Below are 230,686 nucleotides of genomic sequence, written 5' to 3'. Positions count from 1 at the left end.
GCCCGTGCGAGACGTTGTTGTAGATGCGTTGCCTCTGGACCGTCGCCCGCTCGACGTCCGTCTTCGCGCGGCGCAAGAGTTCGAGGAAGAGCGCCTCGGCCCCCGCGGCGTCGCCGCTCAGGTACGCATTCTGGCCGCCTTCGATGTAGAGCGAGAAGCAGAGGTCGTCATGCTCGTCCCAGTCGGTCACGTCGAGCAAGTCGATGCCCGCGCGCGTGTAAATGGCCCCCGCGTGATAGGCCGTCGCGGCTTTCGCCCTTTGTCCGGCGCGGAGGTTGATCTCCGCGAGGTCGAGCCGCTCGGCCCGATCGGTGATGGCCGCGGCGCCGAGGTTCAAATGGTGGACGAGGTCGAGCAGCTCGTCGTCGCGCGGCCGCTCGCCCGAGCGCTTCCGGAGCAGGCGGCCAATGGAGAGGTGGAGCTGCTTTCGTTGCTCCGGCTCGACGAGCGTGTAGGCGGCCGAGAGGACGCGGTCGTGGACGAACTGGTACCGGACGTTGAAGAGCGACGCCGCGAGCTCTCGCGCGCCGCCCCCGAGCCCGGCTTCGAGATACCTGTAATCACCGTCGAGCGACACGACGAGCCCCGCGCGGAGCGCCTCCCACAGCGCGGCGGAGACCTCGGTCGCCGGCTTTTCGGCGATCGTCGCGAGCGAGCCAAAATCGAAGGAATGGCCGATGCACGCCGCGCGCTCGAGCACGTGCTGCGTCTCCGACGAGAGGCGGCGGAGGACGCCGACCATCAGGTCGACCACGTTGTCGGTCACGTTCGCGGCGCGGATGGCCGTGTCGTCCCATTGCCACGCGCCGCCCTCCGGATCGAAGCGGAGCAGGCCCCGCTCGTACAAGGCGACCATGAACTGGTGCGCGAAGAACGGGTTGCCCTGCGTTTTCTCGTAGACGAGGTCCGCGAGCGTCTGGACCTCCTCGGGCTTGCTCGTCAGCGTGTCGGCGACGAGGCTCCCGACCATGTCGCGATCGAGGGGCGCGAGGTGGATCCTCGCCGGCGAAAATCCCGAGCTCGCGAGTTCGTCGAGCAGGGTCGAGAGCGGGTGGCCGGGAGAAACCTCGTTGTCGCGATACGCGCCGATGATGAGCAAATGACGGCTGAACGCGTCCGTGAGGAGCAGGTGCAGGAGCCGCTGCGAGGCGGGATCCATCCACTGGAGATCGTCGAGGAAGATCACGAGGGGGTGCGCCTCGCTCGCGAACACGTGCAGGAAGTTCTGGAGCGTGAGCTCGAAGCGGTTTTTCGCTTGATCGGGCGGCAGGTCGGAGACCTTGGGCTGCGGCCCGAGGACGAGCTCGAGTTCGGGGACGAGCTCGACGAGGAGCCCACCATTGCCGCCGAGGGAGGTGAGCAGGTCGTTTTTGTACGCCGCGAGCGTCTCCGGCGGCTCCGTCAGGATTTGCTGCACGAGCTCGCGGAGCGCCTGTACGACGGGCGCGAGCGGGACGTCGCGCGAGATCTGGTCGAACTTGCCGGCGGCGAAAAAGCCGCCGCCGTGCCGCGCGATGATCTTGTGGATCTCGTGGACCAGCGCCGATTTGCCGACGCCGGAGTAGCCGGCGACGAGGCAAAGCTCCGGGCCGCGCGCGCGGGCGCGGCCGAAGGCCTGGAGGAGCGCCTCGATGTCATGGTCGCGGCCGTAGAGCCGCTGCGCGCGGCGGAGCTCGGGCGCCTTGTCGTGTTGCCGGAGCGGGAAGGGCGTGATGGTGCCGGAGGCTTTCCATTGCCGCAGGCATTCGGAGAGATCTGCCCGGACCCCGGCGTCGCTCTGGTATCGCTCCTCCGGCGTCTTTGCGAGCAGCGTCATCACGAGGTCGGAGAGCGGCGGGGGCACCGCGGGGACGACCTCGTGCGGCGGCACCGGGGGGCGCGTGAGGTGGCTCTGGACGATCTCCGCGAGCTCGCGCTGCGGGAATGGCACCGAGCCCGTCAGCATCTCGTAGAGGATCACGCCGAGCGAGTAGAGGTCGGTCCTGGAATCGACGGCCCGGTTCATGCGCCCCGTCTGCTCGGGGGCCATGTAGAGCAGCGTCCCTTCGAGCGAGCGCGGCCCCGTGGGCGCGTGGAGCTCGCGGGAGATGCGCGCGGAAATGCCGAAATCGATGAGGTGCGCGGTCCAGGTCGACGCCTCGATCAGGACATTCCGTGGGGTCAAGTCCTTGTGGAGGATCCCCTTCCGGTGGACCGCGGCGAGCGCATTCGTGATCGAAAGGGCGATCGTGAGCGCGGTCTCGATATCGAGCTTGCGGCTCTCCAGGATCTCGCGCAGGGTCGGATGGCCGATGTCGGCCATGATCAGGACGACGCCGCGGCCGTGCTCTTCGAGCGCGAGCGCCTCGGGCGCGCACTCCACGCCGAGCTCGCGCAGGATCGTGAACTCGCGCCGCAGGCGGCCGACCTCTCGGACGGTGGGATATTCGTTTTTCGTCTGCTTGAGGACGACCCGGGCGCCGTCGGCGATCCTCGCTCCGCGGAACACCAGCGTCTCGGCCCCTTCGTAGATGGGGGTCAGCGCGGTGAAACCCTCGAAGGAGACCCCCTGGACGTCATCGGCTGCGCGATGGATGGGCTCGGCGGACATGACAGCTCCCTGGACATGTCCCCCCGCAAGAGCACGAAGCTATCCGGTGCCGCCGTCTGTAACAAGGCTTTGTGCTCTCGTCGTGTCGTTTTTCTGCCGCTGTGTCCTCGTCATTGGGTCGACGCTGGATCCTGGGAGGTACGCCGCGTGGTTGGCTCGGTGTAGTTTGTGCTACAACGGTCCCACGCGGCGGTGCTGCATTCACTCGTAGCCGTCGCAGATTCCGTCGTCGTCGCGATCGATGCCGATTCGTTCGCCGGAGCCAGGGGGGACGGCGGTGAAGGTGAGCTCGGTGTGGAGGAGGTTCGCGACGAGCACGAGCATGGCCCGCGAGAGCGGGCCGAACGAGGGCTGGCTCGAGACGAACTGGCTCGCGCCGACGTACAAAAAGCCGATTTCTTCGAGCCCGAATCGCATCTTCGCCACGACGTCGCACTCGCCCTCGTCCGCCCGCGCGAGGAAGAGGTCGAGGCGCCCGCTCGCCGCGGCGCCGTTGTGGCTCGTCCACGTGACCTGCTGGCCGACGATCGGCGCGAGGTTGGAATCAAACGCGAGGAGGAATTGCTCGACCTGGCGGCGCTTGATATCGCCGTCGCCGCCGGGACGATCGTCGAACCCGTTCGGGCTGAAGCCGCTCAGGAGGTCGAACCCGGGCGAGTGCATGAAGCGGAAGATCGTGTCCTCGGCGCCGTCGTTGAGGAAGCCAAACCCGCGGACCTGATCGCCCGTGAGCTCGTTGTGCCCCGGGAGAATCGACGGCACCGCGGGCATGCCGAACATCCCGACCTTTTGATAGAGGTTCCTGAGGTGCGGGACCTTCATCGGCTGCGGGACCTCGTTGAGGACGTACCGCCCGTCCGTGCCGAAGAAACCCGGGAATGGCTCGCCGAACGCGGCGTTCGCGTCGGGGGCGAGCCGGTGGCAGTCCTCGCAGGCCAGGATGGCGGCGTCGGGCGTGAAGAAATGGTCGCGTCCGGCTTGTTGATCCGGCGTGAGCGAGTTGTCGAGGTGCCGGATCGGGTTCGGCGGATACATGATCTGGAGCACGAAATCCGTGAATGCCTCCATGTCGTCGGGCGGAATGGGCTGGGTACGCCCGAGCAGGCCGACGAATCCGCCTTGGAACGTCGCGAAGGCCCCGCGCTCGTCGAAGGTGCCGTCGTTCGGCTGGGCGCTCGGCTCGGCGTTGCCCATGGTGCGGTCGCCGCGCCAGTGCATCGGGCCGTGGTTCGCCATTCCGCGCAGGCTCTGCGTGGTCATGGGGCCCTTGAGGGCGTCGAGGTTGTCGAACGTTTCGAAAAACTCCGGCAACGCGAGGGCGACCGGCCCCGGCATGGGGATCGTGGTCTCGTCCGGATTGCCGAGGTCCCAGGCGAGGCTGTCGAAGTCGCCGAAGACGTGGCAGCTCGCGCAGGACGACTCGCCGTTGCTGGAGCTGAACCGGGCGTCGTAGAGGTACGGGCGGCCTTCGGTGATGCTCGGGGGCTCGGGGTTGTACATCGGGACGCGCGCGAGCACGGCTTTCGTCGTGGGGTTCACGACCGCGATCTTGTTGTCGAAGCGCGTAAGCACATAGAGGCGATTGCGGGCCTCGTCGAGCACGAGGCCCGTGGGTCCCACGGGCTCGCCGCCGTCGTCGAGGACGATGTGGTTCGACGCGCTCGGGACGAAGGTGTCGTTTTCGAGCTGCGCCGTGTCGAAGATGCCGATCTTGCTCGATCCGAGCGCCGCGACGTAGAGCTTTTGGCCGTTTTGCGTGATGGCCATTCCGACCGGGGTCGCGAGGCTCTTCGCGTTCGTGGCGTTCGGGAGCGGCGCGACGGGGGCGTTGTAATCGATGTGCTTGTTGAGGTGCCGCGAGCTCACGGTGCCATTTTTGAGGATCGAGATCCGGGACTCGTGGAGGTGGCCGCGCACGGTCGAGCCGGCGAACGTCCCAGGGCCCTCGAACCGCTGGAGGTTGTTCGCCTCGGTATTCGTGACGTAGACCTTTCCGTTCGCCGGGTTGACGATCATGTTGAAGAGGATCGTGCCGACGCCGGAATACACGCCCGACGCGCCCGGGAGCTTTACCGGCGGGTTCGCCGCGGCGTCGATGACGAAGACATCCTTGTCGGGGAGCGTGAAGTTGACGACCCCGTCCCAGGTGTCCCCGTCGTAGTCGACCCAATGCTGTCCGTCGAATTTGACGATGAGCGCGGTGGGCGGCTGCTTCACACCGTCCGAATCGACCCTCGGCGCCGGCAGGCCGCCGAGCTGCGCCACGAGGTCCCGGTGAAGGGACGTCGTTCGATTGCCGGTATGGAATCCGGCGGCATACACGCGCGACCCGTCAGGGCTCACGGCGAGCGCGCGCGGCGTGTCCGTGAACAGCGTGAGGATGTTGAGCGGAGCGCCTCCGAGCGTGTTCGGGCCGAGGTTCGCCGCGTCGAAGACCCATACGTCGGCCCGGCCGATGCCAGGGGTCGTGAGCTGGGGGTCGAAAGGAACGTTCTGACCACGGTGGGCCGTCGTGATGAACGCGCGGTTCTTGCCGGGTCCGCCAAAGACGATGTCGCGCGGCTCGTCGCCGACGAGCAACGTACGTACGACGCGCGGCGCAAGGCCGGGCTTCACGTCGATGACGCTGATGCTATCGGAGAGGTGATTGACGACCCACACCTCGTCATTGTTCCGCGCCGCGACCGCGACGGGCTCGAGGCCCACCGTGACGGAGCCGAGATGGATGAGGCCGAGGGTCGTGACGTGAAAAATCTCCAGGCGGTTGTCGGGGGTGTTGACGGCATAGAGCCGGCTCCCATCCGGAGAAAGAGCGAGGGGTCGTACCTGACCACTCTCGAAGAGCGCAAAAGAAGAGGCCTCGGCCGCTGCCGGCGCCGCGAGCGTCGCGAGCGCGGCCGCAAAACCGAGAGCCGCTCCGACGCGGCGACGCAAAATCGGGGTGCGCGCCTCGCTCTCCTGTGAAGGGGAATGCCGTTCGCCCGGAGGGAGCTTCGTGGACATGGGGCCTCTTTCTCGATGGGGCGATCCAACCGAGATCGTCCCATCGGCACAAAAGGAGGTATCACGTTCGCCAGGTGCGATCGTGCGATCCGGGCATGAGCAAATGCCGAGCCCAAGTGTATCCTACATAAATGGGTTCGCCTTTCAAGAGCAATTTGAGTCAATTGCATGATGACGAATTTTCGACGCGCGTACGCCATCTCCGAGGCGAACCGAGAAATTCGCCTGGAGGGGGATGGGTGGATTCTGCTTCTGCTGAACTCGGGTCCGTGGGACCGCGAGGGGGCTCAGGCGATGTCGATAAGAAGGAGGGAGGGAGGGCCGTCCGGCGGCCCTGCGTCATTTGACGCAGTCGCAGCAAAGGTCGTCGGCCACGCCGGAGAGCGCTTTGTCGAGGCCCGCGGCGTCGCTCGCCTGGAGGTAGAGGACGTCCCCGTTCGGGTCCTTGGCGACGAAACCGCCCGGTCCCTCCTGGCAGCCCGTCGGGAACCCTTTGGCCGTCTGCCCCGCGCAGGCCATGTCGTTGAGGAACGCGGCGCCGACGCCGCCCGGCTGAATGGCGCCCTCCGCGGAGAAGCCGACCACGAAGGTGCGGATCCCCGAAGCCGCGAGCTGCTGTACGATGGGCAGCGGGTTCGGATCGGGGCAAGATTGGTCCCAGTCCGCGCCGTCGGTCACGAGGACGACGTATTGGTCGCGGCCAGGCGTGACGCTCTTGAGGAGGTGGTCCGTCGCCGTGAAGAGGGCCTGGCCCGTGGGCGTGCTGATGCAGAGGCGGGTGGTGGCCGGATCGAGGTATTGCTGGATGGCGGCGCCGGTGCCGAGGGCCGGGGGCACGACGATCTCGCCGTTCTCGCAGAATGGGTTCGTCGCCTGCTTGGTGTCCGTGACCCGCTCCGCGAGCGTGATACACGTGTTTCCGCCAGGGTCTCTCGGCCAGAGCTCGAGGCCGTACCGCGCGTGCGCGTCGCGGGGCGGGGCCACCATCTTCTCGATCGCGGTGACCGCCTGGTGCCACTTGCTGCTCGCGTAATCGGGCCCATCCGCGGGCGTCTCGCCGTTCGGGGTTTTGTGCATGGTGAGCGTGCGGTCGAGGGCGATGAGGATTTCGGGGGGATCACAAGTGTCGCCGCAATTGCAGCAGAGCTTGCCGCCGATCGACTTGAGCGCGAGGGCGAGTTCCGCCGCGTTGCCGGCCTTGAGGTAGAGCGGCGCGCCCGTGGGATCGGTGGACGTATAGTTGCCATTGCCGTCGTCGGTGCAGGAGGCCGGGAACCCCTTCGCGGTGCCGCCGGCGCAGGCCATGTTGTTGAGGAACTCGGCGCCGACGCCGCCGGGCTGGATGTCGCCGGTCGCGGAGAAGCCGACGATGTACGTCTTGATGCCCTTCTTCATGAGGGCCTGCGCGATGGGCAAGGGATTGGGCTCGGGGCAGGATTGGTCCCAGTCCGCGCCGTCGGTCACGAGCACGACGTATTGCTCGCGCCCGGGGACGGCGATTCCCTGGAGGTGCTGCTCGGCCGTGAGCAGGGCATTGCCGGTGGGCGTGCTCGTGCAGAGCGTGGTGGTGGCCGGATCGAGGAGGGCTTGAATGGCCGTGCCCTGATCGAGGCCCGGGGTGATCAGGACCTCGCCCTCCTGGCAGGCCGGGTTCGTCGCCTGCTTCGTATTGAGCACGCGCTCGGCGAGGGTGATGCAGGCGCCGCCGCCCGGGTCCTTGGGCCAGAGCTCGACGCCGAACCGAATGCCCTTGTCGAGGGGCGGCGCGACGAGCTGCTCGACGGCCGTGATCGCCTGGAACCATTTCGAGCTCTTGTAATCGGGCCCGTCCCCCGGGGTTCCGCCCTCCGGGGTCTTGTGCATCGTGAGGGTCCTGTCGAGGACGACGAGGACGTCGGGCGGGTCGCAGACGTCGGGCCCGCCGCCGCCGGAGCCGCCGACGGAGACGAACCCGCCGGTCCCGGGGTCGGCGCCCGTGCCGCCGGAGCCGCCCGTGCCGCCCGAGGCGGTGGCGTTCGAGGAGGCGGAGGAACTGCCGCCATTGCCGCTGCACGACGCGGCGAGGGAAACGGCGAGGAGAGGGAGCGCGAGGGAGCCAAGGAGGATGCGGGAGATCATGGCAAAGGGTACCTCGGGCCGTGGCGGCCCGACTACCCCTCCTTTTTTTCGCGGGGCCTCTTGACCCTCACGTCGCGTGAGGGCCTAGAGTCCCGTTCGTGGCTGCTGGAGAGCGCAAGGACAAGGGCGCGAAGAAGCGCGCGTGGAAGGTGGGAGAGCTGGCGAAGGCCACGGGGACGTCCATCCGGACGCTCCACTGGTACGACGAGATTGGGCTCCTCTCGCCGTCCGACCATTCACGGGCGGGGTATCGGCTGTACGGGGAGGGGGACGTGGCCCGGCTGCAGCAGATCTTATCGCTGCGGCAGCTCGGCATGTCGCTCGACGAGATCCGGGCCCTGCTCGCGCGGCCCGACGTCTCGCCGCTTTCCATCGTCCACATGCACATCACGCGTTTGCAAGAACAAATGGAGCTCACCCGGAAGCTCCTCGGCCGCCTGGAGGCGCTCGCCGCCTGGTTCGCCAAGAGCGAGCGCGTATCGGCCGACGAACTTTTGAAGACCATCGAGGTGATGAACATGATCGAGAAATACTACACGAAGGAGCAGCTCGCGGAGCTCGAGGCGCGGCGGCAGGCGTTCGGCGAGGAGGCGATGCAGGCCGTGCAGGCGGAATGGCCGGCGCTGATCGCGAAGGTCCGCGCGGAAATGGAGAAGGGCACGCCGCCGGAGGATCCGGCCGTGCAGGCGCTCGCCGGGCGCTGGATGGAGCTCGTCGAGATGTTCACCGGGGGAAACCCGGAGATTCGCCGGTCGCTCGAAACCATGTACAAGAACGAGCCCGGCCTCGCGGCGCAGCAGGGCCACGACCCGGCGCTCTACGATTACGTGCGCCGGGCGCAGGCCGCGCGAAAGAGGGGCACGAGCGCCTGATGAAAAAATAGCTTGTCCCGGCCGCACGTCCTGCCGTACCCTGGCGCCCCCTCGCGGGGCGAAGCATGGACGAGAATGGGTTTTACGAGCTCTTTCTGGGGGCCTGGCTCTTTGTCGGGCTCGTCGCGGCCGGGGCCTTCGTGGGGGATCGGCTCATCTCGTACGAGGCCGCGGCCAAGCTGAGCTCGTATGCGCGGCAGGCACGGGGCCGCGGGTGGTTCACGACGTCGAGGCTGCTCCTCGCGGCGTCGAGCGGCCGTCTGCCCGCGGCCTACGTGCAGGCTGAGATCGCGATGGCGCTCTATTACGCGGGCCGGGTGGAGGAGGCTTGCCGCGCGATCGACGACATCCCCGTATTCGAGGAGCCGAGCGGCGAGTTCGCCCTCTATGTCGTGAACCTGCTCGTCTGCGTGGATGTCGCCGCGGGGTATTACAAGCGGGCGCTTTCGCGTCGCGCGGCGTGGTCGCTCGCGCAGAACGACGCCATTTTATGCATCAACGAGGCCGAAGCGCTGGCGAACCTCGGCCGCTGGGAGGCGTCACTCGCGCATACACGGCGGGCCCTCGACACCGGCGACGCGCTCGCCCGCACGGGAGCGGCGCTGCACGGGACGTGGGTGCTCGCCTCGCAGGAGCGCGCCGAGGAGGCGCGCGCCCTGCTCGAACTCGCGTGTGAGAATGATCTCCCCGACGATTTCCGGAGCGAATACCATTTCGCCGAGGCCTTCGTGCGCCTCGCCGAGGGGGACCCTGAGGCTGCGCGGCGCGCGGTTCTCCGCGGGGATGCGGTCGCGCAGCGCGCGTCGTCGCGGCGCAATGCGCTTTTTTTGCTCGGCCGGATCGCAGCGCGCGAGGGCCGCTTCGAAGAGGCGCTCGCGCGGTTCGAGGAAGGCGCGCGGCATGTTTTCCGCGGACAGGGAGGGGATGGCCTGCTTGCGTGGGGCGATACGCTCGCGTCGCTCGGGCGGGCCGAGCGGGCGGCCGAAGTATGGCGGCTCGTGACCGAGCGGGATCCCGAGTCGTATACGGCGGCGCTCGCGCGGGAGCGCCTCGGCTAGGCTATTTCGCTTTCCAGGGACCGATCAACGGGGCTTGCCGAGGTGGAGCCCCGGCAGCCCGTCGAGGCTCGTCATGTTTTTCTTTTCCATATACTGCCGCATCCCCTCGGCCCCTTTGGTTTCTCCCCAATCCGTGAGCTGCGTACGTTCCCCGACGAACTCGTACAGGGGCACGCCATAGCCGCACGACGTCGCGATCCGCGTCGCCTCGATGCGCAGGAGTGCCCGTTCGTTCACGCGCGGCGGGCCGAAGGGCTCGCGTAGGGCGGCGAAGTGCGGGTCGTCCGGCTCGAAGGCCTCGGCGCGGCCGTGGATCCGCAAAATGCGCGGCGGGCCCTCGAAGGCGCAAAAGAGCAGCACGATACGCCCGTTCTCGCGGGCGTGGGCGATCGTCTCGACGCCGCTCCCCGCGAAATCCAGGTACCCGAGCGTGCGCGGGCCGAACACGCGCAGGGTATCGTAGCCCTTGGGCGAGAGGTTCACGTGGCCGTCGCCGGTGAGCGGCGCCGTGGCGACGAAAAAGACGTGTTGTCGCTGGATGAACTCGATGAGCTCGTCATCGAGGCTGTCATAGAGTTTTCCCACGGCCGACGAGGGTAGCAGACTCCGCGCGCTCCATGGTACGTAACGGCCATGGATCCCTCCGAAATCTGGCTTCGGCGCTGGCACGACGATCGCCCCGGGGCCACGTCGCGCGCGTTCCTCCGCGGAAAACCCTCGACCTACGAATGGCTCGCCGACCACGCGCGGCCGGGCGATCGCGTGCTCGATCTCGCGTGCGGCGACGGCGCGTTGCTCTCGCTGCTTCGATCCCACGGCATCCAGAGCGCCGTGGGGATCGATATGAGCGAAGGCGAGCTCGCGGCGGCGCGCGCGCGTCTCGGGCTGGAGGCGATTCTCGTCCAGGGGCGAGCGCAGGCACTTCCATTCGAGGACTCTTCGTTCGACCTCGTCACGTGCCACCTCGCGCTCATGTTGATGCGCCCCGTGGAGGAGGTCCTCGCCGAGGTGCGGCGCGTCTTGCGGCCCGGCGGGACCTTCGCGGCCGTGGTGGGCGGCCGCATCGCGGCGCCGAACGAGGATGCGTGGACGATGCTCGTGCGTCGCCTCCGCGAAGAGCCCTTCGAGGGGCCGTCGATCGGTGACCCTCGGACCTACAGCGAAGAGGGGCTCCGGGAGCTGCTCCAGCCTTTCGTGAACGTGCGGATCGAGCCCATCCACGTCGATCTGTCAGGCACGCCTGACGAGGTTTTCGCCCTGTTCCGGGAGACGTACGACGTCACTCGAATGGTGCCCGCCCGCGTGTCGGTCCTCGAAGAGGCCTTGCGCGCAGATTGGCAGGCCCTCCTGCGGCCGGACGGAATGCTGCCCTGCTCGATGGGGGTGCGGCGCATCACGGCCGCGACGGAGGCCTTTCGATAACGGGATCCTTGCGCCCGCGTGAATACGCGGGCAGGCTCCTGCAACGCACGGATCATCCACCTTGAGCCCCACCGCACGCAGCCGGATTCCGCTCTCGCTGCTCGCCGCGCTCGCCTTGCACGCGGCGGGGCTCCTGCTCGTGCGCGCCGTCCCGCCCCGCCCCCTCGAACTGTCGACGATCGGGCATGCCTTCGAGCGGGCCCCCGAGCTTTGGGTCGACCTCCGCCCGATCGAGCCCGCCGCGTCCTCGGAGCCCCCGCGTGGCGCCCTGGAAACGCCCCCGCCGGCTCCCGAGCCCGCGCTCCGCGTGGCGGTCCTTCCGCGTCGTACGACCTCGCAGACGTCCGCGCCGCCCGAGCCGAATTCGGGGTCTTCCCCGAGTCCTGCACCGCCCCCGGCCGGCGCTTCCGATTACGACGGCCCCCCGGACGAACCCCCGCGCGGAGGCGCCCTCCCGGCGCTCGCCGGTCCGCCGGTATGGGCGGTCCCGGGCGCCATGCCCCGCGAGGCGGCGCCGAAGCCCGCGCCCATTCGACCCACGGCGCAGGCCGTCCTCGCCGGGAGCGCCGAGCAGGCGAGATTCCCCGCGGCCGGGACGCTCGCGTCGGCCGTCACGGAGCAGGTCCGGTCTTCGAGTACGCCCCCCGAATCCGACAGCACGTTCCTCCTCACGCTCGACGCACGCGGGCAAATTGCCACCGTCGACGTCGTCGTGGCAAAGGGCGGCGATCGAAAAGAATGGGAGCGAATTGCTCGCGCCGTAAAAGATCAATTCGCGGGCCGCGTGTTCCCGATGCCGACCGCCTTCGCCGGCGGCGGGCGTGTGTTCGTCAGCGTGAAGAGCCAGCTCGTCTTGCCCGCCGGCACGAAGGACGTCGTCTCGAATCCCCGACCCACCCTGATGGGTGGCAACACGAGCATCGTCACGCTCCCCGGCGTGCGTGACGATCGGTTGTCGAGCCCCATGACGACCCACCTGCCCCCGGACGCCATCATGATTGGCTTCCAGTTCGATTTCGATGTCACCAACATCGGAGCGAGGCGGCGGCGCGTCGTGCACACGCGGGTCCACGCCGAGCCGGTCGGCGCCGCGACGCCGCCCCTCCCCGCGCCTTGAAAGGCGATGTTCAGGGGGTGGGCGTGCCGAGGTTCAAGAATGTAATGAGCTTCAGCGTGCGGCGCTTGATCTTCCAGGTGCCATTGACGCGGATGACCTCGTCCTCGTAGGTGCCGTTGGCCACGTCGATCGTGCCGTTGGGCAGGACGTGCGTCGCGTGCAGGTAGGAGGTCATCGTGGCCTCGTCCTCGTCGATCACGTTGATGTCGATGCTGCCGATGAGGTGTTGCGTCGACGTGTAACCGCTCGTGGTGAACACGCCTTCGACGAAATCGGCCCAGGCGTTCGCGCCGATCGCCGTGGAACTCGGCGGACCATTGAAGGGGGTCCCGGGGAAATAGACCGCGAGCTCCGCGTCGCTCTTGAAGCAGGGGGCGTAAATGTTCTTGCCGGCCTGCAGGTCCCCGCGCCCGATCGCGTCGGTCCCGAGCGCGTAACAAACCGGCAATTTTGCGATTTCCAGCTCGGCCGCGAGTTTCCACCCGTTCGGGGTGGGGGTAATGAATCCTGCAAACAGCGCCACGGCCGCCGCTGCCCCGGCCACCGTGAGAGCTACCTTCGCGCGCCGACCTACGGATGCAAATGAGGTCTTGGTCATATGGGCCTCCTTTAGGAACGTATGCCCCGAGTTTTCCACATAACTCCGTTTCTGTGCGCGACACAAGCGCCATTCTCTGAGAGCGCGCTTCCCGTTTTCGCGTGCGTCAAACGGCTGGCGGACTTGCGTGCGACGCGCAGCGCACATCTAGGCCGGCTTCGATACGCCTCGATTGACAAGGGTTCTCCCGTCGGCGCAATGTCCATCGACGCATGGAAACCGTCCTAGACGTACGCGCGCTCTCTTATGAGCGCTTCTTCCAGACCTCCGGCGACTTGCTCGCTGTGCTGGATCGGGGGGGACGCTTCGTGCAGGCGAACCGGGCATTCCGCGACGTGCTCGGATACGTGAAGGAGGCGCTCCTCGGGCAGTCGTTCTCGATGCTCGTGCACCCCGACGACGCAGCCGAGGTGCGTGCCTTTTTCGAGGGTGACGGGGAGGGCGACGCGACGCTCCGGATCACGAAACGGCTGCTGCATCGCGACCTCGGCGCCCGGGCGGTCACTCTTTCGCTCCGGCGCGTGACCGAGGACAAAGCAATCTACGTGATCGGGCGCGAGGTATACGCGCAGGAGAGCACGGACGCGGCCCGACGGCGCGAGGAGGTGCTTCAAAAGATGCAGGCGACGGCCCGGGTCGGCGGCTGGGAGGTCGACAACCGGACCGGAGACCTTTACTGGACCGAGGAGACGTACCGCATCCACGAGGTGCCGGCGGGGTTTCGGCCGGTCATCGAGACGGCCATCCATTTCTACACGCCCGAGGCGATCCCCGTCATTTCAGCCGCAGTCGAGGGCTGCATGCGGGGAGAGGCGTACGACCTCGAACTGCAAATCCTCACAGCCACGGGAAGACGCCTGTGGGTGCGCGCCTCGGGGCATCCGGTGTTCGAGGACGGAAAGGTGATCCGGCTGGTCGGGGCCTTCCAGGACATCGACGATTTCAAGCGGCGCGAGCTCGAGCTGCAAGAGAAGCTCGCGATCATCGAGGCGCAACGCTCGGCCATTCACGCGATGTCGGCGCCGATCATCCAGGTATGGGACGGCGTGCTCGCGCTCCCCGTCGTGGGGACGCTCGACGAGGCGCGCGCGTCCGAGATTACCGCGCGTATGCTCTCCGCCGTCGTGGCGCACGCGGCGACCTACGCGATCCTCGATCTGACCGGCGTGGAGAGCGTCGACGAGGCGACGGCCGACCACGTGGTGCGGATCATTCGCTCGATCCAGCTCCTCGGCGCGCAGAGCATCGTAACGGGCATTCGGCCGGCCGTGGCGCAGACCTTGATCTCGCTCGGCGCAGGGTTCGCCGGCGCGCGGACGGTCTCGAACCTCCGCGACGCCATCAAGATTTGCATGCGCGGAAAGTGACTCAGACCTCGGACCGCAGCATCCAGGCCTCGTAGGCGGGTACGCCGAGGCCCGCGAGCGACGGGAGGATCACCGTGTCGATTCGGTGGTGGAAAGCGTCGCTGCGGGCGCGCGCGGGCGCGAGGCCGAGGTCCCCGCGGAGAACCGCGTCCCCCGTATCCGAATCGGAGGCGCCGTGCGCGCGATCGTAGTGGGCGAACGTGTGCGCGAGGTCGGCGGCCAGCCATTCCTGCTCGTCGTCCGTGAGCCGCGGCAGCACGAGGCGCGCGAGCGCCCAGCCAAAGCGATCGTGCAGAATCTCGTCGCGGAGCAGGATCCGGAGCACCGCCTCGATGCAGGGGTTTTTCGCGTGGGCCAGGAGGACCCGCAGAATGGCGACCGAGGCCGACTCGCCGACGCAGAACATCGACGTCGTCCAGCGCGCCACGAAGAGGTGGGCGGGCAGGTCGTTGCGGTGCAAGCGGAGATCGTTGGGCTTCAAAGCAACGCCGTCGTGCCCGCCGAGCGCGTCGGCCACGCGCGCGCAGAGCTCGGTGTGCCGGGCCTCGTCGGAGAGCAGGCGCGACGCGGCGGTCGTCACTTCGAGGGGCAGGCCCACCTCCCCGAACCGCGCGATGAGCTCACCGAACACGATCATCGATCGGTACTCGGCGACCGTCCGCGCGGCCCACGCGCTCCGGGCGATTTCCACGTCCTCGGCGTCGAGATCGTCGGCCCTCAAACGATCCCAGGGCGGCACCTCGTAGCCACGATCCAGCATGCGACGGTGGAGCGTGCCGAAGAGGCGCACCGTGGTGCCGAGAGGAACCGGCGTTCGCATGGGGGCCCGGGGTTTTTGGGGTCAGCGCTGGTCGGGCGCCGTGTTGATCGTCTGGCCGGGATCCGGCGGATTGAACTTGGCGCCGCCGTCCGCGGGTTTCGGCGTGTTGACGTGATGGGGCGCGATGGGGCTCTGGCCGGGGGGCGTCGTCGCGTCGGGCTGCGGCTGCGTGGGGTCCGCCGTCGGGGCCGCGGGGGGCTCCTTCATCCGATCGTTGATCGGGTGTTGCTCCTCGCGGGGCGGCTCGTTGATCGTCTCCTCGGGCGGGCCGCTCATCCGATCGTTGATGATCGGCTTCGCGCAGCCGGCCGCCGTCGTGGTGATGGCCGCCGCGGCGACGAGACGCGCCCGGATGCGTGCGAGACGGGCCGGATCGATCGACATGATTCGAGGCTACCCCTTTTTCGAGGCCTTGATAAGACGCATCAGCCCGAGGCCCTCTTCCGCCTTGCCGACGCGTTGTTTGTACACGGTATCGGCCAGCATTTTGCGCGGGTCCTCGGCGTTCGCGATCCGCTCGAAGCGCGTGGAGACGTCCGGGCCCGCGATGGTGATCTCGAGCGTGTCGCCTTCGATCCGGACGCGCACGCCGAGCGGGCCTTGGCGGTCCCCGTCATGCTCCATCACGTCGGTGACCATCTCGATGACGGCCATGTTGGCCTTCGAGGCGATCGACCGTGCGAAAAACATCCCGAGCAACTCGAAGACGAAATTCGCGACGAGCCCCGCCACGTCGCCCGTGATGTGTTCGAGCGGATCGATGGTCAGCGAGAAGGCGATGGCCGTCTTCCTGGGGTTCTCCACGGCCATGGTGAACGTTTGCTCGTTGCCCGTCATCGCCTCACCCCCCGGCATCGTGTCCGCATCGTACCACGTCCCGACGCCTCGAAAAAAAATCGACCACGCCCTGTCACGCCTGCCGGGGGCGCGGGTTCTCTGCTCATGAAAGGACGGCGAAGAAGCTGTCCGGAATGAAACGAGAGGAGCGAGCCATGAGTGGTTTCAGCCTGGTTCAGTTCATGTGCGAGGGTGGATTCGGGATGTGGATGGTTCTCGCGGCCGGCTGTGCGGCCCTCGGCGCGGCCGTGCGATATGCGGCGGCCCCCGACCGCGGCAAACTCGCGTTCACCGCGGCCCTCTCCGCGACGACGGTGATCGCCACGATCGTCGGTGTGTGGACGAACGTCGGCGCCGTGCTGTCCTTCCTCGAAGATCCGGCGCGCGCGCCGGACGCGGACGTCACGCGCATCTTGCTCACGGGCCTGAAGGAGGCCGGGCGACCCGGGACGTTGGGCGGGCTGCTCTTGACCCTGGTCGCGTTGGTGGTGTCCGTGGGCGTGCTCCGGAGCGCGCGGATCGGCGCAGGCGCGCGGGGAGCGGAGGGCCGGGCGGCGATCGCGTGATCGTCAGGCCGCCTTCTTGCGGAGCGGGCCTTCTTGTTTCCCTTTTTCGAGGTCACGTTTCGCTTGCCGCCGCGTTCGCTCCTTGGCTTTGCCGGGGGCGGGCGGCGGCACGGCCACGCCGGCGCGGCGCGCTTTGGAGAGGGCGATCGCAATGGCCTGCCGGGGGTTTTTCACCCCGTGTTTGCCCTCCTTGACGTGCTCGATCTCCTCGCGGACAAACTCGCCGGCCTGCGTGGTGGGTGCTTTGCCCTCGCGCTGATCCCGCCGGGCTCGCTCGATGGTCTTTTTCTCGGGCATGGGAGCCTCCGCATATCGCGTGGGGCCCGGCGTCGGCGGCGGCAAGGCTCTACCCGCTCATACCGGAAACTGCGTGAAGACACGCGCCACGACCGGGTGCGCCTCGGCCCGCTCCGCCGCGGCGATGCAGCGCGGCGCGACGTCGCGGATCTTCTCGCGCCCGGGGCGCCAGCGGGAGATCATCGCCGCGTAGACGTCGAGGATCGTCATGGATTCCCCCAGCAAATAGGTTCCGGGCGAGATCCCCTGCTCCAGCGAGCGCCAGCAATCGAGCGTCCGCTGCACGGTCGCCGCCTTGAGCTCGGTTTGCGCGCCCTCGTCCTTCACCCACCGCGCGGGGAAATCGCCGACGGTGTACATCGGATAGATGCTGGACACGAAATAGACGAGCCAGCGCAAAAATGCCGGCCTTTTCGGGTCGCCGGGCGGCGGGGCGAGGGGCGTCTGCGGGTGGCGTTCGAGGAGCCAGAGGAGGATGGCCGCGCTCTCGGTGAGGACCTGGCCGTCCGGGAGCACGACCGTAGGCACCTGCGCGAGGGGGTTCAGCGCGCGCAGCGCGTCGAGCGCAGGGCCGGGTGTCCAGGGCTCGACCTCCCGGCGCTCGTAGGTTTCACCGAGGAGCTCACACGCGGCCTCGACCACCACCGAGCCGCACCCCTTGCATCCGTAAATCGTCAACATGGGCGCGTCTTCGCGCGGATCGACCGTCGATGCAAGCGCCGCGCAAAATCGCGCGCGGCGTGGAGCGGCGCGCTAGGGGCTGCACTTCCAGACCTCGTTCAGGTCCTTGGCGAGGGAGTAGAGCGCCACGTTGGCGTGCTCGTAAAACCCGTTCGCGTACGGGTTCGGGCAGCCTGCCATTCGTTTGGCTTTGCTGACCTGCTCCGGCACCTCGCTGTGCCAGAAAAAGAGGTTGTAGATCGGAATGAAGATCTTCCACGGCTTGAAGTTGTCGTCCTGCGTGTAGGCCTGCAGCTCGCTCAGCATGGCCCACGCGACGTAGACGCCGTAGAAGCAAAAGAAGCTGAACACGAGGACCATCACGGGATCCCGCGTCGTGCCCTTCGGGCCGGCCATCCCGTTGTACGCCGCGGGCACCAGGCCAAACTGCGCGGGGGCCGGGTAGTTCCCGAACCCTTGCGGAGGCGGCCCCCATCCCTGCTGCTGCGGAGGGGCGCCCCATCCTTGTTGCTGCGGGCCCGGATACCCTTGCTGCATGCCCGGATACCCTTGCGGCGCGCCCCACCCCGGGGGCGGAGCTGCTCCCTGAAGGTGATTGCCGCACTTGATGCACGTGGGCGCGCCATCGACGTTCGGCGTACCACAGGTCGGACAGAACACGCACCAACCTCCCTCGGGGGATTCGCGAAAAAGCGCGCAAGCACCGGCTTGCGTCGCCCTCCCCGCGCCATCCATGCGGCGCGGAGCGCGGAAGAGCGTACCGAGGATGCCTTGACTTCACAAGCAGGAGATGGTCCCCGCCGTCGAGGTCTGCTCCTCGGGAGCCTCGTCGCGGGCGCGGGCTGCGCGGACGAGCCACCCCCGCACGTCACGGGCGCCGATGCCCCGGGCTACGAGGTCGTGCCCGAATGATTGAAGCCGCCAGCCGGACAGACCCTCGGCGAGGCCGTCGGGGGAGGATCAGGGCAACGTGTGCGAAAGTTTGCTCCAAAATGTGAAGCCTCGATTCCTGCCGGCGCCTCTTTCCCCGCGACCCGGGGGTTGGTAGATTCACGGTTGTGCCCCTGCGCTTCCTGCTCCTGTTCTCCGCGGCTGCCCTGCAGATCGGCTGCGGTGCGGACCCTTCCCCGCCGTCCGCGCCTTCACCGTCCGCGCCTCCGCTGCCCGCGCCTCCGCCGCCCGCGCCCGAAGCGGCGTCGGAGAAGGGCCGTATGGTGTTCATTCACGGCGCCGGCAATGGCAAGGATGCCGGCGAGATCACGGCGCACGAGGCAGGCTGCCAGAAAAACGAGCTTGCGAGCTGTCATGCGCTCGGACTCGCCCTGATGACGCCGAAGGACAAGGAGGGGGACAACAACAAGCGCGCGTTCGCGGCATTCGAAAAGGGATGCCAGGGCGGATATGCGCCGAGCTGCAACGGCCTCGGGGTGATGTACATCCAGGGAATGGGCGTCCCCCGTGATGTCGGGCGCGCGATGGAGCTCTACAAAAAAGCCTGCGAGGGCGAGGTGAGCACGGCGTGCCTGCACGTGGCCATGGCCTACGAGGAAGGTCGCCATGTCACGGCGGATTGGCCGGCGGCGATTCGTTTTTACGAAAGCGCCTGCGCCCAAGGCGCGACGCAAGGCTGCAACACGGCGGCGAAGGCGTTCGCGGAGGGCGACAGGGTCGCGCGGGATCCGGAGAAGGCGCGCAAGTTGTATGACCGTGGCTGCCAGGAAGGCGACGAGGACGCGTGCAAGGAGCGTGACAAAATCAAATAAACGTGAACGATTCGAGCCTCTCCTGCGCCACGCGCTGAGGAGTCATCTTCCGTCGGGCTCCGGAGGACGTGCGCACTGGATCCGGATCGATTGCACGACGTCGCTCTGCGCCAGCCTGGACACGACGACGAACGGGTCCTTCGCGGGGGAGCTCATGTTGAATTGGCCTAGCACGTAGCTCCCGAGCATCGGCGTCGGCGGCGGGCAGGTCTCGACGAAGCGGCGCACCGCGCTGGCCGGGAGGTCCGTCGTGCCGGTGATCGAAAGCGAGCCCTCGCTGCAACGCGGGTCGTTCAGGGAAAACGCGCCCTGGATTTTCTTCCGGAATGGCTCGGGGAGCGCTTCCTTCTGCGGGTAGCCGCGATATTCATCACAACGCGTGGGCCACCCGGCGGGGTTCTTGATGCGCATCTCAACTTCCCGGGTCGCGTACGCCGTTCCATCGAAATCGACCGGATCGGCCCCGAGGGAGCGCCAGGCGTGCGTCGGGCCCGTCTTCGCCTCGATCTCGGAGGAGAGCAGGTACTCGGTCGCATGGAAATACACGTCGATGCGCGAGTGCGGGAGCGTCAGCATCGCCGGTTCGTCGTGGTGGAGCCGGCCGCTCCTGCCCACGCCGCCCACGACCGACGCACCCGCATACGTCTCGAGCACGCGGGCGACGAGCTCGCACGCCGATTCGCAATGCCGCCCGACCACCACCGCGATCGGCGGGGGCGCCGAGGCGCTCGTCGTGGAGGGTGTTCCGAGGAGCGCCTGCCATGGAGCGGGATCCCGCGATTCAGCACGATATTTCGCTCGATAGGCATCGACGTATCGTGTCAGCGCGGGTGCGCGGCGGATCTCGCGGAGAGGTGCGAGGGGCGAGCGTCCCGTGAGACCTTCGAGCCACGGGAGGAGCGGCCGAGGATCGTGGCCCCACGCCGCACGCATGTCGATCACGATGCCGCTCGCGCGCGTTCCTTGCGTGAGGTCGGTCGAGAGCCGCGCCCATGCAGGATCGTAGGCATTTGAAAGGTCGCGGATCGTGAGGGTTGCAATGCCCGACGGCGCGACGCTGACCTCGTAAGGCGCCCTCGTCGGATCGGCGGCCGGCCGCGGGGTGAAGTACGGATCGCAATGCCACATCTCGTCGGGCGGACGCGCGCAGAAGCCTACGCGCTCGCCGATCGAGAGGAGGGCGTGGTGGGTGCTGTCCACCGCATAAGGTGCGAGCTTCAGGAGCAAGCCGAAGTGGTGCTGCTCGAACGCCAGCGCTTCTTTTCGATCGGGCGTGCGCGGAATGAAAAAGAGGTCGATGGCAGTGGAGAGTGCCGCAATGTCTTCGCGCATGGCCGCGAGGTCGACGCGCCGCTCTTCATTCCGCCGCATCGCGCGTTTCCTCTCGGCCCATGGCGTCTCCGCGACCCTCGCCGTGATCGACAGCGGGCCGTACGGACGCTCGGCCTCCGGAATGGGCTTCGCCGGAGCGGGCGCTTCCGCGGAGGTCGGCGCGGCGGGAGCTTCGTTCCAGGCCGGCGTACGCGGGCCCGCCGTTGTCGGCGGCTTCCCGCACGATACGGCGGTAAGGAGCAGCGCGGACATCGTCGAGGCTCGAACCGCAGGCATCGCCACGAATTTAGTCGACCGCCCTGCGGAAGGCCATCCTTGATTCACCCGCCAGGTCTTGTCCTCCAAACCCGGCCTCCTGTAGAGTCGGAGCGCTGCGCGTGGGAGCGGGACGATTTGCATGAAAAAGACCGGAACGACAAAGACGACGGCCCAAACGACGGCGCCGAAGAAAACGACAGCGAAGGCGACCCCCGTGGGGGAAGCGCCCATCGTCGCGTTCGAGCATCCGCGCGCGTGGTCGACCTGGCTCGCCTCGAACCACGCGTCGTCGCGCGGCGTGTGGCTCAAGCTCGCGAAGAAGGCTTCCGGCGTCGCGTCGGTCACCTATCCGGAGGCGCTCGAAGTCGCGCTCGTCTGGGGCTGGATCGACGGGCAGAAGAAGAGCTTCGACGAGGGGGCGTGGCTCCAGAAGTTCACGCCGCGCGGACCCAAGAGCATCTGGTCGAAGATCAATCGCGAGAAGGCGCTGGCCCTCATCGCGTCCGGGCAGATGCAGCCGTCGGGCCTCGCGGAGGTCGCGCGCGCGAAACGAGACGGCCGCTGGGACCAGGCCTATGATTCTCCGAGCCGCGCGACCGTACCTCCCGATCTCTCGGACGCCCTGGCGAAAAACCCTCGCGCCGCCGCGTTCTTCGCAACGCTCAACGCGACGAACCGTTACGCCGTCCTGTTCCGCATCCAGACTGCGAAGAAAGCCGAGACGCGTCAGAAGCGCATCACGCAATTCGTCGAGATGCTGGCGAAGCACGAAAAGCTCCACCCCTGAGGCGCCTTCGGGCCGCGGCGGTGCGGAAGGCCCGAAAACGATGTCGATTCACCGGGACCGCTTGCGGCGCGACCGGATCGCGAGAAGTGCCGGTGCCACGAGCAGGAGCCAGGCACCTTGCGCGGCGCCATTCGTCGTCGAGAGCGAGCATCCCGAGTCGTTCACCGGATGGATGTTCACCGGATCGCCACCCGTGCCGCCATTGCTGCCGCCGTTGCCGCCGCTCCCCCCATTGCCGCCTGCACCCGTGGACGAGCCCGCGCCCGCGTCGTCGGGGACACCCGCGTCCATTTCCACCGGCGCGGGCGGCACGTACGTGCTCCCTGCGGAGACGATCGTCACGACGAACCGCACCTTCGTGGGCATGTACTGTGCGGCCGTCTCGGCACCGACGTTGTCCGCCGACGGCTTCCCGTTCTGCGTGTCCTTCAGGATGAGCGCAATTTTTCCCGACCCGAGGCTCCAGTCGACGGCGGTGCCGGGCGGCGACCAGAAATCCGAGAACTTCGTCGCCCAGTCGTAGACGCCCACGGTCGTGTAGGCGGGCGCCTGCCCGACGCATGCATACGTCGGCTGCGCCTCGAAGCAGGCCTGGAAACGCGTGGGCGTCTCCGTCGGCTTCGTGTAGACCTCGAGGTGCATGTGCGCCGTGCTCGTGGTGTAATCGATCGGGCTCTTCCAGTTCGAGGGCGATCCGGCGCGCGGCTCGACGCGGTAATGGGAGTCCGGCATGTCGGCCGTGTGCTCGTACGTCTCGTCGACCACGACGAACTGCTCGGCCGCCGCGAGCGAGCTCCAGCACGACACGAGCGCCGCGGCCGCGAGGAAAATGCCTGCACGCCGAGGCGCACGCAAAATCGAACCAACGCTTCTGTTTTGCATGATTCGAGGCTATCCGATCTCCCGGTGGGCGTCGAGCGGAGCGAGCGCGCGCGTCAAGGTGGCGGCGTCGACCTCGGCGAGGGGGCTCGTATTCTGACCGGCCCAGAGAGGCGAGAAATCTCCGCTGCCATTGCGCTCGGCCCGGGCGCGCAAGGGCGCAACGGCGGCGACTGCCCACGGAAATGGCGGCGCGTCCGGGCTCATGGGGCCGAGCTCGCGCATGAGCCGATTCACGATTCCGCGCGCGGGCCTCCCCGAAAACAGGTTCGTGAGGGCGGTGTGATGGCGCGCGGCGCTCGTCAGGGCGGCGCGATGCACGGCGCTCGTATCGGTCTCGGGGCAGAGGAGATAAGCGGTCCCGATCTGCACGCCGGCCGCGCCGAGCGCCATCGCCGCCCGGACGCCGCGGGCATCGGCGATGCCGCCGGCCGCGATCACCGGGACCTTCACTGCGTCGACGATCTGCGGCAGGAGCGCGAACGTGCCCATTTGCTCGGTGAGGTCCGATCGGAGGAAGTGGCCGCGGTGTCCGCCCGCTTCGAGGCCTTGGGCGATGATCACGTCCGCGCCGTGGGCTTCGAGCCAGCGCGCCTCTTCCACGGTCGTGGCCGACGAGAGAACCTTGGCGCCCCAACCTTTGACCCGCGCCAGCAAATCGGCCGCTGGCAATCCAAAGTGGAAACTGACCACGGGCGGCGCGAATTCGGCGACGATGTCGGCGACGTCGTGCGTGAACGGCGCGCGCCCAGCGCCCGCGGGCGCGAGGTTCGGGTCGAGGCCGAGCTCCTCGTAATACGGCGCGAGTTTTTCCCGGAAGCGGGCCTCCTCGGCGGGGCTCGGCGTGACCTGTGTGTGGCAGAAAAAGTTCACGTTGAAGGGCCGGCTCGTCCCGCTGCGGAGGGCTTCGAGCTCGCGGCGCAACGCGTCGGGGCCGAGCGTCGCGCAGGGGAGGGCGCCGAGCCCGCCCGCATTGGAGACGGCGATGGCGAGCCGGCTCCCCTGGGCGCCGGCCATGGGGGCCTGGAGAATGTCGAGCTCGATTCCCAGCAAATCGCGGATGCGCATGGTTCCCCTTCCGTGTTCCCTCAACCCTTGGGCTCGTCCGGCGAGCATACCTGGAGTGCTTCGAGTGGCTTTGGCTCGGGCTTTTTCTTGGGCACGTCCCCGCGTTCGCAATCTGGGCGTCGGGTCTGTGCTTGGAGGTCGCGGGGGCGCGGGGCGAGCGGCTCGATGGTAGGCCGACCAGCGCTCCTCGAGAAGCCTCCCGGCGCCGCGGGATCGTTCGAGGCGGTCACCCTACCTCGATCCCTCTAGGCGGCCGCGCGTCGAGCAGGTACCGTATCCTCGACCTCGACCTCCGAGGTCGCTCCCCACGCGCGATCTCGCTCCCCGACATGACCTCCAAGCAACCCCAAGGCGGCACATCGCAGGCGGACCGGGCGGCCCAGGACCGCGCACGCGGCCTGATCGATCGCGTGATCTCGGATCGGTACCGCATCCGTGAGCTCATCGCGATGGGCGGGATGGGCGCGGTCTACCGCGGCGAGCATCTGCTGCTGAAGAAGCGCATCGCGATCAAGATCCTCCACCCGGAGACGGAAAACCTCCCGGAGCTCGTCAAGCGTTTCGAGCGAGAGGCGATCGCCGGCGCGCACATCCAGCACCCGAACGTCGCGAGCGCGACCGATTTCGGCAAGCTGCCGGACGGGAGCTACTTCCTCGTCCTCGAGTACGTCAAGGGCAAGACGCTCAATCAGCTCTTGCAAGACGGCCCGCTCCCGCCGCGCCGCGCCGCGCGCCTGACGCGGCAGCTCGCCTCGGCCCTCGACGCGATCCACCGCCTCGACATCGTCCACCGCGACCTCAAGCCCCGCAACATCATGATCGTCGACGGTCCGGCTGAGACCGTGAAGATCATCGATCTCGGCCTCGCGAAGGTGAAGGTCAACGAGCTCTCCGCGGGCGACAGGGAGCGGCAAGACTCGCGCGCCTCGATCGGCGACGAAGACGAGTACGGCACCCTGACCGTGGCCGGCACGATCTTCGGTACGATCGCGTATCTCTCGCCGGAGGCCGCCGACGGCATGGACGCGGTGGACGCGCGCAGCGATCTGTATGCGCTCGGCCTGATGTTCTACGAGATGCTCTCGGGCAAACACCCGTTCACAGCGGTGAACCCCGTCGAGCTCTTCATGCAGCACCGCTTCCAGCCGCCCCCGGCGATCTCCGACCGTTGCCCGGGCGTGACGGTGCCGGCGCCCCTCGAAGCCGTTGTGCGGAAGCTGCTCGAAAAGCAGCCGGACAATCGATATCAGTCGGGGTTCGAGCTCGCGGGAGCCATCGACGAGGCATTGCGGGAGATGGGCCCTCCAGCCGAAGGCGAGGACGACGTGGCCCCGATGAGCGAAGGGTATGACGGCGAGCCGAGCATGCGCACGTCGGTCCCCTCGATGCGGCCGCCCGTGCCGTCGCAAAGGCCGCCCGCGCTGACATCGTCGCAAAAGCCGCCGGCGCCGTCGCAAAGGCCGGCCGCGCCGACGTTGCCCTCGGAAGGCACGGACGCGCCCGTGTCGAAGCCGGCGGCGTCCATGCCGAAGCCGATTCTGCCATTGGCGCAGCCGCTGCCCGACGAACCGGTAAAGGAAAGGGTGGTCGAGCCGCCGGCGACCGACGCGATCGAACTCACGGAGTCGCCGACGTCGCCCGCTCGAAAGAAGAAGTCGAAGGCGTCCACCGTGCTCACCATCGTGGTGGGCGTGGCGCTCGGTTGCGGCGCGGCGTATGCGGCCCTCGTGATGCAAAAGCAGAATGCGACGACGCCGGTCGCGCCGCAAGCGACGGTGACAGCGACGGCCGCGCCCAAGCCGACCGCGTCCGCAGCCACGCCGGCGCCGTCGGCGATCGAGGCCGCCCCCGCGGCGATGGCGTCGGCCGCGCCCGAGCCCTCGGCATCCGCGGCGGTCCCCGCGTCCACGATGTCGGCGGAGGCCATCGACGGCGCGAAGAGGAAATTCAAGGACGCATTCCGGTACCAGGACTGGAGGGGCGCGAGCCGCGTGGTGATCGATCTCGGCAAAGGCGCGCCCGAGGCGTTCAAGGATCGCGAGTTCTCGCAGCTCGTGCAGGGCCTCGCCATTCAGCTCTCGCGGGAGAACGCGGACGCGGAGCTCCTCGAGTTCTTCGCGAACGACCTCGGGAGCGACGGGCTCGACATGCTCTACGCGTTCGTCGAGGGACAAGGAAAAGCGCCGATCGCCGTGGCCTCCGGAAAACTCCTGCAGGACGAGACGCGGCTCACGAAGGCGTCGCCGGCGATGCGCATCGCGCTCGACTTGCGGACTGCCCCGTGCGTGGACAAACTCACCCTGCTCGACCGCGCGCAAAAGGACGGCGACTTCCGCGCGCGCCTCGTGCTGGAGACGCTCGGGCGCGCGTGTTTTCCTCAGAACCCGAACATCGAAAAGGTCATTTACGACCTCCGGACGCGGTTCCCGAGGCGGTGACGGTCATTTCTCGGAGGTGACCAAAAGCTCGGGGTCGATCCGGACCTCGAAGAAGTTCATGCGCCAATCGAGGTGCGCCCCGTTCGTGCGGCCGGTCATCCCCACGCGCGCGACGGTCTGACCCTGTTTCACCTCGTCCCCCACCTTGGCGGCGAAGCCGTTCAGGTGGATGAAGGTCGACGTCAAACCCTGCCCGTGGTCGATGATGAGCGTATCGCCGCTCAGCGGGAGGTTTTTCTCGGCGAACACCACCGTCCCGCAGGCCGGCGCGCGCACCGGCGTCCCGGTGGGCACGGCGATATCGACGCCCCAGTGGATCCCGCCGTCCGTGCCATTGAGCACGCGCGGCTGCCCGTACCGCGAGGTGACCTTTCCCTTCGAGGGCCAGATGAACGGCTCCTTGAAGCAGGTCTTTTTCGTGTACTTCTTGCGAACCGCGTCGAGCTTTTGCTCGGCCTGCGTGAGCTTGACCCGCGTGGGCATGTCGAGCTCGACCATGTCCTTCGGCAGGTTGTCGATCTTGTCGGTCTCGAACGTGCGTTGTTCCACGTCGAACACACGTTCGAGCACCTGACCGTCCTCGAACGTGATGGTGATCTTCTCCTGCTTCGGGGCGTTGCGCCCGAACGCGATCAAGAAGTCTCCTTCGTCGCTGACGATGGCCCGATGCCCGGGGAACGCCATTTTGCCCAATTTCCCGTCGAGCTTCGCGCGGAGGAGCCCGCCTTGCACGGCGCGCCCTTCGAGCGTGAGGCGGCTCGGATCGGCGAGCGGGGCGGCGTCCTTTGCGCCTGCGTCCGAAGGTTCGGCGCTCGCCGCGGCCGGGGCCGCAGAAGGAGCCGCGCTCGCGCTGGCCGTGGGCGCTGCGGCGGCGGGCTCGGTCGAGGCGGACGGGGGTGTCCAGACAACCGGCGCGGCCGCGCTGGGAGGCGGCGCTGCCGTCGAATCTGCGGGCGATCCCGAAGGACCACCGCGCTCGCATGCCGTGAGGGCGAGGGTGCAGGCGAGGAGAGCGGTGATTCGCATGAGGGCATCGTGCCAGAGCCCGTGGACGGGCACGAGGCGAGAGCACGACGCCTGCGCCTCCTGTCCGGGGCGTTATGGCAAAAGAAGGAAAAATATTCAATCGCGGTGAAACCGCTGCCGTGAGCGCTCCCGCGCTTTTTCGGCCTCGACCTCGCGATCGCGTGGCTCCGCCGTCGTGGAGAGGGATTGCATCAGCGCGCGCGCCGCGGCGGTGACGTCTTCCACGGCTTGTTCGAATGCCGCCTCGTTGGCCCGCGACGGCTTGTTGAAGCCGCTCAGCTTGCGGACGAACTGCAGCGACGCCGCGCGGATCTCCTCCTCGGTGGCGGGGGGCTCGAAGTTGAACAGGGTCTTGATGTTCCGGCACATGGTGATCTCCAGGGTCAATCCGTACGAACCGACGCGCCCTTGCAGGTGGCAGCGCGTTCGAGCAGGAGCGCGCGCTCGCGCGTGTTGCGCGTGAGGGACGCGGCGCGCTCGAACTCCACGCGCGCCTCGGCGTCGCGGCCGAGCTTGGCGAGCAGGTCGCCGCGGACGCTCGGCAAGAGGTGGTAGCTCGCGAGCGAGGGCTCCGAGACCAGCGCGTCCACGAGCACGAGCCCCGCGGCCGGGCCGAACGCCATGGAGAACGCGACGGCGCGGTTCAGGTCGACCACGGGCGAGTTCGTGAGATCGGCGAGCGCCGTGTACAGCGCCGCGATGCGCTTCCAGTCCGTCTCCTCCGCCGTCCGCGCGCGCGCATGGCAGGCAGCGATCGCGGCTTGCAGCGTGTACGGCCCCAGCGCGCCTCCGAGCGCCTCGGCGCGCGCGAGGGCCGTGAGACCCCGACGGATCAAGAGGTGGTCCCAGCGCGCGCGGTTCTGATCGAGCAGCAGGATCGGCTCGCCCTTCGGACCGACCCTCGCCCGCGCGCGCGAGGCCTGGATCTCCATGAGCGCGACGAGCCCGTGGACCTCCGGCTCCTTCGGCAGCAGCTCGGCCAGGATGCGGCCGAGGCGCAGCGCGTCCTCGCAGAGCGCCGGCCGCATCCAGTCGTCCCCGGCCGTCGCCGAATACCCCTCGTTGAAGACCAGGTAAATCACCTGGAGCACCGACGACAAACGGGCGCCGAGCGCCTCGCCGCGCGGGACTTCGAACGGCACCTTCGCTTCGGCGAGGGTGCGTTTGGCGCGCACGATCCGCTGCGCCACGGTCGGCTCCGGCACCAGGAACGCGCGCGCGATCTCCTCGGTCGTCAATCCGCCGAGCAAGCGGAGCGTGAGCGCGACACGCGCCTCGGTCGACAGCACCGGGTGACAGGCCGTGAACACGAGGCGCAAGAGATCGTCGCCCACGTCCTCGTCGATCGCGGCTTCGAGGTCGGGCACGGCCGCGTGTCGATCGGCCTCGATCGCGTGGCCGATCTCCTCGTGCTTGCGCTCGATCCTCTTGCTCCGCCGCACGAGATCGATCGCGCGGTGCTTCGCGGTGGCCATGAGCCAGGCGCCCGGGTTCTCCGGGATGCCCGCTTCTGGCCACCGCTCCAGCGCGGCGACGAGCGCGTCTTGTGCGAGCTCCTCGGCGAGGCCGACGTCGCGCACGATGCGCGCGAGCCCTGCGATGAGCTTGGCCGAGTCGATCCGGAAGACTGCGTCGATCGCTCGGTGCGTAGCGGAGGCCGTCACGGCCCCCGATCAGAGCATCTTCTTCCGCCCGCGCAAGGGTTTGTCCCGTTACTTCTTCCCTTCGACCTGGGCGCGCAGGCGCTCCTCCGCCGCTCGGAGCTCGCCCGTGGGATCACTCGGCGCGAAGTCCTCCGTGGCGAACACCTGCCGGATCTCGACCTCGCTCTCCTCGAGCATGGGGTTCGGCATGCGCTTGACCCACTCGATGGCCTCTTCCTTCGATCGCACCTGCCAAAGCCAGAAGCCCGCGAGCAGCTCCTTGGTCTCGGCGAAGGGCCCGTCGATCACGGTCCTGTTGTTCCCCGAGAACCGGACGCGCGCGCCCTTCGAGCTCGGGTGCAGCCCCTCGCCCGCGAGCATCACGCCGGCCTTCACGAGCTCCTCGTTGTACTTCCCCATCGCGGCGAGCATCTCCTCGCTGGGAAGAACGCCGGTCTCGCTGTCCTTGGTGGCCTTGACCAGAATCATGAACTTCATCGTCGTTTCTCCTTCTTGCCTTCAGCGATACGTCGAACGAGCGTCGTTCGGATCGACAAGCCCCTCTACTTTTTTTTCCAGAACGTCCGCAGCCACGTCGGGGCGGCCTTCTCGACGATGGCCATCATCTCCGGCGGAATGTCCTCCGCGCCCGTCATGGGCAAAATGGTGAGGATGTCGTCGTGGCCGATCCCCGTGGGGCAGCGCAGGGCCCATTCGATCGCCTCCTCGCGGCTGTTCACGTCGATCAGGTAAAACCCGCCGACGAGCTCCTTCGACTCCACGAACGGACCGTCGAGCACGACGCGTTTGCCGCCCTTGTTCGCCACGCGCGCGCCTTCCTGGGCCGGGTTCAAGCCCTCGGACGCGACGAGCACGCCGGCCTTCGTCATGTCTTCGTTGAACTTCATGTAGGCGGCGATGAGCTCGTCGCTCGGCGGGGCTCCCTCGGTCTTCGGGGCGTTCGGGTCGGGGGCGGCGCAGATCATGAATCGCATGGTTTGTCTCCTTGTTTCGTGGCTGGGTCGGACGGGGCTCCCCGACCGGGCTTCATGGTCACGACGAACCAGGGCAGGCCAGATCGACACACCTCCAACATTTTCTTTCGTCGGGTACAACACTTCAACGTTTGCCAAACTATTTCTTGACAACCCCGGTCCGAAGTCGATACTTAGGCACGTGCTTAACCAAAGCGCGTCCCTCGATCGTATGTTTCAGGCGCTCGCGGACCCGACCCGTCGGGTCATGATCGAGCGCTTGAGCCGCGGACCGGCCTCGGTGAGTGAGCTCGCCGGTCCGCTGTCCATGTCGCTTCCGGCCGTGATGCAGCACCTGCAAGTGCTGGAGACGAGCGGCCTCGTGCGCTCGGAGAAGGCCGGGCGGGTTCGCACGTGTCGGCTCGAACCCGCGGCGCTGCGGGCGGCCGAGCAATGGATCGCCGAGCGACGCGCGAGCTGGGAGCGATGCTTCGACCGCCTCGGCGATTACCTCGCCGAGCATCCTGACGAACCCGAATCGAAGGAATGAATCATGACCGAACGATCTGTCACGCATACGACGTTTGTTATCGAGCGGTTTTTCCAGGTCTCGCCGGCGCGGGTGTTCGCCGCCTGGTCGACGGCGGAACAGAAGCGCAAGTGGTTCGGCTGCCACGAGGGCGCAACCCACGAGCTGGATTTCCGCGTCGGAGGCCACGAGATGTATCGAGGCGGCCCGAAAGGCGGCCCGATCTACATGAATGAGACGCGTTTTCAGGACATCGTTCCGAACCAGCGAATCGTCTACACGTACGACATGCACCGCGACGAGACGCGGATCTCGGTGTCGCTCGTGACGATCGAGCTCAAGGCCGAGGGCAAAGGGACGCGGCTGGTTTTCACCGAGCAGGGCGCGTTCCTCGACGGACACGACGCGCCGGAGGGGCGCGAGCACGGGACGAAGGTCGTCCTCGACAAACTCGTCGAGGGGCTCGAGCGCGAGGCGCACGCCGCCGCTTGACGGGGCGCGGGCGGCGCGGTCGAGGCGCGTGGTGATCGCGATCGGTCAGGCGCGCCTGCCCTCCTGATCGCGACCACCCGGCCCAAGCGAGAACGCTCGGAAAAACAAGCGTTTTGGGGATGGCATGACCTTCGCTCCTCCGGGCCTGCGTGCGTCCTTGCCCCCGCACACCCGGTGCCATGCCTCGACCCATGCCCCCGTCCGTCAACTACCACCTGTGGAAGCCGTGCAACATGCGGTGCCGTCATTGTTTTGCGACCTTCGACGACATCGCAGCGACGGATCTGCCCCGCGGCCATTTGCCTCGCGCCGCGTCCATCCGCGTCGTGGAGCTCCTCGCAGAACGATTCCGCAAGATCACGTTTGCCGGGGGCGAGCCAACGCTTTGCCCTTGGCTCCCGGAGCTCATCGAGGTCGCGAAGGAGCGCGGGGCCGTGACCATGCTCGTCACGAACGGCACCCGCCTGAAGAACGAGGTCCTCGCGTCGCTCCAGGGGCGGCTCGATTGGCTCACGTTGAGCATCGACAGCGTGTCCGAGGAGACACACGTGGCCCTCGGGCGCGCCGTGCGGGGCAGCGCCATTCCCACCACGAGGTACATCGAGATGACCGAGCAGGCCCGCGCGCTGGGCATGCGTATCAAGGTGAACACCGTGGTCACGGCGCTTCAGGCCGACGAGGACATGTCCGATTTGATCCTCGCCCTCCGCCCGGAGCGATGGAAGGTCTTGCGCGTGCTGCCGATCGACGGCCAGAACTCTGGGCGCGTCGAGCCGCTTCTGTGCACCGCGGAGGCCTTTGGTGCGTTCGTCGCGCGGCACGAGCGCGTGCAGGCGCGCGGCGTCGCCCTCGTGCCCGAGGACCACGAGGACATCCTCGGCAGTTATGCCATGGTGGATCCCGCCGGCCGTTTCTTCGATGACATGGACAGCGTGCACCATTACGGCCGCCCGATCCTGGACGTCGGCCTGGACGCGGCCTGGGACAGCGTTCGTTTTTCGCTCGTCCGGTTCCAGGGGCGCGGGGGAGATTATGCCTTTTGAGGCGTCATCCCTCTTCGGCGATTTTGCGCAGGAGCCGCAAGAGCCTCGCCCGGTCCACCCCGAGCCTCCGCGCTGCTTCGGACTTGTTTCCTTTGCACTCGGCGAGCACACGATTGACGAGGTCGCGTGAGAGCGGTCGCGCGCCGACGTCCCCCGCCGCTACGCCCAGGAATTCGGAGACGGCGCGCAGGGTGAGCCCGCCGCTCGGCTCCATGTAGGTCACGAGGAGGTCGAGGTCGCGCACATTGGCGCGGAAGGGCGCGAGCATCAACCGCTCCAGCGCTTCCACCTCCACCCGTCGCGGGTCGAGCGTCACCCCGCGCCTTTGAAAAAGATGTTCCACAATGGCAAACAGGTCTTCAGGTCGCTCGCGGAGCGGTGGGATTTCGATGCGCGCCAGAAACCTCGCGTACAGGTCCCGCCGGAAGGTCCCGGCGTCGATCATGTCCTCGATGTCGCGGTTCGTCGCGGCGACGAGGTGGACGTCCACCTTGACTGGCCTGCTCTCGCCGACGGGCAAGACCTCCCGGTTCTCCAGGAGGCGAAGCATCTTTGGCTGCAATTCGGGCGCGAGCTCGCCGAGCTCGTCCAGAAACACCGTGCCGCGCGCGTGGGCGCGCAGGATGCCCTCGCCGCCGTCCGCGCTGCCCGAGAACGAGCCCTTTTTCCAGCCAAACAGGTGCGCCTCGAAGACCGTGGCCGGCATGGCGGCGACGTTCACGGCGGCGAAGGGTTTGCCCGCGCGGCCGAGCGCGCGCGTGACCTGCTCGGCCAGCAGCTCCTTGCCCGTCCCCGTCTCGCCCAGGATGAGCACGTTGGGCACGGGCCGATGGGTGAGCCGCGCGAGGTCTCTGCGGATGTTTTGCAATCCGAAGGGCCCGACGAGCGTCCCGAGCGGCGTCTCCGGGGCAAGCGGACCTTCGAATCGTTCCCGGAAGACGAGGATCGTGCGGCCGATCCGCACGACGGCGCCGTCCTCGAGCGGCACGGCCTCTCGTGGGCGAAGCGCGTGGCCGCCGATGAACGTCCCATTGCGGGAGCCGAGGTCCTCGACGTGAATGCGTCCTCCGGGCCGCGAGAATCGAAGGTGCTTGCTCGAGACCTCCCCGTCGATCACGCCGCGCTCGGCGAGGAAGGCGCGGCCCAAAGGTTCACTCGGGCCCGGCAGCGGAAAGGCGGCGGGCGTGGGGAACGCGGCGAGCAGGATGGGCTCACCGCTCGGACCGTCGTCCCGCGCCGGCGGTCGATGCTCTTCCGTGGTGGTCTGGCTCATGGCGATGGATCGTCGAGGTAAAACGCGACGGGGATCTGCCTGTCGCCAATCCGGAACTCCGTCCCGACACACAGCGCGGAGGTCAGGAGTCCTTTCGGGTGAAAGATGTGGTTCCCGTGGGCGACCGTCTCGCCGCGCGAATCCTTGATCGTGATCTCCAGGCCCGGCTTGTGCGAGAGCTGGCCGGCCGTCACGGAGAGACGTCGTTCCCGTGCGATCGTCCCGTTTCGCGAAGCGTCTGCGCCTTGAGCGGCGGCGATACATTGCTCTTCGCTTCGGGGATCGTCCGCGCGGCGGAAGCAGACCGAGAGGTCCGCCTGTCCGCCGTTGAGATGGGCAAGCCGCAGCAGGAACGGCCGATCGAGAGGCAACATCTCTGCGCAGCGTCCGGGGACATAGGGCCGGCCCGAGCTGCATTTGGCGCATTGCTCGGGTTTTTTCTCGCACCACGTCCCGCGCGTGTCCTGCTTCGTGGTGTTGCAAGCGAGTCCGCCGCAGCAGACGCCGGCGCGGTCTTGCTCGACGGTGTTCGGGGGCGACGACGACGGCACGAGCGCCGTCCCGCTGGGGTTCGGCGTCGGCAGCGACAGCAGCGGCACGTCGTCCGCAGCGAATTTCTCGGGCGGCTTCAGGTAAATGGCCCCCGCGAGGAGCGCGATTGCTCCTGCCAGCGCGTACATCGCGCCCCGCGCCCCGCGCCCCGAGGGTTCGTCCCGACGCACGCGGGCCGACGAATGCCGCGGCGCGGGCATCGGAGCCGTCCTCGCGGCCGGGGCCATGGGCTCCGTGCGCGGGACGAACGGTGCCGGGGCCGGCGCGTGGGGCTCGGTGCGTGAGGGAAGGGCGCCGGACGGCGCGCGCCGGCTCGGCGGAGGCGCGCCCGTCTTCAGCACCGACGCGAGCGCGGCGCCGTGCTCCGGGCGATCCTCCGGCCCGAGCGAGAGGCACGCCGCGATGGCCGTGCCCCACGGCCCGGACAAACTCGGGCTCGGCCAGGGCCTCCGCCCCGCCTCGATGTCCGCGTACCTCTGCGCCATGGCCTCGAACGAGGCCGAAGGGCCGAGGCCTGCGGGGTGCGTGCCCCAGAGCAGCTCCCACGCGATGACGCCGAACGCGAACATGTCGCGCGCGCAGCTCTCCTCGGCTGCTGCGCGTCGGCTCGGGCGCGGGCGGAACAGCTCGGGCGCGAGATACCGCACGGTCCCGATCACGCCGCCGACCGCCGTCAAGCGCTGCGGATTGCCGATCGGAACGGCGATCCCGAAATCGATGACCTTCACCGCTCCGGGCTGGTGCGGGGTCTCCCAGAACGCGTCCGTCACGAGCACGTTCGCCGGCTTCAGATCGCGGTGCGCGAGTCCGGCCGCGTGCACGTACGCGAGCACGTCGACCACCTGCACGAGCGCAGCGAACCGATGCCCTTTGGACATCCGCCGATCGTGCATCGCTGCGTCGAGCGTCGAGCCCTGAACGAGGTCGAGCACGACCCCGACGAGGCCCTTGTCGAGATCCTCGAACAACGCGTGGCACGCGCAGAGCCCCGGGTGATCGAGCGCCGCGAGGATCTTCGCCTCGCGTCGGGCGCGCGCGAACGCCGCCTGCCCCGCCTCCGAGAGGTGAACGAGCTTCAAGGCTCGCGTGGCCCCTTCGTCCAGGGGATCGACCACCTGCCACACCGCCCCCTGTCCACCTTCCCCAAGGGGCCGGATCAGCGTGTAGCGATCGACACGGTCACCCGGACGCAAATCCACGTACTGCCGGTTACACCATTCAGCCGAGGGAGGGAAGGCGGAAGGCGGGGCGAGCGCGGCGTTTGTCTGCGACGACGCCTGGGTCTGGCGGACGCGATGGGAAGATCCGTTGGGGCTCACAACATCGGCGCGCCACGAAGTGGGCTGCCTGCGGGCGTTTTCGGCGTAGAATGGAGGGGTGAGGTCCGTGCCTCCGCGCGCCCTGGGCTCCGCGATCGTGATCTTCGCTGCGGCGTCGATCGTGGTCGCCGCCGCGCAGCGCGGGGCGCCTTCGCGCGCGAACGACGGGGCGCCCGCCGCGCCGGTGACGTCCGCGCTTCGCTTGGGAGCGCTGCCGGGGGTCGCGTCTGTGCTCGCGCCTGCACCGCCGAACGACGTGCCTGCGGCGGTGGCCCCGGCGGAGGCGCCGGACGTGCCCGCGCGTTGTGCGCCGGAGCCTGCGATCGAGGTGCGCGTGTCCGAGCCGCCGCCCGCAGCGGAGCTGTTTCGCCTCGCCAAGGAGAAGCCCGAGGCGCTTGGTTCGGCGTCGCTGGGTTCGCCCACGCGGGGGTCGCTGTTCGGCGGCGTGGAGCTCAAGGACTCCGAGGGCATCCTGCGCGCGGGCGGTTATGGATGGGGCACGGAGCTCGTCATTCGCTCGATCGAGCGCGCGGTGCGGGAGGTGCGGCGGTGTTTTCCGGGCTCACCCTCGCTTTATGTCGGCGACATCGCCCGCGAGCGCGGCGGCTGGCTGAAGCCCCACCGGAGCCATCAATCCGGCCTCGACGCCGATATTGGATATTATTACAAAACGCAGGCGACCTGGTACCAGCGCGCCACGGCGCAGAACCTCGACGCGGCGCGCACGTGGGCGCTCGTGCGGTCGTTGATCGAGGGAGGCAACGTCGAGATGATCTTCATCGACGTCTCGGTGCAGCGGCTCTTGCAAGCGCACGTTGCGTCCCTGCCTGAGGGCGAGCGCCCGGCCGAGGACGTTTTTCCGAGCCCCACGAAGAGGGACACGCTGATTCGCCACGCCTGGGGGCACGCGACGCATTTTCACGTCCGGTTCCGGGATCCGGCGGCGGTGGCGCTCGGGCATCGGCTCGCGGACATCGTGCCGCGGCTCCGAGGAGCGCGCCGGGCGCCGCGCTGATCACGGCGTCACGTAGAACCAGCCGAGGCACATCTCGTCGTTTGTCCCCTCGCCCCATTGAAGGTCCTCGGGGGGCATCTTGACGCCGTTCACGAGCGGCTGGTTCGCCGCCGAGTTGTCCCAGTGGCACTCGATCCTGAGCTTGTCGCCGGGCATGATCCGGCGCGGTTCGAGCAAGGTGTACGGCGATTGCCAGTGAAAATCCCATTTCGGGATGTCGACGAGGCAAGCTTCCGTGCCCCCGGATGGAGTGTGGGACGTCGAGATGCTCTTTCCGCGCAGGTGCTGGTGCAGACCGACGGTGTGCAACGTAAAAGGCTGGTCCGCGGGCAGCGCGCCCTTCGTGAAGATCGAGACGGCCGTGGCCGCGTCCTGCTCGAACGTGTGCACGACGTCGGAATCGCCGGCTGGAATCACCATCCCGCCCGGATTGCGCCACGCGGGGTTGAGCCAGGGCATCGAGAAGGCGGGTTTTTCCACGGTATCGTCGATCCGTACGGCGACCGTGGTTCGATCCGGCTCCGGCGTGCCGTGGGCGGTGTTGTAATGGAGCTGGAGGATGATCTTGGTCCCGGGCGGGACCTCGATGCCCGTCCCCGCGGGGGCGTCCCGCCCGAAGGAGCCCGGCGCCCAACCGCCGAGGATCCCGTATCCCGAGGGCCCCTCGATGGCCTTGTCGTCCCCTTTCGGCCCGCCGAAGCAGGTATACCCGGGGCCCGGCTCCGCCGCGTCGTAGGCCTCGTACGTGGAGACCGCGTTCGGCTTCGCGTAAAACACGACCACGTGGTGGACGATGGAATCGTTGCCCGGCGTGATCCCGAGGCCCGTGACGAACTTCGTCGTGTCGTACGGCCAGTCGATCAAGAAGCAACGATAATCGTCGGGCCCCTTCGTGGGCGTGTAGGGCTCGGGCATCGGGAGGTCGAGGTCCGTGCGGGAGAGCGTGCCCGGATCCCCCGGGAGCGCGACGAAATCCGCCGGATCCCCGAGCGGCGCACCCGCGTTCGCCCAGCGCGCGAGGGTGTCGATTTGCGGCTCGGTGAGCGAGGGGTCGTGCGCAATCTCGGCGCACTCCGGCGAGGGGGGCCAGGGAGGCATGCGCCGGCTTTGCACCGCAGCCACGATCGCGTCCTTGCGCAAGACCACGTCCTCCACCGTCGTGAGGGCGAAGGGCCCGATCCCGCCTGCGGTGTGACACCCCGCGCATTTCGCGTCGAGGACGGGTTTGACGTCTCGGTAATAGGTCGGAGGAGCGCCGGGCGATGAGGAGGAGCTTTGACCATCCGCGTTCGAGCAGCCGACCGCCCCCGCGCTCATCAGGGCGAGCAGCGCCGCGCGTGTGCCGTGATATCGATCCATGCCGGCCATCGTGCCTGCGAGATGTTGACGGGTCGTGGAGGCGAGCGAGATTGTCTCCCAGGCGCGCGCGGCGGGTGATACCCCTCGGGCATGACGACGCGCGTGCTCGTGGTCGAGGATGACCCCGGCGTCGCCGCCGGGCTCGTGCGCGGGCTCGTGGCCGCGGGGTTTTGGGTGGAGCTCGCGACGAACGGTCGCGCCGGGCTCGAATCGGCGCTCCGAGGCGCTTTTGATCTCGTGGTGCTCGACCTCATGTTGCCCGAACGATCCGGCCTCGAAATCCTGGCGGATCTCGATCGAAGGCGGCGAATCCCCGTGATCGTTTTGACGGCGCGCACGGATCTGCCCGATCGGCTGCGATCGTTCGACCTCGGGGCGATCGATTACGTGCCGAAGCCGTTTTTCCTGGAGGAGCTCGTGGCGCGGATCCGCCTGCACCTCGGCTTGCGCGCGGCGGCGCCGCGACGGCGTGTACGGTTTTCCGGCGTGACGGTGGACCTCGACGCCCGTGTGGCGCGGCAAGGCGAGGCGGCGCTGCCGCTCACGCGCGCCGAGCTCGACGTGCTCGCGTACCTGGTCGAGCGTCCGGGCCGGGCCATTCCGCGCGAGCAGCTCGCCGAGGGGGCGTCGTCCTCGCTCGAACCTTGCGACGCGCGCACGATCGACTCGCACGTCGCGCGGATCCGCAAGAAGCTCGGCGAGGGCGCGGCCGCGGCGATCGTGACCGTGTGGGGGATCGGGTATCGATTCGAGCCGCCGGAGGGTGAGGGATGAAGCTTCTGCGCAATCTCTCGATGCGGATCCTGATCGTGTCGATCCTGAGCGGCGGCGTGGGCCTGATCAGCGCGGCCTTGGCGGCACGGTATGCGACGCAGCGCATGGCGGCCGACGTGATGCGCCAATGGCTCGAACGCTCCTCGGCTCGGCGCAAGGTGCGCTGCGAGGAGCGGCCGGAAGAATGGTCGGCGGGGCTGCCGGACGGACCGCGGATTTACGCCTATGATGCCCGGACGCTCACCTCGGAGAATCCCGACGCTCCGCCGCTGGATCGAGCGCTCCATGCGCGCCTCGGCCCGGTTCCCGGGACCGTCGAAGGGGAGCTCGTGGCCCCGTGGACCGGAGGCGGCGGGCTCGCGCAGTTTCGCGCGGCAAACGAGGGCCCGTGCGCGGTGCTGCAAGCCGTATGGCCCGCGCGTCCACCCGAGCCGCGCGTGCTCCTCGCCGGCATCGTCGGGGTGCTCGGCGCCACCGCGGCCGCGGCGGCGCTCGGGTTTTTCCTGGTCGTACGGCCCCTGTCGTCGCGGGTGCGTCGCCTGTATGGCGCGGCCACGCGTGTCGGGGATCCGTGCGGATACGAGCCGGCGCGGCGCGCAGGGGACGACGAGCTCGATCGCGTGGCCGCCGCGCTCGATCGAGCCCATGCGCGCATTCGTGACGACGCCGCGAGGCTCTTGCAGCGACGGCAGGACCTCGAGCGGCACCTGTCGGACGTCGCGCACGATCTGCGGACGCCGCTCGCTTCGCTCCAGCTCGCCGTCGAGCGAGCGGCCGATGAAGCGACGGAGAGCGCGCAGGGCGAGGTGTTCGCGGGGGCGCTGCGCGATTGCGTGTACCTCGCGGGGCTCGTCAGCAATCTGCGGCTCGCGGCCGAGCTCGAGCAAGGATTCGATCCCGTGGCGAGCGAGGAAGGGGTGGATCTCGTGGACGCCGTGGAGCGCGTGGTCGCCCGTCTCTCGGCGCTCGCGCGCCGGCGCGGCATTGCCCTCGGGCATGCGGTCCCGGACGAGGCCGTGCCCGTCCGATGTCACCCCGTGGCGTGCGAGCAGGCCCTCGGCAATGTGGTGGAGAATGCGGTCTCGTATGGCGAGCGCGGTGGGCACGTGGCGGTCGTGTTGCGGATCGAGGCAGACGCGCGCTTTGGCCTCACGGTCGTCGACGACGGGCCCGGGGTCCTGCCTTCGGAGATTCCGCGGCTCGGAGAGCGGACGTTTCGATCGGACGAAGCGCGCCGTCGCGACCCGCGTGGCTCAGGCCTCGGGCTCGCGATCACGAGCGAGGTTTGTCGGCGCGCGGGCTTCGAGCTTCGTTTTGAGGCGGAAGCGCCGCGCGGGCTGCGGGTGACGATCCGCGGCTTCTCACTTGCCGCGGGCGCAGGGCGGCCCGAGATCCGCGCCGGGAGGGTGAACGCGATGGCAAACCAGAATCAGGGACCGAGCAAGCCGAAGGGCGAGGAGCCCGCGGAACAGGGCGTCCGGCAGGACATCGAGACCATCGAGAGCGAGCGCCTCGCGCAGGAACACGTGCAAGAGACCGGGCGCGAGGGCGAGAGGCCGGCGACGGGCGTGGTCAGCGACCGCGGGGATACCCCGGGCGAGGCGTGGCGTCACGGCGTGCCGTTCGATCGCGCGCATCCGCGCGGCCGCGGCGGGCGGGGATGAAGGGACGCGAGGCTCAGGGAAAACCGACGCCCTTGCACGCGGCGGGGTCGAAATACCCGTCCACGACGCCGCACGTGCCGTCCGACGCCGTCCCCTTTTTGATGCAATACTTCCCCGCCGTATCGCCGAGCCCGACGTAGGGGACGAGTTCCTTGCATTCGAAGTCGTCCGGGCAGTTGCAATAGTTCCCTTCGTCGGGGGCGCCATCCGCGGGTCCGCAGCGGCAGGAACAATACACTGCTTTCTCCGGAGGGCGTGGCCTGCACTGGCCACAGACGGCTCTCGAGACCGGCGCGTCCGATCCGGGGACGCAGCAGCTCTTGCCCTCATTTTCGGCCACGCTCGCGTCTTCGCTCTGGCAGCTCCCGGGCACGTGGCAGACGTACTTCTTGCATTCCTTCGTTCCTACGTCGCACGTCGTGCCCTGGGGGCAATGGTCGTCCGCGGCGCACGCGCAGGACCTGCGCTCCGCGTTGCATGCGCCGCCGTAGTTCGCGCATTGCGAGGCGCCCCCGTCCGCCGCCTGGGGATCACAAGGGATCGGGACGACGCCCGATTCGACGCACGATTGGTCCGGGCCGCAGCTCGCGTCCAGGGGGCCCGTGCACGGGGTCGGCTCGGGTTGCCCGAGCGGGCAGCTCGTGCGGCCCTGGAAATTGTTGATCAGGCAGATCCCCGTCTCGCATTGCTGGAAATCATTCGTCACGATGCTGCGCTCCGTGACCTTCGAGCCGGCGAATCGCGCGTCGAGTTCGACGAAGGGGACACATGGATTCCCCACGTCGCTCGACGTCTGGATGGGCTCCGCGACGATCACATTGCAGCCGGGCAGGAGCCCGGACGCAGCGGAGAACAGACCCGCGAGGACCATCGAAACGACGAAAGCACCACTTCGCACACCATTTCGTAGCGACATGAGCACCTCTCCCCCGAACAGTCTCCAGAGCCCGTCGACACGGCTCACGTCGCAAATATTTTCTTTCAATTCCAGGAGAGATCGGCGCCGAGGGAGGGGGAGAAAAAGGGCAAACCCCAGGTCGCAGCCACGCGACCGACGAATTGGACGACCGGACGCTGGACCGTCACGCCGGTGAGCACGTCCGCCCGGATTCGAAGGTGCGGCGTCACCGCGTAGCCGAGCCCTGCGCGAAGGTACGGCGCGAAGGTGAAGAGCGTCTCGCTCGTCCCCGCATACGAGCGCGCGGGGCGGCCTTCGAAATGGAGAAGGACCGCCGAGAGCCCGGCGCCCACGTTCACGTTCCACGCAGCGCCGTGAGGCGCGAAGGCCCCCCGAAACCCCACGCCGAGCAGGCCGATCCGCGAGGTCGCCACGCCCTCGGGGCCGAGGAGGTTCGCCGGGACAACCGGGATCGACACGAAGGCGCTCATCCCGATCCGCTCGCTCGCCCGCAAGATGTGCAGGGACGTATGTAGGAGCCCCGAGGGGCCGATGCCGCCTGGGCTCATCAGCATGGAAGGTCCGAGCTCGAGTGTGAGGAGAGGCGGTTTGTCGGGGCGCGCGGCGGCGGGCGGCGCCTCGGCGGGGCGAGGGGCGAGGAGCTCCCGAATGACCGGCGGTGGGGCCACCTCGCCGGGCGGCGGCCGCGGCGCGTCGAGCTCCATGAGGCTCGCGCGGAGCAGCTCCATCACCCGGAGCGCAATCGTGGCGCTGCCGCCGTGGGGAGGCTCGTGCTCCGCGACGAGCTCACGGAGCACGGTCTTTCCGGTCATTCGATCGACGATCCACACCTCGACGCCGGCGCTCGACGGGACAATCCGCACGGCCGCGACCGCGTCGTTTTTGCGCGCGGCTTCCTCCAGCGGCTCGCGCGCCGGCGGCCCCGCCTCCATCTCCGCGTCGAGGACCTCGAAATGGAGCGCCTCGAGCTCGGCCCGGATGCGCACAGCGATCCCCTCGTCCTTCGCGGGTGCGACGAGGACGATCCGTGGCTCGCCGCTCGCGCGTGCCTCGGCGAGCGGGAAGGAGATCATGGCGAGGAACGCGCAGAGCGATGCCGCCCTCATTCGTCCTCCGCCGCCGCCCGAGCCACCTCGGTGTGAGGGCCGCCCGGGAAATCGCGCAGATACGCGCGCGCCGCCTCGCGGGCAAGGGGTTTGTCTCCAGAGCGCAGGCGCGCTTCGAGGAGCCGCCCCGCAGCCTCCCGGGCGAGCCTGCCGCGCGGGCGCTCGCGCAGGTAGGTCGCGAACCAGCGCGCGGCCTCTGCGTGCGCGCCCTGTTTGTCGAAGGCGATGATTCCCAGGAGGAAGGCTGCCTCGGCGGCTTGCTCGTCGGCGGGGAAGCGCCGTCGCAGCGCCGAGAACGCTTCCACGGCGCGCGCCGTATCACCGGTCAGGCGCGCGGCGTCGCCGAGGTCGCGGAGATCGGCCGCGCTCCCTGCCTCGTAAATGGCGCCGAGCCCCTCGCGGTCCGCCGCTTCGAGGGCGTCTTTGTATTTGCCCGAGGCCGCGAGATCACGCCACGAGGGGCCCGGCGGTGCGGGTGGGAGGGTTGTCTTGCGCGGCGGCGCGGCGCGCGGGACGTGGGGCGCAGGCGGCGGCGGCGCATCGGTGGTTTTTTCGGGCGGGTCCTCGGGCAGGGACGGCGGCTCTGCTGCATTCTGGGGGACGTCCGGCGCCTCGCGTGTCTCCGGGTTGTCCCGGTGAATCACGAACCGCCCCTCCTTGCGGTTCACCTCCAGCGTATCGCCGCTGCGCAGGGCGATTCCTTCGCCGAGGATGGGACCCGCGACCACGACCGAGCCCTCGACGAGGTGCAGCGTGAGCCGCTCGGCTGCGAGATCCCAGGCGACATGAAAACGCGTGCCTGTGACCAGGATCTCGAAGGGGCCGCTGTCGACGAGCCAGCGGGTGCCCTCGTGGTGCACGACGGTGGCTTCGAGCGCGCCATTCTCGAGCACGACACGCCCGCCCGCCCGATCCACGGACGCAATCCGGACGCTCGAATCCGGCTGGATGCGGAGGCGTGTTCCGTCCGAGAAGACCACCGGGACCATGCGCCCCGTCGGCGTCGCGATGAAGGCCCCGGCCCTGCCCGCGTAGGCCCCTTCGCCCGCGCCGACGTGAAACGTGAGCGGGCGTTGCGCGACGACGAAACAAAGGAGCAGGCACGCCGCGGCTGCCACACCGAGCGCTGCCCCGACAAACCGTTTCCGGGTTTGCCGGGAAGGATGGGCCCGCCGCGCGGCGTCGGCCGTGAAGAGGCGCGCGCGCGCCTCGGGATCGGGCGCCCGTCGGCGGAGGATCTCGTCCTGCTCCGCGCCGATCCTGCGGCCGAGCCGGATCAGCGCTTCTTCGGAGCTCCCCATCGTGCACTCCCTTCGAGCCAGTCCGAGAGGGCCGGGTGCTCCCGCGCCTGCTCGGTGAAATGGGCCTCGGCGCGCGAGAGCCGCCGTTTGATGGTCGCGAGCGAGACGCCACACGCCTCTGCGACCTCCGTGAGCTCCATCCCCCCGACGAATCGCAGCGCAAAGGCGATCCGCTCGTCGACGGGCAAACCATCGAGGATCGTGTACGTGGCGCGAAGAGCTTCGGTGACCTCGCTGTTCGGCAGAGGCGCCTCCACCTCGGGGACTTCGTACCACGGCAAGAGCCGGAGCCAGAATCGGCGCGAGCGGCGCAAGATGCAGGTTCGGGCGGTGAAAATGGCGATCGAGGTGAGCCAAGCGCGCAAGGCGCCCGGGTCGCGCAGCTCGTCGATCGAGCCGAGCGCGCGGACGAACACGTCGTGATGGATATCGGCGAGCTCGCGATCGGCGCCGAGCACGCGGACGAGCGTCCGCATGACGTGCGCCTCGTACCTATCGTAAAGCGCCGCGATCGCCGCGCGGTTGCCCGCACGAACGGCGGTCACCAGGACGGCGTCGTCCCCCACGAATGGGAGGGCCCGGACGACCACGCCGCCGCCGCTGCCGGCCGCAGGAGGCTCGCTCGTTCTCGTGGAAAGGTGCGACGTACCCACGCTGATGACACCACAGTATCCGCACCCCGTCCCGACGGCTCATCGGTTGGTTGTCTCACGGATTGAAGGCGTCGCCTGTGCGCGTCCTGAACGTGCGTTGCCCTTTACGCTCCCAATGAGAGCGAGGAGGGGCGAAGACTCGGGGGAGATGTCATGAAAGAGGAATACGCCATGGTCGCGATCCTGGATGTCACGGGCATCCGTATCGTCGACACGCACATCGCACAGGCGCTCGTTCATGCAGCGCAGGCCGCGGGCACGCTCCAGAGCGGGATTGCGCGGGCGATCAGGGGCCGGCGTTGAGGAGCACGAGCACGTCGCGATCCTGATGATTGGCGACGGCGATGTCGGGACGGCCATTTTTGTCGAAATCGTCGATGATCAAGCCGTTCGGGGATAGGCCGAGCGCGAGCTTTTGAAGGGGCTGGAAGGTGCCGTCGCCGTTGCCGAGGAAAAGGGACAGGTCGGAGGTCGTGAAATTCTCGACCGCCACGTCGGCGTGCCCGTCGCCGTCGAAGTCTGCGACGCCGATGGCCATCGGCGCGCCGCCGGAGGGGTGGTGCACGGCCGCCTGGAAGGTGCCGTCGCCTTTGCCGAGCAGCACGGACATGTCGTTGCTCTCCGCGTTCGCCGCAACGAGATCGATGTGCCCGTCGCCATTGAAGTCGCCCGTCGCCACGGCGCGCGCGAGCTTCCCCGCGGGATAGCCGATCGCTGCGGCGAACATGCCGTCGCCCTGACCGAGGAGGATTCTCACGTCGTCATATGCGGCAACGGCGAGGTCGAGCGATCCATTGCCGTCGAAATCGGCGGTCGCGATGCTGATGGGCGCCGTGCCGGCGGGGGAGGTGATGGCAGTCGCGAGCGTCCCGTCGGGTTTGCCGAGGAGCACGTGCACGCCGATGCCCGACTGGCCGGGGACGATCAAATCTTCGAGGCCGTCCGCATTCACGTCCCGCACGACGAGGTGCATTCCCTGGCCGAGGGCCTCGTAACTCGCGCTCATGGACTGCGGCGGGAACGTGCCGTCGCCCTGGTTCACGAGGACGGAGACCGTACCGAGGTGCGAAAGCGCGATGTCCGCTTTGCCGTCCCCCGAGAGATCGCCGATGGCAACGGAGAAGAGCAAAATCGTGTTCATGTTCATGGCCACGGGGAACGTCTCCGGCGGGCCAAAGGTGCCGTCGCCTTTGCCACGGAGGATCGTGTACGTATTGTCTTGCTGGGAGTTGGCCGTGACGATGTCCGTCGCGCCGTCTCCGTCGAGGTCACCGCCGGCGAGCCAAAGGGGCGGAGAGAGGTCCGCGCCGACGACGTACGAGGCTGGCGCCTTGAAAAGCGCGCCCGCGCCGCCAGACCCACCGGCGCCGCCCGTGCCGCCCGTGCCGCCTGACCCGCTTGTGCCGCCCGCGCCGCCCGTGCCCGAGGAGGTGCTGCTGCTCGACGAGGTGCTGTTCGCGTCGGGATCACCGCTCGAGGCACAAGCGCCGAACGCTGCCGCGCCGAGGAGGAAAAGAATGGTGGTGAAGATAGAACGAAACAAGGGCAAGCTCCTTTCTGGTTTCCGGGACTCCGTGCCGCTCTCTACTTCCAGCTCACCTCGTAACGGCAACGCGACCCGCGAAGCTTTCGACAAACCGAGGGCTCGAGGTGCGTGACGAGCGCAGAGCGTTCGAATCGTCGCGCCCAAGCCTGCATGATTCCGCGATCGAGATCGCAGTTGTAGGGGGAATCCACCTCCATGACGGCGCGGTGCCGGGAGACGGATGCGCATTTGTAATGGCCGATGCCCTCCCGCATCGTGCCCGTCTGTGGGTCGAACATGGGCACGCCGTTTTCGAGGTGATTGAGGTGGTATCCAGCGTCGAAGATCTGCATCGCCGTGGCGATGTCGGTCGCTCCGGGCGGAATGGAGGCGTGGTTGACGACTTGGCTGCCCATTTCGAAGGCTTTCTGTGGGCCGACGAGCGTGAGCAGCTCGTTCAGTGCGGCAATGAGCTTGTCGAGCGGGCTCGCCGGCAGGATCTCGATCTCGCCGCTCGGCCCCACCCGGACGAGCCCGTATTTCGCGAAGACGGCGCGCGGGGCGTCAGGCACTGCTTTGAATGCGCCGAAGTAACTTTCGATGATGGGGGCGGTGGCCGCGAATTCCGAGAGCATCCCGCAGGATAGCGGACAGGCAACGGAACACCAGGGGGGCGCGGAGGTGGGCAGGCTCCCGCCACGGGGCGAGAGCGCCTACCCGCGTCGATCATGCATTCAAGAGACGCATGCTCACCTCCGCATAACGCGCCCCGGCTGCAGCGCCGCGGGGCATGACCGCGTCGAGGCGCGCGAGATCGTCCGCCGAGAGCGCGATGGCCTCGGCCGCGATGTTCTCTTCGAGGTAGCTTCGGCGCTTCGTGCCCGGAATGGGCACGATGAAATCGCCCTGCGCGAGCACCCACGCGAGCGCGAGCTGCGACGCTTTCACGCTTTTCTCGGCGGCGATCGCCTCCACCTTGGCCACGAGGTCGAGGTTCTTTTGGAAGTTCTCCCCCTGGAAGCGCGGCGAGCTGCGGCGGAAATCGTCGGGCGCGAGGTCCTCGAAGCGCTTGATTTGCCCCGTGAGGAAGCCGCGGCCGAGGGGGCTGTAGGCGAGGAAGCCAATGCCGAGCTCGCGACAGACGGAAAGGATGTCGTCCTCCGGATCCCGCGTCCAGAGCGAGTATTCCGTCTGCACCGAGGCAAGCGGATACACCGCGTGCCCGCGCCGAAGCGTCGCCGCGCTCGCCTCCGAGAGGCCGATCGCCCGCACCTTGCCCGCCTTCACGAGGTCCGCCATCGCGCCCACGCTCTCCTCGATGGGCGTCTTCGGATCCACGCGGTGGAGCTGATACAGATCGATCACGTCGACGCCGAGGCGGCGGAGGCTCGCGTCGCATGAATTTCGGATGTACGTGGGCGTGCCATTGACGCCGCGCACGCGCGGATCGTTCGGATCCCGCACGATCCCGCACTTCGTCGCGAGGATGACCTCGCCCCTCCGGCCCGCGATGGCGCGGCCGACGAGCTCTTCATTCGTGAACGGCCCATACATGTCCGCGGTGTCGAGCAGGTTGACGCCGAGATCGAGCGCGCGGTGGATCGTGGCAATCGACTCGGCTTCGTCGCGCGGGCCGTAAAAATCGCTCATGCCCATGCAGCCGAGGCCGAGGGCAGAGACCGTGAGAGGACCGAGCTTACGCGTGTGCATGAGGACTCCTTACTTGTCGCGCCGCAGGGTAGCGCCCGCGCCGCATGCGCACCATCCCTCGGGGCCCCATGGTCGCGGCTGTTTTCTTGCTCCTCGGCTGCGCCACACAAAACCGGCCACCCGGCTTTATTTCCAGCTCACCTCGTAACGACATCGCGGGGCGCCGTTTTTTCGGCAGACCGAGGGCTCGAGGTGCGTGACGAGCGCGGTGCGCTCGAACCGCCGCGCCCAGGATTGCATGAGTCCGCGATCGAAATCGCAGGGGTAAGGCACGTCCACTTCCATGACGGCGCGGTGCCGCGAGATGGAGAGGCACCGGTAATGACCGATGCCTTCGCGCATCGTACCTGTCTCCGGATCGAACATGGGGACGCCGTTCTCCAGGTGATTGATATGGTATGCGGCGTCGAACATCTGCATCGCCGTGACGATGTCGGTCACGCCGGGCGGGCTCTCGGCGTATTTCATGCCCGCGACGCCCATCTCGAAGGCCTTCTGCGGACCGATGAGCGCACACAGCTCGTTCTCCGCCCGGACGAGCTTGTCGATAGGGCACGTCTCGTGGAACTCGAACTCTCCGTTCGGTCCCACGCGGCCGAGTCCGTACCTCGTATAGATGGTGCGCGGAGCGTCGACCGCTTTGAACGCGTCGAGATGGCCTCGCAGGGTGAGCCCCGTAATGGAGAATTTCGAGAGCATACCGGCAAGCTTAAAGGGCGGGCTCCCGGAAAACCAGAACGGCTCACAAAAGCGACGCCCGCCCTTCAGCCGAATCAGATCCGCGAGGCACGCAGGGCCGGCGGCCCCGCGTCGAGCAGCTCTTGCAGCTTGTGCACCTCGACCGGTTTGACGAGGTGCACGTCGAACCCGGCCGCCAGCGCAGAGGTGCGTTGCTCGGGCGAGCCATACCCCGTCAGCGCCACGAGCCAGAGGCCTTTTCCGCGCGGATCGGCGCGCAGCCGCCGCGCGACCTCGAACCCGTCGATGCCCGGCAGGCCAATGTCGATGAGCGTCACGTCCGGCAGGAGGTCGAGCACTTTCCCGACGCCCACGATCCCATCCGATGCGGCGTGGACCTCGTGGCCCCACATCTCGCAGAGGTCGCCGATCGCCTGCTGCGCGTCGACGTTGTCCTCCACGATGCAGACGCGCCGCCGGCGGAGCTCGGTGGTCCCTCGTTGCGACGCGCGCTCGCCCGCCTCGGCGAGCCCGAGCAACGGCAAGCGCACCTCGAACTCGGCGCCATGCCCGATGCCCTCGCTGCGCGCCTCCACCTCGCCGCTGTGCAGCTCGACGAGCGTGCGCACGAGCGTGAGGCCGATCCCGAGGCCGCCGCGCGAGCGCGCGAGCGTCACGCTGGCCTGCGCGAAGAGGCCGAAGATCATGGGGAGCGCGTCGGCCGCGATGCCGACGCCGTCGTCGCGCACCGTGATGCGTGCGAACGTGGCGCCGCCGGACGTGATCGGATCGAGGCTCACGCGGATGTGACCGCCGGCGTCGGTGTACTTGCTCGCGTTGTCGAGCAGGTTCGTGAAGATCTGTTCGAGGCGCGTGATGTCGCCGCGGATCTGCACGGGCACGTCCGGCAGCGCGAGCGTGACCGTCTGGCCACGCGCGTTCGTGCCGCGCTCGCGCGTCGTGAGCACCACGCGCGCGAGCAAGCTCTTCAGATCCACCAGCTCCAGCCGCAGCTCGATCTTGCCTTGCGTGACGCGCGAGACGTCGAGCAGATCGTCGACGAGCCGCGCGAGGTGCACGGTCTGGCGGCGCAGCACCTCACGGGCGCGACGCTCGCCCTTGTTCATGGCGTCGCGTTGTTCGAGCAGCGGCAGCGACGCGGTGATGGCCGCGAGCGGGTTGCGGAGCTCGTGCGCCAGCATGGCGAGGAACTCGTCCTTGCGTCGGTCCGCCTCGGCCAGATGATCGGCGCGCGCGCGGAGCTCACGCTCGGCCTGCGCGAGCCGCAGGAGCGAGCGCACGGTGGCCACGAGCTCGGTGGCTTCGAAGGGCTGCGTCAAATATCCGTCGGCTCCGATGTCGAGCCCCTGCACCTTCTTGTCGAGCGAGACGAACGTCGCCGACGTGTGCAGGACCTTGACGCCCGCCGTGTGTGGGTTTGCCTTGATGCGCCGGCAGACTTCGAAGCCGTCGATGTCGGGCAGCTTGACGTCGAGCACCACCACGTCGGGCGGAGCGCGGTGGACCATCTCGAGCGCGCCCATGCCGCACGACGCTTCGACGACGTCGAGGCCGGCCCTGCGGAGCATCGTCGTGCCGAGATAACGCGCGGCTTCGTTGTCGTTGTCGTTGACGTTGAGGACCTTGCCCCCATGCTCCCGCGCCTTGCCGTTGTTCCGTTGCATGCGTCCCGTCACTCCGTGCTCGATGAGGTGCCCACTCCTGCTTTCCGCAAGGCGTCGCGAATGCGGTGAATGGCGATCTCGCGCGAGAGGCTGTCCTTCGAGAGGATCGCTTCGGTCTCGGCCACGAGCCGCTCGCGTTCGGAGGGCTCGAGCACGTGAGACGTGACGATCACCACGGGGATGCCCCGCGTGCGCGGATCGGCCTTGAGGTCGTCGAGGACGTCGAACGCGGTGACGTCCTTGAGCAGGAAGTCGAGGAGGATGACCTCGGGACGGAGCTTCTGCGCGAGCTCCACGCCCTCGGGCCCGGTGCGCGCGTCGATGAGCTCGTAGGGCGTCTTTTCGAGCAGCTTGCGCATGAGGTACCGCGCCCGCTCGTCGTCGTCGATGACGAGCAGCCGCGTCGGCGTGCCGGGCCGCGCCACGCTCTTCAGCTTGCGGAGCAGGTGATCCTGATCGGCGGGCTTGAGCCAGAACTCGTCGGCGCCGAGCGCGCGCGCGCGTTGCTCTTTGTTGGTGACGCGACGAGCACGGGGATCTCGCGCGTCTCCGGGCTCTGCTTCACCTCGGCCAGGAAATCCCAGGTGGCTTCGCCTTCGAGCATGATGTCGAGCACGATCGCCGCAGGGCGGAACGTGCCGAGTTGCTTGCGCGCGTCGTCGACGGTGCGCGCAGGCACGACCTGGAAGCCCGCGAGCGAGAGGAACTTCTCGTAGATGAACATCGTCTTGCGATCGTCCTCGACGATGAGCACCGGCGAGCGGGAGGGATCGAGCGGGCGCGCGGCGAGCGTCGCGAGCTCGCGGACCTCGGGGTGCGTGGCGGGGATCGTGAGCGTGAAGGTGGAGCCCTCGCCGAGCTCGCTCTCGACCGCGAGCGTCCCGCCGAGCAGCTCGCCCAGGCGCCGCGACAGGGCGAGGCCGAGGCCCGTGCCCTTGTGCTTGCGCTGGACGGGTCCGTCGATCTGCCCGAACTCCTCGAAGATGCGATCGAAGTGCGCGGCCGCGATCCCGATGCCCGTGTCCTGCACGCGGAAGACGACCTCGTCGCCGCGACGCACGGCGCTCGCCACGACACGGCCCTGCTCGGTGAACTTGAGCGCGTTCGTGATGAGGTTGCGGAGGATCTGAGCGACCTTGCCCTGATCGGTCTCGAGCGTGATGTCGCCCTCGGGCAGCTCGAAGAGGAGATCCACGCCGGGGTGCGAGGGCAGGAGAGGCCGGAGCATGCCGCGCAGCGCGGCGAAGAAGTCGGACGCCGTGAAGAGGTCCGCGCGCAGCGTGACCTTGCCCGCTTCGGCCTTGGAGAGATCGAGGACGTCATTGACGAGCTGCGAGAGTTCCTCGGCCGAGGTGCGGATGAAGCGGAGCTGCTTCTGCTGCTCCTCGCTGAGCGGGCCGTCCGTGCCGTCGAGCAGGAGCTGGGACAGACCGAGGATCGAGTGCAGCGGTGTGCGGAACTCGTGGCTCACGTTGGCGAGGACGCGGCTGCGGACCTCGGAGGTGCGTCGGAGTGCGTCGGCCTTCTCTTCGATCTCGGCGTGAAGCGTGACGACGCCGCGGTTCGACTCGTCGAGCTCGCGGTGCGTGCGTGTGAGCTCCGTCCGTTGCCGTTCGATCTCGCGTTGTTGCCGCACGATCTCGCGGTTCAAGTTCACGATCTCGGTGAGGGCGCGGCTGAGATGTTCGATCGCGCCGCCGTAGCCCTCCGGGTACACGAAGCCGAAGAGCTCGACGCCGCCCTCGCCGTTCGGGCGCGCGCTGAACGACACGGTGGCGGGCTTTCCATGGCAGACGAGCGAGAGCTCCCAGCCGCGGATTTCGCTCACCACCGCGCGCGAGAGCAGCGCTTGCGTTTTTTCTTCGGTGCCGGGCACGGCGAGCGTGGTCAGCGCGGCGCCGGGGTGCGCGCGGAGGAGGTTTCGCGCGCGCACGTCGGCCCACTGGATGATCCCGTGCGCGTCACATGCGAGCGCGAGCTCGCGGCTTTCGGAGAGCCAACGCGCATCCGCTCGTTCGTTCATGGCGTCCCTCCGAGGGCCTGGGGCCGTACGTGGGCGACCAGCCGGCCCGCGACCTCGATGAGCTCGCGGGCGTCGCGGGCGAACGCGTCGGCGCCGAGGTCCCCCGCGGGATCGGCGAGCGTGCTGCACGCGGCGCCGCCGACGAGGATGGGAAGCGCGTCGCCGAACGCGGACCGGAGCCGCGCCACGGTCATGCGCAGCGAGCGGAGGTTGAAGCTCATGGTGACCGAGAGCGCGACGAGATCGGGGCGCTCTCTGTGGATCATGGACACGAGCGATTCGGTGGGGACGTCGGCGCCGAGGAAACGCACGTCGTAGCCCGCGAGGTCGAGGGCGTCGGCGGCGAGACGCGCGGGGAAATCGTGGTGTTCGCCCTCGACGCAGCCGAAGACGACGCGCTTGCTGATGAGCGGTGAGGCGGGCGAGAGGCGGTAGAGGTGTGTGAGGACGACCTGCGCGATCGCGGTCGCGAGGTGCTCGTCGGCCACGCTGATCCGGTTGTCCTGCCAGAGCAGCCCGATCTCGCGTTGGGCAGCCTCGAGGACCCGCAGGGACAGCTCCGCGGTCGGCGCGCCGCGCCCGACGCCTTCTTCCAGCACCAGGCGCAAAGCTTCACGCCGATCGCCTGCGAGCTGAGCCTTTACGAAACGCGCACACAGATCGTCGAGGTCCATGGGGCCTCCGAGGTGTTGCATGGAGGACGCCCGCGGCAGGGTCGAATGGAGGGCCCGTCCGTCGTTTTGCAATCCCTCGTGCTCGTGCGCTTTTCCCTCGGAAAACATGGATTCGCTTCTGCTGGAGCCTCGTCACGATCGGGAGATGGCAGCCATGTTCAGAATGGCCTCGGGGGCCGGGCGACCGCGGGTTTCGTCCGCCCTGAGATCGTCGTGACCAGGACGGGAAGGATTTCTTTGCATCCCGAGCCCGCCCGTGTGGCATTGATTTCTGCGTCGGGATGACCCGTAGGGACACGCCCGAGGATGCGCAGTTGGTTGGGCCAGCAAGCATGCAAACTGGGCAAGCCTATGCATGGCGAGCATTCGTGCTGCTGTGCACTTGCGTTGCAATGGGTGAGCCGAGGCTGAACTGGAATGGGCCGCCCAGGCGGAGCGCCATGCCGCGGCATGGCTCGGCGGCGTGCGGTTTTACCGGTAAAACCCGCGGAGGGTGATCGAAATCCGGCGCCCGCGCGCGCCCTTGGGCGCGGGGACCTCGTGGGTCCAGGCTCGATTCGTGTCCCATGGGATCACGATGACCCCCGCAGGAACGGCGGGGACGTCCACGAACCCTTTTCCTCGCCACGGCCGCATTCGAAACACCCGCTCCTCGCCGAAGGAGATCGTGACGATCGGCGAGCCCTCGATGCGGTTGATGTCGCTGTCGCGGTGTTTTCCGATGTAATGACCCTCCGCGCCGTCGTACCAGTTGAAGAGCAGGCCGTTCAGCCGCGGATCGAACGTCTCGCGCGCCCAGCCGAGCCAGACCTCCATCTCGGGCGTGAGCGGCAGCGCGCGATTCGTGTTGCCCGTGTAGCGGTAGTCCGCGCCGTACGCCTGTTGCCATCGCGGCGTGCGCACGAGGCGGCCGTGCATCTTGATCTCGTGAAACGCATCGGGGTGCAGCGCCCAGAGCGCCTCGAAGCCGGCGGCGTCCGGGACCAGGGCCTCCGGCAGGGCGCCGACCTCTACGTGGTGCGTCTCGTCGAGCGCGATCGTGCGGAGAGGGACCATGGACTGATCATACGTTCAGACAATGCGGAGCACAAGCAGGTCGTTCGCGGGTGGTTGACCTCGCCCTTTCGAGTGGTTTTACTCCGGGCCCGGCCGCGTTCGGCTGCGAAGGAGGCTCCTTTCGATGTCGCTCACGTTCTACTACGGCTCCGGATCGCCGTACGCCTGGAAGGTATGGCTCGCGCTCGAGCACAAGAAGCTCGACTACGATTGGAAGCTGCTCTCGTTCGACCGCGACGAGACAAGCACCCCCGAATATCTCGCGATCAACCCGCGCGGAAAGGTGCCCGTCCTCGTGCATGACGGCCTCGTGATCGCCGAGTCGAACGCGATCGTCGAGTACCTCGAAGAACGATTCCCCGACGCCCCGCTCTGGCCGCGCGACGTGGCCGCGCGCGCGCAGGCCCGACAGTTCGCTGCCGAGGCCGACGGCTACATCGCCCCGGTGCAGCGACGCCTGTTCCAGGAAACTTTGTACACCAAAGAAGAAGCGCGGGACGCGACCAAGATCGGCGAGGCCCAGGCGGCGATCCTCGCAGAGCTCGCGCGATGGGAGGCCCGGCTCACGGGCGATTGGCTCGTGGGTGAGCTCTCGCTCGCCGATTTCGCGGTGTACCCGCACATCCGCGCCATCCGCCGCGTCGACGACCGGCTGCCCGCGCACGGCCTCGGCGAGCGGTGGCCCGCCCGCATCGCCGCGTGGATGAAGCGCATCGAGGCATTGCCCTATTACGCGAAGACGATTCCCCCGCACTGGAAGGGCTGACCTTCCACGAACCGGCGGACGCGACGACGGCGGCGCGGGACAGGGACCCGCCACACGCGGCAGGAGGGAGCCGGCATACCACGGAGGATAGCCAGTGCCGGCTCGTCCTGCTACGGTGGGCTCGTCTGCGGAGCGTGACGAGCAGGTGCGAGAGATGTCCGAACATTTCGACGTGATCATCGTGGGCGCAGGGTTATCGGGGATCGGGGCGGCCCACCACCTCACGACCCGATGCCCCGGCAAGAGCTTCGCGATCCTCGAGGGGCGCGAGGCCATCGGCGGGACCTGGGATCTCTTTCGTTATCCGGGCATCCGATCCGATTCCGACATGTACACGCTCGGCTACTCGTTCAAGCCGTGGAAGGAGCGGAAGGCGATCGCGGATGGTCCGGCGATCCTCGCGTACATCCGCGAGACGGCCCGCGAGGACGGGATCGAATCGAAGATCCGGTTCGGCTGCCGGGTCGTGCGGGCCTCGTGGTCGAGCGAGCGCGCGGCATGGACGGTGGAGGCCGAGCGGGGCCCGTCGAAGGAGCTCGTCCGCTTCACATGCAACTTCCTGCTCATGTGCAGCGGCTACTACGATTACGACAAGGGATATACCCCCGAATTCTCGGGCACCGAGCGCTTCCAGGGGCGCGTCGTGCACCCGCAATTCTGGACGGACGACGTCGAATATCGTGGAAAACGCGTGGTCGTGATCGGCAGCGGCGCGACGGCCGTCACGCTCGTGCCGGAGCTGGCGAAGGAGGCCGCGCACGTGGTGATGCTCCAGCGCTCGCCGACGTACGTGGTGTCGCTCCCGTCCCAGGACGTGATCGCGCGCTGGCTCCAGCAGCGCGTCCCCTCGCAGGTCGCGTACGAGGTCACGCGCTGGAAAAACGTGCTCGTGGGTATGTTCTTTTATCAGCTCGCGCGGCGGAGGCCGGAGGGCGTGAAGAAGCGCCTCGTCGACCTCGTGCGAGGGCAGCTCGGGTCCGACTACGACGTCGACAAACATTTCACGCCCCGATACAATCCCTGGGATCAGCGCCTTTGTGTCGTGCCGGACGGGGATCTTTTCGAGGCGGTGAAGGCGGGCAAGGCGTCGGTCGTCACGGACCATATCGAGACGTTCACCGAGAAGGGGCTCCGGCTCGTGTCGGGAGAGGAGCTCGAAGCAGATCTCATCGTCATGGCGACGGGGCTCCGGCTCCTTTTCCTCGGCGGCATGGAGGTCGTGGTGGACGGCCGTCGCATGGAGTCGTCGAAGCTCCTCAGTTACAAGGGCGTGATGTTCAGCGACGTGCCGAACCTGGCGTGCGCATTCGGGTACACGAACGCGTCGTGGACGCTGAAGGCCGACCTCGTCTCCGAATACGTCTGTCGCCTGCTGACCCACATGGACGCGATGGGCGCGCGTCGGTGCACGCCGCGTCGCAGCGATTCTGACATGGAGGAGTTGCCCTTGCTCGACTTCTCGTCGGGGTATGTCCAGCGCGCGGTCGGCGCGTTCCCGAGGCAGGGCTCGAAGAAGCCGTGGAAGGTGAATCAGAATTACCTGCTGGACATCGCGGCCTTGCGCTTCGGGGAGGTGGACGACGGCACGATGGAGTTTGCCGGGACGACCTCCGCGGGCGCCGAGGTGCGCCCCCATGCGGGGGCAACGCCCTAGACGCTATACACTTTGCGGAGCGCTTCGAGCAGCGCGCGCCCGCGGGGGGCGCCGAGCCCGGTGCAGGCGTTCCAGCCAGCCTCGGACGAGGCGGCATATCCGCCGTTGTTGCCGGCGATGATAGGGCGGAAGACGTTCGCCCCTTCCTCCAACTGCAATCGATAGAGCAGCGGATTGAGGAACCCGAGCCGCCGCCCCACGCCTTGGCAGAGGCGGGCCACGAGGGCCGCGAGGAGCGGCGTGGACGCGCTCGTCCCGCCGCCGTACCGATAGGCGCCGTCCACGAAGATGCGGTATCCGTCGAAAAAATCCGCATGGGCTGCGACGTCGGGGCAGCCGCGGCCGGCGAACGTGCTCGCCGGCTCGGTGAAGACCCAGTCGCGGAACGTGGCGAAGGTCCGGACGGGGACGGCGGCGCGGGCCTGCCATGCGGGGCGCTCAAAATAACCGCTCACGCCGCCGCTGCTGCTACCGAGGTGGGCGATCCTGCCCGCATGGCCATAGGCGAGGAGCATGGTGTCGGCGAGGCGATTCCACACCACCTCGTCTTTCAGGGCGCCTCGCTCGTCGAGGATCAGCGTTGTGCCCCCGCAGCAGAGGACCCAGGGGCTGGAGCCCGGGAAATAGACCAGCGAGGGCGCCGAGAACATGCCCTGGGCCATGGGGAAAATGGATCCGGAGTCGCCCGAGGGAAGGCAGATGGTGATGCCCAGGATGGCGGCGATGACGAACAGCTCATTGATCCGCGTGGCCTCGGCCTGGGTCCATACGCCGGGTAGATCCTCGGGCAGCCCCGCGCTGAGCGTGAGCACGGAGGGCCGGTTCTCGGTATCGAAGAGCGCGGCGTTGAAGAGCTGAAAATAGTTGTAGGTCGTGGTGTCGGCATTCCCACGCGCGCCGGAGAAATACACCACCGGGCGCACCCCGGGCGCGCAGGAGAAGGCGATCTGCGCGTCCATGCTGACCTCGTAATTGGCCCAGGTGTCGGGTCCGGCCGCCCAGCGGTTGGGGCCCACGGTGAGGATCTCCGGCGCGCGCATGCCGAGGCCCTCGAAAAAGATCCGCATATCGTCGTGGGAAAAGCCGCCGTAGAGAGAGAGCACCCCGAGGCATACGCCTTCCCCCGTGAGTTCGGCCGGAAAATCGTAAAGCTCGGCGAAGCGGGAGGGCGGGTGAAAGCGCCATGGTTTGTCAGGGGTGGCGGCGGGCGGGCCCGGCGGGGCGTCGGTGCGTCTTCGCAGCGGCGGGCTATCGTTCGTGATGGGCGCGTTGCGGGGCAGGAAAACCCAGAGGATCACGCCGTCGAGGCTCGCGGGGACGGAGAGGGGCGTGTCGTGCGTGACGTCGATTTCTCCCCTGTAGGCATGGCGGTTCCATTTTACGCCGAGTGCCAATTCAAACGATTGCGCGGTCCCACAGAGTGTCACCGTTCGCGCAGCCCGATGGACGTCGACCACGGAAAGATCATACGCGTGGGCAAACGCCTCGATCCGCGCGACGTCCTCCGGGCTCGCTGCATAGGTGGCCGCATAACGCTCGTGCGACCAGGGTTCGCGGGTCCGGACCACGCTCCAGGCGGTCTCCACGAGCGGCGGAGAGCCCTCCGGGGTGCGCAACCAAAGCACGGCGGTCATGATCTCGTCGGGGGAGACGTCGCCCTGGAGCACGGCGCCGAACAGGGGCGGTCGGGCGCTGCCCTCGATGTCGACACGAGCGCGGCTCATTCCTCGCCTTCCTCGGGACGGCTGCCGAGCACGAATTCGCCCACGCTCGTCTCTGCGTAATACTCGGTGCCGGCGGCCTTGCAGAAGAGGTCCGAATCGCCCCGTCCTACGCCGCTGCAGGCGAGCCCCATCGTCGTCGCGACCAGGTAAAACGTCTGATAAAGCGCGCCCACGTTCTTGAGGGTGACCGAATACGAGATGCCTTCGTAACTCCAGGATACGCGCTGGAACCGGCTGGCCAGGCAAATGAGCACCTGTGGCAATTCGGCGCGGAGCGTCGCGAGCGCGGCGCCCGTGAGCAGGGCCGTGACCTCGGGCGTACGTCCCTGGATGCGCGAGAGGGCATGCGCGGCGGGATCGTAATGGTAGAGGCCCGCGTCGAGGCCACGGCAGCGATCGATCGCGAGGTAGATTTCGAGGTCGTGGCAGGCGCCGCCGGAGGGGGACGGGCGCGAGGTGACGTCGTAACCGGATGCGGGCGTCGCGGGCATCAGCGCGCGGACCCGCGCGGACCGGTACAGGAATTCGCCGAGCTGCTCGACCGAAAGGGGATCACGCCCCTGGGCGCGCACGGTGCGCCTGCCCTCCAGCACGGCGGTGAAGGGGCGATCGGCTTTGCGGAGCGCGTCGAGGTCCGGGCGAGGGAGGGGAAGGGGAGGTGGGGCCGAGGTGCGTGGCGGCCGGAGGGCGGGCGGCGGCGGTACGCGGTCGCGGAAGGGGTAGGTTTTGCCGCAAGGCCAGGAATGGCGGCCGGGGCGGCTGCGGGCGTGGAAAAGCAGGTCGTGGAAGGACCAGCTTGCGAGCTGGAATGCTTGTTCTTCCTCGGTACGCCCCGAATCCTCGGCCGGGATCACGAAACCAGCCGCGACGAGCAAGCTGACGAAGGTTGCCATTGCGTCGGGGCTGGCCCCGGAGACGGCGAGCGTCGCGGGCGTGGTCGGGCGGGCGAGCGTGAAGCAGAGGGCCGCGGCATGCGCGTCCTCGATGCGCAGGAGCGCGTGGCAGCGGGGCGATTCCAGCACGAGGCCCTCGCCGTCGCGGCGCTGATACGCGAAGCGGGAGAGCACGTAACGACGCGCGGGGTCGATGTCTCCGCTGCCCAGGGAAAACCAGGGCGAAATGGGGTGCAGCGCCGATAGCGTGGTCTCGCCGTCGCGCACGACATACGCGAGCAGCGCGAGCTGTTCCAGACGACGGAGGTGGTGGAGCAACGTAGCTACGGCGAGAGGCCCGTCCTGCACGTCGAGGCCTTCGGTCAGCGTTTCGAGCGTGGGGCCCTCGGCGTCGAGGCGCTCGAATGCGGCGAGCAAAGCCTGCGGCAATGCCCCGAGCGAGATCGGGGAGAACGAGGGCGAGGTCAACTGGGCGGCGCCGCCTGCGTCCCGGCTCCATGTGACCCCTTCGCGGAAGCGCAGGCCGAGCCGTCTTCGCCAGGTTTCCATCATGGCAACGTCTCCTCCGCCGCGCGCGGCTAGACGAACATCGGGTGGGGATTCATGGATTCCTCCGCGAGAGGCGATTCGAGCCAACCCATGGCGACGGGCACGTCGTAAAGCCGGCCGGGGCCGAGGCGCGCCCAAAAATGGCGGAGCCCCGGCACGATTACCTTGACCACCACGAGGCTCGTATCGGGCCGGGTTTGATCGAGCACCAACGTTTCGAGTCCGCGGTCGCGGGCGCGTTCGATGCAAAACGCGACCGCCTCCCGGAGGTCCTCGCCGACGGGCGGCGCGAAATTACGGGACGCGTAGAGCGGAGCGTCGCTCGGCCGCAAATGGGGCTCCGACTCCAGCGTCGCCTGCCGTAACCAATCAACGATCAGCCCGCCCGGCGAGGGTTTGCCCGCGTCGCCCGTGAACGCGAACGGCATGAGCTGGTTGTGCTCGGTGACTGCGCGGAGCAAGGCCAGGCGAGCGTCGAGGTGCGCGCCGAAGCCAAACAGGATCGCTGGAAAGGGGCCCTCGATCTGCCGGGAGATCGCGGCGAACGTGGGAATGCCGAGATCACTCGTCAGGTCGAGGGCCCATAGCTCGCGCCCTCGGGCGCGCCAGTGCGCGACGGTGGCGAGGAGATAAGGCTCCTCGAAGCTCCCGAGGTCCACCCCCGGCATGCGCAGGCGGTTGTACCACCAGAGCGCGACCGCGTCGCGCTCCACGAGCTCCAGAAATCCCTGAAGCACGGCCTCGGCGCGTGTATTGCCCGCCGCGCAGCCATTCGAGTCTGCTCGGGTGAACACGGGGCCCTCGCGAAACGGATAGCCATAATAACAGAACCCGGTGGGCACATAGCGGCGCCGCTGCTCGGTCAAGGACCAGACCGGGCTCCATTCGATGGATTGCGCAGGAACGAAGGGCTCGGGCACCCAAGTGCTCATCTCGCCGTGTCGATTCCACCACGCGCGCTCGTCGTATTGACGCGCGCTGTACCCCATCAAGGCGACCGGGTCGATCGCCGCCTCGCCGAGCTCCGCCTGGACCGCGCGGACGCGCGCCTCGTCACCCTGGAAGACGCCCGCATATCGCTCGATCGACTCGCACATCGCGCCGGTCTTCGCCTGGATGTCCGTTCGGCCTTTGCCGCCGGAATGGCTGCGCAGGCTGCTGCGGAGCGACGAGAGGTCGTGCGCCATCTGCGCAAAATTGTGGTCGGTCGAATACGAGAAGACGAGCCGAGGGTCGTCCTCGGGGCGTATGTTGCGGTGCAGGCGGCTCACGATGCCCGTGACGGGGCTCAAATGATGGGCGAGCCGCTCGTACGTTTCCTCGGGCGTCGCCTGCCGGAAACCGCCGTCCGCCGAGAACGTGCGCGGCGTGGGTTCGAGAAGGACGGGGGATTCTTGTCCCCGCGCGATCCTTTCATGATTCCCGCACGCCGGGCATTGCGGGCGCCGCACGAGGAGATGCGTGCGGCTCTCAAATGAGGTCGTGTCCATCGTGACGACCCGTCCTTCGAGGGCCGGAATCTCGTCCAACACGGCCCAGCGCGCAACGGCCGTGGCAATCGTGGCGGCGAGGGCACGGCGCGTGGAGGGGAGCGCGGCGAGGGCGGGCGGATGGACGGGTTTGCCCGTGCGGCGCTCCAGATAACGCTCGACCCGGCGATGCCCCTCCAGGCGATGCGCGAGGCAACGCCAGCAGCCAGTTTTGCCGGGAAAGAATAGCGGCCCGAGCCAGCCATCGCTGCCGGCCGGTCGAACGAGGAGCCACGGCGTTCCTTTTTCGAGCTGGGCCCGGTTCCAGGCTTCGAGATCGGGGTGCAGGTAATCGTCCACGACGACGAGGGGCAGCTCCCCTTCAGCGGCCGTTTCGATCGAGAGCTCGGCGAGGGCCTCGGCAATCGCGCGCGTGTCCACGTCGCCCATGGCGACGAGGGCGACGCGCGCTCTAAGCAGGCGCTCGCGGGCCTGCGCAGGCGCGGCGCCGAGCGCGTCCCAAAAGGCGGCCTCCGCGCGAGGCATATCGGCTTCGTCGTTCGTGACGAATCCGCCCTTGCGCAGCATGGTGATGGCGTAAAAAACCTCGGCGGGCGAAACGTGCGCCTCCAGGCGCTGGCAGATCTCCTGTTCGGTCAGCGCCCCGGTCAGGAGAGGTACCAGCGCCTGATAGGTTCGGCCGTGGAGGACGTGGCTACCACCCTCCCAAAGAAGGTAGACGCCCTCGCCCTCGATGGGCTCGACGCGATAGGAATGCTTGAAACGTGGGCGGGCGAGCATGAGCGGTCGGGCGATGCCGTCTTCGGTCAGTTTCTCACGGCGCCCGAATGAACCTCACCCGCTGTGCCGCAGCCGCACGCCGTCGCGGGGGCCGGACCGAGCCCCATCCCCAGCGTGAGCGCTTCGACCGCGAGATCGGCCGGCGGCAACGGCAAGTCGAGCGGGAGCGCGACGTCGTGGTCGATTTCGAGCCCGAATTGTTGTTTTGCGAAGTTTCTGATGGCGCTCGAAGGATCCTGTTCGAGCTGCTGGCGGAACGAGGTCTCCGCCCAGGCATGTGCCACGAGAAACCCCCACTGCACCCTGGTGAGCGTATGCTGCTTCTTCATGATTCCCCCTCGAAACCCCATACATCAGCACAGTTTTACATCGTTCGCCAGCGTGATCGTGGGAGGATTTCGCTGATCCCGGGGTGCGTCCCAGCTTTCGAGAAAGAGCTGTTCTTTTATCCAGTGCGGGCGCGACGCATCGCATGGGCGATACCCGTTTGCAGGGTGCTGTGCGTGCCGATTCCAGAGAGGTCGATCCCCATCGAGACGAGCGTCTGCGCCACCTCGGGGCGGATGCCCGTCAGCATCGGCTCGGCCCCGAGGAGCGTGACCGAACGCGCGGCGCGCACGAGCGCGTCGGCGACCTCGGCGTCGACCTGCGGGACGCCGGTGATATCGAGGATCGCCACGCGCGCTCCGCTTCTCGCCATGCCCTCCAGCAGGACGGTAATCGCCCGCTCCGCGCGCGCCGGGTCGATGTCGCCGACGAGCGGCATGACCATCACCGCGTCGCTCACGGGGATGAGCGGCGTGGAGAGCTCGAGGAGCGTCGCCTCTTTCGCGCGGAGCGCTTCCTGTTGAAGGAGGGCATCGGCGCGGTCCTGATCCGCGCGGACGGCGGTGGTCACGTCCATGATGATCCCCCGCAGCCCTACGGTGCGTCCGTCCGGTTCGCGTACGCATACGGTCTGGGCTTCGATCCAGAGGAGCCTGCCGTCCCGGCGGATCCAGCGGAATCGCAGGACCGTACGGCCGTCTCGTTCGAGATGCTGGTTCGAGACGAGCACTTTCCCTTTGTCCTCCGGGTGCGCCAGATCCGACCAGAGGCTCGGCATCGCGAGCCACTCGTCCGGCGTGTAGCCGGTCATGTCCAGGATTTGTCCGCTCACATAACCGACACGACCGCGGCTCGGATCCTCGACGAACCAGCTTTCCCACACGGCGCCGGGCACGCAGTCGATGAGATCCCGGAGCGTGCTGCTGCGCATCTCGGCTTCCTGCAGGCGCCTCCGTAGGTCCGCCACCTCGGAACGAAGCGCCTCGACGCCCAATGCTTGCTCTTTCATCGTAATTTTCTCCCTCGACATGCGCACCCCGGAAGTGGCGCTGCCTTCGCGCGCACACTTCCCCCAAGGATGATGATAGCGCTTACTCGGGTTCGGGTTCAATCCTTCCCCATGAGGTCACGGTGCGACACTTTGTGTGGCACGGAGGCGCGGGTACCATCGGGTCATGCGCGCGCTTCTCCTCGCCATCGCCGTGGTTTGCGCCTGCAAACCGCGGCCCGATCCGACGCGCGCCTGCATCGCCGGCGACACGGAGGCATGCGAGCGCGCGTGCGCCGAGGGGATCGCGGGCGAGGGCGGGTGTCACACGCTGGGCCAGCGGAAACGAGAACCGGCGGCGGTCGGCGGGGGAAACGGTGCGCTCGGGGCTTTCCGCAAGGGTTGCCTCGGCGGTCATCTCGCCGCGTGCACGGAGGCGATCGATGGAATCCGCGTGAAGGCGACCCAGGTGCGCTACGCCCAGAAACACGAAGGCGCGCCGTCGGACCCCTTCGTGGAAGAGGCCGAGCGGGGCCTCGTGGATCTGATCGATCGGGCCTGCTCCCTCGGGGCCGCGTCGCGTTGCGAGGAGCTGTCGCGCCTGATGCTCGGGCGAGACGCCACGCGCGCGGCCTCCGCTTCCGAGCGGTATTGCGCGCTGCCGGAGGGCGGAGGCAAGGACGGGAGCTGCCTCGGGACACGCAAGCGCTGGATCGCCGCGGTCGAGGCGGATCGTCCGGGATGCGAGGCGGGGCAGGTCGAGGCATGCAACAAGCTCGCTGAGCACCTCATCACGGCCCACAGCGACGATAACGCCGTCGAGGCGTTCGCCCGTGCCTGCGACCTCCGAGGATTCGACGTCGAGGCATTGTTCCCGGACGTACCGCTGACCGATTGCAACGACATTCCGTATGAAGGTCGTCGCGACCATGCAGGCGCGCGGGGCCGGTGCGGGATGAGGCTCGCCCTCGCCGCGGCGGAGCGACGAAGCGCGCGCGAGCATGGCGCCGCGGTCGACGCCGCGGAGGCAGGAACCGAGATCAAGCCGGGTCCAGGGCCGCGCGCCAAGGTGACCCTCGGCGCGTGGAAGACATTCGGAGGGGGTTATCCTGCCGTCGCCCTCGCGGAGCACATCGAGCGCCTCTCCCCGCGCCTCCGCCCATGCAACGACGCAGGACCCGGGCCCGAGGGAGACGGGGTCACCACGTTCGAGATCGGATTCATGATCGATCGGTTTGGCGCAACAGACTTTTTCTCCGTCCACCACGTGTCCGGGAACCATCACGCCTGGAAGCCCGTGAAGAGCTGCGTTTTGCGGGTCCTCCGGAGCAGCACGTATCCTCCGCCGCCGTCCGGCAAAGGCGTGGCCTTGGTCGTGCCGATCTCGATCGAAACGGGGAGCTGACGCCGGCCTCGATCACCGCGCGACGCGGCATTGTCTCATCACGCTCGCGCGCATTCGATCCGTCGCCTCCTTGTACGAAAGGAGCCCCTGCACCTCCCGGCTCCCGGGATGGGCGAGCATATACCCCTCGACCTCTTCGTAAGCGAGCAGCTCCCGCGCCACGCTTGCAGCCGTGACGACCGCGCCCTCGTAGGAATCCTGCTCCTCTCGATACGCTTCGTCCTCGTCGTACTGGCGCGAGTGCCACAGGTTCGCCGTGAGCTGCGCGGCGAGGATCACCCGCAGCCCGACATCGGTCGCGGCGACGGCGCGGGCGACGTCGTCCACGCGGCTCTTCCACGGATGCGCAGCGAGCGCGTCCAGCGCGCTCTGGAGCGCGCCGTCGAGGGCTTGGAGTCGATCGTCCGGGGCTTTCATGGCTCTCGACCGCCATTGTGTCCGGTACGTCCGGGCTCGACAAGCGAAGCGGGAGGCCGGCCCCGAAGCGGGATGCGAAGCGCACCGTTTGCGCAGCGGCGCATGTTTGGCGCCTGCGCGACCACGAGCCGCCGTGAGGCGCCGCGCGAGCGCGTCTGGTCACGGTTTTGCTATGCTTCTCCGCAGAGGACCCCATGAACACGAAGAACCCCGCCGTCTCGGACTACATGGCCCGGAGCCCTCACTCGATCGGCTTCGATCAGACGCTCGTGCAGGCGCACAAACTCATGCGTGAGCACGACATCCGGCACCTGCCCGTCCTTCGGGGCGGCAAGCTGATCGGAATCCTCTCCGAGCGGGATCTCGCGTTCGTCGAGGCGCTCCGCGACGTGGATCCCGCCAAGCTCCGCGTCGAGGAGGCGATGACCCCGCTGCCGTTCACGGCCGCGCCGAGCACCCCGCTCGCGGGCGTGGCGCGCGAGATGGCGGAGCATCGGTACGGCGCGGCCGTCGTGATGCATGACGGGCACGTCGTTGGCGTTTTCACGACGACCGACGCGCTCCGCGCCCTGGCCGACGCGCTCGACGACAACGGATGACGGCGCGCGCCGTTCGTCCGAACCCTTTCGGAGGTGACGTGATGACGAGAGCCAAGCCGCCCGAGATCGAGGACGAGGTGAGCGAGCTCGTCGCCGGCGTCATGCCGGGCGCGGCCGTGCTGCGGGTCTCGCGGCTCGGCCCCGACGAGGACGACGACGGCGGGGCGACGGGCAAGGCCATTGGATATGGCGTGCCCTTGCGAATCCGGGTGCGCAGGCCGGACGGCGCGGAGAGCGACCTCTGCCTGCACACGGCCAAACCCGACGAATTCGGGCACGACCGGCGCGCGGACCGGGCCGCGAACCTGCTCCTCGCGTTCGACAGCTTCGCGCGCATCCCGCGGCACGTACGCGCGCTCGACGTGGGCGCGGTCCTCGACGACGGCCGCCTCGCGTCGTTGCGACGGAGCGGCGAGTTTTACCTCGTCACCGAATACGTCGAGGGGCACGTCTACGCCGACGATCTCCGGCGGATCGCCCGCGAGCGCGCCCTCACGGACCGGGACGTCGCTCGCTGCGAGGCGCTCGCGCGGCTCTGCGCGGAGGTCCACGCGGTTCGTCAGGACGGACCCGCGACCTACCGGCGCGCGATCCGGGACCTCCTCGGCCACGGCGAGGGCATTTTCGGGCTCGTCGACGGGTATCCGGTGGGCGTGGAGATGGCGTCGCCCGAGCGGCTCTTCCGCATCGAGCAGCGGTGCCTCGCGTGGCGGTGGAAGCTCAAGGGCCGCGGCGAGCGCCTCCGCCGCACGCACGGCGATTTCCACCCGTTCAACGTGGTCTTCGATCGCGCGGGTGAACCTCGGCTCCTCGACACGAGCCGCGGCTCGGCCGGCGAACCCGCGGACGACGTCACGTGTTTGTCGATCAATTATCTGTTCTTCGCGCTCGAAGCCCCCGGCTCGTGGAACGGCGCGTTCCGGACCCTCTGGCGGACGTTTTTCCAGACGTACCTCGACGTGACGGGGGATCGGGAGCTCTTCTCCGTGGCCGCGCCCTTCTTCGCATGGCGGGCGCTCGTGCTCTGCAATCCGCGCTGGTACCCGTCGATTCACGCGAGCACGCGGGACGCGCTCCTCGGGTTCGTCGAGCGTGTCCTCGACGCGCCGAGCTTCGATCCGGACGAGGCGGAAGGGCTCTTCTCGTGAACGGCGCGGTCGTGTGGATCACGGGGCTCCCGTCGGCGGGGAAATCGACGCTGGCCGATCGGGCGTTTCGGAAGTTTGTCGAGGCACACAGACCGAGCATTCTGCTCGACGGGGACGTGGTGCGCGCGGCGATGCGGCCGCCGCCGGGGTATGGCGAGGAGGCGCGGGCCCATTTCTACGAAACGCTGGGGAACCTGGCGGCGATGCTGGCGCGGCAAGGGCACGTAGTGCTCGTGCCGGCGACGGCGCACCTGCGTGTCTTTCGGGAAAAGGCGCGCGCCGTCGCGCCCCGCTTCTTCGAGGTGTACGTCCGCGCCTCACCCGAGCGCTGCGCGGAGCGCGACGCGAAAGGACTTTATGCCGCGGCGCGCGAGGGCAAGGTCTCGGGGCTGCCCGGCTTCGACCTGCCGTACGAGCCGCCCGAGGCGCCCGACGTGATCGCGCTCGGGGGGCACGACGAGGAAGCGGTGCAGAAAATCGTCCGCCTGGCCGCCTGAACGGGGTCGTCGGCTTTAGAAGGCCGATGATGCCCCTCGTGCAGGAAGTCCCCGCGCAGGTTCGCTCGCTCGAACGCTTCGTGCCCCTGCTGGGGCAAACCGCGGTCGACGAGGCGCGTGCCCTCGCGCAGGGGCTCCACGAGCGGCTGGCCGGCGGCGTCATCTGGAACGTCAACTCGACGGCCGTGGGCGGCGGCGTGGCGGAAATGCTGCATTCGCTCCTCGGGTACGCGCGCGGCGCGGGCCTCGACGTGCGCTGGTTGACCATCGGCGGCGCGCCCGAATTCTTTCGCATCACGAAGCGCCTGCACCATGCCCTTCACGGCGAGCATGGCGATGGCTCTGCGCTCGACGAGGCCGCGCATCACGTATACGCGAAGACCCTCTCCCGCAATGCGGTCGAGCTGCGCGAACTCGTCCGCCCCGGCGACGTGGTGTTGCTGCACGACCCACAACCCGCGGGACTTGCGCCGATGCTGCTCGCCGCGGGCGCGCGGGTCCTCTGGCGGTGCCACATCGGCGCGGACGAGACGAATGAAGAGGTCGAGCTCGGCTGGCGGTTCCTCGCCCGTTACCTCGACGGCGTCGGGTGCATGATTTTTTCCCGGCAGAGGTACGTCCCAGCGCGGTATCGCGACGGGCGGGCGTCGATCGTCCAGCCCAGCATCGACGCGTTCTCCGCGAAGAACATCGAGCTCGACGAGCACACCGTCCGCTCGATTCTGGTCCACGTGGGCATCCTCGAAGGGCCTCCGCCACCATCGCCTCGTTATGCGTTCGTGCGCAGCGACGGCACGCCCGGGCGCGTGGAGCGATCGGCCGACATCCTTCGGCTCGGGCGCGCGTCCGCCTGGGAGACGCCGCTCGTCGTGCAGGTGTCCCGCTGGGACCCGCTGAAGGACATGCTCGGCGTGTTGCGCGGTTTTTCGATCCTGGTCCAGAACCACGCCGCCCCCACGGTCGACCTCGTGCTCGCGGGCCCGAACGTGCGCGCGGTGGCCGACGATCCGGAGGGCCCCGCCGTCTTCGAGGCCGTCTACCGTGCCTTTCTCGAACAACCGCCGGCCATCCGCACGCACGTCCACCTCGCGATGCTGCCGACCGCGGACGTCGAGGAGAATGCGGTGATCGTCAATGCGCTGCAGCGCCACGCGACGATCGTCGCGCAAAAGAGCCTGCACGAGGGGTTTGGCCTCACGGTGACGGAGGCCATGTGGAAGGCGCGGCCCGTGATCGCCAGCGCCGTCGGCGGGATCCAGGATCAGATCGAAGACGGGGTGAGCGGGGTCCTTTTGCGAGATCCGACCGATCTGGATACGTTCGCGGGCGAGCTGCACCGGGTCCTCGCGGACCGGGCTTTGGCGGAGCGCCTCGGGGCCGCGGCGCGCGCGCGTGTGCGGGAACGATTTCTCGGGATTCGGCACCTCGTCCAGTATGGCGCGATCATCGAGCGTCTCCTCGTGGCATGAGAGGGTGAAAGGGCTTCCCTCACCGCCATTCGTTCGATAGTCTCGTCCGTGCCATGCCCTTCGCGTCACGAACCATGCGCTCGCGTCTTTTTCTGCTGGCGATGCTCCCCCTCGCGTGCTCCTCGCCGGGCGCGTCGTCGTCCTCGGGCAGCGGAGGGGAAGGGGGCAGCAGCAGCACGACCGGGCCCGGCACGGGCGGCGCGGGAATGGGAGGCGGCGGTGGGATGGGCGGAATGACGTCCTCGACGGGCGTGGGGCCCGGCTCGGGGAGCGGCGGGAGCTTGCCGATGCTGCCGTGCGACGCGGGATTCGCATTCGACAGCAATCCCATCACCTCGCCGATCCTCACGGTCTCGTACACGAACCAGACGCCCTATGCCTACGTCAACATGAAGGTGACCGGGCCGGGGGCGCCCGCCTCGCAATGGGGCGGCGTGGGGGGATCCGGGCCGTATACGTGGACGTACACCGTGTATGGCTACGATCCCGGCGTCCTGACGTTCACGTTCGTCGAGGGGGAGAACGGGGGCAACCCGGGCAACCCCGTGGCGCAATGTCAGATCGAGGCGCTCGTCGAGGGAAGTACGAACCCGGGGTCGAGCGGCAGCGGCGGCGGGGGGCAAGCGAGCTGCGCGGATTTGGCCCAGGCCAATGGCTGGCCCGGGGGCACCTTTACCTGCGACGACGGCACCCACAACTGGTGCGCGGGGACGGGCACGCCGACGAGTGATTGCGTGCGCTGCTGCAGCCCCTCGTGCGGCGTGCTCGCGCAGCTCTACAATTCGAGCGCGAGCTGCGACGATGGGAACAACGGCGCTTGCAAGGGCTCGGGCGTCCTCACGTGGGATTGCAAGGCGGGGTGTTGTGGCCCCGGGATCCCGAATTCACAGCCGCCGACCGGCGGAGCCTTCGGATACCCCGTGGGCGACAAGAGCACGAGCCCGGCGGGCGGAGCCGGCTGGCAGGTCTGGCAGGTGCTCGGGCATTATTGGGACGTGTATGGCGGGGCGCACCTCGCCGAGGACATCGGCAAGGCCGGCGCGGCGAACGCGGCCGTCTCATCGGTGGCGGACGGGGTCGTGCTTGTCTCCGCGCCGAACGGAAGTTCTTACGTCAACGTGATCCTCATCCAGCACCCGATGCCGAACGGGACAAGCGTGTGCTCATTTTATGGCCACCTGGCCACGCGCACGGTCTCCCCGGGACAAACCGTCAAGCGCGGAGATCAAATCGGCACGGTCCTCGACCAGGGCTCGAACTCCCACCTGCATTATTTCATCGCGCCGAAGAGCCTCTGCGACAAGATCGCGGGCCTGAACGGCGGAGGCGCCTGCGGATACGACGGATCCGGCGGCGTCCCGGGGCTCGGGCATGCCGACCTCGCGAACGCGCCGGAATCGTACACGGCCTCGGGGACGAACAACGGGTGCAGCCTGAACGGCTACCAGATCCTGGCCCCGCACGATTTCATCGACGCACACCACTTCTGAGCCCTTCTCGGGCTCAGCCCTCGCCGCCGTCGCCCTCGTCCCCGCTGCGAATGTCGTATTTTCGGATCAACGTCCGCAAATGGCTCCGGTCCATGCGCGCGAGCCGCGACGCCTCGGACACGTTGCCCTTGGCGCGCGAAACCAGTTCGCGCACGTAGCGCTCCTCCCAGCGGTCCGCGGCCCTCTGTTTCGCCATGCGGTAGGGCACGCGCAGATCGAATTCGCCTTCCGCGGCAGGGCCCGCGCCGCCCTCGGAAGGTCCGCTCCCGAGCGCCAGGAGGGCCGGATCGTCGAGCAGGACCGCGCGCTCGACGGCGGCCCGCAGCTCGCGCACGTTGCCCGGCCACGCCTGCCGGCAGAAGGATTCGAGCAGATCGGCCGGCATGGTCCGATGCGGCGCGAGCTCGGCATAAAAATGGCGCGCGAGCCGCTCGACGTCGCCGGTGCGCTCGCGCAGCGGCGGGATGTGAATGCGCACGACGTTGAGGCGGTAATACAGATCCGCGCGAAATGTGCCGCGGTTGACCTCGGTGCGGAGGTCACGGTTCGTCGCGGCGATGACGCGCGCGTCGAGCCGGATGCGCTGGTTGCCGCCGACGCGCTTGACGGTCTTCTCCTCGAGGGCGCGCAGGAGCTTCGGCTGCATGTCGAGGGGCAGCTCGCCGATCTCGTCGATGAAAATGGTTCCGCCGGCGGCCTGCTCGAAGGCGCCGGGGCGATCGGCGCTCGCGCCGGTAAAGGAGCCTTTCACGTGGCCGAAGAGCTCGCTCTCGATGAGCGTGGGCGCGATGGCCGTGCAGTCGAGCACCACGAACGGGGAGCGGGCGCGCGCGCTCGCCTCGTGGATCGCCGCGGCGAGGACACCTTTCCCGGTGCCGGTCTCGCCTTCGAGCAGCACGGTGGTCTCGGACGGGGCGATGCGGGGCAGGGCGGCGAAGATGCGGCGCATGGCGTCGCTCGCGCCGAGGACGGAGCCGAATCGATCCTCGGGGCTCAAGGCCTCGCAGATGTCCTCGTCGACGAGGTCGACGCGCAGCGTGGTGCGCCCGACCCGGACGCGCGCGCCGTCGTCGATGTATCCCGTGAGGATTCGGGTGCTGCCGATCCAGGTGCCGTTCGAGGAATCGAAATCCCGCAGGAAAAAGCCGTCGGGCGTGGCGGTGATGCTGATATGGTGGCGGGAGACCGTCGGGTCGGAGAGCACGAGGTCGTTGCCCTGCGCGGTGCCCACGGAGACCTCGCTCTTCGGAGCGCGCAGCGAGGCCCCCGTGTCCGGGCCCTCGATCACGGTGAGCGAAAAACCTTCGAGCCGCAGCTCTTTCGCGCTGGGGCGGAGGAGCAGGGTGCCATCCGTCGACATGGCCGCACGTTACCACGCGGCGCTCGCGGCGGGGTGGCGGGTCGAGGCGGCCGCCCTGGAGGGACGCGCCTCCAGGGGATGGAGGGTCGGGCCTCCAGGCATGGAGGCTGGGGCCTCCAGGGGATGGAGGTTCGTTCCTCCAAGCCTGGAGGCCAGGCCCTCCACGCAACGCGGAGCGTGCGGGGAATCGTTGCGTGAGCGGCCTTTTTCGCGGCGCTTCGAGCGCTGGCACAGAACGTGGAGAGTCCAGATGCCAAGAACTTCGAGGAGGACGATCATCATGACGACGCAGCTCACGCATCTGGTTTCGCGGTTCGGGTTCGCAGGCGCGCTCCTCGTGTCGGCTGCGGCGCTTCCGGCCTGCGGAGGTGAGCCCGTCGACATCGAGGATTTCGAGGGGGAAGTGGACGAGGCTGTGCAGGCGACCGGCCCGACGGGCGGTAACAACCTCCCGCCCTTTGCCGTCGACAGCGATCCCCTCAAGCGCAGCGTGACGAACAGCTTTGGCATTACGTCGTCCACGAACCCGGATCCGCTCCCGCTTTGCAAGAATGGCACGGTGACCGCGACGGGTTGCACGCTGAAACCTGAATGGGAGTCGTGGATGTCCGCCGACGGGACGAACCGCGCCCCAATGATGAAGGGAATCGCGAAGTGTTCGGTGGCGCCGAGCTTCACGATTTCGACGAACGACGGCACGCAGACGTTCCCGGGGCAATGGGAGCTCTACCCGGGCTGGAAGTCCAATCGGCTCACGGGCGAGGACAAACGCGAGCGCATGAGCTCGTGCCTGCTCTCGCTGCTCAATGGGAACAACCAGGAGCTCGCGCTTTGCATCGTCGGTCCGGGGGGAACGCCTTTTAGTGATGCCTGCACCGATCCCAACCTCACCATCCGGGAGGGCGGCTTCTTCGGGAACTTGTTCGCCACGAATCCCACCGCGTACGTCGCGGGTCCGGACACTGCGGACCCGGTGGACAGCGGTCGGGCGTGCTTCGCGACGCAAGGCAATTACTGCTGCGCCGAGGGCGACGCGAACTGCACGCACCGCATCGTGCTGGCGGGCGCGATCCTGGGGTCGCCCAACCAGAACTTCGCGAACAAGCGCTGCAATGCACCGCTGGTCGACGCTGGAAGCGGAATCTGGTATTGCCCCTCGTTCTTCTCGACCCGCGAGCCCAATCGCAGCTACACGAACGTGTTCACGACCTTCGTCCCGCCGGCTCTGTGAATCGTTTCGCGCCTCCTCGCCCCTTCCTCCCCCCGTTCTTGCTTCATTGCCGCCCGCCTCATCACGGCCCCTTGGCCAGCCGTTCGGCCTCGGAAGCTGTCGGCCCGTAGCGGTGTTCGAGCAGCGGGTTTCCCTTGAACGCCTGTGACAGGTCCGTTCGAGCGCGCTCCAGCGCCATTTTCTTCTGTGTCGGATCGACCTGAAGCTGCGCTTTGCGCAGGTACAACGCGCCGCGGATGGCCAGCGCGCGCGGGAAACCCGGCGCACGTATGAGCGCCTCTTCGATTCCGTGGAGCCCCTCTTCGACGATCGGCTCCTGCGGCGCCTTCGGCTCCCTCGTGAGCAGGGCTTCGACCCGTTCGAGCGAGACTTGCCCCAGCAAGAGCCAGAGATCTCCCCGCTCGGGGACTTTTTGGGTCGCCGCGCGCGCAAGGCCCTGGGCCTGCTCGAGCGACGAAAACGAAGCCGGATCCTCCCGCCGCGCCCACGCCCCCCGCGCCGCCCGTAGCAAGGCTTCCACGGCCTTGCAGTCGGGGTTTTCAGGCTCGATACGATAACAAGGCGCGAGCGCGAGCAGTCCCGCGTCGAGGCTCGGCTGGGGGTCCTGGCCGAGGGCCCGCTCGTGGCCGCCCAGCAAGTGATACGCGCGGGCCAGCTCGTGCTGGACGTACACGAAATTGGGGTCGATCGCGAGGGCAGCCTTGAAGCGATCGATGGCCTCCCGGCCAAGCTCCCGCCCGTCTTTTCCCGCGTCCAGTCGGTAGGATGCGAGGAGCGTGCTGGCCAGGCCGGCGTTCACGTACGCCAGGGGATTCCGCTGGTTGATTTGAATGGCCCGTTCTGCCGTCTGCACCGCTTCGAGCACGGACGTCTCCGGATTCTGGCCATGGTCGGATTGCCATTGGGCCAGGTCCGTCAGCCAGACGGCCGTATTGTTGTGGCCGATGACGTACCCTTCATCGAGCTGGGTCGCTTTCCGGGTCGACGCGATGGCCCTCTCGAGCAACGACTGACAATCTTCGTTGCGTCGCTTTTTGCTCGCGGCCGAGTAGCCGAGCGCGAGTCCGTAGTCATTGTAGGCCCACGGGAACTTGGGGTTCAGGCGGATCGCGCCCTCGAGATACGCATGCGCCTTGTCGAGCAAGGGCTGCACGGGTTGTCCCCGGTCGAGCAGGGATTCGGCCAGCTTCGTGTACGCGAGGCCGATGATCTCGTGCGCGTACGCGTCTCCCGGGCGCAGAGCGATCGCCTGTTCTCCCGCGGTGATCTGCGCTCGGCGCAGTCGCTCGACGTCCTCGCGGGGCGCGCCATGACCTTCGCCGTATTGCGCCTGGAAATTGTACGCGAATGCCTTTTTCGTGTGCCCGTTCGACTCCGCGGGGGCCGCGACGAGCGCCTTGTCCGCGACGGCGAGGGCCTTGTCGAGCTTCGGCTTGGGATCACGGCCGCTGTAGAGGTCCATCTCCTCCTGCCGGATCCACGCCTCCGCGAGCGCCTCGTAGATCTGGTGATCACTCCGCCCGATGTCCGCGGCCTGCTCGTAATGCGCCACCGCCTGCGCGAAATCCCGCTCGGCCTCGTCGTTGTCCCCGCGATCCTTCGCGCCCTGGGCGCGGGCCATGTACACGTCGCCTTCGAGCTTCTCGGCCTCGTAGAGCCACGACAGGCCGACGCGAGCGCTCCGCGCGCTCGCGAGGGCTTCGTCGTAGCGCCGGTTGTAGAAGTGGATCAGGCCTTCGAGGTAGCTGGCCGGCACCGTCGGCAAACCCCGGCAGCGCGTGAGGTGGGCGAGCGCCGGTTCGAGGTACTCCTTGTCGAGCTCCTGCTTGCGTTTCTCGAAGTAACTCTTGTCGCCGCTCTTGCGCGCGTCCTCGATCGATCGGCTGTAGAGCTCGCCGAGCACACGCCCGAGCGCATAATCGAGCTCGGGCTCGCGCACGCCGAGCGTCGCGGCCTGCGCGAGCTCCGCGTGCGCCTGGTCCCACTCCTTCAGTGCGAGGTAGCCGCGGCCGAGGGCATAATGATCGAGCCCCGCCGCGAGGTCGCCGAAGCTCTGCATCTCGGCCTCGATCTCGGCCATGCGTGCGCGAACGACCGCCTTCTCGGGGCCCGTGTCGTGCAGCGGCACGAGGTACGCGCTGCGCACCAGCCATTCGAGGTCCTTCACCGCCTGGCCGAGCTTTTGCCCGAGCTCGGCGCGCTTCTGCGCGATCGCCTCGTTCCGGGCATTGACGATCACCGTGCGGACGCCGTAGCCGGCGAACGCCACGAGGCTCGATACCAGCGCGATCACCGCGAAGGCCATCGGCTTGTTTCGCTTGGCCCGCCAGTACAGGCGCGTCGGCAGCCCGAGGCGGCGCGCGAGCACGCGCTCGCGGTTGAGGAAACGATCGAGGTCGTCGGCGAGCTCGGCCGCGGTCGTATATCGCTGGTGGGGCTCCTTGTTCAGGCACTTGCCGACGATGATGTCGAGGGCGAGCGGGATCGACGGATCCTTCTCCCGTAGCGGCACCGGGTCCTGAATGAGCACCTTCAGCAGGACGTTGACGGCGCTCTCGTCCACGAACGGCGGCGCGCCCGCGAGGATGTCGTAGAGCGTCGCGCCGAGGCTGTAGACGTCGCTGCGCGGATCGATGCTGCGGACGCTGCCGCGCGCCTGTTCGGGCGGCATGTACCCCGGCGTCCCCATGACCGTGCCCGATTCGGTCAGGCCCTTCGTCTCGCTGGCCTCGCGCGCGAGGCCGAAGTCCATGAGCACGGGTCGATACGAGGGAGGTGCGTCCGCGCCCGCGCTCTTCTCCACCATGATGTTCGCGGGCTTGATGTCGCGGTGAATGATGCCGATGCGGTGCGCGGCGTGGACGGCCTCGGTGACCGTCTTCATCACGCGGACCTTGTCGTCGATCGACATCGACTGCGCCGCGTCGTTCAGCGAGAGGCCCTGGACGAGCTGCATGGCGATGTACGCCTTGTCCTCGACCTCGCCCACCTCCAGCACCTTGCAGACGTTCGGATGATCGATGCGCGCCTGCGCCCGCGCCTCCTGGAGGAAGCGCTTCGTCGTGATGGGATCGGCCCCGTGGATGAACTTGATTGCCACGTGACGGGCGAGCCGCCGATCGCGGGCCTCGTAGACGGAGCCCATGCCGCCCCGGCCGAGGAATCGTACGATCTCGTAACGATCCCAGCGCTTGGGATCCACGAGGGGCGAGCGCTCGGAGACGGCAGGCAGATCGGCGGGAATTTCGGCGGGAATTTCGGCGGAGATCTCGGGGGGCGGCTCGGTGGTCGCCTCCGCGGGGGATGCGCTCGCCGTCGGCGGTGCTTCGTCTGCGCGGTTCGCGCCGCGTCGTCGGCGCCTTTCGCGCGCCAGCTTGACCGTGACCGGGGCCGCTTTCTCCGGGGGAGACGGGGCGACCGTATCGGCGATCGCGAGCGCCTCCGGACCCGAGAGGGTCTCTGGCTTCTGGCCGTTTTTGGGTGGCTGGCCCATCACGTTACCTTGGTCCCGGGAGGCCGTCGCTCGTCAAGCGCTACATGCGCAAGGCGGCGCCGGTCGCGTGACGAACTCCCTTGCAACCGGGAGACCAAGGAACACGCGGAGCGGAGGATGCGGGCGGGAAGCTCTCTGTCCGGACGAACCCGGCGAAGGCGGGCTTACTTGCAGGTCGGCGCGACCTGACCGTCCGAGCCGGTCGAAACATAAGCGTCCGACACGTAGCCGTTCCCAATGAAGTCCCAGAGGGTCGACGTGCCATAGGTGCCCGTCACCGAGGTCCCTTTCTTCTGGCAGGTGATGGTGACCTTGGCGCCGTCCGCGACCGAGCCCACCGCGGCGCTGCTCGTGCTCGCGTCCGCGCGCACCGTGAGAGCGGCGCCATTCGTGTTCACGGTGCCGGTGACGGACGTCCCGCCGGATCCGCCGTCGCTGCCGCCGCAGCTATTCTTGCTCGTGTAGTTCTTGGTGCCGTAGAAGAACGCCGTGGAGCCATTGAAGACGGGCCTGATGGCGATGCCGTTGCGGCGCACTTCGTAATGGAGGTGCGCGCCGGTCGAGCCGCCGGTGTTGCCCACGGTGCCGATCTTCTGGCCCTTGCTCACGCTCTGCCCGACCGAGACGAGCTGCGAGTTCAAGTGCGCATACCGGCTGCGGTACCCATTGCCGTGGTCGATCTCGATCCAGCGGCCGTAGCTCGTGTTGCCCTCGTTCGCGACGCGCGTGATCTTTCCGGCGGCCGAGGCCACGACCGCGTCGCCGATGTCGTCGTTGCGGTTGAAATCGACCGAGTTCTGAGGGCTATGGTTCGTCCTGGTTTGTCCCGCCCAGACCTGCCCGCAAGGGAACGGGAGCTGGAAGGCGGGCATGTCGCTCACGCCCTCGCTCGTGCTGCCGACCTCCTCGTCCACGGCTTCCTCTCCCGGCGGAGGGCCGTCGTCCAGCCACTCGTCGCCGCCGAGCGCCGAGGCCGGATCGAGCTCGTCCGGCGGCTCGCCGCCGCAGCCGCTCAGCGCGAGGCCACAGGCAAGGACGAGCACGTTGGAGACAAGGGCCCACTTCGACGTCGTTCGCATGGCCGACCGATTCAGCAATGCGCGTACCGACCCATCGTCCTGGAGGGTGGATCACGAAATTGGGCCGTCGCTCCACATCCGCAGAACTTTTGCGGAAAACGGCGGCGTTCCGCATTACGAAACCGAGCCCCGGGGTGGGGCAGCCGTTCCCCACCCCTTGGGGCAGCCGTTCCCCACCCTGGGCCGTTCATTCATCGCAGACGGCTTCGAGCTCGATCGGCACGGTGATTCCGTTGTCGTCGTTCACGACTTCTCCGATCGGGAGCTTCGACTTGTTCACGGAGATGGTGGCGCTGGGGTCGATGACCACGCGGCGCATGGTCCCTTCCAGCTTCACCTCGATCTTGCCCTGGGCGGGGATGGGCACCGGCTCCGCGTCGGCAGGCGCGTCCATCCGCTCCGTCACCGCGGTCATCGGGTCGATGCCGTACGAGCGAATCTGTTTGCCTGGGGTCATGGCGCAAGGCGACCACATCATCTCGCCGTGCACGAAGACGAACCCGTCGGCCAGCAAGACCTTGTCCGGTACGAACGTGATCCCGCCTTCCCATACGCAAACCTCATCGCTCCCGTTGTCCGCCGGGCACGCCCCATACCCGTCGCTCCCGCTGCACCCCATCGCCAAGACCACCACGCCGAGCGTCGCCACGATGCCACACATCCACTTCGTCGCCCTGCCTTGCATGTCATACCTCGCGATCTCGAACCTGGGTTTCGGGCCCATTTCGGGGTCGTAAGAGCAACACGCGTGCCCAGGCAGCGCTCGGCGAGGGGGGGATTCGAGGGGAGGGGGTTACTTGGTCGGCAGGCCGAGCTGCTTGCCGAGGAACGTGAATGCGAGCGCGTCCATGTAGGCGCGTTGTTCGTTGTTCGCGGCGCCGCCGTGGCCGCCCTCGGTGTTCTCGTAATAGAGCAAATCCTGCCCAAGCTCGAGGAGCCGCGCGACCATCTTGCGCGCGTGGCCCGGATGCACCCGATCATCCCGCGTCGACGTGGTGAAGAGCGTACGCGGGTACCGCGTGCCGCTCTTTAGGTTCTGGTAAGGCGAGAACTTGGCGAGCGCCGCGCGCTCCTCGGGGTTGTCGGGGTCGCCGTACTCCTCCATCCACGATGCGCCCGCGAGGAGCTTGTGGTAGCGCATCATGTCGAGCAGGGGGACGCGGCACACGATGGCGCCGAAGAGATCCGGCCGCTGGGTCATCATGACCCCCATGAGCAGGCCGCCATTGGAGCCGCCCATGATGCCGAGCTTCGACGTCGTGGTGACCTTGCGCGCGACGAGGTCCTCGGCGATCGCGATGAAATCATCATACGCTCGCTGCCGGTTCTCCTTGAGGGCGGCCTTGTGCCAGGCCGGGCCATATTCACCGCCGCCGCGGATGTTGGCCACGACGTAGACCCCGCCGCGTTCGAGCCACCCGGCGCCGGTCGCCGCGTGGTACGACGGGGTCATGGATGCCTCGAACCCGCCATACCCTTCGAGGAGCGTGGGCGCGCTGCCGTCGAGCGGGAGGTTTTTCCTGGCGATCTGGAAATAGGGCACCTTCGTCCCGTCCTTCGACGTCGCGAACCGCTGGACGACGTCGAGCCCGGCCGCCTCGAAGAAAGCCGGATTCTTCTTCACGGCTTCGGCGCGCGTTTTTTTCGTCGCGCTCCCGAGGGCCAGGGTCTCCGGCGCCGTGAAATTGCTCTCCATGAGCCAGTAGTCGTCCGACGTGTGCTCGTCATACGCCCAGGCCCAGACCGAGCTCATGGGCGACGTGTCGATCTTCGTCCGGACGAACCCGTTTTTCGTACGCGTGTGAACGAACACCGAGCTCTTCACGTCTTCGAGCTCGACCGTCATGAACGCCGTCTTCAGGCCCATGTAGCTCTCGAGCGACGTGTTCGGCTTCGGCTCGAAGAGCATGGTCATTTCACGTTTTCCGGCGCGGTAGTCCGCGAGCGGCGCGCTGAGCAGGGCGCCCGCCGGCCACGTCTTGCCCGCGAGGGTCCACGCGCTGCGCAGCCGCAGGAGGAGCTGGCCATCCCAGACGCTCGCCTCCGCGTCCTCGGGCTTGTCGATCTTCTCGTATTTGTCCCCGTTGCGAAGGAGGAGCTCCTCCGTGAAGAACGACGGCTTGCGGTAGATCCAGTCGAACTCCTTGCCGTGGTCGAACTGGCGCTCGCCGCCCACGACCATGTCGGTCGTTTGCCCCTCGAACAACGTCTTCGCGCTTTCGAGCTTCGTGCCGCGTTTCCACTCCTTCACGATCCGCGGATATCCTGAATCCGTGAGCGAACCGGGGCCGAAGTCGGTCCCGACGTACACCGTGTCGATGTCCTTCCAGTGGACCGAGCTTTTCGCCTCCGGCAGCGTGAATCCGCCCTCGACCATCTGCTTCTTGACGGTGTCGAACTCGCGGAGGACGGACGCGTCCGCTCCGCCGCGCGAGAGGTGCAGCAGGCAACGCTCGTACTTCGGGTACAGGCACTCCGCGCCGTGCCAGACCCAGTTCTCTTTTTCGGCCTTGGCGAGGGCATCGAGGTCGAGGACAACCTCCCATTTCGGGGCCGGCTTCTTGTACTCGGCGAGCGTGGCGCGCCGGTAGAGGCCGCGAGGATTCGTGTCGTCGCGCCAGAAGTTGTAGACGTACTTGCCGCGCACCTGAGGCGTGGGAATTTTTTCCTTGGAATCGTAGATGCGGCGCAGCCGATCGCGCAGCGCGCCGAACCCGGGCGCGGCTTCGAGCTCTGCCTTCGACGTGGCGTTTCGCTCGGCCACCCACACGAGCGGCTTGTCCCCGAGGACCTCTTCGAGCCAGAGGTAGGGATCCTCGACCTTGGGCTCGGGCTTGCTCATCGGCGGGGCCTCCGTCGTGGCCGTCGTGGCGGTCGCGACCGTCGCGGCGGGCGGCGGCGTGGGGGGTGGCGTCGGCGGCGCGCCACATGCGGCGAGCAGGATCGCGCCGAGGAGGGGAGCCAGGGTTCGCATGGGCGGCAGTAAAGCGTATTTCCGGGCGCAGAGGAAGGCCACTTCAAGCCTCGCCGTCGTGGACCTTGCGAAGAGCAAGAGCGTCGCCTGGAAAGGCTGCCCTCAAGGTTCGGGAGAAGGCTTTGCAGGCTCGTCGTTCATGGCCATCGCGCTTCGTCGTTTTCGTTCCGCGACGATGTCGCGGATGCGCTCGACCGTGCCCTGGCATGCGTCGATGACGGTGAGGAGCGAGGCCAACGTGGCGACCCACGGCGCCGGGTAGAAGCGACCGCTCGACGGAGCGATGCCGCCCGCGAAGATGGCGTTCACGAAGCAAAACATCGTCCCGAGCGAGGCAAACAGCATCGAGGCGAACTCCGTGAGCAGGCCCGCGATGGCATTGCGGATGCGAGGCTGTAGCAAGCCGAGCACGACCGGCGTCAGGACGAGGACGGCGATGCTGATGCCGTTTTCCGGACGCTCGGTGAGGATCTCGATCCCGGTGAACGTCCTCGGGCCTCCCTGGCACGAAGAGCGCTCTCCCCAATCGAAGGGGAGCGTGAGCGCGAAGATCGCGAGCAGGACGAGGCGCCGAAACGGACTGCGGCGTGGCTTCGTCGGTGGCGTTTCGGGGAGTTCGTCCTGCATCGAGGGCGAGGGTATCGCAAACGTCGGCCGTCGGGATCACCAAACGGCGCAGGCGAGGTCCTCGCGGTCACGCACGGCACGCCGCTCTCGCGGAGCCAGGCCGATCGATGGTAGAAGGGGGCATGGAATTCGATGCAGCCTCCGCCCGCGCCTTCCTCCAGCTTCCGGAGGGCTACGCGCTCCCGGACGTCGACGACTTGATGCACGACGCGCGAGCGATCCTGCTCCACACGGTGAATCTTCGGACCGAAACGCGCGCGCCCGGGATCCAGATCTCTCCCGTATGGGAAAACCGCGACGGGCAGGCCGCGCTCCGCGCCACCGTCGTGCCGGTCGAGATCGAGGCGCGACACTTCGAAGGCAAAGGGATGATGGCGCTCCGCGATCCGAACGCGCTCACGATGATCGCCGACGCCGTCGAGATCCTCGCGGACGAGCCGGTCGTCGCCGCGCAGGCGCTCGTGGTGACCGCGTCGGTCTGGATCAGCGAAGAGGCGCCGGTGCGGCCGCTCGGCCTGCCCTACAAGGGCCACTTCAAGCTCTTGACGCTCGTGATTGCAGATTTTTTGCGCAAGGTCGGCGCCGGCTTCGACGAGCTCGAATGGCTCACCTCGATCGGGCTCTTGGGCGCCTACCACAATCCGGACGAAGACCCCCCGGCCGAGCAAGTGCGCGCCGCCGCGCGGGAGAAGTCGTTGCGGTTGGCCGCGGAAGAAGAGGCGTGGATGGCGGCGCTCCTTCGCAATGCGGAGGGATGACGCGATCCGGGTTCAGGAGGGCGGGACGAACTCGAGGGCGAGCTGGAAGTCACCCGCGTCATTGAAGGGGTTGAACGTCGCCGGGTTCGAGCAGATCCAGCCGCAGAAGCCGCCGCCGCTCAGATTCACGACGCGGTTGTCGACGCTGTAGACCGCCGAGCCCGAGGAGCCTGCGCCGCCGACCTGGAACGCATCCTCCGCCACCGCGAACGGCGTGCCGGTGAGGTCGATGTTGCCAACACCCGAGGGCGACGCGTCGCACGACATGCCCACACCGAACGGCATCGAGGTGACGGGCCCGCCGCCGTGCGTGAGCTGGCCGCTCGACGAGGAGAACGTCTGGTCCCCGATATCGACGAGCAGCGAATCCGGGTCGATGCGGATCTTCGTGTAGCTCGTCCGCACGTTCGACCCCGAGACCGCGCCGCCCACGGTGTATTGCGAGAAATTCGCCGACGCGCTGGTGTTGGGCAACGTGAGGTACTCGGCCGGCGAGGAAGCCATGTTGTGGCAGTACGCCGTCCAGCCCTTGGCCACGTCGTGGTCGATGTGCAGGAGGTAAGCACCGTCGCCGGCATTGGGGTTCCGGTTCCGGATCTCCTGGCACGTCGCCGGGGGCGGCGGGGGCGGCGGAGGCGGCGGCTGCGGGCCGAGGGCCTGCTCGGTCTCGGCGACCGAATCCTCGGAGAGGTCCGCGGCGTCGAGATCGCTGCTATCGGCAATGCAGCCCGTCATGAACGGGGCGAGGAGGGCAAACGAGAGGGCGAAGCGCGAGAGATTGTGCGCGAGGTTCATGGTCAGCTCCGAGAGGGCTCGAGTGTTTTTCTTTGGGGGCTTCGTCCCCCGTCGTTCGTGACCATGGCAATTGCACCGGTCGTGCCAAAGGGACCAGGCCGCGTGGTTTCCGCGATTCACGCGCGAATCATCGATGTACATGGCGAGCGCCTCCGGGGCGCACGTCGCTCATGGCGGCGCCGTTGAGGGGGACAACCGCCAAGCATGGAGGCTGGCACCTCCAGATCGGGCTCGTGGATGTCCGCTCCACCCCGGCCTCGCGGAGCTGCGCCGCGCGTCGCGCGTCCGTCAGGAGCATCCACCCGAGCAGACCAGCGACCTCATCCATCGGGACCAAAAACCCCCGGGCGATTTCGGTCGTCGTCCGCGGGTGCTACCGTCCTCGACGATGGAAGCTGCGCGCGCCGCGTGTCGTGTGGGTCTGCTCGTCGCGTTTGTCGTGTCGGGTTGCCAGCGGGGAGGTGGAGAGGCGGAGGCGTCGCGCGCTTCGGCCTCTTCGGCGGCGCCGAGCGCTTCGGTCGCGCCCGTGGCCCCGCTGCCGCCGCCTCCGGGGTGCTCCTGCATGGCCCGCGCGGCGCGGGGCTCGCGCTCTACCGCTTTGGGGCCTCGGCGCCGTATGTCGGCGGCCTCGGGGGCAACAGCTATAGCAACGATTTCGTGGTCAGCTCGAAGAGTTTGCCCACGGAGTTCGAACGGCACCAGAAGCTCCCTGCCTGGGTGGTGCCGCATCTGAACGGAAAATCGCTGAACGTTTTCATGGTGCCGCCGGCGCGCAAAGCGTCGCTCCGGCAGCAGTTCGACGCGGCCTATTCGAAGCGATGACGGGGCGCTTCCCCTGTGCGCGTCCTTCGTGCATGCTCGTGCGCATGAAGGACAAGATCATCGTCATCACGGGGGCGAGCGCGGGGATCGGCGCTGCGATCGCGCGCAAGGCGGCGGCCGAGGGCGCGCGCGTCGTGCTCGCTGCGCGCAGGCAGAAGGAGCTCTCCGAGGTCGCCGCTGCGTGCGGGCCCGACGCGCTCGCGGTGATCACGGACGTGACCGTGCGTTCCGACGTTGAATCTCTCGCGCGGCAGGCCGTCGATCGGTTCCGCCGGGTCGACGTGTGGATCAACAACGCCGGCCGCGGCATTACCCGCGCCCCCTCCGAAATCACGGACGACGATCTCGACATGATGATGCGCGACAACGTGAAAAGCGCGCTCTACGGCATGCAGGCGATCCTGCCGCATTTCAAGGAGCGCAACGCGGGGCAGATCCTCAACGTCTCCTCGATGCTCGGCCGTATCCCCTTTTTCGCCCTCCGGGCCGCGTACTCAGCCTCCAAGCACGCGCTGAACGCCCTCACCGCCGGCCTGCGCGCCGAGCTCAGGCACACGTTCCCGGGGGTCGTCGTCACCACCGTCTCGCCGGGGATCGTCGCGACGGAGTTCGGCCTCAATGCCCTGCACGGCGGGCTCGATTCGCGATCCATGCCGGGCGCGCAGAGCGTCGACGAGGTCGCCGACGTGGTGATCGACGCGATCCGCAATCCACAGATCGATGTGTACACGCGCCCCGTGTACGCCGACAATGTCCGCCGTTATTACGACGACATGGACGCCTTCGAGCGTGCCTCGTTCGTCGGGCCGAAATGATGGGGAACTTGCAATGAATCGAGCCTCGATCGCAGTCTGCCTGATGGTCCTGTCGTGCAAGCCGACGGGCACTGAGCCTCCGCAGGATGCCCCGGCGCCGCGTCCGCTCGGCGAGCTCCTCCAGCAGCAGGATCTGACGTATGCCGACCTCGGTAAAGAGTTTCGCTGGACGCGCGGGCAGGCGTTCTCCAAGACCGGCACGCGGGACGCCGCCGGGTGGCCCCCGTCCGATTCGACGAAGATCACCGTTCGGTACACGAATCCCGACGGCTGGGGCTCGGATCCCAGCGCCCGCACGGGCAAGGGGCTGCGCGATTGCCTCGTCGGCATTTGCCCGACCACGAAAGAGATCGTCGAGTCGGATCTCGAAGTGAATGGCACCCACGCGATCCTGGAGCTCCCTGCGGCGGATTGCCAGATCCGCCTGACGACCCGGGACTTTCACGGCTACCCCGCGGCGCACCTCCATCGCGAGCCGGGCCTCCCCGGCGGCCAAGGCTACGACGCGCCGAAGCTCCCCGCGGGCACTTCGGCGGGCGCCGTGGTCGATATGGGAGAAGTGACCCCGCGGAGGGAATGACCGCGGGTCGCCGGCCACAAATTCCCGACCTCGGACTCTTGCGGTGCCATCTCGTCGATACGCTATCGGGGGCACGCCTCCGACGGCGGCGGAGGTTGAAATTCCGCGGTGATGAGGGCTAGGATGCCGCCGTGCCTAGCGAACGAGATGCTTCCTTCACCTTGACGAGCCTCGACGAGGGACGATCCCTGCGGCTGCCGAACCTTCGGGCCACCGTCACGCTCCCCGATCGGCAAACCTTCACGGCGCCCCTCGGGCTCGCGCCCCTCGTGCTCGGCAAGAGCCCCGAATGTGATCTCGTGGTCACGGATCCCAAGGTGTCCCGGGTGCATTGCGAGATCCGCCTCACCGAGCAGGGCGTCCTGTTAAAGGACATCCAGAGCCGGAATGGTACTTTCATTCGTGACGTGCGTATCGTCGAGGCCCTCCTCCCGCCGGGCGTGCCCGCCACCGTGGGGGATTCGATGCTCGTCGTGCAGCCGTCCGGCGGGGCCGCCGTCCTTCCCCTCTCCACGCGCGGATCGTTCGGCGACGCGGTCGGCGAAGGCCTCGCGATGCGGGCGCTCTTCGCGCGGCTGGAGCGCGTGGCGAAATCCGAAGAGACCATTCTCTTGCTCGGGGAATCCGGCACGGGCAAGGAGGTGCTCGCCCGCTCCCTTCACCAAGAGAGCCGGCGCGCCCATGGCCCGTACGTGATCGTCGATTGTGGGGCCATCCCGTCCTCCACCATCGAGGCCGAGCTCTTCGGGACCGTCGCGGGCGCGGCCACAGGCGCGGTGAACCGGGCGGGCTTCTTCGAGGCCGCGCATCAGGGGACGATCTTCATCGACGAGATCGGCGAAGTTCCGCTCGAAGCTCAGCAGAAATTGCTCCGCGTGCTCGAGGCGCGGACCGTGCGGAGGCTAGGCTCGACCCAGGAGCGGGCCATCGACGTGCGCATCGTCGCGGCCACGCATCGGAACCTCAAGGCCATGGTGGCGGCGGGCAAGTTCCGGCAGGATCTGTATTTCCGCCTCTCGGTGCTCGAACTCCAGGTGCCGCCTCTGCGCGAGCGGCGAGAGGACATTCCGCTGCTCGTCGAGCGTTTCCTTTCGAGCCGCAATCCACCGCTGAGAGCCTCGGACTTGCCGCCCGAGACGCTTCCGATGTTGATGGGATACGAATGGCCTGGCAACGTGCGCGAGCTCCGGAACGTGATCGCGCGGCTCGTGCTGTTCCCCGAGCTCTTGCACGAGATCCTGGGCCCGGCGGAGGGCTACGCGTCCGAGCCCACCGCCGCGCCGCTTCGCGCCGACGAGGCGGCGAAGGTGGATCCGGAGGATTTGAAGCTCGGCAAATTGCTCGAACTTTCCCTGCCCGAGGCGCGTGAGGCCGTGCTGGCAGAGCTCGAACGCAAGTACGCGACGGCAAAGCTTCGCAAGTACGACGGCAACATCTCGCGCGCGGCCGAGGCCATGGGTGTCTCGCGGCAGCTCCTTCACCGGTTGCTCGACCGGCACGGGATACGCGCGAAGGACGGCATCTCCGAGAGCACGGCGGCGCGGCGGACCTGATCGACGCGATGAAATACGGACGGCTGCGACGGGACGAGCCCGGACAAACGCAGGACGTGACGGTCGAGCAGGCCGAGCCGCCTCGCGCGCCGCCCGTCGTGGAGCACGCATCTCCGAGCGCGGCGTCCGACGTCACGCATACGCTGGACGCGCCTGCGCAGATCGTGCGCGCGGAGCATGCGCCGCCGGACGCGTGCGCCGACACGCCGGAGATCCCGCCGGCGCTGTATGCGCGTTTCGAGGCGTTCGAATTCCTCGGGCGTGGTGGAATGGGCGCCGTGTACAAGGCGCGGGATTTTCGTCTCGGCCGCGAGGTCGCCATCAAGCTCCTCTTCGGCGCCGATTTCGAGCTCGGCGGCAGCCTGCTCCGCGAGGCCCGCTCGCAAGCGCGCATCGACCACGAAAACGTGTGTGAGGTGTACGAGGCCGGGACGGCCGATCATGTCCGGTTCATCGTCATGCAGCTCCTGCATGGCGAGCCGCTCGACAAGGCGAGGTCGGCGATGACGCTCGAAGAGAAGGTGCGCGTCGTCCGACAGGTCGCATCGGCTTTGCACGAGGCGCATCGGCTCGGGCTCGTGCATCGCGACGTCAAACCCGCGAACATTCTGGTGGAGCACGGCGAGGACGGGGCGTGGAAGCCCTACATCATGGATTTTGGCCTCGCGCGGGAAATGGGCGATACCGGGGCGACGGTGACGGGCGCGCTCATGGGAACGCCGTCGTTCATGGCGCCCGAGCAGGCGGCGGGGAAGGTGCGCTCCCTCGATCGTCGCACGGACGTGTATGGCCTCGGCGCGACGCTCTACGACGTCCTCGCAGGCCGGCCGCCGATCGTCGCTGACAGCCTCACGTCGTTGCTCCAGGGGATCGTGCACGACGAGCCCGCGCCGGTCCGTAAGGTCTTTCGCGACGTGCCCCGGGACCTCGAGGCGATCGTAATGAAATGCCTCGAAAAGGAGCCTTCGGCGCGATACGAATCGGCGAAGGCGCTGGGCGACGATCTGCAGCGGTTCCTCGATGGGGATCCGGTGGAGGCGCGGCGGCAATCGGTCGGATACGTCCTGTGGAAACGCGCGCGGCGGCACAAAGGCAGGGTGGCGCTCGCGAGCGTCGCGCTGGTCGTCGCGGCGGTCCTCATCGGGGCCTGGATACGCGAGCGACAGCAGGCTTCCATGCAGATGACGCTCTCGCGCGAACTCGGCGAGAGCGTGAAGGAGATGGAGTTTTTCCTCCGAAACGCCTACGGCATGCCGCTTCATGACATGGATCGCGAGCGGAGGATCGTGCGCGAGCGGCTGAAGGAGATCGCGTCTTCGATGGACGCCCTGGGGAAGATCGGCGTGGGGCCGGGGCATTACGCGCTCGGGTGTGGGTACCTCGCGCTGCAGGAATACGCGGAGGCGCTCGCGCACCTGACGCGCGCGGAGGCCGCGGGCTTTCGGTCGGTGGGGCTCGATTCTTCGATGGGGATGGCGCTCAGCGAGATCTACACGAAAGAGCTCGCGGACACGAAGCGGATGGAGGGGGAGCGGAAGAGACAACGTATCGCGGTGATCGAGGCCGAATACAAGGAGCCGGCGCTCGTGCACCTCAGAGCTGCGCTCGGGGAGGCGATCGAGGCGCCTGCGTACGTGGAGGGGCTGATCGCGTTTCACGAGGGGCGGCACGAGGAGGCGCTCGTGAAGGCGCGGGAGGCGTTCGAGAAGGCGCCTTGGCTGTACGAGGCGCGGAAGCTCGAAGGGGACGTGCTCTTCGCGATGGGGAGGAAGTACGGCCACGACGCGGCGTTCGATCACGAAAAGATGTCGCATTGGTTCGGCCAGGCGGGGGAGGCGTATCGCGCGGCCGCCGACATCGGGAGCAGCGATCCGGCGGTGCACGTCGCGATGTGCGAGCTCTTCACGCAGGAGATGAACGGCGCGCGCGCTGCGCAGAAGGCCCTCCGGCCGAGCTTCGAGGCGGCGAAGGAGGCGTGTGGGAGAGCGATCGTCGCGAGCCCCGCGATCGCGCTCGGGCACCTGCGATTGGCGCAACTGCATTCGCATTTCGCGTGGCACGTCGCCGTCGGGGACGCGCCCGACGAGCAGCCGGAGGTCGCGATCGCGAAGGCCCTCGAGCACGCGGAGAAGGCGGCGCAGAGGGGCGCCGAGGAGCCGATGGCGTGGTACGTCGTGGCCGCGGTTTGGCGGACGCGGGTCCTTCACGCGAGCGAGCGCGGCCTCGATGTGGTGCCCGCCGTCGACCACGCCATTGCGGCGTACGACGAGGCGCTTTTGCGGGACCCCGTCTTCGTGTGGGCGCTGAACGAAAGCTGCTCCGCGTATTATTCCCGTGCCCAGCACGAATGCATGCATGGCATCGACGCGCGCCGCTCCATCGAGGAGGGACTTCGGCGTTGCAACAAGGCCCTCGAGATCGACCCGAGTTTTTCCTATGCGAAGCTCACGGCGATCGACCATCGATTGCTGCTGGCGGAGCAGACGGTCGCGATGGGGCAATCTCCGCGCGACGTCGTGAACGAAGCGGAGGCGCTGATCCAGGCGTTTCAGCAGCAATCACCGCGCTCGCCCGTGCCGCACCGTTTTCGCGCAATGTTGGCGCTGATGGAAGCGACGTACCTGCTCGATTCCGGCGGCGACCCGACGCCTGCGCTTCTCCGTGCCGACGCAGGCACGGCGGAGCACGCGCGCCTCGCGCCGACGTCGAACCTGACGCACAAGCTCCGCGGGAGAGCGGCCACGATTCGCGCACGGCTTCATATCGAGCGCGGGGAGGACCCGTCGCCCTGCATCCTCGAAGCGAGGGATGCCTTCGAAAAAGCCATGAAGGCGAAGCCGAATGATCTCAAGTATCGGGTGTGGAGCGCCACGGTGGAGACGATCGCCCTACGCTGGGCGATGCAACGAGACAAAACTACCGAGGCTTCCTTCGACGCGGCGCTCGCCTCGGTTTTGCCGATCCTCGACGTGAGGCGCGCCGATCCTTGGCTTTACGTCGCGCTTGGCGAGATCCACGAGCTCAGAGGCCAGTTCCGGAGCGGGCGAGGCGGAGGCGCGGAGTCCGAGATCACACAAGGGCTCGGGTTCATCGCGCAGGCGTTGTCCATTCATCCCCGCATGCCAGGCGCCCTCGCGTGCAAGGGCAGGCTCTTGCTCCTGCGGGCATCGATGGCCAAGGGGGAGAGCGACGCGCGGGAGGCCGCGAAGATGTCTCTGGAGGCATTCTCGGCGGCCATCCGGGAGAATTCGCTCGTCGAGAGGATGGACCGGCAGGCCATCGAGGCCGCGCGGCGCCTTGCGCGGGAGGCACCGGCGCGCGGCCCCTGAGATTGCTTCATCAAGGAACGTTGCAGTCTTTGGGGCCCGCGGCGATGACTTTGAGCGTGCTGAGCCAGGTCTTGATGGCCGGACGGCCGAGGCAGCTCCAGTTTTTCGTGACGGGGTTCTGCGTGCAATCCGTATCCGGGGTCGATCGCATTTCCACATTGCAGCCGGGGATCGCGTCGCCCGGGTTGTCCCCCGATGTGCACGTTCGCGTCAGCAGCGACATGTACGTGTTCGGGCATGGCAGGACGATCTCGTCCAAGGGCCAGACGATGTACTCGCGTTCTCCCGTGTCCGACAGGCGAGCCACCCAAAGGGCCTCTTCGATGTTGAAGTTAATGGAATTAAAGTACGACATGCCGTTGGAGGTGATGGAATCCCCCGTGAGCCGAATCTCCACCGGCGTCTCCTTGGGGTTGATGTTCACGATCATGCACGTGAAGAGGTCCAGCTTTTCGGAGAGGGTGAGGCCGCGCGTCGCCCACGACGCCGTGGTCTTCAGGTGGCCCCATCCGGCGTGACCGCCGGGCCCCTTGGTTCCCTGCGGCAATGCGCAGCGGATTGCATACGCGAGCGTGCGGCTACCCGTGTCGGCCAGCAGCGCGGCCACGGCCGTATTCTCCGGCGCGTTGATGCTGAGGTCCGCCGCTTCCCATAGCATATCCGCGTGCTCGTGGAAGTCGTCGGTGCCGAGGCTGTTGGTTCCGTGATCGCCGAGCTCGAGCGATTCGAGCCCGACGTCGTCGATGGGACGGACCCCATCCTCGGTCCCTGCGAGACACCCCGCCGTGAGGAGACCGGAACCGATGACAGCGGCAAGGAGGAACGAGCGGTGGGGCGTCATGGCAGTCAAGTCCTTGAGTTGAAGTTCAGGCGACGTCTTCATCCGTCGCGTGGATACGACCCATCATAACAAGACCCATGCCAGGCCGAAAGGCGATTGGGCGCATGCTCCATCGCATGGAACATGCGCCGCAGCCCCGCCCCGCGAGACACGGCGCCGCGACACTGTCACGCCGCCGTGACACCCAGTGTTTCGCCTTCGTGACAGCGCTTCTGCGCGCCGGACATCGGGGGCTCGTAGACCGGAATGACAAGTGCCCATCGCCGCCCGTTGTCCTCGCCTGGCACGTCCTGTGCGAGACGGGGCCGTGCATTGAAAACTCCCACACGCAGAACGCCCCTGAAGAAGCTAGGCGCGCTCGGACTCTTCGTCCTTCTCGCGGCGAGCACTGCCCTCGCCCGGGTGACGAGTTCGCGTTCGGATCGTCTCGCTGCCGTGGGACGTCATTATGGCGATGCAGCGGGTTACATCCGCATCGCAACGACCAGCGACGGCATCAAGTACGTCGCCACCGCCGACGGACCGAAACCGTTCGTCGCGTACAAACTGGGCGACAAGATCACAGACGACGCGACGCTGGCGGCTTGCGGCATCCACGCGGCCGGGGGGCTCGTCGGTTGCGATCCTGCGTATGGCGCGAGCATGCTTTACGCGCTGGAGGACCTGCAGAGCTCCGCGCCCGGCCCGAGCGAGATGTCGATCCAGTGCCACGTACCCTTCGGGACCACGGGCTACTGCAAGGTCACTTGGCTCGACGGGGGCGCGAGGTGTTATGTGTGCAGCGATCGCGCCTGCGCCAAGACCCATTGCTAGATAGGTCCAGCATTCAGCTCGGCCTGCGGTCGGCATTCGACGGAGTCCACGAACTCAAACGGCTCGTCTACGCGTCACAGAGCCGTGGGTTCGGCAGGCAGATCGTAATCGAACGTGTATCGGTGTTCGCCGCCCACAATGTCGATTTGCATTCGGCCGCGCAGCCCCGTGAGGGCGCCCGTGGCGGTATCGGGCACCACGGTCACCGAAAGCGAGGCGGCCCCGCGGTCCATCGTGCCGCTGTGTTGCAGCACGAAGCTCCCAGCGCGCCCTTCGAGGGCGCCTTCCACGCGCTCGATCGCCACGTATCCGGCCGAGCCCTTCACGCCAGACACCGCGCTGATCATCTCCACGATGCTCGTGGCCACGAGCCCGCCCTCGAATCGTTTCTCAAAGCGGCTGCGCCCGAGCGTGGCACCTTCGCGGGTATCGTAGGGCGGTTCGGCGGTGCGGGCGATATCGAAGCGTCCTTGGGCCTTGTGGTTCATGGCAGCGAACGGTACCGGGACAGACCCCGGCGCGCAACCCCGTCGGCGGCGTTTTCCTGCGGTACGGGCGCGGGGCCGTTGAGACTGCTAGGATCTCGGATGCAGAAGCGCCTGACGCGACGAGACCTTCTGCGCGTCGCGGGTTGTTGTGCGGTCGGGATCGCCGCGCTCGATGCCCTCGTGATCGAGCCTGCCTGGGTGGAGATCGTCGAGCACGACATCCCCGTCCCAGGCCTCCCGCGGGGCCTCGAGGGCTTCCGCATCGCCCACCTCTCAGATTTGCATCTGCGTTCGCTCGGACATGTGCACGACGCCGTTTTGGCGGCGATGAAGTCGTTCCAGCCAAACCTCGTCGTCTTGACCGGCGACTCGGTCGAGGATCCGAATGCGCTCGCCGTGCTCTCGGAGTTCTGCCGCGCGCTCGCCGCGACGGGACGCGAGGTGGTCGCGACGGTCGGGAACTGGGAGCACTGGGGCGAGGTCCCGATGGACGACCTTCGTCGGGCATTCGTGCGTGTCGGCGCGAGGCTCCTCGGAAACGAATCCACGCGGCTCACGAGCGGCATTGCCGTCGTGGCCACGGACGATTTTTGCAGCGGGCACGACGATCTCTCCGCCGCGTTGCGCGCCCCGCCCCCCGGACCCGCGCGGCTGTTTCTCACGCACGCGCCTGGCATTTTCGATGAGCTGCCCAGCGACGCGCCGCGCTTCGACCTCGGCCTCTCGGGACACACGCATGGCGGACAGGTGCGGGCCTTCGGCGCGCCGCTATGGCTCCCGCCCGGATCGGGGCGCTTTCGATCGGGGATGTATACGACGGCCAAGGGGCCCATTTACGTGAGCCGCGGCATCGGCACGAGTGTTCTGCCCGTGCGGTTCACCTGCAGGCCGGAGTTGCCTCTCTTGCGGCTCGTGGCTGGATGAGCGGGAACTCGCTGGATCTCGTCGCGCCCGAGGCTGAAACCGAGTAGACTCCGATGCTCCGCGTGGGAGGCGTCGATGCGCTTCATTCTCAGCAACTACGGGCACCGCTACCTCGTGCACCTCGCGCGCTCGGGCGCGCTCGACCAGGCCCTCGAAGCGGACGACGTGGGGCGGCTCGGTCGGATCTTCTCTCGCGGCGTCCTCGACGAGGACGAAAGCCCCGAACTCTCGGCGCTCGTCGCGCGCGGGATGATCGAGCCGGCCCCCGAGGGCATGGATCGTGACGCCGCCCGCCTGCGTTACGATCGCAACCCGCTGGAGCACCTCCGGCGCGTGGTCTTCGAGTACACGACGGTCTGCAACCTCGATTGCAATCATTGCCGCAATTGGAACCTGGAAGCGCACGCCGAGGCCGATCCGACGCGGCTCCGGCGGGTCGTCGACGCCGTCGTGCCGCTCGGCCTGGGCCGCTTCGATTTCATCGGCGGCGAGGTCACGCTGTACGGTAAGGGATGGCTGGATCTCGTCGCGTACATCCGTGCGCAGGGTGGCACGCACGCGTCCGTCATCACGAGCGGGTGGTTCTTCGGCGAAACGAACTTTCGCGCGGCGGGAAAACGTTATGCCGACGATCGCGAATATCTGGGTGATCTCCGGGCGCGCGGCCTCACCCACGTCATTGTCAGCCTCGACGGCCCTGCCGCGGTGCACGACGCTTGCCGCGGGGTGCCGGGCCTCTACGATCGCGTGATCGAAGGGCTCGACAAGGTGCGCGACGCCGGCCTCGAACCACGCGTGTCTCTCGTGGTCGGCATGGGCTCCTCCCGCGCGGAGACGCGACCGTGGATGGCCGGCCTCTCGCGGCGCATCTATGGTCCCGAGCCGGACGATCTCACGGCTGCGCAGCGGCTCGTGCTGGACGACTCCAATTACGTGAGCAATTTCATCGACGTTGGCGGGGGCGTGAAGCTCCGGCGCTCACGCGGCGATCTCGCGGCGTTCACCAATGATGAACTCCGCTGCAAGAACTTTTTCCGCCCCGCCCCCACGTTGCGTATCAAGGCGACGGGCGAGATCGCGCTCTGCCCTCTGATCGAGGGCGGCGACGGGTACGGCAACGTGCATGAGCGGGACATCGTCGAGCTGCTCAATCACATGCAGGACGCGTTCGTTTACAAGCTGCACGCCGAGCGGCGTGTTGGCGCGCACCTTCGTTTCATGAAGCCCGAGGTCTTTGGCGGGAGCATCGGGCACGCCTGCAGCGTGCGCGTGGCGATCAACATGATCGCCCGGACCATGCACGAGCGTGGCGTGGCCGCGGACGATCAGGCGGCGATTCACGCCATCAACGTGGAAGTCGCCGAGAAAATGGGCGTACTGCCACGGACCGGCATCCACCGCGCCAATGGTCACGTCCGCGCACGGTGATCGGTCGGACCTTGGCCGTGGGGTACCCGGCGCGGGGCATCACGATTCGGACAACATCGACGAGATCATAGCCAAAGCCATGGCGTGGCTCCTCGAGCGCTGACGTCGCTCGGCTTCCCGCGAAACGAACGGGCTGCACGGCTCGACCGGCGAAATTCTTCCCACACCACCACGAACGGCAGAGGCAACTCCAGGCGCTGCGCATTACGAAGCGGTGGGGTAGGCGCATGGGAAAAAGCGGTAAGGCGGACTGGTCCCGCACCCTTGGTTCTGCCGCCGCGTTGTTCACGAGTTACTTCCTCCTCGCGGACTGGGGGCTGCGGTGGGCGACGGTTCGCGGCGCGGGCTCGCCGGTGTTCCCCGCTGCGGGGGTCGCCCTCGCCGGCCTTTTGCTCGGCGGTCGGCGCTTATGGCCGGCCGTGTTCGCCGGCAGGCTGGTGGAATTTCTCGTGGACGGGCGTGCCCTTCCGTTCTGGGCCCAGGCCACCATTGCGATGGGAAACGCGCTCGCTGCCGTGGTCGGAGCCTGGATCCTGGAGCGCGTTCGTATCCGGCTCGCGCTGACGCGCCTGCGCGACGTGCTGGCCTTGATCGGCGCCGGCCTCGTCAGCTCGGCCGTCGGCGCCACCATCGGGAGTGTCGCGCTCGCCAGCGTGGTTGCGCATGCATTCGCGTGGGCTCCCGTGTTGTGGCTCAACTGGTGGGCGGGCAATGTGGCGGGCGTACTGGTCGTCGCGCCCCTCGTGTTGAGCTGGACGCGCAGCGAGCCGATTGGCCGGAGCCTTCGGTGGTGGCTACAACTCTTGTTGAGCACAGTGACGGCCGGGAGCGTCGCATGGTTGATCTTCGGGCCTCACGTGCCCCGCCTCCCCCTCGCATGGGCGATTTTCCCGGCGCTCATGTGGGGGGCGTTGGCGGGGGGCGTGCGGGGCGCGACGACGGCCATGCTCCCGGTGGCCGCAGCCGCCGTCTGGGGCACGACGGCAGGGTATGGGGCATTTGCCACCCTCGCAGATCATTTCCAGCTCGTGCTTCTCCAGCAATTCGTCGCCGTGGCCGCAATGACCACGCTCGTCCTGGCCGTCGTCGTGGACGAATGGCGAAGGGGCGAGGTGCTCCGCGAGAACGAGGAACGGCTGCGCCTCGCCAGCCGAGCGGGGCGGACCGGCGTCTGGACGTGGAACCTCACGACGGGGAGGACCTTTTGGACCACGGAGGCCTGCGAGCTTTATGGCCATCGAGGGGGCTGCATGGTCGATTACGAGCGGTGGATCGAGAGCGTCCATCCAGACGACCGCGAGCTGGCCCGAAAGACGGTCAACGAGGCCATCGAGCAGGCTCGGTCCGGAGGGAGTGGTCCCCATTCCTACAAGGATGAATATCGCGTCATCCACGCCGACGGTACCGTCGTGTGGCTGGAATCGAGCGGGGCCATCGAATACAAGGGGGACGAGCTCGTGATGCTCGGGGTCGTCCGGGACATCACGGAGCGGAAGCTCGCCGAGGCGGCTTTGCACGAGAGCGAAGCGCACGTCCGCCGTGTCCTCGATAACCTGTTCGCATTCGTGGGCGTAATGGCCCTCGACGGAACGCTTCTCCAGTGCAATCGCGCGCCGCTCGAAGCGGCGAACATCTCTGCCGCCGATGTCCTCGGAAAGAGATTTTGGGATTGTTATTGGTGGAGCGGTTTGCCCGAAGCGCAGGCGCGGCTCCACGACGCCATGGCCCGCGCCAGGCGCGGCGAGGTCGTTCGGTTCGACGTGACGGCGCGTATGGCGGGTGATTCACTCATCTGCGTCGACTTTCAGCTCGCGCCGCTGCGCGACGATGAGGGGCACGTCACCCATCTGATCCCTTCCGGAATGGATATCACGGCACGCAAGCGAGCCGAGAACGAGCGCGAGCGATTGCTGAAGAGCGAGCGGGCCGCCCGCGCGGACGCCGAGCGCGCGAGCCGCCTCAAAGATGAATTCCTTTCGACGGTGAGCCACGAACTCCGCACCCCGCTCACTGCCATTCTCGGTTGGTCGCAGGTGTTACGCCGCTGGGCAAACGGCAAGGACCAGGACCTCCACAGGGGGTTCATGGCCATCGATCGCAATGCCCGCGCCCTGACACAGCTCATCGAGGACCTGCTCGACATGGGCCGGATCAACTCCGGGAAGGCGCACCTGGACATGCGAGCGGTGGACCTGCACGATGTGGTCGCGCTCGTCCTCTCGTCTGTCGCTCCTTCGGCTGCGGCAAAGCAGATCCAGCTCGAATCCCAGTCGAGACCTTTTTCGGGGAGGGTGCGGGGGGATCCGAACCGGCTGCAACAGGTCGTCTCGAACCTCGTGACCAATGCCGTCAAATTCACCCCGAGCGGCGGGAAGGTGCAGGTCACGCTCGACCGCGTGGATGGTGATGCCGAGATCACCGTCACCGATACGGGGCAAGGCATCAAACCCGAGTTCATGCCGTACGTCTTCGAGCGGTTTCGCCAGGCCGACAGCTCGACGACGCGCGAGCACGGCGGCCTCGGCCTCGGCCTTGCCATCGTGAAGAACCTGGTCGAGCTCCATGGCGGCACCGTGGGCGTGACGAGCGCCGGTGAAGGAATGGGCGCGACGTTCGCCGTCCGGCTCCCCATTTCCGACGCTCGGACGTCCGGGGCCGAGGAGGTATGCGACGTGCAGGATCTAGGTGGGATTGCGGTATGCCCCGTGGATGATTCGAGGCGACGGACGGGCTAGAGCGTTTTCCAGGTGAAATCGCCGTTGCGGAGGAACACGCGTACGGCGCGCCCGCGGATCGCGTCGCGCGCGACGAAGCCGAAGAGCCGGCCGTCGTGGCTGTTTCCGCGATTGTCGCCCATAACGAGGTAATGGCCGTCGGGGACGCGCACGGGGCCGAAATCCGGACCGCCGAGGCGCAGGGGGTGGCGCGTCTCGCCGAGCGCCTCCCAGGCGCCGCCGCGCTCGTGCGTGACGGGTGCTTTCAGCCCATTGAGCGTGACGCGGCCGCCCTTCACGGCGATCATGTCTCCAGGCCCCGCAACGACCCGCTTCAATAACGTGCTGTCGTTTTCGGGCGACGCCAGGACGACCACGTCCCCTGGCTTCGGCTCAGCGAGCGGCAGGATATACGTGTCGATCACGGGCAAACGAATTCCGAACGCGCGTTTGTCGACGAGGATACGGTCGCCGACCTGGACCGTCGGCTCCATCGAGCCGCTCGGCACGACGTAATGGTCGGCGAGCGAGGTCCGCGCCATGAGCATGACGGCAGCGGCGACGCCCATCGGCAGAAACTCTTTGAGGACGTGACGGCGGCGACGCGGGCGCGACAGTGGCGACGGCGAGGACGAAGGCGCAGGGGGAGGGGTGGAAGGGTGAGCAGAAAGAGGTTCGGCCATCACGCCAGAATCCGGCCGCGCCTGCGTCTATTCCCGCGAAGTTGCCCCACGACGTCGCGGGCGCCTCGGACGCGTGCCGGCCGGGCGTCCACGGCATCCTTGACAGTACGACCGATCGGTCATATGACTGATCGGTCGCATGCCGAAGAGCACATTTTTCCGGCTCCCCGAGGAGAGGCGCGCGCGTCTCGTGCACGAGGCCATCGCCGAGTTCGCCGATCGGACGTACGCCGAGGCATCGCTGTCGCAGATCGCGCGCCGCGCGAACATCCCCAAAGGCAGCGTCTATCAATACTTCGAAGACAAGCTTGACCTTTACCGATGGCTCCTCACCGAGGAGGCGCCGCGCCTAAAGCGCGCGTTCGTCGGAATGCCGAGCCCGGAAGGCGATTTCTGGACGCGTTTCGATGACTTCGTCGAGCGTGGCATGGCGTTCCTCGTCGAGCACCCGCGCCTCGCCCGGCTCTCTGCGGCTGCGGCCGATCCGACGGCGAATCCGGAGGTCCGCGGCCTGCACAAGGCCATCTGCGAAGCAGGCCTTCAGGAGCTCCGGGCCGTGCTCGAAGTCGGCGCCGAGCGCGGCGCGCTCCATGCGCCCGATTTGGATGTGGCGACGCGCCTCGTAGCCACGATCATCGGCCCTGGATTGACCGACGTGGTGCTCCAGGAGCTCGGGGCCGAGCTCCACGAAGTGCTGGCATCGGATTCCCTCCGCAAGCGGCTCGGGCCCAAGCGCCGTCGAGCGCTGGCCCATCAGGCCGTCGACTTTATTCGAAAAGGCTTGGGCTCGGGGAAGCCCGAGCGCCGAAAGGAAACGTGAATGATCCGATTCGATTTCTCGGGGCGCGTCGCGCTCGTCATCGGCGGCAGCTCGGGCATCGGGCTCGCTTCGGCGCGCGGATTCACGCGGGCGGGCGCGTGTGTCGCCATCGCCGCCCGCGGGGAAAACGCGGGACGTGAGGCCTGCACGGCGCTGCGAGCCGAGGGCGGGCGCGCTCTTTTCGTCCCGACCGACGTGCGGGACGAGGCCGCGGTGTCGCGTGCCGTGGAAGAGACCGTGAAGCATTTGGGCCGGCTCGATTTTGCGGTGAACTGCGCCGGCGGCGGGGACATGGCTCCGCTCGACGCCACCGATCAGGGCGTGTGGGACGACGTCATGGCCGTCAATGCCCGGGGGGTATGGCTCGCCATGCGCCATGAGATCCCGGCGATGATTGCGTCGGGAGGAGGTTCCATCGTCAACATCAGCTCGATTTTCGGGATGGCCGGGAGGCCTGCGCAGCACGCGTACGTCGCCTCCAAGCACGCGGTCATCGGAATGACGCGGTCGGTGGCGCTGGAGTATGCGACCCGGGGAATCCGCGTCAATGCGATTTGTGCGGGCGTCACCGCGACGCCCAGCATGCGCCAGTTCGAGACGTTTGCCCCCGAGATCGTCCAAAACCTCGTCGCGCAGCATCCGATGTCGCGGATGGCCACCGCGGAGGAGATTGCAGGCGCCGTGCTCTGGTTGTGCTCCGACAGCGCGGGGTACGTGACCGGCGCGCCTCTGCCGGTCGACGGCGGCTTTCTCGCCGCGTGATGAAGAGCGGAGGTTCTCCGATGGTCGACACGGGACGAATGAAAGTTCTTCGACGAACAGCGGTGGCGCTTGCCACGATGACCTGGCTCCTCGCGGCGCCTGCACGCGCGCAGCAAAGCGCGCTCCCGGCCGACCTCGTCGCGCTCGACACGCGCGAGGGCGAGGCGCTCCTCGTCGAATCGGCCGCGCGCGCCGATTACTTTCACATTGCCGGACACCACACGACGCAGGAGACACCTGCTGCGTGTGGCATTGCGAGCGCCGTCACGATTCTCAACGCCCTTCAGGTGCCCGCGCCGCTGGACGACAAACTGGGCATCCAGACCTTCACGCACGGCGATTTCTTCAACTCGTGCACGCGCGCCGTCTACACGCCCGAGTCCGTCGCGCGAGGCGGGAACACGCTGGCGCAGCTCGCGGATCTGCTCCGCTGCCATCCTGTACGCGTCGACGTCGTTCACGGCGAGGACACGACGCTGGAGGATTTTCGCAAGCGCCTCGCCGAGAACCTCGCCGATCCGACGAACTTCATCGTCGTGAATTATCTACGGTCGGAGGTCGGTCAGGAGTACACGGGCCACCATTCTCCGCTCGGCGCCTACAACGCCGCGAAGGACCGTGTGCTCGTGATGGACGTCGCGCGATACAAGTATCCGCCCACCTGGGTGCCGACCGAGTCGCTTTACAAGGCGATTCGTACGACGGACCTCGTGTCGGGCCGTTCTCGCGGATACCTGGTCGTGGCCGCCGCGGAAAAGCCACCGGGGCCGTCGGGCGAGCGCTCTGCGCGCAGCCCGCTTCGTATCCTCGGCGGCATCGCAGCGGTCGTGTTCGTCGCGGGCTTCGGGCTGGGTGTCATCGTGGGAGCATGGCGCACGCGGCGCAAGCTCGCGAGGAAGGCATAGGCGCGTGATGGCAAGCCGCTGGAGGGGTTCGTCCGCAGTGCCGTTTTCCTTGGCCCGATCAGTAGTTGTGCACCAAGACGCCGCCGGCGAAGTAATTGTGGAGGCCATCGACGGAGAGGTCGTACACCGTCGTGCGATGGTCGAAATCGGTACGCGCGTCGAGCGTCACCGGCGCGCTATCCACACCGAGCAAAACATCGCCGATTTCGAGGGCCCGCGCACGAACGTATCCGCGACCCACCACGAAGATGGGATGCTCGGCCGTCACGCGTAACTCCTCCCCATTCGAGAGCCGGAACGTCGCCACCGGCCGTTCCTCGCGCTCGGCGAGGCGGCGGACCTGCAAAACGCGGCGTGCGGAGCTTTCGACATCATAACCGATCACGGCGTCGCCGGGCCGCAGGCGCTCGATGGGCACCTCGCCCCGCGGCGTCGTGACGGGCGTGCCCGCGGCGAAGCAGGACGCGCCGGCGATCCCGTGCACGGCATGGGTCGACGGACGCATCGTGCCCTTGGCATCACGCAAGCAGGGCATGAGCAGATACCCGCCATCACAATCGATGGGAACCCCGGAGAGCTGCACATCGAGCTCCGCGCCGTCCGCCGTTCGGAGCGCGCGCTCGCCGAGGAGCGCGTCGAGCAGCCGCCGATCGAGCGTACGAACCACGGTGCCCGCGTCGCAGGCGAGCGCGGTGCGCGCGCCCGGCGCTTTTTCCTGCGGGGCGGCCACGATGGCGACGGCGCGGGCCTCCGGTGGGAGCTCGCGGACGCGGAGCGTCACATCGAGGCTGCAATCGTAGCTGGAGGGCGCCGGCACAAGCTCGATGGGGCCAGCCGGCGGAGGGGAGAGTTTGTCGGGTTCACCGGGGCGCGCTTGGCTCGGCCGTTCGTCGCGGACGAGGAGATCGTCGATGAAACAATCGTCCGGCGCGCCCACATCGAGCCACGCCGCATGAAACCGTTCAGCGTCGCTGGGGGCGGCGGCGAGGCGAGGGCGGGCCCCGGACGAGGTGAGGAGCACGTCACCCTTTTGCAACTTCGACGCGGCTCGGAACGTCCCGGCGTCTGGCAAGAAAAAACCGCGCGCCTGAGGGACCTGGATACGCCGTCCGTCGTCGAGGCGCAACCACACCGAAGGGAACGACTTCTCACGTACGGCGCGTACGCGTGTCGTGACCTGTTTCTTCTTGGCGACGTCATACGCAAGCACGTGATGCCCCACGACGAGCCGATCGGCCTGAACGCCGCCGGACGGCGTCGCCACGATATTGCGCTCCTCGGAGCCGTCGAGGAGCGAGACGGACGAGCCCCAGGCGTCGTCCACGGCGTGCAGGCGTCCTTCACGGTCGCGCACGCAGCCGAGCACCGCATAACGCCGGTCACGGCGGATTTCCGGCAGAGCAAGCCGGATGGGGAGGGTCAAATCGTCGCCGCCCGCGGCTGCAAATACGGCGCGTCCGGCTTCGCGCACGACCCGTCCGTCGCGGCAATTCATGCGCACGAGTCCGCCGAGCGGCTCTCCTTTTTCGGCGAGCACGAGCGCAAACGAGACGGCGTCGTCGTCGAGCGGCGTGACCCGCACGCCGACCTCGATGGCCCCTGGTAAGGCGTGCGCAGAGAGCCAAGGCACGTGGCGCTCACCGGCGAGCGTGCTGGTCGCGACCAAGCGTTCTTTCCGATAAGCACAAACGCGGTACGAATCGCCGTCCGACAGCGGTTTTTTCGCGGTCGTGGGCAGCGTGAGGCGGGTGCCGCGGAGCTTCGCCTGCGGGAACGTGGCAAAGAGTTCGCCCGCGTCACATGAGCTCGGAACGATGGGGCCGCGGCTCCTGCGCACCGTGAGACGATCAAACGGCGCCGAGGGCTTGAGCAGGCGGAAGCGCAGCGCCGGCAAACCACGGTCGTCGTTGAATTCGGTGATCGACGCGACGGCCTGCGCTTCGGGGAGCTTCGGCGCCGCGTCGGCTACGCCGAGGCCCGTGTCCGCGGCGCCGCAGCTTGCGCGCAGGCCCGCGCCGAGGACGAGGAGCGTGCGCCAGGCGCGTCGGCGTTGTGGATGGAGCGTGGCCATGGGGTCGTCGCGACCCGAGCACGGTTCTCCCTCGATGGGCAAGTATTCCGCCACGCATCAGGATGCTAGGATTGCGCGTGGCGCAAGCGTTCCCCTCGATCCTCGCTGTCCTCGCGACGTGCACGGCGCTGCTCGGGTGCTGCCGTCCGCCTCCTTGCCTCTCGGGCGCCTGTCCCCAGGTCGGTTTCGCCACGCCCGACGAGATGTTCCGCCTCGTGCGCCGGGAGCTCGAACGATCCGAGGCCGCGACGCCGCTCGTCGGCGCGCACATCCTCGAAAAACTCCCCTGGCTGTTTCCCGACGTCAGCAACCTGCACGACGAACCTCGATGCCGCTTGGATCTCGTCGACGCGGCTTCCGCGGCGACGTTCGACGAGACGCCGGTCGTGTTTTCGCGTTGGCTCATAGGGTGCATCCGCGCCGTGGGGGACCTGCAGAGCACGCGGGACGTGATGGACGCAAAAACCGTCTATCTGCGAAGGCTCGCCGAGCTCGACGAGGCGCGCCTGTCCGCGTACCAGTTTTCCCCCGGCGAGTCCGGCCCATCGCCGCCGAAATCGTATGTGCGATATGCGGCGCTCTCGATGCTCGTGAGCGACGGCATTCCCCTGCACGAAGCGGAAGCGCTTTTCCGGCGGCTTCAGACGTCCGCGGACGATCGCACGGCGTGGATCCTGCACGACAAGGTGATGAGCTATCTCGGCACGGCCATCTACCGGACCCCGTGGCACGCCATCGACGACCAGGCCAAGGGCCTGTTTCGCTCATGGCTTCCCGATATGCAGCGGCGGCTCCAGGGCCCGCCCGACCCCCTCTCGCTCGAAATCGTGCTCCAGCGCATGTTGCCGCTGGGAGTCTTCAGCACCAAGCTCGGCCTGACCGACGAGGCGCGCAAGCTCCTCGAAGGCGTCATCGCGGCGCGGGGAGAATTTCCGCTCACGCGGGGCATTCCCGGTGCTGCGCGTGATCTGGCGGTCACCGCGCGGCTCGCGCTTTTCGACCTCGAGACACCGCACACCAGCACCAGCGTAAGGACGCTGCTGCCTTCGCCCGCGCGCAAGGTCTTCCGACCAGACGAGGAATGGCTCCGAGATCCTGCGCCGGCGCGTCCCCCCGCCTCTGCCGTTGCCGCGCGGATGCGCGACCTCGACGGGGAGCTTCTGGAGCTGAAATTCTCGTATGGTCGTTGCCACGTGCTGCGGGAGCAGGCGATATGGGTGCTCCCCGGCGACGCGGACCGCCTCTTCGACAGGATGGTCGCGCCGCTTTCGCAAGGCAGCAAGGTAGCGTTCAGCTCCGAAGCATTCTGTCGCATGCGCGCCGCGACCGGGATTCGCGCCGCGCCGGAGAGCAAGCGCGTGGGCCTCGTGCTTCGGTGGTTGCGCGCGAGGCCGGCCGACATCGCCGAATGGGATCCGACCGGCGACAACACGCACAGCATGATCGGGCCCGACACCGACAAGAGGCAGGTCCAGACGCGCGCCGCGTCGGTGATGTCCGAAAACATCGAATGGGTCGAACATCACGCCGAGCTGCGTGCGTGGCTCTCGGAGCAAGCGCAGAGGCGGAACCCTTCCACGGGGCACGCGGAGCACGGCTACGTGTGGGAAGAGCTCCAGCCGGCCTACGAGAGGCTGCTCGCGTTTCATGCATCGGGGCACCCCGGTGCGAGCGTCGAGGTTGGTCGAGCCATTGTGCGCACGTGGATCGAGAGCGCGCGGGCCAGGCTCGCGACCGAGAGCGACGCCGCCTCCTACAGTTCTGCGCTTGCCTTGAGGCTCTTTGCCCTGGGCGATTTCGCCGTACGCTTCGGCTTGCGTGACGAAGCACAGGCGCTCTTCGACGACATGGCGAAACGTGTCGTTCCACCCCCGGCGGAGGACAGCCTGGGGCTCCATTTGTCCCTTGCGCACGACGCGACGGTCGCATCGCTGCTGATGTCGTTCACCCTTTCCCAATAGTGAATCGTCCCGACCGTCGTCATCGCGGGATCATGCATCAAAAGGCCCCGCCCACCACCGCGCCGCCCCCCGCGAGCGGCGCGACGTACCACGAAAAACTCGGCGCAGGCCGCCGCGCGCGTCCGACACGCTCGCCGCCTTCCTTGCTGTATTCGTTCCAATCGTCAATCGCCGTGGTCGGCATCGTGAAGATCTGCGCCTCGCTGAGTGCGATACCGATCGTCGCGCTCAACGCGCCCGTCACCGGTCGGCCATACCCCAGCGCCAGCACCAGGCCGACGCTCGTCGATACCGTGCCGCAGAGCACGTGATTGAACCATTTGCGGCGGAGCACCTCTGACGCGGCGCTTTCCCGGAGCAGCCGCTCGCCGCGCGCGAGTTTGAGCTTTCGTTCCTCCGGCGTAGACCCCGGCATCGCTCGTAGATCCGCAGCGGCATGACGCGCGGGAAACGGAGCGAGCCCGAGAGGAATCAGGCCGAGGGACGAACCGACCGCGCCCACGGCGGCGTCGGCGCGGAGGCCGGGATCGGTGACGGCGAGGGCAAGGACGCCCTGTCCGACGGTCAGCGCGCTCCACCCCGTGTACCAGCCATACCACCATCGATTCGCCGCGGCGGTGCCAGAGTCGAGGCGCGCCTGGAGGAAGGCGATGCGCCGCGTGACCTCTGCGTCCGAGGGAGACGCGGCGCCCAGCGGGGCCTCGGCCCGCGTGGAGGATGCGGCGAGCGTAATGGCAGAGGCGACGAGGAGCGCGAGGTGGGGCCGGACGAAGTTTGTCATCATGATGCGTTCCGCTCCTTGGGATTCCCTGTTTTACCATGACCGCGCCCGCGGGGCGTCGATTCTCGCACGATCGCGATGAACGCGCGCAGCGCCGCGCGGACGAGCCGGTGGCTCGGGTGAAACAAGCGAAGGCCGGGGAACGGCGGCGTCCAGTCGGCGAGTACGCGAACGAGGCGTCCCGCTGCGACGTCAGCGGCGGCCGCGCGATCACTCACGAACGCGAGGCCCGCGCCTTCGAGGGCCGCTTGCAGAATGAGGTCGTCGTTGTCGAGCGTCAGCGCGCCGTGGATGTCGACGGTCACTTCGCGACCGCGTTTTTCGAGCTCCCAGCGGTAGACCTGGCCGCTCGCCATGCGGCGGCGGATGCACTCGTGGCCGAGAAGGTCCTTGGGCCTCGTTGGTTTCGGGCGGGCCGCGAAATACGACGGCGCGCCGACCACGGCCATGCTCAGGTCCGCGCCGCAGGGGATCGCGACCATGTCCTGCGGCACGGCCTCGGCGAGCCGCACGCCTGCATCGAAGCCCTCGGCGACGATGTCGACGAGGCGGTCTTCCGTGACGAGCTCGACGCGGACGTCGGGATGGCGGCGTCGCATTTCGAGGATCATGGGAAGCACCTCGATCTGCGCGGCGCCTTTCGAGGTGTTGATGCGCAGCGTGCCGCTCGGCGTGTCACGCAGCTCGTGCACCTCGTCGAGCGTGGACGAGACCTCCCGGAGCGCCGGCTGCAGGCGCCTGACGAAATGCTCGCCGGCCGCCGAGAGCGACACGCTCCGCGTCGTGCGATGGAACAGCCGGACGCCGAGCCTCTGTTCGAGCGCGGAGATCGCATGGCTCAACGCGGAAGGCGACATTTCGAGTTGCCTGGCCGCGGCGCGGAAGCTCTTCTGGCTCGCGATGGCGACCACGGCTTCGAGCTCGATCAAGCTGGCGCGGATCATTGTTCCAAAATTTGCATCAGACCATGCCGGATTGCACGGATTGTTTCATCGGTCGGTGCGCTTTAGATCGAGGGCATGAGCAAGACGGTTCTCGTGACGGGTTGTTCGTCGGGGTTTGGTCGTGACATCGCGAAGGTGTTCGCTGCGGAGGGCTGGAACGTCGCGGCGACGATGCGCACGCCGGAGCAGGAGACGGAGCTTCATGCGTCGGATCGAATGAGCGTGACGCGGCTCGACGTGCAGGATCGCGTGAGCATCGATGCCGCCGTGGCCTCGACGCTCGCCCGGTTTGGCTCGATCGATGTCCTCGTCAACAACGCGGGTTTTGGTCTCTTCGGGGTGTTCGAGGAGACGACACGCGAAAAGATCCACGAGCAGTTCGAGGTGAACGTGTTCGGGATGATGGATGTGACGCGGGCCGTCCTTCCGGCCCTGCGAAAGCAGCGATCCGGCGTCGTGCTGAACGTGAGCTCGGGCGCAGGGGTGTTCACGCTCCCGATGCTGTCCGCGTATTGCGCGAGCAAGTTCGCGCTGGAAGGGTTCTCGGAGGCGCTCTCGTACGAGCTTTTGCCGCTCGGAATCCGGGTGAAGATCGTGGAGCCGGGCGGCGTGACGAGCACGCGCTTCGGCGAGCGCAGCGGCAAGGAGGCGAGCCACAGGGAGCCAATCGCCGATTACGCGCCGTTCGTCGAGGGCGCGGCCCAGGTATTCGCGGACCTTCGAGCGGCACGCGGCCTCGCCACGTCGGAAGAAGTCGCGCGTGTCGTGTTCGAAGCCGCGACCGACGGCACCGACCGGCTGCGGTATCTCGCCACGAAGGACATTGCGCCGCTCGTCGAGGCGCGGCGACAAACCTCGGAGGAGGCTTACATCGAGATGATGCGGTCGCGGTTCTCGCCCAAGATGTGAAGCGATCGTCCTGCGCGAGCTTTACTCCGTCACGGCGCGCCGCACCGCGACCGCCAAGCTGCACGCTTCGAGCTCTTCGCGGTGGGTCGCTCCCAGCGAAGTCAAAGTGAGCTCCTCGTGTCGCCGGAGCACCCGCAGGAGCGGCTTTTTCGCGGCCAGATCAAAAAGTGTCACGCGTGCCCCGGCCGGGGTGTCCGCGACGACCAGCATCAGCTCCGCGGCGGCTGCCTTCTTGGCGAGATCCACCGGAGCTTTCTGAAGGTCTTTCCGCATCCTCTTCAGCACGTTGCGATCCTGCGCGGTCCGCACCGAGCTCTCGAATGCCGGCGCGAGCACCGCGAGGCCCACGCGCAGCTCCGCGAGCCGCCGCACGTTCGCCGTCTCGTTGTCGACCTTCGCCCCGGCGAAGTACACGCCCCGCACCTTCGCGAGCAGATCACGCTCCGATGTCGCTGTGGGCGGGAACATCAGGCAAACGAGGAATGCGTCTTTGTCCGAGCCGCGCGCCGCATCGTCGATGCCGCGCACCTCGCGGAGTTCGGCTGCCGGCGCGCGCACATAAAGCGCAGGCCGGCGCAAGGTCGCGTCGAGCGCGCCCGCTGCGCGCAGCGCTGGATCGATGATCTCCGGCGGTTCCCCGTCCGCCGCAGCCTCCACGAGGAGACGCTCCGTGTCCGCGACGAGCACCTCGTGCCCCGGCGGCAGACCCGGCCGAAGCCCGTCAATTTCGCCGAGGAGCGCGGCTCGATCCGCTTCCAGCTCCCGCCGCTCGTGGATCGTCATGGCCGCAAAAAGCCCTCCGATGAGCACGATCGCGAGCAGCGGCAGGAGTTTGGCTGGCCGGAACCCCTCGCGGCTCGCGAAGGGCGAGGCCATGCTGAGGCCCGCCGCGTGATGGCGCGCCCTTGCTTTGGGGCTGACGGCCCGCTCCACGCGCGCGCGGAGCGCCGGATTCATGCGTGGCGTCACTAGAAACGTCGCCACGTCAGCTCTCCCGCGCCCGCGCGGCCGGTGCGCGCATGTTGCGATCGATGAGCCCTTCCAGCTCGTCGCGGCTCACGCCGAGCCGCGCCGCCGCATGCGATGCGAGCGACGTCGTGGCCACACCAGCGACGAACTGATATGTCGGCCGGTGCGCCGCGTCGAGCCCCACCTGGATGAATCGGAGGCCCGCGATCGCATTTTCCCGTGCGAGCCGCGCAGCAAACGTCAAGAAATGGGTGGTGATGAACGCCTGCGGCCGCAGCTTTGTGAGCAGCGTGATCACCAGCTCGAAAATCTCCTCGCCCTCGGAGGGGTTCGTCCCGGAACACAACTCGTCGAGCATGACCATCGCGCCGGGGCCGAGCATTTCGAAGAGGGCCCGGATGCGCACGAGTTCCATTCCGAGCCGACCCTCGCTCTGATCCACCCGCGTCTCCTGGATCAGCGATACGACGAGCCCGGGGACCCGCACGAGGCTCGCCTCGCGCGCGGGCACGAACATCCCTCCTTGCGCGAGGAGTTGTGCCAGCGCGACTGATTGCAAGAGTCGTGTTTTGCCGCCGGAGTTCGGCCCGGTGATGAGCACGGTCGCGCTCGTCCGATCCGTCACGAGATCACACGGCACGGCGCGGACGCCACTCGCGACGAGGAGCGGATTGAAGAGCCCGATCAGCTTGCGCGGCTGTTCCTCCGTGCCCTCCACGGCCGGGCGAATCTCGGGCAGGCAAACCTCGAGGCCCGCGGCCTCCGCGAGCTCCCGAAAGCCGAGCGCACCGAGGTACACTTCCATCTCGCCGAGGAGCGGAATGAACCGGAGGACGTGCGCCTCGATGCCCTCGAAGACCGCGTCGAGCAGCCGCGCCATGACCTCGCCGTCGCTGAAGCGATAACCGCGGAAGAACATCTCGATCTTGGCGAGCCACCTTCGTGCCGGCGACAGGACGAAGGGGTTGTCCTGACGCTCGCGGAGGTTTCGGACCTCGAACCCGCGCACGCGCCCGTCGGCGCCGACGCGGATGGTGACGCCGAGCGTGGCGAGGTGCTCGTCGTAGTCGAGCAGATCGACCATCGATCGATAGCCCTCGGTCTCGCGGACCGACGCGCCGAATTCGCGGAGGCCCGAGAGGCCGGATTTCGCGCCGTCGAAGGATTCGCTCATCCGATCGAACGCCTCCTTGACGAGCACGAGCACGTCGAGCTGCCGTCGCGTCGTGTCGAACTTCTTTCCCGCCGTCGCGCCTTCGAGCGCCGCGCGCAGCCGGCAAGCGAGCACGTAAAGCTCCTCGAACTGGCGGCGAAAGACGGTCGAGCTGGAGAGCTCGCGCAAAATTTCGCGCCGGAAATCCGCCACGCGGGGATCGGTCGGCGGATGCGCGAGGACGCGGAGGATGAATGCCCGGTTCACGACCGTGTCGCGCTCGCCGCCCGCGCGCACGCGGAATCCGCGGGCGACGAACTCCTCCAGGAACAGGTCCTGTGCAAAGCTCTTCGGATCCCATGTGGACGGCGCGAGCGGCGCCCGATCGAGCGCCTGGCTGAAGAGCCCGCCGGAGACGCCGCTCGCGAATGCGAACGAGAGGGCCTGGCGCATCTCTTCGAGATCGGGCCGCGCGATCGGATCGGGGTGGAGCAGGCTCAGAATCTCGTGAGCCGGCGCGGAGTTGGGGGCAGGTGGAGAGGGCTTCATGGGCGCGTGGGGACGAGGTCGTTCCGCGAGAGAGACCGCATGGTCGCCGAAAGTTCCCGCGGCGACAAGCCCGCCGAGCGCACCTCGAACGTATCAGGGGGCGTCGCGCGGGGTGACTTCCTCGTACTCCACCTCGGCGATCCAGTTCCGTTTGCGACGCGCGAGCCGGGCTTCTTCGTTTTCCTGGTCCAACTTCGCAGCGCCGCGCCGGAGGAGCGTCGGGTCGACGTCTTCGAACGTGTTGACATTGACGACGGCGTAGAGGCGACCGTCGATGCGGCAGGTGACCACCGGCGTGATGCCGCACTTCGCGCAGACGTGGAAATCGGCGGTTTTCGTGCCAAATGCATACTTCGACACGTGGGAGGGCTCGTTCACGCGCACGCGGAGCGATCCGGTCGGGCAGGAGGTCCACACGCCGCCATGCTTGGTGCAGAACGAGCACGTGCAGGCGCGCGCGGGAATCTCGGAGGGCTCCGGCGTCCAGTCGAGTGTGAACGAGATGTTCGCACAGTGGCATTGGCCGTGGATCTGCATCGAGGTCCTGAGCTCGTAGCAACGTTCGGCGGCGAAGTCGAGGCGCTCGTCGCGACGCGTGCCGGTTGACGTATCTCGCCGCCCGAGGGACACTCCTCCGCGGAGAAGGCAATGCGCGTTCGTGACGGCTACCTCGTGATCGGCCACTTCCGGCGGGCACCGATTCGCATCCACTGGAGCATGCCGCTCGGCGCGTTCGTACTCTGTGGGTTCAGCTTTGCGCCGGGTGCATGGCTCGGGTTTTTGATCCTCGTCCTCGTGCACGAGCTCGGTCACGCGTTGCTCGCCGGTGCGGTCGGGGGCCACGTCTTCTCGATCGACGTTCACGCGGCCGGCGGGTCTTGCGATTGGACCGGCGACGTCACCATGAAGCAGCGCGCGATCGTCGCGTGGGGCGGCGTCCTCGCGCAGCTCGCGGTGCTGCTCACGGCGCCTCTCTGGTCGAGCCTCCTGCCCTCGGGGGGCTTCGGCGGGGATCTCGCGTCGACGCTCACGAGGACGAACCTTGCGTTGATCGCCCTGAACCTGATTCCCACCCCGCCGTTCGACGGAGCCGAGGCTTGGCGGCTGTTTCGGCGATAGGTTACCCCGGATGAAGCTGACCATCTTTTGCGACACGACCTTTCCGGAAGAGGCGCTCAGCGCGTTCTCGGAGGGGGCGGCCGGTCATTCTCTCGTGTTCGGCGCCGCGAGGACGTCCTCCAATCTGGCGAGCGGAGCGCCCGATCCCGCGCTGCTCACGGCCGACGTCGCGTTCGGTCAGCCGGCCGTGGACGGGCTCCTCGGTTCGTCGCGCCTTCGCTGGGCGCACCTGACGAGCGCGGGGTATACCCGTTACGACGTCGACGCGATTCGTGCGGCGCTCACCTCCAAAGGCGTCGCGCTCACGACGAGCTCGACGGTATATGCCGATCCGTGCGCCGAGCACGTACTGGCCATGATGTTGTCCATGGCGCGGCGGCTGCCCGAGTCGCTCGACGCGCAACGAACGACGCGCGCCTGGGAGAGCGTGTTGCGGCGCGAGCGGTCGATTCTGCTGCGTGGACAAACCGTGCTGCTCCTCGGATATGGTGCCATTGGACGACGGCTCGCGGAGTTGCTCGCGCCGTTCGAAGTGCGGCTCCTGGCGGTTCGTCGACGCGCAGAGGGAGACCCCCACGTGACGGTGGTGCACGAAGGGGACATCGAGCGTGCGCTGGGCGAGGCGGATCACGTGGTGAACGTGTTGCCGGAGAACATGGGGACGCGCGGCTTTCTCGATCGTGCGCGGCTCGCGCGGATGCGTGAGGGGGCATTCGTGTACAACGTGGGGCGAGGCACGACGGTGGATCAGAGCGCATTGCTGGAGGCATTGCAGAGCGGGCGGCTCGGTGGCGCCTACCTCGACGTGACCGAGGTCGAGCCGTTGTCGGCGGATCATCCCCTGTGGTCGGCGCCGAATTGCTTCATCACACCACACGCGGCTGGCGGGCGGCGCGGGGAGCACCTCGCGCTCGTGCGGCATTTCCTGGACAACCTGCGGCGGTTCGAGCGGGGAGAGGCGCTCCTCGATCGCGTGTTGTGAGTCGGAGCCACCCCGGGTCGTCCTTCAAAACCGTTGCGCTTCGCCAGGGGGCCGAGGTTCTGCTAGACCTGGCCGAACCATGTCCGCCCTCAAGCTGCCGAAGGATGTCGTCGTCGATCCACGCCACGATGCGCTCGTGCGCCTCCTCTCCGCGCACGCGGGTTTGCTTTGGGAGCGCGGTCGGAGTCAGGTCGCGACGCTCCCGATGACCGACGCGCTTGCCGCAGAGCTTCGAGGCGCGCTCGCCGCCGGGCACGCCTGCCAGGGCCTCGAGCTGATCAGCGAGAAGCTGGCCAGTGAACAGAAGGGCCTCGACGCGCTGAACCAGAAAACCCCTGACAGCCCTCAGAACGCCCGTGTGTCGCGGATCCTCTTCCTCGCGAACGACGGCAGCGAGCGATTTTATCGAGACTGCGACGCCCTTCTTTCCCGCTACCCGCAGCGCCTCCTCGTGTGCAGGCTCGAAATTTCAGGCGAAGCGCTGGGGACGGCGCTGTTCGGGAGCGCAAAAATGGTTCGGAGCGTGCTGGTCGTCGACAAGAAGGTCGGCGCGCGAGCGCTGCTCGCATTGCTCCCGCCCGTCTGATCCACGAGGCCTGCGCGTCGTCGTCGGCGTTTTTCGCGCGACGTCGCGGGCCTCACGAAATTTCTTGCAAATTCCGGCTGCGTCGTGTTTGGTGAATCATGAACGGTCATTGCCGTTCGATCCGCTGGACGCTCGATTGGCGTAGCCACGAGACTGCGGCTGCGCTGCACGAAAGGAGAACGCTTATGCGTTTCTTGAAGCACGTGTTCGCGGCCCAGGGTGACAAGGCGCGCGTGAGCCGTCGTGATTTCCTCGGCGGCGCGGCGGGCGCGGCGGGCGCCTCCGTCCTCGCGCAGATGATTCCGGGGCGCGCCCTCGCGAGCCCGCCTTGCCCCGCGCCCCCGCACGCCGCCGGGCCCTTCACCGACGACCCTGTCACCCTCGATTGGATCTTCTCGCGCTGGGATGATCTCGACGTGTGGGGTGACACCGTCGGCACGCTGGTCGAGATCAACGAGGCGAAGCGCAAGGACGCGCTGAAGCTCGGGGCGCGCGGTGACGCGAAGGTATATTCGCTTGGCGAACCCATGCGCGCGGGAACCCCGGCCTTCCCGCACGATCCGCCGCGCCGCGCCGATTACTGGATCGCCGCGTACGGGCCGGTCGGGGAGAACGAGTTCTTCTACCAGGACGAGCGGTTCGAGGCCTTCACGTTCCAGCAGGCGACCCAGGTCGACGATTTCGGTCATCCGAGCTTCGGCGGCTGGTTCTACGGCGGCCACCGCTTCGAGCAGATCACGCCGCGCCCCGAGATCCTCGACCCGCTCGATCGGCAGGCCCTCGCCCGCGCTGATTCCGAGGCCGCGAACTACGGGCCGGGCAGCATCCTCGGGGGCACGAAATCGCTCGGGATCCAGAACATCGGGCCGATCGTCACGCGGGGCCTGCTCCTCGACGTGCTCGGCTACAAGCGCGCGGTCGGGCATATGAGCGCGATCGCGCCAAACGGAAAATCCCTCGCGCCCGGATATCGCATCACCATCGCCGATCTCCAGGCGACGATGGATTGGGAGGACCTCGATTGCATCGAGCCAGGCGACGTGGTCGTCATCCGCACGGGCTGGAGCCATTACTGGGCGAACGAGGCGCTCTGGCCGACGTATCTCGGCGCCGCGCCTGGCCCGTGGATCGCCGAATGCCATTGGCTCGCGCAATTCCGTCCGGCCATCGTCGCCTCGGATACCTACGCCATGGAGGTGTTCCCCGGCCCGCGGGCCACCGCCCTCGCCGAGGGGCACCAGGTGCTCATGGTGGCGAACGGCATTCGCATCGGCGAGGGCTTCAATTCCGCGGCGCTCGCCGCCGACAAGGTCTACGAGTTCATGTTCTTCGACACGCCGTACAACCTCGCCGGCGCGACCTGCGCCGGAAATGCCCCGGCCGCGATCGGCGGGCGCAAAAAGAAGAAGTAATCGTTAAGAGCGGCGCGCAAACGCCCAGGCGATTCCGCCTTGCAGCGTGCTGCGCGTCACCAGCCCCGAGAGGTCCACGCCGAGCTCCACGAGTGTTTGCGCCACGCTCCCGCGGATGCCCGTCAGCACCACCTGCGCGCCCAGGAGACGCGCCGCCTGCGCAGCGCGGACCAGCGTGGTCGCCACGTGCGAATCGACCACGCTCACGCCCGTGATGTCCAGGATCGCCACGCGCGCGCCCCGCTGCGCGATACCCGTGAGCAGCGTGTCGAGCACCAGATCGGCGCGCCGCGCGTCCACGGTGCCGATGAGCGGCATCGTCACGATATCGTCGCGGATGGGCACGAGCGGCGTCGACATTTCTTCGAGCATATGGGCCTGCGAACGCACCAGATCCTCGGCTTCCTTGCGCGCCGTGATATCCGTGAAAGTCGCGATGGCGCCCGTCACCACGCCATGCTCGTCGAACTGCGGCGCCGCGCTCACCAGGAGCCACACGCGATCGCCCAGCGCAGGACGGTCGACTCCATGCACGAAATTGCGCACGGGTTTGCCCGTCCGCAGCGCGACGGAGATCGGATGCACCTCGCCCGGGCACGGCGAGCCATCTTCGTACACCGCGCCCCAGCGAGGGTCGAACGAGGTCCGGCCGAGGAGTTGATCCTCGGTTACCCCCAGCAACGTGAGGGCATGCGGGTTGAAGAGGACGTTTTTCCCGCTCGGCTCCTGCATGACCACGCCCACGTGCAGGCCCGCGAGCAGCGCGCGGAACCGCTCCTCACTCGCGCGGAGCCGGTCCTCCATGCGCTTGCGCTCGGTCACCTCGCGCGCGGTCACCACGAACTCGAGGGGCTCGCCGTGCGGGCCCCGGATGAGCACGGGGCGGCACTCCATCCATACGTACACGCCGTCCTTGCGCCGGAGTCGCAGCTCGATCCGGGATGGCGGGCCGCCCGCGAGCAAGATCTGTTGCTCCTTCTTCGTGGGTTCGACGTCGTCCGGGTGGAGGAACTCGAACGAAGCCTTTCCGATCATCTCGTCGGGCTCGTAGCCGAGGACGGCGCGGCAGGCGGCGGAGATGTAGAGGAAGTTGCCGGCGAGATCGAAGCGTTGCAAGAAATCGCACGAGCCGTCGAAGATTCGCTGCGCCTCCTGGGCGGTTCGTCGCAGCGCCACATTTTCGCGCTCCAGCAGGTCGATGCGGGCAAGAAGCGTCTCCCGGTCCTGGTCCCGGTGCGTCTCCGTAGGATGCTCGTTCAAGTCCAACCCTCGCTCGTTGGCGTGTGTGGCAGGTGGCCGCTGTTACGAATGTACTGCCTGCGCAGGCCATACATCAAGAGTTTTCGCATGGCGGCTCACGTTGGTTCGTCGTTGTGCGTCATGGGGTTGACGCGTCGGGCAATCGCCTCGAGTCCAGGGCGATTTGGCGCGCATAGTCCGCGATCACACGCAGGGTCGAATGGTCTGTATCGTAAATACCGTACCAACCTTGCGCTTCGTGTGGCGGATCGCCGATGAACGGGTCGTTCCTTTGCCAAAGGCCGCCGGCCCTGCGCGGGCGGCCTTCTCCGGCCCAGGCCCAAACATTGACCCCGCCCACGGGCGCGCCCGCGCGTACGGCGTCGAGCACCACGTCGAAGACGGCACGATAATATCGATCGCGCGCCGTCGTGGTCGCGCCGGGATCGTGGCTGCCGGCGTCGCGCGGGAACCCGAATTCCTCGACCACGAGGGGTTTTCCCAGGATACGCGCCTTTTCGATATGCCGCTGGAGATAGGATCGCATTTCACGTACGGCGACCTCGTAGGTCTCTCGGGGCCTCGCCGGATCGTACCAGCCCCAGTTTTGCGGCCAAACGTGCGCCGTGACGTAATCGATCGAGGAGAACCGGTGGTTCGTGACGACGTCGAGGCCACTCGCGTGAGGCCAAGGCGTCTCGCCCTCGGAGCCGGTGGTCACGAGGTGCTGGGCATCGAGCGATTTCATGAGGCCGGACGTGCGCTCGATCCATCGGTGGAACGCTTCGACGTTCGTCCCGCCCCGAGGCTCGTTCGCGAGCTCCCAGGCCATGATCGTCGGGTCGTCCGCGTATCGCACGCCGGTATATCGGTTCGTCCGGCTCAGCAGCATCCGCACGAGATCGTGAGATGCCTCGACGGCGGCCGGGTTCGAATAAAACGCCTCGGTATAGGCCTGATAGGCGCCCCAGCTCCCTCCGGGCTCGGGCGGGGGATAAGGAATCGGCCCCGCGCCGCTCCAGCGGAGGTATTGCGCCATGCCGCCGGACCAGGGCCAGAAATTGTTCAGGCAAACCATGGCGACCATGCCGCGCGTTTTCATCTCTTTCAGCAGAAAATCCAGGCCGAGGAGGAGCTCTTCGCGGTATTCACGCGGGGAGGGCTGGAGCACGGGGAGGATCCGCCAGGGCGCGGACTCCGGGCCTTCGGTGGCCGCGAGGATACGCAGGTTCGTCATCCCGAGGGCCGCGAGGCGATCGAGCTCCCGCGAGAGCCTTTCCCGATTTCCCGAAGGTCCCTCGGCGCCGAGGTTCATGCCATACCAGAAATTCGCTCCGAGAAAGGTGTAGGGCTTCCCATCGCGCTGAAAGCGGCCTCCGGCCGCGCGCACGAAGCCCGAGGCCGACGTGGTCTCCGCGTGCAGCGTGATGGCGCAGGCGAGCATCGGCCAAACGTACCTCATGACTCCGCTCCCCGTTCAAGATGATACGGAAGCGGTCGTCGTCGAGGCGTGCTCAGCAACGACGGGTCGAAGCTCTCAATCGCTTCTCTTGCAGGAACATCTGACGGGCACATCACGGAAGCCGGGTACCACGCGCGTCGCGCATCGCGGATCCCGTGAACATTTTTCTTGCTTGACTCTCCAGCAGGTGGAGACCTCAGAGTGGCCGCCATGCCGAAGAGGGAGGCGCTCACCATCGGGGAGCTGGCGCGGCGGACGGGGATCCCCGTCAAGACGCTCCGATTCTACTCGGACGAGGGGCTCTTGCCGCCGGTACGGCGATCTCGCGCCAATTATCGGCTTTACGACGAGGAGCAGGTGGTTCGTGTCGAGCTCGTGCGGACGCTCCGCGAAGCGGGGGTCGACCTCGCGACGATCCGCAAGGTGCTCGCCAGGAATCTATCGCTCGAGGACGCGCTCCGCTTGCGCCTCACGGCGGTCGAAGCCCACGTGGCCTCGCTCTCGCGTATCGCCGCCGCGCTGCGCGCCGCGCTTCGGGGAGAGCCCAGCGAAAACGATTTGAGGAGGTTGTGGACCGTGACTCGACTTTCCAATGAAGAACGCAAAACAGTCATTTCCCGCTTTTACGACCAGGTCGCCGACGGCGTGCCCATGGACGGCGAGTGGATGCGAGGAATGATCGAGGCGAGCGCCCCGAAGCTGCCGGACGATCCCACGCCCGCGCAGCTCGAAGCGTGGATCGAGCTCGCGGAGATTCTCGCCGATCCGACGTTCATCGCGAACATGCGCGTGATGGCGGCCGTCACGTGGAGCAAAGAGGTCGACCAAGCGGCGCTGCTCCGCGCGCAGAGCGAGGGCATCGCCGCCGCGCGCGAGGCGCGGGCACGGGGCGTGGCGCCCGATTCCGCCGAGGCCCGCGTGATCGCGGAGCGGTTCGTCCGCGGGGCCGCGAAGGCGAGCGGCAAGGACCTCGACGACGCATTCGAGGAGCAGATGAGAAGGACGCAGGATCCACGCGCGCTGCGCTATTGGGAGCTCGTCTCCGTGATGACCGGCGAGCCCCTCTCGCCCGCCTACGAGGACGGACGCTGGCTCGGCTCCGCGATCGCGAGGTTCCTCGAACGTTGAAGGTAGGAGCGGGCATGCCACGTCGTCTGCCCGCCATCCATTACGAGGTTCACGGCCAGGGAATCACGCTACTCCTGGGCTTTCCGATCATCACGTCCGCCTGGCAAGAGGAAGCGAGTCTGCTCCGACTCGCTCGCGGTCGCGGGTGCGGCTGGATTCGATCGGGTGCGGCGGATCGGCGCGGGCCTATGCACATATAGGCCCGCGGTGCAAGAGATTTCGACAATCCCAGGATCGGTGGAAACGAGACGCTTGGTCCCATGGATGCCCACATGGGACCGTGAACCTGTCCGACCCAATATCGTGAGGTCACGTAAAGAGACACTCCGAACGCACTCCCCCGATTCGTGAAACTGTCAGGGCGGTGAGATGCTTCGCTCTTTCCCCCGCGCCTCCTGCGCGACCGCGGGCGGGTGAGCTTTCGTTCTAGCAGCAGATCATGAAGTGTGGTGGGATGTGGTCGTCAGGCTTTCTCGGTGAAGCATGCAGACCATCGACGACGCGGAACGATTGCAAGAGTTCTTCCGTGAGCATCCCGACGCGCTGATCGTCGCCAGCCGCGAAGGGCATTGTCTTCACGTCAACGAGGCGGCCGCAAACGCGCTCGGAGGCGACGTCAGGCCGGAGACTTTGCTCTACGAGCGGGTACATCCAGGGGATTTCGGTCACTTCCTCTCGGAGTGGGCAGCGATCGTCGCGAGCAGCGAGCCGTCCGTGTTCACCGTGCTCCTCGGCGGCAAGGGCGCGAAGGCCCGGGCCTTCGTCCTCCACGCGCGCCGCGCGTCCTCCGGCGACCGCGTCCACGTGTCGCTGCGGCCCAAGGAGGGGGAGGTCGACGTGGAGCAGTCGTCCGTGCGCCGCCGCGAGCAGGTGCTGCGCGTCGTTCTCGACAATCTCCCCATCCTGGTATGGGCCACCGATAAGGAAGGCGTGTGCACCTATGCCGACGGCAAAGGCCTGGAGCTCTCCAGCATCAAGCCCGAGTACCTCATCGGAAAGAACGCCCTCGCGCTTTACCCGCCGGACAACACCACGGGATTGAAGAAGGCCCTCGAAGGCACGATGACCCGGCACGTCAGCAGCGACAACGGCCAGTACTGGGACAACCGCGACATCCCCGTGCAGGACGCGGACGGGAACGTGATCGGGACCGTGGGCATGTCGCTCAACATCACCGAGCTGCAGCAAGCCAAGGCCGAGCTCGAAACGAAGCTCGCGCTCATCGAGCGTCAGCAAGAGGTGATCCGAAACCTGGAGACCCCCATCATCCAGGTATGGGACCACGTGCTCACGCTGCCCATGGTGGGCGTCGTCGACAGCCGGCGCGCCGCGCGGGTCATGGATGACGTGCTCGGCGCCGTCAGCCGCTTGTCCGCGCGGTTCGCCATTCTCGATCTGACAGGCGTGGACGTCATCGATACGGCCACGGCCGGCCATCTGTTCTCGATCATCGGGGCTGTCCGCCTTCTCGGCGCCGAGGGGATCATCTCCGGCATCCGGCCGAACGTCGCGCAGACCATGGTCAGCATGGGCATCGACATGTCCAGCGTCATCACGCTATCGAGCCTGCGCGACGCGCTCGCGCTTTGCATGCGCCGCATGCGAGAGGAGGGGCGGAGGTAGCAGAACTCCGCCCGCTCCGCGATTATGCCGCCGCCGCAGCCGTGGGGTACCGTGCGTCGACCCGCACGTGCACACCTCGAGGCGGCCGCAGCGCGAGGCTTCCGCTGGGCACGAGCGGTTGTTTGGCGAGGATCGACACCCGATAACGCTGCGCCACGGTCGCCAGGGTGAGCACGGCTTCCATCAAGGCGAAGTGCTGACCCATGCATACCCGCGGCCCAAGGCCGAAAGGAATGTAGGCCCCCCGGGGGAGCTGCTTCTCGGCCCCCGACCGGAAGCGCTCGGGATCGAAGCGTTCGGGATCGGGGAAATACGTCGGGTCCCGATGGATCACGTAGGGCGATACGTAGAGCATGCTCCCCTTCGGGATCGGATACCCCCCGAGGACGAGGTCCTCGGTCGTCTCGCGCGGGAACAAGAGCCAGCCCGTCGGGTAGATGCGCAACGTCTCTTTGATGATCATCGTCGTGTAGGCGAGACGTGGGTAATCGTCGGCCGTCGGGGGGCGCCCGCCGAGCACGCGGTCGAGCTCCTCCCATAGCGCGGCTTCCACCTCGGGATGTCGCGCAAGCAGAATCCACGCCCATACCAGCGTGAAGGCGGTCGTCTCATGACCCGCGGAGAACATCGCGATCATGTTGTCGCGCAGGTCGTCGTGCGTCACGTCGCCGCGTTCGCCGTGGGCGAGCATCAACATCGACAGGAGGTCGCCCTTGTCTTGCCCGGTCCTCCGCCAGTCCTCCACGAATTTCATCACGATCTCGTTGATCTCACGGATGGCCGCTTGCTTGCGGCGGTTGTACTCGCTCGGCACCCACATGGGGATCGGGAACGCGATGTCGTACTCCCTGCCGAGGAGCCCGAGGATGTCGGTCATCGCCGACGCGGCGCGAGGGACGATGTCGGTCGCGTCCGCGCTGAAGAGGGTCAAGGAGACATTCTGGATCGTGATCCGTAGCATTTCGGTGTCGATCTCGTATTCGCCGCCCGAGCGCCACTCACGGATCCCCTCGAGCGCCTGTTCCACGAAGATCCGACAATAATTGTCGAGGCGCCGCGGCTGGAAGGCAGGCTGCGCCAGCCGCCGCTGCCGGTCATGGACCGCGCCGTTCGAGGTCACGACGCCGTTGCCGAAGAACGGCGCCACGATCCGCTGGTGAATCCATTCCTTCGGCGTCCGCTTCGGCTGCTCGACGAGGACCTCGTGGACACAATCGGGGCGGCTCACGAGATATGCGTTGCGAGGCCCGACGCGAAAATGGACGAAGTCGCCGTACGTTTTGGCAAGGCTCGTCAGGAAGCCGAGCTTGTCTTTTCGCAGGTCGAGCAGGCTGCCCAGGAGTGGCAGCCCTTTGGGTCCAGGCGGAGATGCAGTTTTCATGGGTGTACCTCGATTCCTTCAGAGGACGACGACGGCAGTGGTCAAGAGCAGGCAATACCAGCCCGTGAAGAGCAAATAGGTGATGTGATCCTCCCTCGGCGTGCGGAAGAGAGCCACGCGCAGGCCGATGGCGAGCGCGACGGCGCTGAGGGCGGCGTCTGCGGCCCACACGAGTCCTCGCGCGCCCGCGGGCTCCAGGAGCGCGATGTGAACGGTGATCGGCAGGAGCCCGAAACACACGGCGAGCAGGATTCGTGTTGCGCGCTCGCCGAAGACGAGCGGGAACGTTAGCCGACCAGCCGCGCGATCCCCATTCATGTCGCGCAGGTCCTGCACGGAGACCAGGGGAAAAATCACGGCCGCTGGCAAGAGGATCCACCGCCACGCGAGCGGCGAGAGGGGCGTGACCATTTGCCACGCCGCGGCGAGCTGAACGAGGATCCCGAGCGACATGCAAAGGTTCTTGACGACCCAGTTGCGCGCGCCGAGTACGACGTTGTGAACGAGGATGATGAGCTGCCAGCCGATCGCATACTCGAGGACCCCGAGCCACGCGCCCGTCAGGGTGAACAGCGCCATCACCACGGCCCAGCGCAACCACGCGCCGCGCACCGACACGAGTCCCCTCACCAGGGGCCGATGGGGCTTGTTGCGCCGGTCCTCTTCGAGCCCCGTGGCCTGGTTGGCGAGACAAAAGGCATAAAGATAGAGGGAGAAGTAAAGCAAGCTGCGCGTGATCACGCCCGGCAGCCGCGCCGGATCCGCGCCCGTCGTCTTCCATGCCGCCAGCGTGAACAGGAACGCTGGGACAACCGCGGAAGACACGTCGCCCGCGACGAACGACCAGAAGAGCGAGAGCTCGCGCGCGATGGGGTTTTTCGTGGCGCGCGCGGCCCGCACGTCGGAAGGGAAGGTGTTCATGTCGAACCTCTATGTGCCGGGCCTCATCAAAGGCTTTGGGCGAGCGACGCGGCCAGGGCCACGAGCGGCGTCGCGCGGTCGCCGAAGCAGGCGAGGTCGCTCATGGCGTGCTCGATCAACATCTCCACGTGGCGGCGGGATTCCGCGAGCCCCAGCACGCTCGGATACGTCGCCTTGCGGGCGGATGCGTCTTTCCCGACGTTCTTGCCGACCGCCTCGCACGTGGACGTGAGGTCGAGGATATCGTCGACGATCTGGAAGGCGAGCCCCAGCCTCTGCGCATAACGGCGGAGACGCGCCGTGGTGAGCGCATCTGCGCCGCCGAGGATCGCCCCGGAGAGCACCGCCGCCTCGAGGAGCGCCCCCGTCTTGCGGGTATGAATGTCCTCGAGCACGTCCACGCCGACGCCGTATTTGCCTTCGTGCGCGAGATCCTCCACCTGGCCGCCGGCGAGCCCCCTCGGACCTGCGGCGCGGCCGAGCTCGGCGATGACCGCGAGCGTCCGTTGGGCCGGGACGCCGACGGTGCGGCGGGCGATGAGCTCGAACGAATGGGCGAGAAGGCTGTCGCCGGCGAGGATGGCGAGCGCTTCTCCGTGCATTTTGTGGTTCGTGAGGCGGCCGCGCCTGTAATCGCCGTCGTCCATCGCCGGCAGATCGTCGTGGATCAGCGACATCGTGTGGATCATCTCGATGGCGCAAGCGGTGGGCAGGGCGATCTCGGCCCGAGCGCCCGCGAGCTCGCAGGCCGCGAGGCACAGGATGGGGCGCAGCCGCTTTCCGCCGGCGAGCAGGGAATAGCGCATGGCCTCGTAGAGGGCGCGAGGTTCTTCGAGGGCCAGATAGCTCTCCAGCGTCGCATCGATCCTCGCTCGACGGATGCTCAGGTAAGCCCTCAGATCGAACGAACGGTTGGGTTCGACATTCATTGTCATTGCGGCCTCCTGCGGGCAGAGCAATACCGTTCGCGCGTGCCGGATCGCGCGTCGACGGTCTCGCGCGGGCGCTCCGGCACATGCCGGAGACACCGAGCCGCGCGATGCTCCCCCACGGATGATGGATGTTATCGACTCGTCCGCGAAACATCCGCAGACGACACAAACCTCATGACTTCGGCAACGGACCCGACGACCCCGCAAGCCCCCCCTACGAGCTTGGTTCGTTCCGGGCCCCCTCCGGCACACCCGCGTGAGCAACTCACGCGAGCACCACTACATGCAACAGACGTACAGAGTGTGTCCTGACATAACTAAGTCAGTCGTCAACCGTCGAAAATTTGCTCCGTGTCGGCAGGAGTACGGGACCATCATACCGCCCTTTGCGACCTCGTGGTCCAGGGAGCTTGCCGGTTCTCTTCCGTCGGTGCGTTGAACATCCGTGGGATCCCATGAACGACGATGACTTCCTCCGAACACGCCGCTCTGTCGACGGTACGTTCGAGCAGTCCCAGTTCGAGTGGGCGAATGGACTTTACGACGAGCTTGCTTTGACGGCACGATACATCCATAAGAGGCGGCATCATGAACGGCACGCTCGCAACGACCGAACGGCTCGTGATACGTAAACTGACGCTGGCAGACGCGCCGTTCATTTTTCGCCTGGTCAATGATCCCGACTTCCTACGGTACATTGGCGATCGCGGCGTGCGGACGCTCGAAGACGCCGAGGCGTACCTTCGCAACGGACCGCTCGCCAGCTATGAACACAACGGGCACGGACTCTGGGGCGTCGCCCTCCAGACGACGGGTGAGCTGATCGGTATGTCGGGGCTGCTGAAGCGCGAGCAATACACGGACATCGATATCGGCTACGCCTTTTTGCCGGAGTTTCGCGGCGGCGGGTACGCTTTCGAGTCGGGAACGGCGGTGCTTCGGATCGCGGCCGAAGTGTTCGCGCTCCGCAAAGTGATTGCGCTTGTCTCGCCTGCGAACGCCGCCTCGATCGGCCTCTTGAAAAAGTTCGGATTCACTCGCTCCGCGATGGAGGCGGACGATCCGAACACCATCCTCTACGAATGGGTTCCGTCGCCGCTCTGAAGAGCCGCGTAGACCGCTCCTTCCACAGGTGGATGGGGCCGACGGCATGATCCAAGCGCGCCCCGTGACGATTCGCGCAAAGGTCGAGCGCCTGCGTGAGATCGACGTCCAGCTTCTCGAAGGAAGCGTGAAGGTCACGCGTGCCCGGAGGTTGGTTTGCATGGTCCGCTACGAAGGGACTTGACAGAACCACGTTCTCAAACGCTTACTCCTCGCCTGGGCTCCAGGAGCCGTTCTTATATGAACCAGCTCGCAACACGCACCAGGCCTTTCCTGGGCACCCTTCGCTTGAGCCGCGTCGAGGAATTTTACGGCAACACCATTGCCCTCGTCGCGCTCGGGACGCTCTTCAATCCGCGGCTTTCGGCAGCGGACATCGCCCTGCTCTTCATGGGCAATCTCTTGCTGACGATCTTCGCCTTTGCCATCAACGACGTCGAGGACGCCGAAGACGATAGCAAGGATGCGCAAAAGGTCGTTCGCAACCCCATCTGCGCTCGTTTGCTCACGCAGGGCCAGGCGCTCGTGCTGAGCTGGCTCTCCGTGCTCGTGGGCCTCGCGCTCCTCTGGCCTTTCGGGGGGCGCGTGCTCCTCCTTGGAACCGTGAACGTCGCCCTCGGGTTCTTGTATTCGTACAAGCGAGTCCGGCTCAAGGCCATGCCTTTCATCGATCTCGTTTCCCATGGCCTCTTCCTGGGCACGCTCCAGTTTCTCACCGTCGCGTACGCCCGCGCCCCCGAGCTCCCTCGTTCCGCCGCTCTGGGCGCCGTCTTCATCTGCACCATCTCCATGGCGGGCGACCTGTGGAACGAGATCCGCGATTTCGAGGTCGACCGAAAGACGGGCATCCGAAATACCGCCTCGGTGCTCGATGTCCGGCGTATCGAGCCCATGCTGCCGCACCTCTTCGTCTGGCCCTCGGTGGGCGTGGCGTCGCTCGTCCTCCTGAACCTCTCGGGCACGCAAAGGCTGGTCGTCGGGCTCGCCGTGGCTGTGCTCAGTCTGGTCTTCGTGCTGCTGCCGTCGGGCCGCAAGAAACGAATGGTGACCGACCAGGCACAATGGCTCGCGGCGCTCGCGGGCCTCATGCTCCTCGTGATATGCCGCGTCACCTCCACGGTGCCCTGAAGCCATGCAAATTCATTGGCTCGATGCTCTTTTTGGTCAGATCGTCTTGTCGCGATCCCCGCGATATTTTTCCGATGGGTGGGGGCCGCTTTCCGAGCGCGACGCGCTGCTCGAGCCACAGCGGACACCTGCCGTACTCCACGACCTGGTGATCGGGCGGGCCGTGCGCGAGGGACAAACCCTCGTGCAGGAGGGGCGCTTCAAGAGCCCCGCTGCGAGCGAGCTCATGCCTTCTGTTTGTCATGCCGCACGATTTCAGCTCGTGTTGCCTGCTGGAGCCGGCGCGCGTCCGCCTGTGTGCCTGCTCCTCGCCGCCTCGGGAGACGAAGGGTTTGGTCGGCGCCGCTCGCTGGCCGACGGCCTCGCGCTGCACGGGATCGGCGCGTTGCTCCTCGAAAACCCTTATTATGGTGCGCGTCGTCCTCCCGGGCAACGGAGCGTGGCGGTTCGTACGGTCATCGACCTGTTGCTCATGTTTCGTGCGGCCGCCGTCGAGTCCCTCGCCCTCCTGCAATGGCTGCGCGCGCGCGGCCACGACTACCTCGGGATTTCGGGCTTCAGCATGGGGGGCAGCCTTGCCGCCTACACGGCCGCGCTGCATCCGGAACCCCTCGCCGTGATTCCCGTCGCCGCCGCGCACGCCATCGCTCCCATTTTCGAGGAGGGAGTGCTCTCCGATATGGCCGACTGGAGAGCTCTGGGCTCGGAAGGCGGTGCGTCTCCTGCCATTCGCAGGCAGCTTTGTGACGTCCTCGCGCCGGCATCCATCACGGCCCTTCCTCCGCCCCCCGCCCTCCACGGCGCCATTCTCCTTGCCGCTCAGGAAGACGGCTTCGTCCCTCCGAGCTCCACCCAGCGCCTCGCGGAGCATTGGCAAGGCGCCGAGGTGCGGCACCTGCCCGGGGGCCATGTGAGCGTCGCGCTCACCCAGCGCAACGCCATCATCCGCGCCGTATGTGATGCCTTTACGCGCCTCGCGCCGGTACGCCCATCGAAGGCCTCTTTGCGCGATCCAGCGTTTCGACCATAACATGGTGAAAGGGTCGGGGGCTCCGATGTCGTGAACACCAAGCCTGGCGGGCTCGCCCTTGCCAGGCGCTCGCGAGCCGGGTCCCGCTGGTCTTCTTCAGCGCGATTCCTGGACAAGAGGAACGAAAGGTTCGTGTCCTGGCCGAGCACGGAATCGGCGTGGCCTCTTGCCCCGCTGCGCTACGCGGGGTCCGCGAGCGGACCGCGGCGCTCGCTCGCCTCGATTTCGTGGCGACGATGATGGAGCACCTCATCGGCACGTCCGGCGGGACCATCGCTGCGAAAGCGAAATTCCAGAGATGCGCGCTCTGCGCGCAGAAGATGCGCGTTTGCGATGGACGACGCAGCGCAGCAGACAGGCGGGCTCTACAAGATTTAACAAATTTCCAAAGTGCCTGCCCTCGAACGGCGATATGCTGGGGCCATGCGTCCTTGGTTTGCTCCTGTATTCCTCACATTTGCTGCCGTGGGCTGCGGCACGGGTGGCCTCGAGACCCCCGTGCCGCACTTCGACCCTCCCAGCGCCACCACCCTCTCGGAGGTGAACTCCCTCGTCAAGGTGATCAACCTCGATGACGAGCCCGTGATCTGTTTCACCACCGATGGAACGGTGCCGGAGTGGAACGGCGGAAACTGCACGAACCGGCTCGATGCGAGCCGTCAGATTGCGGTGCCTAAATGCGGGTTCAACCTGATCCGCATCGCGTGGTCGAAGGGCACGGACGAGGCCAACTACAAAGTCGAGAGCGAGGCTTGCAAGGAGAGCTGCGAGCCGGTGGTGCCATGGTCGAATCAAGAGCTCGCGCGCGCATTCGCCGTCTGGCAGGACGAAACGAAGTGCATGCTGAACGGCTGCGAGAATCCTTCGGGTACGGGCGATTGGCTCGAGCAGTGCGATTCCGGGCAAGTCGCCTGGGACGTGAGCTTGAGCGGCCTCCGCGCCATTAGCAAGTTCACCTTTGACGCCTGCGCGCACGCCGTCACGATCGACGTCGAGGAGGGCGGGGTGATGGTCCCGCGGAAGATCAACCTCGTGGGCACGGGCACGTTGATTCAAGATACCGATTTCAGCGGTAATGGCAACGAGGGCGGGACCGTCACGCTCTCCGGCGATTTCACGGGCAGCGTTACGTCGCGCATCGTGCTCGGCGACAAGAAGCGCAGCGGCGGCAGCTTCGACGCCGCCTGCACGGCCGATTCGCTGGACGGGAAGGAGTGCGCGCCGGGAGGCGCGAAGATCGCTTACGATTTCCCGCAATGGAGCTGCCACGGTGATATCTGCCCGGTCGCGGCCATGGGCTCCTGCCAGGGGGCCGACGGCGACGGGGACGCCATCCCCGACACCGAGGACAACTGCCCCGAGCATCCGAACACCGACCAATCGGATATCGACAAGGACGGCATCGGCGACGTCTGCGACAGCCAATCCGATTTCGTCGTCATTCGCTTCAAGGTCGGAAACCGGTGCATGATCCTCGGCGACGGCAAGGTCGAGTCCACGAGCACGTGCGAGCCGACGGATCCCAAGCAGCAATGGGAGATGTTTCCCGACGGTGACGCCTTCGGGTTCCGAAACGTTTCGAACGGAGAATGCCTAGCCCAATCCGGCATCCTGGCCGGCCCGTGGACCGTGGTCACCGCCCCGTGCAACAACAGCGACGAGCAGCGGTGGAAGCTCGAGGCCTACGAGCAGGGCGGATTCGACGCGAACTTCCCGATTCGCCTGCACAACGTCGACGACAATTTCTGCGCATACACCGACTTCACCGGGGAGGTGTACGGCACGGCCGGCAACTGTGGGCTCGCGGGGACCGAATCGAACCGGAAAGTCGGGCTGTATTACGGCGGCGCGTTCGACACGCAGCCCTATCAGCCCTGACACGCGCCCCTTCCAACACGCCGAACGTCGAGAACCGACCCCGGACTTCGAGAGCCCGGCGCGCTGCCCCTACTGGCAGGCGGAGGCGAGCTTGGGATATCGGTAGAGGCCGAGGAAGCACATCTCGTCGTCGGAACTGATACCAAAGCCGATCGTCTTCGAGGTCGTGTTCATGTACGAGCACTCGAAGTGGATGCGCTCTCCCGCGAGAACCGGGACCGGCGTGATCGGATAGTTTTTCTGCTCCGTAAAGCTGAAGGACCCGTCGTGCAGGGTGACCTCGCCCGTGTTCATCTGGTGCGTCACGCGCATATGGGTGCCGTACTTGTGCATGTGGGGCCATACGCTCATGAGGGTCGCGTCTCCCGGGAAGGCGCAGTCGCCTTGCACGGAGCCTGGGCTGTTCGGGGGCACGGAGATTCCGCTTGCGCCGGGCATGATCATTTCGGCCTCCTGCTTGACCTCCGAAAGAGCGAGGGTCTTGACGAACGTGCCCGAAATGCCGGGGAGGGGGTCCGTGGTCGTGTTGAAGAGGTGAAGGTTCAAGAGGAGCTGTGTCCCTGCTGGGATCTTGAGCGCGACCCCTTCAGGAAAAACCAGGTCGTCCGTGCCGATGCCAGATGCATATAGCAAGCTCTCGTGGAGCGTCGGTCCGCAGACGTTCTCGCTGTCGGGCAGATTGCCGTGGGACCACAAGAGCAGCGTGTGATGCGTCCCCGTCGAACCGAGGGGTCGAAAGGCGTTGATGTAGAGATCCTCGTGGAAGGTCTTGGTCGCGCACCAATAACTTTCGCTGCCCCCACCGATCTCCCAGCTCGTGTCGATGAGCGTCGTCCACCCATCCGTGCTGGTCCCTGACGTCGTGGTCTGTGGATGGGGCTGCTCGATCACCTCAGAACCACAGCCGATGAGCGCTGCGCACGCGAGCACCAGCGAACCTCTTGCGAGCCGAACTCTGCGTCGTTGTGTCCTCATAAAGCACAGTATACTCGCCCACCGAGGGCGCAGGTTGCAGAATGCGAGGCTGCGCGATGCGTCAATGCAGGCGCAGCGTGCCGCTCGTCCTCGCCTCACCCCTGTCACCGTGAGAGAAAGTGAGGCCGATCGGCCACGCGCTCGAAATTGTCGAGCTTCGGCAGGATCCGCCGGGCGATGTCCACGAGGTGTTCGTACGGGGCGTCCTCGTCGTCGTCGATCAGGACCTCGACCGCACAATGATCCGGGGGCCACGCGCACGCCCATCGGTCCCCGGGAGGGATGTTGTCGAGCATGGTCGCGTCGAGCGGAGCCGTCTCGAGTTTCGCCTTGATGCTGTCGATTACCGGAAAGGATAGCTACGCGCAAGGAGCGCATATTCGTGCTCGCCCCAGATCGTCTTTCCGGTGTCATGCACCTGCTCGCGCACGTCCAGGTGTTCCAGCAGCAATCGGAGGGTGCCGCGCGTATCCACGCTCGCGGCCCATACCGTGTCGTCCCCCGCGTGGCCGAAACGCTCCGCCCAGCGCTGTTCGCCCTCGGGACCGATGCTCATGACGAACCCATCCGGCGGCGGTGTACTGCCCCCGGGCTCCTCCACGCGATAAGCCTCGCTTTCGAGCACCTGATCACCGAAGCGCATGGGGCCCGTGAATGCACCGGTCGCAATCAGCCCGCCATGCCCGTCCCCGCCGAGGTGCGTGACGCGATCACGTCCTGGCCCACCAAAGCGCTGCGCCCATCGCTCGACCCCCGGCGGGGCGAGCCGTACCACGATGGCGTCCTCCCAAAATCGCCCGAGCGGTGGCCAATGACGACCTGCCAAGTGCACCGGCCCTCGAATCTTACCCCCGACCACGACGTCACCTCCGGCCAAGGGGGTGATCGCATCGAGGTCCAGCTCGACGGGATCACTATGCCAGCTCCAGCGCTCTTCGCCTCGCTTCGAGAAAGAGACGACGGCGGCGCCCACGGGGCGCTGCTCCGACGCGAGCCTCCCCGTCGCGGCGACGACGTCGCCCGTGGGCGTCAGGGCAATGCTGGCCATGCGTACGCCGGCGCCCACATACGCGCGCGCCCACACGAGCGAGCCGTCCGGTCGGAACCGTGCAAGGAGGCCGGTCCCGGTGGGCTCCTCGAATGTGACGTCGCCGATCGTCATTCGCCCCTGAAAGCCGCCCGCGACGTACGCATCGCCGGCCGGATCGACGGCGACCGCGTCGAACGAGGCGAGGACCGATGCAGGAAACGTGTGCGACCACAACACGCGCCCGCTGCTCGTGATCTTGGCGATGAATGCACTCGACGCGTCGCCCACCTGACCGAGCCATGCGACCTCCGCGGCGTCGCCTCCGGGACGCCGCGCGATACCCACGGCGATTGCGTTGCCTTCCGGATCGAATGCTACCGCACGGGCGGATGCGCCGCGGGCGTCGAGGCGAAAGACGCGGGCGCCGCGGGCGTCGAAGCGCGATAAAAAGTCGGTGTCCGCGCCGCCGACGAGCGCGTCGCCGTCGCCCGTGACAGCGAGGCCCCAGGCGCCGCTCGGATTGATCCGGGATGCGACGACGGTCGTCCCTACCGACGAGCGGTCGGCAAAACGAGCCGTTGCCGTCATCCAGAATTGATCAGGCATGAGCTCGCAGATGCCCGTGCCAGAGCACGCGCCGGCCCAGCCCACGAACGTCGAACGATCGTCGGGGACCGGCGTCAGCCGGAGCGCGATCCCTTTGCCCCAATGATCGAGGCACTCGACGCCGCAACCTTCCGGCAGCTTCTCGACGACGACACGGCCATTCCCGAGCCCGGACATTTCGACGCTCGGCTGCCAGAGCTGCGGCTCGGGTCCGTACACGAGCGCGCGCGCGTTGCAGCCCCCGAGCGCGGCGGACAACGCGGCAACGGTCGCGACCTTGCGCATTCGCTTCGTCATGGGAGCCCGACCTCGTGGGTCCTGCTTACCGCGTCTCGGCGGTGGGCTCAAGCGGCTTCAATCGAATGAAAGCTCGGAAAGCAGGTACGCGAGCGCTTCGGTCTCGTTGACGAACACGGGCGCCCGAGACTTCTCGCGCGTCATCCGCGCGGCCTGGAGCTTGCCCGTGGCGCTCGCGACAAGGACGGCCGCACGGGCGAACCCCGAAAGGAGCCGCGCGCCGGCCTCGTGGATGCGCCGCTCCATGTCGCGATCGATGACCATGGGCGCGTCCCGCGAGTCGAACAGCAGGACGAATTGGGTGCGCATGAGCGGCGGGAAGAACCGGTCGAAAAATGCGAGCACGTCGGACATGGCCCCATCGTCGAGGGGGACGTCGGTCCGGCGGATGCGCACGAGCTTGCCGCCGGCTTCTCGCATGAGCACGAACTGGCTCGACCGGAAGACCTCGCCTTCCGCGAGCTTCCCTTTGCTGGAGCTGCTCGCCATGACGAACCTTTCTATCGCATACGGAGGCGGGGCGGAGCAAGGAAAGAAGCGGCGACAATGTGCCCAGAAGCCTCCCGGGCCCGCGGAGCTGGAGCGTCCGGGGCGACTACTTGCTCCGCGACGCAGTGCTCGTGGTTTTGGTTTTGGGTGTCGCGCCCCGTACACGGGCGAGGAGGTCATCGCGCATGCTTTTCAAGGTTTCGACGAGGGCCTTCATCTTGGGTTGCTCCTGCATGCGCGCGGGAAAGTAGAGGCAGAACCCCGGACCGGGGGTCACGAAGGGCTCCAGCACGCGCTCGAGCCGGCCTTCGGCGACGGCGTCGGCGATCGCCTCGTCGGGCACGTACGCGAGCCCCGCGCCTTCGAGGGCCAGCGCGACCATGAGGCCGATGTCATTGACGACGACGGTGCCGGGAACGTCGATCGTCATCGGCTTGCCCTGCCGTTCGAGCTCCCACCGATAGACGACGCCGGTCGTGATCATGCGCTGGCGGATCGCGTGATGGCGGAGCAGCTCCTCGGGTTTGCGCGGTCGCCCCGCCCGCGCGAGGTAGCTCGGCGCGCCGACGATCGACCACGCGGAGTGCTTCGTGATGGGGACACGCACCATGTCCTTCTCGATCGCGTTTCCGAGCCGGATTCCCGCGTCGAAGCCGGACGCCACGAGGTCGATGAAGGCGTCATCGAGGCAAATCTCGATGGAGAGCTCCGGATAGAGCTCACCCATTCGCGTGACGAGCGGCGGGAGCAGCCAAGCTCCGCTCGCGCGCGGCGCCGTGATGCGCAGCCGCCCCGACGGGCGACCGCGGTAATCGCCGAGCGCGGCGAGCGCGTCCTCGACTTCCGTGAGCGCGGGCTTCAGGCGCGCGAAGAGGTTCGCCCCCGCCTCGGTCAGCGAGACACGCCTCGTCGTGCGCTGGAAAAGCACGACGCCGAGGCGTTGCTCGAGCAGCTTGATCTTCTGGCTCATCGCCGTCGGCGACACCCCCATGCCGGCGGCGGCCGCCGTGAAGCTCTTGTGGTTCGCCACCGCGAGGAACGCAGCGAGCCCGTCGAATGTGCCATCCATGGGCGGATTATGAACCAGGACTTCATGACCCATCAACCGTTGGCCTGATTTTCTTCACGATCGATCGGCGCTAGGTTCCTCCTCGTCGAAAGGAGCTCATCATGGAAACGAAGCAAACGAAGCGGGTCTGGTTCATCACGGGGGCGTCGCGAGGGCTCGGCGCGGAGATCACGAGCGCCGCGCTGGCAGCGGGGGACTACGTCGTCGCGACCGCGCGTGATCCGAAGCGCATCGCCGAGCGCTTCGGGGACGCGGAGGGCCTCTTGCCCGTCGCGCTCGACGTGACGAGCGAGAGCTCGGCCGCGGCTGCGGTCGAGGCGGCGCTCGCGCGCTTCGGCAGGATCGACGTGCTCGTGAACAACGCGGGCTACGGCCTGATCGGCGCGGTCGAGGAGACGTCCGGCGAGGATGTGCGGCGGCTCTACGAGACGAACGTCTTCGGGCTCCTGGCGGTCACGCGCGCCGTGCTCCCGGTGCTCAGGAAACAGCGATCGGGGCACATTCTCAATCTGTCGTCGGTCGGCGGCTACCGGTCCGCGCCCGGATTCGGCGTCTATTGCTCCACGAAGTTCGCCGTCGAAGGAATCTCGGAAGCGCTGCACGTCGAACTCGCGCCTCTCGGGATCGCCGTCACGATCGTGGAGCCTGGGTACTTCCGAACCGAGTTCCTGGAGGCGAAGTCGGTGGTCGAATCGAATGCCGTCATCGCCGATTACGCCGAGACGGCGGGCAAGGTTCGTACGGTCGCCAAATCGGTGAGCCTTCAGCAGCCTGGCGATCCGACGCGTCTCGCGCGCGTGGTGGTCGAGCTCTCCCGCGCGGACAATCCCCCGCTCCGGCTGCCGCTCGGCAGTGACACCGTCGCGGCCATCGAGGCGAAAAACGCCCTCGTGTCGAAGGAGCTCGACGCGTGGCGCGCCGTCGCGATTTCGACCGATTTCCCGCGCTGAGTCGAATGCCGCCGCGCCGGGGGGGCGAGAGCGTGCCGCGTTGGTGACGGCGAACCGCGCGGCGAACCGTCTTCATTTGCAGACTTGCTTGCCATTCTGGCAGGTGCCCGAGCAGCACGCCGCGTCGTCCGAGCAGCTCTCGCCGGCGGTCCTGCAGGTGTCGACGCTGCTGCTTTCCTCGATGCTGTCGCTTCCAGCGACGTTGCTGATACCCAACAGGGCGTTGAGCGCGGCCTTCGCCTGCACGAGGCCATATCCGAACGACGAATCGCGGCCGGCAGCCCCGAGGTCCAGCGCCGTCGAGTCGATCGCATTGCGGATCGCAGCGTTCGTCGCCGTCGGCTTCTGGCTCCAGAGGAGCGCCGCGACGGCCGAGACGTGCGGCGTCGCCATCGACGTGCCATTCCACCACTCGTACCCGCCACCCGGCACGAGCCGGGCCGTGTTCAGCGTGACGCTCGCGCCCATCGACTTCGCGATGAGGTCCTGGCCGTCCTCCATTCGCAGGCTGATGGCCGGGATTGTGCTCGTGACGCCCGTGCCGAGCGTGCCCGAGAAGAAGCCGGCGGTGTTGTTGTAGATGATCGCGCCGACGCCGCCTCCGCTCCGCACATTGTCGACCTTGGCCGCGAGGCCTGTCACGCCGCGCTGGCAAAGGACGATCTTGCCCTCCCAGGCACCGACGTTGTCGCACAGGCCGCCATGGACGAGCGCGCCGGTGACGGTCTTTTGCGCCGCGCCTTCGATGAGCCCGCCCGAATCGACGTTCGAGCCCACCGCGACGCTCGGGGTCGCCCACGGAACGGTCGAGAGGACCTCCACGCCCGGCGCGGCGATCTCGACGTCGGCATTGCGCTGCGAGAAGCCGGCGAGCGCCTTGTTCCTGTCGATGGCCGCCACCGACATGACCGAAGCATATCCGGCCGGATAAGTCGTCGACGTATTGCCTGCATTGCCTGCGGCCGCGATCGAGAGGATGCCGTCGTTGTAGGCGGCCTGGAAGGCGAGGTCTTCGAAGAAGCTCTTTACCGTGCCGCCGAGGCTCATGCTGACGACCTTCGCCCCGGCCGCCCTGCACCTGCCGAGCGCGTTGATGATGGACGACGAATACGCCCATGAGCAATTGTTGCCGAAGACGCGCACGATATAGAGCGATACGTTGCCGGGTGCGACGCCGACGACGCCCTGCGTGTCGTTCGCGGCGGCGATCGTGCCGGCGACGTGCGTGCCGTGGCCGCAGCCGTCCTCGTTCCAGGGCAGGTTTCCATTGTAACCCGAGACGGGCACGCCCTGAAGATCGGGGTGTCCGGTATAAATACCGGAATCGATGATGCAGATCTTCGTGCGACCGTCGTCCAGGCTCGCCAAGGCCGGATCCGACGCTTGCACCATCGCGATGCCATAAGGCGGCCATTGCGTGAGGAGCTCACGTCGCGGGTCGACCTCGACGTACTCGATGTTTGGGTTCTTTGCGAGGGCTTGAACGGCCGCGTCGGGGAGCTTGGCGGCGATGACGCCGTGCTCGGGGAGCTCGAGCTCGAGCTTCCCGCCCGCAGCCGCGAGCACGCTGCTGCGTTTTGAAAAATCCTTGAACTTGAGGATGTACCGCCCATCCGGGGAGAGGGCGGCCGGGGCGGTCCCGACGTCTTCCGCGTGATCGTCCGTGCCGGTGCCGCAGGCCGCGAGGGCCGACGAAACGAGCACGAGAATGAATCGATGTCCAAGCCTCTGCATCATATCGGTTCCTTCCCGGATGGACGAGCGCCCGACGTCCCGATCGATTCACGATCGACGACGCGCACGCCGAAGCCGCCCCCCCAGCGCCGGGGACTTTGCTCCGCGAATGAGGTTGTTGCAAAGATCCCATTTTCCGAGAATGGCGACCGTCGTCGTGTTTTACGGGGTACCCAGCCTCGCGTCCCCAGCGATGGGCCGAGCGCGTGCGGGACGATTCAGACGAGGGTCCGCACTTCCCGCAAGGGAGTGGCAGCAACCCCGAGGAGCCATGGCGGACGTGGGAGGACGGAGGCGGTGCGTTACGTGGAGTTCGTCATGGCATCCGCCACGAGCGGCAGGTACGTACGTTCTGCGCGGAGTCATCCAGGAGGAGCGCGGTGAGCGTGTCTCGGACCTCATCAGCGAGCGCGCACACGTGCCAGGGCGGCAGGGCTTGCTTGCACGTGCGCGGTTTTGCTACGCATCGGCCCATGACACCGGAAGAGTTGCTGGCCGAGGCTTTCGAGCGGATCAAGGCATGGATGGCGAACCATGGGGCGGAGCTTTTGGTCCAGAACCTCGCGCCCGGCGCGAGCGCGGAACGATTGAGGGACGCCGAGGCGGAGCTCGGGTTTTCGCTGGGGCGTGATCTGCGTGCGTTGTGGTCGCTCCACGATGGACAACACGAGGAGATGAACGGTTTCGTCGGAGCTTTCGACCTCTTCACGATCGAAGGAGCGCTCTCTGGAAGGGACACCGTCATGTATGCGCTCGCGTTTCTGCGCGAGAACCCTCGGACCGTGCCGGAATCGGGGCTCACGCAGGACGAGCTCTTTTCGGATGCTTGGCTTCCTTTTGCCGGCCGCGACGCCGATGGGCTCGCCGTGAACACGGTGAGCGGGCGCGTGTTCGAGATTCTCCACGATGATTCGCCTCCCCTTCGCATGCACGCGGCTTCACTCGTGGCTTGGGCGACCGCGTACGCGTCTCGCGTCGTCGCGGATGACTACCGCGTGGAGGAAGGATTCGGCGACTATTATCTCGAGCTTCGCGACCGAAAAGCAGAGCGCAGACAGGAGGAGCGGAGTCGATTCGAACGGGAAGAACGGCAGCGCAAGGCGAAGATGTCGGTGAAAGAGCTTCTGGGGGAGGCTGTCTCGCGAAACAGAGAAGACGCGGCGCAGGAGGTTTTGGAGCGAGCGGAGCAGACGTCGCAGGCGGCGCTCGCCGAAGCCGTCGCGTTGCTGTTCGCCACGGGCGCGTCGCCGGCGTTCCTCGCAGGCACGTTGCGCCCCAGGTTGAACCGGCTCACGTTGTCCGCGGCGAAGTGGAAAATCGTTGCAGAGGGCGGCGCTCGCATGGACAACAACGCCATCCGCGACATTGCCCTCGCGCGAAGCCGGACCGCCGCTTCGAGCTGATTTTCTCGACCCTGGTCGCGCCGAGTCATCGGCTGCATCCTACCCTGCGACGCTCGAGGGGCATTGACAGGATATGATAAATTGCCTTACCAACATGGGATGAATCACCTCAACATCGCGATCCTGGGCGACACCCACGGCCACCTGACGCTCGCCTACCGCGTGTTGAAGCGCTGGCAGGAGGAGGAAGCGCAGCGGATCGATCTGATCTTGCAGGTCGGAGATTTCGGGGCCTTTCCCCCACCCTATCGATTGGACAAGGCCACCAAGCGCTTTGCGAAGAGTGATCCGGACGAGCTGGGCTTCACCGCATACTTTCACGGTGAGCCCGAGGCCGAGGAGATCTTGGACCCCGGCGCGTCGGAGCATCGCAGGATCGACGCCGACATGATTTTCATCCGCGGCAATCACGAGGATTTTTCATACCTGTGCGAGCTGGAGGGCACGGACGAGGGGCCGGTGCCCGTGGATGCTTTCGGGAGAATTCATTACCTCAAGAGCGGTGTGCCATTCACGTACGAGAAGAGCGGGCATTCGTTACGGATCGCAGGTCTGGGAGGGATCGCGGACGAGGACGGAAACCCTGTCAAGACGGACGGCGGGGAGTGCTACACGAAGCAAGACATCAAGCGGCTCCTCGCCTTGAAAGAGAGGCTCGATGTCTTCTTGTCGCATGAACCGCCGCTGGACGCGGCGGTCGCCATCCACCCCAAGTATGCGGGCGCCGGGTCCCCAGCCGTTCGGGAATTCATCCAGAACTTTCAGCCGGCGTATCATTTCTGCGGGCACTACCATGAAGAAGGCCAGGAGATCTCGTTCTGCCCGACCACCAAGAGCTACCACTTGAACGCGGTGGGCTTCTGGCGCCCGCACCGGTTGAACCGAGGGTGTATCGGTATCCTGCAATGGCAGGGGGACCACGCGCTCGGAATGACGTTTTTGGACGCTTCCTGGCTCAAAGAGTACACGAAGAGCACCTATCGATACCTTTGAGCGCCGATCGCTCTTGCCTCGAAGCGTCTATCGAGGTCCGCACGTCATCGCTCTCGGATACGAACCACGTGGCCAGCGCCACGTGACCGCCGTCTTCGCCCTCATTTCCATGTCGTACGGGACGAGCGCGCTGCCCAAGCCCCGTTTGCGCCACGCCTCGCGGACGCTTGCAGGTGCGGATTCTGTGGTCTGGAACACGTGTTGTTTGATAATATTCCATCCTTATCGCAAAATTCCACCTCGGGGCCCGAAATCTCGTCGCGGGCAACACCGTTGCCTTGACAATTGATAATGGTTCTCATTATCATTTTCAGCAAGATCGCAGGTCGTATGCGGTTGTAGGTAGGGTCACGTTGCCCCGCCCGCGCTGCGTCGGCTCGCCCTCCGGCGCCTCCTGGAGTCTTTTCGTGGCCGATTCCCCCATAACAAAGCATGAGCGACATCTGCTTTGGCTGCTGGCTGCCGTGCAGTTCACGCACACGCTTGATTTCATGATCCTGATGCCGCTCGGGCCGGAGCTCATCCAGCGTTTCGGCATCTCGGCGGCGGGCTTCGGGGCGATGGTGTCGGCCTACACGCTGGCCTCGGCGATCATGGGCCTTCTCGGCGTGCTCTGGCTGGATCGGTGGGATCGCAAGCACGCATTTTTGCTTCTTTATGTGGGGTTCGTTGCGGCCACGATTTCGTGCGGTATCGCGCCCAGCGCGACGTGGCTGCTCTTTTCGAGGACATTGGCGGGCGCGTGCGCAGGCCTGATGAGCGCCGTCGTCATGGCCATTCTCGCCGATTGTGTGCCGGCCGAGCGCCGCGGTCGCGCCATTGGCACCGTGATGTCGTCCTACGGCCTCTCGGCGGTGGGCGGCGTGCCGCTGGGGCTCTCGATCGCCAGTCAATGGGGCTGGCGCGCGCCCTTCTGGGCCATCAGCGCGCTCGCCGGCGTCCTGTGGCTCCTCGCCTGGCGAATCCTACCCCGCGTCGATCGTCACCTCGCCACGGCGCGCGAAAAGGGCACGAGCGATGACGCTCCGACCCTCTGGGCGCCAGGGCTTGCGCTGGGCTGGGGGCTCACGTTCAGCGTGGTCTTTGCGGGCTTTTTGCTGATTCCGTACCTCAGCACGTTCATGGTCGGTAATCTCGGGCTTCGTCTCTCGGACCTGTCCTGGGTGTATCTATGCGGCGGCGCGGCCACGCTCTTCAGCTCGCGCTGGATTGGCCACCTCGTCGACCGTCACGGCCCGCCCCGGGTGCTGGGCACGTTGCTCGTCGCCACGTGGTGTCCCTTTCTCCTGTTCACGCACCTGACGCCCTCGCCGAAGGCCATTGTGGCCGCTGTCTTCGTCCTTTTCATGACGTTGACTTCGGGACGGGCCATTCCGACGATCGCGCTCATCACGTCGCGTGTCCCGCCCGCGCTGCGCGGGCGTTACCTCGCGGTCAACATGGCGGCGAGTGACGGCGCCTCCGGCCTCGCCGCGTGGATGAGTGGTCTTTTTCTCACCACGACGCCGGACGGGGCGCTGGTCGGCTTTGGCCACATGGGTTTTCTCGCGGTGAGCGTCTCGCTCCTCGCGCTTTGCATTCTCTGGGTGCTCGGGCGCAGCCCCGTTCCACAGCGCGCCGCGCACACCTGATCCGGAAGTCTTCGATGATGCACGAAATCGCCATGGGCACGCCGGCGAGGATCTCCTCCGACAACGAGGTCGCCGAGCCTCTGCCCGGGGAGCGCCCGCTCGCGCGCACGCGCCCCTCTTCACGCGTGGGCGGCTGGAGCCCGACGTCCTGGAAAGCAAAGCCCGACCCGCAAGCGATACGGTACGACGACCCCGTCGCGGTCGAGCGCGTGGTAGCTCGGATTGAGGCGCTGCCACCGCTCGTGAGCTCGTGGGAGGTGGAGCGATTGCGATCGCTCATCGCGGATGCCCAACTCGGCCGGCGTTTCCTGCTCCAGGGCGGCGATTGCGCCGAGACGACGCGTGATTGTCGCGCGGATACGATCGTCAACAAGCTCGAGATTCTGCTCAAGATGTCGCTCGTGCTCATCGTCGGCGGCCGGAAGCCCGTGGTGCGCGTGGGGCGTTTCGCCGGGCAATACGCCAAGCCGCGCTCGCGGCCGACCGAGGTCCGCGGCGGGGTCGAGCTGCCGAGTTATTTCGGCGATCTCGTGAACGGGCCCGAATTCACGCCCGAGGCGCGGCGCCCGGATCCGGAGCGGATGCTCTCTTGTTACCAGCACTCCGCGATGACGCTCAATTTCGTGCGGTCATTCTCGGCCGGCGGGCTCTCGGATCTCAAGCACCCGGAGTGCTGGGACCTCTCGTTCTCCGAGCGCGAGGACCTGCCCTTGTCCGTGCGCGAGAGCTTCCAGGCGACGACGCGGCAGCTCGGCGACGCGCTCCGATGCATGGACGCGCTCGGCGGTGCGGGAAATGAGCTCTCCCGCATCGAGTTCTTCACGTCCCACGAGGGGCTCAACCTCCATTACGAGTCCGCGCAGACCCGCGCCGCGCCGTCCCGGGACGAGCATTACGATCTGACGACGCACATGCCGTGGCTCGGCGAGCGCACGCGGGCGCTCGACGGCGCGCACGTCGAGTTCCTCCGCGGCATCAGCAATCCGATCGGCATCAAGCTCGGGCCGACCGTCTCGCCGGTCGATGTCCTGCGCCTGCTCGACACGCTGAACCCGCGCGAGATCCCCGGGCGCATCGTGCTCATCACGCGCATGGGTGCGGACCGCGTCGAGGATACGTTGCCGCCTTTGCTCGAGGTCGTGAAGCGCGCGGGCCGGCGTGTGCTCTGGATCTGCGATCCCATGCACGGCAATACGATCACCACGAGCTCGGGCATCAAGACCCGCGAGTTCGGGTCGATCATGCGCGAGATCGAGCAGACCTACGACGCGCACGACGCCTGCGGAACGCACCTCGGCGGCGTCCATTTCGAGCTCACCGGGGACGACGTCACCGAATGCATCGGCGGCGGCGTGCGCGAGGAGGACCTCTCGCGTGCCTACGAGACCCTCTGCGATCCACGATTGAACCAGGCGCAAGCGCTGGAACTCTCGTATTGCATCGCGCGCCGCATGCGGGCGAGCCTGTAACCCGCGCATTTTTGATCATGACCCCGTCCAAGATTGCAAGGAGAGTCGATTCATGACATCGATTCCGGCGTCCGAAGCCGCCGTTGCCTCGGCGCGCAGCGGTACAGAGCTCCTCGGAGCGTACGACCTCGAATCGTCGTTCTACTTTTCGTCGAAGGTCCGCACGATCCTCGGGCAGGGCGTGGGAGAGATCATCGCACGGTCCGGCTCGGCGCCCGCAGAAGCGTTTGCGGAGCGCGTCGCCACGGTGCTCGCGGGGCTCGAGAGGGCCGGGCACGACCGTCCCATGGCGGTCGGCGCGCTCCCCTTCGCGGCCAATTCCCCCGCTCACCTCTTCGTGCCGACAGCCATCCGGGTCGGCGGGCCCGTGGACGCGGCGTCGATATCGCCGCGCCCTTCGCCGCCGGCTTCCGTGGAGGGGATGCGTATGTCGCCCGAGCGGGACGTGTATCTGCGCGGGGTCGAGCGCGCCCTCGATGCGATACGCGACGACGAGCTGTCGAAGGTGGTCCTTTCCCGGATGCTGGAGCTGCGTTTGTCGCAGCCGGTCGAACTTCACGCGCTGCTCGAGCGGTTGTCGAAGCGAAACGCAAGTGGGTATACGTTCGCGGTCCGGCTCCCCGAGGGGCGCAGCTCGGGCACAACGTATCCGCGAACCTTGATCGGAGCGAGCCCGGAGCTTTTGGTGTCGCGATCCGGAAACACCGTATTCGCCAATCCGCTGGCCGGGTCCGCGCCGCGGAGCCCGGATCCCGAGGAGGATCAACGGCGGGCGAACGCGCTGCTCGCCTCCGAGAAGGATCGGCGCGAGCACGCGGTCGTCATCGAAGCCATCGCGGCCGCGCTTCAGCCGTTCTGCCAGAGTTTGTCCGTCCCGTCGTGCCCGTCGCTCGTGCACACGGAGGCCATGTGGCACCTCGCGACGCCGATCAAGGGCGAGCTCGCGGATCTTTCGACCTCGTCGCTGCAGCTCGCCATGGCCCTGCACCCGACGCCTGCCGTGTGTGGATATCCGACGGCGCGCGCGCGCGCCGCCATCGAGGCGCTCGAGCCCTTCGATCGAGGCTTGTTCACGGGCCTCGTGGGGTATTGTGACGCGTCAGGCGACGGAGAATGGGCGGTGACCATTCGCTGCGCCGATATCAGCAGGGACATGATTCGGCTGTACGCCGGGGCCGGCCTCGTCGCTGGATCGGTGCCCGAGCGCGAGCGCGCCGAGATTTCGGCCAAGATGCGCACCGTTCTGACCGCGCTCGGCCTGGGTTCCTTGCCGGAGGACCTCTGATGCGCGTCGATGCAGTCCCCGAGACGCAGCCGTTCGAGGGGTTCACGCCGTGGCCTGCCGATTTCGCCGAGCGGTACCGGGAAGCCGGCTACTGGCTCGGAGAGACGTTCGGGGAATGGCTCCACGCGCGGGCCGAACGGTTCGGCGATCGGATCGCGCTCGTCGGCGAAAAGCGCCGTTTGAGTTATCGCGAGCTCGACGCGCGCGCCTCGCAGCTTGCCGCGGGATTCCTCGGCCTGGGCATCCGCCCGCGGGATCGCGTCGTGGTGCAGCTCCCGAACGTCGTGGAGTTTTTCGAGGTCTGCTTCGCCTTGTTCCGGCTCGGCGCGCTTCCCGTGCTCGCCCTGCCTGCACATCGACGGTCCGAGATTTCGTACTTTTGCCAATTCACGGAGGCCGTCGCGTACGTCATCGCCGACAAGGACGGGGGATTCGATTACCGCACGCTCGCTGCGGAGATCCGGGCCGAGGCGCCGACCGTGAAGCACGTCCTCGTCGCCGGCGAACCGGGGGCGTTCACCGCGCTGGAGAGACTGTACGGCGAGAGCGCGGCGCTCCCGGAGACCATGCCCGGAGACGTCGCATTTTTTCAGCTCTCGGGCGGCAGCACCGGGGTGCCCAAGCTGATCCCCCGAACGCACGACGATTACCTCTACAGCGTCCGTGCGAGCGCGGAGATCTGCGCGCTCGATGCAGACAGCGTTTATCTCGCGGCATTGCCCGCGGCGCACAACTTCACGCTGAGTTCGCCCGGGAGCCTGGGCGTGCTCGATGCGGGAGGCCGCGTCGTCCTCAGCCGGCGCCCGAGCCCGGACGAGGCCTTCCTCTGGATTGAAAAAGAGCGCGTCACGGTGACCTCCGTCGTGCCGCCTCTCTGCGCGGTCTGGCTCGAGGCCGCGCGCAATACACGGCACGATCTTTCGAGCCTCCGCTTGTTGCAAGTGGGCGGCTCCAAGCTGAGCGCGGAAGTCGCGCGCCGCGTGCGAGGCACCTTCGGCTGCACCTTGCAGCAGGTGTTCGGAATGGCCGAGGGGCTCGTCAACTACACCCGTTTCGATGACCCCGAGGACGTCATCATCGAGACCCAAGGTCGGCCCATTTCCCGGGACGACGAGGTCCGGGTCGTCGACGACGACGACCGTGACGTCGAGGTCGGGGAGGTGGGGCACCTGCTCACGCGGGGCCCGTATACGATCCGTGGGTACTACAAGGCCACTGCCCACAACGAGAAGGCATTCACGCGCGACGGGTTTTATCGCACGGGGGACCTCGTGCGGCGAACGCCTTCGGGTCATCTCGTCGTGGAGGGGCGGGCGAAGGATCAGATCAACCGCGGCGGCGAGAAGATCGCGGCCGAAGAGATCGAGAATCACGTCCTCGCCCATCCGGCGGTGCGCGACGCGGCGCTCGTCGCCATGCCCGATGCATTTCTCGGCGAACGCTCGTGCGTGTTTGTCGTGGCGCGTGAACAGCCGCCCGCGGCGCGTGAGGTCACCGCATTCCTGCGGGCGCGTGGCCTCGCGTCCTACAAGATCCCCGACCGCATCGAGTTCATCGATGACCTTCCCAAGACGAGCGTGGGGAAGGTGGACAAAAAGGCGCTCCGCCGATGGATCGCTGACAAGATCGCCCCGAAGGGGCAGTGACGATTCGGAGAACATCGACCATGGGAATCCCCAGCATCCAGCCGTATTTCATGCCGCGGAAGGAAGAGCTCCCGAAGAACCGGATGTCGTGGACGCTGGACCGGGACCGCGCCGTCCTCCTCATCCACGACATGCAGCAGTATTTCATCGATTATTATGACACCCAGGCTTCGCCGGTCGTCGAGCTGCTGGAGAACATCCGGCAGGTGCGCGAGCGGTGCCGGGCGCTCGGGATCCCGGTCGTGTATACGATGCAGCCGTCGGAGCAGACGGCCGAGGAGCGTGGTCTCCTCCTGGATTTCTGGGGGCCCGGGCTGACGGCGCACCCGCACAAGCACCCCATCGTGAACGTGCTCTCGCCGGAGGACAAGGACACGGTCCTCAAGAAATGGCGCTACAGCGCATTCCAGCGCACGCAGCTCCTCGACCTCATGCGTGGATGGCGTCGTGATCAGCTCATCATTTGTGGCGTGTACGCGCACATCGGGTGCATGTTGACCGCAGGCGAGGCTTTCATGAACGACGTGCAGCCGTTTTTCGTGGCCGACGCGACGTCCGATTTTACGCGAAACTGGCACGAGATGGCCATGACCTATGTGGCGCAGCGGTGCGGCATCGTGCTCTCGACCCGCGACGTGATGGATGCGTTCGAGGAGGGCTCGCCGGAGGAGGCGCCATTCGACCTCGAGCGCCTGCGCAGCGAGATCGCGGAGCTTTTGGAGCGGCCCACCTCCGAGATCCTGGACGGCGATTCTCTCCTCGACCTGGGCCTCGATTCCATCCGCCTCATGACGCTCGTCGAGCGGCTCCGGAATGCAGGCATCGAGATTTCGTTTGTGGAGCTCGCCGAGCGAGCGACCCTCGAAGAGTGGTGGGACATGCTCTCGCCGCGATTGCAGCACGCTCGCTGGCCCCGACCGGAAGGGCAGGAGGCGCATGGCGTTCACGGGTAAAACCGCGCTTGTGACGGGCGCTGCGCAGGGCATCGGGGAGGCGGTCGTGCGAGCGCTCGCCGCCCGCGGCGCACGGGTGGCCGCGGTGGATTCGAACGCGAAGCGCCTTGGTGAGGTGGTCGCCGAAATGCAGGCGAGCGGCCAGCGCGTCGAGCCGTTTTCCGCGGACGTCACGAACAGCGAGGCGGTCGACGCGACGGTGGACCGGATCGAGCGTGAGCACGGCCCCATCGATTTCCTCGTCAATGTCGCGGGCGTGCTGCATGTGGGTCCCATCGAAGCGCTGCGCGACGAGGATTGGGAGCGGACCTTCGCAGTCAATGCTCGGGGGGTATTCTACCTGTGCCGGGCCGTGGCTCGGCACATGGTGCCGCGCCGCTCCGGGGCCATCGTGACGGTCGGATCCAACGCTGCGCGGACGCCGCGCATGCACATGTCCGCGTATGCGGCGTCGAAGGCCGCGGTCGCCATGTTTACCCAATGCCTCGGGCTCGAGCTCGCGAAGCACGGCATCCGATGCAACGTGGTCTCACCAGGATCGACGGATACGCCGATGCAGCGATCGTTGTGGAAGGACGGGAGCGGGGCGCAGGCCGTGATCGACGGCGCGCCCGCGGCGTTCAAGGTGGGGATTCCCCTGCAAAGGATCGCCGAGCCCGCCGACGTCGCGGACGCGGTGTTGTTTCTGCTCTCGGATCAGGCACGGCATATCACCATGCACGATCTCTGCATCGACGGCGGCGCCACGCTGGGGGTGTGACGCCGCCGTCGCGCCGTGCTCAGGGGCCGTCGCCCCGCACATTGCCGAATTGAATCTCCGAGGCCGTCCCGCGCATGACGAGCGCCGCGGCAGCAATGGCGACCGTGATCGCGAGCGCGCCGAGGACCCGCGTGGGCTTCATCTGCCACCACATCGCGAGGCCGCTGAGCGCCCACACGATGAGCGTGATGCCGGTGATGTCCGCGAAGAGCGCGAAGAACCAGGCCATGTCCCCGTGAATGGGGAAATGGTGCGTGGTGTGGAGCTTCTCGAGGAGCTCGACGAAGCGGAGCTGGCCCGGGCCGGCCGGCCGGCCGTCGACGCGGCCCGTGCTGAGGTCGTACACGATGTTCCACGTGCGGGCATTGGCATCACGTACGCGAAAACGTAGCTCGGGGTGGGCCTTCGGATGCGCCCGCAAAGGTGCCTCCGCGTCGATGCCCAGCTTCGGCAGGAGCTCTTTCACCTGCTCCTGCACCGCCGCCATTTTGTATCCGGGCAGATCGACCGTGGCGCCGGCGAAGGGGGGAGGATCGGATTTCGGCTCTGGGGCATGGGTGGAGACCGTCGCGCCGCCGCCGTCGAGGCTGACGATAAGCACGTGGCGCCCTCCGCTCCGGGCCGGCGTCGCGAGGAGCGGCCAGCCCGAGAAGGAGCGCGGGGCGCCCGAATCGAGCACGTAACCCCCCGGGGATCCGGCATTGAGCTGCGCGACGACCTTCTGCGCGATGTCTTCCGGATCCCAGGGTTTCATTCCGGTGAGCGTGGCGAGCTCCGCCGCGGAGAGGTCCCGCTGCTCGATGTCGCGCCCGATCTCGGGATGGTTGAAGAGCGCGCCGCTCATCCCGAAGAGGAGCACCCACGGAAACACGAGCAGGCCGAGATACATGTGGAGGCGCCGAATGAATTTCATGACGGCGCCATACCCTCGGCGGCGAGGGGTCTCGGTCCGCGGCGGAGGGGCCTCTTTCGCGGATTGCGGAGGTGTCATCGGGTCTTCAGGCCCGAGAAGACGAGGCCGGGCGTGCTCAGCGCGATTTCCCCCGGGCCCTTCGCGCCGAGTTCGAGGAGCTTCGTGGAGTCCTGGCCCTGGAAGAGCGAGACGAAGCTCCGGTCACCGAACTGCAGCGGAATGACGCTCCCATTGTTGGGGGCGGCGTCGAGCACCTCGGCCGTCGGGGTGTCGCCGAGCGTGACGGTCGCCCATTTCCAGGCCGAGGCGCTCGCGAGGACGCGCGGGTGCGTGTCCGGCATGATCGGGAAAACGCTCTCGTCGAGCACCCGCAAGAAGGCCTCGTTGCCCGGGCCGCGGATCAGCGAGCCGGCGGTTTGTCCGCCAAAGAGCGTGTTGAGTTCGACGTGGAACGCGGCGTCGAACGTCTTCGTCGTCGGGTCGAATCGGAGCATGCAGGGCGGCGCGGCATTGGCCTCGTTCAACCGGTGCACGGCCGAGCCGTAGGCCTCCGTGGCGAGATAGATCTTGCCGTCGGGCCCTTCGATGCCATCACGCACGTAGCCGCAGCGGTCGTCCGTGACGACCGTCGCCTGGTCCGTCTTGCCATTCACGACGACGACCGCCGACCGGCTCGGGACCTCCGGTCCCTTTCGGTACGCGGCGAACGTGATGACATCGTCGCCCAGGCGCAGCGGCGCAGCCGTGAACGTCAACGTGGTATCCGCGATGACGAGCTCATTGAGCTTGATGTCCCCGGTGATCGTCATGTCCTTCGGATTCCAGACGATGACCTGGGCCGTGGCGCCGTCGAAGAAATACGCCTTCGTCTCGGAGACGAACTGGAATTGCCCGTGGTACTCGCCGATCGTGGCGATTCCCTTGCCCTGGAAGCTCATGGTGGTGCCCGCGCGCAACGTGCCGTCCGCCTGGAGGTCGTAACGCGTCACGATCGGGCCGGCGTCGCCCACGATGAACACGGCGCCTCCGTCCTCGGGCCCGACACCGAGAGCGCGGCCCGCGATTTCGACGCCATTGTCGAGCGTGAGCGTGGCGTCGCCCCCGAGCTTGTCGGTCACGAGGATATAGCTCGTGTTGTCCCCGCCGTTGGCGCCGAAGACCTGGGTCGTGAGGGCATACAGGGGGCCGGTCGCGGAGCCGCCCCCGCCCCCCTGACCGCCGGTACCGCCAGAGCCGCCGGTGCCGCCGGTGCCGTCGCCGTCACCGTCGCTGCAGGCGGCGAGCGCAGGAAACGCAAGGGTGATCAGAAGCGCCGTCATTTTTTTCATGGATGTATCTCCTTGGGAAGCAATGGTGGGTCAGAGCTCGAGGACGAGCTTGGCGTTCGCCGCTCGCCCCGGCTGCTGGACCCCGAACGAATCGAAGACCTTTTCATCCGTCAGGTTCTGCACCTCGAGGGTCCCGCTGACGGAGCCGTCGCCGTGCTTCATCGAATACGTGAGCGCGAGCGTGTGGACGAGCTGCGAGGGAATGACGAGCTTGGAATCCACGGCCCCGATGCTCTCCCAGCCGCGGAAGTAGGCCTCGACGTAACGAGCCTGCCACGTGAGCGAGAGGGCGTCGCGCGCCCGGAGCAAATCGGACCCTTGCACGCGGGCGCTCGCGCCGGCGAACAGGTACGGGCGGTTGGGGATGCGATCTCCCTCGAACTTGCCGAATGCACCTTCGCTCGCCGTGTTGCGAAAATCCTGCCAGGTGACGTATCCGTCGAGCGCGACCCAATCCCCCGGAGACGTCCAGCCGAGCGCGCCCTCGACGCCGACCGATCGCGCCGAGAGGACGTTCTCGTGCTGAAAATAATTGCCGTTGCTGAGCAGGACGATGAGGTTCTCCGCAAAGCGCCCGAAGCCGTTCACGTTGAACCGAAAAAGGCCGGCGGCGGTCTCGGCGCGCTCCAGGGTGAGGCCGAGGTTGACATTGTGGCTCGCCTCCGGTTCGAGGTGCAGGTTCTCGATGATGAGCGCGCCATTGCCGAACACCTCGTCCGGGTTCGGCAAGCGGGTGGCATACTCGTACGATGCCTTGGCGTAAAAGGCTTCGGAGAAGCGGAACCGCAGGCTGTCACCGATCCCTCCGCGCTGGGTCGTACGGTCGAGGTCACGGAGGGTGCCGTTCGGCAGTTGCTCCTTCGTCCGGGCCATCTGTAGATAGGCCTTGGCGAACGCGATGTTCGCGAGCTTTCCAGCGAACGGACGCGCTTCGTATTCCGCGCCGGCCACGCTGCTCAGGAGCCCTCGCTGCGCGGTGAGCGGGTCGTAGTCGGTCGCGGCAATGGCGTGGTCTTTCCCCGTTCGAGCGGCATAGGTGGGCGAGAGCCCGAAGCGGAGCGAATGCCAGGGCGCGGGGTTCCAGGCCATGTTGAAGCGGGCGAAGGCGTTGTGTTGCTGGATGACCTGATCAATCGCGCGGGCCTCGATCTCGCCGCGTTGCGGGAGCTCGAAGACACAACGGCCGTTCCAGTCGTACCGGCACGTGGAGAGGTCCTGGAATGCCGTGCGCGTGTACGTGTACCCGGCCACCGCGTCGAACCGGGTCCTTCGGGAGAAGGGCTGCGCATACCGGAGGTGCGCGCCTGCGGATTGTTTGCCGTAGGTGACCGCGCCATAAGGGACGGACATGAGGGCATTATGCTGAACGTCCCTTTGATGCTCGGTGTAGAAGGCGCGCAGGAGGAGCCGCTCCACCCGCGGGCGCCCGACGAGCCCCACCTCGACGCTCCCGCCGCCGGCGCGGTAGCCGTCGTGGAACCGATGTACGCGGGCCGGCGAGAGGCGGCCTTTCTCGTCGAAGACCTCGACGTCGATCGGATAATCGTTTTGCGTGTAGTCGTAAAAGCCATTCACGCGCGCGAAAAAACCGCTGGGCTCGTGCAGATGTCGGGCGCTCAGCGTCAATCGATAGGTCTTGAAGGATCCGACCTGGTAGGATGCCGAGGCGTGCGTGCCGCGGATGTCCGCATCGGTCACGAGGTTTACCGCGCCTCCCAGGGCATCGGCGCCAAAACGCACGGGGACGACGCCGCGGTAAATCTCGATGCGCTCGACGAGGTTGACCGGGACATTCGTGATCCCGTGCGCATACCCGGCGAGGTCAAGGGGCACGCCGTCGAGGAAAAGGCGGATCTGATCGCCCGTAAGGCCATTGAGCGAGAGGCGCGCGTTCGAGCCGAGCCCGCCGGCCCGGCGCACCCCCACGCCCTCGGCGCGCGCCAGCACCTCGCCGAGGTCCGCGGTGCGTCGTTGCGCGTCTTCGGTTTCGATGACCTGGACCGCCTGCGCGGACCGGCGCAGGCGGTCGGCCTCGGAGGCGCCGCGGACCATGACGTCGATCGGAGGTTTGGCAGGACCGACCGTGACGGGCGCTGCGGGGGCCGTCGGCTCGGGTGCTGTGGGGGCCGTGGCCGGCCTGGCATCGGGGGCTGGGGCGGGCTCCGGCGGCAACCTGAATTCGTAGGCGTAGAGGACGATCGCCGCGACGGCCTTGTCTCCGCGGCGAGCCGGCGTGAAACGGAATCGCAATACCGCCGCTTGTGCGGCTTCGTCAAACCCGTTTCCGGCCGGCTCCACGACTTCGGCTTTCGTGACGTGCCCCGCTGCGTCGATGCGGAGCTTCAGCACCACGCGGCCCTCCCGCCGGGCCGCGCGCGCCTGCTCCGGATAGACCGCCTCGGCCACTTCGAGAAGCTCGGGCGGGTGCACCGTGCGCTCGGTCGTCGGGCTCGCCTGCGCAGGCGCCGAGCCACTCGGCTCCGCGTCCTGCGCGAGGGCGGGCGGACAAACCGAGAGGACGAGGGCCAGGCCCCCGGCCCATCCGGTGCACGAAAGACGACGCGCACGGGCCATCGGAGATTCAGGACCTCGCGCCGGCCGGGCTGCCCTCGAATGCGCCGCGCTTCGCCATCTCGGTGAGCGCGTCGTGCGCCGCGTCGATGGTGAAATCGATCTGCGCCTGCGTGTGCACGCCCGAGATGAAGCTCACGTCGCGGCGCAGGAGCACGCCGCGCGTCGCCATGGCGCCGACGAACTGCGCCGCAAATTTCGTGTGCGTCGGCAGATCGTCCGCGAAGAGGAAGAACGGAATCGCATCGTAGCCGACCACGCGCAGCGGTGTCCCGATCTTCTTGGACTTCTCGTTGATGCCTTCCCGAAGACGCTTGCCGAGGGAGGCGATCCGCTGGATGTAATCGGTGTCCCGGTATTCGCCGAGGACAGCCTTGCAAACCTCCAGGGAGAGCATTTCGCCGCCGAACGTCGTCGAGACCTGGAGCTCCGCGAGGCGGCTCATCACCTCCCGCGGACCGGCGATGGCGGAGAGCGGCATGCCCGCCGCGATGCCCTTCGAGAGACACACGAAATCGGCCGCGATCCCGTAATACTCCTGGGCGCCGCCGAGCGCGAGCCGGAAGCCCGTCACGACCTCGTCGAGCACGAAGAGCACGCCGTGGGCGTGGCAGGTCTCGCGCAAGGTGCGCAAGAACTCCGCCGAGACGATGCGCTTGTAGGGGAGCGAGAGCAGCACGAGCGCGATTTCGGAGCCCTTCTGGGCGATCAAGTCGAGCAGCGGTTGCTCTTCGGCCTCGGCCATGAGCGGCATGCGATAGGTGTAGTCGCGCAGCACCGCCGGCACGCCGGGCGTGTCAAACATGAAGTGATCGTGCCAGCCATTGTAGCCGATGGTGACGACCTTTTCGCGCCCCGTCACGTGGCGGGCGAGCCGGATCGCGGCGGAGGTCGCGTCCGCTCCGGTCTTGAAGAAGCGGGCCATCTCCGCGCCGGGGATCAAATCGACCAGCGCGCGCGTGGCCGTGACCTCGATCTCCGTGGGCAACGAATGCAGCACGCCGTTGCCGAGCGGTTCGCGAATGGCGCGGACGACAGCCGGGTGGTTGTGCCCGAGCGTGTTCGCCCCGAGGCCGCAGATGTAATCGATGTACTCGTTGCCGTCGACGTCGCGCACGAGCGCGCCCTCGCCGGTCTCGAGGTACACCGGGAACGAGCCGAGCGCGTACATCTCCGGCCGCTTCATGAGCGACTGGGTGACGCCGGGGATCAACCGGCGCGCATCGGCGAGCAACGCATTCGAGCGATCGAGCTTCAATTCCCCGACGATGGGGCGCGGGAGACCCAGCTCCCGACTGCCTTCGTCTACACCAAGCTTCCGTGAGGTCATGCGAGATTTCCTTTGGTTCGGGTGGAGCGTCGCTTCAGGCGCGGCCCTCTCGCCGGCTCGATGGGCGCGGCAGCTTGCCGGTCTCGACGCAATGATCCAGATAACGAAACACGAGCGAACGATCGATGGCGGGGCAATCGATTCCGCTGCCCGACAGGCCACGAATCACGTTGTCACAACGTACGCGCCCCAGGCCGAAGGCTTGCGGCTGCTCTCCGGGATCTGCCTGGAGATCAAAAAAGGCGAGCGTGGCGCTCTCGGCGGCGCCGGCGTTGCTCCCAAGGCGAGCGCGGAAGGCCGGGACGGAGCAGGTCTCGACGGCATACCCATACTCGTGAACCCAGCGGAACACGTCCTTCAACCGAACGTCGGGCGCGGGGGCCAGGTTGTACACGGCATCGCGCGACGGCACGGGGAGGGAGAGCTCGACGATGGCGCGCGCCACGTAATCGACGGGCGTCCATGTCTCGGAGACGTCGAGGTCGGGCAAAGTCGCCTTGGGGATGCCGGCGAGGATCAGGCGGAAGACGAGGTCCTGCTCGTTGACGACCCCCGTCTCGGGAGCGCCGACGACGCGGCCGAGGCGATACACGGCGACCGGCAATCCACGCTCGCCCGCTTGCTCGACGAGGCGCTCGGCGATCCATTTGCTCTGCTTGTAGCCGTCGCCGAGCTCGGGGTGCGCCGCGACGAACGTCTCGTGGACTTCGGGGTTTTTCGCGATCGACGGCGCCACGGCAAGCGTCGAGACATGGTGGACGGGCTTCGGGCGTGCTGTCGTGGCGAGGCGCAAGACCTCGCGGGTCCCGAGGACATTCACCGCGCGCATGCTGCGATAATCACGGACGAGGCTGACGATCGCGGCGTCGTGGTAGATCGCGTCGGACTCTGAGGCCAGGCGGTTCCACGTCTCCTCCCCGAGCCCGAGGCGGGGCAAGGCGAGATCCGCGGGCATGGCCACGACCCGATCCTCAAAATGCGTTGTCGGCAGGTGCTGTTTTTCCAACGCGGTGCGGAGCCGGTCCGCCGCCCGTTTCTCGTCCGCAGCGCGCACGAGACAAACCACGCGGGCCGTGGTGCGTTGCAAGAGGGCATGCAGGAGGTGCACCCCGACGAACCCCGTCGCGCCCGTCAATACGACCTGGCGGGGCGACGAAGGCATGGCCGCGGGCGCGGGAGGGACGATGTCCTCGGGGAGCACCGCATCGGCCAGCATGGCCTCCGTGAGCCCCGCGGAGGCCTTCGTGACGCTCCCGGCTTGTTCCAGGGCGCGCGAGAGCTCCGCGATCGTCGGGTGGCGAAACACCATGGCGACGGGGATCTCGCGCCCGAGCGTGACGCCGAGGCGCGTGGCGACCTGAATGGTTTGCAGGGACTGTCCGCCGCGCTCGAAGAAATCATCCTCCACGGAGAGGTCACAAACCCCGAGGATTTGCTCCCAGACGCCCATCACGATCTTTTCGAGGTCCGTCGCCGGGGCATTCGACGCGGCGGTGCGGGTGGCGCCTGCGTCGCGCAGGGCGGCACGGTCGATTTTGCCCGTGCTGGTCCGCGGCAATCGATCCGTGAAGAGGAAGGCCGAAGGGATGGAGGCGGGAGCCAATGCCGATTGCGCGTGCTGGCGGAGCGCGGCCGGGGAGGGCAGGGGAGCGTCGGCCACGAGGTGCGCGGCGAGGCGCTTGATGCCCCCGGGCAGGACGGATCCCACCACCGCGACCTCGCGCACGCCGGGGAAACGAAGCAAGACGGTCTCGATTTCGCCCGGATCGACGCGGTGCCCGCTGATTTTGAGCTCCTCGTCGACACGACCGATGAACACGAGCAGGCCGTCCTCGTTTTGCCGGACGAGGTCCCCGGTGCGGTAAGCGCGCGGCTGATTGGGCAAGTGTTCGAGGGTCGGGAAACGCGAGGCCGTGAGCTCCGGTTGCCCGAGATACCCCGTGGCCAGCCCTCCGCCCATCAGATACAGCTCCCCCACGGCGCCCCGCGCGACGAGCCTTCCCTCCGCGTCGAGGATGGCCGCGCGGACGCCGGGCAAGGGGGTGCCGATCGGGACTTCCTCGTCACGTCCGGCCGTGGTTTCGCCGCCGCACAACGTGGCGAACGTGGCCACGACGGTCGCTTCCGTGGGGCCATAGGTATTGAACAACTTGACTGTGGGACCGACGGCGCGACGAAAGCGCGCGACGTGTTCCGGGAGCGCAGCCTCCCCGCCAATGATGACGATGCGGACGCTGGGGGGAAGGGAAGCCGCGCCGGTCGAGAGGCTGCAGGCGACCTCGTGCCAGAAGGCCGTGGGCAGGTCGAGCACGGTGATGGCGTGCTCGGCGCAAGCGTCGAGCAGCCGGAGGACCGATTGCAACATCGCCTCCGTGCGCAAGACCAGCGTGGCGCCCAGGCACAGGCTCCCGAAGATTTCCTCGACGCTCGCGTCGAATTGCAGCGGCGCGAACTGGAGCACCCGATCGTCGCGGCGGAAGCCATACCCGTGCGTCGCGCCGGCCACGAAATGCGAGAGGGCCGCACGGCTGATCACGACACCCTTCGGCCGGCCCGTCGAGCCGGAAGTGTAAATCACGTACGCCGGATGCTCGGCTCCTCCACGAATCGGCGCCTCGGGCAGGTTGGAGGGGACGTCCTCATCCGCCCGCACGATCGGGGCCGTCGTGGTCTGCTTCGCTTGCTCGGCGTATTCAGAATTCGTGACCAGCGCCACGGGGCCGGCGTCTGCGAGGATCGCCGCCGTTCTGCTGTTCGGCCCCTTGGGATCGAGGGGCAGGTATCCCGCGCCGGAGAACAACGTGGCGAGAATGGCGGTGATGGCCTCCACGCTGCGGGGAAGCATCAAGGCGACGAGCGTGCCCGGGCCGGCGCCGAGCGCCACGAGGCGGGCCGCGAGCCGCTGGGCTGCGAGAACGAGCTCGCCATACGTCATTCGTCGCCCCTCGTGCTCCAGGGCGACGGCGTCGGGTTTGGCGCGCGCGTGCTCGAGGATTTGTTCGACGATGTCACGCGGCGGGGCGTTCAGCGGTCCGCCGTCGAGGATCTCGCCGGGTCGCGATTCTGCCGTGGATGTCGAAGGCGCCGCGGCTCCGGGGATCGTGAATTCAGCGAGCGGCTGGGCGGGAGCAGACAGGGCCGCTTCGAGGAAATCCAGGAATCGCTGTTGATGCGTCGCGAGCTCTTCGGCGCTGTAACAATCCGGGTTGGCGTCGAAATCGACGCGAGGCCCGCGCCCGTCCGACCGCGCGTACACGTTCATCGCGATGTCTTCGACCGGCCCGGCGGAGATGTTGTGCGCGATGGCGCGGTGGCCGGCGAAGCGCAGGTCGTAATCGAACGGCATGATGTTCACGACCGGGCCGAACAGACGCCGATCCCCGCCGAGCAGCTTGAGATCGCGGCGAAGCTGCTCGTACCGGTAGCGCAGATGGGGCCGGATCGCGCGCATCTCGTCGGCGACCGTCTTGACGAGCGCGGACAGGCTCGTTCCTTTCGCGACAGGGACGCGCAGCGGCACGATGTTCATCACCATGCTCGGAATTCGCAGGGAGACGGAGCCCAGGCGGCCCATGACCGGGAGGCCGAGGACGATCTCCGGCGCGCCGGTCATGGCATTCGTATAGGCTGCTATTGCGGCGACGATCACGTCGGGCCAGCTCGCGCCGGCGCTGCGCGCCACCACCTGCATTCGCTCCATCGTGGCGGGGGAGAGCGATGTGGTTTTTCGCAAGGCGCTGCGCGACGCCATGGCGGAACGAACGCCGAGGCTGACCGGCACGGGGCGATCGGCAAAACGTTGCGTCCAGAAGGCGCGGTCGCGCTCATAGGCAGGGGAGGCGCGGTAGGCGAGGTCTTCCTCGACGACGCGCAGGAGCGAGCCAAACGGCGCGCCGGTGTTGGTGCGGCCTTCGATGCGGGCCGTATAAAGCTCCGCCACGCGCCGCGCGATGAGCGAAAATCCAAAACCGTCGAGCGCGATGTGGTGGGCCCGCTGGTACCAGTACGTTCGGTCGGCGCCGGCCGTGAAAAGGGCCTCCGTGAAGAGCGGCCCGCGGCGCAGATCGACGGTCGTTCCGAGGTCCGCCCGCATCCATGCGTCCACGAGAATCCACGGATCGGCTTCGCAGGCGACGTCGATCCGGTGCAGGGGCCAATCGAGGGAAGGCGCGAGGTGCTGCCGGGGTCCGTCTTCGGCCACGAAAAGGCGCATGTGCAGCGCCTCGGCCTCCGTGACCGCCTGCCGCAGCGAGGCCTCGAAGACGGCCGGATCCACGGCTCCGCCAATCTCGATGCATTCGCCCGCGTTGTAGATCGGGAGCGTCGGGTCGAGCTCCTGGCCCAACCAGATGCCGTGCTGCGCGGCCGAGAGAGGCCAGCGCGCATTCGAGGGCTCAGGCATTGCGCGCCCCTCCCGCGAGCCGCCCCGTGACGATGGGCCCGCAAAGGAGTCGGAGATGACCCGCTCGTTCGATCATGTTGGCTTGAACACTTCCTTGACGCGAACTGCTCCAACATTTGTTGAAAATGAAGTTCAAAGTCAAGTCCGTTTTCATGGCTTCCGTGGGAGGTGGGACACGACGCAGCGAAATGTGATTCGCGTAACGTCGTGTTGTGCCGGAGGGAGGAAAGGAGGGTGCGCTGGGCCACGTGTGCCCAGCGCGGGGGATGCAGGGGAGGGCGGGCCGGCGGCGGGAGGACGCCAGGCGGAGATGTGGCGCGTGGGGGGAGCGACGAGGGGGTCGTCGCGGCGCGTTACTGGAAGGTCGCCTGGAGGCTGAACGGACCGCCCTTGCTGGGCAGGATCGTGTCGACGACGACGGTTACCTCGTGCCCCGCGACGAGAGGCACCGCGACATCCTCGACGCTGTTCGGGGGCCAGCCCCAGTTCGAGCACCCGAGGAGCGTGCCCTCGGTCGCCGCCGCGCAGCCGTCGATCACGTAGAGGGCGTAGTTCGCGTTCGTCTCGTCGAGGTGCAGCGTCAGCGTCCCGTCCTTCGGCGCGACGTAGCGGTACATGACCTCGCCGCTGGTGTTGTAGGTGCAGTAGCCGTCGGTGTTGTTGAGGTTCGGCGCGCTCGTCGTGTCGCCGACGTTGGGCGATGCGGTGGAGAGCATCGCGAGGCCGCCGCAGGTCGTGGGCCAGTCAGGGCTGAGGCAATCGGCCGAGCAGAAGCCTTCGCCCTGCACCGTGTTGCCGTCGTCGCAAACCTCGGGCCCGACCGCGACGCCGTCGCCGCAGACCGCCGGCGTGAACGCCGCCCGCAGCGTGAAGGGCCCTTCGTCCTTCATCGTGTTGCCACGCACGACGATCATCACGGGGCCGCTCGGCGTGGTCGCGAAGTCGAAGTCGAGCTCCTCGGGGGTGTTCGCGGTGCTCTTGCAAGCGAGCTCGCTGCCGCTCGGATCGGCGCAGTCGCCGAGCACGAGCAGGTCGAGGTCCTCCGCCGACGTGAGGCGGAGCGAGAGCCGGCCCGGTCCCGGCACGTCGAAGGTGAACGTCTTCGAGGGCACGACGATGTAGAGCTCGCAGCTCCCGCCGTAGCCGGTGGGCGCGCCTGCCGTCGTGCTCTGGATGTCGACGTCGAGCGGGAGCGGCTCGGCGAGCTTGCAGAGGACGTCGAACTCGGCCGTGTCGCAGTCGCCCGAGCAGCCATCTCCCGACGCGGTGTTGCCGTCGTCGCAGATCTCGTTGAGCGGGTCGAGCACGCCGTCGCCGCAGACGGGGATCGGCCAGCAGAGGCCGACGTTCGGGTTCGAGAAGAGGCCCGCGCAGTACTCGCCCGCGGGGCACTCGTTGATGTCCGTGCGGCAGATGCGCTCGCAATGCTCGATCGGCTCTTCGGGGTAGAGGCTCAGGCAGATGCCGCGGAACGCCTCACCATCGGAGGCGCAGCCGCGATACGGCACCCAGCTCGGCTCGCACGCGCCGTCGATGGGGGCCGGATCGCCGCTCTCGGGCGCGAGGCAGACGTTCGACATGCCGCAGACGCGGCCTTCGGGGCAGCCGGGGTCGGCCGTGAGGTACGAGCAGGTCTTCTCGCACGCGGCGGGCACGCCCGCGCACAGGCTGCCGGCCTCGCAGCCCGTCGAGATGTCGGGCTCGCTGCACGCCTCGCCGGGCGCGCCGTCGCCCGTCGGCCGGCAGACGCCGTAGTACTGCACCGGGTCGATCGCGATGCACTCTTCGCCGGTGGGGCAGGCGCCCGAGGCGAAGGGCGTGCACGCCTTGTAGCAAGCCCCGATCGAGTTCTCGGCGGGCACCTGCGCCATGCACTGCTCGCCCTCGGGGCACATGACGTCGAAGGTGAAGAGGCACTCGTAAGGCGCGCACGTGTTCGTCTTGGGCGAGCAGACCTGGCGCGTGGTGTTGCCGCAGTCCTCGGCCTTCTCGCACGGGATGCCGTCAACGGGTGTCGTGTCGAACGACCAGGAGGGGATCACGAAGCAGCCGCCGCCCGGCACGGCTTCCCACGTCCCGTCGTCCTTGCGCGTGACCTCGGAGAGCGTGACGTCGGTGATGTTGCCGGCCGCGATGCTCCGATCGTCGGGGTCGAGCTTCGTGAGCTCGATCTTGCCGCTCGTCTGGAAGTACGTGCGCGTAGGAATCTCGCTGGAGTCCGGCGTGATCACCGTGACGCAGTGCTGGCAGCTCCCGAAGCGGTCGTTCGGCGCCGCCGCGAGATCGAAGCTTCCCGGCACGAGCGGAGGGAGCCCCGGGGTGATCCAATCGTCGTAGAGCTCGAGGACGGCGAGCGTCTGGTACGCGTCGTCGGCCCTGGGCGAGACGTTCGCCTGCACGGAGAAGGCGGCGTCGGTGAAGCGGTAGATCTGCGTGCGCGAGACGTCGAGCGTGATGCAGCCGCCGCCTCCGCCCTCTCCGCCGGCGCCGCCGGTGCCGCCGGAACCGGTGCCCGGTGCGGGCGGCACGTCGTCGGCGCACCCCGCGAGGAGCGCCATCGAACAGCCGAACGTGGCGAAAATAAGCTTGCGAATCATGGTGATGACCTCGTCGTTAAGCCTGCGCGTGAAGGATGGCGCCGGCGCTCGCGGGGCCGCGTTGAAAGTTTGTTGAAAGGCGGGTGCTCCCGCCGGAATCAGCTCAAGACGACCGGGCACTCGGGGGAGAGGAGGTACCCTCCGGCCTTCTGCTGGATGACGCCCTGCAGGCCCAGGCGGCGCAACGTCGCCACGGCGGCGTAGACGCGCTCGGCGGCCGCAGAGGCGAGGATGCGCTCGCCAGGCCATCCCGCCTCGACGAGCGCCGCGACCGAGGCGGCCTCGCCCGGGCGCTCCTCCCGCTGCCGCGCGAGGGCGCGCAGCACGCCGCGGATCGCCTTGCGCCGTTCGAGCGGGATCGATGCGTCGCTCCCGGGGGCGCGGAACCAGCTCCCGTCACGCGCGAGGAGGAGCGGAGACGTGGTGTGAGGCGCGGGGACCGGGCTCCGCAGGCGCAGGGCGAGGCGCACCTCCGAGCACGTCGCGAACGCGGCCGGCGGATCCGCGCCGAGCAGCACGCGCACCGCCGCGAGGAACATCGGCTTGGGGTAGGCGGAGAGCGACGTTTCGGCGCGCCGGTAGAGCGTCGCCGCGTCGCCGGTCGCGCCCCGCCGCGCGGCGACGACGCCTTGGGCCGCGAGCACGACGCCCTCGTATTCGCCGCAGTTCTCGCGCGCGATGGGCAACGCGGCGCGCAGGTGCTTCGCGGCAGCGGAGAGCTCGCCCGCCTCGATGAGCGCGGTCGCGAACTGGTACAAGGCGACGGCCTGGGCGCGCCGCACGCCCGCGGCGTCGAGGCGGGCCACGGCGTCGGAGTACAACGTGAGCGCGCCGGTGAGATCGCCCCGCTCTTGCTTGCAGCGCGCGAGGTACGAGAGCGTGATCCCCTCCCAGTGCGGCGAGCCGATGCGCGTGAGGGCTTCGAGCGCGTCGCCGAGGAGGCGCTCCGCTTCGTCGAAGTCGCCCGCAGCGAGCAGGATCACCCCGAGCGCGAGGCGCGACGTCGCGGAGGTGTTCTCGTCGCCGGCGCGATCGGACTCCGTGATGCACTGGCGAAAGAGCGGGATGGCGCGGTCATATTCGTCGGTCCCGCCGAAGCTGTTCGCGAGCATCGCGAGCAGCCGCGGGCGGAGCTTCGGCTCGGCACACGCTTCGAGCGCGCGCTCGAAGAAGGCGCGCGCGCGTCCCCAGTCCCCGAGGCCCGCCAGCGTGTTGCCGAGCCCCGCGAACGACTCGGCGAGCAGCGCGCGGTCGCCGGTCGACTCGCCGATCGCGCGCGCCCGATCCAGATCGGCCGTCGACTCCGGCATCCGGCCGAGGAAGCGGCGCACCGTCCCGCGCGAAAGGAGCGCGCGACCCACGAGGAGAGGCGGCGCACCTTCGGCGGCGTCGTCGCCCAGCGCGCCGCCGAGCAGCTCCTCGACCGTGATGTATGGCAGCCCGGACGCGGGCGCGGCGAGCACGAGCGCTGCGCGGAGCGCGAGATCGGCCCCCAGGAGCCCTCGCCGATGGACGATCGTGGCCAGGTTCTCGCGCTCGTGTTCGAGGGCGCGGCGCGCGCCGGCGTCGGCCGAACCGACGAGCCGCTCGCCGAGGCCCACGTAGTAGCGAGCATGCCGCGCGGCCGCGCGCACTGCGCCACCTTCCCGGCGCGAAAGCTCGCTCTCGGCGAACTCGCGGATGCAGATCAGGAGGTCGTAACGGCGCTCGTTCGGATCCTGGTCGACCGTCAGCATCGACTGGTCGAGCAGCGATTCGAGCAGGTCGAGCGGCCACGACTCGCCTTCCTCGCCGAGCACGGCGTCGGCGGCGTCGAGCGAAAAACCGCCGCGGAACACGGAGCTCGCGAGGAACGCGTCCTGCTCTGGCGGGGCGAGCATCACGAACGACATCTCGATGCTCTCGCGGAGGTTCGCCCGGGTGAGCGTCCCGTCGGGCCGCCGGAGCATGCGGAAGCGCTGCGAGAGGCGCGCGAGCACCTGCTTCGGCGCGAGCATGCGGAAGCGCGACGCCGCGAGCTCGAGCGCGAGGGGCAGGCCATCGAGCTCACGGGCGAGCTCTTCGAGCGTCGCGCGATCCTCCTGCGGATCAAACGCGTCGCCTGCGAAGGCCGCAGCGCGCGTCACGAGCAGCTCCGCCGCTTCGGACCAGGGCTCGCCTGGGCGCCGCTCGGTCGAGAGCGGCGCGAGGCTGATCGTCGTCGCGGACGCACCGGCGAGGCGCCGCCTCGACGTCACGAGCACGCGCGCCCCCGGGCGTTCGAACCACGCTGCGAGCGCCGCGTCGGCCGACGCGGGGAGCTGTTCGAAGTTGTCGAGCACGAGCAGCAGGGCGTCGTCCGCCGAAACCTGCTCGCGCACCCGCCGGGCGAGCTCCTCCGGGGAGATGTCGAGCGGCACCGGCACGCCGAGGCAACGCGCCACCTGGAACAGGAACGCGCTCAGCGAGGCGGCTTCCGTCAGGTCGCAGAACCGAAGCGCGGAGAGGGGCGGCGTGCGCCGCGCGAACTCCGTGGCGAGCCGTGTCTTGCCGACGCCCGGCGGCCCGACGAGCTCGACGAGGCGACCCCGCGCGAACGCTTCCGCGATTTTCTGAAGCGCGTGCTCGCGTCCGACGAAACGGCTGGGGCCTCCGTCCCGAGGTGATTGCGTCTTGCCGGGCCGCGGCGGCATCCGAATCCGAGCCTAGCGCGAACGGCCGTGGACGTCCCTGGCCGAAGCCATCCCGAGCTGGCGAACGCGAGCGTCTGCAAGGGCGGGGTCTTCGGCGGCGAGCCGCGGGGCCCGGCGTCGATCAAGCTTGCGGGGGCTCGAGCGGCGACGGCGCATCTCGCGTTCCTCAATGCGCGAGCAGCCACTGCGAAAGCGGCTCCCATGCGAGCGCAGGCGCGTCGTCCGCGTAGAGCAGGTCGCCGTGACCGAAGTCCTCGGGCTCGTCTTCGGCCGGGAGCCGACGCACGACATGCGTGGTCACGTCGGTGGAGCCGACGACCGTGGTGGAGTAGAGGCCGTGATCACCGAAGCCGCCCGCGGCGCCGAGGTAGAAGAGCGGGACCGTGACCTCGGCGAGGTGGTCGCCGAGCGGCAGGGGCGCCTCGCCGCACCAGAGGGCGTCCCGGTCGGCGCTCTCGACGAGCGCTTGGTGGGGCGGCGAATGCGCGAGCCAATCCGTGATCAGCCCTTCGGACGTATACCGTAGCCCGGTCGGCGCGCCGTCCGTGAAGGTGCCGGCGATGAGGTGGTATTTCGGCTTGGGCTCGTAAATCTGGTAGGTCTGCGTCACGAAACCCAGCATGACTTCACGGTTCGTATAGCCGTCGTAAAACGGCGACGGGTCCGCGGGGGCGGAGGCGGCGAGCTCGCCGACGGGCTGGAAGAACGCGCTGTTGTCGCTGTCCACCTCGCCTTGCGCGACCAGATCGCGCTCCTGGGCCGCATTGTCGCAGGCCACTTGCTTGCTGGCCGTGTCCTCGGGGGCCACCTTTGCATAGATGTCGATGGGGACGATGCCCTTGACGTGCCGTTGCTCCGGCTGCTTTTGCGTCTCCTCGGCGGCATGGAGGTACGTGATCTGCGCGCCGCTGCTGAATCCGCCCAGGAACATGCGTTCCTGCCCCGCGCCGGTCAGGTCGCGGAGCGTTCGTGCGAAGAGCAGCGCGCGCCCCGTGTCGGAGACTGCCTGCACCACGCCCATGTCCGCGAAATCCGAGAAATCGGCGCCTTCTTTGGGCGCCGTGGTCCACCGTCGATCGAGGCCCCACACGTCGATCCCGCGCTGGGCCAGATACACGGCCAGACCGTGATCGGGCTGGGCAGCGGCGCTCGTCAGCGAGGGCGCGAAGTTCGTGGGGAACGTCGCGAAATCGCCGTGCAGCAGCAGGATCGCGCGGGCCGCGGGGCGCGCCCGAAAGGGTGCGTCCTCGCGCACGATCCGGTGCACGCGGACGCGCGCATTGGCTGTGTCCCCCACCTTCACGAGAAAGCTGTAATGATACACATCGACGACGACCTGCTCGCGCACCACTTCGGCCACCTGGGCTGTGATCGCCGATGCCGCCGTCTCCGCGGCGGCTAGCAGCGCCTCTTCGTCGTTCTGTTCCGGCACCGGCACTGGCACAGGCTCCGTCGTCGTGCACCCCCCGGTGGCGACAGCCAACAAGCCCAGCACGACGAAAGCATGATTCCTCTTCATTATCCGTCTCCTTGCTCGACGTGCCAGGCACACTGCATGCCAAGAGATCTCGGGATCATGGTGAGGATTTCGCCGTCGGCCGCGCTGATCAGATCGCGCAACCTTGCGCAACCTGCACGTGGTTGCTCAATTCGTGAACCGACGTCCCGGCCGTGACGGGCATCCCTGCCTGCTTCGGTTGCATACAAGCTCGAACACGCGGCGCGGAAGGGATGCTATCCTCGGCCGCATGCGCGTACGCTCCCTCGTGCAGATTCGCCACCTCCGCCCCTCCGATTATCGCGTGATGCCCTGGAAAAACGGCCTCGGCACCACGACCGAGATCGCCGTCGAGCCGCCTGGGGCTGGGCTCGACGATTTTGCCTGGCGATTGAGCATCGCCGATCTCACGGCCTCGGGCCCGTTCTCCACGTTCCCGGGGATCGAGCGGATCCTCCTCCAGACCGAGGGCGTGCCCATGGAGCTCGTGCACGACGGGCGGGGCCGGCAGAGGCTCGTGCTTTTTGCACCTCATCGTTTCGACGGCGCGTGGCCGACGCACGGCGAGCTCGGAGGCACACCCGCGCGTGATTTCAACGTCATGGCGCGCCGTGCGCTCTTCCGCCCGAGCGCCGCCGTGCATTCGCTTGCCCGTGGCTCGATCGTCCACCTCTGCCTGGCGGCGGAGACGCAGATCCTTCATGTGTTCCGCGGGAGAGTCGCGATTCGTATCGACGGGTCCGACACGGCCATCGATCTCCTCGGCGCGGAGACGTTGATCGTGAATGGCCAGGCGGAGATCGAGGTCGCCGCGGACGGGGACGAGGCGGTGGTGTGCGTCGTGGCGCTCGTCGGCGCCCGTTCTTGACGCGGCGGGGAATCGTGGCGATTCCGGCTTGACAGGCCAACCGAATTTCATTCCCATCCTGCCATGGCTCCCTGGATCTCCGCCGGCGCTCTCTTTCTCGTCGGGGCGTTGATGTTCGCGTGCACGGAAAAGGGTCCCTTCTCGGCCACGGGCGGCGCCGGGAACGGCGGTGCGGGCGGGACGGCGGGCGCTGGGGGAACCGCAGGCGCCGGGGGAGCCGCAGGCGCCGGGGGAGCGGCGGGTGCAGGCGGAGCGAGCCCGGGGGACGTGCTCGTACATGCAGATTTCCAGCAGCGCGAGCCGGGGGTGTACAGCGAGGACATGGTGGCGGGTGATTTCGTCGGGGCGCCGAGCTGGAACAATGGGCTTGACGAGGGGCGCGCGAGCATCGTCGACGAGGCAGGGAATCGATTCCTGCGGGTCACGTACCCGGCGGGCGAGGTGGGCCCGGCCAATGGCGGCGTGCAGTTCAAGGTGCCGCTCGGGCAGACGTACCAGGAGCTTTTTCTCTCCTATCGGGTAAGGTTCGGCGCCGGATTCGCCTTCGTGAAGGGCGGCAAGCTCCCCGGGCTCGTCGGCGGCTCGGCCCCCACGGGCTGCGTCGAGGACACGACCGGCTTCTCGGCGCGGATGATGTGGCGCACCGGGGGCGCGGCGGTCCAGTACATGTATTTCCCCGAGAAGCTCAATGACTGCGGCGACGATTACGACTACATGTCCGGCGGGAGCGTGGTCTCTTTCGAGCCCGGGACCTGGCACACGGTGGAGCACCGGCTGGTGATGAACACGCCCGGCGAGCACGACGGTGTCCTCGAGGCCTGGTTCGACAAGCAACCCGTCCTCGGGGAGCAGGCCTTCCTCTTCCGGCTCGCGGGCGCCACGTACGGCATCGACGCGCTGTACTTCTCGACCTTCTTCGGCGGCAGCGACGCGAGCTGGGCGCCGCCGTCCGCGCAGACCGTCGATTACGACGATTTCATCCTCTCCACGGGCCCCATCACGCACTGAGGGCCCGGGATTCGCCGGCCGAACGGGAGGGCACGTGCTGTCGCTGATAGGGATCGCCGTGGTGGTCCTGGGCTTCATGGCCCGCCTCAACCCGCTGCTCGTGGTGACGGCGGCCGCCCTCGTCACCGGGCTGGCCGGCGGCATGGGGCCCGTCGAGGTCGTGGCGACCTTCGGCAAAGCCTTCAAAGAAAACCGATATGTGAGCGTGGTATGGGTCGTGCTCCCCGTGATCGGGCTGCTCGAACGCGCCGGATTGCAAGAGCGGGCCAAGACCCTGATCGGCGCCGTCCACGCGGCCACCACCGGCCGGCTGCTCCTGCTTTATTTCGTGTTTCGCCAGATCACCGCGGCGCTGGGCCTGACCTCGCTCGGCGGCCATGCGCAGATGGTGCGTCCGCTAATCGCCCCCATGGCCGAGGCGGCGGCCGAGAGTCACCACGGGCCGCTCCCCGAGGAGGTCCGCCAGACCGTACGGGCCCACGCCGCCGCGGCCGATAACATCGCGCTGTTCTTCGGCGAGGACATCTTCATCGCGATCGCCTCGATCCTCCTGATCAAAGGCTTCCTCGCGCAAAACGGGATCCTCGTCGAACCGCTCCAGCTCTCGGTCTGGGCCATTCCCACGGCGATCTGCGCCTTGTTGATCCATGGCACGCAGATGATGCTCTTCGACCGACATCTGGCCCGCAGGATCGCCGAGGGCCGCCGATGATCGGGCTCGAGGTCCTCTACGTCGTCGCCGGCGTCTTTTTCGTCGGGATCGCGGTGCTGAGCGCGCGCGACAAAACGAATCCGAAGCGCTGGACGAACACCACGTTCTGGGGGCTTTTTGCCGTGAGCTTCCTCTTCGGCTCGCACCTGCCGGACGTCGTCAACGGCCTCGTCGTCCTCGCCATGGTCCTCACGGCGGGCGTCTTTGGCTTCGGCCGCGGCGCGCCGGCCACGACCGGGCCCGAGGAGCGCCGCGCGAGCGCGGCCCGGCTGGGCAATCGGCTGTTTTGGCCGGCGCTCGCGATTCCCCTCACGGCCCTCGCCGGTACGTTCCTCTTCAAGCGGCCGGCGCTCGCCGGGCTCGTCGATCCCAAGCAAGCGACCCTCGTCTCGCTGATCCTCGGCGTCTTCGTCTCGCTGGCCATGGCCATGCCAATGCTCAGGGCGCGGCCGAGCGTCCCGATGCAGGAGGGACGCCGATTGCTCGACACCGTCGGCTGGGCCGCCATTCTGCCGCAAATGCTCGCCGCCCTGGGCGCGGTCTTCGCGGCCGCCGGGGTGGGGACCGCCCTCGGAAAGCTCGCCTCGGCCTGGTTGCCTGCTGGCAGCGAATTCGCCGCCGTGGCGGCGTATACGTTCGGCATGGCGATCTTCACCATGATCATGGGGAATGCCTTCGCCGCCTTTCCGGTGATGACCGCGGGCATCGGCCTGCCGCTCATCGTTCAGCGCTTCGGCGGCAATCCCGCGATCATGGGCGCCGTGGGCATGCTCTCGGGGTTCTGCGGGACCTTGATGACCCCCATGGCCGCGAATTTCAACATCGTGCCCGCAGCTCTGCTGGAGCTGTCCGACCGAAATGCGGTCATCAAGGCGCAGCTCCCCACGGCCCTCCTCCTCCTCCTCGCCAACACGGTCCTGATGTATGTCCTCGTCTTCCGCTCCTGAGCTCACCCCGGAGCTGGCCGCGAAATTCGCGCGCCTCGCCCTGGGTCACGTCACCCGGCCCTATCCGTACAAGCTCGACCATGTGATGGCCGGCGACGAGGATGTCCTGCCGCCGCGGGTCTTGCATCCGATCTTCCACGGCAGCTTCGACTGGCATTCCTGCGTCCACGGCTACTGGCTGCTCGCCCGCCTCGCGCGGCGATTCCCGGACATGGCCGCGGCGACCGAGATTCGTGCCCTCTTCGATCGCATGCTGACGCCGGAGAACGTCGCGGGAGAGCTCGCCTATCTCGCCCGCCCGCAGAGCGCGGGCTTCGAGCGACCTTATGGCTGGGCGTGGATGTTGATGCTGGGCGCGGAGCTCGAACACCACGAGGGCACCCCCCATCGTGACGCCCTCCGCCCGCTGGCGCGCGCCTTTGCCGAGCGGTTCAAGGCGTTCCTGCCGAAGGCCACCTATCCGATCCGTACCGGCACGCATTCCAACACCGCATTCGCCCTGGCGCTCGCCTCCGTGTATGCCGATGCCGTGAACGACCACGCATTGGCCCGGCGGATCGAGACCACCGCCCGGGGATGGTACCTCGCCGACGCTGGCGCCCCGGCCTGGGAGCCAAGCGGTGACGATTTCCTTTCCCCCACGCTCGTCGAAGCCGAATGCCTGCGCCGCCTGCTCCCCACGCCCGAGTTTCGGCTGTGGTTCGCGCGGTTCCTGCCCCGCATGGCCGACCGAATGCCGGAGAGCCTCTTCACGCCGGCCCTCGTCAGCGACCGCAGCGACGGCAAAATCGCGCATCTCGACGGCCTCAACCTCAGCCGGGCCTGGTGCTTCCGCTCGATCGCGGCCGCCCTCGCGGCGGACGACCCGGCCCGCGCCGTCGTGTTGTCGGCGGCCGACGAGCACCTCGCCGCGGGGCTCGCCCACGTGGCCGGCGATTACATGGGCGAGCATTGGCTGGCCACCTTCGCCCTGCTGGCGCTCGAGGCAGGCGCCGCGCCCCTGTAGCCTTTCACGCTGTCGCGCGATCGCCTCGCTTTTTCGCCGCCCGCTTCGGCTTCGGCGCGCCCGCGCGCACGACGAGCTCCGGCGCCCACGCCACCACTGCGTCGATGAAGGCCCGCACCTGCGGCGGCAGGAACTCCCGCTCCGGATACACCACCGCGATGTGCGACTCCGCCTGAATCGCGCCCGGGAGCACGTGCACGAGGGCGCCGCTTTCGAGGTGCAGGTGCACCAAGAGCTGCGGCAAGAGCGCGATCCCGAGGCCTTCGAGCGCGGCGTCGCAGAGCAAATGGATGTCGTTCGCGAAGAGCGTGCCCTCGACCTGGAACTTGCCGCCCGAGAAGGGCCATTGCGTTTGCGGCAGCTCCCCGCGGACGAAGCCCATGAGGCAGCGGTGGTGGCGGAGGTCGCGGCGCGTGCGTGGCGTGCCGTGGGCCTCGAGGTAGGCGGGCGAGGCGACGGCGAGGACGGGGTCGCGCGCCAGCGTCCGGGCGACGAGCCCGGGCTCGAGGTCGGTGCTGGCGCGGATTGCGACGTCGTAGCCGCCGCGCTGGAGGTCGACGTGCTGGGTCGTGCTGTGGATGTGGAGGCGGACCTCGGGGTAGCGCCGCGCGAAATCGCAGATCATCGTGCTGAAGGAGGTCCCGTTCATCGGCGGCACCGAGACGCGCAGCTCGCCGCGGACGGCGTCGTCGGTCTTGCGCACACACGCCTCGGCGTGGTGGACGGCGTCGAGCACGATACGCGCGTGGCGGTGGAGCGCTTCGCCCGCGTCGGTGAGGGTGAGGCTGCGCGTGGTGCGGCGGAGCAGGCGCACCCCGAGCCGCTCCTCCAGCCGCGCGAGGCGGCGGCTGATGGTGGCGCGGGGGACGCCGAGCTCGATGGCGGCGCGGGAGAGCGATCGGGCCTCCACGGTCTTCGCGAAGGCGAGCAGCTCGGAGGTCTCGAGGGGGTCGTCCATCTGGATCAAATCCTGTCAGGTGCTTCCAGTTGTTGATGCATTGTTACAGGCGCGCGCAGGTCTGACAATGCCCCTTCATGAACGACAAGGCACGAACGATCGGCTACTGGGTCGCCACGGGTCTCCTCGGCTTCGCGTTCGCCGCGGGCGGCCTCGGGGATCTCTCCCGCTCCCCCCAGGTCATGGAAGGCATGGCGCACCTCGGCTACCCGGCCTATTTCGCCACCATCCTCGGCGCGTGGAAGGTGCTCGGCGCCGTCGCCCTGCTCGTCCCGCGTTTCCCTCGCCTCAAGGAGTGGGCGTACGCCGGCATCATCTTCGATCTCACCGGCGCCGCCGCCTCCCACGCGGCCAGCGGTGACCCGGCCGGCAAGGTGATCACGCCGCTCGTCCTCGTCGCCATCGCCGCCGCCTCGTGGGCGCTTCGCCCCGCGAGCCGCAAGCTTCCGAGCGAACCGAAGCGCGAGACCGAGGCCCGCATCGCCAAACCCGCGCTCGCGACCTGAAAGAACGTAGCTCTCCACCTCCCACCCCACGAGCCGTCATGAACGACCCTCTCCTCCAGCAAATCTTCGTCGAAGCCCGCACCCACAATGGCTGGTTGTCCGAGCCCGTCGACGACGCGACCCTGCACAGCCTCTACGACGCCCTGCGCCTCGGACCGACCGCGGCCAACAGCGTGCCGGCGCGCATCGTCTTCGTGAAGAGCCCCGAGGCGAAGGAGCGCCTGCGCCCCTGCCTCGCGCCGCTCAACGTCGACAAGACCATGAGCGCGCCCGCCACCGCGATCATCGCCTACGACACGCGCTTTCACGAGAAGATGCCGAAGCTCTTCCCGGCGCGTCCCACGATGGGCGAGGCCCTCGCCGCGATGCCGCCGGACCAACGCGACTTCTTCTTGCTGCAAAATGCCTCGCTCCAGGCCGGTTATCTGATCCTGGCGGCCCGCGCGCTCGGGCTCGACTGCGGGCCGATGGCCGGCTTCGACCGCGAGAAAATCGACGCCACGTTTTTCGCCGACCTGCCGTGGAAATCCATCCTCCTCGTCAACCTCGGCCATGGCGACCCGACGAAGCTCTACCCGCGGAACCCCCGCCTCGATTTCGACGAGGCCTGCCGCATCGAATAGCCGGGGCCGGCGCTCGCGTTGACGAACGTCCGCGGGCCGTCGAAGACCATCGGGTGCAGCCGGCAAAGCCCACGGGCGAGCTCCTCGAATTGTTCCTGTGCGGCGACGTCATGACCGGGCGAGGCATCGATCAGGCGTTGCCGCACCCGAGCGAGCCGACCCTGTACGAGCCGTACATCCGGGACGCCAGGGACTACGTCACGATGGCGGAGGACACGAACGGCCCGATCCAGCGGCCGTTTGGACACGCGTACATCTGGGGAGACGCCCTCGCCGCGCTCGAACGAGCGGCCCCCGCGGCGCGGATCATCAACCTGGAGACCAGCGTCACGCGCAGCGACGCGTATTGGCCGGACAAGGGCATCAACTACCGGATGCACCCGGACAACACCCCTTGCCTCCTGGCCGCGGGCATCGACGTCTGCGTCCTCGCGAACAACCACGTGCTCGATTACAGCACCTCGGGGCTCATCGAAACCCTGACGACGCTGAAGCAGGCGGGGCTGAAGATCGCCGGCGCGGGCGAAACCCTGGCCGAGGCGCGCGCGCCTGCGGTCCTCCCGCTCCCCGGAGGCGGCAGGCTCCTCGTGTTCGCCTTCGGGACGGCGTCGAGCGGCATTCCCGCGAGCTGGGCCGCGACCGACGATTCTCCCGGCGTCGAGCGGCTCGTGGATCTGTCGGACACGACCGCGCTCCAGATCCAGGCGAGGGTCCGTTGTGTCAAACGGCCCGGGGACGTCGTCATTGCCTCCATCCATTGGGGGAGCAACTGGGGGTACGAGGTCCCGGAGGAGCATGTCCGCTTCGCGCATTCGCTCCTCGAGGGAGGCGTCGATCTCGTCCACGGGCACTCCTCCCACCACCCGCGGCCCATCGAGGTCTACAAGAACAAACTCATCCTTTACGGCTGCGGCGATCTCCTCAACGACTACGAGGGAATCACGGGCCACGCGTCCTTCCGGGGGGACCTGGCCCTGATGTACTTTCCCGTCGTGGACCCAGCCACGGGCGAGCTCGCGCGCCTCCGTATGACGCCGATGCAGATTCGCCGCTTCCGGCTCGGCCGGGCCCGCCGGAGCGACGCCGTGTGGCTGGGGGAGACCCTCCATCGAATCGGCCGGGGCTTCGGCGTGCAGGTGGACCTCGACGAGAGCGGAGACCTCGTCCTCCGTGGATTTAATCGGCTTTAAGGTGCGCGGCCGACGCCGCGCGGCCACCCTCGTCGTGCCTGCTCGATCGGGGCGGGCGAACGGAGGAGGCATCATGTTCCAGATCGTGAGCGCCCGCAGGCGCGCAATCGCGGCAGGCGCGATCTTGTCCGCGCTCGCGGCGTGCGGGAGCGAGGTCGACATCGAGGCGACGGGCGCGGGAGGCGGGGGCAGCGCCTCCAGCGCAGACACGAGCGTGTCCTCGTCGTCCACCGGTGGCAGCGGCGGCAGCGGCGGCCTCCCCGCGCCCACGTGCGCGCCGGGCGAGGCCGCGATGGTCGCGGCCGCCGGATGGCAGAGCGGCAAGGTCATCGTCCATCACGAGGGCAAGTGGATCACGCCCTCCTATCCGATGCAGGGCGCGGATCGGATGACGACGTACGTGGATGTCTATGGTCACCTCGGCGTGTACTGGATCGAGACGAGCACGGACTCCGCGCTGAGCCATTTCATGGTGACCGGCGATGGCACGAAATTCGACCTCTACGATGTCCAGGGCTGGTTCCCGCTGGTGCCGAGCCCGGTCGTCACCGTGGGCGTCTCCCTGCTCATGGGCAATGCCGGCGAAGGATCCTCCCTCGCCCATTTCGATCCGGACGCGTACGACTGGTATCCCTATCCCAAGCTTTCGCCGTTCGAACTGACCTCGGCTGTCCGGACGTACACGGAGGGCAGCGTCCTCGGCGTGGGCCTCGGCACCCTGAACGAGCTCTGCGACGCGCAGGTCTTCTGGTCGGACGGAGGAGGCTGGACGGAGCCGCATTGCCGCGCCGACGTGAAGGTCTTCATGGGCAACGAGATCCCCGTCGCGCCTCCGCAGGCCGTCGTGCTCCCGAATGACGACGTGGTCGTCGTGTATCACGAAACCTACGCGACGATCGCGGCGACGTGGCTCCACGACGGCGTCTGGTCGCCCCCGGAGAGCATCAAGCTGGAGATCCAGAGCCTCGAGCCTGCGATCACCGCGACCCCCGCGGGGGACGTGATCGTGGCCCTTCCCTCGACATCGGGCGCGCTCTCCGCGCTGCGCTACGTGCCCGGCGTGGGCTGGGGTAAGCTTGTCACGATCGACACGACGGCCAGCTCCACGTTATCGATCGGCGCGGCGCCCGGCATCTGCGGCGACGACGCGCTGATCGCCTACGCCGGTGATGGGATCGACCCCGAGATTCGTGTCGCCCGTATCCGCGGCGAAACGGCCGAGGTGACCACCGTCGGTTCGTTCACGGAGGAAGTCCCGAGGCAGATCAGCATTACGACGCGGCCGAGCGCCTCGCCCTGAATCCGCTCCAGCCTGTCCGGGACGCGGGGCGCGCGCTCCCCATTGACGCCGCCGAGGAGGTCGCGTACGTGCGGCGTCGTAGCTCTCCGAGCGAGGATCGCGCCCATGTCCCTTCGAGACCGGTTTTTCTCTCCGTCGGACGTCGTGGCGGACCTTCAATGGGTCCAGAAGAACCTCCTCGACCCCGCGGCGCCCGACGACATTCGCTCGTTTGGACGCGTCACCAGCGGCGACCTCCTGCGGCGCTGGTCGAACTCGAGGCGCCGGCCGGTCCGCGATGGCATTTTTTGCCAGTGCATCTTCGGGCCCGTGAGCCTGTTCCGCTGCGCGTGTGGCGCGCTGTCCGGGGAAGAACACGCGGGCGAAACGTGCGAGCGCTGCGGCGTCCTCTGCTCCACGCCCGCGCTGCGCGAGCGTCGTTACGGCCACGTGCAGGTCGTGGGCGTCCTGCACCCCGCGCTCGCGCCCCTCGTGGCCGACGTGCTGCGTTTGTCGGCCGATCAGGTTCGAGCGATCGCGCGCTGCGAAGCGTGGCTCGACGGCGACACCGTCCGCCCGGCCGACGAGATGGATACCCACGAGAATGCCGGCGCGACGGGCCTCTCCGCGCTCTCGGCGGCGCTGGTACGCGCCGGGGCCGATCCGGCGCTCGTGGCCGTCTTGATCACGCGCGCCGTCCCGCTGCCGCCGCCGGGGCAACGTCCTTTCTACGCCGATCTCGGTCCGGCCATGGTCGACCCGTGGATCGGCCCGCTCAACGAGGCCTGGCTTGCCCTCGTGCTGGCGGCGCAGAGCCAGCTCCACCTCGTCGAGCTTGCGCCGCCGCCGGTGATCCTGATGTCCCGGCAGCGCGTGGTGCAGGACCTCTTCGAGACCGTCGTGCACGCGACCGTGTCCCCGCCCGCGGCGATACGCCCGTGGCCCGAGCCGAAGCCCATTTCATCGCCCGTGCGCCTCGTGGGCATGCCGGGCCGTTTGCCGGAGGACGTCGGGACCGACGTCAGGGGCCTCCTCTTCGTCGACGACGCGCGGCTCTTCGTGCAGCGGCCCCACGGCTCGTGGCTCGTCACCACCGGCGGCGACGTGCTCGCGCACGTGCCCACGTGCGGCCGTCTTGCCACGAGCGTGCATGGCGCGCGCTTGCGCATGGCGGCGTGGATGCGAGACGCGTGGGATTGGTTCGACAAAGACGAATACTGGGACGCGGTCTCGGGCCGCGCGAGCGTGGCCGTGCTCGACCTCGATACGAACGCGTACCTCGACACCTATCCCGCGGACATGCCGCTGCGTTTGCTCGAACATGACCAGCCGGAGGACCTCGTGGTCGGCAGCGTCGCCGGCGACGCGTCGAACGGCAGCGACGACGGCGCGTCGCCGGCGACGCGCGCCCGGCCCGCGCCCCTTCGCTGGGGCGGCGATCGGCCCGCGGTGCTGGCCAGCACGCGCGACGGCCGCTTTGCCTGGGTCGGCGAGCAGGAGAGCACGGCCGTCCTCGACCTCGACACGGGAATCCCGCAGCTCGACCCCGTGATGCCATCCGAAATCTCCGCGGAGGACCCCGCGGTGTGCATCTCCTCGGAGGCCCCGTTCGAGGAAGCCTATGCCGGCGAGATGGCAACGGCGATGGGGTTGACCCCGCAGAATCGATTCCGGATCCTCCACGGCACCGGCGTGGTCAGCGACGGCGAAAAGCTCTTGTTCCGGATCGACGCGCGGATCCTCGCGGCCGCGTTCAGCCCTGCCGCCGACCGAATCGTGATCGCCACGGACGAAGAGATCGTCCTCATTTCCGTCAGCGACGCGCCTGCCGTCCTCGGCCGATTCGCCGCGCCCGACGCGCAGCCTCCGTCGTTGGCGTGACGTGCGCCGAGCATAGAGCACAGATCCTTTGCGCACCGTGCGCGTCTCATCGAGCCCCATGCGTCCTGCCCTGCTGCTCCTCCTCGCCCTCGCGCCCGGGTGCACCCGCCCTCTCGACGAGCCCGTCACCCCGGCGACCGAAAGCAAAGAAGCACAACCCCCTGCGGCTCCGGCGAGCGCCTCCACGACGACCGAACTCGATCCGCGGTTCGTCCCGCTCCTCGCTGCCGCGTTCCGCGACTACAAGGCCTGGGGGCGTATCGACGACGAACTGCGCTGGGCGCCCTGGCTCTGCCGCATGCCCCAGCCGGGCCGTACGCGCATGAGCGCCGCAGAGGACGGCGGCCACGCGCGCAAGCTTTATTCGGTGTTTGCCAAAGACCCGCATCCCTACCCGATCATCCATACCGCCGCGCCCGTGCCCCAGCCGGTGGGGCAGATCGTCGTCAAGGAGAGTTATCTCCCCGAACTCATGGACAAGCCGATTCCCCAGGGCGAGCTCGCCGCCCTCCAGGAAATGCCCGCCACGGCCGACCATTTCAATCCGTATGTACGGGTCGGCGACCGGGTCTACCGCGCCTCGCGCCTCGCCGGGGCGTATGTCGTGCTCAAGGTCGCGCCCGAAACGCCGGGCACGGACGCGGGGTGGGTCTATGGAACGGTCACGCCCGAGGGGGAGGTGACGTCCGCAGGGCGCGTCGCGTCGTGCATGGGTTGCCACGTGAGCGCGCGTCATGAGCGAGTGTTCGGTCTGGACCCCTCGCAAAACGGCGACAATTGAACATCCACTGAAACCGCCACTTCCAGGCGCAATGCCGCTCCTTCGTGCTTGACAGGGGAGGGCACCCGGCATAGCCGGTCTTCATGAAATACGGGCTCCTGGTCGTGACGAACGTGCTGGTTCTGTTCGGGACCGGTTGTCTCGGGGCGATCGCGGGAGGCGGCGGCCGCTCCCCGGATCCGGATTTGGCGAATGCCCGGCTCGCCGAGTTCGACGCGGCCCTCGGCGTCAGCGCGCCTTTGGACCTCGCGACCGAGGCCGACGTGAAGGCGCGCGCCGCTGCGCGGGAGAAACTCTGGGCCTGCGGCGGCGACGTCGCGCCGGACGATACGTTCTCGAAGCACTCCTGGAAGACCTTCGCCCGCGATTATCCCGAGGCGAAGCTCACCACCTCGAAAGGCGAGCTGACGGCCGCCGCGATGCGGGCGCAGTGCGAGAAGGCGTTCACGGAATTCGAATCGGCGTCCGTCACCGCGTGTGGCATTCGACAGGTATGGGTCGAGAGCATGGCTACGCCGGGGGGCTGGACCGATCCGAAGATTTCGCCGCCCAAGAAGCGCGGGTGGCATTTCACGTCGTGCGGCGAGGCGCCTGCCGCGGCCAAGGGCCCCAAGGAAGTCGAAGCGGTTCGCCCGCAGATCATGAGCGCCTGCGGCGAGGGCACCAGCGCTCTCCTCATGCCCTCGCAGTGGGGCACGTCCTCCGAGGCGAACAAACGCGTCGTGGTGGTGGAGTGTCGACGCGAGCGGGGTGCATTCAGCGACTGGCGTGGTGGCGATCCGTCGCTGAAGTAGCCGATCGAGGTGACGATCACCCGGTGAGCAAGGCCCGTCCCCGCCGATCCTCGTAGACCAAGGGGGTCGCCTCGCGTCGACCCCCGCCGGTCATCGTCGACCGAAGGGGGTATCCTCGCGTCGACCCCCGCCGGTCGTCGTCGACCGAAGGGGGTATCCTCGCGTCGACCCCCGCCGGTCGTCGTCTCCCGAGGGGGTATCCTCGCGTCGACCCCCGCCGGTCATCGTCGACCGAAGGGGGTATCCTCGCGTCGACCCCCGCCGGTCATCGTCGACCGAAGGGGATAGCCTCGCGTCGACCCCCGCCGGTCATCGTCGACCGAGGGAGTCGACGCGAGGCGACCCCCTCGGTCATCGTTGTCGGCGTGCGGAGGACGATGGGGGGCCCCGTGTCCAGCCCCGGCTCGTCCTTCTGTGCATCGAGGAACGATGCTACGATTGCATCGAGAATGGGAACACCGGCGCCGAGCTTTCACGCGTGCGAATTTCAGACGCCCACGACCGGCGCCTCCGTGCAGCTCTTTCGCTCGAACGCGCGATCGTTCGCGGCCGAGGGCGCCGAGAGCGCGAAGATCCTGGTGGGGGTGCTGCGCCGTGGCATGGTCCGCACCGAGGCGGCCGGCGGGCTCCTGGTCAGCGACGCGCGCGAAGCGCCTTGCGTGTGGATCATGCCCGCGCATACGACGTATGCCGTCACCGCCATCCCCGGCCACGCGCCCGAGAACCTCGGCGCCTCGATGGATGCTCGTATGTTCTCCCATTACCTCGAAGAGGCCGCGGGCGCCCGCCTCTCCTTGCCCGAGACGCCGCTCGTGCTCGCGGATCCCGTCGCCGCGCTCGGGCTGCAGGCGTTTCACCAGAGCCTCTGGTCCGGGGCGGGATCCCTCGAATGGGAGAGCTGGCTCGTGACGAGCCTCCGGCGTCTGTTCGGCGGCGCGGCCGAGGGAAAGGGCCCGCTCTCCGAGCCGCGCGGCGTCGCGCTCGCCCGCGAGTACCTGCACGCCCACTCCGGCGAACAGATCCCCCTCGACAAGCTCGCCGCGGTCGCGGGCCTCAGCAAATACCACCTCGTCCGCGCGTTTCGCGCGGCGGTGGGAATGCCGCCGCACGCCTACCAGCTCCGGTTGCGCCTCACCCGTTCGCTTTTTTTGCTGCGGCAGGGGCAGTCGCCCTCCGCGATCGCCTACGCGCTCGGCTTCGCGGATCAGAGCCATTACACCCGCGCGTTCCGGGCCGAGTTCGGCACGACGCCGGGCGCGTGGCTCCGGGACCTCGCCCCGCCACGCGCCCGCGCGCGCCTCGACGCCGGGCCCGATCCCGCGCCTACGGGAGCACGAGCTTGGCGAGCGACGGCTTGGCCTTCGACGGATCCGAGGCCAGCGCCGCGAACGCCGCATTCGTGATGTAGAGGGTCTTGTCGTCGAGGACGAGCGAGGCCGGCGATTGCAGCGGCTCGCCGCTCGCGATGCTCTTCACCGACTTGTCCATGCCGATGCGGAGGATCGTCTCCTTGTAATTGATCGCCACGATCAGGTCGCCCGTGCTCGGATCCACCGCGATCCCGTCCGCGCCCGAGAGCGTGGCGCAATCCGTGGCCAGGAAGACCTCGGGCTTCCCCGCGCTGCCATCCGCGTTCACGGGGATCTTCACGATCGAGGCGCGATCGGTGTTCGTCGCATAATAGGCGTCCCCGGCGCGCACGAAGCCATTGATGCCGAGGTGGAAGTTCGTCTGCACGCCGCAGATCGCCGGGTCGGGCGTGAGCAACATGTCCTCGACCCACTTCGAGACCGTGCCGCCGTCCTTCGACACCTTGAAGATGGCGCCGGACATCGAGTCGCTGACGAAGAGGTCGTCGGCCGCGTCGAAGCGCAGGTCGTTGTTGAAGATCATGGCCGGATCCGAGGCGAAGAGCGTCGCGTCGCCGCCCGCGGGCGCGATGCGGTAAATGCCCGTCTGCGGCCCGCCCGCCGCGGTGATGTTGAGCGCGCCGTAGACCGCGCCGTCTGGGCCGAGGGTCAGGCCGACCAGCGCGCCGCCGTTTTGCGAGAAGGCGGGCATGGCGCCGAAAGGTGAAATCGCGCCCGTCGCGAGGTCGACCTTCAGGATTTGCCCGGTGAGGACGGCGCCGACGTACGCGACGCCGTCCTTGATGTCGAGCCCCTCGACGTATTCGCCTTTCATGGGATCAAACGCGGCGACCACCTCGGGGGCGCTGCTGCTCCCGCCGCCCCCGCCGTCGCCGCCCGTACCGCCATTGCCGCCATGGCCGCCGGCGCCGCCGCTCCCGCCGGAGCCCGACGAAGTGCTTTGGGTCGAGGCGGGCGCGGGATCATCGCTGCATCCGGCGACGAGCGCCGAGGTGGAGACCAGAAACGAGACGATCGCAATCGAGAGGGAACGGCTGTGCATGGTCGTAAGCTCCTCGTGGGCGCGGGGGAGAGGTGCGCGCCGACGAGGGCAAGATGCATCCCGCGAGGCGCGGCGTATGGACGCGCCTTGCGCCCCCGCGAAAAAGCGTGAAATCGCGGGGTTCGAGGCGCAAACGAGGCGGCGGTGGACGCGGCGCGGGCCGGAGGAGGGGCCGTTTGGAAGAATCTTGCGGAGGTGCTCAGCGCATGAACCGGATCCGGATCGGCCCCAGCGACGCCTGGATCGGCTGCCCATCCCGGTCCAGCGCGGGCCTATAATGGTGCTGCGCCGCGCAGAACCGGGCCTGCGCGCCGAAGCCGTGGCCCGGATCGGACACCACCTCGACGCGCTGCGCGCGGCCGTCCGCGCGCACGAGGATCCGCAGCTCCACCACCACGTTCCGGATCCCCGCCGCTTCGGCTTCCGACGGGAAATCGCAGTCCCACGCGCGATCCCCGTGGAGCGACGCCGGGCGGGATCGATCGGGCGTCTGCGGCGGGGACGGGGGCGACGGCGCGCCGCCCCCGCGCGAGGACCGGCGCGCCGCACGAAGCCCCGCGCCGAACCTCGACACGAGGCCGGTGCCTTCGCCAATGCCGCTCACGAACGTGACGGCCGAAAGATCCGGCAGACCCTGCTGTACCAGCACCGGCGGCGCTGCCATCGGGACGGGCTCCGGCTCCTCGGGGGCCTCCTTCGGCGGGTGATCGGCGGAATCCTTTTGCGGAGGCCGCGGCGACTGCATCGCCATGGGCCGGGGCGTGGGCGGCAGTTCCTCCGGCGGTTCGGGCGCGGGTTTTTCGGCAGGCGGCGGCGCCTCGACCGGGACCTCGAACGGATCGAGCTGCGCCTGGATCGCCTCGCGCAATTCGCGTGCTTTGGCGCGGCCCTCGTCGTGCAGATATCCCGCGCCAAACAGCGCCCCATGCGCGGCGGCGGCCGCGAGCAGCCAGCCCACGCGCAGGGGTCCTTCATCCACGGGATCACTCCCGTAGCAAGCCCCGGGCCAGCTCGGCCCGCCCGACAAACGGCCGTGGCGCCCGTGAGGTGCCAGCGACACGTTGCGCAAGTTGCGCAAATCCGCTGCGCGATCTGCGCAGGGAGACGCTGACGCACACCCCGGAGGCGAAGACGCCGTGAACCCTTCGTTGTGACGCCGTCGTGACCCTGTCACGAGCACATGACACCTGCTGTCATCCCCTCGTGTCAATGCCTGCTGCTAAAAGCCGAGGTGCATCAACCTCCAGCCGCCGGGGACACGATAGAGGATGGCCGCCGCGTCGCCGCTGTCGAGCAGCAGCCCGTCGCCGACGGCGTCCGGCGCAGGGGATTCGACGGTCCTCTTGCCGATCTGCCCGACGAAGAAGGGGGCGCCATTGCGGAGCTTCAGGGGTCGTAGCTCCCAGCGCCGGATCCAGCCGAGGTCGGCGTCGATTTCCTCCGGGGGTCCTGGCGCGTCCGGCGCGGCGCCGACGTCGGGTACCTCCGTCTTTGTCCAGTATTTTTTCGCCAGGCTCCCTCCGCCGAGCAACTCGACGGGGTTCGTCCCCAAGAAAACGGCGATTCCCACGACGCCCGCGCGGTTGCGCACGAACACCACGTCGTCGGGGTGGCCGTCGCCGTCGAGATCACCTTGCACGGTACATGGGCCTGACGGCGCGACATCACAGGCGATGTGGTGATCGGTTAGCTCGTAGCGCAGCCGGATCACGATGTCATTCGGGTGCTCCCGTTGGGTCCGCGTGCCCCGTTCCTCCGCGTCCGGGCCCCCCTCGTCGGCGGTTTTCTTGGCGGCCGCATCGCCGGCCACCTCGAGCACCGCGGGCTTGGATACACCCACCGACGGCTTTGGTTCTGGCGGAGGCGCCGGCGTCGGCGTGCAGGCGCAGAGCGTGGGCACGGCGAGGGCCAGGACGAAGGCATGGAGCCGATATCCGACTTGAAATGCCATCCGCTGCCGGCAAACAAGGTATCCGTGCAGGTCATGTCGTTCGTCGCTCACGGCCGGAGCATAACACAACCCGACGGTGTTTTCAGGTACCTCCGGACGAGCGCCCGTGGTAGGGACGCGCGTCGCGCAGGTTCTCCATTCCCCAATGCCGCTTTCCTTGCATGAACCCATGAAAAACGCTGGTGCCATCGGGGCCTTGCTGGCTGCAATGACGTTCTTTTCGGGCTGCGGTGGAGCGTCCGGGACAGCTCCCGTCGGCCCGCCGCGCGCCTCCACGGCGAGCGGCGGAGGCACGCCTCCGATCGCGAGCGCATGCCCTGCGGCGGAGTCGATTCCCGATCAAAGCAGCTCGACAGTGGCCTCTCTTCCGGCGGCCCTCCCCGCGCCCACCTTCACGGGGACGGCTGGAAAAGGCCTCTATGTGCTCAAGCCGGCGCGCGTCTTCGACGGTGACACCGCGCGCCCGCACGAGGGCTGGGTGATCGTGGTGCGCGGCAATCGCATCGAAGCGGCGGGGCCGGAAGCGCAGGTGCAGGCACCCAAGGACGCGGTGGTCGTTGATTTGCCGAACACGACGCTCTTGCCTGGGCTCATCGAGGGGCATTCGCATTTCCTGTTGCATCCTTACGATGAAGCCTCCTGGGACAAGCAGGTGGCGCGGGAGCCGCTCACGCTGCGCGTCGCCCGCGCGACGAACCACGCGCGCAGCACCCTCCTCGCCGGCTTTACCACGGTCCGTGATCTCGGGACGGAGGGGGCAGGGTATGCCGACGTCGGGCTCAAGCAGGCCATCGATCAGGGAATCATCCCGGGCCCGCGGATGATCGTCACGACGAAGGCCATCGTCGCCACGGGCAGTTATGGCCCGAAGGGGTTCGATCCTGGTTTCCACGTGCCGCAGGGCGCAGAGGAAGCCGATGGGCACGATTCGCTCCTGCGCGTCGTGCGGGACCAGATCGGGCACGGCGCCGATTGGATCAAGGTCTATGCGGACTACTATTGGGGGCCCGGCGGCGAGGCGCGGCCGACATTTTCGGTCGAGGAGCTTCGGCTCATCGTGGAGACGGCGCGTTCGAGCGGCCGGAGCGTCGCGGCGCACGCGACCTCGGCCGAAGGAATGCGGCGCGCGGCCCTCGCCGGGGTCGACACGATCGAGCACGGCGACCAGGGAACGCCGGACGTCTTCAAGCTCATGGCCAAGAATCACGTCGCGTTTTGCCCGACGCTCGCGGCGAGCGAGGCCTTCGCGCGTTATCAGGGCTGGAAGAAGGGCAGCACGCCCGAACCCGAGAGCCTCACGAAGAAGCGCAAGGTCTTCAAGGCGGCCCTCGACGCAGGGGTGAGCATCGTCAACGGGAGCGACGTCGGCGTCTTCGCGCACGGAGACAATGCCCGAGAGCTCGAGCTGCTCGTGGAGTACGGCGCGACGCCGGTTGATGCCTTGCGCGCGGCGACGGCCCGCGGGGCGAAGCTCTTGCACCTCGACGCGGCGATCGGCGCGGTGGCGGCCGGCAAGCTGGCGGATCTGATCGCGGTCGAGGGGGATCCCACGCGGGACATCGCGGCGCTCCGGAATGTCCGGTTCGTGATGAAGGGAGGGGCCATCTACAGGGCCCCTTGAAGCTTCGCGAGGCGCGCATAACCACGCCGTAGTAAATGGTCTTTTCTGACCGTGTTTCTGATTTGTTTCGCCGAAGCAACGTGATAGTGGGGATCTCGTTATGCCATAAGGAGGTCCCATGAACCCTTGCGCGAGCCGTGGCTGGCATGTCCTCCCCTCTTCAGCCCGAACGAGATCGCGTGGGAGATCCGCCGCGCTCCTGCTCATGTCGACGCTCATTCTCGCGAGCTGTGCCGAGGGGCTCACGGGCGAGCCCGAAAACCAGAGCGCAGGCGCTGGCGCCGGGACCGGCTCCGGCGGCGCGGGAGGAACCGGTCAGGGAGGCGCGTCGAGCTCGTCCGCGTCGTCGAGCTCGTCTGCATCGTCGAGCTCGTCCGCGTCATCGAGCTCGTCTGCATCGTCGAGCTCGTCCTCATCATCGAGTTCGTCTGCGTCGTCAGGCGCGGGAGGGAGTGGCGGGGGTGGCGGCGCGGGGGGCGCCGGCGGGGGCGGCGGCGCGGGCGGCGGCCCGACCGGCATGGTGGTTCAGTACAAGGTGGAGATCAGCGCTGCCACGAGTGCGGCCATCGGCTCCCAGTTCTGGATCGTCAACAACGGTAGCGAGCCGGTGAACCTCAATGATCTGACCCTTCGTTATTACCTGACCAATGAAGTCGCCGCGACGCTCATGAAGACCGTCAACTGGGCGAATGTCGGCGTCGTGGGGGGCCCCAACGCGGGTTTCCCGACGGGCAACATCAACGTCGAGGTCGTGCCGATGCCCATGCCCGTGGCGTCTGCCGACACGTACCTGGCGTTCGGCTTCACGGGCGGCACCATGCTCTCACCCGGCTCCCGCCTGCAGTTCTCGTGGACCGTTCAGAACTTCATGTCCCAGAGCTTCACGCAGACCGGGGACCATTCGTTCAACGCTGCGGCCTCGATGCAGATGGATTGGGCGAACGTGGTGCTGATGTACCAAGGTCAATCGGTGGTGTGGGGCATCGAGCCCTGACGGACGACCGAGAGCCCGTGTTCCCCGGCCACGGCGTGTGCGTGGCCGGGGAACACGTTTTTACTTGGGGACTTCCGGCCCACAATTCACGAACGAGAGGTTCGTGTCGATCCGGAACGTCGACTCGGGCGTGTGCCGCTCCGCGTGGAAAAGGTCGAGCGGGTACACCTTCCCTTTCACGAGGCCGAGCTGCTCGGCGGACGTGTCGAGGACGACCGCGGTCGATCCCTTCGGGTGAAGGCCGCCCAGATCAACGGCGAGCTTTCCGTTGATGAAGACCCACACATCGTCGTCTCCTTCGAAGAGGAAGGTCTCGCCGCCATTGTATTGGAACCGCGTGTGCAGCTCCGTGGTAAAGCTGAAGTTGCGGATCACGCCTTCCTTGTCGACGCCCGAGTTGCCCCAGCCCGCGCTGTCGAGCGGAAAAAAGGACAAGCTCTGGAAGGTGAAGAGCCCGCCGGGCTGGGGAGCGAGCCACAACTGGAGCAGGTAGGGCTTGTTCACGTCCGCCGTGTCGCGATACCATTGATCGAAGTTTGCCTTCGTCGTCGTCTCGGGCCCGAAGGGGCACGTCGGCGGCGGGGCCGGGTGACCTTCTTCGCACTGCGACGCGTAGACGGGCTTCCCGTCGGGGCCGAGGGTCGGCTCCACGAGGCCCTTCGTGATATCGTTGCCGTACAAGGGGCCCTCGAAGTCGACGTGCCCGCCCGCCTCGCTCCTGCCTTTGAAGTCACGAACGATGGCCACCAGGACATTACCGCACGCCTCGTTCTCGTTCGGGCCTCCTCCCCCATTGCCCGAACCCTCGCTGGTCGGCCCTCCGAGCTTGTAGCCCCCCACCTCCGTCGCGAGGAAGGCCGGGGGCAACGTCTCGACGATGCCGCCGTCCTCTTCCGTGCCGCCGTCCGGAATGGCGAGTCCTCCCACGCCGACGGAGATATCACCTCCGGCGCCGCCGCTGCCGCCGGTGCCACCGCCGCCCGTGCCGCTTCCGCTGCCGCCGCTCCCGGTCGTGTTGGCGCCGGAGGTCGCGCTGCACGCGGCGCACGAAAGGAGACACGCATAGACGAGCGCGCGCGTCCCCGCGGCGCGGCGCTGATTCAGCACGGGCTGCATACGCTTGATCCGATCCATGGTGAAGCCCCCCAATCGAGTGGACTGCCGTTCAGCCCTAACAACACGAGATGGTCGCGATCCATCAAATTCGTAGTCAATGGCTCGGTTTTACCGACGCGGCCACGAGGAGCGATCCATATGGAATTTTCGCGCCGATTCGTCGCGTGATCCTGACGCAATGCGGCGCAGAGACGATCTGTTCGCGGAGCGGATGGTAAAAGTACGCAATGTACTGATCATTCGCCTGAGTTTGTTTATCGTTCCACACATGCTTCGACGCCCGCTCCTCTTCGCTTCTCTGAGTGTTGCAATCCTCGGCTTGATCGCCTGCAGCGCCACACCTGCCGGGCAAGGAGGGAGTGGAGGCAGCGGCAGCGGGGGGAGCTCGAGCGGTGGCTCGGGTGGCGAAGGGGGGCTCATCCTCGTAGGCAGCGGCGGGAGCGGGGGCGAGGGCGGGCCGGACAAACCGCCTCCGAAGATTGACGAGACGTTGCCTGCGGGTTTTACCGCCGAGACGACCTATGGCGGCTGGAAGATCCTCGGGCCGCTCGCGGATTTCAACGAGCCGAGCCAGAACGTCTGCGCCAACGTGCTACGCGCCATCGCGCGCGACTTCACGCAGGCGCACATCGACTTCGGCGAAGAGAAGCCGGCGTCGTGGATCGATCCAGGCCTCTACACAGGGCAGATCCTCCCGCTCCTCCCCGCCGACCGCAAGCCCGACATCAACCCCGCGCGTATGCCGCTCGACGTGATCGAGTCCTTCGACGATTGGTACAGGAACGTCGCCGGCGTGAACGTGCCTTACGTGATGGATTTGTGGCTCCAGCCCGATCCGGAAAAGGAGGGGTACTTCCTGTTCGACTCGAACAGCTTCTTCCCGCTCGACAAGTTCAACACCTCGCCGGGGGACGTGCAGATCGGCGGCAACGACGTCGGCCCGCACAACTTCCTGTTCACGATCGAGCTACACACCGCGTTCGAGTACAAGGGCGGCGAGGTCTTCAACTTCCGCGGCGACGACGACGTGTTCGTGTTCATCAACGACAAGCTCGCGGTGGACATCGGAGGCATCCACGGTCCGCTCACGGGCAACGTGAACCTCGACGTGCGCGCGGCCGAGCTCGGGATCACGGTGGGCAACGTCTACAAGCTCGACCTCTTCCAGGCCGAGAGAAACCCCGGCGGCTCCAACTTCCGCATCGAGACGAGCCTCGATTTCCGAGAGTGTGGGATCCTGCCGGACGACGTCCCGAAGTGACCCGCTCGCGGGCGGCGGCGGGGCGCCTCCCTCGTCCCGGTAAACACTCGAATTTGACCCCGTTTTCGATTGTATTCTCGGCCCCTGCGTGGCTAGAGTCCCGCGCCATGCGCCGTTGCTCGTCGGATCGCCTCGACGTTCAGCAATGGGCGGCCCCCGCCCGCCTGGCGGCGCCCTTCGCCCGCGCCTCTCGGTCGAGCAGCGCTCGGCCGCGACGTTCCCTCGTCGCGCTCCTCTCGGTCCTCGCCATTGCGCTCTGCTCGTTGATCTCCCCCGCCGTACGCGCGCAGGGGTCGCCCCCGCCGTCGCCCGAGGGGCGCGTGCGGGTGAGCTACTGGGAGAAATGGACCGGCATGGAGAAGGAGGCGATGGAGTCCGTCCTTCAGGACTTCCATCGCTCGCAATCCAGGATCTGGGTCGATTACCAGTCCGTCTCCCAGTACCAGCACAAGACGCTGATCGCGACGGCGGGCGGCGACCCGCCGGACATCGCGGGGCTGCTCGCGGCCGACATCGCCGACTTTGCCGAGAAAAACGCGCTCGTCCCGCTCGACGAGCTCATGCGCGGTACACACCTCGACCGCGAGAGCTTCTTGCCGGTGTACTGGGACATGGGCGTTTATCGGGACCACGTATGGGCCGTCGTCTCCGTGCCCAACGTGGTGAGCCTCTACTGGAACAAGGATCTCTTCGCGAAAGCGGGGCTCGATCCGGAGCGCCCGCCGCGCACCATCGCCGAGTTCGACGCGATGGCGGAGAAGCTCACGGTCGTCGAGGGCGGCAGGATCGCGCAGCTCGGGTTCATGCCGGCCGACACGAACTGGTGGCCTTATGGCTGGGGCTTCTGGTTCGGCGCGCGGCTCTGGGATGGAGGGGCGAACATCACGATCGATTCGCCGGAGAACGTCCGGGCGTTTTCCTGGTTCCAGGGCTACGGGAGGCGCCACGACGCCGGGCAGCTCCAGAATTTCACGAGCTCGTTCGGCAATTTCGCCTCGGCGCAGAACCCGTTCTTGAGCGGCAAGCTCGCGATGGTGCTCCAGGGGATCTGGATGGGGAACTTCATCCAGAAGTTCAGCCCCGAGATGCGCTGGGGCGCCGCGGCGTTCCCCTCCGAGAAAGAGGGCGGACCGCCGGTCGCCATCGCCGACGCCGACATGCTGGTGATCCCGAGCGGCGCCAAACACCCGAACGAGGCCTTCGAGTTCCTCGAATACCTCACGCAGCAAGGTCCCATGGAAAAGCTCTGCCTGGGACAACGGAAGCTCTCGCCGCTCCGCAGCGTGAGTCCGGAGTTTTACCGGGCGCACAAGAACCCCTTCATCAAGAGCCTCCAGGACCTCGCCGCGAGCCCGGGGGCGACGCCGCAGCCGCGGATCAGCGTCTGGAACGAGTACACCCTCGAGATTCGGAATGCATCGCAGCGGTTGTGGCTCGGGGAGGCGACGGCCGATCAGGCGCTCGGCGACGTCAAGACGGTCGTCCAGAAATCGTGGGACCGCCATCGCCATCGGCAAGACGCCGCGCCGTCGCGCTGGCTCTCCTTTCTCCCCTTCGGTCTGATCGGGCTCCTTGGCGTGGGGCTCGTCGGGGCCGCCCGACGCGAGCGGAGGAGGCTCGCCAAGGTGAGCGGCGTCGAGAAGCCGGTGCGCTCGAATGCCTCGTTGCGGAAGGGGCTCGCGTTTTTCTCCCCCTGGGGCATCGGGCTCCTCGTGTTTCTCGCCTATCCGGTGGCGTCGTCGATCGTCTATAGCTTTTGCGATTATTCCGTCCTGTCGCCGCCGCGGTGGATCGGGCTTCAGAACTTCGTTGATCTCTTTCAGGACGAGGTGTTCTGGATCGCGCTGAAGAACACGCTGATCTATGTGGTCATCGCGCTCCCGCTCGGGCTCACCGTGGCGCTCTTCTTTGCGCTCCTGCTCGACGCCAAGCTGCGGGGATCGAGCATTTACCGCACGCTCCTCTTTTTGCCCACGCTCGTCCCGGTGGTCGCGGGGGCGACGATCTGGATCTGGATGCTGAACGGCGAGTTCGGCGTCATCAACCATTTCTTGCACGAGGCGAGCTTCGGGCTCTTTCCGAAGACCTCCTGGCTCGCCGAGCGGCGCTTCGCGTTGCCGTCGTTGATCCTGGTGAGCACGTGGACCGTCGGACAGACCGTGTTGACGCTGCTCGCCGCGATGCAGGACGTGCCGCGCTCGATCTACGAAGCCGCCGACATCGACGGCGCGAGCTTCTGGCAGAAGATCCGCCACGTCACGATCCCCATGATCTCGCCAGTCATTTACTTCAATGCGATCATGGGCATCATCGGCGCCCTGCAGGTGTTCGCGACGCCCTACATCATGACGGCGGGCGGCCCCGCGCGGGCGACGTTGTTTTATACGCAGCGCATGCACGAAAATGCGTTCTACTTCCTGCGCATGGGTTACGCCTGCGCCATGGCGTGGATCCTGTTTCTGGTCGTGCTCGGATTGACGGCGCTGGCGCACCGGCTCGGGCATACCCGCGTCCACTATGGAGGGGCGTGAACCATGGCCGCCGCAGATTCCCCCTTCAGCAGCACGTTTCGCCAGCGACCGTGGTCGAGGGCCGTCGTTCATGTCCTGCTCATCGTCGGCTCGCTGGTGTTCGTCTTTCCCGTCTTGTGGATGCTGTCCACTTCGCTCAAGCCCATCGAACAAACGCTGACCCCCGACCCCGTGTGGCTCCCGCGCCCCATCGAGTGGCGGAACTACGCCGCGACCATCGAGTACATCCCGTTCCTCCGGTACGCGCTCAACACGGTGTTCGTCTGTACGCTCGCGACGATCGGGACGACGTTGTCGAGCGCGCTCGTGGCGTTCAGCTTCACGCGCCTCGAATGGCCGGGGCGAAACCTGCTGTTCGGCCTGACCCTGGCGACGATGATGGTGCCCTTCCCGGTCGTCATGGTGCCGCTTTATAGCGTCTACCGAACGCTCGGCTGGATTGGCACGCTGAAGCCGCTCTGGGTGCCCACCTTCTTCGGCAGCGCCTTCAGCATCTTTCTGCTGCGGCAGTTCTTCATGCGAATCCCGAAGAGCCTGCCGGAGGCCATGACCCTCGACGGCGCCTCGGAGTTTCGCATCTTCTGGCAAATGTACCTGCCGCTCTCCAAGGCGCCGCTCGTGGTCGTCGCGTTCTTTCAGCTCATGTACTCGTGGAATGACCTCTTGGGCCCCCTCCTGTTCCTCACCGATCAGAGCACATACACGCTGACGCTAGGACTTCAGGCGTACCAGAGCCAGGAAGGCGGAACCCAGTGGCACTACTTGATGGCTGCCTCGGTCATGACCACGCTGCCGATCGTCGTCCTCTTCTTCATCGTCCAGCGGGCCCTTTTTCAGGGCATGAGCTCGACGCAGAGCTTCGAAGGTTGAGCGAGACGACGACGTGATTGCGCGGAGCGTCACCGAGGCACTGCCATGAGCCGACGACGAGCACCTTGCCCCGCAGGAGGACCGCCGTGATAGTCTGCGCGTCGGACCATGCCATCGCGAAAAGTCGAAGCCATCGCTCGACTGCTCAAAGAGCAGATCCTGGCAGGGCGCTACGCGCCAGGCTCGCGGCTGCCGACGTACGACGCGTTGATGGAGCAGTTCGGCGTCACGCGACCGACCGTCGTACGTGTGCTCGACACGCTCCGGGCAGAAGGTCTCCTCACGGTCAAGGGGCAGCGCAAGGTCTTCGTGACGCAGCGATTCCCGCATCACGACCGTTATGTGTGGGTCACGAGCGAGCAGCCGGGCTCGAACGAGTGGTCGCTGTTTTTAGCCATCACCCACGAGGTCATCGAGCGGGGCGAGACCGGGATTGCCGGCCAGGTGAGCGCGCTCGTGGGCGTGGACGGCCGCGCCAACAACCCCGAGTACCGGCAGCTCTGCGAGGTGGAGGCGCGTGGATCGGCGGCGGGGGTATTGCTCGTCAACTCCGCGATGCTCTATCTGCTCCCCGTGCTGCAGAAGCCCGGGCTGCCGCGCGTCGCGATCGGGGCGCCGTTGCCACACGCGAGCCTGGTCACGCTCGACTTTGCGGGGTTGATCGAGCGGGCCTCGGCGCGCTTGCTGGAAAAAGGGCTGCGTATTGCCGTCATGTCGCCGCACGCGCCGAAGCTCGCCGCAGCCCAGGAGTGTCTCGAAGGGTTTGGCCTGAAGCCCGACCGGTTGCTCACGGTGCACGCCGCGCCGATTGGGTGCGAGCGGTTGACCGAGCTGATGTTCGACCGCAGGAGCCGGCCGGACGCGATCTTCGTCATGGACGACAACCTGATCCCGCCGGTGCTCGCGGGGCTCCAGCGCGCGAAGTTGAAAGCGGGCGAGGACGTCTACGTGCTCGCCCATTGCAACTGGCCGCGGCCGCTCGGTTTGTCGGAGGGCGTGGAGCACATCGGCTTCGACGTGAGGGAGGTCCTTTGCGCGGGCAAAGACCTCATCGACGCGCACCGCGAGGGTGCGCCGTGTCCCTCGCGCCTCATTCCAGCACGTTTTCTTGGAGAGTTGACGCGTCCTCTTTCCACGGCGACAGCCGCGAGCGTGGAAGAGGAAACAGTCCAGCCCTGACCCGCGTCATTGGCAGGCAACACCTCGAAGCACCCTCGCGCGGCGCCGGGAGCTTCGCTCGCGTGCCGCGAGGGACGCGACGAACAGGGGGAGCGAGGCGAACATGGCCAGCGTGACGCTGAAGGACGTCGTGAAGGTCTACGAGGGCGGCGTCAAGGTCGTCGATGGCTTCAACCTCGAGATCGCCGATCGAGAGTTTGTCGTGCTGGTGGGGCCCTCCGGCTGCGGAAAGTCGACCACGCTCCGGATGATCGCCGGGCTCGAAGAGCTCAGCTCCGGCACCATCAAAATCGGCGACCGTGTCGTGAACGACGTGCCCCCGAAGGACCGCGACATCGCGATGGTGTTCCAGAGCTACGCGCTCTACCCGCACATGACGGTCTACGAGAACATGGTCTTCGCGCTCAAGCTGCGCGGGCTCGACGCGGCCGTGATTCACGAGAAGGCGATGCGCGCGGCCAAGATCCTCGGGATCGAAGGATTGCTCGATCGCAAGCCGAAGGCGCTCTCCGGCGGGCAACGGCAGCGGGTCGCCGTGGGGCGCGCCATCGTGCGTGAGCCGAAGTGTTTTCTCTTCGACGAGCCGCTCTCCAACCTGGACGCGAAGCTCCGCGTGCAGATGCGCGCGGAGATCAAGCAGCTACACATGAGCCTTCATGCGACCACCGTCTACGTGACCCACGATCAGGAGGAAGCGATGACGCTCGGAGATCGCGTGGTCGTGATGAAGGACGGGGTGATTCAGCAATGTGACGGCGCCCTGGAGATCTACCACAACCCGGCCAATCGTTTCGTCGCCGGATTTCTGGGGAGCCCGCCGATGAACTTTTTCGAAGGGCAGCTCGTGCGGGAGGGGGATCGCTTGCTCTTCGACGAGGGGACGGCGAAGGTTTCGGTACCGTCATGGGCGAGCGCTGAGCTCGCGCCGCGCGCCGGGGCGGCCGTCGTGATGGGCGTGCGGCCGGAGGCGATGTCGGACCAGGCGAGCGCGCGTTTTGCGACCGCGGAGAATGCGATCCCGATGCGCGTCACGCTGATTCAACCCCTGGGGGACAAGATGGACGTGGTCCTCGCGACCGAGCGTCACCCGCACGCCGTCGCGCACGTCGACGCGCACGCGGGGATTCGTGTCGGCGAGACCTTGCCGGTCTTCATCGATACGGAGCGCGTGCATTTTTTCGCGCCCGGCGCGGTCGGGGAGCGAATCGCGACGCGGCGTCGATAAAATCGAAATCATAGCGAACCATTTGTTGTGCGGCGACGGCGCGCGCATTCGCGCGTCGACGCGTCGCGCGCGTCCGCTCGTTCGGATGGCGTGATGCGGCAGAGAACGCTTGGTAAACAGGGATAGTTAATCATGAATCCGGCTTGACTCATTTCGGGTCGGGCAATAAAACATGAAGACTTCGCTCGAACCGAGGCGCGGCCTCGAGGCGTCGGGCGAACAGAGGAGCGTCATGGTGCGAAAGACGATCGACTGCACGGACTACGTCCCGCTGGGCGACGTCGACTGGGTCGAGCAGACAGAGCGCGGCCTTCTCCTCGGCGTCGGCGAGGAGAAGGTGCGGGTCGACGTGCTTTTCCCTGACGTATTGCGCCTGAAGATCTCCCAGGCGGGTTCTTTTGACGAGAGCCCGACGTTCGCGGCGTGCTTTGAAATGCCGGCGCCGCCGCCGTTCGAGGTCAAAGAAACACCCAACGAGATCCTCGTCGAGACGGCCCGCATCCGCCTTCGTATCTCGAAGCGGCCGTTCGCGATGGACGCCTATCGCGAGGACGGCTCGGTGATCTTCGAGGATTACCGCGACGACGAGGGCCACGCGCGGGGGTATGTGCAGCTTAATGATGCATTTGTCGTGACGCGGCGGCTTTCCCCGCGTGATTCGATCTATGGGCTCGGCGAAAAAACGGGCCCGTTCGATCGGCGTGGCCAGAATTATGCGCTCTGGAACACGGACATCCTGCATCCGGACGTGCTCCGCCTGAACCACCTGTACGAAGCCGACCACACGCTGTCGGGCAAGAGCACGGAGTTCGACCCCTACTACACGTCGATCCCGCTCTTTTACCATTGCAGCTCCGCGGGCGACGCAGCGAGGGTCGCGGGGTTCTTCGTCGACAACGGCTACAAGGGGAACTTCGAGTTCTCCGGGGAGCAATCCTACCGGTATGCCTTCGCCGGCGGACAGTACACCGAGTACGTCTTCGCCGGTCCGGATCTGCGCGGAGCGCTCCGCGCGTACACGTTCGTCACGGGGCGGATGGCGGCGCCGCCGATCTGGGCGCTCGGTCATCATCAGTGCCGATATCACCACTACACGGACGAGGAGATCTCCGCCATCGGTCGGCAATATCGGGACCGCGGCATCCCGTGCGATGTGCTTTGGCTCGACATCGGCTACATGGATGGCTACCGCGTGTTCACCTGGCACCCGACCCGATACCCCGACGCGCCGCGCTTCCTGGACGCGCTGAAAGAGAGCCGGTTCCGTCTGGTCACGATCGTGGATCCCGGCGTGAAGGTCGAGCCGGGCTACCCGGTGTTCGACGAGGCCCGCGCGCGGAACCTGCTCTGCAAGACAGAATCCGGGAACCTCTACATTGGCAAAGTCTGGCCCGGGCGCAGCGCATTCCCGGACTTCGTCAAGCCGGAGGCCCGCGCTTGGTGGGCCTCGCTCGTCGCCGAGCACGTCGCCTCGGGCGTCGCCGGGATCTGGAACGATATGAACGAGCCCGCGACGGGCGACATCGAGCCGTTCGCCATGCGTTTCGATCGCGACGGGGAAGATCACCCCCACGAGCGTTATCACAACCAGTTCGCGCTCCTGATGGCCAGAGCCACGGCCGAAGGCCTCGCCGAGGCGCGGCCCGACCACCGTACCTTCGTCCTCAGCCGCGCCGGATCCGCGGGCATCCAGCGCTACGCGGCGCAGTGGCTCGGCGACAATTGCTCGAATTGGGAGCACCTCCAGATGAGCGTCCCGATGGCGCTCGCCATGGGCATCTCCGGGCAGCCCTTCATCGGCGCGGACATCCCGGGGTTCGTCTCGACGCCGAGCCCGGAGCTCGCCGCGCGCTGGGTCCAATGCGGGGCACTCACGCCGTTCTGCCGCTATCACAACCACTGGGGCGAGCCCGACCAATACCCCTGGTCGTTCGGTCCCGAGGTGGAAGCGATCTGCCGCCATGCGATCCAGCTCCGTTATCGCTTGCTGCCCTATCTCTACAGCGCGTTTTTCCAGGCGAGCGCGTCGGGGGATCCGATTGCGCGACCGCTCGTCTACGATTTTCAGCAGGATCCGCACGCGCGCGAGACAGACGACGCATATTTGCTCGGGGAGGCGCTGCTCGTCGCCCCCGTCTGCACGGAAGGCTGCACGGAGCGCCGGGTCTACCTCCCCGAGGGGACCTGGGTGGATTGGTACACGGAGGAGCGTCATGCGGGTGGACAGTTCATCACCGCGAAGGCGCCGCTCGATCGGATTCCGCTGTTCGCTCGCGGCGGATACATCATCCCGAGCTACGAATCGGCCCCGGCGTCGACGATGGATCATGCGCCGGAGCGGCTCGTGCTTCACGTCTTCGTGCCGGACGAGGACGGCGAGTTTGTCTCGGAGCTCCACGAAGATGACGGTCTTACCCTCTCGTTCGCGCGCGGCGCCTATTATCGAACGACGTTCCGCCTCACGCGTCGCGGCGCCGCGCTCTCGGTGTCGGCGGCGGTGACGGGGTGTGGCTTTCCCGAGTTTCGCAGGCACGCGCTGCGCCTCGTGTTCCACGGCTTCCGCGGCAAGGAGATCACGCTCGATGGCCGGACGTTGCGCGTCGAGGACGGGGTCGTGGAGTTCGAGAATCGAGCCGAGAATTTCACGCTCGCGCTCGTGCTCGACGACGCGCGCAGCGCCGCGGTGCCTCGCGCAGAGCAGGTCGCTCTGCACGAGGCGCTCTGAACGGGCGCGTTACCAGCCTGCGTTTCCTGCGCCGGGCAGGATCTTGAACTGGCCCTGCGACTGATCGATCACGCCGACCGGGGCCTCGGTCGCCACGACATAGGCCGCGTCCATCGCTCCGTTCGAGCCGGGGCTCAGATGGAACGCGGCGGTTCGTGGCTTCTTGATGTTGACCTTGTTGAACCAGATGCTGTCCATCGCCGCCGGGCCCTCGATGTGAATGCCCGCGTGCGTCGGCTCGATGATCTCGAGGTCGTTCACGGTCACGTGCTGGAGCAGCCCCTGGGCGGCGTGGAGCTTGAAGGCGCCGTGCTCCTCGTTGTACGCGGAGCCGCCGGCGCGAAGCAGCGTATTGCGCTCGATCCGCGTCATCCCGCTGAAGGGATGCGAGCCGAACTGCCGAGCGATCAGGATGCCGGGATATTGCACGACGTCGGCGCACACGTTGTCCTCGACGCTGATGTCCTCGCCGCCGTAAATCCCGAAGCAGTTCGCCATCCACGGCACCTGCACGAGGTTTCTCCGGAACACGTTCTTGCGGTTGAGCGCCCGGTCGGCGGGGGACCACGACGCGAAGGCGTCGTCTCCCGTGTTCCGCGCGTGCGTGTATTCGACGATGGAGTTGCTCGTTCCGCCGTAGAAGTTCACCGCGTCGGCAAACAAATTGCGCATGCGGCAGTTGCGGATCACGAGACCATTCGTGTCGGCCCCCGTCCAGTAGCCGACCTTGACGTGCTCGACCCAGATGTTCTCGAGCAGCGAGCCCGAGCTGCCGTTGCCGCCGAACGCATTCTCCGGCGAGTCGTCCTTGCGCTGGATCGTGTCGCCGAACACGGAAAAGTCGTGATACTTGCAGTTGTTGCCCCAGCAGTCGAAGCGCGCGAAATAGCCGGAGACGGTCGTGTGCCACATGCCGGCGCCGCGGACCGTGATGTTCGACAGGCTGAGCGGCTTGCTGAGGCTCCTGAACTCTCCCGGCGGCAGGTAGAGCCCCGCGTGCCCCTCGCCCTGCACGCGATCGATGCAATGTTGCAGGGCCCCGGAGTCGTCACTTGCGTCGTTTGGCGTGCCCCCGCAATCGTCGATCAGGGAGAGATATCCCGCGGGCTTCGGGAGCGGGGGCGCGACCGTTTCCATGTCGACCAGATCGATCACGTACTCGGCCGCCGTGTCCGACGCGTCCTTTCGGAGCATGATGGTCGCGCCCGCCGGGATGTCGGAGAGCAGCGCCCGTGACTCGTCGAAGAAGTGATGCGGCACGCCGAGGCCTGGGTTGTTCTGGTCGGGCTGGTTGAAATGGTTGTGATCGCCGTAGGTCCACGCATAACGCGAGGTCACGGGCAGCTTGTGGCGGAGCTCGTCGTTCACGTACACGCTGAGCGTCGTCCAGAAATCGCTGCCGCCGTCCGGGATGGAGTACCGAACGACGATCGAATTCGACGGGCCTTGATTCTTGAAGCGCACGTAGTCGCCGACGTTGGAGAGCCGGACGGCTTGCCTGCCCGACGCCTCGGAGGCGACCGCCGTGAAGGCGCGGGTCGGCTCGAGCACGACGCCGTTCGTCTCCATGACCTCGGCCTCGTATTCGACGAACGGCGCCGCCGCGCCGCCCCCCGACGGCCCCGGGGGCTGTCCTCCCGCCCCGCCCGAGCCCGCGCTCTGGCCTCCGGCGCCGGCGGAACCGGCATCGCCGCCAGTCCCGCCGGCGCCGGCGCCGCTCCCGCCGCCCCCGATGCTCTCGCCGCTCCCGGCGGGGGGATCCGGGGCGGTTGAGCAGGCGACGTTGGCGAGGAGCCCCATGCCCACCGCCACGAGGACTCCGAAGGTCGACGACGAGAATGCGCGTGTTTTCATGGCACCCCACCTTGCAGAAGGTCGAAAGGAGATTCGGCGTTTGCCGGAGGAGAGCTCGGCGTCGTCACCACCACATGCTCCCCGAGAGCGAAATCATGTCCGCATCGGGGCTCAGCATGGGGTCGTCGACCGCCGGATACCCGCTCCGCACGACCGGGTTCGAGCCGTACACGAAGCGCGAATACTGGAGCACGACCTGATTGCGTGATTGCCAGTTGGTGCGGAAGATCAGGCGCGGCGAGATGATCGTGAACTCGCGCCCGTCGACGTTGCTCGTCGGTCGCACGTGGTCGAGGCGCAGGGAGGCGGCGAAAAACGACGCGAGCGTATAGGTGCCCTCGGCGCCGAATTTGACCTTGTGGTCCCCATTGTACGCGGGATCGTCGCTCTTGACGTGGGAATAGATCCCGAAGGCCGAGAGGAGGATGTCGCGGCTCTTCCCATTGTAGTCGCGCGGATAGAGGAGCAGGCGCGCGAGGCTCACGCTGTATTCGGCCCCGAGCGTGATGAGCTGGCCGGTTCCTCCGCTGTTCGGGCCGAGATAATTGCGCATCAGATCGGGCCCCCCTTGCGTGTTCATGACGGAGAGGATCCGGCCCACCGAGCGCGCGTCGGTGGCGTCCGTGTACGACGCGCCGACATAGACGTGGCCGAGGTGGCTCGCGGAGAAACGCATGTCCGCGCCGAGCACGGTGATCGTGCCGTCGGGCGTGAATGCTTGCGAGGCGCGATCGTCCTGGCTCCACGCGCGCATGTGATGAAGGCCGAGCGTGAGCTGGCGCCGGAAGGTGAGTCCGAGGTGCTCGTGCATGACGAGGCTCGTGCCGGTGTTGGGATCGGCGAACCCGTTCCAGCCGTCGGTGGTGAGCCCGATCGGCGGCTTGTCGAGCTGCGCCTGGAAGCCTTGCTCGAATGCGAGCACCACGTTGCCGAGCGAGAGGCGCGCGACGATGTTCTCGCCGACGCCATTGGTGCGGCCGATGAGGGCTGTGCCGTAGCGTCCTTCGTCGTATTCGCCCATCGTGCCATAGCGGTTCGAGAACGCGCCCACGTTGATGGCGAAGTAGGTGTTCTTGGCCAGGTTTGGGAGGTTGAACGTGATGAAGGCGTCGGTGATGCCCCCCTGGAGCGTGGGATCGAAGAAGCTCGCCGCGGTGGTGGCCGTCCACGCCTTGATGATGGCCGTGCCGGTCACGATGGAGTTTCCGTACGAGAACGCGAGCTGCGCATAGGGCTGTGGCACGACGGTCGTGCCCGCGAAGGAGTCGCGATAATCAGGCACCACGGGAGGCGCGTGGAGCACGAGGTTTTTCTGCTCGGTCGTCACGAAGCCTTCGCGCTGGTTCAGCCCGAGCCGCAGCGGCATCGTGATGAGGCCGTGGAAGTCGAAGGCATAATCCTGCTCGCTCGCGGGCTTTTTCCCGTACGAAGGGCCGATTCCACCGGGCAAGGTGGCGACGACCGGCGTCCCGGGCGTGAGGCCGAGCCCCGTGTCCGAGGCGGCGGCATTCTCCTTCTCCTTGTCTTTTTTCTTGTCATCCTGGGCGTACGCGGCGCTCGTGACGAACGACAGGGTGCAGAGCGAAAGGAAGAGAGCGCGCGCCCCGCGTGCGCATGAACCCATGGGCTCCTTCATGATCACCACCACATCCCGAAGGTGAGGGCCAGCATTTGGTTGTCGAGCTCCTCGCGCGTGTAATCGTTCGGAGCTTCGCCGCGGGAATGCGCACCGTAAAACCAGCGCGTGTAACTCAGCGTGACATGCTCGTGGCTATTCCAGTTGCTCCGGAAGACGAGCTTCGGGCTGATGACGTGGAAGCTCTCCTCGCGGTCCTTGGAGTTCGGCGAGACGTAATCGTAACGGCCCGAGAGCGCGAGCCACGAGAAAAAGCGATAGGTGGCCTCCGCGCCGAGCTTGTAAAGCGTACGGCCGTCGAAGCTCGGATCGCGGCTCTCGAGCACGGTGCCGACGTTCGCGAATACGCTCGTGATGAGATCGGGTCCTTCGCCCCAGAAGGCCGTCGGATGCCAGAGGAACTTCGACCAACTGAAGTTGTATTCGAAGCCCGCGATGAGGAGCTTGCCCGTGCCTCCGCCCGCCTGACCGAGGAGCCGCTTGGTGAGCAGCTCGCCGGTGTCGGCGCCGTAGTAATTCATGCCCGTCAGCATATGCGCGTACGTCGCGTCGGCGTACGAGGCCGCGATGGCGAAGTTGCCGAGGTGGTTGTTGATCATGCGAACGTCGGCGCCGAGCACGGTCATCTGCGGGTCGGGGCGCAGGCCTTCGTCGAGGAACGGGGTCTTGGGGTCGTCGATCTGGTCGCGCTCGTCCTGCGCGAAATTGCTGAGGTAATGTAGGCCGAAGACGAACGGCACGTCGCCCTCGATGCCCAGGCCGACGTGCGCGTGGTGGACGAAGGCCGAGGGCCGCGAGGGATTCGCGTCGTGGTCGTACACATTCGGTCCGCCGCCGAGCGGCACCTTGCTGAACCGCCCCATCACGCCGTGCTCCGCGAAGAGCGAGAGCGAGCTCGAGAGTTTGTACTTCGCGCTGAGCGTCTCGCCGACGCCGAAGGGCGAGCCGACGATCGCGGCGTTGTACTGGCCCGCCCCGTATTGTCCGAGCGAGCCGTACGCATTGCGGAATACGCCCACCGTCCAGTTCAGGGTCAGATCCGCGGTCACGGGCGCCGTGAACAGGAGAAACGCCTCGTTCAAGAAATTCTGGCTCGTGGTTTCGCGCCAGGTTTCTCCTGCCGACGGCTTCCAGGTGCTGAGCTTCACGACCGCCTTGACGTTGGCATTGCCGTAATCGAACCGGAGTTCGACCCAGCTCCCGAGCGGCGCGTTCGTGCCCCGCACGGCGCCGTAGAGATCGGGCGTCTGCGGAGGCGCGAGCAGCGTCGTCTCGAATTGCCTGGGCGTCGCGCGTTCACGTTCGTCGACAGAGAGCCGGAGCGCGGCGCTCATGAAGCCGCTGAACTTGAAGGTGAATTCGCTGCTCTCCTCGGCCGGCACGCTGAAGGGAATGGTCGCGCCGCCCGGCAGCGTTGGCCCGCTCGGAGCAAACGGGGAGAGGCCGAGCCCCACGGAGCGGCGCGAGCCCGGGATGTAGCCCTTTGGCGGCAATGCGGGGACGGGCGGCTTCTTGGCAGCGGGCGGCGGAGGCGACGCGGTCTTCGCAGCAGGAGCCTTCGGAGGCGCGACGGGCGCATCTTTTTTCTCCGGCGCTTTCGGCGACAGAGGCGGCGCGGGGATGGCGTCCGGCTCTTTGGGTGGCGCAACGGGCGGCGGTTCTGGAGGCGCCTCCTGCCCGAGGGCCGCCCTTGTCGTCACGATGGTACCGAGAGCCCACGCGAGCGCTACGAGCTCGGATAGCCTTCTCATCGGATCTCTCACCGGCGGCGATAGAAGGTCACGTTGTCGATGTATACGTCTGCGAACCCGACCGGAAGCTGAAGCGCGAGCATGTTGATCGAGCGCAGGTCGAGGAACGGCGCGTGTTTCGCGAACCCGACCTGGCGGAATTCGCTGAACGGGATCACGAAGAGCTGCCAATCGGTGGTGAGGCGGATGGAGGCGACCCAACCATCGCCGCAGCGCTCCTCCTCCGCGGGCGGCGCCTCGCTGCCGTAACAATAATAACCAGCCTGCGCCCCCGAAAAATCGTAGGCCTTGCATTCGGTGCCGTCCAGGTCCCGATCGTAATAGTAATCCGGTGACTGGCATGCGCTCGGGCCACAGACGGGATAAAGCTCCTCGAGCAGCGCCGGTTCGGCGATCGGCGCCATGCCTACCGCGGGATCGAAGCAGCGGTGCGTCGGCACCGGCGCGTCCGGATTCTCGACCGTACAAGGCAAGCCGTTCTGGCACTTGGGGCGACACGCCTTGATCCGGCGGCAGAATGTCTGATGCTCGCGGTTGAGCGCGTCGCTCGTATGCTTGTCATGGAGCGCGACCAGAACGCCGGGCTGGCTGTCCGGACCACGACGCGCCCAGAACGTGACGCCATCATACCGACTAAGGTCCCAGTAGCGGTGCGGCTCCGGTTGCTCGAAATCGTGCCCGTCCGGACGCGTGAGCGGCAGGCCCACCGGATCCACGGTCGCGCCCGGGGCAGGCGGCTGAGGGCAGACGTCGGAGCCCGAAGGGCAGGGAACGATGGCAGCGAGCGGGTGCTCCAGGCCCGCGCCGAAATAGTTGAAGCGCCCGCCGCGGAAATGCAAGGCCCAGCCATTGGGCTGGCCGTCGCAGCTCGGTCCATTCGTGATCCGATCGGCCGCGAGGCCCCATTTTTCCTTGTAGCGCCCGAAGAGCCCGGGGTACCACGCCGCGTCGCCCGGCACACGAAAGGAGCCATAGGTCTCGTCGTCGTATGCGGACCACCCCTCCGCGACGCCCACGGCGTTCGGGAGGCTGGGATCGGCCTCGAACGTCTCGATCCAAAAGGGCGAAAGCTCGATGCCGGATAGCCCGCTGCAATCGACCGCGCGCGAGCCGGGATCCGGCGTCTCCGCCCCGATCGGCGGATAGACGGGCTCGTTGGGCGTGACCAGCGCGCCATTCTGGTTCCGGAGCGGTACCGCTCCATTGGCCCACGGCACTGCCGCTGCGAGCCCTTCGGTGAGCCAGACGCGACCCGCATTCCCCTCAGAGGAGCAGGCCAACGTGGTACACAGGAGGGCCCCTGCCATCCAAATTTCGACCTTCATTGTCCGCTCTGTGACTTCCGGATGAGCTGCATGAAGTAGTCGGGGCGTTGCCACTGCCCATGGAAGTAGTAGTCGTAGTTGCGGTGGATCCCAGTTCCCTCGCCGAGGTCGTTCCAGGTCGCGATCACGAGCAGCTCGGCGTCACGCGTCTCCTCGAGCACGCGCGAAAAGACGGCAGCGTCTTTGATGATCAAGTCGGTCTGGCGGGGAAGCTTCCCGGGAAGATCACGGCCCACCGCGTCCCACTTGACCATCGCGTGATCGATGATGTGGCCCTTGAGCGTCGAACGGCTGCGGCGCTCGGGGGAGTTGAACGTGAACCACTGATAACGCGCATCCGCCACGCGCTCCATGGCCGCATCCTCGAAATAAGCAGAGTCCGCGTCGACGAACGGCTCCTCGTGGAACTCCGCGGCGAACATCTCCTTGAGCCTCGTGATCAACGCAGAGGACTTCGTGCGAGGCAGGAGCGTGCCCGCGTTGTAGAAGTAGACGAATGGTTTGCCATTGAAGCGATACCAGTAGCGTTTGTCCACCTGCGAAAAGAAGGGCTTCCACTTCATCTCGTAGATTCGCTTCGCCGCCGCTTCCGTGTCGTTGAGGTCGGGCTTCTGCTTCCAGGCCTCGGAGAAGTAGGGCTGACCCCAGGTCCAGGTGTCGTCGAAGAAGGCGATCTTGACCGGATCGTCGAGGCTCGCGAGCGCCTTCGCGAGCGGTTCGAGCTTGCCATCCTCGATATCGGGGCCATACGTGTTGAGCAGCAAGAAATCGAGGCCCGCGTACTTCGCGTCGACGAGTTCGCGCCGCCAGAACCCGGGGTTCGAGGGCACGTAATAGCCGGCCTTCCGCTCGCCGAAGCCGAGCAGCGGATGCTCCTCGGCCATGCCCGGCGCGTGCGTGTTGGCCCAGTCCATCTTGCAATTGACCTCGTTCGGGCAATTGAAGAAGTACATGAACACGGCGCCGATGTCGCGCTTCAGCTTCTTGACCGGAGCGCCCACGAGCTCGGGGTGGTTTTCCCAAGGGTCCGAATAGGCGAGCTGACAGGTGCGCTTTTCCTCTTCGCAGAGCGTCCGCACGACATCGATACGGCGGGTCCTCGATTGGCTCCGGAGCTTCTCGGCCCACCCGCGGACGACCTCGGCGCTCGGCTCCTTGCCCGTGATCTGGCAATGGGCCGCGCGCACGAAGGCTTCGGGCGCGTGTCCGAGGTTGACGTCGACGACCTCCGCGCGCCCACAGGGACCCGTCCACTCGGGCTTGAGCTTGAACGGTCCGAGGTCCTTTTCGTCGATGGGATGGCTCATGGCTCGTGCTCCCGTCGTTTGGGCCCGAGGCCCCGCGCCCACCGTTGCCCCGGCACTCTGCTCGGGGCTCTCGGCCTGGCTCATCGTCTGATCGAAGCAGCCCGAGAGCAGGCCCGAAATCAGCGCGACCGGCCCCAGGAGGGCCGCCCACTCGAGGCCGGTCGCGACGTTTCGCGGCTTCATTTGCCGATCGGACCGGTCGGCGCCGTGCCCGCGAAGAGGGTCACCTCATCGATCCAGATGTCGAAATCAGGGCCCGGCGTGATCCAGCTCAGGCCGAGGATGACGTCCTTGACCTGCACGGACCCTGCGAGCTCGTTCCATTTGATCGTGTATTGCTTCCACTCCGAGGTCAGCGTGATGCTTTTGCCGGGGTGGTTGTAGCAATTCGTCTCGCAGTCGCCGCCGTCCGCCTTGGCTTGTGTCGCTGGATGCACGGCTTGGAGCCGGAGCGCGTTGTCGGCACCCGCGGTCCCCTTGGCCCAGAACGAGATGCCGTCGAAGGCCGAAATGCCGGCACACGCCCCGTTGGCATCTTTCAGGCCGAAGCCAAAGCCTGCGCCGAAGCCACCGTCGGTCGGCGCCTTGATGCCGGTGCCGCTCACGTGAGCGGCCATGGTCGTCGTGACGGCGCCCTCGCCTTCACGGGCAATCTTGCTGAAGTTGGCGGCCTCCGTGTCCGCGAACGAGTACCAACCCGGGAACGCCATATCGGTCTCGAAGTCGTCCACGAACGCATCGTCGACGGTCAGCACGCGAACGTTGTCGTCACACACGCTGGGAGGTGCTGAACCGCCGCTGCCGCCGCTGCCGCCTGCGCTGCTCGAAGAGCTGCTGCCGCCGCCACTCCCGCTGCTGCTGGCGCTGCCGACGCCGGCGCCTCCGTTGGGGTCGCCCGTGCCCGACGAGCACGCCGACGCGAGCGCCAAGGCGCCACAAACGGTGTAGATGGAGAGATGCAACGCACGATTCCGCTTCATAGTCTCGCCCCGTTCCTCGTGAGTTTCGAGAGTTCGTCGCTGTCGTGATCAGCTCGTGCACAGATTCGGCGAACTGCACCGGCACCGTCAATGCGAATCATGGTCAACGCGTAGCATTTACTCGGGATGCAATCGGGATCCCTCTCGGGATGCAATTTGGTCGTGCCAGCGGTCGACCGGCCCACGCCTCCCGGTCGTCCTCGCCGTCGAACGGCGCGCGCACGTTAGAAGTGGCACGAGGCCACTTCTACTCCTCGCATTGCGCGGCGCGCAGGAGGCGCATGAAGGCGTGCGGCGTGAGCCACTGTCCCTGATGGTAGTAGTCGTAGTTGCGGTGGATGCCGGTCCCCTCGCCGAGGTCGTTCCAGGTGGCAAACACCGCAAGATCGGACGCCGCGGAGCTGCCCAGGGCCTCCTGCAAGAGCTGCGGGCCCTTCACGAGCCGATCGTTGTCGGTCGCGAGTTCGCCTGGGTGATCGCGGCCGATGGAATCCCACTTCACCATGAAGTGGTCGTGCGTCACGCCTTTGAGGTTGAAATGACTGTCCTCGTCGCCGAAGGTGTCCCAGAGGAACTGCGAATCCGCCACGGCCGGCATGCCGGGGTCCTGGAAAAACGCGCGATCCACCGCGACGAACGGCTCGACGCCGAAATCCGCAGTGAAAAATTCCTTCAGCCGAGCGACCACCGCCGCCGCGGCAGTGAGCGGCTTCAAGGTGCCAGCGTTGTAAAAATAGATGAACGGTCTGTCCTCGACGCGGTACCAGTGCTCGGGCGCGATCGCATCGAAGAACGGCTTCCACTTTGCCTGATAGATCACCTGCGCGGCGCCCTCGGCGTCGGCCAGATTCGGGGCGACGTTCCAGGGCGGCGGCTGCTGCGCCCGCCCCCAGGACCAAGTATCGTCGAGGAGCGCAATCTGGATGCCTCCATCCACGTCGGCGAGGGCCTCACTCAGCCGGCCGAGCCGGCCGAGGTCCGGGCCGTACGTGTTCACGAGCAGGAACTGGAGCCCCGCCCAGCGGGCATCGAGGAGTTCGCGCTTCCAAAACCCAGCGTTGTCCGGATGGTAATAACCCTCTGCTGCCGCGCCGAACGCGTGGAGCCGATGGGGGGCATCCATGCCGCTCGCGTGGGTATTGGCCCAATCCAGATCGCAGTTGACCCCACCGGGGCACTCGCTGAAGAACATCAAGACGGCGCCTACGTCTCGCTGTGTTTTTCGCACACACGGCGTCGTCAGCAGCACCTGCTCCTTCCAGGGATCGGAGTAGGTCAGGGGACAGCTCTTGCCCGCGTCGCTGCAAAGGCTACGCACGACGTCGATCCGTCGAACCCATTCACGGGTCCGGAGCTGCTCGGCCCAGTCCGTGATCAGCTCGGCGCTCGGCTCTGCGCCGCGGATCTGGCAATGTGCCGCACGAACGAACGATTCGGGCGTATTGCCGAGGTTCACGTCGATCGTCGTTCGCGCCGTGCAAGGGCCGTCGAACTCCTCTCGAAGCTCGAAATCAACGTTCTCCGGGAGCGCCTTGGGAGGCGGGGTCGGGCGTAGGTGATCCGAAGGATCGTACGAACCCCGCCCGCAGCCGGAGACGAGCGCCATGACGAGCGCAGACGCAGGAAGGAGGACACAGGAGCGCATGGATCACTCCAAGAAGGCTACGTCATCAATCGTGAAGTCCCACGCGACCGCGTCTTTGGAGGTCCAGTTCAATCCGACGAGCGCCTTCGTGTCCAGCTTGGCCTTGTCGCCCCATCCGAGCTGCTTCAGGTCGCTCCACTTGAGCTCGTAGGTTTTCATCTCCGCCGAGAGATTGGTAATGGCGACCGTGAAATGGTCGTAGCATTTCTTGCAGCGCCCGAACTCCGGCATCGTGTCCACCGTGGCCACGAGGAACTTCATCGGCGTCGAGCCGGAAGCCTTGAACCGGATGCCCTTGTATTTCGTTCCATCCACCGGCGTGAGCAGCGGCGCGCCGCACAAGTTCGTGCCGATGCCGCCGCCCCATTCGGTATAGCCTTTCCCCGTCGTGTGGATCGCCCCGTTTTCGATCGCGCTCGTGAATTCCTCGACCGAAGGCGGCTTTTTCACGCCGGCCGCGGTTTTGTCGCTGTAGACGAACCAGCTCCCGGGCGGCTCGATCGTGGGCAAGTTCGAGATGCCGCCGCCATCCCAAATCATGGGGCCCGTGGGCACGACCGGATCGGGGACCGGCAGATCGCTGCGCGCCGCAGCAGGCGGCGCGTCCGAGGCGCTTGCCCCCGACGAGGGATTCTCACAAGGGCAAGGCGGGCACGGCTCGACGGCGCCTTGGGGACCGATACAGCCGGCGGCCAAGCCCCCAGCGGCGAGCACGACAAGCCCCGTCGCGAGAGCAACGCTGAAGTCACTCATACCCTGGCTCACGTCGCTTTGCCTACCACGCGTGCACGAACAGCCCCAAGAGAAATAATAGGCAAATTCAGTCATTTACTATGTGGCGGCGCCGGCAGTCGACACCATGAGCCTTGACAGACGACCGCAAACGTTCTCCTCTGAAGAAACTCCCCGAGAGGAACCATGAATCACCTTCCTGCCTCGGCCACGCTTCTCATGCTGACCCTGCTGTTCGGTTGCAGTGCCAAGAGCCCCGACGACACGACCGGTGGAGGCGGCGCTTCGGCAACCAGTTCGAGCAGCGCGACCGGCGGCGCGTCGACCGGCGGCGCGTCGACCGGTGGATCCTCAAGTGGTGGAGAAGGAGGGGGCGGCGCGGGTCCCGTCGAGATGCTCGACGGGCCCATCGAGCGCGACGGGGTTCTCGTTCTCGAGTTCAGCTCGCTCTACTTCGAGGTCGACCCGTCGAAGGGCGCTCGGATCAGCGCGCTCCGGTGGGACGGCATCGAGCTTCTCACCGATGCCGCAGTGAACGCGGTGAATTGGGGCTCCACCTTCTGGACGAGCCCCCAGAGCGACTGGGGATGGCCGCCGCCCGCCGCGGTTGATTCCAGTGCGTACACGCCGACGATCGATGAATCGTCCTTCCGCCTCGTAGGTCCGCAGGCGAGCTACGCGGGAAAGACGCTTTCGATCGAAAAAGCGTTCGCCGCCGATTTTTCGCGCGAGGCTGTGGTCATCACCTACACGATCCGGAACACGGGGAATGCGCCGTTCTCCGTCGCGCCGTGGGAAGTGACGCGCGTGGCCCAAGGGGGACTCACCTTCTTCCCGACGGGGGACACGCAGTTCACCCCCGGAGGTTCCAATCCCCTGCCTGTCGAATCCGCGGAGAGCGTGACCTGGTTCGATGGCGCGGCCCATCCGCCCGACGGCCAGCAGAAAAAATTGAACGCCGACGGCAAGGAAGGTTGGGTCGCGCATGTGGCGGGGGATCTCCTGTTCTTGAAGAGGTTTGCCGATGTGCCTTCGTCGAGCCAGGCGCCCGGCGAGGGCGAGGTGGAGATTTTCGCGCAGTCGGTCGCGGAAGGCGGCTACGTCGAGGTGGAGAACCAAGGGAGATATGCGGAGATTGCTCCCGGCGCATCGGCCATGTACGAGGTCACGTGGCTCGTCCGGAAACTGCCGGCCGGCGTGACGGCGCAAGTCGGCTCGGGGGCGCTGCTCGATTTCGTTCGGTCTCTGCCCTGATCCAAAGGGCACAGCGCGCTCCGGCGTCCGCGGCGCGCTACAGCTTGATCAGCCCGAGGCGGCTCGCGGTGGCAATGGCCTCTGTCCGGCTGAGCACGTCGAGCTTGCGAAAAATGCTCCGGAGGTGCGATTTCACCGTCGTCTCCCCGATGCCGAGCAGTGCGCTGATCTCCTTGTTGCTTTCCCCGCGCGCGAGATACTCCAGCACCTCGACCTCGCGGCTCGTGAGGGCTTCACGGCTCAGGCTCGCCGCGAGCTTCTGCACGAGGGATGCAGGAAGGCACGTCTCCCCCCGATGCACCCTGCGGATGCAGTCGAGGAGCTCCTCCCGGCGCGAATCCTTCAAGAGATACCCCTTGGCGCCGGCTTTGACGGCGTTGAGGAGGTCATTGTCGGTGTCGAACGTCGTGAGGACGATCAAGCGGGCGGATGCGTCGTTCTTCCGGATCTCTTCGATTGCCGCGACGCCATCGAGCACGGGCATGCGGATGTCGATCAGCGCGACGTCCGGACGATATTGTTGCCAGAGCTCCACCACCTGCCGGCCATTCGAGGCCTCGGCCACGACCTCCATGTCGGGTTGGCGGCTGATGATGGCTGCCAGGCCCTCCAGCACCGTGATGTGATCGTCGGCGATGAGCACCCGTATTTTATCGACGCCCGAAGGCTTCGCTGCCATGTCTGCGGGGTCTTTCATAGGAGAGAGCCGCTCGAGGCGTACGGACCTGGCAAGGACGCCACGATGAGCGTCCCGCTTCCTTCCGCGCTTCGTATGGTCAATTGGCCGCCCATCACTTCGACCCGCTCCTTGATTCCGATCAAACCGAGGCCTTCGTTTTGTGACGCAGGGTCAAACCCTACGCCGTCGTCCCGCAGCTCGAACCGGAGCCTTTGTGGCTCGAAAGCGAGATGAGCGTTGAAATGGCGCGCGCGTGCGTGTCGGAGCGTGTTCGTCAGCACCTCCTGGCCGATGCGCAGGAGGTTTTCCTCGCACTCATTGCTCAACGGCCAGGGGCTGCCCTCCCGCGTGAACGCGCCGACCACGCTGGTCCCGCTGGTCATTTTTTTGATCAAATCCTCCACCGCGTCACAGAGGTTCTTTTCGGCGAGCGCCTGCGAGCGAAGTGCATGCGCGGAGCGTCGCGCCTCTTGCAGGCTGCCGCGCGCCAGCTCACGCGCGCGGACGAGGTGTTTTCCAGCCTCGGGGAGCAGGCCCCTTGACCAGGCGTCCTCCGTCGCCTCCAGTTGCACGATCACGCCGGTGAATCCCTGCGCCAGCGTGTCATGGAGATCCCGCGCCATGCGATTGCGCTCCGCTGCGATGGCCGCCTCGCGGCTTTGTCGGGACAGTCGCATGAGCTGAATGGCGAGCATGGCCTGATGGGCGAGCGCACGAGCGAGCTCCATCTCGTTTGCTCGAAAGAGGTTCTTGTGCCTCGATCGGATCCCGATGAAGCCGGCGAGCTTGCCGCCGATCAGCGTCGGGACCGTCAGCGTGGCCACGACGCCCATCGCTGCCAGCCGCCGGTAGATCACGGCCATGTTGGGATCGTGAGGCGCGTCGCCGTGCCATGGATACCAAGGCGAATTCTCACGGCTGCCGATTCGAATACGCGGTGGATCGCAATCGATCTCCCCGACGACGATATCGACGCCGGTGCGGAGCACTTCGCTCCAGACGGGATGGTCCTCCGTGAAGAGCGTGACCTTTTTGACCGAGGACAGGTGTTTCGAGGGGGCGTGCAGCCGATCCTCCTCGAACGTCGCGACCATATCCAGTTCGTTGGCCCCGTTTCGTTCGTACACGCTGACGCTCTGCCCGTTCAGCCGTCCGGCGATCATGCGCAAGACGTGCTCCAGGAGTCGCTCGGGATTCGACTCCTGGGCGAGCGCATCCAGCGTGCGGGTGAGCGCAGCGAATTGACCCCTCGCGAGGTGCTCCGAGGCCCGCAAGGCTTCCGCGGATTGTTTGATCGAGGTCACGTCGCGAATCGCGCCCGCCCATTCGATGATCTGGCCCGCTTCGTCGCGTATGGCCGTGGCGGCGACCTCGACGTACTTGATGTAGCCGTCGGGCATGACGAGCCGGTGGCCGAAATGGAGGTCCTCACCCTTGCCGGAGAACGCCTGGAGGTAGAGGGGGAGGTCCTCGGGGTGGACCCGCGACGCGACCAGCTCGGGCGTGACCTTCGTGTCGGGATGAACCTCGAAGATACAATAGGTCTCATCCGACCAGATGAGCTGGCCCGTCGCGAGGATCCAGGTCGCGCTTCCCGTTTGGCTCAGGCGCTGGGTCCTGGTCAACGAGGCCTCGCTCTTTTTTCGTTCTTCGATTTCGACACGGAAGGCCTGGTTGATGCGCTCCAGGTCCGCTGTGCGCTCGCGGATCCGCCGTTCGAGCTCCATGTTGAGACGCGCGGAGGCTTCCTCGGCGCGTTTGCGCTCGGTGATTTCCATCACGGTACCGATGAAACGAATGGCTTGACCGTCCGCGTCGAAGAACGCCTGGCCGCGGGCCGTCACCCATTGCTCCGAGCCGTCTTGCGGATGAATCGTGCGGTACTCCGCGCGATATTCGCCGCCATTCGCACCGGCGAGCGCTTGCATGACCAGGCTGTCCACGCGCGTCCGGTCGTCCGGGTGAACCACTTTCAAAAACATGTCATGGGTTACCTCTGCGTCCAGCGGTAACCCGAAAATCTCCTTCATCCGCTGCGACCAGTCGCCCACGTTGTTCAGGTCCGTGGAGTTCCAGACCCACAGACCAATTCTTCCCGTTTCGATGGCCAACCTCAGGCGTTGCTCGCTTTCGAGCAGTGTCTGGTTGACCTCCCGCAGGTGCGCAGCCTGCTGCCGAAGCTCCGCGTTCAGTCGTTGCAGCTCTTCGGCGGCGGTTTCCCGTTCGCTGGCACGCTCGGACGGAGACGGCGAAGGGGCCGACGGCGTCAGGACCTCGGGTCTATCCGGATCATCGTGCATGGGCCGGCCTTACGTAACGTGATCGTTCGTCCCACGAATCGCTTTGCTTTCGCGGCGGCATGTTGCCACAAGCGGGCGTGCGAGGGAAGGTCGAATGCGGACGCACATGTGGTTCCCGTTGCAGGGCCGCCTCCTTCGAATGGAGGAGCATGAGATCCTCCATTTGAAGGAGAAGAACCTCCGCAGCAAGGTCAATGGTCTTTCCCCCTGGCGATGAGGGAGGATTCGCCCCATGAGCCCCATGGCCGCGCTCCGTGCGCGCTCGCTCGATCTCGGCCTCCTCGTGCTGCGCGTCGGCTCGGCCGCGCTCATTTGGACGTTCCATATGGTTCGGAAGCTCGCCGACTTCGATCACGAACTCCGTGCGTTTCCCGATCCGCTCGGCGTCGGCCATGCGGCGAGCTTCGTGATGGCGCTCGGCGCCGAGGGGGTATGCAGCCTCCTCGTCGCGCTCGGCTTGGCCACGCGCCTGTCGTCGCTCCCCATTGTCTTTACGATGATGATGGTGCTCGTCCTCGGCGCGCGTGGGTTCGAGGGCGCGGACGTCCAGTCGGCCATCCTTTACGCCCTGCCCTATGTCGTCCTCGTGCTCACGGGTCCAGGGCGTTGGTCGCTCGATCATCGGCTGCGCGACCGCTGGGATCACCTGGGCGCTCGCCTCGCTCCCAAGGCATGGGGCCTCCGCGGAGACGAACGGTGAGGCCAGACGCGCGCGTTGCCTTGGCGCTGTTCTCCGGGCTGCTTTTTCTCGCCCACGCCGCCGCGGGACAATCCACTCCCCAAAGCGGGTCCTCGCCCGACGTCCCCGCACACGGCGACGAGACGGGAACGAATTCGCCCTACCGGCCGATCCGATACCTCGAAGATGATTCTCGTCACGCGGATGGGCCGCGGGACGACCCGTGGGATCCGATCAAATACGTGTCGCTCTGGCCTGGCGCATACCTCTCCTTTGGCGGACAGCACCGGCTTCGCTACGAGTCCGTGAATTCCATCGACCTCGGAATCGACGACGGTCGTACGACGAGCAGCGTGCTCCTCTCGCGCAACCTCCTGCACGCCGATCTTCATCTCTCGCGGGGGCTCCGCGTCTTCGCGCAGATTGGGGGCTTTTACGCGCTCGGCGTGCCCCGTTCCGAAGCCGAGCCTCCGGACGCGAACGACCTCGACGTGACGCAAGTCTTCGTCGAAAGCAGCGCCGAGCTCGGCGGCATTCGAATCACCGGCCGCGTCGGACGTCAGGAGATGGCGCTCGGCTCCACGCGATGGGTGGGCACGCGCGACGGCACGAACGTCCGGCAGGCGTTCGATCTCGTCCGTGTCACGCTCTCGAAGCACGGTGGGTGGAACGTGGAGACGTTTTTCGGCGTCGTCCCGGGCCTTCGGCGCGGCGTTTTCGACGATGCTCCCGATGGGCAGGATCGTTTTTGGGGGATGTACGCGACGCTCCCCGTTCTGCCGAAAAAGCTGCTCGGCCTGGACGTTTTTTATCTCGGTCGCCGCCGGCCCGATGCGGCGTACGCGGATGTGCGAGGGCGCGAGGTCCGCCACACGTTTGGCGCGCGTATCTTCGGCGAGACGGATTTTGGACTCGAGTATGTCGGGCACGCCCTCGTGCAGCGCGGCTCGATCGAGGACGACAGCGTGTTCGCGTGGGGATTCGCGGGCGCGTTGTGGCAGCGCCTGCCCGGCGCTCTCGAGCCCGTCCGCTTGGGCATCCGCGGCGACGCGCTGAGCGGCGACGATCGTCTGCGCGACGGGCGGACGACGACGTTCCAACCGCTTTTCCCCAATCAAAGCTTCTTCAGCGCGCTGCCGGCGGTCTATCCGACGAACCTCTACGACGCGCACCCGCTGCTCCGCATCGAAGGGGCGAAGATGTCGTTCGAGGCTGGATGTACTCTGTTCTGGCGGCAGGCGATCGAGGACGCGGTGTACGCGCCGCCCGGCACGGTCCTGGTGCCGGGCGAGGCGACGCGGGCGCGCTTCACCGCCGCGCAGACGTCGCTATCGATCGGCTACAAAGCGGATCGACACTTCTCCTTCAATGCGGAGTACACACACGTCTTCCCCGGCCCGGCGATCACGGAAGGGGGCGGGACCGATGTGGACTTCTTCGGGACATGGACCACGTACACATATTGAATCTCGCCGATTGCATGGCGGCCATGTCAGAATTCCAACCGACGGTCCATCCTTCGAAAGGAGGAGGGGGGGGTCGTTCCTCTGCAGGGAGGGGGCGTAGGCTGCACGGTCGATTGCGCTCTCGCCAAAACGGGGTACTCTTGCGCCGCTCGCGTGCCCGACAGGCTTCTGCTTGGCGGCTCGAACGGTAACCCTCATTCCAGGTGCAAGGACGATGAACAAGTACCACAAGCTTTACACGCCGGAAGACAGCGCGGTCGTTTTCATCGATCACCAGCCGCAGATGACGTTCGGTGTCGCCAACATCGATCGCGCGGCGCTCATCAACAACGTGACGCTGCTCGCGAAGTGCGCGAAGGAGTTCGGCGTTCCCGCCGTCCTCACCGCGGTGGAGACGGAGTCGTTCAGCGGATACATCTGGCCGCAGCTCCTCGACGTATTCCCGGGGCAGCCGATCGTCGAGCGGACGAGCATGAATTCGTGGGACGACGCGGGGTTCCGCGCCGCCATCGAGGCGACGGGCCGAAAGAACATTCTCCTCACCGGGCTCTGGACCGAGGTCTGCGTGACCTGGCCCGCCATCGAAATGCTCGGCGCCGGCTACAACGTCTACGTCGTCGAGGACTGCTGCGGAGCGACCTCGCCGGCCGCCCATGAAGCGGCGTTGTCGCGGATGGTCCAGGCGGGCGCGATCCGTCTGACGGCGATCCCCGCGCTCCTCGAGTGGCAGCGCGATTGGGCGAAGCGCGAGCACTACAACCAGCTCATGGGCCTCATCAAGCAGCACGGCGGGGCCTACGGCGTGGGCGTCGAGTACGCCTACACGATGGTCCATCACGCGCCGCAATCGGCGATCAAGCCGCAGATCGTGCCGAAGAAATCCGGTCATTGACGGCATCGCCATGGCCGAGACCCTTCACATCGCCATCGTCCGGCGCGTTCGGAAGACGCACATCGCGGACTTCGAGCGCGCGCTCACCGAATTCGCCAGTCGGTCCTTGGCCGAGGCCGGCGCGCGGGGGGTGCATTGCCTTTACCCGCCGCCCGGCTCCGACTCGAACGAGTACGGCATTCTGCGCAGCTTTGCCAGCGCCGCCGACCGCGACGCGTTTTACGAGACGGCCCTCTACAAGGAATGGCTCGCTCGTATCGCGCCGATGGTGGAAGGTGAACCGACGTACCGACGATTGGAAGGTCTCGAAGCCTGGTTTCGCAGCGCCGCCGATCCCATGCCGCCGCGCTGGAAGATGGCCTTGCTCACCTGGATCGCCGTGTGGCCGGTCAGCATGATCGTCCCGGCGATCCTCCTGCCCTTGCTCGGCCCGAACTTCCCGCATGTCCTCGCCTCCGGCGTCATCGCCGGAGGCATCGTTGCGGTTCTCACGTGGGGTGCCATGCCATTGCTCGTGAAGCTCGCGCATGGTTGGCTTCAGCCCGGGAACAGGACTTCATGAAGACCACTGCCGATCTCATCCTCCACAACGGACGCATCACCACGCTCGATTCGAGCCACCCCGAAGCGAAGGAGGTGGTCGTCGTCGACGGCCGGATCGCAGGGGTCGACAATGCCGCGGAGTTCGAGCGCGGGCCCAAGACGAAGGTCGTCGATCTCGGCGGGCGCAGGGTCATTCCGGGGCTCTACGATTCGCACCTCCACGTCATTCGCGGCGGACTGAACTACAACATGGAGCTGCGCTGGGAGGGCGTGCCCTCCCTGGCGCTGGCGCTCGAAATGCTCCGCGACCAGGCGGCCCGCACGCCCGCGCCGCAATGGGTGCGCGTCGTCGGCGGATGGAGCGAGTTCCAGTTCGCAGAGCGGCGAATGCCGACGCTCGACGAGATCAATGCGGCGGCCCCCGACACGCCGGTCTTCGTCCTGCACCTGTACTGCCAGGCGTTGCTGAACCGCGCGGCGCTTCGCGCGTGCGGGTACACGAAGGATACCCCCGATCCGCCCGGGGGCGTGATCGTCCGCGACAAGGCGGGCAACCCGACCGGGATGCTCATCGCGAAGCCCAATGCGACCATCCTTTACGCGACGCTCGCGAAAGGACCGAAGCTCCCCCCGGAATACCAGTACAACTCGACCCGCCACTTCATGCGAGAGCTCAACCGGCTCGGCGTGACGAGCGTGTGCGACGCGGGAGGCGGCTTCCAGAACTATCCGGAGGACTATCAGATCATCCAGCAGCTCCACGAGCGTGGGGAGATGACCCTGCGGATCGCCTACAACCTGTTCACGCAAAAAGCCGGCGGCGAGCTCGAAGATTTCGTGCGCTGGTCGAAGATCGTGAAGCCGGGCGACGGCGACGACATGCTCCGGTGCAACGGCGCGGGCGAGATGCTCGTCTTTTCCGCGGCGGACTTCGAGGACTTCCTCGAACCGCGCCCCGACCTCCCCGAGAAGCTCGAGAGCGAGCTCGAGCGTGTCGTTCGTTTCCTGGCCGAAAACCAATGGCCGTTCCGGCTCCATGCGACGTACGACGAATCGATCTCCCGGTTCTTGTCCATCTTCGAGAAGGTCCACAGCGACGTCCCGATCGACAAGCTGCATTGGTTCTTCGACCATTGCGAGACGATCTCCGACCGGAACATCGAGCGCGTCAAGGCGCTCGGGGGAGGGATCGCCGTTCAGCACCGGATGGCCTTCCAGGGCGAATACTTCGTCGATCGTTACGGCGCCAAGGCGGCCGAGCGCACGCCTCCGCTCCGGCGAATGCTGGAACTCGGGGTCCCGGTCGGCGCAGGTACGGACGCGACGCGCGTCGCGAGCTACAATCCGTTCGTCTCCCTGTACTGGATGTCCACGGGAAAGACGCTCGGCGGCCTTTCGCTGTATCCGGAGAAGGCGCGCCTCACGAGGGAGGAAGCGCTTCGGCTGTACACCCAGGGCAGCACCTGGATGTCACGGGAGCAAGGGACGCGCGGCGCGATCGCCCACGGGCAGCTCGCCGATCTGGCGGTGCTGACCGCCGACTATTTCAAGATTCCCGACGAGGAGATCAAGGCGCTCGAATCGGTGCTCACCATCGTCGGCGGCAAACCGGTGTACGCCGCCGAAGAATTCAAGCCGCTCGACCCGGGGGATCTGCCGGTGATGCCGGACTGGTCGCCGGTGCACCGGTATCCTGGAGCCTTCCGGCAGAGCGCGCGAGCCGCGCTTCCTGCTGCGAGTCGTTGCATGCAGACGCACGCAAAGCCCGAGGCGGCCTTGGGTCTCCCGCGATGGCTGTCGGAGCTCGGCAACCTGTTCGACGGCGCCTGTGAGTGTTTCGCGTTCTGAAGGGAAGGAGTTGGTCGAATGGCAACGGTCACCGTCAAGGACGGCACGCAGATCTATTACAAGGACTGGGGCAGCGGGCCGCCCGTCGTCTTCAGCCACGGCTGGCCACTCAACGGGGATGCCTGGGAGGACCAGATGGTCTTCCTCGCATCGCACGGCTATCGGTGCATCGCCCACGATCGCCGCGGTCACGGCCGATCCAGCCAGCCCTGGAACGGCAACGACATGGACACCTATGCCGATGACCTGCGCGAGCTCATCGAATCCCTCGACCTCCGAGGCGTGACGCTCGTCGGGCATTCGACCGGCGGCGGCGAGGTGACGCGTTACATCGGTCGCCACGGGACAGCGCGCGTCGCCAAGGCGGTCCTCGTCGGCGCCGTGCCGCCGCTCATGCTGAAGACCCCCGCCAACCCGGGCGGCCTGCCGATCGCGACGTTCGACGGCATTCGCGCAGGCGTCCACGCCGATCGCTCGCAGTTCTTCAAGGATCTGACGATTCCGTTTTACGGGGCGAACCGCGACGGAGCGAAGGTCTCGCAAGGGCTCCGGGACAGCTTCTGGCTCCAGGGCATGCAAGCCGGCTTCAAGAACGTGCTCGACTGCATCAAGGCATTCTCGGAGACGGATTTCACCCAGGATCTGAAGAAGATCGACGTGCCGACACTCCTGATCCACGGCGACGACGACCAGATCGTCCCCATCGGCGCGAGCGCGCTCGCGGCCGCCAAGCTCGTGAAGAACGCGCGCCTCGAGATCTACAAGGGCGGAGCACACGGGCTCGCGGCGACGGAGAAGGACCGCCTCAACGCCGATCTCCTCGCTTTCCTCAAGAGCTGACCGCGCGCACGTGGCGCGGGGTCAGGACGGGCCCGCGTCGCGTCCGGTCATGCACACGCGCAGCGCCGCCTTGGCGCGGTGCAGCAGGACGGCCACGTACCCCGGCGTAATGCCGAGCGCGTGCGCGACGTCCTCGCCCGGCTGTTCTTCCAGCATCCGGAGCGTCACCACCGCTTTCTGGATCTCGCACAGCTCCTCGACACAGGCGCGCAGGCGCACGTGCTCCTCCGCGCGCGCGAGCACCTCGTCTGCGGCCATGCCTTCGCCCGCGTCGAGCGGGTGCGCGTCGAGATCGTCGTGGGGCCGCGCGAGGAAGTGGCGTCGCCGCCGGTTGCGCGCGGCGTTGCGCACCATGCCCCCGAGGAGCGCGGACCAATCCTCGTCCTCCGTCGGGAGCGAGCCGTCCTGCGCGGCCACCAGGAGCTTGCAGAGGGCCTCCTGGACGCAATCGACCGCATCCTCGGGCGAGACGCCCTCCTTCCGCGCGAGGGCCGCGAGGGCGGCTCGCCGCGCGAGGGCGAGCCGCGAGATGTGTTCCAGAACGTCCTCCGTACCGTCGGCGTCGTGCATGGGTCCCGAAGGTCAGGTGTCGAGCACGCCCGAGATTACAGCAAAACGATCGCCGTAATGGATGCCCGTCTCGAGACCTCCCGAGGAAAGGAGCGTCTCATGTCCAACTCCCCTGTCCGATCCGTCACAGCGCAGACCTTCGAGGCCGAGGTGGCGCGCGCCGCCGTGCCGGTGCTGGTCGATTTCACCGCCACCTGGTGCCCGCCCTGCCGCGTTCTCGCGCCGATCCTTCATGGAATCGCGGCGGAGGGCGCGGGGCGCCTGAAGGTCGTGGAGGTCAACGGCGACGATGAGCCCGGGCTCGCCGTCCGCTTCGGGATCCGCGGATTTCCCACGGTCATCGCATTCATGGGCGGGAAGGAGATCGCGCGGCACGTCGGCCTCACGAGCAGGGACAAGCTCTTGCAGATGGTCCGCGCGCACTTGCCGCCCGGCGAGCTCAGGCCCCACGCCGCGACCGCGTGATTTCGCGAGAAAGGGTGGGGTAGGGGGCTGCCCCCACCCCACCGAGCCCGTCTATGGCGCCGAGCCCGCCCTCACGGGCAGGCCGTCCCCACCGGGTTTGCCGGCCCCACATCGCCGATGATGGCCTCCACCATTTCGAACCCGAGGCCCATGGAGATGCCGTCGCAGGTCTGGGTCGGGTCCTGGGTGCCGTCGGTCATGATGTCCGACGCCTGCCGGACCTGGTTCAAGAGGTTGTCGAACAGCGGATTGCCGCACAAGCCAAGCAGGTCGCCGACCTTCTTGACCTCGGCGACGAACTCCTCCGTGTTGAGCACGCCGCCAATCATGCCTTCCGTCGCGCTCTTGCGATCCGCGGAGAGGTTCATGGCCATCCGCGCCGCGTGCAAGGTCAGCTTGATCGACGTGCTCTTCGTCGGCGATTTCACCGGGACCGAGAGGATGAACGTCCCGTTCTTCCCCGATTCGAAGAGCGAGCCCGTCACCGAGCTGTTCGGGAAGATGATCGTCGACGACTGCGGATCCATGGGATCGCTGAGGAGCCCGGGCTCGATCGGCCACTTGTCCGTCCCGTCGAACTTGGGCGCCATGCCGAGCGTCGTCCCGCCGAAGAGCTTGGACGTGAGCCCCTGGGCGTCGCCCGTCGCGGGCAGGCATTGCGTCTTCACCAGCGCGGTGAAGTTGCCGTTCTTGACGCCATTGTTGACGTCCTGCGGCCACGCCGGATAGAGCGTGAGGATCGTGGGCAGGAGGTTTTTCCCGAATGAATTGTCTTTCCCGTCGTCGCCGTCGGGATAGGCCGTCTGCCCCGTGCCGCCCGCGTTCGGCTTGCAGAGGTCATCCGAATTCCCGGTCGACACTTTGTCGTCGAGGTTGAAGCCGAACTTCTTCCACTCGCCGCTGTTGCCCTCGCCGAAAAAGAGCTCCTTGACGGCGAACACCGTGAACTGATCGTCCGGGCACGTCACCCCGCCGCCGGCGCCGCCGGTGCCGCCGGTGCCGCCGGTGCCGCCGGTGCTGCTCGAGGAGCTCATGGAGGAGGTGCTCCCCCCCTGCCCGCCGTTGCCGCCGACGCCCACGTTATCCTCGCCGCCACCGCAGCCCTCGGCCACGGCCGCGGTGGTCAGGAGGGCGAGGGCGAGATAGACGCGATTGCTTCTAAGCATATTGGTCCTACTTTTGTTGAGGGTAAGGCTTCCGGAAGAACCCGTGCGTGGCCGGCGCCGACTTCACGCCGCGCCACGACACGAGAAGGGGGTTTCAATGGATGATCGAGTCGCAGCCGAAGAGCACGGAGACCTTCGCGCTGCTGTCGGCCTGCACGGTGGCGCACGACGCAGGGCAGAGGATGATCTTCGTGGGGCCGGCGTTGCTGTCGTAGTACCAGCCGGGCAGTTCGTTGCAGTCGGCGAGATCGGTGGCGCGGGGGATGATCTTCGGCGTGCCCATGCCTTTCGGCATGTAGCTGAAGTTCACCTTGTTCGGGTCGATCTCCTGGCCGTTCGGCGCAGGCGGGATCTCGAAATCGCACCCGAGCGCTTCGCTGCGAATCTCGCCCATCTTCGCGGAGAACTTGCTGATGTCCTGCGTGATGTCGTAGGCCGCCGTCGTCCCGCCCGCCGCCGCGATCTTGTGGAGGTTGTTGATGATCGAGCCGGCCACGCCGATGACATAGGTGCGAACCCCGTTGTATTCGCGGGCGCTCTTGGCCAGCGTCGCGATGTCGTCGATCGTCGCCGACCCGCACCCGAGGGGATCGCCGTCGGTGGCGAGGACGACGACGACCTTGTGCGTCGGGTGCGTGTCCTGGTAGGCGGTGGCCGCGCTGAGCGCCCCCTTGAGCGCGCCCCAGGTGGGCGTACCGATCCCCGTGGCGTCGAAGGGCATCGAGTTCGACAGGTCGAACGCGTTCCCCGGCAGCCCAGCAATGGGCACGTCGAGGAGCGCGTAATGCGTGGGTTCGCAGTCGTACGGCTCCTGGGTCGGGAAGTAGACCAATCCGGCACCAATGCCGGACGACGCCGGATCATTGAAGAACGTCTTCAAGCCCGTCGTGGTCCCCGTCCACTTCGCGCCCGTCATGCTGCCCGATTGGTCGATCAGGAAGACGATGTCGAGCGGGATGCGGCGGGCTTCTGCGCTCGTGGAGATGCAGGCGCCGGAGTCGTCGTCGCCCCCACCTCCATCGAAGTCGATGTCTCCTCCGGTGCCCCCGGTGCCCCCGGCGCCACCCGCGCCGCCACTTCCGGACGACGAGCTGCTCGTGCTGTTCGACCCGGTCGTGTTCTCCACGGGCGCCGCGGAGCAGCCCCCCCACACGCCAGCGGCCATGCTGGCCATGGCGAGGCAGACAAAAAGATGCCGATGAATCCTGGCAGGTCGGCTCATGGATGGCTCCTCAGTCGACGAAGATATCGTCAAGATAAACCCCGGGATAGTTCCCGGTGTGATCGCTCTGGAAAGCGAACCGCAGGCGGATGATCTGGCCCGCATAGGCCGAGAGATCCGCTTGGAAGAGCTGCCAGCCGAACGCGGCCTGGTGACCACCCCACGCGGGCTGGCCGGCGATGGTCAGCGGGTATGCCGGCAGAACGCTATTGAGGACCGAATACGTCATCCCGCCGTCGTTGCTGATCTCCAGGTGAACACCGTCGTACGTCGAGCCCTCGGTATCCATCCACATGCGGAACGTGAGGGTCGGGCTCGGCGCGGCCGTGAGGTCGATGTCGGGCGAGGTGGCAGTCGTCCCCGCCCATGTCTGGGAGATGCTATAATTGCTGGCGAGCTGCGTGGCGAGGCACTGCGTTCCCAGGTACGCCGTCGCGGGGCCCACGGTCGTGGGGACACCGCACTGCCAATCGCCGGTCAGCGTCCAGCCGTCCGGGCACATACCCTCGAAGCTCGTGTAGTACGCGTCGTGCTTGACGTTGAAGGTGAACGTCTTCTCCGCGAAATTCGAGGGCAACGTCGGCTCCTTGACGTGCACGATGACGGTCACCGGCCCCACGTTCGCCGCCGTGGGCGTGCCTTGGAGCAGGCCGGTCGTCGGATCGATCGTCAGCCAACCTGCGTTCTGGACTTCCGTAATGCTCCACTCCGCGTTGCTCGTGCCGCCGATTTTGACGATCTGGGACGAGAAGCTCATCCCCGCATACACGTCCGTGAGCGGCGACGTCGTGGTGATGTAGAGCGGGATCTGCAGTGATTCGGCGACGACGACCTCGTCGATGTAGACACCCGGGTACACGGACGCGCCGTCGCTGCGGAAGGCGAAGCGCAGGCGGATCGACTGCCCGGCGTAGGCGGAAAGATCCGCCGTGTAGTTCTTCCAGCCTTCCCCTGATTGATTACCGCCCCACGCGGCTTGGCCGGCGATGGTCAGGCCGTAGGCAGGGCTCACCGTCGTGACGTCCGTGAAGCTCTGCCCGTCGTTGGTGCTGACTTTCAGGTTCCAGCCGTCGAAGGTGCCGCCCTCGGTGTGGTCCCACGCCCAGAAGGAAAGCTGGGGGCTGGCGGCCTGGGTCAGGTCGATGGCCGGCGACGTCGCGACCGCGGTGCTGAAGAGCTGGTTGACGTGGTACAGGCCGGCGATCTGCGTGGCGATGACATTCTCGCCGATGTGGGCCGCGGTCGGACCCACGTTCGTGGGCTTGCCGCATTCCCAATCACCGCCGAAGGTCCAGCCGTTCTGGCAGTTTTCGAAGCCCTCGTGGAGGTACGACACGCAGTCCGCGACCGGACTGCCGGACGCGCAAGCGCCGGCCATGCATGTGTTCGCCGTGGTGCAACTGTTGTAGTCGTTGCACGCGCTGCCATCGGCCGCGAGCGAGGGGATGCAGGTGCCTTTCACGTCGCACGCGCCCACCTGGCACTCGGCGACGCCCTCCGAGCAGGAGGTCCCGACCGGCGCGGGCGTCGGGCCACAGAAGCCGGTCATGGCGTCGCACTCGCCGCGCTGGCACCCGACGTTGAGCGCCGAGCAATCCTTGGGAGCGCCGCCGACGCATTGCCCAGCCGAACATGTCCGGTTGACCGTGCAGAGGTCTCCGGTGAGCACGCAGGGCTTGTTGTCCTTGGTGAAGTCGGGGGTGCCCACGCACTTGCCCGTGGCCGAATCGCAGGCCACCGTGTTGCACTCGCTCAGCGGCGAGAACGTGCAGGGCTTGACCTCGCCCAGGCACTCGCCGAGCTTGCATACGCCGTTGATCCGGCAGAGGTCCTTCGGGGTGCAGGCCGTGCCGTCGTTCACCGGCAAGACGTCGCAGGACTTCGACTCCTCGTAGCAAATGACCGACGAGCACGGATCAGGCGTGATCCCGCACTGGTTCGTGTCTCCGCCGATGCACTTGCCGCTGTCGCAGGTGTCGTTGCTGGTGCAGAACTTCCCGTCGTCGCACGCGGTTCCCTTGGGGGCGGGGACCACGACGCACGTGTTGACCGGGCCGATCTCTTGCCCGGTGTTGCACACGGCGATCGTGCACTGCGGTGTCTCGAGCGCCGAACAGTCCACGCCGCAGGGCCCGAGATCGCTGCCGCCCGCGCCGCCGCCGCCCTCGTTGCTGCCCGCGTCTTCGCCGACGGGGAGTTCGCCCACGGCGCAGCTTGCGCCGATCGAAACCACCGAGAGCAAGAGCGGGATCCTAAGAAAGTCTCTGATGCGACCCAACATAACCACGCCCTCCATGTACCACACCTTGAACCCGCGCGGATACAGGGAGCAAGGCCGATGCGTGCTGCGCTCCCCCGTCTCCGAGCCCTGGTCACGCCCCCGTGCACAGGGCCTCCCCGAAACGCGCGGTTCTTGCCATGAAGCGGCGGCGCGCGCAGCGCACGTGAACCGCGCAAACGCGGCTTCGGGGACGGCCGGAGTACGCTTTTCCGCGCCGTCTGGATCCGCAAGCCGCCAGGCGCGATGCACCGGCGGGAGACACGCCCACGGAACGGAGGTGAGCGACGTGTTCGTCGTCGTCCCCGATGAGGTATGCCCACCTGCGGGCCAAAAGCGTTCACGATGTGCGAAAATAGGTAGGAGAGGGACCTACACGCCGAGCTTGGATCGAGGTTGACACGGTCGTCCCGCTCGGCGTCCTGCAGGGGAGGTCGCCGTGCCTTTCAGGGCGCGGTCCGCCTGATCGTGGAGGTCAGCGAGATCGGACCCTTGTGGATTCGTGGTCCTTCATGGGCCAGGAACTCCTCAATCGCCGACGAAAACCGTCCCCGGGCCGCATGCATCGGCGACGACGACCACCGTGCCATTCGGCGCATCCGCTGGGTCGTTGCAGGTCAAAGCAGGATCCCCCATGCGTGCCGCGGGCTTGTCCTCGAAGAACACCGTCGTGCTGCCCTTGAACACACGGGCCTGATTGGAAGGGGCCTTCAGGAACGAGCCCCCTGGAGGCACGTGCGCCGGATGGTTGCGCGCCCCGCTTCCTTCGGTCGCCGCCGCCTTGTTTTGCACGAAAACGGTGGCTGCAACCTGCTCCGAGATGGCTCCAGCGAACGGCAGGGGCGTCGGCGTGGGCACCGGTCCGGCGGGGGATGGCACCAGGACGATATGCGTGTCGATCCCGTGGATCGTATCCCCCTCTTTTGCACCCGGCGCACCCATGGGAAACCTCGTCGCCGGGGCCCGCGTGGGCCGCCAGCTCTCCGGGCATCCTACTGCGCCTCGATCCCAGGAGGGAAGAGCCCACGGGTCGCTTCTCGCGCCATTTTCCTCTCGACATCCGCATGCGGGCTCGCTTACCTTGCCTTCGGGCATCACGAACGAGTCCGACGGGAACACTTCGCTCATGATAGCAAGCGTATCGAACGAACGCGGCGCCGGCTCGCTCGACGGGGGGCAGGTATTGTACCGCTTCATGGTCCACCCCTTCCCGCTGGATCACTTCACGGTGCATTCGTTCCGCGGGAAGGAGGCGCTCTCCGGCCTTTATTCGTTCGACGTCGTGGCGACCGCCCCGGAGGACGCCGCGGGAGCGATCGAGCGACGCGCGCTCGGCCAGCGTGCGTTGCTCTTGCTGCGCGCGGGGAGGGCGTCACGGGTATTTCACGGCGTCGTCGCCGCTGTACGGCAAGAAGGCGCGCGCGGAGCCCACGGCGTCTCCCAGTACAGGATCCGCCTCGTCCCGCGTCTATGGCTGCTCAAGCACCGCCGCCGCTCGCGCATCTTCCAAGGCAAGCGCGTCGACGAGATCCTCGCGGAGGTCTTGAAGGAAGCGGGCATCGAGTCGCGCTTCAACCTTCAGCGCATGTACGCCGCGCGCGAGTATTGCACGCAGTACGAGGAGACGGACTATCGCTTCCTCCGGCGGCTCGTCGCCGAGTCGGGCTTCTTCTTCCGCTATTCGCAGCGCGGAAAGGCCGTCGAGGAAGCCTTGGCTGCCGCGAGCGCCGTGGGCGTGCGGCCTCCGGGGACGCCGCTCGGCGCCCGCGAGCGAGGGGTGTTGGCAGAGCTTTTCTCCGGCGAGACGATCCTCTTTGCCGATCACGCCGGCGCCTATGCGCCGATCGACGATGGCAACCCGGTCGGCGCGGCGATCGCGGCGTTCGCGGCCGCCGGCCCGACGGCCGACGTGGGGGGGGCTTCGATCGCGGTGGAGCTTCCGAGTCCGACGCTTTATTACCTGTCGATCCAGGGCACGAGCACCGCGGCGTTCGACAAGGTGACGAGATTCGAGCCGGAGCGGCGTGTGCGCACGACCGCTGCCATGCACCGTGAGTACGATCCCGAGCGGCCGATGACGATGCTCACGGCTGCCGAGAAAAGCGCGCCGGTGGATTCGCTCGGCGGGGAGCTCGCGGGGCCCGAGCTCGAATACTTCGAGCATCATTCCCCCTTCCTCTTCCCGAAGTGGCGCGACGCGAGCCAGGAGCCCCCGCTGATTTTGCGCCAGATGCGGCGGGATGCACATGTCGCGGAGGGCGAAAGCTTCTGCCCTGCGCTGGGCGTCGGCCACCGCTTCCGGCTGGAAGATCACCCTGTACACGACGTCAATGGGGAGTATGCGGTGACGGCCGTGGAGCATGAAGGGGCGGCGTCTCCCCAGGGGCAGCGGGACGTGTATCGCAACCGCTTTTCGTGCGTGCCTGCGAGCGTCGTCTCTTGCCCGCCGCGTCCGAAGCGCCGGAGCGCGACCGTGGCGCTGACGGCCACGGTCGTAGGCCCGCCGGACGTCGAGATTCATACCGATCGCATGGGCCAGATCAAGGTGCAATTCCACTGGGATCGGGAGGGGCAGTCGAACGAGCACAGCTCGTGCTGGGTGCGCACGATGCAGACCTGGGGCGGGGCCGGCTGGGGCACGCAGTTCATTCCGCGCGTCGGGATGGAGGTGGTCGTGACGTTCGAGGGCGGTGACCCCGACAAACCCATGGTGCTCGGGTGCATGTACAACGGCACGCATCCGCCCTCGTTTCGGCTGCCGGAGGACAAGACGCGGAGCGGGATCCGCACGCAATCGTCGCCGGGCCGAGGTGGCTTCAACGAGCTGAGCTTCGAGGACAAGAAGGACCAAGAGCAGATTTACCTGCGCGCGCAGCGGGATCTCGACGAGGTGGTGGAACGCAACCACACCCTGCATGTGCGCGTGGACGAGGCGATCCGGGTCGAGCGCGACCGCGACGACGCCATTGGGCGAGACGCGCGGCTCCGGGTCGGCGGAAGCGTGGACGAGCGGATCGCGAAGGACCATGCCACGCAGGTGTCGGGCAACCGTATCGATGTGACGAGCGGCAACGTGGACACGCGGGTGTCGGGGGATCGTGTCGCGCGGGTCGAAGGGCAGGAGCGGCGCGAGGTCTCGGGAGACGCGAATTTCGCGTACATGGGAGATCTCACCACGAGGATCCAAGGATGCCATACGATTGTGGTGGGCCATCATGAGGCGCAGCGCTCGCTCGCGGTCCACGTGGAGGGCGTGATCTCACTCTCCAGCACGGGCACCACGGAGATTCGTACGGACAAAGAGCTGATTCTCCGGTGTGGGAAGAGCTCGATACGGATCACGGAAGGCGGGATCGAGTTCGACGCGCCCAGCCTGCGGGTGAAGGGCGGGTCGAGCAAGCTATCCGTTTCCGAGGACGGATTGCAAATGGCGTCGGAGCACGCGTATGCGCAGATTCTGGGAGATGCGATTCTCCTGAAAACCGACGCCGGGGCATCGTTCATGATGCGCAACGAGGTGAAGGTGGACGGCGCGCAGATTCTCCTCAACTCGCCCGAAAAGGCGAAGGATCCCCCGGTGACTGAGCCGGAACCGCCTACGATCATCGAGCTCGTCGACAAGGAAGGCCACCCGCTCGCCTATCAGCGTTACGTGCTGACGCTCGACGATGGGACCGAGATCGGCGGGGTGACGGACAAAGATGGCAAGGCGATGGTCGGGGTAAAGGCGCCGGGGAAGATTTCGTTCCCGGAGCTGCGTGGCGTCGAAGAGGCATGAGGAGGCGACCCCGATCATGAAGTCTTACGTCATTCGGCAGGGAGACTATCTCGCCAAAATTGCGCTGCGCTTCGGCATCGCCGCCGACGAGATCTGGAAGCACCCGAAGAACAGCGAGCTCCGCGCGAAGCGCAAGCCGAACCTGCTGGTGCCCGGCGACGTCCTCTTCGTGCCGGAGCCCGCGCGGCCCTCGCTCCCCTTTCGGTGTGGCACGACGAACCGGTACAAGGCCGACGTACCCAAGGTCCCGGTGCGCGTCACGTTTCAGGTGGGCGGCAAGGCCATCGCGAACGAGCCTTACGAGGTCGAGGGGCTCGCGGCCCCGCAGACTGGCGAGAGCGACGCATCGGGCAAGGTGACCCTCCAGGTCCCCGCACATGTGCGTGAGGTCAGGGTACGGTTCACGAAGATGGGAATGGTATTTCCGGTCATGATCGGCGACATGGAGCCGATCGACGAGCCCTCCGGCGTCCGCAAGCGCCTCGAGCATCTCGGCTACATGCAGGGGCTCGAAATGTTCGATGCTGACAAACGATTGCGCATCGCGCTCGCGTCGTTTCAGCGGGCAACGGGATTGCACGTCAGCGAGGAAGCCGACGAGGCGACGAAGGAAGCGCTCGTTTCAGCGCACGGGAGCTGAAAGGGAGGTCGAACGATGGGGGGAACGAAGGTACCTCGCAGGATCTCGTGAGCCAGCCGATCGCGGCGACACCTGGGGACGCGAGCAGCAGCGCTGACGTCAGCGATTCCGTTTCGGTGGTCCGCCGAGCCGCGTCCAATGCTCGGCATAGACGCGTTCCCACAGAGCTCGCGTACCCGCGTCTTGCCGGACCTTGGCGCCCCAGTAGCCGTCCAGCCGTCGGCGCTCGTCGTCATGGATGCCATATCGGGCCAGAATGGCTGCGCTATGCGTGGGATAAAGCGTGAATTCGACGCACATGCAGGCGTAGTGCTCGAGCGGGAGGCTCGGCGCGGCAGCCGGGGTCGGAGCTTTCGAGGCCGGGGCGGATAGAAAAGGCAAGGCGGGACCGCGGGGGAGGTCGGGCGCCGGCGTCGTTCCGGTAAGGCTCGTAAAATGGCGCATCCCGGGCGGCAGCGCGGGATCCGGTTCGTCGGCCGTCACGAAAGGGAGGACCGGCCTCGCCGTGACATCGGGCGCCGGCGTCGTTCCAGTGAGGCTCGTGAAATGGCGCATCCCCTCGGGAAGGGGCGGCGCGACGCGGGCGGCATCCGGCGCCACGACAGCCGCGCGCGGCGGCTCGAAGGGCAACGCGGGCCCCGTTGGTATGCCGGGCGCGGCTTCGGTATTCGTCACGCTCGTGAAATGGCGCATTCCGCGCGGGACGATGTCCGGCACCGAAAGGGACGCGGGGGCCAATGGTTCAGGCGCATCCTTGGTCTTCGCCCTCGCCCGCGCCATGGGCGACGGACGCAGCATGGGAGGTCCTATCTTGATCGTCGGGATCGAGCCAGAGTCCTTTTTTCGAAGCTCGGCCAGACGCTTCGCAAGCGCCGGCTCCGCTTCCAACCGGCGTGACCAGTGCCGCGCGAGACGCGACAAATCGTTCATGCCGAGGCCCAGCGTCGCGAGCAGGTCGAGCGGATGCTCGTGGGTCTCGATGGCCGTGAGAAAGTTCGCCCAGGCGGTTGCATCGATCGAGAGGGGTTCCACCGTACGGTCGAGCCGGCCTTCCGCATGCGCGAGCGCCTCTGCATACCTGCCGAGCAAATGCTGGTCCGCGGCGAGCTCCGTTTTCCAGGTGGTATCTGCTCGCTTGAAGTCCTCCGGCGAAAGGCCCTCTGTCGCGAGCACTTCGTCGAGCGTGAACCCCTCCGCGACGGCCGCCTTGACCGCCGCGTAATGCGCGAGGGAGAGCCCCTCGATCGCCGTCTCGTTCACGTTGCCAGCGTTCACGTGATCGAGGGCGATTCTACTTCGCCGTTCCGCACCACGGCAAGCGGGAGCCTCGTGGAAGGCCCGCGCTGGAGGGATGCCGACACCTGTTGACTTCCCCCCCGGAAGTCTGGTACGCAAGAACTGAACGAACGATCGTTCAGTGTTTCGGATCGCGATCGAGGGGAACGATGCCGCACATACACGTCGACGGGTGTGAGATCCACTACGAGGTGAAGGGGCGGGGCGAGGTCGTGCTCCTTTTGCACGGCCTTGGTTCGAGCCTGCTCGATTGGGAGATGCAGATCCCTGCGCTCGCGGAGCGGTATACGGTCGTCGCCGTCGACATGCGTGGACATGGCCGTTCGGGGAAGCCGCCCGGCCCGTACCGGATTTCCTCGTTTGCTGCCGATGTGGCGCAGGTGATGCGCGCGCTCGCGCTTGGCCCTGCGCACGTCGTCGGCATTTCGATGGGCGGCATGATCGGCTTCCAGCTCGCGGTCGACCACCCCTCGCTGGTTCGATCGCTCGTCGTGGTGAACAGCGCTCCGGCCTTCGTGCCGCGCACGCTCCGCGAGCGGTTGGCGGTCGTGCAACGAATCGTCGCGCTGCGTGTGCTTGGCCTGCCGGGGTTCGCGCGGAAGATCGCCGAAAAGAACCTCCCGCGCCCCGATCAGGAGGCGCTGCGCCGGAAGCTCGCCGCCCGCCTCGCGCAGAATGACGCGGCCGCGTATCGCGCCGCGTCCTACGCGATCCTCGGATGGAGCGTAGCCGAGCGGATCGGTACGATTCGATGCCCGGTTCTCGTCGTTACGGGCGATCAGGACTATACTCCGGTCGCGGCCAAGGAAGCGTATGCCGCCCGGATTCCGCGTGCTCGCGTGGCCGTCGTCGCCGACTCGCGGCATTGCACGCCGATCGATCAACCGGAAGCGTTCAACCAGCTCTTGCTCGATTTCCTGAAGGAGCACGCGACGGCTCCGGCAGAACACGGGGAGGTTTGTCATGGTACGTGAATCTTGGCGATTCCTGGTGGCAGCCTGGATGCCGCTCGTTGTTTTTACGAGCGGATGCACGATCAATGTCGAGCCGCCCGGCGAAGGACCGCAGGCTGCGAGCTCGAGCAGCGGCGCCGGGGCAGGTGGTTCAGGTGTCGGCGGTTCGGGGGTCGGCGGCTCGGGCGGCGACGGTTCGGGTGGTGACGGTTCGGGTGGTGACGGTTCGGGTGGCAGCGGCGCGGCGGGGGGCGGTTCGGGTGTCGGCGGTTCGGGGGCCGGGGGCTCTGGCGGCGGCGCCGCATCGCGCTGTACCGTTTCGCCGCAAGAGGTCGCGTGTCCTTACGAAACGCAAAGCATCCCGGCGCAGGCAGGGATTCTGCGGGACGTCATCTGGCAGGTACCGCTCGGGACGCCGCCCGCGAAGGGTTTTCCCGTGGTGCTCCTGTTCCAGGGGTCCCTTTATGGTCCCCCGAAGATGTTCAAGGGCGCCGTGGATGGCCCCCACGGGGTGTATCACCTGGCGCTCACCGTGAAGGGGCTCCTCGACGCGGGGTACGCCGTGCTCGCTCCGGAGGCGCATGCGGAGGGCTCGACGTTCTGGGATACGAACGTCCCCCCGTATTCGATTGCCTGGTCAACTGCGCCGGACCATGATTTCATGCTTTCGTTGTTCGACTCGATCACGGCCGGCTCGTTCGGGCCGCTCGACGCATCGCGGATGTACGCGACCGGCATTTCGAGTGGTGGCTACATGACGAGCCGGATGGCCGTCAGCTATCAGGGAAAGTTCCGCGCGCTCGCGATTCACTCCGCGTCGTACGCGACGTGCAGCGGCCCGATTTGCATCCTGCCCGACGCGTTGCCTGCAGATCACCCGCCGACGCTTTTCCTTCATGGCAAGGCCGACCTCGTCGTCCCTGTGGGCACGATGGAGAAGTACAACGCGCGCCTCGTCACCGAGGGCAAGGAGACGCGCGTCGTCGTCGAGCCGGGCGTGGGGCACGATTGGCTCGCTGCCGGCCCCGAAGAGGTCGTCGGCTGGTTCGACGCGCACCCGTGAGCAGACCGTATTGACCGCTCCGGTGGACTCTGCTACCCAGCGCGAAACGAGCGTTCGTTTTGCGAATCACGTCATGAGTTCACTCCGGGCCTCACGATTGCGGGCAGCAAAGGCGATTCTCCCGCCGTCCTCCGTACCCGAGGGCACACGGCGACGGATCCTGGAGGTCGCCTTGCGGTTCTTCGCGAGCGAGGGCTTCCACGGCACCTCGGTCCGCGACATGGCCAAGGTGCTGGAGCTGCAGCCGAGCGCGTTGTATTCGCATTTCCCCTCCAAGGAGCACATCCTTTCGGAGCTCGTCCGCGTGGGCTACGAGGTGCACGCGTCGACCTTGCAGGCGGCGCTCCGCGACGCGGGCGACGATCCGATCGATCAGATATGTGCGCTCGCCCGTGCTCATACCCGCCTCCACGCGACGTATCCGCACCTGGCGGTGGTGGTCAATGAGGAAATTTTCGCGCTGACCGCCGAGCTGGCGGCGCCGGCGCTCGCGATTCGCGCGCAGTCGATGGCGCTCGTCCTCCAGATCCTCGAACGAGGCGTGGCCATGGGGCGGTTTTCCATCCCCGACAAGGTGGCGACCGCATCGGCGTTGTCTGCGATCGGCGTGCGAATCCCCTCTTGGTACGAGCCGTCGGAGGCACTTCCCCTCGACGCGCTCGTCGACATTCATGTCGAGCTCACGCTTCGCATGCTGCGTGCCGAGAGGAGTCCGCGCGGCGGGAGTGTTTGAGAAAGAACCGTCTTGACGGTGCTGTCCGCGTCCTCGCCGCTTACTTGAACTTCACCGCGGCCGTCTTCGTCTCCCCCGCGTTTACGGTGACCGTCACGGTCTGCTTCCCCCTCTCGGAATGAACAAAGGTCACCGTGTGTGTGCCTGCCGGCACCGACAGACCGACCTTGGGCGTGTTGCCCAGCGGCCGCCCGTCCAGCACGACCTTCGAGACCGGGATCGAGTTGATGTTGAGTGTTCCATTGGCCTGCGCTGCCGGTGGGTTTGCTATGCCAACCGTCGGCGTCGCTGTCGGCAAGGGGCCCGACGCTCGTGCGGGTTCGCCCGGCGTCGCCCCCGGGATGGTACCGACAGCCGCCGCCACGGAGGGGGATTCGGCAGGCGACGTCGACGCCGACGCCGTATTCACGGACTTCGGAGGCTCGGCATCGGGAGGGGTCGGCGGTACCGGCTCGGCCGTTTCCATGGGAATCAGGACAGGGCTTTCTTCTCCTCGCTCCACGCTCGCAGAGACGACCTTGTCGCCCTTTCCTGGCACGACGACTTTGATGATGCGATCCCCAGGCTCGAGATCGCCGACGACACACGGCGTCGTCCCGCAACGCTCCTGTCCATCCACGTAAATCGCGACCTTGCCGAGGTCACGGCCGGTGACCTCGATCCGGAGCCCTCCTGTTTTCGGCGTCAGCACGAATGCCACGAGACCCAAGGCCGCGAGCAGCGCCGAGACGCCAAGCGCGATGCCGAGCTTCTTCGAGGCACTTCCTGTGGTCGGCGGGTTCGTCGTGGCCAAACCGTGTGTCGTCGTGGCCGATTGAGGGACCGACGGCAGCGAAGACCTCGGCTCCGATGCCATCGGCGCATGCGTCGCGGATGTGGAGGTATATGCAGGACCCACCTGCACCGGGGTGGAAGGTAGCGGCGCGCGGGTAACCGGCGGCAGAGGGGCCTCGATGGGAGGCGGCGTGGCGCGGAGCTCGGGCGGCATTGCTTGCAGCGGCAACGTTTGCAAAACGGCAGCGCGGGGCTTTTGGGGCTGGGGTGGTGGCGCCGTTGCCTGTTCGGGCAGGGGGTAGAGACCCGGTGGAAGCACGGCCGTCTGCACGGGCGGAGGCGGTACGGAGGCTGGTTTGGGCTGGAGCGGCATCGTCGCGCGCATCGATGCTTGCTTTGTGAGGCCAAGCAATGCGTGTGGACGAATCTGCTGCGTCTCTCCGTCATCGTACCCGCTATCGAGCAGCTCGGCGAGGGCTCGGACGGCCTCCTCGACATTCGGCCATCGTTCGGCGGCGTTTTTTCGAAGGCATCGATCCAGCCATTCATCGAATCCCCGCGGAAAGAGGTGGGCTTTGAAGTCTGCCTGTGCGACCGCGGACGGCGTTGGCTGGATGGCGACGCCCATCATGATGTCCGCGATGCTGCCCCGCTCCGAGCCCGTCCACAGATGGCCTGGGGGAGCGCCGAGCAAGAGCTCGTAGGCAATGACGCCGAGGGCCCATATATCGGTTTGGGGCGTGACGCCGTGCGCGATGACGACGCCCATCTTCGCGGCCATGGGCCGCATGGCTGCGCCGAGCTGCTCGGGCGCGGCGTATGCGGGGGATCCGACCTGAGTGGCCGTTCCTTGGACGCCCTCCTCGAGGACCTTCGCAATGCCGAAATCGACGACCTTGAGCAGCGGGCTTTTTCTGCGGTCGTACGTGAGAAATAGATTCCCAGGCTTGAGATCGCGGTGAATGACCCCCGCCGTGTGTGCTTGTCCGAGGGCATCTGCGAGCTGGAGGAAGAGGATTCGCATGAGGCCCGGCGGCACGGGTCCCCGCTGCTTGATGTACCTGTCGAGGGTATCGCCTTCGAGCAGCTCCATCGCGAGGAACGGCACGCCGCGCTGTGGATCGATTCCGGCGTCGAACACGTCGACGATGTGCGGGTTTTTTCCGATCCGCGCGCCGACACGCGCCTCTTGAACGAAGAGGTCGCGGATCTCGGTGCGCTCGATGAGCTGCGGATGCACGAGCTTGAGCGCGCAGGTTTGTCCGGTCCCGAGGTGCGTCGCGCGAAACACCGCGGCCATGTTGCCCTGCCCGAGCCACGAATCGACGCGATACCGCCCGGCGACGACGTCGCCAGGGGCCGCGGGTCCTCCCGTCGATGACATGAGACGGGAGTGTACAGGGATTGGTTTGGTAGGGGAAACTGGTACGGGTACTACGTTAGTAGCATTGACATGGATGCATAGTTGGTGGGTCGCATGGGATGGGGGGATGTGTGGGTGATGTGGTTACATATTGACTTTTGCGAAGGTTGTGGGGTGGGGGATGGGGGATCCAGGGGTGGGGTTGGGCTGTAGCGTACTAACTAGCTGAACTTGCTAGGGATTGTTGTGGTGCATACGGGATGGCTTACGGGCAAACCAGAGGATGGGTAACCTGGAGCGTGGCGAGCCCTGCATGCGGGTTCGTCTGGGCGCTGGTTGGTCCGAGGAAGGTGATTCGATGAGCTTCAAGCCCGACGATGGGCCCGCAGACGTGTCCGCCAAGATCACCGTGGAGGGGATCGACGAGGCCGCGGCCAAGGTTGCCGGGGACAAGGTCGGGAAGGTCCTCGATGTCGGCCAGAAGGTGGCCGAGGCAGGCGCGGTGCTGAAGAGCGTCACGCAGGGAGGGACGCTCGATGTGGGCGCGCACGTGACGGGCATTGCGGGGGGAACGCTCGGGGGAGTTGGGGGCGGGGTCGCGGGGGCCGTCGCGGGAGGTGGCTTGCCAGATGCCGGAAAGCTCGCGACGGACGCTGTCACGGGCGTCGTGGGCAACGTCGTGGGCAATGCCGTGGTGGCTGGGGCGGTCGAGAAGATCGCAGGAAAGGTCACGGGGCAGATCTCGGGTGTGGTCGCGGGAGGGGTTGCAGGAGGCGCGATCAACGCGGCATTGGGAGGGCTCATCGGAGGGAAGGCCGAGGGGCTCGTCGCGGGGGAGTTGCCGGTCTTCGAGGACATCGCGGTCACGTCGTTCAACCCCGGGAAAGCGATGCAGGGGGCAGTCGCGAAGGCCAAGGGGAAAATCGGGGGGGCCGTCGGCGGTATCCTGGGCGCGGCCAAGGGGCGCGTGCTGGGGAAGAACCTCGAGGTCAAGGTGGGATCGGGCGACCAGCTCGACGTGCGACAGTTCTCGATCCACGAGCGACTGTCGAACATGTTTCAGGTCAACCTGATAGCAGTCTCGAAAAACGCTAGCATCGACTTCGATGAGGTCGTTGGGCAAAATGCCACGTTCACGATGAACGCGGGACAGCACGACAGGTTTTGGTCTGGTATTTGTAATCACTTCGAGCAAGTTCGCATGGAGCCCTTGGGGGAGTCGACGTATCAACTCTCGATCGTGCCCAGGCTCTGGCTGCTGACGCAGCGGAAAAATTATCGCATTTTTACGCAGATGACGGTATCACCTCGCTCACCCCCGTCTGGACGCCGGCCCGCTGCCGTGGCGGGCGCCGCGCGCACGCGCGTTCGTCGTATCACCTCGCTCACCCCCGTCTGGACGCCGGCCCGCTGCCGTGGCAGGCGCCGCGCGCACGCGCGTTCGTCCGGCCGCCGGGCGCATCGAGCTTCGACAGCAAGCGCGCGCAGACGTCTGCGCA

194 protein-coding genes (1 of these 194 cut by a window edge) are annotated in these 230,686 nt (G+C 67.2%); 95 read left to right on the top strand and 99 right to left on the bottom strand.

Annotation, left to right across the window (positions count from 1 at the left end):
- From E8A74_RS07265 to E8A74_RS07255, 3 genes are all read right to left on the bottom strand, one after another.
- Nucleotides 1–2,590 carry the 5' portion of an AAA family ATPase gene (locus E8A74_RS07265; RefSeq protein ID WP_136928190.1) on the bottom strand. 2,579 nt of this gene lie to the left of the window's left edge, so 2,590 of the gene's 5,169 nt are visible here — the first part of the coding sequence; its start codon is at nt 2,588–2,590; its stop codon lies beyond the left edge, outside the window.
- A gap of 201 nt (nt 2,591–2,791) precedes the next feature.
- Nucleotides 2,792–5,593, bottom strand: a complete 2,802-nt coding sequence (locus E8A74_RS07260; protein ID WP_232379418.1) for a YncE family protein — start codon at nt 5,591–5,593, stop codon at nt 2,792–2,794.
- 339 nt (nt 5,594–5,932) lie between these two features.
- Nucleotides 5,933–7,711: a vWA domain-containing protein gene (locus tag E8A74_RS07255; protein ID WP_136928189.1), complete on the bottom strand. Its 1,779-nt coding sequence runs from the start codon at nt 7,709–7,711 to the stop codon at nt 5,933–5,935.
- 98 nt (nt 7,712–7,809) lie between these two features.
- Here E8A74_RS07255 and E8A74_RS07250 point away from each other — a divergent pair, with 98 nt between their 5' ends.
- Together E8A74_RS07250 and E8A74_RS07245 are read left to right on the top strand one after the other, a co-directional pair.
- Nucleotides 7,810–8,583: a MerR family transcriptional regulator gene (locus E8A74_RS07250; protein ID WP_136928188.1), complete on the top strand. Its 774-nt coding sequence runs from the start codon at nt 7,810–7,812 to the stop codon at nt 8,581–8,583.
- Between the two features lie 65 nt (nt 8,584–8,648).
- Nucleotides 8,649–9,641, top strand: a complete 993-nt coding sequence (locus E8A74_RS07245) for a tetratricopeptide repeat protein (protein WP_136928187.1) — start codon at nt 8,649–8,651, stop codon at nt 9,639–9,641.
- A 24-nt stretch (nt 9,642–9,665) separates the two neighbouring features.
- Here E8A74_RS07245 and E8A74_RS07240 read toward each other — a convergent pair whose 3' ends face one another.
- Nucleotides 9,666–10,226, bottom strand: coding sequence for a pyridoxamine 5'-phosphate oxidase family protein (locus tag E8A74_RS07240; RefSeq protein WP_136928186.1), 561 nt, complete (start codon nt 10,224–10,226; stop codon nt 9,666–9,668).
- A 48-nt stretch (nt 10,227–10,274) separates the two neighbouring features.
- On the opposite strand from E8A74_RS07240, the gene E8A74_RS07235 reads away from it, so the two are divergent.
- Both E8A74_RS07235 and E8A74_RS07230 read left to right on the top strand, forming a co-directional pair.
- Complete coding sequence (locus E8A74_RS07235) at nt 10,275–11,063, top strand: class I SAM-dependent methyltransferase (protein ID WP_136928185.1); 789 nt, start codon at nt 10,275–10,277, stop codon at nt 11,061–11,063.
- A 61-nt stretch (nt 11,064–11,124) separates the two neighbouring features.
- A complete protein-coding gene (locus E8A74_RS07230; protein ID WP_136928184.1) occupies nt 11,125–12,180 on the top strand; it encodes a hypothetical protein in 1,056 nt (351 codons plus the stop codon).
- A 10-nt stretch (nt 12,181–12,190) separates the two neighbouring features.
- On the opposite strand, the gene E8A74_RS07225 is transcribed toward E8A74_RS07230, so the two are convergent.
- Nucleotides 12,191–12,778: a nuclear transport factor 2 family protein gene (locus tag E8A74_RS07225; protein ID WP_136928183.1), complete on the bottom strand. Its 588-nt coding sequence runs from the start codon at nt 12,776–12,778 to the stop codon at nt 12,191–12,193.
- Nucleotides 12,779–12,990: 212 nt separating this feature from the next.
- Between E8A74_RS07225 and E8A74_RS07220 the strand changes: the two genes are divergently transcribed.
- Nucleotides 12,991–14,145 carry a PAS domain S-box protein gene (locus E8A74_RS07220; protein WP_136928182.1) on the top strand — a complete coding sequence of 385 codons (1,155 nt, stop codon included), beginning with the start codon at nt 12,991–12,993 and terminating at the stop codon, nt 14,143–14,145.
- Between the two features lies 1 nt (nt 14,146).
- Here E8A74_RS07220 and E8A74_RS07215 read toward each other — a convergent pair whose 3' ends face one another.
- From E8A74_RS07215 to E8A74_RS07205, 3 genes are read right to left on the bottom strand one after another with little or no spacing between them, the layout of a single operon-like run.
- Nucleotides 14,147–14,965, bottom strand: coding sequence for a hypothetical protein (locus tag E8A74_RS07215; RefSeq protein WP_136928181.1), 819 nt, complete (start codon nt 14,963–14,965; stop codon nt 14,147–14,149).
- Between the two features lie 21 nt (nt 14,966–14,986).
- Nucleotides 14,987–15,349, bottom strand: a complete 363-nt coding sequence (locus E8A74_RS07210; protein WP_136928180.1) for a hypothetical protein — start codon at nt 15,347–15,349, stop codon at nt 14,987–14,989.
- 9 nt (nt 15,350–15,358) lie between these two features.
- Complete coding sequence (locus tag E8A74_RS07205; RefSeq protein WP_136928179.1) at nt 15,359–15,820, bottom strand: hypothetical protein; 462 nt, start codon at nt 15,818–15,820, stop codon at nt 15,359–15,361.
- A 137-nt stretch (nt 15,821–15,957) separates the two neighbouring features.
- Here E8A74_RS07205 and E8A74_RS07200 point away from each other — a divergent pair, with 137 nt between their 5' ends.
- The gene (locus E8A74_RS07200; RefSeq protein ID WP_136928178.1) at nt 15,958–16,368 is read left to right on the top strand and encodes a hypothetical protein; all 411 of its coding nucleotides are present in this window, start codon (nt 15,958–15,960) and stop codon (nt 16,366–16,368) included.
- 3 nt (nt 16,369–16,371) lie between these two features.
- Here the strand turns inward: E8A74_RS07200 and E8A74_RS51970 are convergent, their stop codons facing one another.
- The 3 genes from E8A74_RS51970 to E8A74_RS07190 form a co-directional block, all read right to left on the bottom strand.
- Complete coding sequence (locus E8A74_RS51970) at nt 16,372–16,665, bottom strand: DUF6496 domain-containing protein (RefSeq protein ID WP_170228926.1); 294 nt, start codon at nt 16,663–16,665, stop codon at nt 16,372–16,374.
- A gap of 57 nt (nt 16,666–16,722) precedes the next feature.
- Complete coding sequence (locus E8A74_RS07195) at nt 16,723–17,346, bottom strand: glutathione S-transferase family protein (RefSeq protein ID WP_136928177.1); 624 nt, start codon at nt 17,344–17,346, stop codon at nt 16,723–16,725.
- 72 nt (nt 17,347–17,418) lie between these two features.
- The gene (locus E8A74_RS07190; RefSeq protein WP_170228925.1) at nt 17,419–18,006 is read right to left on the bottom strand and encodes a zinc ribbon domain-containing protein; all 588 of its coding nucleotides are present in this window, start codon (nt 18,004–18,006) and stop codon (nt 17,419–17,421) included.
- Nucleotides 18,007–18,117: 111 nt separating this feature from the next.
- Between E8A74_RS07190 and E8A74_RS51965 the strand changes: the two genes are divergently transcribed.
- The gene (locus E8A74_RS51965; protein ID WP_170228924.1) at nt 18,118–18,258 is read left to right on the top strand and encodes a hypothetical protein; all 141 of its coding nucleotides are present in this window, start codon (nt 18,118–18,120) and stop codon (nt 18,256–18,258) included.
- Between the two features lie 146 nt (nt 18,259–18,404).
- On the top strand, nt 18,405–19,109 hold the full coding sequence (locus E8A74_RS07185) for a tetratricopeptide repeat protein (RefSeq protein WP_136928175.1): 705 nt from the start codon (nt 18,405–18,407) through the stop codon (nt 19,107–19,109).
- A 42-nt stretch (nt 19,110–19,151) separates the two neighbouring features.
- On the opposite strand, the gene E8A74_RS07180 is transcribed toward E8A74_RS07185, so the two are convergent.
- Nucleotides 19,152–20,480, bottom strand: coding sequence for a hypothetical protein (locus E8A74_RS07180; protein WP_136928174.1), 1,329 nt, complete (start codon nt 20,478–20,480; stop codon nt 19,152–19,154).
- Nucleotides 20,481–20,838: 358 nt separating this feature from the next.
- Between E8A74_RS07180 and E8A74_RS07175 the strand changes: the two genes are divergently transcribed.
- The gene (locus E8A74_RS07175; RefSeq protein ID WP_136928173.1) at nt 20,839–21,486 is read left to right on the top strand and encodes a YdeI/OmpD-associated family protein; all 648 of its coding nucleotides are present in this window, start codon (nt 20,839–20,841) and stop codon (nt 21,484–21,486) included.
- A 48-nt stretch (nt 21,487–21,534) separates the two neighbouring features.
- Here the strand turns inward: E8A74_RS07175 and E8A74_RS07170 are convergent, their stop codons facing one another.
- Nucleotides 21,535–22,368: a hypothetical protein gene (locus E8A74_RS07170; RefSeq protein ID WP_136928172.1), complete on the bottom strand. Its 834-nt coding sequence runs from the start codon at nt 22,366–22,368 to the stop codon at nt 21,535–21,537.
- Between the two features lie 9 nt (nt 22,369–22,377).
- Entirely contained in the window at nt 22,378–23,433 is a 1,056-nt protein-coding gene (locus E8A74_RS07165) for an NAD(P)H-dependent flavin oxidoreductase (protein ID WP_136928171.1), read from the bottom strand.
- A gap of 329 nt (nt 23,434–23,762) precedes the next feature.
- Between E8A74_RS07165 and E8A74_RS51960 the strand changes: the two genes are divergently transcribed.
- Entirely contained in the window at nt 23,763–25,871 is a 2,109-nt protein-coding gene (locus E8A74_RS51960) for a serine/threonine protein kinase (protein WP_170228923.1), read from the top strand.
- Nucleotides 25,872–25,874: 3 nt separating this feature from the next.
- On the opposite strand, the gene E8A74_RS07155 is transcribed toward E8A74_RS51960, so the two are convergent.
- The 5 genes from E8A74_RS07155 to E8A74_RS07135 form a co-directional block, all read right to left on the bottom strand.
- The gene (locus E8A74_RS07155) at nt 25,875–26,897 is read right to left on the bottom strand and encodes a M23 family metallopeptidase (protein ID WP_136928170.1); all 1,023 of its coding nucleotides are present in this window, start codon (nt 26,895–26,897) and stop codon (nt 25,875–25,877) included.
- A gap of 96 nt (nt 26,898–26,993) precedes the next feature.
- Complete coding sequence (locus E8A74_RS07150; protein WP_136928169.1) at nt 26,994–27,266, bottom strand: DUF2277 domain-containing protein; 273 nt, start codon at nt 27,264–27,266, stop codon at nt 26,994–26,996.
- Between the two features lie 14 nt (nt 27,267–27,280).
- Nucleotides 27,281–28,561, bottom strand: a complete 1,281-nt coding sequence (locus tag E8A74_RS07145) for an RNA polymerase sigma factor (RefSeq protein WP_136928168.1) — start codon at nt 28,559–28,561, stop codon at nt 27,281–27,283.
- A gap of 48 nt (nt 28,562–28,609) precedes the next feature.
- The gene (locus E8A74_RS07140; RefSeq protein WP_136928167.1) at nt 28,610–29,038 is read right to left on the bottom strand and encodes a YciI family protein; all 429 of its coding nucleotides are present in this window, start codon (nt 29,036–29,038) and stop codon (nt 28,610–28,612) included.
- A gap of 65 nt (nt 29,039–29,103) precedes the next feature.
- A complete protein-coding gene (locus E8A74_RS07135; RefSeq protein WP_136928166.1) occupies nt 29,104–29,535 on the bottom strand; it encodes a YciI family protein in 432 nt (143 codons plus the stop codon).
- Nucleotides 29,536–29,716: 181 nt separating this feature from the next.
- On the opposite strand from E8A74_RS07135, the gene E8A74_RS07130 reads away from it, so the two are divergent.
- The 3 genes from E8A74_RS07130 to E8A74_RS07120 all read left to right on the top strand — a co-directional run bounded on the left by E8A74_RS07130 (nt 29,717) and on the right by E8A74_RS07120 (nt 31,578).
- Nucleotides 29,717–30,064 (top strand): ArsR/SmtB family transcription factor, encoded by a 348-nt coding sequence (locus E8A74_RS07130; RefSeq protein WP_136928165.1) that lies wholly within the window; start codon nt 29,717–29,719, stop codon nt 30,062–30,064.
- Between the two features lie 3 nt (nt 30,065–30,067).
- Entirely contained in the window at nt 30,068–30,535 is a 468-nt protein-coding gene (locus E8A74_RS07125; RefSeq protein WP_136928164.1) for an SRPBCC family protein, read from the top strand.
- A gap of 191 nt (nt 30,536–30,726) precedes the next feature.
- A complete protein-coding gene (locus E8A74_RS07120) occupies nt 30,727–31,578 on the top strand; it encodes a viperin family antiviral radical SAM protein (RefSeq protein WP_211365307.1) in 852 nt (283 codons plus the stop codon).
- A 4-nt stretch (nt 31,579–31,582) separates the two neighbouring features.
- Here the strand turns inward: E8A74_RS07120 and E8A74_RS07115 are convergent, their stop codons facing one another.
- Together E8A74_RS07115 and E8A74_RS07110 are read right to left on the bottom strand one after the other, a co-directional pair.
- Nucleotides 31,583–32,851, bottom strand: coding sequence for a sigma 54-interacting transcriptional regulator (locus E8A74_RS07115; protein ID WP_170228922.1), 1,269 nt, complete (start codon nt 32,849–32,851; stop codon nt 31,583–31,585).
- Nucleotides 32,848–34,602: a serine/threonine-protein kinase gene (locus E8A74_RS07110; RefSeq protein ID WP_170228921.1), complete on the bottom strand. Its 1,755-nt coding sequence runs from the start codon at nt 34,600–34,602 to the stop codon at nt 32,848–32,850. The genes E8A74_RS07115 and E8A74_RS07110 overlap by 4 nt, the downstream gene beginning before the upstream one ends.
- 178 nt (nt 34,603–34,780) lie before the next feature.
- Here E8A74_RS07110 and E8A74_RS07105 point away from each other — a divergent pair, with 178 nt between their 5' ends.
- Nucleotides 34,781–35,737, top strand: a complete 957-nt coding sequence (locus tag E8A74_RS07105) for a penicillin-insensitive murein endopeptidase (RefSeq protein WP_136928162.1) — start codon at nt 34,781–34,783, stop codon at nt 35,735–35,737.
- Here the strand turns inward: E8A74_RS07105 and E8A74_RS07100 are convergent, their stop codons facing one another.
- Complete coding sequence (locus tag E8A74_RS07100; RefSeq protein WP_170228920.1) at nt 35,738–37,096, bottom strand: monooxygenase; 1,359 nt, start codon at nt 37,094–37,096, stop codon at nt 35,738–35,740.
- Between the two features lie 90 nt (nt 37,097–37,186).
- Here E8A74_RS07100 and E8A74_RS07095 point away from each other — a divergent pair, with 90 nt between their 5' ends.
- Together E8A74_RS07095 and E8A74_RS07090 are read left to right on the top strand one after the other, a co-directional pair.
- On the top strand, nt 37,187–37,870 hold the full coding sequence (locus tag E8A74_RS07095; protein WP_136928160.1) for a response regulator transcription factor: 684 nt from the start codon (nt 37,187–37,189) through the stop codon (nt 37,868–37,870).
- Nucleotides 37,867–39,534, top strand: coding sequence for a sensor histidine kinase (locus E8A74_RS07090; protein ID WP_136928159.1), 1,668 nt, complete (start codon nt 37,867–37,869; stop codon nt 39,532–39,534). Before E8A74_RS07095 ends, E8A74_RS07090 begins: the two co-directional genes overlap by 4 nt.
- 13 nt (nt 39,535–39,547) lie before the next feature.
- On the opposite strand, the gene E8A74_RS07085 is transcribed toward E8A74_RS07090, so the two are convergent.
- From E8A74_RS07085 to E8A74_RS07070, 4 genes are read right to left on the bottom strand one after another with little or no spacing between them, the layout of a single operon-like run.
- Nucleotides 39,548–40,498, bottom strand: coding sequence for a hypothetical protein (locus tag E8A74_RS07085; RefSeq protein ID WP_136928158.1), 951 nt, complete (start codon nt 40,496–40,498; stop codon nt 39,548–39,550).
- Nucleotides 40,499–40,515: 17 nt separating this feature from the next.
- Nucleotides 40,516–41,559 (bottom strand): hypothetical protein, encoded by a 1,044-nt coding sequence (locus E8A74_RS07080; RefSeq protein WP_136928157.1) that lies wholly within the window; start codon nt 41,557–41,559, stop codon nt 40,516–40,518.
- Nucleotides 41,556–42,860 (bottom strand): FecR domain-containing protein, encoded by a 1,305-nt coding sequence (locus E8A74_RS07075; protein WP_136928156.1) that lies wholly within the window; start codon nt 42,858–42,860, stop codon nt 41,556–41,558. The genes E8A74_RS07080 and E8A74_RS07075 overlap by 4 nt, the downstream gene beginning before the upstream one ends.
- A complete protein-coding gene (locus tag E8A74_RS07070) occupies nt 42,836–43,513 on the bottom strand; it encodes an RNA polymerase sigma factor (protein WP_232379417.1) in 678 nt (225 codons plus the stop codon). Before E8A74_RS07070 ends, E8A74_RS07075 begins: the two co-directional genes overlap by 25 nt.
- 153 nt (nt 43,514–43,666) lie before the next feature.
- Between E8A74_RS07070 and E8A74_RS51955 the strand changes: the two genes are divergently transcribed.
- Nucleotides 43,667–43,816, top strand: coding sequence for an STAS domain-containing protein (locus E8A74_RS51955; protein WP_170228919.1), 150 nt, complete (start codon nt 43,667–43,669; stop codon nt 43,814–43,816).
- Here the strand turns inward: E8A74_RS51955 and E8A74_RS07065 are convergent.
- From E8A74_RS07065 to E8A74_RS07030, 9 genes are all read right to left on the bottom strand, one after another.
- Nucleotides 43,800–45,056 carry an FG-GAP repeat domain-containing protein gene (locus E8A74_RS07065; protein WP_136928155.1) on the bottom strand — a complete coding sequence of 419 codons (1,257 nt, stop codon included), beginning with the start codon at nt 45,054–45,056 and terminating at the stop codon, nt 43,800–43,802. The two genes, E8A74_RS51955 and E8A74_RS07065, sit on opposite strands and share 17 nt — an antisense overlap.
- Before the next feature lie 41 nt (nt 45,057–45,097).
- Nucleotides 45,098–45,673: a hypothetical protein gene (locus E8A74_RS07060; protein WP_136928154.1), complete on the bottom strand. Its 576-nt coding sequence runs from the start codon at nt 45,671–45,673 to the stop codon at nt 45,098–45,100.
- A gap of 91 nt (nt 45,674–45,764) precedes the next feature.
- Nucleotides 45,765–46,748 (bottom strand): aldo/keto reductase, encoded by a 984-nt coding sequence (locus E8A74_RS07055; protein ID WP_136928153.1) that lies wholly within the window; start codon nt 46,746–46,748, stop codon nt 45,765–45,767.
- Between the two features lie 126 nt (nt 46,749–46,874).
- Complete coding sequence (locus E8A74_RS07050) at nt 46,875–47,447, bottom strand: hypothetical protein (RefSeq protein ID WP_136928152.1); 573 nt, start codon at nt 47,445–47,447, stop codon at nt 46,875–46,877.
- Between the two features lie 74 nt (nt 47,448–47,521).
- A complete protein-coding gene (locus E8A74_RS07045) occupies nt 47,522–49,111 on the bottom strand; it encodes an ATP-binding response regulator (protein WP_136928151.1) in 1,590 nt (529 codons plus the stop codon).
- An 8-nt stretch (nt 49,112–49,119) separates the two neighbouring features.
- The gene (locus tag E8A74_RS54605) at nt 49,120–49,536 is read right to left on the bottom strand and encodes a response regulator (RefSeq protein ID WP_232379416.1); all 417 of its coding nucleotides are present in this window, start codon (nt 49,534–49,536) and stop codon (nt 49,120–49,122) included.
- A gap of 5 nt (nt 49,537–49,541) precedes the next feature.
- Complete coding sequence (locus E8A74_RS07040; RefSeq protein ID WP_232379415.1) at nt 49,542–51,134, bottom strand: ATP-binding response regulator; 1,593 nt, start codon at nt 51,132–51,134, stop codon at nt 49,542–49,544.
- Entirely contained in the window at nt 51,131–51,808 is a 678-nt protein-coding gene (locus E8A74_RS07035; RefSeq protein WP_136928150.1) for a cobalamin B12-binding domain-containing protein, read from the bottom strand. The genes E8A74_RS07040 and E8A74_RS07035 overlap by 4 nt, the downstream gene beginning before the upstream one ends.
- A gap of 471 nt (nt 51,809–52,279) precedes the next feature.
- Nucleotides 52,280–52,864 (bottom strand): alpha-ketoglutarate-dependent dioxygenase AlkB, encoded by a 585-nt coding sequence (locus E8A74_RS07030; protein WP_136928149.1) that lies wholly within the window; start codon nt 52,862–52,864, stop codon nt 52,280–52,282.
- Nucleotides 52,865–52,988: 124 nt separating this feature from the next.
- Here E8A74_RS07030 and E8A74_RS07025 point away from each other — a divergent pair, with 124 nt between their 5' ends.
- Nucleotides 52,989–53,630 (top strand): glutathione S-transferase family protein, encoded by a 642-nt coding sequence (locus tag E8A74_RS07025; protein WP_136928148.1) that lies wholly within the window; start codon nt 52,989–52,991, stop codon nt 53,628–53,630.
- A 154-nt stretch (nt 53,631–53,784) separates the two neighbouring features.
- Nucleotides 53,785–55,284, top strand: a complete 1,500-nt coding sequence (locus tag E8A74_RS07020; RefSeq protein ID WP_136928147.1) for a flavin-containing monooxygenase — start codon at nt 53,785–53,787, stop codon at nt 55,282–55,284.
- On the opposite strand, the gene E8A74_RS07015 is transcribed toward E8A74_RS07020, so the two are convergent.
- The 5 genes from E8A74_RS07015 to E8A74_RS06995 form a co-directional block, all read right to left on the bottom strand.
- Nucleotides 55,281–57,008, bottom strand: coding sequence for a S53 family peptidase (locus E8A74_RS07015; protein ID WP_136928146.1), 1,728 nt, complete (start codon nt 57,006–57,008; stop codon nt 55,281–55,283). The genes E8A74_RS07020 and E8A74_RS07015 overlap by 4 nt on opposite strands.
- Nucleotides 57,005–58,453: a SagB family peptide dehydrogenase gene (locus E8A74_RS07010; protein ID WP_136928145.1), complete on the bottom strand. Its 1,449-nt coding sequence runs from the start codon at nt 58,451–58,453 to the stop codon at nt 57,005–57,007. The genes E8A74_RS07015 and E8A74_RS07010 overlap by 4 nt, the downstream gene beginning before the upstream one ends.
- Before the next feature lie 26 nt (nt 58,454–58,479).
- Nucleotides 58,480–60,720, bottom strand: a complete 2,241-nt coding sequence (locus tag E8A74_RS07005; RefSeq protein WP_136928144.1) for a TOMM precursor leader peptide-binding protein — start codon at nt 60,718–60,720, stop codon at nt 58,480–58,482.
- A gap of 26 nt (nt 60,721–60,746) precedes the next feature.
- Complete coding sequence (locus E8A74_RS07000; RefSeq protein WP_136928143.1) at nt 60,747–61,049, bottom strand: hypothetical protein; 303 nt, start codon at nt 61,047–61,049, stop codon at nt 60,747–60,749.
- A gap of 116 nt (nt 61,050–61,165) precedes the next feature.
- Nucleotides 61,166–62,056 carry a PAS domain-containing protein gene (locus E8A74_RS06995; RefSeq protein ID WP_170228918.1) on the bottom strand — a complete coding sequence of 297 codons (891 nt, stop codon included), beginning with the start codon at nt 62,054–62,056 and terminating at the stop codon, nt 61,166–61,168.
- 166 nt (nt 62,057–62,222) lie between these two features.
- Between E8A74_RS06995 and E8A74_RS06990 the strand changes: the two genes are divergently transcribed.
- Nucleotides 62,223–63,440 (top strand): hypothetical protein, encoded by a 1,218-nt coding sequence (locus E8A74_RS06990; RefSeq protein ID WP_136928141.1) that lies wholly within the window; start codon nt 62,223–62,225, stop codon nt 63,438–63,440.
- A 12-nt stretch (nt 63,441–63,452) separates the two neighbouring features.
- Here E8A74_RS06990 and E8A74_RS06985 read toward each other — a convergent pair whose 3' ends face one another.
- The gene (locus tag E8A74_RS06985; protein WP_136928140.1) at nt 63,453–63,857 is read right to left on the bottom strand and encodes a hypothetical protein; all 405 of its coding nucleotides are present in this window, start codon (nt 63,855–63,857) and stop codon (nt 63,453–63,455) included.
- Nucleotides 63,858–64,051: 194 nt separating this feature from the next.
- Between E8A74_RS06985 and E8A74_RS06980 the strand changes: the two genes are divergently transcribed.
- From E8A74_RS06980 to E8A74_RS06960, 5 genes are all read left to right on the top strand, one after another.
- Nucleotides 64,052–64,456, top strand: a complete 405-nt coding sequence (locus E8A74_RS06980) for a CBS domain-containing protein (RefSeq protein ID WP_232379414.1) — start codon at nt 64,052–64,054, stop codon at nt 64,454–64,456.
- A 41-nt stretch (nt 64,457–64,497) separates the two neighbouring features.
- The gene (locus E8A74_RS06975; protein WP_136928139.1) at nt 64,498–65,604 is read left to right on the top strand and encodes an aminoglycoside phosphotransferase family protein; all 1,107 of its coding nucleotides are present in this window, start codon (nt 64,498–64,500) and stop codon (nt 65,602–65,604) included.
- Nucleotides 65,601–66,101, top strand: a complete 501-nt coding sequence (locus E8A74_RS06970; RefSeq protein ID WP_136928138.1) for an adenylyl-sulfate kinase — start codon at nt 65,601–65,603, stop codon at nt 66,099–66,101. The genes E8A74_RS06975 and E8A74_RS06970 overlap by 4 nt, the downstream gene beginning before the upstream one ends.
- A gap of 26 nt (nt 66,102–66,127) precedes the next feature.
- Nucleotides 66,128–67,570, top strand: coding sequence for a glycosyltransferase (locus tag E8A74_RS06965; RefSeq protein WP_136928137.1), 1,443 nt, complete (start codon nt 66,128–66,130; stop codon nt 67,568–67,570).
- A 74-nt stretch (nt 67,571–67,644) separates the two neighbouring features.
- Nucleotides 67,645–69,060 (top strand): M23 family metallopeptidase, encoded by a 1,416-nt coding sequence (locus tag E8A74_RS06960; protein WP_170228917.1) that lies wholly within the window; start codon nt 67,645–67,647, stop codon nt 69,058–69,060.
- Nucleotides 69,061–69,073: 13 nt separating this feature from the next.
- Here E8A74_RS06960 and E8A74_RS06955 read toward each other — a convergent pair whose 3' ends face one another.
- Nucleotides 69,074–70,420 (bottom strand): sigma 54-interacting transcriptional regulator, encoded by a 1,347-nt coding sequence (locus E8A74_RS06955; RefSeq protein WP_136928135.1) that lies wholly within the window; start codon nt 70,418–70,420, stop codon nt 69,074–69,076.
- Nucleotides 70,421–70,700: 280 nt separating this feature from the next.
- Here E8A74_RS06955 and E8A74_RS06950 point away from each other — a divergent pair, with 280 nt between their 5' ends.
- The gene (locus tag E8A74_RS06950; RefSeq protein ID WP_136928134.1) at nt 70,701–71,651 is read left to right on the top strand and encodes a hypothetical protein; all 951 of its coding nucleotides are present in this window, start codon (nt 70,701–70,703) and stop codon (nt 71,649–71,651) included.
- Nucleotides 71,652–71,712: 61 nt separating this feature from the next.
- On the opposite strand, the gene E8A74_RS06945 is transcribed toward E8A74_RS06950, so the two are convergent.
- From E8A74_RS06945 to E8A74_RS06925, 5 genes are all read right to left on the bottom strand, one after another.
- Nucleotides 71,713–75,144 (bottom strand): protein kinase domain-containing protein, encoded by a 3,432-nt coding sequence (locus E8A74_RS06945; RefSeq protein ID WP_136928133.1) that lies wholly within the window; start codon nt 75,142–75,144, stop codon nt 71,713–71,715.
- A gap of 164 nt (nt 75,145–75,308) precedes the next feature.
- Nucleotides 75,309–76,223: a M23 family metallopeptidase gene (locus E8A74_RS06940; protein WP_211365306.1), complete on the bottom strand. Its 915-nt coding sequence runs from the start codon at nt 76,221–76,223 to the stop codon at nt 75,309–75,311.
- A 187-nt stretch (nt 76,224–76,410) separates the two neighbouring features.
- On the bottom strand, nt 76,411–76,908 hold the full coding sequence (locus tag E8A74_RS06935; protein WP_136928132.1) for a hypothetical protein: 498 nt from the start codon (nt 76,906–76,908) through the stop codon (nt 76,411–76,413).
- Between the two features lie 108 nt (nt 76,909–77,016).
- Entirely contained in the window at nt 77,017–79,065 is a 2,049-nt protein-coding gene (locus E8A74_RS06930) for a prolyl oligopeptidase family serine peptidase (RefSeq protein ID WP_136928247.1), read from the bottom strand.
- Nucleotides 79,066–79,299: 234 nt separating this feature from the next.
- Nucleotides 79,300–79,824 carry a hypothetical protein gene (locus tag E8A74_RS06925; protein WP_136928131.1) on the bottom strand — a complete coding sequence of 175 codons (525 nt, stop codon included), beginning with the start codon at nt 79,822–79,824 and terminating at the stop codon, nt 79,300–79,302.
- A gap of 122 nt (nt 79,825–79,946) precedes the next feature.
- Here E8A74_RS06925 and E8A74_RS06920 point away from each other — a divergent pair, with 122 nt between their 5' ends.
- Nucleotides 79,947–80,582, top strand: coding sequence for a hypothetical protein (locus tag E8A74_RS06920; RefSeq protein WP_136928130.1), 636 nt, complete (start codon nt 79,947–79,949; stop codon nt 80,580–80,582).
- Between the two features lie 12 nt (nt 80,583–80,594).
- On the opposite strand, the gene E8A74_RS06915 is transcribed toward E8A74_RS06920, so the two are convergent.
- Complete coding sequence (locus tag E8A74_RS06915; protein WP_170228916.1) at nt 80,595–81,377, bottom strand: GON domain-containing protein; 783 nt, start codon at nt 81,375–81,377, stop codon at nt 80,595–80,597.
- A 447-nt stretch (nt 81,378–81,824) separates the two neighbouring features.
- On the opposite strand from E8A74_RS06915, the gene E8A74_RS06910 reads away from it, so the two are divergent.
- From E8A74_RS06910 to E8A74_RS06890, 5 genes are all read left to right on the top strand, one after another.
- Nucleotides 81,825–82,199 (top strand): hypothetical protein, encoded by a 375-nt coding sequence (locus tag E8A74_RS06910; protein WP_136928128.1) that lies wholly within the window; start codon nt 81,825–81,827, stop codon nt 82,197–82,199.
- A 44-nt stretch (nt 82,200–82,243) separates the two neighbouring features.
- Nucleotides 82,244–83,014 carry an SDR family NAD(P)-dependent oxidoreductase gene (locus E8A74_RS06905; protein WP_136928127.1) on the top strand — a complete coding sequence of 257 codons (771 nt, stop codon included), beginning with the start codon at nt 82,244–82,246 and terminating at the stop codon, nt 83,012–83,014.
- A 13-nt stretch (nt 83,015–83,027) separates the two neighbouring features.
- A complete protein-coding gene (locus E8A74_RS06900; RefSeq protein ID WP_136928126.1) occupies nt 83,028–83,594 on the top strand; it encodes a hypothetical protein in 567 nt (188 codons plus the stop codon).
- Between the two features lie 131 nt (nt 83,595–83,725).
- Nucleotides 83,726–85,147, top strand: coding sequence for a sigma 54-interacting transcriptional regulator (locus E8A74_RS06895; protein ID WP_136928125.1), 1,422 nt, complete (start codon nt 83,726–83,728; stop codon nt 85,145–85,147).
- A gap of 8 nt (nt 85,148–85,155) precedes the next feature.
- A complete protein-coding gene (locus E8A74_RS06890) occupies nt 85,156–88,476 on the top strand; it encodes a serine/threonine-protein kinase (protein WP_136928124.1) in 3,321 nt (1,106 codons plus the stop codon).
- 10 nt (nt 88,477–88,486) lie between these two features.
- On the opposite strand, the gene E8A74_RS06885 is transcribed toward E8A74_RS06890, so the two are convergent.
- Nucleotides 88,487–89,317: a hypothetical protein gene (locus tag E8A74_RS06885; protein ID WP_136928123.1), complete on the bottom strand. Its 831-nt coding sequence runs from the start codon at nt 89,315–89,317 to the stop codon at nt 88,487–88,489.
- A 435-nt stretch (nt 89,318–89,752) separates the two neighbouring features.
- On the opposite strand from E8A74_RS06885, the gene E8A74_RS06880 reads away from it, so the two are divergent.
- Nucleotides 89,753–90,130: a hypothetical protein gene (locus E8A74_RS06880; RefSeq protein ID WP_136928122.1), complete on the top strand. Its 378-nt coding sequence runs from the start codon at nt 89,753–89,755 to the stop codon at nt 90,128–90,130.
- A gap of 74 nt (nt 90,131–90,204) precedes the next feature.
- Here E8A74_RS06880 and E8A74_RS06875 read toward each other — a convergent pair whose 3' ends face one another.
- On the bottom strand, nt 90,205–90,618 hold the full coding sequence (locus E8A74_RS06875; RefSeq protein WP_136928121.1) for a DUF3224 domain-containing protein: 414 nt from the start codon (nt 90,616–90,618) through the stop codon (nt 90,205–90,207).
- A gap of 99 nt (nt 90,619–90,717) precedes the next feature.
- Here E8A74_RS06875 and E8A74_RS06870 point away from each other — a divergent pair, with 99 nt between their 5' ends.
- The 3 genes from E8A74_RS06870 to E8A74_RS06860 all read left to right on the top strand — a co-directional run bounded on the left by E8A74_RS06870 (nt 90,718) and on the right by E8A74_RS06860 (nt 95,705).
- Nucleotides 90,718–91,542: a metallophosphoesterase gene (locus E8A74_RS06870; RefSeq protein ID WP_136928120.1), complete on the top strand. Its 825-nt coding sequence runs from the start codon at nt 90,718–90,720 to the stop codon at nt 91,540–91,542.
- Between the two features lie 75 nt (nt 91,543–91,617).
- On the top strand, nt 91,618–92,970 hold the full coding sequence (locus tag E8A74_RS06865) for a radical SAM protein (protein WP_136928119.1): 1,353 nt from the start codon (nt 91,618–91,620) through the stop codon (nt 92,968–92,970).
- 227 nt (nt 92,971–93,197) lie between these two features.
- Nucleotides 93,198–95,705: an ATP-binding protein gene (locus E8A74_RS06860; protein ID WP_136928118.1), complete on the top strand. Its 2,508-nt coding sequence runs from the start codon at nt 93,198–93,200 to the stop codon at nt 95,703–95,705.
- Here E8A74_RS06860 and lepB read toward each other — a convergent pair.
- The gene (gene lepB / locus E8A74_RS06855) at nt 95,702–96,253 is read right to left on the bottom strand and encodes a signal peptidase I (RefSeq protein ID WP_170228915.1); all 552 of its coding nucleotides are present in this window, start codon (nt 96,251–96,253) and stop codon (nt 95,702–95,704) included. The genes E8A74_RS06860 and lepB overlap by 4 nt on opposite strands.
- Nucleotides 96,254–96,506: 253 nt before the next feature.
- On the opposite strand from lepB, the gene E8A74_RS06850 reads away from it, so the two are divergent.
- From E8A74_RS06850 to E8A74_RS06840, 3 genes are all read left to right on the top strand, one after another.
- Nucleotides 96,507–97,187 (top strand): TetR/AcrR family transcriptional regulator, encoded by a 681-nt coding sequence (locus tag E8A74_RS06850; protein ID WP_136928116.1) that lies wholly within the window; start codon nt 96,507–96,509, stop codon nt 97,185–97,187.
- Nucleotides 97,188–97,949: an SDR family NAD(P)-dependent oxidoreductase gene (locus E8A74_RS06845; protein ID WP_136928115.1), complete on the top strand. Its 762-nt coding sequence runs from the start codon at nt 97,188–97,190 to the stop codon at nt 97,947–97,949.
- 77 nt (nt 97,950–98,026) lie between these two features.
- Complete coding sequence (locus tag E8A74_RS06840) at nt 98,027–98,854, top strand: phytochelatin synthase family protein (RefSeq protein WP_170228914.1); 828 nt, start codon at nt 98,027–98,029, stop codon at nt 98,852–98,854.
- Nucleotides 98,855–98,912: 58 nt separating this feature from the next.
- Here the strand turns inward: E8A74_RS06840 and E8A74_RS06835 are convergent, their stop codons facing one another.
- Complete coding sequence (locus tag E8A74_RS06835) at nt 98,913–100,925, bottom strand: Hint domain-containing protein (RefSeq protein ID WP_136928113.1); 2,013 nt, start codon at nt 100,923–100,925, stop codon at nt 98,913–98,915.
- 77 nt (nt 100,926–101,002) lie between these two features.
- On the opposite strand from E8A74_RS06835, the gene E8A74_RS06830 reads away from it, so the two are divergent.
- Nucleotides 101,003–102,886, top strand: coding sequence for a hypothetical protein (locus tag E8A74_RS06830; protein ID WP_136928112.1), 1,884 nt, complete (start codon nt 101,003–101,005; stop codon nt 102,884–102,886).
- Between the two features lie 37 nt (nt 102,887–102,923).
- Here the strand turns inward: E8A74_RS06830 and E8A74_RS06825 are convergent, their stop codons facing one another.
- Together E8A74_RS06825 and E8A74_RS06820 are read right to left on the bottom strand one after the other, a co-directional pair.
- Nucleotides 102,924–103,670, bottom strand: coding sequence for a hypothetical protein (locus E8A74_RS06825; RefSeq protein ID WP_136928111.1), 747 nt, complete (start codon nt 103,668–103,670; stop codon nt 102,924–102,926).
- Complete coding sequence (locus tag E8A74_RS06820) at nt 103,667–104,611, bottom strand: LysR family transcriptional regulator (RefSeq protein WP_136928110.1); 945 nt, start codon at nt 104,609–104,611, stop codon at nt 103,667–103,669. Before E8A74_RS06820 ends, E8A74_RS06825 begins: the two co-directional genes overlap by 4 nt.
- 75 nt (nt 104,612–104,686) lie before the next feature.
- Between E8A74_RS06820 and E8A74_RS06815 the strand changes: the two genes are divergently transcribed.
- A complete protein-coding gene (locus E8A74_RS06815; RefSeq protein ID WP_136928109.1) occupies nt 104,687–105,520 on the top strand; it encodes an SDR family oxidoreductase in 834 nt (277 codons plus the stop codon).
- Nucleotides 105,521–105,541: 21 nt separating this feature from the next.
- On the opposite strand, the gene E8A74_RS06810 is transcribed toward E8A74_RS06815, so the two are convergent.
- The 3 genes from E8A74_RS06810 to E8A74_RS06800 form a co-directional block, all read right to left on the bottom strand.
- Nucleotides 105,542–106,504 carry a hypothetical protein gene (locus E8A74_RS06810; protein WP_136928108.1) on the bottom strand — a complete coding sequence of 321 codons (963 nt, stop codon included), beginning with the start codon at nt 106,502–106,504 and terminating at the stop codon, nt 105,542–105,544.
- Between the two features lies 1 nt (nt 106,505).
- Nucleotides 106,506–108,191 (bottom strand): MutS-related protein, encoded by a 1,686-nt coding sequence (locus E8A74_RS06805; protein ID WP_136928107.1) that lies wholly within the window; start codon nt 108,189–108,191, stop codon nt 106,506–106,508.
- 93 nt (nt 108,192–108,284) lie between these two features.
- Nucleotides 108,285–108,728 carry a GFA family protein gene (locus E8A74_RS06800; protein ID WP_136928106.1) on the bottom strand — a complete coding sequence of 148 codons (444 nt, stop codon included), beginning with the start codon at nt 108,726–108,728 and terminating at the stop codon, nt 108,285–108,287.
- Nucleotides 108,729–108,839: 111 nt separating this feature from the next.
- Between E8A74_RS06800 and E8A74_RS06795 the strand changes: the two genes are divergently transcribed.
- The 4 genes from E8A74_RS06795 (at nt 108,840) to E8A74_RS06780 (ending at nt 112,290) form a co-directional block, all read left to right on the top strand.
- Nucleotides 108,840–109,310 carry a M50 family metallopeptidase gene (locus E8A74_RS06795; protein WP_136928105.1) on the top strand — a complete coding sequence of 157 codons (471 nt, stop codon included), beginning with the start codon at nt 108,840–108,842 and terminating at the stop codon, nt 109,308–109,310.
- A gap of 10 nt (nt 109,311–109,320) precedes the next feature.
- The gene (locus E8A74_RS06790) at nt 109,321–110,292 is read left to right on the top strand and encodes a D-2-hydroxyacid dehydrogenase (protein ID WP_136928104.1); all 972 of its coding nucleotides are present in this window, start codon (nt 109,321–109,323) and stop codon (nt 110,290–110,292) included.
- A gap of 79 nt (nt 110,293–110,371) precedes the next feature.
- Nucleotides 110,372–110,878, top strand: coding sequence for a hypothetical protein (locus E8A74_RS06785; RefSeq protein WP_136928103.1), 507 nt, complete (start codon nt 110,372–110,374; stop codon nt 110,876–110,878).
- Nucleotides 110,879–111,063: 185 nt separating this feature from the next.
- Nucleotides 111,064–112,290 (top strand): cyclase family protein, encoded by a 1,227-nt coding sequence (locus E8A74_RS06780; RefSeq protein ID WP_170228913.1) that lies wholly within the window; start codon nt 111,064–111,066, stop codon nt 112,288–112,290.
- A gap of 3 nt (nt 112,291–112,293) precedes the next feature.
- On the opposite strand, the gene E8A74_RS06775 is transcribed toward E8A74_RS06780, so the two are convergent.
- Together E8A74_RS06775 and E8A74_RS06770 are read right to left on the bottom strand one after the other, a co-directional pair.
- A complete protein-coding gene (locus tag E8A74_RS06775) occupies nt 112,294–113,550 on the bottom strand; it encodes a PAS domain S-box protein (RefSeq protein WP_170228912.1) in 1,257 nt (418 codons plus the stop codon).
- Between the two features lie 118 nt (nt 113,551–113,668).
- Entirely contained in the window at nt 113,669–114,991 is a 1,323-nt protein-coding gene (locus E8A74_RS06770) for a glycoside hydrolase 5 family protein (RefSeq protein ID WP_136928100.1), read from the bottom strand.
- Between the two features lie 210 nt (nt 114,992–115,201).
- Here E8A74_RS06770 and E8A74_RS06765 point away from each other — a divergent pair, with 210 nt between their 5' ends.
- Nucleotides 115,202–116,119 (top strand): helix-turn-helix domain-containing protein, encoded by a 918-nt coding sequence (locus E8A74_RS06765; RefSeq protein WP_136928099.1) that lies wholly within the window; start codon nt 115,202–115,204, stop codon nt 116,117–116,119.
- Between the two features lie 483 nt (nt 116,120–116,602).
- The gene (locus E8A74_RS06760) at nt 116,603–117,742 is read left to right on the top strand and encodes a PAS domain-containing protein (RefSeq protein WP_136928098.1); all 1,140 of its coding nucleotides are present in this window, start codon (nt 116,603–116,605) and stop codon (nt 117,740–117,742) included.
- 22 nt (nt 117,743–117,764) lie between these two features.
- Here the strand turns inward: E8A74_RS06760 and E8A74_RS06755 are convergent, their stop codons facing one another.
- The 3 genes from E8A74_RS06755 to E8A74_RS06745 are packed head-to-tail and all read right to left on the bottom strand — an operon-like array spanning nt 117,765 to nt 120,973.
- Nucleotides 117,765–119,123, bottom strand: a complete 1,359-nt coding sequence (locus tag E8A74_RS06755; protein WP_136928097.1) for a cytochrome P450 — start codon at nt 119,121–119,123, stop codon at nt 117,765–117,767.
- An 18-nt stretch (nt 119,124–119,141) separates the two neighbouring features.
- On the bottom strand, nt 119,142–120,044 hold the full coding sequence (locus E8A74_RS06750; RefSeq protein ID WP_136928096.1) for a UbiA family prenyltransferase: 903 nt from the start codon (nt 120,042–120,044) through the stop codon (nt 119,142–119,144).
- 26 nt (nt 120,045–120,070) lie between these two features.
- Nucleotides 120,071–120,973, bottom strand: a complete 903-nt coding sequence (locus tag E8A74_RS06745; protein ID WP_211365304.1) for a polyprenyl synthetase family protein — start codon at nt 120,971–120,973, stop codon at nt 120,071–120,073.
- 591 nt (nt 120,974–121,564) lie between these two features.
- Here E8A74_RS06745 and E8A74_RS06740 point away from each other — a divergent pair.
- The 4 genes from E8A74_RS06740 to E8A74_RS54600 all read left to right on the top strand — a co-directional run bounded on the left by E8A74_RS06740 (nt 121,565) and on the right by E8A74_RS54600 (nt 126,116).
- On the top strand, nt 121,565–122,080 hold the full coding sequence (locus tag E8A74_RS06740) for a GNAT family N-acetyltransferase (RefSeq protein ID WP_136928094.1): 516 nt from the start codon (nt 121,565–121,567) through the stop codon (nt 122,078–122,080).
- A gap of 288 nt (nt 122,081–122,368) precedes the next feature.
- Nucleotides 122,369–123,208 carry a UbiA family prenyltransferase gene (locus E8A74_RS06735; RefSeq protein WP_170228911.1) on the top strand — a complete coding sequence of 280 codons (840 nt, stop codon included), beginning with the start codon at nt 122,369–122,371 and terminating at the stop codon, nt 123,206–123,208.
- Between the two features lie 4 nt (nt 123,209–123,212).
- Entirely contained in the window at nt 123,213–124,238 is a 1,026-nt protein-coding gene (locus tag E8A74_RS06730; RefSeq protein ID WP_136928092.1) for an alpha/beta hydrolase family protein, read from the top strand.
- A 423-nt stretch (nt 124,239–124,661) separates the two neighbouring features.
- Nucleotides 124,662–126,116: a thrombospondin type 3 repeat-containing protein gene (locus tag E8A74_RS54600; RefSeq protein ID WP_136928091.1), complete on the top strand. Its 1,455-nt coding sequence runs from the start codon at nt 124,662–124,664 to the stop codon at nt 126,114–126,116.
- A 69-nt stretch (nt 126,117–126,185) separates the two neighbouring features.
- Here the strand turns inward: E8A74_RS54600 and E8A74_RS06720 are convergent, their stop codons facing one another.
- The 5 genes from E8A74_RS06720 to E8A74_RS06705 all read right to left on the bottom strand — a co-directional run bounded on the left by E8A74_RS06720 (nt 126,186) and on the right by E8A74_RS06705 (nt 130,582).
- Nucleotides 126,186–127,046 carry a monooxygenase gene (locus E8A74_RS06720; RefSeq protein ID WP_170228909.1) on the bottom strand — a complete coding sequence of 287 codons (861 nt, stop codon included), beginning with the start codon at nt 127,044–127,046 and terminating at the stop codon, nt 126,186–126,188.
- Nucleotides 127,047–127,195: 149 nt separating this feature from the next.
- Complete coding sequence (locus E8A74_RS51950; RefSeq protein ID WP_170228908.1) at nt 127,196–127,387, bottom strand: hypothetical protein; 192 nt, start codon at nt 127,385–127,387, stop codon at nt 127,196–127,198.
- Between the two features lie 47 nt (nt 127,388–127,434).
- Entirely contained in the window at nt 127,435–129,024 is a 1,590-nt protein-coding gene (locus E8A74_RS06715) for an NHL repeat-containing protein (protein ID WP_136928089.1), read from the bottom strand.
- A 57-nt stretch (nt 129,025–129,081) separates the two neighbouring features.
- Complete coding sequence (locus tag E8A74_RS06710; protein WP_136928088.1) at nt 129,082–129,513, bottom strand: hypothetical protein; 432 nt, start codon at nt 129,511–129,513, stop codon at nt 129,082–129,084.
- A gap of 106 nt (nt 129,514–129,619) precedes the next feature.
- Nucleotides 129,620–130,582 carry a LysR substrate-binding domain-containing protein gene (locus tag E8A74_RS06705; RefSeq protein WP_136928087.1) on the bottom strand — a complete coding sequence of 321 codons (963 nt, stop codon included), beginning with the start codon at nt 130,580–130,582 and terminating at the stop codon, nt 129,620–129,622.
- A gap of 101 nt (nt 130,583–130,683) precedes the next feature.
- Here E8A74_RS06705 and E8A74_RS06700 point away from each other — a divergent pair, with 101 nt between their 5' ends.
- A complete protein-coding gene (locus E8A74_RS06700; protein WP_136928086.1) occupies nt 130,684–131,532 on the top strand; it encodes an oxidoreductase in 849 nt (282 codons plus the stop codon).
- A gap of 72 nt (nt 131,533–131,604) precedes the next feature.
- Here E8A74_RS06700 and E8A74_RS06695 read toward each other — a convergent pair whose 3' ends face one another.
- Nucleotides 131,605–133,269, bottom strand: coding sequence for a S8 family serine peptidase (locus E8A74_RS06695; RefSeq protein WP_211365303.1), 1,665 nt, complete (start codon nt 133,267–133,269; stop codon nt 131,605–131,607).
- Between the two features lie 470 nt (nt 133,270–133,739).
- Between E8A74_RS06695 and E8A74_RS06690 the strand changes: the two genes are divergently transcribed.
- The 8 genes from E8A74_RS06690 (at nt 133,740) to E8A74_RS06655 (ending at nt 143,406) form a co-directional block, all read left to right on the top strand.
- Complete coding sequence (locus E8A74_RS06690; protein ID WP_136928085.1) at nt 133,740–134,669, top strand: SMI1/KNR4 family protein; 930 nt, start codon at nt 133,740–133,742, stop codon at nt 134,667–134,669.
- A 99-nt stretch (nt 134,670–134,768) separates the two neighbouring features.
- Nucleotides 134,769–135,662 (top strand): metallophosphoesterase family protein, encoded by an 894-nt coding sequence (locus tag E8A74_RS06685; RefSeq protein WP_136928084.1) that lies wholly within the window; start codon nt 134,769–134,771, stop codon nt 135,660–135,662.
- Between the two features lie 407 nt (nt 135,663–136,069).
- A complete protein-coding gene (mxcK, locus tag E8A74_RS06680) occupies nt 136,070–137,293 on the top strand; it encodes a myxochelin export MFS transporter MxcK (RefSeq protein ID WP_170228907.1) in 1,224 nt (407 codons plus the stop codon).
- A gap of 14 nt (nt 137,294–137,307) precedes the next feature.
- Nucleotides 137,308–138,762, top strand: a complete 1,455-nt coding sequence (locus tag E8A74_RS06675; protein ID WP_232379412.1) for a 3-deoxy-7-phosphoheptulonate synthase class II — start codon at nt 137,308–137,310, stop codon at nt 138,760–138,762.
- Nucleotides 138,763–138,814: 52 nt separating this feature from the next.
- Nucleotides 138,815–140,047 carry an isochorismate synthase DhbC gene (dhbC, locus tag E8A74_RS06670; RefSeq protein ID WP_136928083.1) on the top strand — a complete coding sequence of 411 codons (1,233 nt, stop codon included), beginning with the start codon at nt 138,815–138,817 and terminating at the stop codon, nt 140,045–140,047.
- Nucleotides 140,047–141,693, top strand: a complete 1,647-nt coding sequence (locus E8A74_RS06665) for a (2,3-dihydroxybenzoyl)adenylate synthase (protein ID WP_136928082.1) — start codon at nt 140,047–140,049, stop codon at nt 141,691–141,693. The genes dhbC and E8A74_RS06665 overlap by 1 nt, the downstream gene beginning before the upstream one ends.
- A 20-nt stretch (nt 141,694–141,713) precedes the next feature.
- Nucleotides 141,714–142,646 carry an isochorismatase family protein gene (locus tag E8A74_RS06660; protein WP_136928081.1) on the top strand — a complete coding sequence of 311 codons (933 nt, stop codon included), beginning with the start codon at nt 141,714–141,716 and terminating at the stop codon, nt 142,644–142,646.
- The gene (locus E8A74_RS06655) at nt 142,630–143,406 is read left to right on the top strand and encodes a 2,3-dihydro-2,3-dihydroxybenzoate dehydrogenase (protein ID WP_136928080.1); all 777 of its coding nucleotides are present in this window, start codon (nt 142,630–142,632) and stop codon (nt 143,404–143,406) included. The genes E8A74_RS06660 and E8A74_RS06655 overlap by 17 nt, the downstream gene beginning before the upstream one ends.
- A gap of 19 nt (nt 143,407–143,425) precedes the next feature.
- On the opposite strand, the gene E8A74_RS06650 is transcribed toward E8A74_RS06655, so the two are convergent.
- From E8A74_RS06650 to E8A74_RS06615, 8 genes are all read right to left on the bottom strand, one after another.
- On the bottom strand, nt 143,426–144,319 hold the full coding sequence (locus E8A74_RS06650) for a PepSY domain-containing protein (RefSeq protein WP_232379411.1): 894 nt from the start codon (nt 144,317–144,319) through the stop codon (nt 143,426–143,428).
- Nucleotides 144,320–144,393: 74 nt separating this feature from the next.
- Nucleotides 144,394–145,647, bottom strand: a complete 1,254-nt coding sequence (locus E8A74_RS06645) for a hypothetical protein (protein ID WP_136928078.1) — start codon at nt 145,645–145,647, stop codon at nt 144,394–144,396.
- 30 nt (nt 145,648–145,677) lie between these two features.
- Nucleotides 145,678–148,221 (bottom strand): TonB-dependent siderophore myxochelin receptor MxcH, encoded by a 2,544-nt coding sequence (gene mxcH, locus E8A74_RS06640; protein WP_136928077.1) that lies wholly within the window; start codon nt 148,219–148,221, stop codon nt 145,678–145,680.
- A 7-nt stretch (nt 148,222–148,228) separates the two neighbouring features.
- Nucleotides 148,229–149,548 (bottom strand): aspartate aminotransferase family protein, encoded by a 1,320-nt coding sequence (locus E8A74_RS06635; protein WP_136928076.1) that lies wholly within the window; start codon nt 149,546–149,548, stop codon nt 148,229–148,231.
- A 34-nt stretch (nt 149,549–149,582) separates the two neighbouring features.
- A complete protein-coding gene (mxcG, locus tag E8A74_RS06630) occupies nt 149,583–153,950 on the bottom strand; it encodes a myxochelin non-ribosomal peptide synthetase MxcG (protein WP_136928075.1) in 4,368 nt (1,455 codons plus the stop codon).
- A gap of 353 nt (nt 153,951–154,303) precedes the next feature.
- Nucleotides 154,304–156,547, bottom strand: coding sequence for a DUF4215 domain-containing protein (locus E8A74_RS06625; protein WP_136928074.1), 2,244 nt, complete (start codon nt 156,545–156,547; stop codon nt 154,304–154,306).
- A gap of 98 nt (nt 156,548–156,645) precedes the next feature.
- On the bottom strand, nt 156,646–159,219 hold the full coding sequence (locus tag E8A74_RS54595; protein ID WP_136928073.1) for an ATP-binding protein: 2,574 nt from the start codon (nt 159,217–159,219) through the stop codon (nt 156,646–156,648).
- Nucleotides 159,220–159,385: 166 nt separating this feature from the next.
- The gene (locus E8A74_RS06615; RefSeq protein WP_232379410.1) at nt 159,386–160,738 is read right to left on the bottom strand and encodes an alpha/beta fold hydrolase; all 1,353 of its coding nucleotides are present in this window, start codon (nt 160,736–160,738) and stop codon (nt 159,386–159,388) included.
- A 229-nt stretch (nt 160,739–160,967) separates the two neighbouring features.
- On the opposite strand from E8A74_RS06615, the gene E8A74_RS06610 reads away from it, so the two are divergent.
- From E8A74_RS06610 to E8A74_RS06585, 5 genes are all read left to right on the top strand, one after another.
- A complete protein-coding gene (locus tag E8A74_RS06610) occupies nt 160,968–161,585 on the top strand; it encodes a HutD/Ves family protein (protein WP_211365301.1) in 618 nt (205 codons plus the stop codon).
- A gap of 63 nt (nt 161,586–161,648) precedes the next feature.
- Nucleotides 161,649–162,593 carry a polysaccharide lyase gene (locus E8A74_RS06600; protein ID WP_170228897.1) on the top strand — a complete coding sequence of 315 codons (945 nt, stop codon included), beginning with the start codon at nt 161,649–161,651 and terminating at the stop codon, nt 162,591–162,593.
- A gap of 34 nt (nt 162,594–162,627) precedes the next feature.
- Nucleotides 162,628–163,305, top strand: a complete 678-nt coding sequence (locus tag E8A74_RS06595) for a DUF969 domain-containing protein (protein WP_136928071.1) — start codon at nt 162,628–162,630, stop codon at nt 163,303–163,305.
- Nucleotides 163,302–164,252 carry a DUF979 domain-containing protein gene (locus E8A74_RS06590; protein ID WP_136928070.1) on the top strand — a complete coding sequence of 317 codons (951 nt, stop codon included), beginning with the start codon at nt 163,302–163,304 and terminating at the stop codon, nt 164,250–164,252. The genes E8A74_RS06595 and E8A74_RS06590 overlap by 4 nt, the downstream gene beginning before the upstream one ends.
- A complete protein-coding gene (locus E8A74_RS06585) occupies nt 164,230–165,258 on the top strand; it encodes a DUF2891 domain-containing protein (RefSeq protein ID WP_136928069.1) in 1,029 nt (342 codons plus the stop codon). The genes E8A74_RS06590 and E8A74_RS06585 overlap by 23 nt, the downstream gene beginning before the upstream one ends.
- 4 nt (nt 165,259–165,262) lie before the next feature.
- Here the strand turns inward: E8A74_RS06585 and E8A74_RS06580 are convergent, their stop codons facing one another.
- A complete protein-coding gene (locus E8A74_RS06580; RefSeq protein ID WP_136928068.1) occupies nt 165,263–166,216 on the bottom strand; it encodes a LysR family transcriptional regulator in 954 nt (317 codons plus the stop codon).
- Between the two features lie 77 nt (nt 166,217–166,293).
- On the opposite strand from E8A74_RS06580, the gene E8A74_RS06575 reads away from it, so the two are divergent.
- The 8 genes from E8A74_RS06575 (at nt 166,294) to E8A74_RS06540 (ending at nt 174,673) form a co-directional block, all read left to right on the top strand.
- Nucleotides 166,294–166,722: a DoxX family protein gene (locus E8A74_RS06575; protein ID WP_136928067.1), complete on the top strand. Its 429-nt coding sequence runs from the start codon at nt 166,294–166,296 to the stop codon at nt 166,720–166,722.
- A gap of 38 nt (nt 166,723–166,760) precedes the next feature.
- Nucleotides 166,761–167,345, top strand: a complete 585-nt coding sequence (locus E8A74_RS06570) for a malonic semialdehyde reductase (protein WP_136928066.1) — start codon at nt 166,761–166,763, stop codon at nt 167,343–167,345.
- A 53-nt stretch (nt 167,346–167,398) separates the two neighbouring features.
- The gene (locus tag E8A74_RS06565) at nt 167,399–168,535 is read left to right on the top strand and encodes a CapA family protein (RefSeq protein WP_232379409.1); all 1,137 of its coding nucleotides are present in this window, start codon (nt 167,399–167,401) and stop codon (nt 168,533–168,535) included.
- A 73-nt stretch (nt 168,536–168,608) separates the two neighbouring features.
- Entirely contained in the window at nt 168,609–169,835 is a 1,227-nt protein-coding gene (locus E8A74_RS06560) for a hypothetical protein (RefSeq protein ID WP_136928065.1), read from the top strand.
- 105 nt (nt 169,836–169,940) lie between these two features.
- Nucleotides 169,941–171,695: a hypothetical protein gene (locus E8A74_RS06555; protein WP_136928064.1), complete on the top strand. Its 1,755-nt coding sequence runs from the start codon at nt 169,941–169,943 to the stop codon at nt 171,693–171,695.
- A gap of 58 nt (nt 171,696–171,753) precedes the next feature.
- Nucleotides 171,754–172,476 carry a hypothetical protein gene (locus tag E8A74_RS06550; protein ID WP_136928063.1) on the top strand — a complete coding sequence of 241 codons (723 nt, stop codon included), beginning with the start codon at nt 171,754–171,756 and terminating at the stop codon, nt 172,474–172,476.
- An 83-nt stretch (nt 172,477–172,559) separates the two neighbouring features.
- Entirely contained in the window at nt 172,560–173,270 is a 711-nt protein-coding gene (locus E8A74_RS06545; protein ID WP_136928062.1) for a hypothetical protein, read from the top strand.
- 449 nt (nt 173,271–173,719) lie between these two features.
- Nucleotides 173,720–174,673 (top strand): helix-turn-helix transcriptional regulator, encoded by a 954-nt coding sequence (locus tag E8A74_RS06540; RefSeq protein ID WP_170228906.1) that lies wholly within the window; start codon nt 173,720–173,722, stop codon nt 174,671–174,673.
- On the opposite strand, the gene E8A74_RS06535 is transcribed toward E8A74_RS06540, so the two are convergent.
- From E8A74_RS06535 to E8A74_RS06525, 3 genes are all read right to left on the bottom strand, one after another.
- Nucleotides 174,594–175,682, bottom strand: a complete 1,089-nt coding sequence (locus E8A74_RS06535; protein WP_136928060.1) for an SMP-30/gluconolactonase/LRE family protein — start codon at nt 175,680–175,682, stop codon at nt 174,594–174,596. The genes E8A74_RS06540 and E8A74_RS06535 overlap by 80 nt on opposite strands.
- A 199-nt stretch (nt 175,683–175,881) precedes the next feature.
- Entirely contained in the window at nt 175,882–176,661 is a 780-nt protein-coding gene (locus E8A74_RS06530; RefSeq protein ID WP_136928059.1) for an energy transducer TonB, read from the bottom strand.
- A gap of 240 nt (nt 176,662–176,901) precedes the next feature.
- Complete coding sequence (locus E8A74_RS06525; protein ID WP_136928058.1) at nt 176,902–177,684, bottom strand: hypothetical protein; 783 nt, start codon at nt 177,682–177,684, stop codon at nt 176,902–176,904.
- Between the two features lie 118 nt (nt 177,685–177,802).
- On the opposite strand from E8A74_RS06525, the gene E8A74_RS06520 reads away from it, so the two are divergent.
- On the top strand, nt 177,803–179,254 hold the full coding sequence (locus tag E8A74_RS06520) for an amidohydrolase family protein (protein ID WP_232379408.1): 1,452 nt from the start codon (nt 177,803–177,805) through the stop codon (nt 179,252–179,254).
- A gap of 315 nt (nt 179,255–179,569) precedes the next feature.
- Here E8A74_RS06520 and E8A74_RS06515 read toward each other — a convergent pair whose 3' ends face one another.
- Nucleotides 179,570–179,773, bottom strand: coding sequence for a hypothetical protein (locus E8A74_RS06515; RefSeq protein WP_136928057.1), 204 nt, complete (start codon nt 179,771–179,773; stop codon nt 179,570–179,572).
- Here E8A74_RS06515 and E8A74_RS06510 point away from each other — a divergent pair.
- Nucleotides 179,772–180,248 (top strand): cellulose binding domain-containing protein, encoded by a 477-nt coding sequence (locus E8A74_RS06510; RefSeq protein WP_136928056.1) that lies wholly within the window; start codon nt 179,772–179,774, stop codon nt 180,246–180,248. The two genes, E8A74_RS06515 and E8A74_RS06510, sit on opposite strands and share 2 nt — an antisense overlap.
- 60 nt (nt 180,249–180,308) lie before the next feature.
- Here E8A74_RS06510 and E8A74_RS06505 read toward each other — a convergent pair whose 3' ends face one another.
- Nucleotides 180,309–181,382 carry a fibro-slime domain-containing protein gene (locus E8A74_RS06505; RefSeq protein ID WP_136928055.1) on the bottom strand — a complete coding sequence of 358 codons (1,074 nt, stop codon included), beginning with the start codon at nt 181,380–181,382 and terminating at the stop codon, nt 180,309–180,311.
- A 250-nt stretch (nt 181,383–181,632) separates the two neighbouring features.
- On the opposite strand from E8A74_RS06505, the gene E8A74_RS06495 reads away from it, so the two are divergent.
- The 6 genes from E8A74_RS06495 to E8A74_RS06470 all read left to right on the top strand — a co-directional run bounded on the left by E8A74_RS06495 (nt 181,633) and on the right by E8A74_RS06470 (nt 191,155).
- On the top strand, nt 181,633–182,625 hold the full coding sequence (locus E8A74_RS06495) for a fibro-slime domain-containing protein (RefSeq protein WP_170228905.1): 993 nt from the start codon (nt 181,633–181,635) through the stop codon (nt 182,623–182,625).
- Nucleotides 182,626–182,732: 107 nt separating this feature from the next.
- Nucleotides 182,733–185,156: an extracellular solute-binding protein gene (locus E8A74_RS53795; RefSeq protein WP_211365300.1), complete on the top strand. Its 2,424-nt coding sequence runs from the start codon at nt 182,733–182,735 to the stop codon at nt 185,154–185,156.
- A 3-nt stretch (nt 185,157–185,159) separates the two neighbouring features.
- Entirely contained in the window at nt 185,160–186,026 is an 867-nt protein-coding gene (locus tag E8A74_RS06485; protein WP_136928052.1) for a carbohydrate ABC transporter permease, read from the top strand.
- Nucleotides 186,027–186,134: 108 nt separating this feature from the next.
- Entirely contained in the window at nt 186,135–187,205 is a 1,071-nt protein-coding gene (locus tag E8A74_RS06480; protein ID WP_136928051.1) for a GntR family transcriptional regulator, read from the top strand.
- Nucleotides 187,206–187,308: 103 nt separating this feature from the next.
- Nucleotides 187,309–188,430 carry an ABC transporter ATP-binding protein gene (locus E8A74_RS06475; protein WP_136928050.1) on the top strand — a complete coding sequence of 374 codons (1,122 nt, stop codon included), beginning with the start codon at nt 187,309–187,311 and terminating at the stop codon, nt 188,428–188,430.
- Nucleotides 188,431–188,662: 232 nt separating this feature from the next.
- Nucleotides 188,663–191,155, top strand: a complete 2,493-nt coding sequence (locus tag E8A74_RS06470; RefSeq protein ID WP_170228904.1) for a glycoside hydrolase family 31 protein — start codon at nt 188,663–188,665, stop codon at nt 191,153–191,155.
- A 9-nt stretch (nt 191,156–191,164) separates the two neighbouring features.
- Here E8A74_RS06470 and E8A74_RS06465 read toward each other — a convergent pair whose 3' ends face one another.
- The 8 genes from E8A74_RS06465 to E8A74_RS06425 form a co-directional block, all read right to left on the bottom strand.
- Nucleotides 191,165–193,009 (bottom strand): carbohydrate-binding protein, encoded by a 1,845-nt coding sequence (locus E8A74_RS06465; protein ID WP_136928048.1) that lies wholly within the window; start codon nt 193,007–193,009, stop codon nt 191,165–191,167.
- A 64-nt stretch (nt 193,010–193,073) separates the two neighbouring features.
- Complete coding sequence (locus tag E8A74_RS06460) at nt 193,074–194,645, bottom strand: hypothetical protein (RefSeq protein WP_170228903.1); 1,572 nt, start codon at nt 194,643–194,645, stop codon at nt 193,074–193,076.
- A gap of 2 nt (nt 194,646–194,647) precedes the next feature.
- Nucleotides 194,648–196,345, bottom strand: coding sequence for a hypothetical protein (locus E8A74_RS06455; RefSeq protein WP_136928046.1), 1,698 nt, complete (start codon nt 196,343–196,345; stop codon nt 194,648–194,650).
- A 59-nt stretch (nt 196,346–196,404) separates the two neighbouring features.
- Nucleotides 196,405–197,676 carry a CIA30 family protein gene (locus tag E8A74_RS06450; protein ID WP_170228902.1) on the bottom strand — a complete coding sequence of 424 codons (1,272 nt, stop codon included), beginning with the start codon at nt 197,674–197,676 and terminating at the stop codon, nt 196,405–196,407.
- Between the two features lie 41 nt (nt 197,677–197,717).
- Nucleotides 197,718–199,211, bottom strand: coding sequence for a DUF5010 domain-containing protein (locus E8A74_RS06445; protein ID WP_136928044.1), 1,494 nt, complete (start codon nt 199,209–199,211; stop codon nt 197,718–197,720).
- The gene (locus E8A74_RS06440; protein WP_170228901.1) at nt 199,208–200,008 is read right to left on the bottom strand and encodes a hypothetical protein; all 801 of its coding nucleotides are present in this window, start codon (nt 200,006–200,008) and stop codon (nt 199,208–199,210) included. Before E8A74_RS06440 ends, E8A74_RS06445 begins: the two co-directional genes overlap by 4 nt.
- Before the next feature lie 247 nt (nt 200,009–200,255).
- Nucleotides 200,256–201,653: a DUF5010 domain-containing protein gene (locus tag E8A74_RS06430; protein ID WP_136928042.1), complete on the bottom strand. Its 1,398-nt coding sequence runs from the start codon at nt 201,651–201,653 to the stop codon at nt 200,256–200,258.
- Nucleotides 201,654–201,656: 3 nt separating this feature from the next.
- Nucleotides 201,657–202,418: a hypothetical protein gene (locus E8A74_RS06425; RefSeq protein ID WP_136928041.1), complete on the bottom strand. Its 762-nt coding sequence runs from the start codon at nt 202,416–202,418 to the stop codon at nt 201,657–201,659.
- A 153-nt stretch (nt 202,419–202,571) separates the two neighbouring features.
- Here E8A74_RS06425 and E8A74_RS06420 point away from each other — a divergent pair, with 153 nt between their 5' ends.
- Entirely contained in the window at nt 202,572–203,639 is a 1,068-nt protein-coding gene (locus E8A74_RS06420) for a DUF4380 domain-containing protein (protein ID WP_136928040.1), read from the top strand.
- A 37-nt stretch (nt 203,640–203,676) separates the two neighbouring features.
- On the opposite strand, the gene E8A74_RS06415 is transcribed toward E8A74_RS06420, so the two are convergent.
- Both E8A74_RS06415 and E8A74_RS06410 read right to left on the bottom strand, forming a co-directional pair.
- Nucleotides 203,677–204,318, bottom strand: a complete 642-nt coding sequence (locus tag E8A74_RS06415; protein ID WP_136928039.1) for a response regulator — start codon at nt 204,316–204,318, stop codon at nt 203,677–203,679.
- A gap of 14 nt (nt 204,319–204,332) precedes the next feature.
- Entirely contained in the window at nt 204,333–206,618 is a 2,286-nt protein-coding gene (locus E8A74_RS06410; RefSeq protein WP_136928038.1) for a sensor histidine kinase, read from the bottom strand.
- A gap of 232 nt (nt 206,619–206,850) precedes the next feature.
- On the opposite strand from E8A74_RS06410, the gene E8A74_RS06405 reads away from it, so the two are divergent.
- From E8A74_RS06405 to E8A74_RS06380, 6 genes are all read left to right on the top strand, one after another.
- Nucleotides 206,851–207,318 carry a DoxX family protein gene (locus E8A74_RS06405; RefSeq protein WP_136928037.1) on the top strand — a complete coding sequence of 156 codons (468 nt, stop codon included), beginning with the start codon at nt 206,851–206,853 and terminating at the stop codon, nt 207,316–207,318.
- Nucleotides 207,291–208,763 carry an alginate export family protein gene (locus tag E8A74_RS06400; protein WP_136928036.1) on the top strand — a complete coding sequence of 491 codons (1,473 nt, stop codon included), beginning with the start codon at nt 207,291–207,293 and terminating at the stop codon, nt 208,761–208,763. Before E8A74_RS06405 ends, E8A74_RS06400 begins: the two co-directional genes overlap by 28 nt.
- Nucleotides 208,764–208,977: 214 nt before the next feature.
- Nucleotides 208,978–209,655 (top strand): hydrolase, encoded by a 678-nt coding sequence (locus E8A74_RS06395; protein ID WP_136928035.1) that lies wholly within the window; start codon nt 208,978–208,980, stop codon nt 209,653–209,655.
- Between the two features lie 10 nt (nt 209,656–209,665).
- Nucleotides 209,666–210,217: a putative antibiotic biosynthesis monooxygenase gene (locus tag E8A74_RS06390; protein WP_136928034.1), complete on the top strand. Its 552-nt coding sequence runs from the start codon at nt 209,666–209,668 to the stop codon at nt 210,215–210,217.
- Nucleotides 210,214–212,046 carry an amidohydrolase gene (locus E8A74_RS06385; protein WP_136928033.1) on the top strand — a complete coding sequence of 611 codons (1,833 nt, stop codon included), beginning with the start codon at nt 210,214–210,216 and terminating at the stop codon, nt 212,044–212,046. The genes E8A74_RS06390 and E8A74_RS06385 overlap by 4 nt, the downstream gene beginning before the upstream one ends.
- Before the next feature lie 18 nt (nt 212,047–212,064).
- Nucleotides 212,065–212,886, top strand: coding sequence for an alpha/beta fold hydrolase (locus E8A74_RS06380; protein ID WP_136928032.1), 822 nt, complete (start codon nt 212,065–212,067; stop codon nt 212,884–212,886).
- Between the two features lie 21 nt (nt 212,887–212,907).
- Here E8A74_RS06380 and E8A74_RS06375 read toward each other — a convergent pair whose 3' ends face one another.
- On the bottom strand, nt 212,908–213,456 hold the full coding sequence (locus E8A74_RS06375) for an RNA polymerase sigma factor (RefSeq protein ID WP_136928031.1): 549 nt from the start codon (nt 213,454–213,456) through the stop codon (nt 212,908–212,910).
- Between the two features lie 99 nt (nt 213,457–213,555).
- Here E8A74_RS06375 and E8A74_RS06370 point away from each other — a divergent pair, with 99 nt between their 5' ends.
- Complete coding sequence (locus E8A74_RS06370) at nt 213,556–213,921, top strand: thioredoxin family protein (protein WP_232379406.1); 366 nt, start codon at nt 213,556–213,558, stop codon at nt 213,919–213,921.
- Nucleotides 213,922–213,992: 71 nt separating this feature from the next.
- Here E8A74_RS06370 and E8A74_RS06365 read toward each other — a convergent pair whose 3' ends face one another.
- From E8A74_RS06365 to E8A74_RS06350, 4 genes are all read right to left on the bottom strand, one after another.
- Nucleotides 213,993–215,087 carry a hypothetical protein gene (locus E8A74_RS06365; protein WP_170228896.1) on the bottom strand — a complete coding sequence of 365 codons (1,095 nt, stop codon included), beginning with the start codon at nt 215,085–215,087 and terminating at the stop codon, nt 213,993–213,995.
- 94 nt (nt 215,088–215,181) lie between these two features.
- On the bottom strand, nt 215,182–216,309 hold the full coding sequence (locus E8A74_RS06360) for a vWA domain-containing protein (RefSeq protein ID WP_136928028.1): 1,128 nt from the start codon (nt 216,307–216,309) through the stop codon (nt 215,182–215,184).
- Between the two features lie 10 nt (nt 216,310–216,319).
- A complete protein-coding gene (locus tag E8A74_RS06355) occupies nt 216,320–218,542 on the bottom strand; it encodes a choice-of-anchor J domain-containing protein (protein ID WP_232379427.1) in 2,223 nt (740 codons plus the stop codon).
- Nucleotides 218,543–219,115: 573 nt separating this feature from the next.
- Nucleotides 219,116–219,529: a PAAR domain-containing protein gene (locus E8A74_RS06350; protein ID WP_136928026.1), complete on the bottom strand. Its 414-nt coding sequence runs from the start codon at nt 219,527–219,529 to the stop codon at nt 219,116–219,118.
- A 184-nt stretch (nt 219,530–219,713) separates the two neighbouring features.
- Between E8A74_RS06350 and E8A74_RS06345 the strand changes: the two genes are divergently transcribed.
- Nucleotides 219,714–222,365 (top strand): type VI secretion system Vgr family protein, encoded by a 2,652-nt coding sequence (locus E8A74_RS06345; protein ID WP_170228899.1) that lies wholly within the window; start codon nt 219,714–219,716, stop codon nt 222,363–222,365.
- A 16-nt stretch (nt 222,366–222,381) separates the two neighbouring features.
- Nucleotides 222,382–223,005, top strand: coding sequence for a LysM peptidoglycan-binding domain-containing protein (locus tag E8A74_RS06340; protein WP_136928024.1), 624 nt, complete (start codon nt 222,382–222,384; stop codon nt 223,003–223,005).
- Nucleotides 223,006–223,104: 99 nt separating this feature from the next.
- On the opposite strand, the gene E8A74_RS06335 is transcribed toward E8A74_RS06340, so the two are convergent.
- The gene (locus tag E8A74_RS06335; RefSeq protein WP_136928023.1) at nt 223,105–224,280 is read right to left on the bottom strand and encodes a hypothetical protein; all 1,176 of its coding nucleotides are present in this window, start codon (nt 224,278–224,280) and stop codon (nt 223,105–223,107) included.
- Nucleotides 224,281–224,450: 170 nt separating this feature from the next.
- Here E8A74_RS06335 and E8A74_RS06330 point away from each other — a divergent pair, with 170 nt between their 5' ends.
- The 3 genes from E8A74_RS06330 to E8A74_RS06320 all read left to right on the top strand — a co-directional run bounded on the left by E8A74_RS06330 (nt 224,451) and on the right by E8A74_RS06320 (nt 227,050).
- Nucleotides 224,451–225,275, top strand: a complete 825-nt coding sequence (locus E8A74_RS06330; RefSeq protein ID WP_136928022.1) for an alpha/beta fold hydrolase — start codon at nt 224,451–224,453, stop codon at nt 225,273–225,275.
- Nucleotides 225,265–226,317 carry an extracellular medium-chain-length polyhydroxyalkanoate depolymerase gene (locus tag E8A74_RS56295; RefSeq protein WP_476704304.1) on the top strand — a complete coding sequence of 351 codons (1,053 nt, stop codon included), beginning with the start codon at nt 225,265–225,267 and terminating at the stop codon, nt 226,315–226,317. The genes E8A74_RS06330 and E8A74_RS56295 overlap by 11 nt, the downstream gene beginning before the upstream one ends.
- Nucleotides 226,318–226,390: 73 nt before the next feature.
- Nucleotides 226,391–227,050, top strand: a complete 660-nt coding sequence (locus tag E8A74_RS06320; RefSeq protein ID WP_136928020.1) for a TetR/AcrR family transcriptional regulator — start codon at nt 226,391–226,393, stop codon at nt 227,048–227,050.
- Nucleotides 227,051–227,090: 40 nt separating this feature from the next.
- Here the strand turns inward: E8A74_RS06320 and E8A74_RS06315 are convergent, their stop codons facing one another.
- A complete protein-coding gene (locus E8A74_RS06315; RefSeq protein ID WP_136928019.1) occupies nt 227,091–229,208 on the bottom strand; it encodes a serine/threonine-protein kinase in 2,118 nt (705 codons plus the stop codon).
- 337 nt (nt 229,209–229,545) lie between these two features.
- Between E8A74_RS06315 and E8A74_RS54590 the strand changes: the two genes are divergently transcribed.
- The coding region (locus E8A74_RS54590) for a contractile injection system protein, VgrG/Pvc8 family (RefSeq protein WP_269749863.1) at nt 229,546–230,686 on the top strand (1,141 nt) is incomplete at its 3' end.

The organism is Polyangium fumosum (assembly GCF_005144585.1).
Taxonomy (GTDB): domain Bacteria; phylum Myxococcota_A; class Polyangia; order Polyangiales; family Polyangiaceae; genus Polyangium; species Polyangium fumosum.
The sequence above is the reverse complement of the archived record's forward strand: the minus strand, read 5'-3'. Positions and strand labels throughout refer to the sequence as shown.

Coding starts and splice junctions, on each gene's coding strand:
- E8A74_RS06515 (WP_136928057.1), bottom strand. CDS start 179,773: ATGCCGGTCGGGCCGCCGCCCGCGCCGCCGCCCCCGCCGGCGCCCCCC.
- E8A74_RS06715 (WP_136928089.1), bottom strand. CDS start 129,024: ATGACGAAGCGAATGCGCAAGGTCGCGACCGTTGCCGCGTTGTCCGCC.
- E8A74_RS06710 (WP_136928088.1), bottom strand. CDS start 129,513: ATGGCGAGCAGCTCCAGCAAAGGGAAGCTCGCGGAAGGCGAGGTCTTC.
- E8A74_RS06430 (WP_136928042.1), bottom strand. CDS start 201,653: ATGCGCTCCTGTGTCCTCCTTCCTGCGTCTGCGCTCGTCATGGCGCTC.
- E8A74_RS06460 (WP_170228903.1), bottom strand. CDS start 194,645: ATGAAGGAGCCCATGGGTTCATGCGCACGCGGGGCGCGCGCTCTCTTC.
- E8A74_RS06550 (WP_136928063.1), top strand. CDS start 171,754: ATGCGTCCTGCCCTGCTGCTCCTCCTCGCCCTCGCGCCCGGGTGCACC.
- E8A74_RS06585 (WP_136928069.1), top strand. CDS start 164,230: ATGTCCTCGTCTTCCGCTCCTGAGCTCACCCCGGAGCTGGCCGCGAAA.
- E8A74_RS07205 (WP_136928179.1), bottom strand. CDS start 15,820: ATGCCGGGGGGTGAGGCGATGACGGGCAACGAGCAAACGTTCACCATG.
- E8A74_RS06955 (WP_136928135.1), bottom strand. CDS start 70,420: ATGTCGACGGATGGCACCCTGCTCCTCCGCCCCAGCGCGAAAGAGCTG.
- E8A74_RS06745 (WP_211365304.1), bottom strand. CDS start 120,973: ATGAATGTCGAACCCAACCGTTCGTTCGATCTGAGGGCTTACCTGAGC.
- E8A74_RS06935 (WP_136928132.1), bottom strand. CDS start 76,908: ATGCAAGGCAGGGCGACGAAGTGGATGTGTGGCATCGTGGCGACGCTC.
- E8A74_RS51960 (WP_170228923.1), top strand. CDS start 23,763: ATGACCTCCAAGCAACCCCAAGGCGGCACATCGCAGGCGGACCGGGCG.
- E8A74_RS06890 (WP_136928124.1), top strand. CDS start 85,156: ATGAAATACGGACGGCTGCGACGGGACGAGCCCGGACAAACGCAGGAC.
- E8A74_RS06690 (WP_136928085.1), top strand. CDS start 133,740: ATGACACCGGAAGAGTTGCTGGCCGAGGCTTTCGAGCGGATCAAGGCA.
- E8A74_RS07150 (WP_136928169.1), bottom strand. CDS start 27,266: ATGTGCCGGAACATCAAGACCCTGTTCAACTTCGAGCCCCCCGCCACC.
- E8A74_RS07170 (WP_136928172.1), bottom strand. CDS start 22,368: ATGCAAAACAGAAGCGTTGGTTCGATTTTGCGTGCGCCTCGGCGTGCA.
- E8A74_RS06590 (WP_136928070.1), top strand. CDS start 163,302: ATGATCGGGCTCGAGGTCCTCTACGTCGTCGCCGGCGTCTTTTTCGTC.
- E8A74_RS06465 (WP_136928048.1), bottom strand. CDS start 193,009: ATGAAAACACGCGCATTCTCGTCGTCGACCTTCGGAGTCCTCGTGGCG.
- E8A74_RS07000 (WP_136928143.1), bottom strand. CDS start 61,049: ATGAAGAAGCAGCATACGCTCACCAGGGTGCAGTGGGGGTTTCTCGTG.
- E8A74_RS06915 (WP_170228916.1), bottom strand. CDS start 81,377: ATGAACCTCGCGCACAATCTCTCGCGCTTCGCCCTCTCGTTTGCCCTC.
- E8A74_RS07095 (WP_136928160.1), top strand. CDS start 37,187: ATGACGACGCGCGTGCTCGTGGTCGAGGATGACCCCGGCGTCGCCGCC.
- E8A74_RS06900 (WP_136928126.1), top strand. CDS start 83,028: ATGAATCGAGCCTCGATCGCAGTCTGCCTGATGGTCCTGTCGTGCAAG.
- E8A74_RS07120 (WP_211365307.1), top strand. CDS start 30,727: ATGCCCCCGTCCGTCAACTACCACCTGTGGAAGCCGTGCAACATGCGG.
- E8A74_RS06505 (WP_136928055.1), bottom strand. CDS start 181,382: ATGGATCGGATCAAGCGTATGCAGCCCGTGCTGAATCAGCGCCGCGCC.
- E8A74_RS06755 (WP_136928097.1), bottom strand. CDS start 119,123: ATGAAAACTGCATCTCCGCCTGGACCCAAAGGGCTGCCACTCCTGGGC.
- E8A74_RS06650 (WP_232379411.1), bottom strand. CDS start 144,319: ATGAAATTCATTCGGCGCCTCCACATGTATCTCGGCCTGCTCGTGTTT.
- E8A74_RS06985 (WP_136928140.1), bottom strand. CDS start 63,857: ATGAAAGCCCCGGACGATCGACTCCAAGCCCTCGACGGCGCGCTCCAG.
- E8A74_RS06675 (WP_232379412.1), top strand. CDS start 137,308: ATGATGCACGAAATCGCCATGGGCACGCCGGCGAGGATCTCCTCCGAC.
- E8A74_RS06865 (WP_136928119.1), top strand. CDS start 91,618: ATGCGCTTCATTCTCAGCAACTACGGGCACCGCTACCTCGTGCACCTC.
- E8A74_RS06475 (WP_136928050.1), top strand. CDS start 187,309: ATGGCCAGCGTGACGCTGAAGGACGTCGTGAAGGTCTACGAGGGCGGC.
- E8A74_RS06440 (WP_170228901.1), bottom strand. CDS start 200,008: ATGAAGCGGAATCGTGCGTTGCATCTCTCCATCTACACCGTTTGTGGC.
- E8A74_RS07260 (WP_232379418.1), bottom strand. CDS start 5,593: ATGTCCACGAAGCTCCCTCCGGGCGAACGGCATTCCCCTTCACAGGAG.
- E8A74_RS06940 (WP_211365306.1), bottom strand. CDS start 76,223: ATGCGAACGACGTCGAAGTGGGCCCTTGTCTCCAACGTGCTCGTCCTT.
- E8A74_RS06845 (WP_136928115.1), top strand. CDS start 97,188: ATGATCCGATTCGATTTCTCGGGGCGCGTCGCGCTCGTCATCGGCGGC.
- E8A74_RS07220 (WP_136928182.1), top strand. CDS start 12,991: ATGGAAACCGTCCTAGACGTACGCGCGCTCTCTTATGAGCGCTTCTTC.
- E8A74_RS06390 (WP_136928034.1), top strand. CDS start 209,666: ATGGCCGAGACCCTTCACATCGCCATCGTCCGGCGCGTTCGGAAGACG.
- E8A74_RS06920 (WP_136928130.1), top strand. CDS start 79,947: ATGGAATTCGATGCAGCCTCCGCCCGCGCCTTCCTCCAGCTTCCGGAG.
- E8A74_RS06930 (WP_136928247.1), bottom strand. CDS start 79,065: ATGAGCAAGCCCGAGCCCAAGGTCGAGGATCCCTACCTCTGGCTCGAA.
- E8A74_RS06540 (WP_170228906.1), top strand. CDS start 173,720: ATGGGAACACCGGCGCCGAGCTTTCACGCGTGCGAATTTCAGACGCCC.
- E8A74_RS06320 (WP_136928020.1), top strand. CDS start 226,391: ATGAGTTCACTCCGGGCCTCACGATTGCGGGCAGCAAAGGCGATTCTC.
- E8A74_RS06555 (WP_136928064.1), top strand. CDS start 169,941: ATGTCCCTTCGAGACCGGTTTTTCTCTCCGTCGGACGTCGTGGCGGAC.
- E8A74_RS06420 (WP_136928040.1), top strand. CDS start 202,572: ATGAATCACCTTCCTGCCTCGGCCACGCTTCTCATGCTGACCCTGCTG.
- E8A74_RS07255 (WP_136928189.1), bottom strand. CDS start 7,711: ATGATCTCCCGCATCCTCCTTGGCTCCCTCGCGCTCCCTCTCCTCGCC.
- E8A74_RS06805 (WP_136928107.1), bottom strand. CDS start 108,191: ATGAAGCCCTCTCCACCTGCCCCCAACTCCGCGCCGGCTCACGAGATT.
- E8A74_RS06510 (WP_136928056.1), top strand. CDS start 179,772: ATGGTGGTTCAGTACAAGGTGGAGATCAGCGCTGCCACGAGTGCGGCC.
- E8A74_RS06760 (WP_136928098.1), top strand. CDS start 116,603: ATGCAGACCATCGACGACGCGGAACGATTGCAAGAGTTCTTCCGTGAG.
- E8A74_RS06730 (WP_136928092.1), top strand. CDS start 123,213: ATGCAAATTCATTGGCTCGATGCTCTTTTTGGTCAGATCGTCTTGTCG.
- E8A74_RS07080 (WP_136928157.1), bottom strand. CDS start 41,559: ATGAGGGCGGCATCGCTCTGCGCGTTCCTCGCCATGATCTCCTTCCCG.
- E8A74_RS06545 (WP_136928062.1), top strand. CDS start 172,560: ATGAAATACGGGCTCCTGGTCGTGACGAACGTGCTGGTTCTGTTCGGG.
- E8A74_RS06375 (WP_136928031.1), bottom strand. CDS start 213,456: ATGCACGACGCCGACGGTACGGAGGACGTTCTGGAACACATCTCGCGG.
- E8A74_RS06945 (WP_136928133.1), bottom strand. CDS start 75,144: ATGGGCCAGCCACCCAAAAACGGCCAGAAGCCAGAGACCCTCTCGGGT.
- E8A74_RS06655 (WP_136928080.1), top strand. CDS start 142,630: ATGGCGTTCACGGGTAAAACCGCGCTTGTGACGGGCGCTGCGCAGGGC.
- E8A74_RS06400 (WP_136928036.1), top strand. CDS start 207,291: ATGGGGCCTCCGCGGAGACGAACGGTGAGGCCAGACGCGCGCGTTGCC.
- E8A74_RS06600 (WP_170228897.1), top strand. CDS start 161,649: ATGGCTCCCTGGATCTCCGCCGGCGCTCTCTTTCTCGTCGGGGCGTTG.
- E8A74_RS06885 (WP_136928123.1), bottom strand. CDS start 89,317: ATGACGCCCCACCGCTCGTTCCTCCTTGCCGCTGTCATCGGTTCCGGT.
- E8A74_RS07005 (WP_136928144.1), bottom strand. CDS start 60,720: ATGCTCGCCCGCCCACGTTTCAAGCATTCCTATCGCGTCGAGCCCATC.
- E8A74_RS06340 (WP_136928024.1), top strand. CDS start 222,382: ATGAAGTCTTACGTCATTCGGCAGGGAGACTATCTCGCCAAAATTGCG.
- E8A74_RS56295 (WP_476704304.1), top strand. CDS start 225,265: ATGGTACGTGAATCTTGGCGATTCCTGGTGGCAGCCTGGATGCCGCTC.
- lepB (WP_170228915.1), bottom strand. CDS start 96,253: ATGGGCGTCGCCGCTGCCGTCATGCTCATGGCGCGGACCTCGCTCGCC.
- E8A74_RS06610 (WP_211365301.1), top strand. CDS start 160,968: ATGCGCGTACGCTCCCTCGTGCAGATTCGCCACCTCCGCCCCTCCGAT.
- E8A74_RS51955 (WP_170228919.1), top strand. CDS start 43,667: ATGAAAGAGGAATACGCCATGGTCGCGATCCTGGATGTCACGGGCATC.
- E8A74_RS06960 (WP_170228917.1), top strand. CDS start 67,645: ATGCGCTCGCGTCTTTTTCTGCTGGCGATGCTCCCCCTCGCGTGCTCC.
- E8A74_RS06905 (WP_136928127.1), top strand. CDS start 82,244: ATGAAGGACAAGATCATCGTCATCACGGGGGCGAGCGCGGGGATCGGC.
- E8A74_RS07115 (WP_170228922.1), bottom strand. CDS start 32,851: ATGAGCCAGACCACCACGGAAGAGCATCGACCGCCGGCGCGGGACGAC.
- E8A74_RS06635 (WP_136928076.1), bottom strand. CDS start 149,548: ATGACCTCACGGAAGCTTGGTGTAGACGAAGGCAGTCGGGAGCTGGGT.
- E8A74_RS07090 (WP_136928159.1), top strand. CDS start 37,867: ATGAAGCTTCTGCGCAATCTCTCGATGCGGATCCTGATCGTGTCGATC.
- E8A74_RS06875 (WP_136928121.1), bottom strand. CDS start 90,618: ATGAACCACAAGGCCCAAGGACGCTTCGATATCGCCCGCACCGCCGAA.
- E8A74_RS06660 (WP_136928081.1), top strand. CDS start 141,714: ATGGGAATCCCCAGCATCCAGCCGTATTTCATGCCGCGGAAGGAAGAG.
- E8A74_RS06405 (WP_136928037.1), top strand. CDS start 206,851: ATGAGCCCCATGGCCGCGCTCCGTGCGCGCTCGCTCGATCTCGGCCTC.
- E8A74_RS07045 (WP_136928151.1), bottom strand. CDS start 49,111: ATGCAACGGAACAACGGCAAGGCGCGGGAGCATGGGGGCAAGGTCCTC.
- E8A74_RS07075 (WP_136928156.1), bottom strand. CDS start 42,860: ATGGGGAGCTCCGAAGAAGCGCTGATCCGGCTCGGCCGCAGGATCGGC.
- E8A74_RS06990 (WP_136928141.1), top strand. CDS start 62,223: ATGCGCGCGCTTCTCCTCGCCATCGCCGTGGTTTGCGCCTGCAAACCG.
- E8A74_RS07175 (WP_136928173.1), top strand. CDS start 20,839: ATGAAAAAGACCGGAACGACAAAGACGACGGCCCAAACGACGGCGCCG.
- E8A74_RS07155 (WP_136928170.1), bottom strand. CDS start 26,897: ATGCGAATCACCGCTCTCCTCGCCTGCACCCTCGCCCTCACGGCATGC.
- mxcH (WP_136928077.1), bottom strand. CDS start 148,221: ATGGCCCGTGCGCGTCGTCTTTCGTGCACCGGATGGGCCGGGGGCCTG.
- E8A74_RS06825 (WP_136928111.1), bottom strand. CDS start 103,670: ATGATGACAAACTTCGTCCGGCCCCACCTCGCGCTCCTCGTCGCCTCT.
- E8A74_RS06580 (WP_136928068.1), bottom strand. CDS start 166,216: ATGGACGACCCCCTCGAGACCTCCGAGCTGCTCGCCTTCGCGAAGACC.
- E8A74_RS06705 (WP_136928087.1), bottom strand. CDS start 130,582: ATGGATGGCACATTCGACGGGCTCGCTGCGTTCCTCGCGGTGGCGAAC.
- E8A74_RS06625 (WP_136928074.1), bottom strand. CDS start 156,547: ATGATTCGCAAGCTTATTTTCGCCACGTTCGGCTGTTCGATGGCGCTC.
- E8A74_RS06950 (WP_136928134.1), top strand. CDS start 70,701: ATGACGACGCAGCTCACGCATCTGGTTTCGCGGTTCGGGTTCGCAGGC.
- E8A74_RS06520 (WP_232379408.1), top strand. CDS start 177,803: ATGAAAAACGCTGGTGCCATCGGGGCCTTGCTGGCTGCAATGACGTTC.
- E8A74_RS51950 (WP_170228908.1), bottom strand. CDS start 127,387: ATGCTCGACAACATCCCTCCCGGGGACCGATGGGCGTGCGCGTGGCCC.
- E8A74_RS07200 (WP_136928178.1), top strand. CDS start 15,958: ATGAGTGGTTTCAGCCTGGTTCAGTTCATGTGCGAGGGTGGATTCGGG.
- E8A74_RS07210 (WP_136928180.1), bottom strand. CDS start 15,349: ATGTCGATCGATCCGGCCCGTCTCGCACGCATCCGGGCGCGTCTCGTC.
- E8A74_RS07140 (WP_136928167.1), bottom strand. CDS start 29,038: ATGAAGTTCATGATTCTGGTCAAGGCCACCAAGGACAGCGAGACCGGC.
- E8A74_RS06765 (WP_136928099.1), top strand. CDS start 115,202: ATGCCGAAGAGGGAGGCGCTCACCATCGGGGAGCTGGCGCGGCGGACG.
- E8A74_RS06700 (WP_136928086.1), top strand. CDS start 130,684: ATGGAAACGAAGCAAACGAAGCGGGTCTGGTTCATCACGGGGGCGTCG.
- E8A74_RS06750 (WP_136928096.1), bottom strand. CDS start 120,044: ATGAACACCTTCCCTTCCGACGTGCGGGCCGCGCGCGCCACGAAAAAC.
- E8A74_RS06395 (WP_136928035.1), top strand. CDS start 208,978: ATGAACAAGTACCACAAGCTTTACACGCCGGAAGACAGCGCGGTCGTT.
- E8A74_RS06385 (WP_136928033.1), top strand. CDS start 210,214: ATGAAGACCACTGCCGATCTCATCCTCCACAACGGACGCATCACCACG.
- E8A74_RS06470 (WP_170228904.1), top strand. CDS start 188,663: ATGGTGCGAAAGACGATCGACTGCACGGACTACGTCCCGCTGGGCGAC.
- E8A74_RS06645 (WP_136928078.1), bottom strand. CDS start 145,647: ATGAAAAAAATGACGGCGCTTCTGATCACCCTTGCGTTTCCTGCGCTC.
- E8A74_RS06925 (WP_136928131.1), bottom strand. CDS start 79,824: ATGCAGGACGAACTCCCCGAAACGCCACCGACGAAGCCACGCCGCAGT.
- E8A74_RS06350 (WP_136928026.1), bottom strand. CDS start 219,529: ATGGGTGCGCCGGGTGCAAAAGAGGGGGATACGATCCACGGGATCGAC.
- mxcG (WP_136928075.1), bottom strand. CDS start 153,950: ATGCCTGAGCCCTCGAATGCGCGCTGGCCTCTCTCGGCCGCGCAGCAC.
- E8A74_RS06615 (WP_232379410.1), bottom strand. CDS start 160,738: ATGAAGAGGAATCATGCTTTCGTCGTGCTGGGCTTGTTGGCTGTCGCC.
- E8A74_RS07060 (WP_136928154.1), bottom strand. CDS start 45,673: ATGCTCTCGGAATTCGCGGCCACCGCCCCCATCATCGAAAGTTACTTC.
- E8A74_RS07040 (WP_232379415.1), bottom strand. CDS start 51,134: ATGAACGAACGAGCGGATGCGCGTTGGCTCTCCGAAAGCCGCGAGCTC.
- E8A74_RS06330 (WP_136928022.1), top strand. CDS start 224,451: ATGCCGCACATACACGTCGACGGGTGTGAGATCCACTACGAGGTGAAG.
- E8A74_RS06495 (WP_170228905.1), top strand. CDS start 181,633: ATGCTTCGACGCCCGCTCCTCTTCGCTTCTCTGAGTGTTGCAATCCTC.
- E8A74_RS51970 (WP_170228926.1), bottom strand. CDS start 16,665: ATGCCCGAGAAAAAGACCATCGAGCGAGCCCGGCGGGATCAGCGCGAG.
- E8A74_RS07245 (WP_136928187.1), top strand. CDS start 8,649: ATGGACGAGAATGGGTTTTACGAGCTCTTTCTGGGGGCCTGGCTCTTT.
- E8A74_RS53795 (WP_211365300.1), top strand. CDS start 182,733: ATGCGCCGTTGCTCGTCGGATCGCCTCGACGTTCAGCAATGGGCGGCC.
- E8A74_RS06770 (WP_136928100.1), bottom strand. CDS start 114,991: ATGAGGTACGTTTGGCCGATGCTCGCCTGCGCCATCACGCTGCACGCG.
- E8A74_RS06480 (WP_136928051.1), top strand. CDS start 186,135: ATGCCATCGCGAAAAGTCGAAGCCATCGCTCGACTGCTCAAAGAGCAG.
- E8A74_RS07025 (WP_136928148.1), top strand. CDS start 52,989: ATGTCGCTCACGTTCTACTACGGCTCCGGATCGCCGTACGCCTGGAAG.
- E8A74_RS07195 (WP_136928177.1), bottom strand. CDS start 17,346: ATGTTGACGATTTACGGATGCAAGGGGTGCGGCTCGGTGGTGGTCGAG.
- E8A74_RS06695 (WP_211365303.1), bottom strand. CDS start 133,269: ATGATGCAGAGGCTTGGACATCGATTCATTCTCGTGCTCGTTTCGTCG.
- E8A74_RS07225 (WP_136928183.1), bottom strand. CDS start 12,778: ATGACCAAGACCTCATTTGCATCCGTAGGTCGGCGCGCGAAGGTAGCT.
- E8A74_RS06995 (WP_170228918.1), bottom strand. CDS start 62,056: ATGAAAGAGCAAGCATTGGGCGTCGAGGCGCTTCGTTCCGAGGTGGCG.
- E8A74_RS07015 (WP_136928146.1), bottom strand. CDS start 57,008: ATGAGCCGCGCTCGTGTCGACATCGAGGGCAGCGCCCGACCGCCCCTG.
- E8A74_RS07030 (WP_136928149.1), bottom strand. CDS start 52,864: ATGGTCCCTCTCCGCACGATCGCGCTCGACGAGACGCACCACGTAGAG.
- E8A74_RS06850 (WP_136928116.1), top strand. CDS start 96,507: ATGCCGAAGAGCACATTTTTCCGGCTCCCCGAGGAGAGGCGCGCGCGT.
- E8A74_RS06415 (WP_136928039.1), bottom strand. CDS start 204,318: ATGGCAGCGAAGCCTTCGGGCGTCGATAAAATACGGGTGCTCATCGCC.
- E8A74_RS54600 (WP_136928091.1), top strand. CDS start 124,662: ATGCGTCCTTGGTTTGCTCCTGTATTCCTCACATTTGCTGCCGTGGGC.
- E8A74_RS06780 (WP_170228913.1), top strand. CDS start 111,064: ATGCGTTTCTTGAAGCACGTGTTCGCGGCCCAGGGTGACAAGGCGCGC.
- E8A74_RS06570 (WP_136928066.1), top strand. CDS start 166,761: ATGAACGACCCTCTCCTCCAGCAAATCTTCGTCGAAGCCCGCACCCAC.
- E8A74_RS06795 (WP_136928105.1), top strand. CDS start 108,840: ATGCGCGTTCGTGACGGCTACCTCGTGATCGGCCACTTCCGGCGGGCA.
- E8A74_RS07010 (WP_136928145.1), bottom strand. CDS start 58,453: ATGATGGAAACCTGGCGAAGACGGCTCGGCCTGCGCTTCCGCGAAGGG.
- E8A74_RS06360 (WP_136928028.1), bottom strand. CDS start 216,309: ATGAGCCGACCTGCCAGGATTCATCGGCATCTTTTTGTCTGCCTCGCC.
- E8A74_RS06575 (WP_136928067.1), top strand. CDS start 166,294: ATGAACGACAAGGCACGAACGATCGGCTACTGGGTCGCCACGGGTCTC.
- E8A74_RS06410 (WP_136928038.1), bottom strand. CDS start 206,618: ATGCACGATGATCCGGATAGACCCGAGGTCCTGACGCCGTCGGCCCCT.
- E8A74_RS06785 (WP_136928103.1), top strand. CDS start 110,372: ATGTCCGCCCTCAAGCTGCCGAAGGATGTCGTCGTCGATCCACGCCAC.
- E8A74_RS07100 (WP_170228920.1), bottom strand. CDS start 37,096: ATGGATCGATATCACGGCACACGCGCGGCGCTGCTCGCCCTGATGAGC.
- E8A74_RS06790 (WP_136928104.1), top strand. CDS start 109,321: ATGAAGCTGACCATCTTTTGCGACACGACCTTTCCGGAAGAGGCGCTC.
- E8A74_RS06380 (WP_136928032.1), top strand. CDS start 212,065: ATGGCAACGGTCACCGTCAAGGACGGCACGCAGATCTATTACAAGGAC.
- E8A74_RS07035 (WP_136928150.1), bottom strand. CDS start 51,808: ATGGACCTCGACGATCTGTGTGCGCGTTTCGTAAAGGCTCAGCTCGCA.
- E8A74_RS06560 (WP_136928065.1), top strand. CDS start 168,609: ATGTTCCAGATCGTGAGCGCCCGCAGGCGCGCAATCGCGGCAGGCGCG.
- E8A74_RS06535 (WP_136928060.1), bottom strand. CDS start 175,682: ATGCACAGCCGTTCCCTCTCGATTGCGATCGTCTCGTTTCTGGTCTCC.
- E8A74_RS54595 (WP_136928073.1), bottom strand. CDS start 159,219: ATGCCGCCGCGGCCCGGCAAGACGCAATCACCTCGGGACGGAGGCCCC.
- E8A74_RS07180 (WP_136928174.1), bottom strand. CDS start 20,480: ATGCGGCGGAATGAAGAGCGGCGCGTCGACCTCGCGGCCATGCGCGAA.
- E8A74_RS06345 (WP_170228899.1), top strand. CDS start 219,714: ATGATAGCAAGCGTATCGAACGAACGCGGCGCCGGCTCGCTCGACGGG.
- E8A74_RS06740 (WP_136928094.1), top strand. CDS start 121,565: ATGAACGGCACGCTCGCAACGACCGAACGGCTCGTGATACGTAAACTG.
- E8A74_RS06370 (WP_232379406.1), top strand. CDS start 213,556: ATGTCCAACTCCCCTGTCCGATCCGTCACAGCGCAGACCTTCGAGGCC.
- E8A74_RS07050 (WP_136928152.1), bottom strand. CDS start 47,447: ATGCTCTCGAAATTCTCCATTACGGGGCTCACCCTGCGAGGCCATCTC.
- E8A74_RS07235 (WP_136928185.1), top strand. CDS start 10,275: ATGGATCCCTCCGAAATCTGGCTTCGGCGCTGGCACGACGATCGCCCC.
- E8A74_RS06980 (WP_232379414.1), top strand. CDS start 64,052: ATGAACACGAAGAACCCCGCCGTCTCGGACTACATGGCCCGGAGCCCT.
- E8A74_RS06840 (WP_170228914.1), top strand. CDS start 98,027: ATGACCTGGCTCCTCGCGGCGCCTGCACGCGCGCAGCAAAGCGCGCTC.
- E8A74_RS06665 (WP_136928082.1), top strand. CDS start 140,047: ATGCGCGTCGATGCAGTCCCCGAGACGCAGCCGTTCGAGGGGTTCACG.
- E8A74_RS07125 (WP_136928164.1), top strand. CDS start 30,068: ATGACCGAACGATCTGTCACGCATACGACGTTTGTTATCGAGCGGTTT.
- E8A74_RS06485 (WP_136928052.1), top strand. CDS start 185,160: ATGGCCGCCGCAGATTCCCCCTTCAGCAGCACGTTTCGCCAGCGACCG.
- E8A74_RS07165 (WP_136928171.1), bottom strand. CDS start 23,433: ATGCGCATCCGCGATTTGCTGGGAATCGAGCTCGACATTCTCCAGGCC.
- E8A74_RS06445 (WP_136928044.1), bottom strand. CDS start 199,211: ATGAAGCCGCGAAACGTCGCGACCGGCCTCGAGTGGGCGGCCCTCCTG.
- E8A74_RS07215 (WP_136928181.1), bottom strand. CDS start 14,965: ATGCGAACGCCGGTTCCTCTCGGCACCACGGTGCGCCTCTTCGGCACG.
- E8A74_RS06315 (WP_136928019.1), bottom strand. CDS start 229,208: ATGTCATCGACGGGAGGACCCGCGGCCCCTGGCGACGTCGTCGCCGGG.
- dhbC (WP_136928083.1), top strand. CDS start 138,815: ATGACATCGATTCCGGCGTCCGAAGCCGCCGTTGCCTCGGCGCGCAGC.
- E8A74_RS06800 (WP_136928106.1), bottom strand. CDS start 108,728: ATGCAGATCCACGGCCAATGCCACTGTGCGAACATCTCGTTCACACTC.
- E8A74_RS07020 (WP_136928147.1), top strand. CDS start 53,785: ATGTCCGAACATTTCGACGTGATCATCGTGGGCGCAGGGTTATCGGGG.
- E8A74_RS06835 (WP_136928113.1), bottom strand. CDS start 100,925: ATGGCCACGCTCCATCCACAACGCCGACGCGCCTGGCGCACGCTCCTC.
- E8A74_RS06975 (WP_136928139.1), top strand. CDS start 64,498: ATGACGAGAGCCAAGCCGCCCGAGATCGAGGACGAGGTGAGCGAGCTC.
- E8A74_RS07135 (WP_136928166.1), bottom strand. CDS start 29,535: ATGCGATTCATGATCTGCGCCGCCCCCGACCCGAACGCCCCGAAGACC.
- E8A74_RS06965 (WP_136928137.1), top strand. CDS start 66,128: ATGATGCCCCTCGTGCAGGAAGTCCCCGCGCAGGTTCGCTCGCTCGAA.
- E8A74_RS06365 (WP_170228896.1), bottom strand. CDS start 215,087: ATGCTTAGAAGCAATCGCGTCTATCTCGCCCTCGCCCTCCTGACCACC.
- E8A74_RS06820 (WP_136928110.1), bottom strand. CDS start 104,611: ATGATCCGCGCCAGCTTGATCGAGCTCGAAGCCGTGGTCGCCATCGCG.
- E8A74_RS06870 (WP_136928120.1), top strand. CDS start 90,718: ATGCAGAAGCGCCTGACGCGACGAGACCTTCTGCGCGTCGCGGGTTGT.
- E8A74_RS07055 (WP_136928153.1), bottom strand. CDS start 46,748: ATGCACACGCGTAAGCTCGGTCCTCTCACGGTCTCTGCCCTCGGCCTC.
- E8A74_RS06815 (WP_136928109.1), top strand. CDS start 104,687: ATGAGCAAGACGGTTCTCGTGACGGGTTGTTCGTCGGGGTTTGGTCGT.
- E8A74_RS06685 (WP_136928084.1), top strand. CDS start 134,769: ATGAATCACCTCAACATCGCGATCCTGGGCGACACCCACGGCCACCTG.
- E8A74_RS06860 (WP_136928118.1), top strand. CDS start 93,198: ATGGGAAAAAGCGGTAAGGCGGACTGGTCCCGCACCCTTGGTTCTGCC.